Origin of the sequence: Enterococcus sp. AZ040, from assembly GCF_050499185.1 — a bacterium.
GTDB lineage: Bacteria > Bacillota > Bacilli > Lactobacillales > Enterococcaceae > Enterococcus_D > Enterococcus_D entomosocium.
The window spans coordinates 2,540,414-2,771,099 of the sequence record NZ_JBMHEW010000001.1 but is presented as its reverse complement, the minus strand read 5'-3'; the positions used below and the strand labels follow the sequence as shown (position 1 = coordinate 2,771,099).

General features: G+C 42.6%; 212 protein-coding genes and 3 tRNA genes (2 of these 215 cut by a window edge). 168 read left to right on the top strand and 47 right to left on the bottom strand.

Annotated features, from left to right (window positions below; genetic code table 11):
• Both IGK63_RS12710 and IGK63_RS12705 read left to right on the top strand, forming a co-directional pair.
• Positions 1-1,026 carry the 3' portion of an ABC transporter ATP-binding protein gene (locus IGK63_RS12710; RefSeq protein ID WP_077451992.1) on the top strand. Its footprint begins 684 nt before the window's first position, so the window shows 1,026 of its 1,710 coding nt (coding positions 685-1,710); its start codon lies off the left edge, out of view; it ends in the stop codon at positions 1,024-1,026.
• A 2-nt stretch (positions 1,027-1,028) separates the two neighbouring features.
• Complete coding sequence (locus IGK63_RS12705; protein ID WP_005234100.1) at positions 1,029-2,798, top strand: ABC transporter ATP-binding protein; 1,770 nt, start codon at positions 1,029-1,031, stop codon at positions 2,796-2,798.
• A 208-nt stretch (positions 2,799-3,006) separates the two neighbouring features.
• Here the strand turns inward: IGK63_RS12705 and IGK63_RS12700 are convergent, their stop codons facing one another.
• Positions 3,007-3,324, bottom strand: coding sequence for an RNHCP domain-containing protein (locus IGK63_RS12700; RefSeq protein WP_008380645.1), 318 nt, complete (start codon positions 3,322-3,324; stop codon positions 3,007-3,009).
• Between the two features lie 514 nt (positions 3,325-3,838).
• On the opposite strand from IGK63_RS12700, the gene IGK63_RS12695 reads away from it, so the two are divergent.
• Entirely contained in the window at positions 3,839-4,156 is a 318-nt protein-coding gene (locus IGK63_RS12695; RefSeq protein ID WP_086316521.1) for a hypothetical protein, read from the top strand.
• A 107-nt stretch (positions 4,157-4,263) separates the two neighbouring features.
• Here IGK63_RS12695 and IGK63_RS12690 read toward each other — a convergent pair whose 3' ends face one another.
• Positions 4,264-5,055, bottom strand: a complete 792-nt coding sequence (locus IGK63_RS12690) for an L-threonylcarbamoyladenylate synthase (RefSeq protein ID WP_176273425.1) — start codon at positions 5,053-5,055, stop codon at positions 4,264-4,266.
• A gap of 325 nt (positions 5,056-5,380) precedes the next feature.
• On the opposite strand from IGK63_RS12690, the gene IGK63_RS12685 reads away from it, so the two are divergent.
• Both IGK63_RS12685 and IGK63_RS12680 read left to right on the top strand, forming a co-directional pair.
• On the top strand, positions 5,381-6,301 hold the full coding sequence (locus IGK63_RS12685; RefSeq protein ID WP_429972518.1) for a cation transporter: 921 nt from the start codon (positions 5,381-5,383) through the stop codon (positions 6,299-6,301).
• A 58-nt stretch (positions 6,302-6,359) separates the two neighbouring features.
• Positions 6,360-7,196: a YitT family protein gene (locus tag IGK63_RS12680; RefSeq protein WP_005234105.1), complete on the top strand. Its 837-nt coding sequence runs from the start codon at positions 6,360-6,362 to the stop codon at positions 7,194-7,196.
• 97 nt (positions 7,197-7,293) lie between these two features.
• Here the strand turns inward: IGK63_RS12680 and IGK63_RS12675 are convergent, their stop codons facing one another.
• Positions 7,294-7,962 (bottom strand): GntR family transcriptional regulator, encoded by a 669-nt coding sequence (locus IGK63_RS12675; protein WP_005234106.1) that lies wholly within the window; start codon positions 7,960-7,962, stop codon positions 7,294-7,296.
• Between the two features lie 188 nt (positions 7,963-8,150).
• Here IGK63_RS12675 and IGK63_RS12670 point away from each other — a divergent pair, with 188 nt between their 5' ends.
• The 5 genes from IGK63_RS12670 to IGK63_RS12650 all read left to right on the top strand — a co-directional run bounded on the left by IGK63_RS12670 (position 8,151) and on the right by IGK63_RS12650 (position 13,401).
• The gene (locus IGK63_RS12670) at positions 8,151-9,746 is read left to right on the top strand and encodes a mannitol dehydrogenase family protein (protein ID WP_086316519.1); all 1,596 of its coding nucleotides are present in this window, start codon (positions 8,151-8,153) and stop codon (positions 9,744-9,746) included.
• Positions 9,747-9,749: 3 nt separating this feature from the next.
• Positions 9,750-10,826: a mannonate dehydratase gene (gene uxuA, locus IGK63_RS12665; protein ID WP_061053189.1), complete on the top strand. Its 1,077-nt coding sequence runs from the start codon at positions 9,750-9,752 to the stop codon at positions 10,824-10,826.
• Between the two features lie 16 nt (positions 10,827-10,842).
• Positions 10,843-12,231, top strand: a complete 1,389-nt coding sequence (gene uxaC / locus IGK63_RS12660; RefSeq protein ID WP_275626533.1) for a glucuronate isomerase — start codon at positions 10,843-10,845, stop codon at positions 12,229-12,231.
• 139 nt (positions 12,232-12,370) lie between these two features.
• Positions 12,371-12,697, top strand: coding sequence for an MGMT family protein (locus tag IGK63_RS12655; RefSeq protein WP_008380664.1), 327 nt, complete (start codon positions 12,371-12,373; stop codon positions 12,695-12,697).
• Entirely contained in the window at positions 12,694-13,401 is a 708-nt protein-coding gene (locus tag IGK63_RS12650) for a GntR family transcriptional regulator (protein ID WP_275626534.1), read from the top strand. Before IGK63_RS12655 ends, IGK63_RS12650 begins: the two co-directional genes overlap by 4 nt.
• 94 nt (positions 13,402-13,495) lie before the next feature.
• Here the strand turns inward: IGK63_RS12650 and IGK63_RS12645 are convergent, their stop codons facing one another.
• Complete coding sequence (locus IGK63_RS12645; RefSeq protein WP_005234111.1) at positions 13,496-14,695, bottom strand: enolase C-terminal domain-like protein; 1,200 nt, start codon at positions 14,693-14,695, stop codon at positions 13,496-13,498.
• Positions 14,696-14,985: 290 nt separating this feature from the next.
• On the opposite strand from IGK63_RS12645, the gene IGK63_RS12640 reads away from it, so the two are divergent.
• Positions 14,986-16,815: a glucose PTS transporter subunit IIA gene (locus tag IGK63_RS12640; protein WP_061053186.1), complete on the top strand. Its 1,830-nt coding sequence runs from the start codon at positions 14,986-14,988 to the stop codon at positions 16,813-16,815.
• 52 nt (positions 16,816-16,867) lie between these two features.
• Here the strand turns inward: IGK63_RS12640 and IGK63_RS12635 are convergent, their stop codons facing one another.
• The 3 genes from IGK63_RS12635 to IGK63_RS12625 all read right to left on the bottom strand — a co-directional run bounded on the left by IGK63_RS12635 (position 16,868) and on the right by IGK63_RS12625 (position 18,991).
• A complete protein-coding gene (locus IGK63_RS12635) occupies positions 16,868-17,638 on the bottom strand; it encodes an ABC transporter permease (protein ID WP_005228499.1) in 771 nt (256 codons plus the stop codon).
• Positions 17,631-18,566, bottom strand: a complete 936-nt coding sequence (locus IGK63_RS12630) for an ABC transporter ATP-binding protein (RefSeq protein WP_005234114.1) — start codon at positions 18,564-18,566, stop codon at positions 17,631-17,633. Before IGK63_RS12630 ends, IGK63_RS12635 begins: the two co-directional genes overlap by 8 nt.
• Positions 18,567-18,742: 176 nt before the next feature.
• Positions 18,743-18,991: a helix-turn-helix domain-containing protein gene (locus IGK63_RS12625; protein ID WP_005234115.1), complete on the bottom strand. Its 249-nt coding sequence runs from the start codon at positions 18,989-18,991 to the stop codon at positions 18,743-18,745.
• Between the two features lie 193 nt (positions 18,992-19,184).
• On the opposite strand from IGK63_RS12625, the gene IGK63_RS12620 reads away from it, so the two are divergent.
• Complete coding sequence (locus IGK63_RS12620) at positions 19,185-19,448, top strand: hypothetical protein (protein ID WP_005228502.1); 264 nt, start codon at positions 19,185-19,187, stop codon at positions 19,446-19,448.
• A gap of 13 nt (positions 19,449-19,461) precedes the next feature.
• Positions 19,462-20,379: a LacI family DNA-binding transcriptional regulator gene (locus IGK63_RS12615; protein ID WP_016612730.1), complete on the top strand. Its 918-nt coding sequence runs from the start codon at positions 19,462-19,464 to the stop codon at positions 20,377-20,379.
• 60 nt (positions 20,380-20,439) lie between these two features.
• Here IGK63_RS12615 and IGK63_RS12610 read toward each other — a convergent pair whose 3' ends face one another.
• Entirely contained in the window at positions 20,440-21,213 is a 774-nt protein-coding gene (locus IGK63_RS12610) for a MerR family transcriptional regulator (RefSeq protein ID WP_016612729.1), read from the bottom strand.
• 114 nt (positions 21,214-21,327) lie between these two features.
• On the opposite strand from IGK63_RS12610, the gene IGK63_RS12605 reads away from it, so the two are divergent.
• The 5 genes from IGK63_RS12605 (at position 21,328) to IGK63_RS12585 (ending at position 27,163) form a co-directional block, all read left to right on the top strand.
• A complete protein-coding gene (locus IGK63_RS12605) occupies positions 21,328-22,209 on the top strand; it encodes an HAD-IIB family hydrolase (protein ID WP_005234118.1) in 882 nt (293 codons plus the stop codon).
• Positions 22,196-22,552: a DUF1827 family protein gene (locus IGK63_RS12600; protein WP_008380681.1), complete on the top strand. Its 357-nt coding sequence runs from the start codon at positions 22,196-22,198 to the stop codon at positions 22,550-22,552. Before IGK63_RS12605 ends, IGK63_RS12600 begins: the two co-directional genes overlap by 14 nt.
• Before the next feature lie 244 nt (positions 22,553-22,796).
• Complete coding sequence (locus IGK63_RS12595) at positions 22,797-24,263, top strand: nicotinate phosphoribosyltransferase (protein ID WP_005234120.1); 1,467 nt, start codon at positions 22,797-22,799, stop codon at positions 24,261-24,263.
• Between the two features lie 62 nt (positions 24,264-24,325).
• The gene (nadE, locus tag IGK63_RS12590) at positions 24,326-25,150 is read left to right on the top strand and encodes an ammonia-dependent NAD(+) synthetase (protein WP_016612726.1); all 825 of its coding nucleotides are present in this window, start codon (positions 24,326-24,328) and stop codon (positions 25,148-25,150) included.
• 192 nt (positions 25,151-25,342) lie between these two features.
• Positions 25,343-27,163, top strand: coding sequence for an LTA synthase family protein (locus IGK63_RS12585; protein WP_429972517.1), 1,821 nt, complete (start codon positions 25,343-25,345; stop codon positions 27,161-27,163).
• A 67-nt stretch (positions 27,164-27,230) separates the two neighbouring features.
• Here IGK63_RS12585 and IGK63_RS12580 read toward each other — a convergent pair whose 3' ends face one another.
• Positions 27,231-28,880, bottom strand: coding sequence for a MutS-related protein (locus IGK63_RS12580; protein ID WP_016612724.1), 1,650 nt, complete (start codon positions 28,878-28,880; stop codon positions 27,231-27,233).
• Between the two features lie 41 nt (positions 28,881-28,921).
• The gene (gene nrdI / locus IGK63_RS12575; protein WP_005228511.1) at positions 28,922-29,371 is read right to left on the bottom strand and encodes a class Ib ribonucleoside-diphosphate reductase assembly flavoprotein NrdI; all 450 of its coding nucleotides are present in this window, start codon (positions 29,369-29,371) and stop codon (positions 28,922-28,924) included.
• 135 nt (positions 29,372-29,506) lie between these two features.
• Here nrdI and gloA2 point away from each other — a divergent pair, with 135 nt between their 5' ends.
• Together gloA2 and IGK63_RS12565 are read left to right on the top strand one after the other, a co-directional pair.
• Positions 29,507-29,884, top strand: coding sequence for an SMU1112c/YaeR family gloxylase I-like metalloprotein (gloA2, locus tag IGK63_RS12570; protein ID WP_005234127.1), 378 nt, complete (start codon positions 29,507-29,509; stop codon positions 29,882-29,884).
• A gap of 93 nt (positions 29,885-29,977) precedes the next feature.
• The gene (locus IGK63_RS12565) at positions 29,978-30,544 is read left to right on the top strand and encodes a GNAT family N-acetyltransferase (RefSeq protein WP_005234129.1); all 567 of its coding nucleotides are present in this window, start codon (positions 29,978-29,980) and stop codon (positions 30,542-30,544) included.
• A gap of 4 nt (positions 30,545-30,548) precedes the next feature.
• Here the strand turns inward: IGK63_RS12565 and IGK63_RS12560 are convergent, their stop codons facing one another.
• Both IGK63_RS12560 and IGK63_RS12555 read right to left on the bottom strand, forming a co-directional pair.
• Entirely contained in the window at positions 30,549-31,070 is a 522-nt protein-coding gene (locus IGK63_RS12560) for an LURP-one-related/scramblase family protein (RefSeq protein ID WP_005228514.1), read from the bottom strand.
• Positions 31,071-31,109: 39 nt separating this feature from the next.
• Positions 31,110-31,979, bottom strand: a complete 870-nt coding sequence (locus IGK63_RS12555; protein WP_016612723.1) for a Cof-type HAD-IIB family hydrolase — start codon at positions 31,977-31,979, stop codon at positions 31,110-31,112.
• 132 nt (positions 31,980-32,111) lie between these two features.
• Between IGK63_RS12555 and IGK63_RS12550 the strand changes: the two genes are divergently transcribed.
• From IGK63_RS12550 to IGK63_RS12530, 5 genes are all read left to right on the top strand, one after another.
• The gene (locus IGK63_RS12550) at positions 32,112-32,801 is read left to right on the top strand and encodes a uracil-DNA glycosylase (protein WP_005234138.1); all 690 of its coding nucleotides are present in this window, start codon (positions 32,112-32,114) and stop codon (positions 32,799-32,801) included.
• Positions 32,802-32,942: 141 nt separating this feature from the next.
• Positions 32,943-33,926, top strand: a complete 984-nt coding sequence (gene pta, locus IGK63_RS12545) for a phosphate acetyltransferase (protein ID WP_008380699.1) — start codon at positions 32,943-32,945, stop codon at positions 33,924-33,926.
• Positions 33,927-34,141: 215 nt separating this feature from the next.
• Positions 34,142-34,615 carry a tRNA (adenosine(37)-N6)-threonylcarbamoyltransferase complex ATPase subunit type 1 TsaE gene (tsaE, locus tag IGK63_RS12540; RefSeq protein WP_034872118.1) on the top strand — a complete coding sequence of 158 codons (474 nt, stop codon included), beginning with the start codon at positions 34,142-34,144 and terminating at the stop codon, positions 34,613-34,615.
• On the top strand, positions 34,608-35,132 hold the full coding sequence (locus IGK63_RS12535; RefSeq protein ID WP_016612720.1) for a GNAT family N-acetyltransferase: 525 nt from the start codon (positions 34,608-34,610) through the stop codon (positions 35,130-35,132). The genes tsaE and IGK63_RS12535 overlap by 8 nt, the downstream gene beginning before the upstream one ends.
• Before the next feature lie 16 nt (positions 35,133-35,148).
• Positions 35,149-35,664 (top strand): GNAT family N-acetyltransferase, encoded by a 516-nt coding sequence (locus tag IGK63_RS12530; protein WP_034872117.1) that lies wholly within the window; start codon positions 35,149-35,151, stop codon positions 35,662-35,664.
• Between the two features lie 75 nt (positions 35,665-35,739).
• On the opposite strand, the gene IGK63_RS12525 is transcribed toward IGK63_RS12530, so the two are convergent.
• Positions 35,740-36,273, bottom strand: coding sequence for a 3'-5' exonuclease (locus IGK63_RS12525; protein ID WP_016612718.1), 534 nt, complete (start codon positions 36,271-36,273; stop codon positions 35,740-35,742).
• Between the two features lie 84 nt (positions 36,274-36,357).
• Positions 36,358-37,110: an exodeoxyribonuclease III gene (locus IGK63_RS12520; protein WP_005234144.1), complete on the bottom strand. Its 753-nt coding sequence runs from the start codon at positions 37,108-37,110 to the stop codon at positions 36,358-36,360.
• Between the two features lie 214 nt (positions 37,111-37,324).
• Between IGK63_RS12520 and IGK63_RS12515 the strand changes: the two genes are divergently transcribed.
• From IGK63_RS12515 to IGK63_RS12500, 4 genes are all read left to right on the top strand, one after another.
• Positions 37,325-37,600: an AbrB/MazE/SpoVT family DNA-binding domain-containing protein gene (locus IGK63_RS12515; RefSeq protein WP_005234145.1), complete on the top strand. Its 276-nt coding sequence runs from the start codon at positions 37,325-37,327 to the stop codon at positions 37,598-37,600.
• Positions 37,594-37,944 carry a type II toxin-antitoxin system PemK/MazF family toxin gene (locus IGK63_RS12510; RefSeq protein ID WP_008380710.1) on the top strand — a complete coding sequence of 117 codons (351 nt, stop codon included), beginning with the start codon at positions 37,594-37,596 and terminating at the stop codon, positions 37,942-37,944. The genes IGK63_RS12515 and IGK63_RS12510 overlap by 7 nt, the downstream gene beginning before the upstream one ends.
• Before the next feature lie 138 nt (positions 37,945-38,082).
• Positions 38,083-38,967, top strand: coding sequence for a UDP-N-acetylmuramate dehydrogenase (gene murB, locus IGK63_RS12505; protein ID WP_422709001.1), 885 nt, complete (start codon positions 38,083-38,085; stop codon positions 38,965-38,967).
• Between the two features lie 117 nt (positions 38,968-39,084).
• Entirely contained in the window at positions 39,085-40,302 is a 1,218-nt protein-coding gene (locus tag IGK63_RS12500) for a hypothetical protein (RefSeq protein WP_034872115.1), read from the top strand.
• Positions 40,303-40,367: 65 nt separating this feature from the next.
• Here IGK63_RS12500 and IGK63_RS12495 read toward each other — a convergent pair whose 3' ends face one another.
• The 4 genes from IGK63_RS12495 to IGK63_RS12480 are packed head-to-tail and all read right to left on the bottom strand — an operon-like array spanning position 40,368 to position 43,339.
• The gene (locus IGK63_RS12495) at positions 40,368-41,012 is read right to left on the bottom strand and encodes an ECF transporter S component (RefSeq protein WP_005228527.1); all 645 of its coding nucleotides are present in this window, start codon (positions 41,010-41,012) and stop codon (positions 40,368-40,370) included.
• 2 nt (positions 41,013-41,014) lie between these two features.
• On the bottom strand, positions 41,015-41,572 hold the full coding sequence (coaC, locus tag IGK63_RS12490; RefSeq protein ID WP_034872114.1) for a phosphopantothenoylcysteine decarboxylase: 558 nt from the start codon (positions 41,570-41,572) through the stop codon (positions 41,015-41,017).
• Positions 41,573-41,603: 31 nt separating this feature from the next.
• On the bottom strand, positions 41,604-42,353 hold the full coding sequence (coaB, locus tag IGK63_RS12485; RefSeq protein WP_016612713.1) for a phosphopantothenate--cysteine ligase: 750 nt from the start codon (positions 42,351-42,353) through the stop codon (positions 41,604-41,606).
• Positions 42,350-43,339, bottom strand: coding sequence for an acryloyl-CoA reductase (locus IGK63_RS12480; RefSeq protein WP_034872113.1), 990 nt, complete (start codon positions 43,337-43,339; stop codon positions 42,350-42,352). Before IGK63_RS12480 ends, coaB begins: the two co-directional genes overlap by 4 nt.
• Positions 43,340-43,725: 386 nt before the next feature.
• Here IGK63_RS12480 and IGK63_RS12475 point away from each other — a divergent pair, with 386 nt between their 5' ends.
• From IGK63_RS12475 to IGK63_RS12455, 5 genes are read left to right on the top strand one after another with little or no spacing between them, the layout of a single operon-like run.
• Complete coding sequence (locus IGK63_RS12475) at positions 43,726-44,268, top strand: helix-turn-helix domain-containing protein (protein ID WP_008380724.1); 543 nt, start codon at positions 43,726-43,728, stop codon at positions 44,266-44,268.
• Positions 44,269-44,284: 16 nt separating this feature from the next.
• Positions 44,285-45,373, top strand: a complete 1,089-nt coding sequence (locus IGK63_RS12470; protein ID WP_005228533.1) for an ABC transporter ATP-binding protein — start codon at positions 44,285-44,287, stop codon at positions 45,371-45,373.
• A 12-nt stretch (positions 45,374-45,385) separates the two neighbouring features.
• On the top strand, positions 45,386-46,195 hold the full coding sequence (locus tag IGK63_RS12465) for an ABC transporter permease (RefSeq protein ID WP_005234157.1): 810 nt from the start codon (positions 45,386-45,388) through the stop codon (positions 46,193-46,195).
• A complete protein-coding gene (locus IGK63_RS12460; RefSeq protein ID WP_005228535.1) occupies positions 46,192-47,028 on the top strand; it encodes an ABC transporter permease in 837 nt (278 codons plus the stop codon). The genes IGK63_RS12465 and IGK63_RS12460 overlap by 4 nt, the downstream gene beginning before the upstream one ends.
• Entirely contained in the window at positions 47,025-48,098 is a 1,074-nt protein-coding gene (locus IGK63_RS12455; RefSeq protein ID WP_005234158.1) for an ABC transporter substrate-binding protein, read from the top strand. The genes IGK63_RS12460 and IGK63_RS12455 overlap by 4 nt, the downstream gene beginning before the upstream one ends.
• A gap of 140 nt (positions 48,099-48,238) precedes the next feature.
• On the opposite strand, the gene IGK63_RS12450 is transcribed toward IGK63_RS12455, so the two are convergent.
• Entirely contained in the window at positions 48,239-48,685 is a 447-nt protein-coding gene (locus IGK63_RS12450; RefSeq protein WP_016612709.1) for a MerR family transcriptional regulator, read from the bottom strand.
• Positions 48,686-48,938: 253 nt separating this feature from the next.
• On the opposite strand from IGK63_RS12450, the gene IGK63_RS12445 reads away from it, so the two are divergent.
• The 6 genes from IGK63_RS12445 (at position 48,939) to IGK63_RS12420 (ending at position 55,227) form a co-directional block, all read left to right on the top strand.
• A complete protein-coding gene (locus tag IGK63_RS12445) occupies positions 48,939-49,946 on the top strand; it encodes an aldo/keto reductase (protein WP_008380731.1) in 1,008 nt (335 codons plus the stop codon).
• A 171-nt stretch (positions 49,947-50,117) separates the two neighbouring features.
• Positions 50,118-50,411, top strand: coding sequence for a zeta toxin family protein (locus tag IGK63_RS12440; RefSeq protein WP_275626536.1), 294 nt, complete (start codon positions 50,118-50,120; stop codon positions 50,409-50,411).
• Positions 50,404-50,571 (top strand): hypothetical protein, encoded by a 168-nt coding sequence (locus IGK63_RS12435; protein WP_016612707.1) that lies wholly within the window; start codon positions 50,404-50,406, stop codon positions 50,569-50,571. Before IGK63_RS12440 ends, IGK63_RS12435 begins: the two co-directional genes overlap by 8 nt.
• 408 nt (positions 50,572-50,979) lie before the next feature.
• Complete coding sequence (locus IGK63_RS12430; protein ID WP_016612706.1) at positions 50,980-52,746, top strand: 1-deoxy-D-xylulose-5-phosphate synthase; 1,767 nt, start codon at positions 50,980-50,982, stop codon at positions 52,744-52,746.
• A 289-nt stretch (positions 52,747-53,035) separates the two neighbouring features.
• Positions 53,036-54,214 (top strand): MFS transporter, encoded by a 1,179-nt coding sequence (locus IGK63_RS12425; RefSeq protein ID WP_034872112.1) that lies wholly within the window; start codon positions 53,036-53,038, stop codon positions 54,212-54,214.
• A 125-nt stretch (positions 54,215-54,339) separates the two neighbouring features.
• On the top strand, positions 54,340-55,227 hold the full coding sequence (locus tag IGK63_RS12420; protein ID WP_008380734.1) for a MurR/RpiR family transcriptional regulator: 888 nt from the start codon (positions 54,340-54,342) through the stop codon (positions 55,225-55,227).
• A gap of 35 nt (positions 55,228-55,262) precedes the next feature.
• Here the strand turns inward: IGK63_RS12420 and IGK63_RS12415 are convergent, their stop codons facing one another.
• A complete protein-coding gene (locus IGK63_RS12415; RefSeq protein WP_016612704.1) occupies positions 55,263-56,084 on the bottom strand; it encodes an MBL fold metallo-hydrolase in 822 nt (273 codons plus the stop codon).
• A gap of 98 nt (positions 56,085-56,182) precedes the next feature.
• Here IGK63_RS12415 and IGK63_RS12410 point away from each other — a divergent pair, with 98 nt between their 5' ends.
• From IGK63_RS12410 to IGK63_RS12400, 3 genes are all read left to right on the top strand, one after another.
• Complete coding sequence (locus IGK63_RS12410) at positions 56,183-56,338, top strand: hypothetical protein (RefSeq protein WP_008380736.1); 156 nt, start codon at positions 56,183-56,185, stop codon at positions 56,336-56,338.
• A 213-nt stretch (positions 56,339-56,551) separates the two neighbouring features.
• Positions 56,552-58,408: a beta-glucoside-specific PTS transporter subunit IIABC gene (locus tag IGK63_RS12405; protein WP_016612702.1), complete on the top strand. Its 1,857-nt coding sequence runs from the start codon at positions 56,552-56,554 to the stop codon at positions 58,406-58,408.
• Positions 58,409-58,419: 11 nt separating this feature from the next.
• A complete protein-coding gene (locus tag IGK63_RS12400) occupies positions 58,420-59,844 on the top strand; it encodes a 6-phospho-beta-glucosidase (RefSeq protein WP_016612701.1) in 1,425 nt (474 codons plus the stop codon).
• A 124-nt stretch (positions 59,845-59,968) separates the two neighbouring features.
• Here IGK63_RS12400 and IGK63_RS12395 read toward each other — a convergent pair whose 3' ends face one another.
• Complete coding sequence (locus IGK63_RS12395; protein ID WP_016612700.1) at positions 59,969-60,853, bottom strand: AraC family transcriptional regulator; 885 nt, start codon at positions 60,851-60,853, stop codon at positions 59,969-59,971.
• A gap of 132 nt (positions 60,854-60,985) precedes the next feature.
• Between IGK63_RS12395 and IGK63_RS12390 the strand changes: the two genes are divergently transcribed.
• Positions 60,986-62,092 carry a glycoside hydrolase family 88/105 protein gene (locus IGK63_RS12390; protein ID WP_010749873.1) on the top strand — a complete coding sequence of 369 codons (1,107 nt, stop codon included), beginning with the start codon at positions 60,986-60,988 and terminating at the stop codon, positions 62,090-62,092.
• Between the two features lie 39 nt (positions 62,093-62,131).
• Entirely contained in the window at positions 62,132-62,443 is a 312-nt protein-coding gene (gene rhaM / locus IGK63_RS12385) for an L-rhamnose mutarotase (RefSeq protein WP_016612698.1), read from the top strand.
• 155 nt (positions 62,444-62,598) lie between these two features.
• Here rhaM and IGK63_RS12380 read toward each other — a convergent pair whose 3' ends face one another.
• Genes IGK63_RS12380 through IGK63_RS12370 form a run of 3 tightly spaced genes read right to left on the bottom strand, consistent with a single transcriptional unit; the run spans position 62,599 to position 66,441 of the window.
• Positions 62,599-64,050, bottom strand: coding sequence for a response regulator (locus tag IGK63_RS12380; protein ID WP_005234181.1), 1,452 nt, complete (start codon positions 64,048-64,050; stop codon positions 62,599-62,601).
• A complete protein-coding gene (locus tag IGK63_RS12375; protein WP_008380747.1) occupies positions 64,047-65,816 on the bottom strand; it encodes a sensor histidine kinase in 1,770 nt (589 codons plus the stop codon). Before IGK63_RS12375 ends, IGK63_RS12380 begins: the two co-directional genes overlap by 4 nt.
• Complete coding sequence (locus IGK63_RS12370) at positions 65,785-66,441, bottom strand: DUF624 domain-containing protein (RefSeq protein ID WP_010749870.1); 657 nt, start codon at positions 66,439-66,441, stop codon at positions 65,785-65,787. The genes IGK63_RS12375 and IGK63_RS12370 overlap by 32 nt, the downstream gene beginning before the upstream one ends.
• A 264-nt stretch (positions 66,442-66,705) precedes the next feature.
• Between IGK63_RS12370 and IGK63_RS12365 the strand changes: the two genes are divergently transcribed.
• The 16 genes from IGK63_RS12365 (at position 66,706) to IGK63_RS12290 (ending at position 89,505) form a co-directional block, all read left to right on the top strand.
• On the top strand, positions 66,706-68,016 hold the full coding sequence (locus IGK63_RS12365; RefSeq protein ID WP_016612696.1) for an ABC transporter substrate-binding protein: 1,311 nt from the start codon (positions 66,706-66,708) through the stop codon (positions 68,014-68,016).
• Positions 68,017-68,205: 189 nt separating this feature from the next.
• Positions 68,206-69,165, top strand: coding sequence for a carbohydrate ABC transporter permease (locus IGK63_RS12360; protein ID WP_016608843.1), 960 nt, complete (start codon positions 68,206-68,208; stop codon positions 69,163-69,165).
• 3 nt (positions 69,166-69,168) lie between these two features.
• On the top strand, positions 69,169-70,002 hold the full coding sequence (locus IGK63_RS12355) for a carbohydrate ABC transporter permease (RefSeq protein ID WP_005234188.1): 834 nt from the start codon (positions 69,169-69,171) through the stop codon (positions 70,000-70,002).
• Positions 70,003-70,077: 75 nt separating this feature from the next.
• Positions 70,078-71,691, top strand: a complete 1,614-nt coding sequence (locus IGK63_RS12350) for a glycosyl hydrolase family 28 protein (protein WP_429972516.1) — start codon at positions 70,078-70,080, stop codon at positions 71,689-71,691.
• Positions 71,692-72,115: 424 nt separating this feature from the next.
• Positions 72,116-73,369, top strand: coding sequence for a glycoside hydrolase family 28 protein (locus IGK63_RS12345; RefSeq protein ID WP_016612693.1), 1,254 nt, complete (start codon positions 72,116-72,118; stop codon positions 73,367-73,369).
• Positions 73,370-73,788: 419 nt separating this feature from the next.
• Positions 73,789-75,303, top strand: coding sequence for an extracellular solute-binding protein (locus tag IGK63_RS12340; RefSeq protein ID WP_016612692.1), 1,515 nt, complete (start codon positions 73,789-73,791; stop codon positions 75,301-75,303).
• 264 nt (positions 75,304-75,567) lie between these two features.
• Positions 75,568-76,236, top strand: a complete 669-nt coding sequence (locus IGK63_RS12335) for a DUF1961 family protein (RefSeq protein WP_005234196.1) — start codon at positions 75,568-75,570, stop codon at positions 76,234-76,236.
• Positions 76,236-76,910 carry a YesL family protein gene (locus tag IGK63_RS12330; protein ID WP_005234197.1) on the top strand — a complete coding sequence of 225 codons (675 nt, stop codon included), beginning with the start codon at positions 76,236-76,238 and terminating at the stop codon, positions 76,908-76,910. Before IGK63_RS12335 ends, IGK63_RS12330 begins: the two co-directional genes overlap by 1 nt.
• Positions 76,885-79,398 (top strand): hypothetical protein, encoded by a 2,514-nt coding sequence (locus tag IGK63_RS12325; RefSeq protein WP_005234198.1) that lies wholly within the window; start codon positions 76,885-76,887, stop codon positions 79,396-79,398. The genes IGK63_RS12330 and IGK63_RS12325 overlap by 26 nt, the downstream gene beginning before the upstream one ends.
• Positions 79,383-80,330 (top strand): ABC transporter permease, encoded by a 948-nt coding sequence (locus tag IGK63_RS12320; RefSeq protein ID WP_005234199.1) that lies wholly within the window; start codon positions 79,383-79,385, stop codon positions 80,328-80,330. Before IGK63_RS12325 ends, IGK63_RS12320 begins: the two co-directional genes overlap by 16 nt.
• Before the next feature lie 11 nt (positions 80,331-80,341).
• Entirely contained in the window at positions 80,342-81,220 is an 879-nt protein-coding gene (locus IGK63_RS12315) for a carbohydrate ABC transporter permease (RefSeq protein WP_005234200.1), read from the top strand.
• Positions 81,221-81,306: 86 nt separating this feature from the next.
• Positions 81,307-83,517: a helix-turn-helix transcriptional regulator gene (locus IGK63_RS12310; RefSeq protein WP_008380767.1), complete on the top strand. Its 2,211-nt coding sequence runs from the start codon at positions 81,307-81,309 to the stop codon at positions 83,515-83,517.
• A gap of 193 nt (positions 83,518-83,710) precedes the next feature.
• Positions 83,711-86,383, top strand: coding sequence for a beta-galactosidase (locus IGK63_RS12305; protein WP_016612691.1), 2,673 nt, complete (start codon positions 83,711-83,713; stop codon positions 86,381-86,383).
• Complete coding sequence (locus tag IGK63_RS12300; protein ID WP_008380772.1) at positions 86,355-87,194, top strand: sugar phosphate isomerase/epimerase family protein; 840 nt, start codon at positions 86,355-86,357, stop codon at positions 87,192-87,194. Before IGK63_RS12305 ends, IGK63_RS12300 begins: the two co-directional genes overlap by 29 nt.
• Positions 87,195-87,480: 286 nt before the next feature.
• Complete coding sequence (locus IGK63_RS12295) at positions 87,481-88,464, top strand: LacI family DNA-binding transcriptional regulator (RefSeq protein ID WP_429972515.1); 984 nt, start codon at positions 87,481-87,483, stop codon at positions 88,462-88,464.
• 273 nt (positions 88,465-88,737) lie between these two features.
• Positions 88,738-89,505, top strand: a complete 768-nt coding sequence (locus IGK63_RS12290) for a histidinol-phosphatase (RefSeq protein WP_008380776.1) — start codon at positions 88,738-88,740, stop codon at positions 89,503-89,505.
• A gap of 68 nt (positions 89,506-89,573) precedes the next feature.
• On the opposite strand, the gene add is transcribed toward IGK63_RS12290, so the two are convergent.
• The 4 genes from add to IGK63_RS12270 all read right to left on the bottom strand — a co-directional run bounded on the left by add (position 89,574) and on the right by IGK63_RS12270 (position 94,752).
• Positions 89,574-90,590: an adenosine deaminase gene (gene add / locus IGK63_RS12285; RefSeq protein WP_016612689.1), complete on the bottom strand. Its 1,017-nt coding sequence runs from the start codon at positions 90,588-90,590 to the stop codon at positions 89,574-89,576.
• 152 nt (positions 90,591-90,742) lie between these two features.
• Positions 90,743-91,849 carry an alanine dehydrogenase gene (gene ald, locus IGK63_RS12280; protein WP_016612688.1) on the bottom strand — a complete coding sequence of 369 codons (1,107 nt, stop codon included), beginning with the start codon at positions 91,847-91,849 and terminating at the stop codon, positions 90,743-90,745.
• Positions 91,850-91,997: 148 nt separating this feature from the next.
• Positions 91,998-92,720 carry a C39 family peptidase gene (locus IGK63_RS12275; RefSeq protein WP_008380783.1) on the bottom strand — a complete coding sequence of 241 codons (723 nt, stop codon included), beginning with the start codon at positions 92,718-92,720 and terminating at the stop codon, positions 91,998-92,000.
• 100 nt (positions 92,721-92,820) lie between these two features.
• On the bottom strand, positions 92,821-94,752 hold the full coding sequence (locus tag IGK63_RS12270; RefSeq protein ID WP_008380786.1) for an ABC-F family ATP-binding cassette domain-containing protein: 1,932 nt from the start codon (positions 94,750-94,752) through the stop codon (positions 92,821-92,823).
• Positions 94,753-94,969: 217 nt separating this feature from the next.
• Between IGK63_RS12270 and IGK63_RS12265 the strand changes: the two genes are divergently transcribed.
• Positions 94,970-95,644, top strand: coding sequence for a redox-sensing transcriptional repressor Rex (locus tag IGK63_RS12265; protein WP_005228549.1), 675 nt, complete (start codon positions 94,970-94,972; stop codon positions 95,642-95,644).
• A 92-nt stretch (positions 95,645-95,736) separates the two neighbouring features.
• Here the strand turns inward: IGK63_RS12265 and IGK63_RS12260 are convergent, their stop codons facing one another.
• Positions 95,737-96,099: a thioredoxin family protein gene (locus tag IGK63_RS12260; RefSeq protein WP_008380790.1), complete on the bottom strand. Its 363-nt coding sequence runs from the start codon at positions 96,097-96,099 to the stop codon at positions 95,737-95,739.
• A gap of 220 nt (positions 96,100-96,319) precedes the next feature.
• Between IGK63_RS12260 and IGK63_RS12255 the strand changes: the two genes are divergently transcribed.
• The 13 genes from IGK63_RS12255 (at position 96,320) to IGK63_RS12195 (ending at position 106,706) form a co-directional block, all read left to right on the top strand.
• Positions 96,320-97,267, top strand: a complete 948-nt coding sequence (locus IGK63_RS12255) for a permease (RefSeq protein ID WP_008380792.1) — start codon at positions 96,320-96,322, stop codon at positions 97,265-97,267.
• A 3-nt stretch (positions 97,268-97,270) separates the two neighbouring features.
• The gene (locus IGK63_RS12250; protein WP_008380795.1) at positions 97,271-98,101 is read left to right on the top strand and encodes a TIGR03943 family putative permease subunit; all 831 of its coding nucleotides are present in this window, start codon (positions 97,271-97,273) and stop codon (positions 98,099-98,101) included.
• Between the two features lie 145 nt (positions 98,102-98,246).
• A complete protein-coding gene (locus IGK63_RS12245) occupies positions 98,247-98,513 on the top strand; it encodes an IreB family regulatory phosphoprotein (RefSeq protein ID WP_005228556.1) in 267 nt (88 codons plus the stop codon).
• Positions 98,513-98,944, top strand: coding sequence for a Holliday junction resolvase RuvX (gene ruvX / locus IGK63_RS12240; protein ID WP_005234242.1), 432 nt, complete (start codon positions 98,513-98,515; stop codon positions 98,942-98,944). The genes IGK63_RS12245 and ruvX overlap by 1 nt, the downstream gene beginning before the upstream one ends.
• A 22-nt stretch (positions 98,945-98,966) precedes the next feature.
• Positions 98,967-99,284: a DUF1292 domain-containing protein gene (locus IGK63_RS12235; protein WP_005228559.1), complete on the top strand. Its 318-nt coding sequence runs from the start codon at positions 98,967-98,969 to the stop codon at positions 99,282-99,284.
• A gap of 106 nt (positions 99,285-99,390) precedes the next feature.
• Positions 99,391-99,813 carry an NUDIX hydrolase gene (locus IGK63_RS12230; RefSeq protein WP_008380800.1) on the top strand — a complete coding sequence of 141 codons (423 nt, stop codon included), beginning with the start codon at positions 99,391-99,393 and terminating at the stop codon, positions 99,811-99,813.
• Positions 99,814-99,958: 145 nt separating this feature from the next.
• The gene (locus tag IGK63_RS12225) at positions 99,959-101,062 is read left to right on the top strand and encodes an alpha-hydroxy-acid oxidizing protein (RefSeq protein WP_008380802.1); all 1,104 of its coding nucleotides are present in this window, start codon (positions 99,959-99,961) and stop codon (positions 101,060-101,062) included.
• A 176-nt stretch (positions 101,063-101,238) separates the two neighbouring features.
• On the top strand, positions 101,239-101,865 hold the full coding sequence (locus IGK63_RS12220) for a glycosyltransferase family 32 protein (protein WP_010749841.1): 627 nt from the start codon (positions 101,239-101,241) through the stop codon (positions 101,863-101,865).
• Between the two features lie 112 nt (positions 101,866-101,977).
• Entirely contained in the window at positions 101,978-102,487 is a 510-nt protein-coding gene (locus IGK63_RS12215) for a GNAT family N-acetyltransferase (RefSeq protein ID WP_016612680.1), read from the top strand.
• 122 nt (positions 102,488-102,609) lie between these two features.
• On the top strand, positions 102,610-103,452 hold the full coding sequence (locus tag IGK63_RS12210; RefSeq protein ID WP_010749839.1) for a DUF368 domain-containing protein: 843 nt from the start codon (positions 102,610-102,612) through the stop codon (positions 103,450-103,452).
• 258 nt (positions 103,453-103,710) lie between these two features.
• Positions 103,711-105,162 carry an amidase gene (locus IGK63_RS12205; RefSeq protein WP_016612679.1) on the top strand — a complete coding sequence of 484 codons (1,452 nt, stop codon included), beginning with the start codon at positions 103,711-103,713 and terminating at the stop codon, positions 105,160-105,162.
• A gap of 12 nt (positions 105,163-105,174) precedes the next feature.
• Positions 105,175-106,026 carry a transporter substrate-binding domain-containing protein gene (locus IGK63_RS12200; protein ID WP_005234276.1) on the top strand — a complete coding sequence of 284 codons (852 nt, stop codon included), beginning with the start codon at positions 105,175-105,177 and terminating at the stop codon, positions 106,024-106,026.
• On the top strand, positions 106,026-106,706 hold the full coding sequence (locus IGK63_RS12195) for an amino acid ABC transporter permease (protein WP_005234278.1): 681 nt from the start codon (positions 106,026-106,028) through the stop codon (positions 106,704-106,706). The genes IGK63_RS12200 and IGK63_RS12195 overlap by 1 nt, the downstream gene beginning before the upstream one ends.
• A gap of 126 nt (positions 106,707-106,832) precedes the next feature.
• Here IGK63_RS12195 and IGK63_RS12190 read toward each other — a convergent pair whose 3' ends face one another.
• The gene (locus IGK63_RS12190) at positions 106,833-107,153 is read right to left on the bottom strand and encodes a helix-turn-helix domain-containing protein (protein ID WP_005228576.1); all 321 of its coding nucleotides are present in this window, start codon (positions 107,151-107,153) and stop codon (positions 106,833-106,835) included.
• Positions 107,154-107,408: 255 nt separating this feature from the next.
• On the opposite strand from IGK63_RS12190, the gene IGK63_RS12185 reads away from it, so the two are divergent.
• The 6 genes from IGK63_RS12185 (at position 107,409) to IGK63_RS12160 (ending at position 111,693) form a co-directional block, all read left to right on the top strand.
• On the top strand, positions 107,409-107,744 hold the full coding sequence (locus IGK63_RS12185; protein ID WP_016612678.1) for a PTS cellobiose transporter subunit IIB: 336 nt from the start codon (positions 107,409-107,411) through the stop codon (positions 107,742-107,744).
• Between the two features lie 13 nt (positions 107,745-107,757).
• Complete coding sequence (locus IGK63_RS12180; protein ID WP_016612677.1) at positions 107,758-108,114, top strand: PTS lactose/cellobiose transporter subunit IIA; 357 nt, start codon at positions 107,758-107,760, stop codon at positions 108,112-108,114.
• Complete coding sequence (locus IGK63_RS12175; RefSeq protein WP_016612676.1) at positions 108,104-108,622, top strand: hypothetical protein; 519 nt, start codon at positions 108,104-108,106, stop codon at positions 108,620-108,622. Before IGK63_RS12180 ends, IGK63_RS12175 begins: the two co-directional genes overlap by 11 nt.
• A complete protein-coding gene (celB, locus tag IGK63_RS12170; protein ID WP_016612675.1) occupies positions 108,615-109,967 on the top strand; it encodes a PTS cellobiose transporter subunit IIC in 1,353 nt (450 codons plus the stop codon). The genes IGK63_RS12175 and celB overlap by 8 nt, the downstream gene beginning before the upstream one ends.
• Before the next feature lie 146 nt (positions 109,968-110,113).
• Entirely contained in the window at positions 110,114-110,752 is a 639-nt protein-coding gene (locus IGK63_RS12165; protein ID WP_005234279.1) for a GyrI-like domain-containing protein, read from the top strand.
• Positions 110,749-111,693, top strand: a complete 945-nt coding sequence (locus IGK63_RS12160; protein ID WP_016612674.1) for an ROK family protein — start codon at positions 110,749-110,751, stop codon at positions 111,691-111,693. Before IGK63_RS12165 ends, IGK63_RS12160 begins: the two co-directional genes overlap by 4 nt.
• A 46-nt stretch (positions 111,694-111,739) precedes the next feature.
• Here the strand turns inward: IGK63_RS12160 and IGK63_RS12155 are convergent, their stop codons facing one another.
• Both IGK63_RS12155 and IGK63_RS12150 read right to left on the bottom strand, forming a co-directional pair.
• Positions 111,740-112,939, bottom strand: coding sequence for an AI-2E family transporter (locus tag IGK63_RS12155; protein ID WP_008380813.1), 1,200 nt, complete (start codon positions 112,937-112,939; stop codon positions 111,740-111,742).
• 201 nt (positions 112,940-113,140) lie between these two features.
• Complete coding sequence (locus IGK63_RS12150; protein WP_016612672.1) at positions 113,141-113,509, bottom strand: PaaI family thioesterase; 369 nt, start codon at positions 113,507-113,509, stop codon at positions 113,141-113,143.
• Positions 113,510-113,697: 188 nt separating this feature from the next.
• Here IGK63_RS12150 and menB point away from each other — a divergent pair, with 188 nt between their 5' ends.
• Genes menB through menC form a run of 6 tightly spaced genes read left to right on the top strand, consistent with a single transcriptional unit; the run spans position 113,698 to position 121,038 of the window.
• Complete coding sequence (menB, locus tag IGK63_RS12145; protein WP_005228595.1) at positions 113,698-114,513, top strand: 1,4-dihydroxy-2-naphthoyl-CoA synthase; 816 nt, start codon at positions 113,698-113,700, stop codon at positions 114,511-114,513.
• On the top strand, positions 114,513-116,012 hold the full coding sequence (gene menE / locus IGK63_RS12140; protein ID WP_016612671.1) for an o-succinylbenzoate--CoA ligase: 1,500 nt from the start codon (positions 114,513-114,515) through the stop codon (positions 116,010-116,012). The genes menB and menE overlap by 1 nt, the downstream gene beginning before the upstream one ends.
• Positions 115,990-117,354, top strand: a complete 1,365-nt coding sequence (locus IGK63_RS12135) for an isochorismate synthase (RefSeq protein WP_016612670.1) — start codon at positions 115,990-115,992, stop codon at positions 117,352-117,354. Before menE ends, IGK63_RS12135 begins: the two co-directional genes overlap by 23 nt.
• Positions 117,347-119,059, top strand: coding sequence for a 2-succinyl-5-enolpyruvyl-6-hydroxy-3-cyclohexene-1-carboxylic-acid synthase (menD, locus tag IGK63_RS12130; RefSeq protein WP_016612669.1), 1,713 nt, complete (start codon positions 117,347-117,349; stop codon positions 119,057-119,059). Before IGK63_RS12135 ends, menD begins: the two co-directional genes overlap by 8 nt.
• The gene (gene menH, locus IGK63_RS12125) at positions 119,056-119,895 is read left to right on the top strand and encodes a 2-succinyl-6-hydroxy-2,4-cyclohexadiene-1-carboxylate synthase (protein ID WP_016612668.1); all 840 of its coding nucleotides are present in this window, start codon (positions 119,056-119,058) and stop codon (positions 119,893-119,895) included. Before menD ends, menH begins: the two co-directional genes overlap by 4 nt.
• 15 nt (positions 119,896-119,910) lie before the next feature.
• Positions 119,911-121,038 (top strand): o-succinylbenzoate synthase, encoded by a 1,128-nt coding sequence (gene menC, locus IGK63_RS12120; RefSeq protein ID WP_016612667.1) that lies wholly within the window; start codon positions 119,911-119,913, stop codon positions 121,036-121,038.
• Positions 121,039-121,110: 72 nt separating this feature from the next.
• Here menC and IGK63_RS12115 read toward each other — a convergent pair whose 3' ends face one another.
• Both IGK63_RS12115 and IGK63_RS12110 read right to left on the bottom strand, forming a co-directional pair.
• Complete coding sequence (locus tag IGK63_RS12115) at positions 121,111-122,649, bottom strand: AMP-binding protein (RefSeq protein ID WP_034872110.1); 1,539 nt, start codon at positions 122,647-122,649, stop codon at positions 121,111-121,113.
• 194 nt (positions 122,650-122,843) lie between these two features.
• Entirely contained in the window at positions 122,844-123,467 is a 624-nt protein-coding gene (locus tag IGK63_RS12110) for a DapH/DapD/GlmU-related protein (protein ID WP_008380829.1), read from the bottom strand.
• Positions 123,468-123,561: 94 nt separating this feature from the next.
• Between IGK63_RS12110 and IGK63_RS12105 the strand changes: the two genes are divergently transcribed.
• The 5 genes from IGK63_RS12105 to IGK63_RS12085 all read left to right on the top strand — a co-directional run bounded on the left by IGK63_RS12105 (position 123,562) and on the right by IGK63_RS12085 (position 130,617).
• Positions 123,562-124,755: an NAD(P)-dependent oxidoreductase gene (locus IGK63_RS12105; RefSeq protein WP_016612666.1), complete on the top strand. Its 1,194-nt coding sequence runs from the start codon at positions 123,562-123,564 to the stop codon at positions 124,753-124,755.
• A 54-nt stretch (positions 124,756-124,809) separates the two neighbouring features.
• Positions 124,810-125,463 carry a GntR family transcriptional regulator gene (locus IGK63_RS12100; RefSeq protein WP_005234303.1) on the top strand — a complete coding sequence of 218 codons (654 nt, stop codon included), beginning with the start codon at positions 124,810-124,812 and terminating at the stop codon, positions 125,461-125,463.
• Between the two features lie 135 nt (positions 125,464-125,598).
• Complete coding sequence (locus IGK63_RS12095; protein WP_034872109.1) at positions 125,599-126,813, top strand: quaternary amine ABC transporter ATP-binding protein; 1,215 nt, start codon at positions 125,599-125,601, stop codon at positions 126,811-126,813.
• On the top strand, positions 126,806-128,530 hold the full coding sequence (locus tag IGK63_RS12090) for an ABC transporter permease/substrate binding protein (protein WP_005228611.1): 1,725 nt from the start codon (positions 126,806-126,808) through the stop codon (positions 128,528-128,530). The genes IGK63_RS12095 and IGK63_RS12090 overlap by 8 nt, the downstream gene beginning before the upstream one ends.
• Before the next feature lie 326 nt (positions 128,531-128,856).
• Entirely contained in the window at positions 128,857-130,617 is a 1,761-nt protein-coding gene (locus tag IGK63_RS12085; RefSeq protein WP_016612665.1) for a family 43 glycosylhydrolase, read from the top strand.
• Positions 130,618-130,661: 44 nt separating this feature from the next.
• On the opposite strand, the gene IGK63_RS12080 is transcribed toward IGK63_RS12085, so the two are convergent.
• Positions 130,662-131,492, bottom strand: coding sequence for a helix-turn-helix transcriptional regulator (locus tag IGK63_RS12080; RefSeq protein WP_016612664.1), 831 nt, complete (start codon positions 131,490-131,492; stop codon positions 130,662-130,664).
• A 171-nt stretch (positions 131,493-131,663) separates the two neighbouring features.
• Between IGK63_RS12080 and IGK63_RS12075 the strand changes: the two genes are divergently transcribed.
• The 6 genes from IGK63_RS12075 (at position 131,664) to IGK63_RS12050 (ending at position 139,488) form a co-directional block, all read left to right on the top strand.
• Positions 131,664-134,078 (top strand): glycoside hydrolase family 2 TIM barrel-domain containing protein, encoded by a 2,415-nt coding sequence (locus tag IGK63_RS12075; protein ID WP_429972514.1) that lies wholly within the window; start codon positions 131,664-131,666, stop codon positions 134,076-134,078.
• Complete coding sequence (locus IGK63_RS12070; RefSeq protein WP_016612662.1) at positions 134,075-135,562, top strand: glycoside hydrolase family 30 protein; 1,488 nt, start codon at positions 134,075-134,077, stop codon at positions 135,560-135,562. Before IGK63_RS12075 ends, IGK63_RS12070 begins: the two co-directional genes overlap by 4 nt.
• 17 nt (positions 135,563-135,579) lie before the next feature.
• Positions 135,580-136,866 (top strand): ABC transporter substrate-binding protein, encoded by a 1,287-nt coding sequence (locus tag IGK63_RS12065; RefSeq protein ID WP_233499057.1) that lies wholly within the window; start codon positions 135,580-135,582, stop codon positions 136,864-136,866.
• A gap of 71 nt (positions 136,867-136,937) precedes the next feature.
• Positions 136,938-137,855 carry a carbohydrate ABC transporter permease gene (locus IGK63_RS12060; protein WP_223347117.1) on the top strand — a complete coding sequence of 306 codons (918 nt, stop codon included), beginning with the start codon at positions 136,938-136,940 and terminating at the stop codon, positions 137,853-137,855.
• Positions 137,856-138,725 carry a carbohydrate ABC transporter permease gene (locus IGK63_RS12055; RefSeq protein WP_016612658.1) on the top strand — a complete coding sequence of 290 codons (870 nt, stop codon included), beginning with the start codon at positions 137,856-137,858 and terminating at the stop codon, positions 138,723-138,725.
• 64 nt (positions 138,726-138,789) lie between these two features.
• Complete coding sequence (locus IGK63_RS12050; protein ID WP_016612657.1) at positions 138,790-139,488, top strand: DUF624 domain-containing protein; 699 nt, start codon at positions 138,790-138,792, stop codon at positions 139,486-139,488.
• A gap of 103 nt (positions 139,489-139,591) precedes the next feature.
• On the opposite strand, the gene IGK63_RS12045 is transcribed toward IGK63_RS12050, so the two are convergent.
• From IGK63_RS12045 to IGK63_RS12035, 3 genes are read right to left on the bottom strand one after another with little or no spacing between them, the layout of a single operon-like run.
• Positions 139,592-140,428 carry a histidinol-phosphatase HisJ family protein gene (locus tag IGK63_RS12045; RefSeq protein ID WP_016612656.1) on the bottom strand — a complete coding sequence of 279 codons (837 nt, stop codon included), beginning with the start codon at positions 140,426-140,428 and terminating at the stop codon, positions 139,592-139,594.
• 19 nt (positions 140,429-140,447) lie between these two features.
• On the bottom strand, positions 140,448-141,089 hold the full coding sequence (locus IGK63_RS12040) for a sugar O-acetyltransferase (RefSeq protein ID WP_016612655.1): 642 nt from the start codon (positions 141,087-141,089) through the stop codon (positions 140,448-140,450).
• 13 nt (positions 141,090-141,102) lie between these two features.
• The gene (locus IGK63_RS12035) at positions 141,103-141,495 is read right to left on the bottom strand and encodes a VOC family protein (RefSeq protein ID WP_008380837.1); all 393 of its coding nucleotides are present in this window, start codon (positions 141,493-141,495) and stop codon (positions 141,103-141,105) included.
• Between the two features lie 170 nt (positions 141,496-141,665).
• Between IGK63_RS12035 and IGK63_RS12030 the strand changes: the two genes are divergently transcribed.
• Complete coding sequence (locus tag IGK63_RS12030; RefSeq protein WP_016612654.1) at positions 141,666-142,646, top strand: ROK family protein; 981 nt, start codon at positions 141,666-141,668, stop codon at positions 142,644-142,646.
• A gap of 88 nt (positions 142,647-142,734) precedes the next feature.
• Here the strand turns inward: IGK63_RS12030 and rnhC are convergent, their stop codons facing one another.
• On the bottom strand, positions 142,735-143,661 hold the full coding sequence (rnhC, locus tag IGK63_RS12025; RefSeq protein WP_016612653.1) for a ribonuclease HIII: 927 nt from the start codon (positions 143,659-143,661) through the stop codon (positions 142,735-142,737).
• 216 nt (positions 143,662-143,877) lie between these two features.
• On the opposite strand from rnhC, the gene zapA reads away from it, so the two are divergent.
• The 9 genes from zapA to IGK63_RS11980 all read left to right on the top strand — a co-directional run bounded on the left by zapA (position 143,878) and on the right by IGK63_RS11980 (position 153,442).
• Positions 143,878-144,318 (top strand): cell division protein ZapA, encoded by a 441-nt coding sequence (gene zapA / locus IGK63_RS12020; RefSeq protein WP_005228634.1) that lies wholly within the window; start codon positions 143,878-143,880, stop codon positions 144,316-144,318.
• 23 nt (positions 144,319-144,341) lie between these two features.
• Positions 144,342-144,896 (top strand): CvpA family protein, encoded by a 555-nt coding sequence (locus IGK63_RS12015; protein ID WP_016612652.1) that lies wholly within the window; start codon positions 144,342-144,344, stop codon positions 144,894-144,896.
• A 78-nt stretch (positions 144,897-144,974) separates the two neighbouring features.
• Positions 144,975-147,338, top strand: coding sequence for an endonuclease MutS2 (locus IGK63_RS12010; protein WP_429972513.1), 2,364 nt, complete (start codon positions 144,975-144,977; stop codon positions 147,336-147,338).
• A gap of 96 nt (positions 147,339-147,434) precedes the next feature.
• On the top strand, positions 147,435-147,749 hold the full coding sequence (trxA, locus tag IGK63_RS12005) for a thioredoxin (RefSeq protein WP_005228645.1): 315 nt from the start codon (positions 147,435-147,437) through the stop codon (positions 147,747-147,749).
• A 178-nt stretch (positions 147,750-147,927) separates the two neighbouring features.
• A complete protein-coding gene (locus IGK63_RS12000; RefSeq protein WP_016612649.1) occupies positions 147,928-150,162 on the top strand; it encodes a L,D-transpeptidase in 2,235 nt (744 codons plus the stop codon).
• Positions 150,163-150,285: 123 nt separating this feature from the next.
• Complete coding sequence (locus IGK63_RS11995) at positions 150,286-150,612, top strand: PadR family transcriptional regulator (protein WP_005234324.1); 327 nt, start codon at positions 150,286-150,288, stop codon at positions 150,610-150,612.
• Complete coding sequence (locus tag IGK63_RS11990) at positions 150,599-151,279, top strand: DUF2812 domain-containing protein (RefSeq protein ID WP_005234326.1); 681 nt, start codon at positions 150,599-150,601, stop codon at positions 151,277-151,279. The genes IGK63_RS11995 and IGK63_RS11990 overlap by 14 nt, the downstream gene beginning before the upstream one ends.
• Positions 151,280-151,296: 17 nt before the next feature.
• Complete coding sequence (locus IGK63_RS11985; protein WP_005234329.1) at positions 151,297-152,196, top strand: ABC transporter ATP-binding protein; 900 nt, start codon at positions 151,297-151,299, stop codon at positions 152,194-152,196.
• Positions 152,189-153,442, top strand: coding sequence for an ABC transporter permease (locus IGK63_RS11980; protein WP_008380850.1), 1,254 nt, complete (start codon positions 152,189-152,191; stop codon positions 153,440-153,442). Before IGK63_RS11985 ends, IGK63_RS11980 begins: the two co-directional genes overlap by 8 nt.
• Before the next feature lie 72 nt (positions 153,443-153,514).
• Here IGK63_RS11980 and IGK63_RS11975 read toward each other — a convergent pair whose 3' ends face one another.
• Both IGK63_RS11975 and gloA read right to left on the bottom strand, forming a co-directional pair.
• A complete protein-coding gene (locus tag IGK63_RS11975) occupies positions 153,515-154,228 on the bottom strand; it encodes a gamma-glutamyl-gamma-aminobutyrate hydrolase family protein (protein ID WP_008380852.1) in 714 nt (237 codons plus the stop codon).
• A 76-nt stretch (positions 154,229-154,304) separates the two neighbouring features.
• Entirely contained in the window at positions 154,305-154,679 is a 375-nt protein-coding gene (gene gloA / locus IGK63_RS11970) for a lactoylglutathione lyase (RefSeq protein WP_005234340.1), read from the bottom strand.
• Positions 154,680-154,826: 147 nt separating this feature from the next.
• On the opposite strand from gloA, the gene IGK63_RS11965 reads away from it, so the two are divergent.
• Positions 154,827-155,270, top strand: coding sequence for an NUDIX hydrolase (locus IGK63_RS11965; protein ID WP_005234342.1), 444 nt, complete (start codon positions 154,827-154,829; stop codon positions 155,268-155,270).
• Positions 155,271-155,312: 42 nt separating this feature from the next.
• On the opposite strand, the gene yidA is transcribed toward IGK63_RS11965, so the two are convergent.
• Genes yidA through IGK63_RS11950 form a run of 3 tightly spaced genes read right to left on the bottom strand, consistent with a single transcriptional unit; the run spans position 155,313 to position 158,316 of the window.
• Complete coding sequence (gene yidA, locus IGK63_RS11960; protein ID WP_005234343.1) at positions 155,313-156,131, bottom strand: sugar-phosphatase; 819 nt, start codon at positions 156,129-156,131, stop codon at positions 155,313-155,315.
• Positions 156,132-156,140: 9 nt separating this feature from the next.
• A complete protein-coding gene (locus tag IGK63_RS11955) occupies positions 156,141-157,511 on the bottom strand; it encodes an HD domain-containing protein (RefSeq protein ID WP_016612647.1) in 1,371 nt (456 codons plus the stop codon).
• The gene (locus tag IGK63_RS11950; RefSeq protein ID WP_034878392.1) at positions 157,495-158,316 is read right to left on the bottom strand and encodes a lipoate--protein ligase family protein; all 822 of its coding nucleotides are present in this window, start codon (positions 158,314-158,316) and stop codon (positions 157,495-157,497) included. The genes IGK63_RS11955 and IGK63_RS11950 overlap by 17 nt, the downstream gene beginning before the upstream one ends.
• Before the next feature lie 221 nt (positions 158,317-158,537).
• Between IGK63_RS11950 and IGK63_RS11945 the strand changes: the two genes are divergently transcribed.
• Positions 158,538-158,975, top strand: coding sequence for a DUF1934 domain-containing protein (locus tag IGK63_RS11945; RefSeq protein ID WP_005234346.1), 438 nt, complete (start codon positions 158,538-158,540; stop codon positions 158,973-158,975).
• Positions 158,976-159,059: 84 nt separating this feature from the next.
• On the top strand, positions 159,060-159,668 hold the full coding sequence (gene rpoE / locus IGK63_RS11940; protein ID WP_005234347.1) for a DNA-directed RNA polymerase subunit delta: 609 nt from the start codon (positions 159,060-159,062) through the stop codon (positions 159,666-159,668).
• Positions 159,669-159,832: 164 nt separating this feature from the next.
• On the opposite strand, the gene IGK63_RS11935 is transcribed toward rpoE, so the two are convergent.
• Positions 159,833-159,904: transfer RNA gene (locus IGK63_RS11935), tRNA-Arg, on the bottom strand.
• 51 nt (positions 159,905-159,955) lie between these two features.
• Here IGK63_RS11935 and rpoN point away from each other — a divergent pair.
• The 8 genes from rpoN (at position 159,956) to IGK63_RS11895 (ending at position 180,140) form a co-directional block, all read left to right on the top strand.
• Positions 159,956-161,275, top strand: coding sequence for an RNA polymerase factor sigma-54 (rpoN, locus tag IGK63_RS11930; RefSeq protein ID WP_429972512.1), 1,320 nt, complete (start codon positions 159,956-159,958; stop codon positions 161,273-161,275).
• Positions 161,276-161,521: 246 nt separating this feature from the next.
• Positions 161,522-162,559 carry a sugar-binding transcriptional regulator gene (locus tag IGK63_RS11925; protein ID WP_005228675.1) on the top strand — a complete coding sequence of 346 codons (1,038 nt, stop codon included), beginning with the start codon at positions 161,522-161,524 and terminating at the stop codon, positions 162,557-162,559.
• 40 nt (positions 162,560-162,599) lie between these two features.
• The gene (gap, locus tag IGK63_RS11920) at positions 162,600-163,601 is read left to right on the top strand and encodes a type I glyceraldehyde-3-phosphate dehydrogenase (protein ID WP_008380858.1); all 1,002 of its coding nucleotides are present in this window, start codon (positions 162,600-162,602) and stop codon (positions 163,599-163,601) included.
• Positions 163,602-163,700: 99 nt separating this feature from the next.
• Complete coding sequence (locus IGK63_RS11915) at positions 163,701-164,891, top strand: phosphoglycerate kinase (protein ID WP_008380859.1); 1,191 nt, start codon at positions 163,701-163,703, stop codon at positions 164,889-164,891.
• A 63-nt stretch (positions 164,892-164,954) separates the two neighbouring features.
• A complete protein-coding gene (tpiA, locus tag IGK63_RS11910) occupies positions 164,955-165,710 on the top strand; it encodes a triose-phosphate isomerase (protein ID WP_008380860.1) in 756 nt (251 codons plus the stop codon).
• A 112-nt stretch (positions 165,711-165,822) separates the two neighbouring features.
• Positions 165,823-167,124, top strand: a complete 1,302-nt coding sequence (gene eno, locus IGK63_RS11905) for a surface-displayed alpha-enolase (protein ID WP_005234360.1) — start codon at positions 165,823-165,825, stop codon at positions 167,122-167,124.
• Between the two features lie 230 nt (positions 167,125-167,354).
• Positions 167,355-168,467 carry a UDP-galactopyranose mutase gene (gene glf / locus IGK63_RS11900; protein ID WP_429972511.1) on the top strand — a complete coding sequence of 371 codons (1,113 nt, stop codon included), beginning with the start codon at positions 167,355-167,357 and terminating at the stop codon, positions 168,465-168,467.
• A 159-nt stretch (positions 168,468-168,626) separates the two neighbouring features.
• Positions 168,627-180,140, top strand: a complete 11,514-nt coding sequence (locus tag IGK63_RS11895; RefSeq protein ID WP_429972510.1) for a KxYKxGKxW signal peptide domain-containing protein — start codon at positions 168,627-168,629, stop codon at positions 180,138-180,140.
• Between the two features lie 135 nt (positions 180,141-180,275).
• Here the strand turns inward: IGK63_RS11895 and secA2 are convergent, their stop codons facing one another.
• A complete protein-coding gene (gene secA2, locus IGK63_RS11890) occupies positions 180,276-182,645 on the bottom strand; it encodes an accessory Sec system translocase SecA2 (RefSeq protein ID WP_034872020.1) in 2,370 nt (789 codons plus the stop codon).
• A 46-nt stretch (positions 182,646-182,691) separates the two neighbouring features.
• Positions 182,692-183,087, bottom strand: coding sequence for a hypothetical protein (locus tag IGK63_RS11885; protein WP_275626544.1), 396 nt, complete (start codon positions 183,085-183,087; stop codon positions 182,692-182,694).
• Between the two features lie 323 nt (positions 183,088-183,410).
• Between IGK63_RS11885 and IGK63_RS11880 the strand changes: the two genes are divergently transcribed.
• The 49 genes from IGK63_RS11880 to IGK63_RS11640 form a co-directional block, all read left to right on the top strand.
• The gene (locus tag IGK63_RS11880; RefSeq protein WP_034872023.1) at positions 183,411-184,628 is read left to right on the top strand and encodes a preprotein translocase subunit SecY; all 1,218 of its coding nucleotides are present in this window, start codon (positions 183,411-183,413) and stop codon (positions 184,626-184,628) included.
• Positions 184,629-184,649: 21 nt separating this feature from the next.
• Positions 184,650-186,251: an accessory Sec system protein Asp1 gene (gene asp1 / locus IGK63_RS11875; RefSeq protein ID WP_275626545.1), complete on the top strand. Its 1,602-nt coding sequence runs from the start codon at positions 184,650-184,652 to the stop codon at positions 186,249-186,251.
• On the top strand, positions 186,241-187,824 hold the full coding sequence (asp2, locus tag IGK63_RS11870) for an accessory Sec system protein Asp2 (protein WP_016612574.1): 1,584 nt from the start codon (positions 186,241-186,243) through the stop codon (positions 187,822-187,824). Before asp1 ends, asp2 begins: the two co-directional genes overlap by 11 nt.
• 15 nt (positions 187,825-187,839) lie before the next feature.
• Complete coding sequence (asp3, locus tag IGK63_RS11865) at positions 187,840-188,745, top strand: accessory Sec system protein Asp3 (RefSeq protein ID WP_034872025.1); 906 nt, start codon at positions 187,840-187,842, stop codon at positions 188,743-188,745.
• Positions 188,746-188,761: 16 nt separating this feature from the next.
• Positions 188,762-190,201 carry a glycosyltransferase gene (locus tag IGK63_RS11860; protein WP_016612576.1) on the top strand — a complete coding sequence of 480 codons (1,440 nt, stop codon included), beginning with the start codon at positions 188,762-188,764 and terminating at the stop codon, positions 190,199-190,201.
• Positions 190,191-191,039, top strand: a complete 849-nt coding sequence (locus IGK63_RS11855) for a hypothetical protein (protein ID WP_086372295.1) — start codon at positions 190,191-190,193, stop codon at positions 191,037-191,039. The genes IGK63_RS11860 and IGK63_RS11855 overlap by 11 nt, the downstream gene beginning before the upstream one ends.
• 7 nt (positions 191,040-191,046) lie before the next feature.
• A complete protein-coding gene (locus IGK63_RS11850; RefSeq protein ID WP_016612578.1) occupies positions 191,047-191,604 on the top strand; it encodes a hypothetical protein in 558 nt (185 codons plus the stop codon).
• A 58-nt stretch (positions 191,605-191,662) separates the two neighbouring features.
• Positions 191,663-191,845, top strand: a complete 183-nt coding sequence (locus IGK63_RS11845) for a hypothetical protein (RefSeq protein WP_034872028.1) — start codon at positions 191,663-191,665, stop codon at positions 191,843-191,845.
• Positions 191,846-191,890: 45 nt separating this feature from the next.
• Entirely contained in the window at positions 191,891-192,877 is a 987-nt protein-coding gene (locus IGK63_RS11840) for a helix-turn-helix domain-containing protein (RefSeq protein ID WP_016612580.1), read from the top strand.
• Entirely contained in the window at positions 192,874-193,890 is a 1,017-nt protein-coding gene (locus IGK63_RS11835; protein ID WP_016612581.1) for a sugar transferase, read from the top strand. Before IGK63_RS11840 ends, IGK63_RS11835 begins: the two co-directional genes overlap by 4 nt.
• Positions 193,887-194,270: a hypothetical protein gene (locus tag IGK63_RS11830; RefSeq protein WP_016612582.1), complete on the top strand. Its 384-nt coding sequence runs from the start codon at positions 193,887-193,889 to the stop codon at positions 194,268-194,270. Before IGK63_RS11835 ends, IGK63_RS11830 begins: the two co-directional genes overlap by 4 nt.
• A gap of 71 nt (positions 194,271-194,341) precedes the next feature.
• The gene (locus tag IGK63_RS11825; protein WP_429972509.1) at positions 194,342-195,679 is read left to right on the top strand and encodes a hypothetical protein; all 1,338 of its coding nucleotides are present in this window, start codon (positions 194,342-194,344) and stop codon (positions 195,677-195,679) included.
• A 662-nt stretch (positions 195,680-196,341) separates the two neighbouring features.
• A complete protein-coding gene (locus tag IGK63_RS11820) occupies positions 196,342-200,217 on the top strand; it encodes a Cna B-type domain-containing protein (protein WP_422705743.1) in 3,876 nt (1,291 codons plus the stop codon).
• Positions 200,218-200,361: 144 nt separating this feature from the next.
• On the top strand, positions 200,362-201,318 hold the full coding sequence (locus IGK63_RS11815) for an alpha/beta hydrolase (RefSeq protein ID WP_005234368.1): 957 nt from the start codon (positions 200,362-200,364) through the stop codon (positions 201,316-201,318).
• Between the two features lie 17 nt (positions 201,319-201,335).
• On the top strand, positions 201,336-201,608 hold the full coding sequence (locus IGK63_RS11810) for a GNAT family N-acetyltransferase (RefSeq protein WP_008380865.1): 273 nt from the start codon (positions 201,336-201,338) through the stop codon (positions 201,606-201,608).
• Between the two features lie 156 nt (positions 201,609-201,764).
• Positions 201,765-202,001, top strand: a complete 237-nt coding sequence (gene secG, locus IGK63_RS11805; protein WP_005228700.1) for a preprotein translocase subunit SecG — start codon at positions 201,765-201,767, stop codon at positions 201,999-202,001.
• Between the two features lie 123 nt (positions 202,002-202,124).
• Positions 202,125-202,877: an alpha/beta hydrolase gene (locus IGK63_RS11800; RefSeq protein WP_005234371.1), complete on the top strand. Its 753-nt coding sequence runs from the start codon at positions 202,125-202,127 to the stop codon at positions 202,875-202,877.
• A gap of 3 nt (positions 202,878-202,880) precedes the next feature.
• Positions 202,881-205,241, top strand: coding sequence for a ribonuclease R (rnr, locus tag IGK63_RS11795; protein WP_016612588.1), 2,361 nt, complete (start codon positions 202,881-202,883; stop codon positions 205,239-205,241).
• Positions 205,242-205,256: 15 nt separating this feature from the next.
• The gene (smpB, locus tag IGK63_RS11790; RefSeq protein ID WP_008380870.1) at positions 205,257-205,715 is read left to right on the top strand and encodes an SsrA-binding protein SmpB; all 459 of its coding nucleotides are present in this window, start codon (positions 205,257-205,259) and stop codon (positions 205,713-205,715) included.
• A 292-nt stretch (positions 205,716-206,007) separates the two neighbouring features.
• On the top strand, positions 206,008-206,727 hold the full coding sequence (gene atpB, locus IGK63_RS11785) for a F0F1 ATP synthase subunit A (RefSeq protein ID WP_008380872.1): 720 nt from the start codon (positions 206,008-206,010) through the stop codon (positions 206,725-206,727).
• Positions 206,728-206,759: 32 nt separating this feature from the next.
• Complete coding sequence (gene atpE / locus IGK63_RS11780; RefSeq protein ID WP_005228705.1) at positions 206,760-206,972, top strand: ATP synthase F0 subunit C; 213 nt, start codon at positions 206,760-206,762, stop codon at positions 206,970-206,972.
• Positions 206,973-207,060: 88 nt separating this feature from the next.
• On the top strand, positions 207,061-207,585 hold the full coding sequence (gene atpF / locus IGK63_RS11775) for a F0F1 ATP synthase subunit B (RefSeq protein ID WP_016612589.1): 525 nt from the start codon (positions 207,061-207,063) through the stop codon (positions 207,583-207,585).
• Complete coding sequence (locus tag IGK63_RS11770) at positions 207,572-208,114, top strand: F0F1 ATP synthase subunit delta (RefSeq protein WP_016612590.1); 543 nt, start codon at positions 207,572-207,574, stop codon at positions 208,112-208,114. The genes atpF and IGK63_RS11770 overlap by 14 nt, the downstream gene beginning before the upstream one ends.
• 23 nt (positions 208,115-208,137) lie before the next feature.
• Positions 208,138-209,694, top strand: a complete 1,557-nt coding sequence (atpA, locus tag IGK63_RS11765; protein ID WP_429972508.1) for a F0F1 ATP synthase subunit alpha — start codon at positions 208,138-208,140, stop codon at positions 209,692-209,694.
• A 16-nt stretch (positions 209,695-209,710) separates the two neighbouring features.
• Entirely contained in the window at positions 209,711-210,613 is a 903-nt protein-coding gene (locus IGK63_RS11760; protein WP_005228710.1) for a F0F1 ATP synthase subunit gamma, read from the top strand.
• 26 nt (positions 210,614-210,639) lie between these two features.
• Positions 210,640-212,046: a F0F1 ATP synthase subunit beta gene (atpD, locus tag IGK63_RS11755; RefSeq protein WP_005234377.1), complete on the top strand. Its 1,407-nt coding sequence runs from the start codon at positions 210,640-210,642 to the stop codon at positions 212,044-212,046.
• 31 nt (positions 212,047-212,077) lie between these two features.
• Positions 212,078-212,500: a F0F1 ATP synthase subunit epsilon gene (locus IGK63_RS11750; protein ID WP_005228716.1), complete on the top strand. Its 423-nt coding sequence runs from the start codon at positions 212,078-212,080 to the stop codon at positions 212,498-212,500.
• 158 nt (positions 212,501-212,658) lie between these two features.
• The gene (locus IGK63_RS11745) at positions 212,659-212,892 is read left to right on the top strand and encodes a DUF1146 family protein (RefSeq protein ID WP_034872034.1); all 234 of its coding nucleotides are present in this window, start codon (positions 212,659-212,661) and stop codon (positions 212,890-212,892) included.
• A gap of 90 nt (positions 212,893-212,982) precedes the next feature.
• Positions 212,983-214,275 (top strand): UDP-N-acetylglucosamine 1-carboxyvinyltransferase, encoded by a 1,293-nt coding sequence (gene murA / locus IGK63_RS11740; protein WP_016612592.1) that lies wholly within the window; start codon positions 212,983-212,985, stop codon positions 214,273-214,275.
• Positions 214,276-214,295: 20 nt separating this feature from the next.
• Positions 214,296-214,472 carry a DNA-directed RNA polymerase subunit beta gene (locus IGK63_RS11735; protein WP_005228723.1) on the top strand — a complete coding sequence of 59 codons (177 nt, stop codon included), beginning with the start codon at positions 214,296-214,298 and terminating at the stop codon, positions 214,470-214,472.
• A gap of 92 nt (positions 214,473-214,564) precedes the next feature.
• The gene (gene yidD / locus IGK63_RS11730; RefSeq protein WP_008380886.1) at positions 214,565-214,840 is read left to right on the top strand and encodes a membrane protein insertion efficiency factor YidD; all 276 of its coding nucleotides are present in this window, start codon (positions 214,565-214,567) and stop codon (positions 214,838-214,840) included.
• Between the two features lie 39 nt (positions 214,841-214,879).
• A complete protein-coding gene (locus tag IGK63_RS11725; protein WP_016612593.1) occupies positions 214,880-215,338 on the top strand; it encodes a GNAT family N-acetyltransferase in 459 nt (152 codons plus the stop codon).
• A gap of 126 nt (positions 215,339-215,464) precedes the next feature.
• Positions 215,465-216,346, top strand: a complete 882-nt coding sequence (locus tag IGK63_RS11720; RefSeq protein ID WP_005234383.1) for an ROK family protein — start codon at positions 215,465-215,467, stop codon at positions 216,344-216,346.
• A gap of 284 nt (positions 216,347-216,630) precedes the next feature.
• Positions 216,631-217,818 (top strand): ABC transporter substrate-binding protein, encoded by a 1,188-nt coding sequence (locus IGK63_RS11715; protein ID WP_008380891.1) that lies wholly within the window; start codon positions 216,631-216,633, stop codon positions 217,816-217,818.
• Positions 217,819-217,926: 108 nt separating this feature from the next.
• Positions 217,927-218,805 (top strand): branched-chain amino acid ABC transporter permease, encoded by an 879-nt coding sequence (locus IGK63_RS11710; RefSeq protein WP_008380893.1) that lies wholly within the window; start codon positions 217,927-217,929, stop codon positions 218,803-218,805.
• Positions 218,806-218,814: 9 nt separating this feature from the next.
• A complete protein-coding gene (locus IGK63_RS11705; RefSeq protein WP_005228744.1) occupies positions 218,815-219,792 on the top strand; it encodes a branched-chain amino acid ABC transporter permease in 978 nt (325 codons plus the stop codon).
• The gene (locus IGK63_RS11700) at positions 219,773-220,549 is read left to right on the top strand and encodes an ABC transporter ATP-binding protein (protein WP_008380898.1); all 777 of its coding nucleotides are present in this window, start codon (positions 219,773-219,775) and stop codon (positions 220,547-220,549) included. Before IGK63_RS11705 ends, IGK63_RS11700 begins: the two co-directional genes overlap by 20 nt.
• Positions 220,549-221,250, top strand: coding sequence for an ABC transporter ATP-binding protein (locus IGK63_RS11695; RefSeq protein ID WP_005234392.1), 702 nt, complete (start codon positions 220,549-220,551; stop codon positions 221,248-221,250). The genes IGK63_RS11700 and IGK63_RS11695 overlap by 1 nt, the downstream gene beginning before the upstream one ends.
• 3 nt (positions 221,251-221,253) lie before the next feature.
• On the top strand, positions 221,254-221,901 hold the full coding sequence (locus IGK63_RS11690) for a CBS and ACT domain-containing protein (protein WP_005234394.1): 648 nt from the start codon (positions 221,254-221,256) through the stop codon (positions 221,899-221,901).
• Positions 221,902-222,023: 122 nt separating this feature from the next.
• Positions 222,024-222,257 carry a DUF2969 domain-containing protein gene (locus IGK63_RS11685; RefSeq protein WP_005228752.1) on the top strand — a complete coding sequence of 78 codons (234 nt, stop codon included), beginning with the start codon at positions 222,024-222,026 and terminating at the stop codon, positions 222,255-222,257.
• An 85-nt stretch (positions 222,258-222,342) separates the two neighbouring features.
• A tRNA-Tyr gene (locus IGK63_RS11680) sits at positions 222,343-222,426 on the top strand.
• Between the two features lie 4 nt (positions 222,427-222,430).
• Positions 222,431-222,502, top strand: a tRNA-Gln gene (locus tag IGK63_RS11675).
• 103 nt (positions 222,503-222,605) lie between these two features.
• Positions 222,606-222,788 carry a hypothetical protein gene (locus IGK63_RS11670; protein ID WP_086297747.1) on the top strand — a complete coding sequence of 61 codons (183 nt, stop codon included), beginning with the start codon at positions 222,606-222,608 and terminating at the stop codon, positions 222,786-222,788.
• A 110-nt stretch (positions 222,789-222,898) separates the two neighbouring features.
• Complete coding sequence (locus IGK63_RS11665) at positions 222,899-223,606, top strand: EAL domain-containing protein (protein ID WP_005234399.1); 708 nt, start codon at positions 222,899-222,901, stop codon at positions 223,604-223,606.
• A gap of 4 nt (positions 223,607-223,610) precedes the next feature.
• The gene (locus IGK63_RS11660) at positions 223,611-224,720 is read left to right on the top strand and encodes a GGDEF domain-containing protein (RefSeq protein WP_194199702.1); all 1,110 of its coding nucleotides are present in this window, start codon (positions 223,611-223,613) and stop codon (positions 224,718-224,720) included.
• Between the two features lie 332 nt (positions 224,721-225,052).
• Entirely contained in the window at positions 225,053-226,105 is a 1,053-nt protein-coding gene (locus IGK63_RS11655) for a GGDEF domain-containing protein (RefSeq protein WP_016612596.1), read from the top strand.
• Positions 226,106-226,166: 61 nt separating this feature from the next.
• Positions 226,167-227,207, top strand: a complete 1,041-nt coding sequence (locus tag IGK63_RS11650; protein WP_016612597.1) for a bifunctional glycosyltransferase family 2/GtrA family protein — start codon at positions 226,167-226,169, stop codon at positions 227,205-227,207.
• Entirely contained in the window at positions 227,204-229,468 is a 2,265-nt protein-coding gene (locus IGK63_RS11645; RefSeq protein ID WP_016612598.1) for a glycosyltransferase family 2 protein, read from the top strand. The genes IGK63_RS11650 and IGK63_RS11645 overlap by 4 nt, the downstream gene beginning before the upstream one ends.
• Positions 229,443-230,686 carry the 5' portion of a hypothetical protein gene (locus IGK63_RS11640; protein ID WP_016612599.1) on the top strand. It continues 586 nt past the right edge of the window, so 1,244 of the gene's 1,830 nt are visible here — the first part of the coding sequence; the start codon lies at positions 229,443-229,445; its stop codon lies beyond the right edge, outside the window. Before IGK63_RS11645 ends, IGK63_RS11640 begins: the two co-directional genes overlap by 26 nt.

The following is a 230,686-nucleotide window of genomic DNA, read 5'->3' as shown; positions in this document are numbered from 1 at the left end:
ATTATTGTAGGAACCCTGTTCTCTGTAATGATCCCCTCCTTTATGCTGGCGGCCAACTTAGCAGTGGTCGGCGCGATTTTCTTTGTCAGTGATCTAGCGAAAGATGACCCAACCTTGATTGGGGGAATTGCCTCATTCATGAATTATTTGATGCAAATTATGATGGCGATCATTATCGGCGGCATGATGATGATGATGACTTCACGGGCTGCAGTTTCGCTAAAACGGATCAAAGAGATTCTAGATACCGAACCGGATCTGCAATACCAAGATGTCCCAGAACAAGAATTGTCTGGAAGTGTCGCTTTTGAAAACGTCAGCTTCCGTTACCCTGGGGATGAAAAAAATGCCCTAACGGCTATCAGTTTTACCATCAAACCTGGCGAAATGATTGGGATCGTAGGGGCGACTGGTGCCGGCAAATCAACACTGGCGCAACTGATTCCCCGTTTGTTTGACCCAACGGAAGGTGTCGTGCGGGTTGGCGGCGTTGACTTGAAAGAAGTCAATGAACAAAGCTTGCGTAAAACGGTCGCTTTTGTCTTGCAAAAAGCGATCCTCTTTTCAGGAACGATTGCCCAAAACTTGCGGCAAGGGAAAAAAGATGCCTCAGAGTCTGAGATGTCTCGCGCAACAGAAATCGCTCAAGCCAGCGAATTTATTCAAAAATTGACAGCGGGTTTTGAAGCGCCGGTCTCCGAGCGCAGCAGCAATTTTTCTGGAGGACAAAAGCAACGCTTATCGATTTCTCGAGGCGTGATCGGTGAACCGAAAATTTTGATTTTGGATGATAGTACGAGTGCATTAGATGCGCGTTCGGAAAAATTGGTTCGCGAAGCGTTTGAAAAACAATTAAAAGACACGACAACAATCATTATCGCGCAAAAGATTGCCTCTGTTGTGAAAGCCGACCGCATCTTCGTTTTAGATAATGGACGTTTGGTTGGTGAAGGAAGCCATGAATTTTTAGCCAATAACAATGCCATCTATCAAGAAATCTTCGCAACACAGAAAGGAGAGGAGTAACCATGACAGATTTGTTCAAAGCGAGTAAATTTTTCTACCATTACTTAAAACAATACAAGTGGTCGTTTCTATTCATTTTTGTGACGGTGATTCTGGCAACGTATCTGCAAGTACAAGCGCCAGTCTTTATCGGAGAAGCGTTCCAGGAATTGGCGAATTATGTTGGCGGTTTGATGCAAGGGGTCGATGATAAATCGGCTTTTCTATCGATCATTTGGAAACTGTTGATTTTTTATGTCTTAGCCAGTGCAGCCAATTTTGTCTATAGTATCTTGTTCACGCAAGTGGTGGGGAAATCAACCAACAGAATGCGGATCGGTTTATTTAATAAACTGGAAAAATTGACGATCAAATTCTTTGATTCTCATCAAGACGGTGATATTTTGAGCCGTTTCACCAGTGACTTGGATAACATCCAAAACAGTCTGAACCAAGCATTGTTGCAAGTGCTGACCAATGTAGTCTTAATGGTGGGGATCTTGATCATGATGTTCCGTCAAAACGTTGAATTGGCATGGGCAACGATTGCTTCTACCCCGATTGCGGTGTTGATCGCGGTGATCGTGATCCAAAAAGCCCGCAAATATGTCGATCTGCAGCAAGATGAAGTCGGAAAATTAAACGGCTATATCGATGAAAAAATCAGTGGTCAACGAATCATCATCACCAATGGACTGCAAGAAGAAACCATCGATGGTTTTCTGGTCCACAACCAACAAGTCCGGGAAGCTACCTACAAAGGGCAAGTCTACTCTGGGCTGCTTTTCCCCTTGATGCAAGGGATGTCCTTGTTGAACACGGCAATCGTGATTTTTTTTGGTGGCTGGTTAGCATTGAACGGTGACTTAGAACGTTCCGTTGCTTTAGGATTAGTTGTGACCTTTGTCCAGTATTCGCAGCAGTATTACCAACCATTGATGCAGATCTCTTCTGGTTACAGCATGATTCAGTTGGCGATCACCGGTGCGCGCAGAATCAATGAAATGTTTGATGAACCTGATGAGGTCAAACCAAAAGACGGGATCAAAGTGAAGGGCATCAAAGAGGCGGTTGCTTTGAATCATGTGGACTTTGGGTATGACAGTCAAAAATTGGTCCTAAAAGATGTGTCGATCACGGTCAACAAAGGCGAAATGGTCGCATTGGTCGGACCGACTGGTTCAGGAAAAACGACCATCATGAACTTGTTGAATCGCTTCTATGATGTGAATGGTGGTTCTGTGACCTTTGACGGCATCGACATCCGGGAGCTAGACTTGGATCTGCTGCGTTCTCAAGTGGGAATCGTTTTGCAAGAATCCGTGCTGTTCTCAGGGACGATTCGTGAAAACATTGCTTTTGGGAAACCAGAAGCGACCGAAGCAGAAGTCATTGCAGCAGCGAAACAAGCCAATATCCATGAGTTTGTTATGACGTTGGAAAAAGGCTATGACACGGAGATCACCGAAGAGAATAATCTTTTCAGTACTGGTCAAAAACAATTGATGAGTATTGCCCGAACGATTTTGACCAATCCAGAATTGTTGATTTTGGATGAAGCCACCAGTAATGTTGATACCGTGACCGAAGCGAAAATTCAACGAGCAATGGATGAAGCAATCAAAGGACGAACCAGTTTTGTGATCGCCCATCGCTTGAAGACGATTTTGAATGCCGATCGCATCGTTGTCTTAAAGGACGGCGAAGTCATTGAAGAAGGCAATCACCATCAATTGGTGGCGGCTGACGGCTTTTATGCGGAACTGTATCACAATCAATTCGTTTTTGAATAAGCGCAAACCAACGTAAAATCATCAAGAAGACACTAGCAGGACAGCCCGCTGATTTCGTCAACCAATCGACGAGACAGCGAGCTGTTTTTTTTAGGTTAAAGTAAGCACTTCTTATGACGACAATGTCTATGAGCAGTTAGTGGTATAAGGGGGCCGTTGTTCTGATTACCAAAAAAGACCAGCCTGAAGCATGGTCTTCTTTGGCTGTTTAGTGATACGCAGCGGTTTGAGCCAACCACTCAATAAAATGGTCAGGCTGTTGCGTATCCTGTGCCACGATATTCCACTGCTGGTTTTTGCAGCGAGTGCATTGATGCAGCAGCTGATAGCCTTTTTTGGAATGTTGGCGATAATCGATGGGTCGCATCAGGCCATGGCAAGTATTTTGACGATCACCCGGGCGAATATCCACGTGTAACGAGTAGAGACACTGGGGACAATGGTTGCGGTAAGAACCATTGGTCAAGGGTGCCACAGGCGTACTGCAGTTTTTACAAACAAAGGTCGTATTTTCACCTTTTCTCATTTTGCTTTCCTCCAAAAGAATGATTTCTTTTGAGAGAAAAGGGTTCCGTTCGTTCTTCATCAGGCTTCTTTGGCTAGGGACACATTCACCGTCCGTAACGATTACTTCTGCTTCCAGCTTCATGCGATTTCGCAATCCGTACCACGCTTAGTTTTTTCGTTTTGTGCTAAGCACTGTGTTGCGGCAGCCCACAACCCAGCAGTAAGTGTAGTCCAAAGTCACTGTCATTGGCGTCGTCCCCTAGAAAGCAATTGAGGAATGCTTTTTCATAGAGTCCCTCCTATGTGTTTATGAGGGGATTATAGCAGAAATAGAGTTGGAATTCTATGACAGAGAAAATCCGATCGTAATTTACCTCCTTTTTTATCTTTAAAAACAACAAAATGTAGATTATAATGCTGTTTTATGACAAAATGTTCGTATGTAGGTTTCTCTCAATTTTATTTTGGTCACTGAAGAAGAGACACGGAATCACAAAATGGAGGAAGGATGACCTAACGAAAGGAGAACAAAAATGTTTGGTACGAACAAGAAATCTGAAAATTCGAATGGCACACAAGGCAAGAAACGAAAAAAGCGTTTGACTGTAGAAGACCTGATCAACCAGTATATTGTAGAAAAAGAGGTTCATGAATTGAGTGAAGGTCTGTCTGTTCAGATTTTTAATGACTTAGCTGCTCACCGCGGACTGTTCATGGAGATCCCCAAACTCAGTTACAAAGACCTTGGAGCAGCTATCCAAATCGATCAAAACTGGATTAAAATCAAGCAACAAGATACGATCATCAAACAACAGGCACAGATCATTCAGCTTTTGAAAGAAACACGATAGAAGAAAAGTATTTTTTTCTATTGAAAAACCGAAGAACGAGCTGAGCGTTTTTCCTTGAAAAGGAGGGCCGTTAGCTGGTTCTTCGGTTCTTTGTTGACGATGAAAGATTAATAATACTCCCCGTGGCGATAGTCCCATGAGTTGAAGTGATCAGAAAGGTACATTTGGATTTTTTCAACATCGAGTCCTTTACGGATCAAGACAGGTGCTGGCGTGATGGAGCGTTGGTCTCCTTGCTCTGGAATCAAGTTGCCGTCTTGGTCAACGAAAGAAACCATGACTCCTTGCTCATAGCGGGTTTCCAGCGTTTTGTCTGGTTGGATCGATGCAACATAGTCGTTGCCTTCGATGATCAGATCGGCTTCTTGCGCGATTTGTTCGCCGATCCCTTCAACAAGTCCGCGATTTCCTTTGCCTGAAGGGTTCGCTGAGCTGGCGAAAAGCAATTTCTTTTTTTGATCCCAAAGTTCTTTTGAGATCTGCTCACCAGGGACACCGAATTTGATCACGAAACAGCTGGTTCCCCGAACGTCCGTCATCAATTCTTCTGAACCATCTTTTGGGATATAGGCTTTTCCTGATTCTTTCCAAGGCAAAATCGCACCGAATAACACGTCATTGTTCCAACACGTTTCATAAACGGCGGCGGTTTCCGCATTTAATTCGGCTAATTCATGTAGCTGCTCCAATGAGCTGCAAAGAACGACGCCTGGTTTGTTACGCTTGCGATTCTTTGCTGAAAACTTGCGTTCCAGCCCTTTTTTATCAGAGACGGCAATGATATAGCCGACTTTGGTTGGGCAGACGATCACTTTGCCTTCTTCATTCAAATAGTTGATCGCTCGTTGGTTTGGTTCTCCTGTCCATGGGACTTGTTTTGCTTCATTCACTCTCTTCATCCTCCCTGTCTTCCAATGAATCGCCGTTATGAAAAATATAACGGAATATTCTGAAAATTCTGATTGAATATGGTTACCCTTGATGATAAGGGAATCAATCCGCGTAGTCAAGGGGATTTACACCAGAATGTAAAAAGAGTGGAATAGAAAGATCGAATATGCATCACTAGAGAATAGAGTGAATGATTGACAGCAATACTATTTTTTTCCGCTTTGTATGAAAAAATTGACTGTTTTTTATGTTATTTATATGGGAAGATAGGCTTATAGATAGAAGAATGCAATAAAATTGATAGTTTTTTTGAAAAAAAGAAAGAGGAGTATCATGAGTGAAAAGAAAAAAATACGCAATCTTTTGTTGGCATCGATTGTCGCTGGGAGTATTTATGGCGGCGGTGCCTTGCTTTTTGGGTTACTGGTCAGTTATAACGTCCTCTTGTTAGATGGTGTTTATACATTGATTGGTGCAGTGATGTCACTGATTGCTTTGTATGTGGCAAAATATATCCAAGCCCAAGACTTTGATCGTTTCCCATTCGGCAAAGAAGCGTTGATGCCGTTGGTTGTTTTTATTCAATATAGTATCATCTTGCTGATCTCAATTTATGGAGTCATTGAATCTGCTTTTAGTTTATTACACGTCAGTGATGGCATGATTGATCCAATCGGTTTGTATTTCTCGCTGATTGGTACGATCTACTGTTTCTCTTTTTACTTGTACTTAAAAAAGAAACCACTGACTCATCCCTTTTACTGGGTAGAACTAGAACAATGGCGTTTCGGCTTTTTCTTTAGTCTGGGTGTCGTCGGTTCATTTCTTGTGTCATGGCTGATTCAAGCCAGTCCCTATGGAAATTTCGCGATGTATGTCGACCCAATCATCTCCATCGGGATCACCTTGTTCTTTATTCAGCTTTCGATTAAAGAGTTGAAAGCGGCCATTCTGGAATTGACTTCTTCAACTCCGAAAGAAGAACTACGAGAGTCCATCATGACGATCGTTGAAAAAGAACTGCGCGCAGAAGAAGTGGTGGACTTTGTGTTACGTACCGCCAAAGTCGGCAATCAAGTCATTGTGGAATTAGATGTGGTGATTTTACCTGCAACACCTCTCGATACAGTTGGGCGGCAAGATCCCTTGCGAGAACGATTGAATCAAGCAATCAGCCAACAGATTTCCGGTTATTCCCTCTGGCTAAACATAAATTTTGTCGGTGACATCAAATGGGCGTATAGTGAGGAGTAAGAATGGCTGCAAAGCGGCTTGAATAAACCGTGAAAATGACAGAGAAAAGAGGAAACAAATGACAATTCTGAAAACCTATGGAAAAATCACCGCAGCACTTTTCTTGTTAGCGGCAAGCATCAATTTATTTTTAGGCCCGCATCATGTGGCAGCTGGCGGTGTCAGCGGAATCGGTATTTTATTAGAGTCAGCCCTCGGTTGGGATCGAGCGGCTGTGATCATGGTCTTGAATATTCTCATGCTTATTCTTGCCTATGCCTTTTTAGGGAAGGGGCCTTTTTTGAAAGTCCTCTATGGTAGTTTTGCTTTTCCAGTAGCAATTGCTTTAGTCCCAGAATATATGGTGGCTGAAGATCGGCTGCTTTCCGTGATATTTGGCAGTGCGATTTTTGCTTTAGGAGTAGCGATTTTGTACAAAAATCAATCTTCTAGCGGTGGCACAACGATTCCACCGCTGATTTTCAAGAAATACTTTAATTTGAATCCAGCGATTGGCTTGCTGGCGACCGATGCGATCGTGGTCTCCATGAACTTGTTCGTTTTCGGGTTTGAAGAGTTCTTGTTTGCGATATTATCGATCGTGATCACCTCTGGTGTGATGACCTACATTGAAACGGGCTTTAACCGGAAGAAATCCATCATGATCTTAAGTGAGAACCACGTGAACGAGATTCGAGAAGCAGTCTTTGATAAAACAGCTCGTGGTGCCACACTATTGGCTGCCCAAGGCGGCTACCAGCAAGCAGACAAACAAGTACTGTTGATCGTGGCCAGCGACCAAGAATTTATGCAGATCAGACAAATCATTGAGACCATTGACCCAAAAGCGTTTGTGATCGTCAATAATGTCTCAGAAGTACTGGGCCAAGGCTTTAGTTATCACCCAATCGAATGAGCGTATTCTCGCTTGTTCAGCGTATGAAACCACTCTCGTCAAGTAGGCAATCTACTCGACGAGGGTGGTTTTTAAGGTCCATGATTTTCAAATAGCTTTACTCCGTAAAGTAATCGGGAAAGGCCTTTTCCACAAAAATCAAATCGTTATCAATGACATCAATGTGTTGTCCGACCAAGGGAGCAATTTTGGCTTGGTCTTTTTCTTTTAAAGTGGCTAAGATTTCTTCGTGATCCCGCAAAATAATTTCCCAAGACAATTCCTCCACCTCTAAACGTAAGAAGCGGAAGCGATTTAAAGGCAGATTGATCGTTTGTAGCCAATTCCAGACATTTTCTTTGTCGGCGATTTTATAAATCAACTGATGGAAGGCCTCGTCGAGTTGGAAAAACTCGATTTCATCCTTCAATTGGGCATAGGTCCGCTGCAAAATAACGAGTTTTTCTAGTTCTTTCAGCTGCTCTTCTGTAATGGCTTGGCAGGCCGCTACGAATACTTCTTTTTCAAGCGTCTCTCTGACAAAACGAGCTTCTTCAATTTGTTTGATACTGATTTTAGAAATATAGGTGCCGCTTTGGGGAACGACATGGATCAGTGCTTCACGGCGCAGACGAATAATTGCTTCACGGATCGGCGTCCTGCCAATGGTTAGCCGTTGCTCCAATTCCTTTTCAGATATTTTTTGACCGGGAATCAGTTTGGCGGTTAAAATCAACTCTTTGATTGATTCATAAGCTTGTGATTGAAAATTTGTAGGGTTCAACATAAACGCTTCTTTCTGTATCAGGCATTCAATTACCTTCTAAAGAAAAACTCTGAAGGAAGGTGCCTAGGGATAGTTTTGAGTAATAAAACTAGTATATAAGTTGAATAACCTTTTGTAAAGGCTTGCAATTCAGTATAGAATGAACTAGAATACTAATATATCAGTTTTAAGAAAAAGGAGGAAGTAGGATGTTTGATTTTGCTGCCTTGAAGCAGGCAGGAGTTACGATGCCGATCGTTCCCAAAGAAGTGACGGATCAATCAGATACTCAGTTTCAATGGTTACACTTTGGTGGGGGAAATTTGTATCGGGCATTTCACGCAGAAGTAGCCCAAACGTTGATCGATCAACAAGCGCTGACAAAAGGAATCGTAGTTTGTGAAACCTTTGATGAACAGGTGATTGATCAAGTATATGCCCCTTACGAGAATGATATTTTAGAAGTGGTCATGCATGAAGGGGGACGGTTGGAGAAAAAATTGCTCCAGTCAACGGCGGCTAGTTATTATTGCCATCCTTCCCGTGCTGCGAGTTATGAGCAAATACGCAAAGTATTTCAGGAGCCGTCACTACAGTTGGTTACCGTAACGATCACAGAAAAAGGCTATGGCTTAAAAGACAGTCAGGGGAAATTTTTACCTGTCGTACAAGCGGATCTCGCTGCGGGTCCCCATCAGGTCAACCATACAATGAGCATTTTGGCTAGCTTTTTATGGGATCGTTTTCAATCAGGGGCACTTCCGATCGCTATGGTTTCCACCGATAATTTTTCGCAAAATGGGCTCCGTTTCCAAACGGCGATTGTCACCATTGCAAAAGAATGGCAAAAGCTGGGGCATGTTTCAGAAGCGTTTGTCCGATACTTAGAAAACAACGCGCAGGTGACGTTTCCGTGGTCAATGATCGATCGGATCACGCCAAATCCTTCAACAGCAGTTGCAGAAGAATTAGCAGCAGCTGGGATCGAGCAGCTGCCAGTCATCCGTACCGATAAAGGAACGAATATCGCTCCGTTTGCTAACACAGAGACGACTCATTACCTGGTGATTGAAGATGATTTTCCAAATGGTCGCCCGAATTTGGATAAAGCGGGGGTGATCTTGACGAGTCGAGAGATCGTCGACAAAACCGATAGTATGAAAGTCACAACTTGTTTGAATCCACTGCATACCGCAATGAGTTTGTTCGGCTGTTTACTCGGTTATACATCTATTGCTGCGGAAATGACCGATCCAGATATTGTTGCTTTGATCAAAGGAATCGGCTATCGTGAAGGCTTGCCGGTAGTGGAAGATCCTGAGATCATTCAGCCAAAGAAATTTATCGATGAGGTGGTGGGCCTTCGTTTACCCAATCCCCTGATTCCTGACACTCCACAGCGGATCGCCGCAGATACCTCACAGAAAATCGCCATCCGTTTTGGCGAAACCATCAAAAAGTATGTGAAGAAAGAAGGCTCGGCTTCTGAGCTGACTTTCATTCCCTTAGCGATTGCAGGCTGGTTGCGTTATCTATTAGCGATCGATGATGAAGGCCATCCATTTGGCCCAAGTCCTGATCCCCTCTTAGCAGAATTACAAGAGATTTTACGTGAGTGTCAGTTAGGGACAGCCGCCGATGTTCAAGGGATCATTCGACCAATCTTAGCAAATCCGCAGATTTTTGGTTTGGATCTCTATCAAGCAGGAATCACTGAAAAGGTGGGTCACTTGTTCGCTAAGATGCTGGCAGGAACCGGCGCAGTCCGTAAAACATTACATGAAACAGTAGAAGGGATCGAATAAAAAATGGAAATGACATTTCGTTGGTATGGAAAAGACTACGATAAAATCAAGTTAGCAGATATCCGTCAAATTCCTGGAATGAAAGGCATCGTCGGCACACTCTTTGATTTGCCTGCTGGGGCAGTTTGGCCGAAAGAACGGATCAAGGCGCTCGTGGAAGAAGTCGAAGCAGTTGGCCTTTCCCTGAAGGTGATCGAAAGCGTCAATATTCATGATGACATCAAGATTGGCTTGCCTTCGAGAGACCTGTATATCGAAAACTACAAAAAAACGATTCGTAATTTGGCAGCATATGGGATCGAAGTGATCTGCTATAATTTTATGCCGATTTTCGATTGGATCAAAACGGATCTCGATTATCGCTTAGCCGACGGTTCTTCTACGATGGCATTTGAAAAAGCAGGGATTGACAAAGACCCAGAAGAGATCGTCAAAGAAGTTGAGGAGTCAAGCTCTGGCTATACCTTGCCAGGCTGGGAACCAGAACGTTTGGCACATGTCAAAGAATTGTTTGCTGCGTATAAGGATGTCGATGATGACAAATTAAGAGAAAACTTTGCTTACTTCCTAAAAGCCATTATTCCCACCTGTGAAGAGGTCGGCATCAAGATGGCTGTTCATCCAGATGATCCTCCCTATTCGATTTTTGGTCTGCCGCGTATCGTTAAAAACCGCGATGATTTGGATTGGGTCTGCAACGTGGTCGACAGTCCGTCAAATGGTATCACACTTTGTACTGGCAGTATCGCCGAAGACCCAGCCAATAATGTCTATGAGATTTTGGCTGAGTTTTGTCGCCGGGATCGGATTCCTTTTGCCCATGTTCGTAACATTCAATACTTGGGCAATGACAAAGACTTTTATGAAGCACCGCATCTCTCCTCTGAAGGCTCATTAGACATGTATCAGATCCTAGAAGCGATGTACAAAAATGGCTTTGACGGCTACATTCGACCAGATCATGGGCGAATGATCTGGGGAGAAACGGGACGTCCAGGCTATGGCTTGTATGATCGGGCGATCGGCGCTTCCTACTTATTAGGGTTGTGGGAAGCCATCGACAAGAGCGTGGGGCGTTAAGAAAAGGAGCGAAGAAATGTTTTTAACTGACGATTTTATTTTGAAAAACAGCTTTGCCAAACAGTTGTACCATGAGTATGCAAAAAAGCAGCCGATCATTGATTACCATTGCCATTTAGAGCCGAAAGAGATTTTCGAAAACCAAAACTTCACCAATCTCACCCAAGCGTGGCTGGCGGGGGACCATTACAAATGGCGCTTGATGCGTGCCAATGGTGTTGCAGAATCTTTGATCACTGGCGATGCTGACGACTACGAAAAATTCTGTGCTTGGGCGCAGACCTTGGAGGCTTGCATTGGCAATCCATTATATGTCTGGACCAATTTGGAATTGAAGCGAATCTTTGGTATTGATGAGCGATTGACACCAGCCAATGCAGCAAGCATTTGGGAAAAAGCCAATCAACAGCTGCAAACGAAGGAATTTTCACCACGAGGGCTGATCAAAAAGATGGCTGTTGAGGTGATCTGTACGACGGATGATCCCATTGATTCGTTGACGTATCATCAAAAGCTGGCAGAAGAATCCTTTGACGTGTATCCTACCTTTCGTCCTGACAAAGCAATCAATCTGCAGAATCCAGAATTTCCAGCGTACCTTAAGCAATTGGCTGCAGCTGCGAGCAAAGAAATCACTAGCTATCAAACGCTGGTTGAAGCATTGACAGTGCGTATTTCCTACTTCCAGCAACAAGGTTGTCGTTTAGCAGATCACAGTCTGTCACGTCTTGGAGAGGAAGCTTATGATGGCGCTGCACTTGAAGCGATTTTTCAAAAGCGTTTGACCACTGAGACACTGACTAATGAAGAAATCAGACAGTTTCAAACCGGCTTGCTGATTGACTTGATGCGCCAATATGCGAAACAAGGCTGGACCGCGCAATTGCATCTGATGGCGACTCGCAACAACAGTCAAAAACTTTTCCAACAACTAGGACCTGATAGCGGCGGTGATGCGATGGGGGACGATCGTCTAGCGAGCGGCTTGAGTCGGACATTGGCGCAGCTTCAGGCGGAAAGCTTATTGCCGAAGACGATTTTGTATTCACTGAACCCCAAAGATTATCCAGTGTTGACTGCGCTGATGGGGGCGTTCCAAGAAGAGAGCAAAGGCAAGCTGCAATTAGGCTCTGCTTGGTGGTTCAATGATACGTATTCTGGTATGCGATATCAGTTGACGACCCTAGCAGAAGGCGGGATTCTTGGAAACTTCGTCGGCATGCTGACGGATTCTCGCAGCTTTTTGTCTTATCCACGCCACGAGTATTTCCGGCGGATTTTGTGTCAGGTGATCAGTGAATGGGTAGAAGACGGACAACTACCAGCAGATGAAATATATTTAGGGCAGATCGTCGCAGATATCTCTTATCACAATGCGAAAACCTACTTTGATTTTCCAAACTAATGACTACTCGATTCGTTCTTGGCTTGCTAGAGAAGGAATCGAGTGTTTGTATGGCTATTGCTAAAGTTGCGTCAGTTCATTTACTATTGGCAGGGAATCCAGTACTATGATAGAAAGAATCAAAGAAGGAGCGAGTAGTATGAATCCATTCTATGAAGAAGTCTATGCGCTGGCGCGGCAGATCCCTTTTGGTAAAGTCGTCTCCTATAGTCAGATTGCGTGGAAATTGGGACAAATCAACGGCGCGCGAGCAGTCGGTCGAGCGATGCGCTTGAGCCCTCAGGATGTCCCTGCCCATCGAGTCGTGCGGGCAGATGGCGTCTTAGTTGGTCCCACCGCCAATGTGCGAAAAGCAGCACTCGTCGATGAAGGGGTGGTCTTCAAAGCCAGTGGTCGTATCGATATGAAGGCTTGCAGTTGGTCCATGAGCGAGATCGCTCCCGCTCAAATGAAGGAGCCATTATGAAAAAACGTGAATTTATCGTGCAAGATCTGTTGAGTAAAATCTATCAGGAAGAATTTTCTGCTGGCAAATTACCCAACCAAAGAACCCTTGCGCAAACCTATGGCGTTTCTCGGTTTACGATCCAGCAAGCAATTAAAAACCTTGAAGAGATCGGGATCGTCAAAGTGGTACAAGGTTCAGGGATTTTTATCCATGAAAAATGGGTCAAAAACCCAATGATCTTTAATTCCTTGACCCGCACCCCTTATGACCGCATCCATTCCACAATGATTTCCTTGAATAAGGCGGCAGCAACGTTGGATGAACAGCAGATTTTCCAAATAGGCCCAGAAGAGGAAGTCTGGACCTTTGAACGAGTGCGGATCGTTAATTACAAAATCGAACAGCTGGAAACCTCTAAATTGCCCGTCAGCCTATTTCCCGAATTGACAAAAGAAATCGTGGAGCACTCGATCCAACGCTATGTCGAAAGCTGCGGGTACCGCATTTCCCACTACATCACCAGCTATACCCCCATCACCACATCGACTGCGCAGTCGGGCATTTTATTGTGCAAGCGGGGGACGCCGGCAATGCAGATCAGCAATCGGGCGATTTTAGAAGACGGCCGCGTGTATGAGTTCAGTAATATCGTTGCCATTGATTATGCCGTGACCTACATCCGTCCCTTTGACCGTGAGATCCATCGCTCACGCATCGATTGATTTGGAAAAGCAAATTTGCCAGTTGCGTCTTTTTTATCCAGAAAGAACAAAAGACATCCCCCGTCGGTTGGACAGGGGATGTCTTTTGTTGTGTTTAAGGAGTGATCAATGTGCCGTCTGGTGTACGGCTCTGGGTCCATTCATGAGGACGGTAAACCACGGGAAATTCCGCAGCTGCTGCTTCATCGAACGTGATTCCGATCCCACTTTTCTCGATCGGATAAAAATAGCCGTTTTCTGGTTGCGGACTGCCACCAAAGACCGACTGGGTATTTGCTGGGATCGCAATCGTTTCTTGGATCGCGGCATTGTGCAGATGGATATTTAGATGGGTGTTGACGGCTAAGCCGACAGGGCTGATATCAGACGGCGTGTGCCAAGCGATCCGAATGCCCATCGCATCGCAGAAGTGAGCCAATTTCAATGCTGGCGTGATCCCACCGATTTGTGAGACATGGGCACGCATAAAGTCAATCTGTTGATTTTTGACTAGCTCTTGCCATTCCATCGGATTATTGAACAATTCGCCGGTCGCGATCGGGGTCGCCGACTGGCTGCGGAGTTGCTGCAACCACTTGTTTTGATCCGGCGGCAAAATATCTTCTAGGAAAAAGAGATTAAAAGGTTCAGCGGCTTTTGCAAATTGAATCGCTTGGTTTGGATGCAGCCGTTCATGCACGTCATGCAGCATTTGAAATTGATTGCCGTATCGTTCTTGGATCGCAGCAAACATTTTCAGTGTTGTGTCCATGTAGTCTGTTTGATCAAAATAGGAACCAGCGATGGGCTGATCGGGTGTTTGCAGTTGGCTAGGATTTCCACCATAAAAGCCTAATTGACAACGGATATAGCGATACCCCTCAGCCAAGAAGCGATCGATTTCTTGATAAAGATCTTCTAGATTATCTGCCACGGCATGAGTATAGGCGGGAATCGCCGTACGCGCTTTTCCACCTAACAGTTGATACAATGGCATATCGGCTAATTGTCCCTTGATGTCCCACAAAGCCATGTCAACTCCTGAGATGGCATTGTTGGTGATTGGACCATTCCGCCAGTAAGAATTGACATTCATCACTTGCCAAAGATCTTCGATTTGATTGGCATCGCGGCCAAGTAAGAGGGGGCGTAAATACTCGTCAACGACGGTTTTTACGGCTAGTGGGCGAAACTGGAAGGTTGCGCAGCCTAACCCAGATACGCCTTTGTTCGTTTCTACTTTAACGACAACAAGGTTATGGCGATCAGGTTTGATCGCAAAGGCTTTGACGTCGGTGATGATCGTTGGTGTCATTTCATTCACTCCAATTTTTGTCTCTAGTTGCTATAGCCATTGAAACATGCTTGGCAACCGCTGTCAATTTGGTCTAATAAAAACTAGATATACACCATAAAACCAGTCCAATTTTTTACTGTTTTACAATAAAACGTTGATATATAGCGTTTTTATTCTGTTTTTATCAAAAAAGGACTGGTTTTACAAGTATGTGTGAGCATGCTACTATGTGTGTGAAAACGGAAACACCTGAAAGGGCGCCCGTCAAAAGGATCAGGACCGTTAGCAAACAACAGGGGGAAAAAAAGATGACCAAAGAAGACATCGTAAAACAGATTATTAAAGATGTTGGCGGATCAGAAAATATCAACAATGCATGGCACTGTATGACTCGCTTGCGTTTTGATTTAAAGGATGAGAAAAAAGTCGACTATGCGGCGTTAGAAAAAACACCCAAAGTCGTAGGAACAAAATATCAAAGCAATCAGCTGCAAGTAGTGATAGGAACGGATGTTGCTGATTATTATGCACCTTTAGCCAAAGAATTAGGTCTTGATGAAGCGAACCAAGGGGAAACATCAGAGAAAAAAGGAGCCGTTTCCTTATTTATGGATACCGTTTCTGGCGTTTTTGGTCCGATCGTTCCAGCTATCGCTGGCGCAGGAATGATCAAAGGATTAATGGCTGGACTGGTGGCTTTGAATGTCATCTCTAATCAAACAGACACCTATTTAGTGATCGACATGATCGCGAGCGGCGTATTTACATTCTTGCCATTTTTTGTTGCTGCCTCAGCCGCTCGGATTTTTAAAACCAATCAATATTTAGCGATCGCAATCGCGGCAACGCTGCAATTTCCAACGATGACCAATGCGGTAGCCGAAGGAAGCATTTCCGCCTTTCGTTTGTTCGGCGTACTGCCAGTACCCGTCTTTAACTATGCAGGGACAGTGATTCCCATTATCTTTGCCGTGCTAGCGCTTAGCTATATTTACCGTTGGGTCGATAAACTCTTACCACAAGTGCTGCGTACCGTGTTTACACCGACGATTTCGTTGTTTGTCGCTGGTATCTTGACATTAACGGTCATTGGCCCAATCAGTATCCATCTAGGAAACTTACTGGCTGCTGGCGTGGCTGGGTTATTCACTATCTCGCCTGTCTTAGCAGGAATTGTGGTAGGGGCGATTCGTCCAATCGCAATCTTCACGGGTCTGCATCATGCCATGACCCCGATCGCTTTGCAAAACTTCGCCAATCAAGGGTATGACATGTTGATGCCAATGATGTTTATGGCAAATATGGCAATCACCGGCGCAACAGCAGCTATTTATTTCAAAGTCAAAACCAAAGAAGAAAAATCGATCATTCTATCTTCGGCTGTTTCGGGCTTGTTAGGGATCACAGAACCTGCGTTATTCGGGATTTTGTCGAAGTATAAAAAAGCCTTCATCGCAGCAACAGTTGGTAGTTCTGTGGCGTCTGCCTTCATCAGTTTCTTCGGTGTTCGGATTTATGGGTACATTCTTTCAAGTATCTTTAGTTTGCCAGCCTATATTGGGGAATACTTTATCTATGCTGTTTTAGGGATCATCTTGGCAATCGGCTTATCCTTTGCAATGAGCTGGTTCTTGGTACCAAATCAAGCAGCCGAAGGCGATCGTTACACCAACGAAGTGGATCTGCATGCCGTGACCCATGGAGAATATGTCCCATTAGAAGATGTACCAGATGAAGTTTTTTCAACGAAAATGATGGGAGAAGGCTATGCCATCGAGTCACAAGATGGGCAAATCTTTGCACCGGTCAGTGGCGAAGTCACCACTGTGTTCCCTTCAAAACATGCCGTCGGGATCAAAACCCAAAACGGCGTTGAAGTTCTTGTGCATATGGGGATCGATACAGTTTCACTTGGCGGACAAGGCTTTGATGTCTTTGTCAAAGCTGGGGAGCAAGTCACTCCGCAAACCAAACTGGCACAAATGGATCTACCTTATATCAAGCAGCAAGGCAAAGAAACCATGGTGATCGTTTTGATCACCAACATGGATCGCGTGCAGCAATTTTCTGGAAGTACTGATTTAGAAGGCAGACACCAAGCCGGTGCATTGCTGGAAAAAGTCGTTTTGAATGCCTAATAAAAAAAAAAGATGAGCTTCATTAATGAAGTTCATCTTTTTTTTATTGCAATTAACTACGCAGCCCGCGGCCTTTTTGGATCAAGTACCAGCATACGCTGTATAAGACAACAATGAACAAGACCAAAATACCGATGGATAGGAAAATTGGGACATCGATGGTGCCTAAAAAGCCGTAGCGGAAACCAGAGATCATATACACGATCGGGTTGACTTTGGAGATCGTTTGCCAAATCGGCGGCAGCATGCTGATGGAGTAAAAGACGCCTCCAAGATAGGTCAATGGTTGTAAAACAAAGGTTGGCACGATGGAAACATCGTCAAAGGATTGGGCGAAGATCCCATTTAGCAACCCTGCTAATGAAAATAAGATGGCGGTCATGACTAGGGTTAAGACAACGATGACCCAAGAATACACATGTAATGGCACGAAGAAAAGGGAAATGATGGTCACCAATGTGCCCACCAAGATACTACGGCCAAGTCCGCCAAAGACAAAGCCCCAAATGATGACGTGAGTAGGAACCGGCGCCACTAAGAGTTCCTCAATGTTTTTTTGAAACTTCTGTGAAAAGAAGGAAGAAGACACATTGGAGTAAGAGCTGGTGATCGTCGACATCATGATCAGCCCAGGAACGATAAATTCCATATAAGAAAAGCCGCCCATTTCGCCGATGCGGCTGCCAATCATTTTCCCAAAGATAATGAAGTATAAGGAAGTAGTGATGACGGGTGGGACGAGGGTCTGCACCCAAATCCGTAGATAGCGGTTGGTCTCTTTGACCGCTAAACTTTTTAAGGCTGTAAAATAAAGACTAAACATGGTTTTCCTCCGCTTCGTGTGCTTCTTCGGTGATTTTCAAAAATAGTTCTTCCAAGCGATTGGATTTGTTGCGCATGGAGAGGACATTGATCCCTTGCTGGCTGAATTGAGCAAAAAGATCGTTGACGCCTTGGTCTCGAGCGACTTCAACGGCGATGGTCTGTTCATCTTCCATTTGGATCGGATATCCAGTGATCGTTGGTGCTTGTTTGATCGGTGCGATATCAAAAAGAAAGGTTTCAAATTGCAGTTTTGCCAACAAGGATTTCATGCTGGTGTTTTCGATCAGTTCACCAGATTGAATGATCCCGATGTTGCGGCAAAGCATTTCCGCCTCTTCTAAATAATGGGTCGTCAAAATGATCGTTGTGCCATTTTGGTTCAGCTCCCGCAAAAAGCTCCACATTTCCCGACGCAATTCGATATCGACACCTGCCGTCGGTTCATCCAAAATCAATAGCCGTGGTTCATGCATCAGGGCACGAGCAATCATCAAACGGCGTTTCATCCCGCCCGACAGCATCCGCGCACGAACATTGCGTTTTTCCCACAAATTCGACTGCTTCAAGTATTTTTCGCTGCGCTTGATGGCTTCGTTGCGGGGGACACCATAATACCCAGCTTGATTGACGACGATCTGCTGGACCGTTTCAAAGGGATTGAAATTGAATTCTTGGGGAACCAGACCAATCTGTTGTTTGACTTGGACCAATTCTTTGTCTAAATCGTAGCCGAAGACTTTGACGCTTCCGGAAGATTTATTGACAAGAGAGGTGATAATGCCGATGGTGGTGGACTTTCCAGCGCCGTTTGGGCCTAACAAGGCATAAAAGTCGCCTTCTTCCACCGTCAAATTTATGCCCCGCAACGCTTCAACGCCGGTAGCATAGACTTTGCGTAAATCGGTTAGTTCTAGTGCATAGGTCATGTTTATTTGAACTCCTTCTATGTATGATGGTTTATTCTATCATTTTTTTTCAAGAAGAACCGCATGATTTGATTTTTTTCATTTGATTAGATAACAATTGTTGCTAATCGATGAGAAGTGGGAAAGAGGCAAAAGAAAAAACGACCATTTGATCGTTTTTTCGATAAAGTCGATTGTTAGCATAAATACCGTTCTGGTCGTTCTGTCTGTCCTAGTAAGTAATCGACAGAGACATTATAGAGGGAAGCTGCGTGTAACAGCGTCAATACATCGGGTAAGCGATCGCCTGCTTCGTATAAGGTGTAATCGGGGTAAGACACATCGAGATGCTGGCATACTTCTTTTGGGCTCAATCCGCGTTCTTCTCTTAAAAACTTGAAGCGGCAACGCAAGGTGTCTAATAAAAAAGCTTCTTCTAATGTCACTTTGCGGTCCTCCTTAAAAAATTGCGCTTCCTTTCGCACTGTTCTCTTTTTATTGTACCAACAAAAGCAAAATATGCGAAGTAATTCACATGAAGGTCGAACGGTTTTTGTTAAAAAGTGAAACAAATGACTTGCTCTGAGACGCGTTTCATACAGTATGCTTGATTTATAAAAAGGAAGGCGGGATGAAAAAATGAATACATACATGAAGAAAAATGGTGCGGAATGTTGTTATGTAACGTTGGCTTTTGATGGACAACAACTGGTATTGACGAAGCCAAAAGGGTTCTTTCAAGAACGATTAGTAGAAATTCCTGTGGATGAGATCAGTCACTTGACGTGTGATGAACACTTCGGGTCTCAGCGGATCGGATTTATTCATCACAACGATTACTATGAATTTTATACATGTGGGCTAAGTGTGATAGACTATATGAAAGAACAATTATTCGTTTAAGGAGCAGTGAGTCATGGCAAACATTCGGGATATTGCACGCTTGACCGGCTATTCGGTCTCAACGGTTTCACGAGTCATTAATAACAATCCGTATGTCAGTGAAGAAAAGCGTCGTAAGATCCTGGCTGTCATGAAAGAGGTCAACTATATTCCAAATTACACCGCGCGGGCATTGAGTGTTGGCAAAACCCAAAATATTGGTGTGATTCTGCCATTTGTCAATCATCCGTACTTCGATCGCTTGTTGAGCGGCATCACAACAGCAGCGTTTGCTCGGGGCTATAAGGTTACGCTTTTAGCCACGAACTATGATCCGCAAGTAGAGGAAGCGTATTTGCAAGAATTTGCGGCGAAAAGCTTTGATGCCTTGATCATTGCCTCGCGGGCGAATCCGATCGAAACCTTATTGCCTTATCGTTCTTACGGTCGCATCGTCTTTTGTGAGAATATCTCGTATTTGACTGACGGTTGCACCTATATTGATCGAGAGGAATCGATCAAAGAAGTCTTTACGTATTTTAAGGAACAAGGTATCCAGAAAATTGGCGTGACATTGGGACGTAGCCGCAAGCTCAGCAGCAATTCAAAAATCACGGTCCGTTTGGCTCATGACTATTTTTCGACTTTTTCCGAAGACTTGATCTTTTGGGATTGTTTGACGGAAGAAGATGGCAAAGAAGCAGCTGCTTATTTTGCAGATAAAGGGATCGAAGCGATTTTCACCAATGGGGATCATGTTGCTGCTGGGATCCAGTCACAGGCGCCGGGAGAATGGCTCGTGATTGGACGGGACAATTTATACATCAGTGAGCTGCTACAGCTTTCAACGATCGATCATCACTTGCAAGCTTGCGGGGAGACTGCCGTCCAATTGGCGATAATGGAAAAAAGCGGCAACTATCGCATGTCCTATGAGTTCATCAAACGATAGCATAGACGAAACGATGCGCAAACAGTGCCCCTGAGCGGGCAGTGCTTGCGCATCGTTTTTTTAATGGGATTTGGTGTAATGGTCAATGATCTGTTTCAACAGCTGCGCGCTGCCGACGCCTGCTTTTTGATCGTAATAGGCGGTAAAACGCTCGTCTTGAACGTACATTTCCCCTAAAGATCGGTGATATTCTGCTGAGTAAAAGGGCGCTGCTTGTTTAAGCCATGCTTGATGCGCAGCAAAAGCCATTTGGGCTTTGTCAGAAGGGATTCGTTTCCCTTCCTTTTCAGTCAATAGCTCTTTTAACAGCTGTAATAAGCGGTTTTCGTTGTCGGTCAGTGCTTGATAATTGACTTGGGTCATCTGCTGCCACTTTTGGTTGCTTTTTTCGATGATCTCCTCACCGTAGGTTTCTCGTAACTCGGCACCGTAGTTTGCTTCGTTTTCACGAATTTTTTGTTTCTTAAAATAACTGAATTTCTCTTGATCGGTCATCGTCTTTTCTCCTTCATAATAATCAATTGTTTGCGCTAAGGTGGTCAAAAGACTGTCCAGGGCTGCTCGCTCTTGTAAAAGCTGTTGGTAATGCTGCAACAAGACCGTTTGGATCGATGCTTGCGGCTCATCCAAGATCCCGCGGATCGTTTCTAATGACAGCCCAAAAGACTTAAAATACAAAATCTGCTGTAGGCGATCGACTTCCTGTCTCCCGTAGATACGGTAACCAGCTGAGTTGGTGCGTTGCGGTTGTAACAACTTGATCTGATCATAATACCGCAGGGTACGGCTGCTGACTCCTGACAGTTTGGCTAAGGCACTGATCGTATATTCCATCGGCTTTTCCCTCCTTACACCTGTATCCTAAAGGTTGACGTAACGACAAAGTCAAGAAAATTTTTTTGCGTTTTTTAAAATGTGCTATAATTATAACAAAGAAAGGAAGATAAGATGCAAATAGTTTTTTCTGATATTGATGGGACGTTTCAAGAAATGGGGCACCCGATTCATGAGATCAATAAAGAAGCCATCCGTTGTTTGCAAGCCCAAGGGGATCACTTTGTGTTTGTCACAGGGCGAGGATTTGAGCTTGTTCAAGATATGATGGCGGAAGAAGGCCTTTCCTGCGATGTGATTTTCGGAAACGGCGCCGGTCTGATGATAAAAGGAGAAGCGCCTGTTTTGACGCATACCTTACCCTATAAGACATTGGCACAAGTGATTGGTATCTTAGAGACAGAAGCGGTTTTTTATTTCTTACATACTGACCATGGCATCATTTCCCCACAAGCGCATTTGTATGAAGCGCAATTTCAAGAAAGCCGTAAGCAGTTACTCGCGGAGTTAGGGGAGCGAGGGCAAATCATCGCTGACTACAAATACGAGTTCTTCTACAACGAATGCCTTCATAAAGACGACGTGTTGCAGTTTATGAAGGAACATCCAGAGATAAAGGTCATCAAAATCGAACTGATGGAAGCGTCAGACGAAAAAAGAGAACGGCTGCGGGCGATGATCCAGTCAGAAACGGCAGCGATTTTTCAATCCTTTGTCCAAACACTGGAAATCGTTGATCCATTGGCGACCAAAGGTGCGGCGATCCGTAGCTTTTTAGAAGCTTTTCCCGCTGCCAAAAGCTACGGGATCGGTGATGGTGAAAATGACCTTGCGATGTTTGAAGCGGTGGATGTTTCTTTGGCTGTAGCAAATGCCAGCCCAGCGATCAAAGCAGTTTGTGATCGAACCATTGAGCGCGCGGAAGACGGCGGTGTTGGCCGCTTTATTTTAACAGAATTAGTTTCGAGAGAGGATGTTGTGCATGAAGTTGATTGAAACCCCAGTAAACCAAAATCTAAATATGGAAACTTTTTACCCGAACATCTCCAAGTATCTATTCGACAAAATAGCGATCAAATACTATAAATTGTATTCGCTTGATCGGACGCAGATTCTCTATGTGGATAGTTTTGATACGATTTCTTTAGTATTGATCAACAATAAAAAGAAAATCAGTCGGGAAGAAGTCGATACAGCGATTCATCGTTTGCTGAAGGTCGATCGCAAAGACGTGACCGTCAATATCAATATTCGTAAAGAAATGGAAGCAAGAGGCATCACCTTTTCTAAACCGAGAAAAGATGTCATTCTTGTTCAATTGCCTGTGAAAGAACACTAGTTGAAAGAAGTTGGGACATGCACGTTGCAAGAGCAATCAAACGTTGAACAAAGGGGCGACCTTATACGAGCGCGCAAATAATGCGCAATAAGTAGGAGGCTGACCCATGCTTTGGAGCAATTTGTTCTCAGATGGATTGCCTTGTACTGGCAAAAGCCCAACTTTTTTTTGAAAAAACAAGTTTTTCTGTCTTTTGTGTTTTTTTTGCTATAATGAGAAGAAGTAAGCTAGAGGGAGTAAGAACATGCAGAAATTATTTAAAGATGACAGCTTGACGCTGCACACCGATCTCTACCAAATCAACATGATGCAAACCTATTGGGAGTTAGGCAGAGCCGACCGTAATGCGGTGTTTGAATGCTATTTCCGTGACATGCCTTTTGAAAATGGCTATGCGATCTTTGCCGGTCTGGAACGTTTGATCGATTATTTGAACGATTTATCCTTTTCAGAAACGGATATTGCCTACTTGCGAGAAATCGGCGGCTACCCAGAAGCCTTTTTAGAGTATCTAAAGGAGTTCAAGTTTGCTTGTACCGTTCGTTCAGCGTTAGAAGGCGATTTAGTCTTCAACAATGAACCAATCATTCAAGTAGAAGGGCCGTTAGCACAAGCGCAGCTGATCGAAACAGCGCTACTGAATATGGTCAATTTCCAAACCTTGATCGCCACGAAAGCGGCCCGCATCAAATCCGTGATCGGCACGGATCCCTTGTTGGAATTTGGTTCACGTCGGGCACAAGAATTGGATGCAGCCATTTGGGGGACCCGAGCGGCTTATATTGGCGGAGCGGATGCGACGAGTAATGTGCGGGCAGGGAAGATTTTTGGCATCCCAGCCAGCGGAACCCACGCCCATTCCCTCGTGCAATCCTACGGCAATGACTATGATGCATTTATGGCGTATGCCCAAACCCACAAAGATTGCGTATTCTTAGTCGATACCTATGATACCTTGCGTTTAGGTGTGCCAAATGCGATTCGTGTGGCCAAAGAGATGGGGGATAAGATCAATTTCTTAGGTGTGCGGATCGACAGCGGCGATATGGCCTATATCTCGAAAAAAGTCCGTGAACAGTTGGATGAAGCGGGATTCACGGAAGCCAAAGTCTATGCTTCCAATGATCTAGACGAAAATACGATTCTAAGCTTGAAAATGCAAAAGGCGAAAATCGATGTATGGGGTGTCGGCACCAAGCTGATCACCGCTTACGATCAACCGGCATTAGGTGCGGTTTATAAACTGGTTGCCATCGAAAATGAGCAGGGAGAAATGATCGACACCATCAAATTATCCAGCAATGCCGAAAAGGTTTCGACCCCTGGGAAAAAACAAGTCTGGCGGATCACCCGTAAATCGGACGGCAAGTCAGAAGGCGATTATGTCACGCTATGGGAAGAAAATCCGCAAGCAGCAGACGAACTGTTCATGTTCCATCCTGTTCACACTTTTATCAACAAAACAGTGACGAACTTTGATGCGCGACCATTGTTGCAAGATATCTTTGTAGATGGCCAGCAAGTGTATCAAGTACCTGACTTAGAACACGTCAAAGCCTATGCGACGAATTGCTTGGATTCCCTTTGGGATGAGTACAAACGTGATTTGAATCCACAGAAGTACCCAGTTGATCTCTCGCAAGAATGTTGGGATCATAAAATGCGGACGATTGAAAAAGTACGCAAACAAACCAATGGCGCGATTTTGTAATCCGCAACTGCGCTGGTCCTAGGATCAGTCAGCTGCTTCAAAAAATAAGAGGAGGCGTTTCTATGACCATGCAACAAGAAATTATCAAAGAATTAGGAGTCTTACCGACCATCGACCCGAAAGAAGAAGTTCGTAAGAGTATTGATTTTTTAAAGGCGTATCTGCAAAAGAATTCGTTCTTGCATACGTTTGTCTTGGGGATCAGTGGTGGGCAAGATTCGACATTAGCTGGCCGGATCGCGCAATTGACGATGGAGGAAATGCGCAGTGAAACCGGGAATCCCAACTATCAGTTCATAGGGGTACGCTTACCTTATGGGGAACAAGCAGATGAAGAAGATGCAAAAAAAGCCATTGAATTTATCAAACCAGATATTGAGCTGCGGGTAAACATCAAAGCCGCCGTCGATGCCCAAGTGCAAGCGGTGGAAGAAGCAGGCTTAGCGGTTTCTGACTTTAATAAAGGCAATATCAAAGCCCGTCAACGGATGATTACGCAATATGCCATTGCGGGTGAAAAAGCAGGAGCTGTTCTGGGTACGGATCACGCTGCTGAAAATATCACCGGCTTCTTTACGAAATACGGCGATGGCGGTGCCGATATCTTACCACTGTTTCGTTTGAACAAACGCCAAGGTCGTCAACTCTTGCAATACTTAGGCGCGCCAGAAGCGTTGTATACAAAAGTCCCAACTGCGGACTTGGAAGATGGCAAACCTTTAGTGGCAGATGAAGCAGCTTTAGGAGTGACCTACAACGACATCGATGACTATTTAGAAGGCAAGGAAATTGCGGCTGAAGCCCAACAAACCATTGAAAACTGGTGGAACAAAACGCAACACAAACGCCACTTGCCAGTCACGATTTTTGATGATTTTTGGAAATAAACGAAACCAGTGATTCCGTTCCATTCAGATAGAAAGAAGAGTCTAGGGGGCAAGAAACCTTAGACTCTTTTTTTATGAGGGTTGCTTTCTTTAAAAATAACAAAAGCTTCTTGCCCTGGCTTTACTTTCTTGTCTTGAAAGCATAAAATACGAGGGTACCTAGAACGTGTAGAAAAGGAGGAATGTTCCTTCGTGAAAATAAATAGCCATCCTTATCTGAAGATCGCATTAAAAGGCATCGCCATCGTCCTGTTGATCATTTTCAGTAATTTATATTTGCAATGGTGTCAAAACAATCTTTCCGTTGAATTAGCCTTGAAATTTGCCTTTTCGTGGCATACAGCAAAGTTTTTCTTGGCTTGTGGGGTGCTACTGCTGGTGTATGGGGTGTTTGCCAGTTTGGCAGGTTCAGTACTGATCGGGGGCATCTTTTATAGTGTCGTCATCGGAATCTTAGGGTACGCCAACCATACGAAGATGGTCTATCGCCAAGAACCAATCTATCCTGATGATTTAAAGATGGTCACTCAATTCGACCTTCTACGAACCATGATCGGCAATGGCGCGTTTTTCTTAGCCATCCTCTTTGCTCTGGCGGCGATCGGGGCGATCGGCTGGAGTATCTATCGCAGCCGCAAATTAAACCGGCGTTTACAAGTAATGCGAGGGGCAGTGCTGGTCGTATGCTCGCTGGGCTTAGTCTATGTTTCACACTTCAACGACAGCAACAACCTTCTACGCAAAGCCTACAATCAGACGGCGCTCTGGATTCCGTATTCACAAAAAATGAACTATTACAATACGGGATTTATCGGTGGGTTTTTGTACAACTTGCGGGTAGATGCCATGACGAAGCCTGAGGGGTATTCAAAAGAAGCGATCCAAGCGATTGCGGATACCTACAATGCACAGGCGGCGGAGAAAAACCAAGACCGTGAAAGTGAAGCACCAAATATCGTTTATGTGATGAGTGAGAGCTTTTCCGACCTGAGCCATTTAAATGGCTTGTCGATCACCGGCGATCCGTTGAAAGACTATTACCACGTCGCCGATCAAACCATCAGTGGAAAAATGCTTTCGCAAAATTATGGAGGCGGTACGGCAAACATCGAGTTTGAAGCGTTGACTGGTTTTGCCATGGGCCTATTGAATCCACAGATGACAACGCCTTACACGATGCTAGTGCCGAAATTGACGCAACTGCCATCCTTGGTTTCTTTCTTGGAACAATCAGGGTATACGGCAACGGCGATCCATCCTTACGATACATCGATGTACAAACGCAAGGATGTCTATGGGGTGATGGGGTTTGAACAGTTTATCGATCAAGATACGATGACCTATACCGACAAAATCGAAAATAATCCTTATATCTCTGATGAGGCGGCCTACAAAGAAGTGCTGGCTTTGTTGGAAAACGATCAGCAACCGCAATTTGTCCATTTAGTGACGATGCAGACCCATATGCCTTATGCTGGCAAATACGATACGTTGAATTACCAAGCGAGCGGTCCTGGCAATATGGCTTCTTTGGAAAACTACCTGCAGGATATCTCTTATAGCAGTACAGCATTGAAAAACTTTGTGGCTGAATTAGAGCAGCTGGATCGGCGAACGCTGGTCGTCTTTTGGGGAGATCATTTACCAGGCATTTATGCCGATGAGATCAAGGATCAAAATGAAACGGCTGCCCTGCATGAAACCGAATTTTTGATGGTTGATTCGCAAGGGAATTTTGCGCCAGAAGATGTACCAGTAACAAGTCCTTTTTATTTTGCGCCGAACCTATTAGAAGCCAGTGATCAACCAACCAGCGGGTTTTACCAGTTGTTGTTGGCCTTGCAAGATGAGTTGCCGGCTTTTGAACTGGGTCAATATTATCAAGAGGGACAATGGCAGACGACTCTTGCGTTGGATAAAGAAGCCCAAGAAATCTATGATGCCTACAATTTGATCCAATATGATGTGCTACAAGGAGAGCAATACAGTTTAACGACTGGTTTGTTTGACTAAATGAAACATAAAATAGCGCCTTATCCTGTGACTGACACTGGGATAAGGCACTTTTGTTTGTGTGAAGTTATAATTCCTGCCATTTACGATTTTGATCAAAATCATTGGCGGCGGCGTAGGCGTCTTGAACGATCGTTTCAGGGTAGCCCATGACTTTTAAGAGGGCGATCGCGTTGCGGCTCAAGGCAGGACCAGATTTGACCTTATAATCAAAGGAGATGCCGTCATCTTCCGTGACTTGTTCAGAAAAATGAATGTTGCGGCAATCATTTTTCAAAATTTCAGTCAGCTCAATATCATGGGTAGCGACAAAGGCCAATGATTGGTAGGCTCGCAACCAATGGATGATGCTGGCAGAAGAAGCGATTCGTTCCACCGTATTGGTTCCTTTTAAAATCTCATCAACAAAACAGTAGCAGCGCTGTTTCGTGGCAACGGTATCTAGCAGGCGTTTGATGGATTTGATCTCCGCCACGAAATAGCTGTCGCCTTCAAATAGATCATCTTCGACAGCCATCGAGGTAATGACGTGACCAGGAACCATCGTAAAGGTTTCAGCTACTGCTGTCTGGATGGTTTGTGCCAAAATACAGTTGATGGCGACACTTTTGACATATGTCGATTTGCCTGAGGCATTGGAGCCAGTTACAAGGGTATTGTGGTTCCAAGTGACATCATTCATGACTGCTTCACTCAGAAGGGGATGATACGTACCCGTTGCTTCTACACCTCCGCTTGTTTGGAAGGTCGGTAGGCAAGTGATGGGCATATACGTGCGAAAATTTAAAATGGCGGCTGCGACTTCCAATTTTCCCAGCAAATTCCACAGATCGATGGCTGCTTGTTGGTGTTTGGCCAGAGTAGTGGTGACCGTTTGATAGGAAATAAACGGCAGCATAAAAATGATATTGATGTATTCAAACAACATGTCTCCTTCGCTGCCGTTTTTGGCACGAAACGAGAAAGCGAAACGAGTGATCTTTTTTAATGGTGCCAAGGATTGTTTGATCTCATCTTGGAGAGGCGTGTTGATTTTAGCGATCTGACTGCCACAGGCAATCGTTTGAACCAAATAGCGCATGCTGTTCAGTTCTGTTTCCAGCTTGGCTTTTTTGATGGAGTAATAGATCGTATTGAAAACGACACTGACCAACGTCAACAGGATGCCTTGGACAAACCCCAGCAGGATCAGCAAGATGCCGACTAACGGCAACGCACCTAAAAAGACAAAGAAAGGCAGAGAACCGATCGATTGCGCAGCTTCATTGGCCAAGTAGGCTTTCGAAAAATTATCATCTTGTTTTCCTAAACGAGCAAACGTATATTGGGATTGTTCGCGTGCGGCACTGTCAGCAGCAAAAAAGTCGATCAATTTGGTCAGCTGTTTGTCCGGCTTGAAGTGGAAATTGCGTAATTGCTGGTACAACGCTTCTGAACCAACACTGGAAAACGTCAGATTAATGGACTCAAACAACGAAAAGCCATCCAAGTCATACCAAGTGATGTCATCGACCTCGCTATCAAAATCGTGAAACTTCTTCTCAGTCAGCCAAGCTTTTTTCAAACTCGCTTCTTTATCAAAGCGGGGCTGACGGGGAAGTTTTCCCCAAGAAAGCCGAACGTAACGGCGTACTTTGTATCGATTCCAGATATCTAGTGCGGTCAAGATGAGAATGCTGGCGAGTATGATCAAAATGACCATCGTTTGTGGTTCCATATGCAAAAGTCCTCCTAATGGCTAATGAATGCTGGCTAAAGCTAAGTGTTGCTGTGGGCAGGATCGATTTCTTTTAAACAAGCATAGATCCGTTCAATATCTTGTGTCGTGCCTCGCAGCTCGAAATCCGCTAAGAACGGAATCGAAAATTGTTCCGCATATTGCTTTGCGGTCAAGCAATATTGATAATTAAAGTTTTTGTTGCCGCTGCCGATCACGCCTAAGCAAAGAGCGGCGTTGTTTTCATAGTCAATGTATTCCCGCATGGTTTCTGTAAGGATCTCCTGATCGCCGTTATCGACGCCGTTTCCACCTTCTAAATAGGTAGGGACAAAAACCACATAAGGTTCGTCTTCTTGTTCAAAGACACTATTGTCATGAATTTCTTTGGCTTCCCAAGTGCTCGGTGTGTCTTGCTGATCTGCATAGGCCAACAAGCGGTTGACGAATGCACGGGTATTTCCAGAGATTGAAATATAAAGTAGTTTCATTTTTTCATCACCTTCCGCTTTCTAGTATAACAGAAACCATTTATGAAAAGAGGAGAACTTCGGCAGTCTTTTCTAGTAAAATGCAGCCAAAGGCTTTAAACTGAGAGAGGAGTCCAATACAAAGGAGTGGCAATAATGTTTTCAAAAATGCATCATGTGGCGATCATCGCTAGTAATTACCAACAGACCAAAGAGTTTTATGTAGAAAAATTAGGCTTTGAAGTGATTCGTGAACATGCGCGCCCAGAAAAGAAAGATGTAAAAATCGACTTGCGCTTTGGGGAATCAGAAATAGAACTGTTTGTGGTGGAAAACCCACCAGCAAGACCAAGTTTTCCCGAAGCAGCCGGCTTGCGACATTTGGCCTTTGCGGTGGAAAATATTGAAGCAGTCGTAGCGGAGTTAGCCACTAAAGGGATTGTGTGCGAACCGATTCGTTTTGATACCTTCACCAATAAGAAGATGACCTTTTTCCAAGATCCAGACGGCTTGCCGTTGGAATTACATGAATAAACAAGAAAGACTTTGTGTTGATCCTTTGTCGATTCAACTTGGTTTTTCTTGAGAGAATTGTTATTCTATGTATAGAAGCAAGGAGGAAAAAACGTGATAAGATTTGCAAAAGAAGAAGATCGTTTTGTCATGGCTGAACTCGTTTTAGTCATTTTAAAGGACATGGAATTGCCGTTTGTCAAAGAGATCGGAGAAGCCAAGACCTTAGAGATCTTGGCAGATGCCATGCTAGAACCCGATTATCGTTACGGCTTTCGCCGTGCGCTAGTCAATGAGATCGACGGAGAAGTTGCTGGCGTCGCCTTTGGATATCCAGACAAAGAAGAGGCGACGATCGATCAGCCTCTAGATAAAGTGCTGGAACAGTACGGTTTGAGTAAAGACATGAAGCTGTTTATCGATGAAGAGACTTTACCAAATGAATGGTACTTAGATACCATCTGTGTGGCTGAGAAATTTCGGGGCAAAGGCGTCGGCTCAGCCTTGTTAGAAGCATTGCCGAAAATTGCTTCTAGAGATGGTTATGAGGTGATCGGCTTGAGTGTTGACCGAGCAAATCCCCATGCGAAGCGGCTCTATGAAAAGCACGGATTTGAAGTCGTGGCCCAAAGAGAGATCAGTGGCCATCTTTACGACCATATGCAAAAAAGAACCAGCTGATTTTTCAGCTGGTTCCATTTGTTAGTCGAAGCTCAAGAGGATGGTCTTTTTTGCGGTGCCGATTGTACAGCCAGTAATCCATGACGGCCGCAATACAGATGCAGACCGGCGCATCCCGGTCATCGACAACATCCAGTACATAATAATCCCCCGTCAACAAGGTCGCTTTGTCCATCTCCATAATCTTTTTATTGAAATGATGGATCCCATAGCGATGATTATAGATATCGCCGTGGACCGCCCAGTGAAGCTGCTGGATATAGTAGAAATCACCTGGCCAGTTAAAGATTTTTTGCAGTGTACCGACTTTCTCAAAGTCTTTGTAGATCTCAAAGCGTGTACCAAAAGTAAAGCTGATTTGTTTGATACTAGCGACCATTTGCCCATTTAAACGGTAAAGGGAGAGGGCATCGCCCTTGGTTCCCCAACGTCCCACCATCAAAAATAGTGATTTGCCTGTTTCATCTTTGACAATGGTTCGTGTGACTCTGCTAAGTTGCCTATCTTGGATGAAAAATTCTGACATACTTACGCCTCCTCATGTATCCCCAAAAAGCTGCGTGGTTTAAAGATTTTCATCAATTGCCCGAACGATTGCTTTGCCGACACCAGCCTCAATATTGGTGTCCGTCAAATACTTCGCGACTTCTTTTACCTCTAACTCGCCATTTCCCATTGCAAAACTAACGCCTGCCAGTTGCAGCATACTTACATCATTTAAGTTGTCACCGATCGTCATCACTTCCGCCAGTGAGATCATCCGATCTTTGGCGACATGTGCCACTGCGATTCCTTTTTGCGCGTTTCGGTGGTTGATCTCAATATTGTTTTGTCCAGAAGAAGTCACCACTAAATCGCCGTACCCATCGATGATTTTCGTGATAGGACCCAATACCCGCGCACCATCTTGATGGAAGCAGATCACTTTCAAAAATTCTAATTCTTCGATCGAAAACAACTCACTGAAATCATCGACATAATTGATCGGTAAAAATTCTAAACGGGCAGCTGTCATAGCAATCGCCATCTTATGAGTGAGATGGGGCATTGCTTCTGCCGTATGGATCGCAAAATTTTCGATCCGACGTGTCTGACTTTCCGAATAGATCCCATTGCTCGTTGAGACCTCAAAATAGATGTCGTTTTCTTTTAGTAGGTCGATCAACGAACGAGTTTGTTCATGGCTGATCGGCACAGTAAATAATGAATTACCCGCTTCGTCATAGACTTGGGCCCCATTCAAGGTGATCATTGCACAGTCGATCCCGGCTTCTTGCAGCGGCGGCAATGCCTCTTTACGGTTACGGCCAGTTGCGACCATAAATTCGATTCCTTTGGATTGGGCATATTTGATTGCTTGGATATTTTCTTCTGAAATCTGCATACTGGCATTTAAAAGCGTACCATCCATATCAGAAGCAATTAATTTGATCATTGTCAGCGTCCTTTCTTAATCGTTTCTACAAATAGTGTACCATAAATCACGGATTTTTTTTCTTTCGAAGAGTAATTCTTGTTTCTAAGGGGAGGGATTTGTTATCCTAGAAGAAAACAAAGGAGATTCGCCATGAAACGACTATTGGACAATGATTGGCAAGAACAATTGCAGGAATCATTTGAGCAACCCTATTACCAACAACTACGGGCTTTCTTGAAACAAGAATATGCCCAGCAAAAGATCCATCCAGCGATGGATCATATTTATGAAGCACTTAAACTGACACCATACCATGACGTAAAAGTTGTCATCTTAGGTCAAGATCCTTATCATGGCCCTCACCAAGCCCACGGACTGTCGTTTTCCGTGCAGCCGGGGGTCAAAATACCGCCTTCCTTACGCAATATTTACAAGGAATTAGCCGATGACTTAGGGATTGCACCTGTGTCCCATGGCTATCTTGTGCCATGGGCGCAGCAAGGGGTCTTATTGTTGAATACCGTATTGACGGTACGTGAGGGACAAGCCTATTCACATCACGGGCATGGCTGGGAGCAGCTGACAGATACGATTATCGAAAAATTGAATCAACGAGAAAAACCGGTCATTTTTGTGCTTTGGGGCAAACCCGCTCAAAAGAAAGCCGCTTTACTAGATACCAGCAAACATATTATTATAACAGCGCCTCATCCAAGTCCGTTGTCGGCACATCGAGGATTCTTTGGTTCAAAGCCTTTTTCTAAGATCAATCAAGCGTTGCTTGCATTAGGGGAAGAACCGATTTCTTGGGCGTTACCGGAAAAAATAACACAGTTGTAAAACTGTGTTATTTAGAACTGGTGTTTTTGTGAAAAAGGTAACGATATTTAAAATAATCGACTAATACAGGATTTTTATCTGTTCTTTTTTTCATAGTTATTGTACAATGGAAGGGTATAAAAAAACTGGAGGTCTTTACCCGTGGAATTATTCGAAAGTTTAAAATTTAAAATCGTGCGTCGTCATATCAAAATCGTTTTTCCAGAAGCAACAGATCCTCGTATCCTAGGTGCTGCTAGCCGTTTACGTTCAGAAGAATTGATTGAACCCGTTTTGATCGGTAACCCGGTTGAAATCGAAAAAGCAGCAGAAGCTCGCGGAATCAACGTATCAAACTTTGAAATTTTAGATCCTGAAAATTATGATCGTTGGGATGAAATGGTTGAAGCTTTTGTGGAACGCCGCAACGGCAAAGCAACGAAAGAACAAGCAGAAGAAATCTTAAAAGATGTCAACTATTTCGGTACAATGTTGACTTACATGGGCATTACTGAAGGAATGGTTTCAGGAGCGATCCATTCTACGGGTGATACAGTAAGACCCGCTTTACAAATCATCAAAACAAAACCAGGTGTGAGCCGTACAAGTGGTGCTTTCTTAATGGTTCGTGGTCGTGACCAAGAAAAATACTTGTTCTCAGACTGTGCCATCAATGTAAACCCAAATGCACAAGAATTAGCAGAAATCGCTGTTGACTCAGCGAAAACCGCTGAATTATTTGAAATCGATCCAAAGGTTGCTATGTTAAGCTTCTCAACGAAAGGTTCTGCGAAAGCACCAGAAGTAGATAAAGTCGTTGAAGCAACAAAAATCGCCAAAGAATTGGCACCAGAATACCAAATCGATGGAGAATTGCAATTCGATGCTGCGTATATCTCAGCAGTTGCGCAATTGAAAGCTCCTGAATCTGAAGTAGCTGGTAAAGCAACCGTCTTTGTTTTCCCAGATTTACAATCAGGAAACATTGGCTATAAGATCGCCCAACGTTTCGGTAACTTTGAAGCGATTGGACCAATCTTACAAGGGTTGAACAAACCAATCTCTGATTTGTCTCGTGGTTCAAATGAAGAAGATGTCTACAAATTATCAATCATTACTGCGGCACAAACATTAATGGAAAAATAAGCAGCCAATCGCTGCACTGATGAAAAACTGATCCGTTGAGGGTCAGTTTTTTGTTTTGCTTTTGGAAAGTTGAGGGCAGCAAAGCAGGGGGCGTCCATATGAATCAACGATCCAGTGGTCGTCGGGAAATTTTTCTTAAGCTCCTTCTTTACAATTCCTTGAAAAACAAGCTATACTAGCAACTAGTAAATTAGATTGATCAAAGGATGGGGACTATGTTTACCATTAACGACTTAGAAGCAACCGCAGCATTTGCAAAAATCATTGGAGAAGTAGCCGAGCCAGGGGATAATCTGGTATTGACGGGCGACTTGGGTGCTGGCAAAACAACATTGACGAAAGGCATCGCCTTGGGGTTAGGGATCGAGCAACTGATCAAAAGTCCGACCTATACGATCATTCGTGAATATACCAATGGGCGGATGCCCCTGTACCATATGGATGTCTATCGGGTGGAATACGGTGCAGAAGATTTAGGACTGGATGATTATTTCGAAGGGGATGGCTTGTGTGTGATCGAGTGGGGCAATCTCTTAGAAGCCTCCCTGCCAGAGGATTATTTAGAACTGATTTTGGAAAAAGATGATACAGATGGACAAAAACGTCTTGTGAAATGTCATGCATATGGCACCAAAGCAACCGCCTTTTTGCAACGGATCACAACCAAATGGCAGGCAGCCCATGAGTGAGATCCAATTACAGATCAAAGAAGCCAAGGGTGCTGATGCGAAAGCCGTGTTAGCAGTCAGTCAACAGCTAGGAGAAGAAACGGATTTTCTCTTAATGGACGAAAGCGGCTTGGCGTTGCCAGAAGCCCTATTGGCAGAACAGTTGGATGCTATCTATGAACGGGAGGACTATTTGCTGTTGTTGGCATTTGATCAAGAACAATTGATCGCCATGGCATCAGTCAAAGGCAACGAAGAGTGGCAATTAGCCCATGTCGGGGAGATCGGTATCTCGATTTTAAAAGACTATTGGGGCTTGGGCTTAGGTTCGCTCCTGATTGAAGAATTACTGGACTGGGTAGTAGAAGTTGGCGAATTGACCCGCATCGAGTTGACCGTCCAAGCGAGAAATCTACGAGCGATCCATCTGTATCAAAAATTTGGTTTTTTAACAGAAGGCTGCATGAAAGAAGCAGTGCAAACCCGCGAGGGGCAAAAAGTTGATGTCTTGATGATGGCACGTCTTTTTGAATCATAAAAAAGGAGTGAAGGAAATGGAGTTTCGGGAACCGACGATCGCAGACTGCGATCAAATCGAAGCGTATCGGCAAGCGTTCGAGAAGAATCAAGAAGTCATCCATGGTGGGGCAGGACTTGTAGAAAGTCCGACAGCCAAAGACTGGTTAAAGGGATTGGCGGATTTTAAAACAGCAGAAACAGTACCAGAAGGATTCGTTCCCGCCCGTACCTATCTGGCTATCCAAGATCAAAAAGTGGTCGGTCTCTTGAATCTGCGTCTGACACTTAATGCATACTTGCGCCAAATTGGCGGACACATCGGGTATTCGGTGCACCCAGATCATCGAAAGCAAGGCATCGGCTCGGCAATGCTGGCACAGTCATTGGTAAAGGCCAAACAATTTGGCTTGAACAACGTGTTAGTAACCTGTGAAGAAGCCAATCGCGCCTCCGCCAAAGTCATTGAAAATAACGGCGGTAAACTAACCGAAAAAGCCATTGATCCTGAAGATGGCGCTGTAATCTGTCATTATTGGATCGACCTGACCTGAAATGAATGCTTCCTTAAATGAAAACGTGCGTCCTAAAGTCTAGCGCAATGCTGACTTTAGGACGCACGTTCTTATTTATTTGACTAAAACCAATTTTTTTAATGGATCGATGCCAAATTCTTCTTCTTGACGCAATAAGATTTGGGCACATGCCCGGCTATCTTCCAAGGCATCATGGTGGTTTAGTAAAGGAATCTGCAATTGCTCACAAACCGTATTTAATTTGTGGTTCGTAAATTCTGGATACAGTTTGCGGCTTGTTCGTACCGTGCACAAGGAAAGATAGTTTGGTTGTGACAACCCATAATAGTCAAGACACCCCGCCAAAACGCCGGTATCAAAACCAGCATTATGCGCAACGATCAGACTATTTAATTGATAATATTGTTGGATTTGTTTCCATACGTCAGGAAACTTAGGCGCTTCTTGCACATCTTCTGGACGGATGCCATGAATTTGAATGTTTTTCCAAAAAAATTCCGTTTCCGGTTGGATCAATGTGTAATATTCGCCCACGATTTTGCTGTCTTGTACCATGGCTAGTGCAAGGGAACAGGCACTATGCTTTTGATAATTTGCTGTTTCAAAGTCCATTGCGATAAAATTCATCAGACTCACCTCATTGCCATTCTAGCACAAAATCAAAGAATGAAAAGCGAACAAACGTTAAGAAAAACTGAAGTTTTCCTACGGTTAGTTGAGATCCAGTTCCACCGGACAATGGTCACTGCCGATGATATCTGTATGGATCTTGGCGTCTAGCAAGCGCTCATTTAAGTCATCCGAAACGACAAAGTAATCGATGCGCCAGCCGGCATTGTTTTTGCGAGCGTTGAAACGGTAGCTCCACCAAGAATAAATGCCTTCTGCATCTGGATAGAAATAACGGAACGTATCGGTAAAGCCAGCAGCCAAAAGAGTTGAAAACTTTTCCCGTTCTTCAGGTGTAAACCCAGCACTTTTTTGATTGGTTTTCCAGTTTTTGATATCGATATTTTTATGGGCAACATTCAAATCACCACAGAGAATCACTGGCTTTTGTTGTTTCAATTCAGTCAAGTAAGCCAAAAAGGCATCTTCCCAAGTCATGCGATAATCCAAGCGGCGCAATTCATTTTGGGAATTCGGTGTGTAGCAAGTAATCAAGAAAAATTCAGGATACTCCAGCGTGATGACGCGACCTTCCGTATCATGTTCTTCGATTCCTAATCCATAACGGACGGATAGCGCAGGTTCTTTTGCGAAAATCGCCGTGCCAGAATAGCCTTTCTTCTCCGCATAATTCCAGTATTGATGATAGCCTGGTAAATCCAATTCGATCTGACCTTCTTGCAGCTTTGTTTCTTGTAAACAAAAGAAATCAGCATCGAGGGCTTCAAACACTTCAGAAAAATTTTTTTTAACGATGGCCCGTAAACCATTCACATTCCAAGAAATAAATTTCATTAAGACTCCTCCTTATTTTCCACTACGCCTCCCATTTTACCTAAAAAAGCCAGAAGCGCAAAGCAAGTGAGCGGAATAAGGAAAACAAGGAGGAAGAATGAGGATTAAATTTGGATGCTAGAGAAAATTCGTTTGTGGTACGAAAAAGGATTAATAAATCCTTACTTTTCCTTACGTTTTATGTTACAATCGTTTTGAAAAGGGGGCAGTTCACATGACGATCAAAGCGCAAGTTTCAGCGAAAATGACTTCGAAAAATCAAATAACTATTCCAAAAAGTGTGCGGCAAAAGTTAGGCTTAAAAGAGAATCAGCGGGTAATTTTTGAATTTACTCCAGAAGGCGAGATCAAGGTAACAGGCGAAAAAGCAGCACCTTCCTTTGAAGATTTTTGGAAACAAGAATTAGCGATCGTAGAAGAAACGGGGAAATTTGATACAGGTGAGATGTTTTTTGGAGAAGATTTAGGTGAGGAGAATATTGAATGGTAAGACAAGGAGATATTCTTTTTATTGACTTAAATCCCACCAAAGGAAATGAAATGGCAAAAAAAAGACCGTGTGTGGTGGTTAGTAATGATTATTATAACAAGAGTTTCAATACCGTCTTAGTGATGCCAATCAGTAGCTCAAAAAAATATGTAGAAGAAAAATTCGCTCGATCGAATGCGTTTCAAACAGTTACCGAAACACAAAAGAGTAAAGTTCAAGGGACGATTCTTTGTCAGCATATTCGCAGTGTGGACCTCTTGCATCACAGCAACTTAGAAGTAGTCGATAAAGTCACTACGGAGATGAAAGAACGATTATCTGAAATAACAAAACACTTTTTTTGAAGCTTACTCTTTATTAATCAGGTCATTCGATTATTAAGCTTTTCTTTGATTCACCAGAGGTAGCAACTTTTCCTTGAACATGCTAAAATAAGTGAGATGTTTATTGTGAAAGGAAACCTTCTCGTGAATAAAGACTTGATGATTGCGCAATTCCCTGAAATTGCCTTATTAAAAGATGAACCCTTATTGAACTATACGTATACAAAAACTGGTGGACCGGCAGACATTTTGGCTTTTCCCAAAACAGCAGAAGAGGCTAAACAGCTGCTTGATTATTGCCGAGAACAAGCGATTCCTTGGATCGTCTTAGGAAACGCCAGCAACTTGATCGTCCGTGATGGTGGTATTCGCGGCGTGGTGATCATGCTGTCGGAAATGAACCAAATCGTGGTAGACGGCACTTCTTTGATCGTCGATGCTGGAGCAAAGTTGATCGATACCACCTATGTCGCTTTGCATGAATCCTTGACTGGTTTTGAATTTGCCTGCGGGATTCCCGGCAGTGTCGGCGGTGCCGTCTTTATGAATGCAGGCGCTTATGATGGCGAGATCCAAGATGTCTTTGCGTCCTGCGACGTTTTGCTGGCTAATGGTCAAATCGTGACATATACCAAGGAAGAAATGGAATTTGCTTATCGTCATAGCAAATTGCAAGAGCAAAAGATGATCATTTTGAGCAGTCGCTTTGATCTAACAAAAGGTGATCAAGAGCAAATCAAAAAGCGGATGGATGAACTGACAGAATTGCGGCAATTGAAGCAACCGCTAGAATACCCCTCTTGTGGGAGTGTCTTCAAACGCCCAGTCGGTCATTTTACCGGCAAGCTGATCCAAGATGCAGGCTTACAAGGATTGAAATGGGGCGGTGCCCAAATTTCGGAAAAACATGCGGGCTTTATCGTGAATGTCGATCAAGCAACAGCCACGGATTACGTTGAACTGATCGCTCATATCCAACAAGTCATCAAAGAAACCTTTGATGTCACCTTAGAAACAGAAGTCCGAATCATCGGCGAAGAATAGATTAGCGAAAAGATTGTCCCGCGGGGCAATCTTTTTTTCATGAGAGCTGATAAAAAAGAGCTTAGGATTGTAAGCTTTCGCAGTCTTCGGTACAATAAACGAAAAGGAGTGAGCAGGATGAAAAAGTGGGGAAGCGTCATTTTGTTTGTTGGGTTCGCCTTTCTTTTCGGCGGTTGTACGAAATTACCGCAAGAACAGTTTGCCGAACAGTTGACGAATCAGCAAGCAGCGAATGCGGGTGAATTCCAAGCGACGATCGATACCTTTGAGATAGGCAGCAGCAGCGAATACGGTCAAGAAGCCGATAGGTATGCCTCTATGTTGATGTCACAGTTAGTTGGCTCGTCATTTAAAGGGGACTTCGTGCAAGACAAAGAAACCAAAGCGATTTTACTCAATCTGGCAGTCGCTTTTGGGGGGCAGGAGCTGCCGATCAAGCTGATCGTCGATCCAGAAAAACAAGAAGCGTATGTGTCAGCTGAAATCTATGAAACACTGCAAGGGTATATCAGCGCATTTGGTGATGACAGTTATGGAACAACACCAGACGCTGGGGAATATGAGGGCAAGTACCTGCGCATCGATCAAGAAACCTTAGATTCTTACTTTGAAGGAACTTTTGCAGAGGACGACGAGGAGACAACCGAAGCAGAAAAAGCGCCTGAAAACCTCTTTACCATGAACAGTCTTTTTCATAATGAGACGTTTGCAGACTATTTGAAAACCTTCGAACCGGATGCTTTCAAAAGAGATGGAGATACGATCAGCCATACGTTTACCAAAGAAGAATTGGCAGATTATGCAACCTATGCCCAAGAACACGGTGCCGATCAAAAGCAAGTCGCCGAATTAGAAACGATGCTGGAAGAAGTCGAGCAGTTTGACTTAGCTATGACCGTCAATACGAAAACAAATCAGCAGAAAATGGCTTTTCACTTCGTGCAAGCGGATGAGCTGCAAACGACTATCGGAGCTACGGTGACTTTTACAGGAAAGAAAAGTGATACTGGCGTTGCGATCCCCACAGCGGAAGAATTGATTGACCCAGAAGAATTGTTTTCTCCCTATGATTATGGCTGGGATGACAGCTATGACGATGGGTATGAGAATGATTATGATGATGAGTACTGGGATAGCTATGATGAAGCCGATGATTGGTCTTCTTATATGCTGACGGATGAGGAGTTCGAGGAACTGCTACTGCAAATCAAGCAAGAGCTGCCTTATTTGACCCAAGCAGATATCGATGATTATCTGACATTTTATGAAGAGTATTTGACCCAAGAGCAGTATCAAGAGCTTGTCGAAGCACTCCAGATGACACAAAGTTTATGAGTCACTCAAAAGGGAAGCGACCGCCTAAGTTAGCCAAAAAGCTAACTTTAGGCGGTCGCTATTTTTTAGATTCGATTTTTTTTGCGGTTCATGACTAAGCGCAAAAGAACGGTTCCAACTGCCATCGTGGCGATTCCCGCTACAATGGCTTCAGGCACGCCTTGGGCGAAGATCACACCCAAAATCGCTGCGTAAACAGCATTGCCGGCTTTTCCCACAACCTCCGCATATTCTTGCTGGAACAAGAAGTAGATCAAGTTCATTACCAGAATCGTATTCGTCAAACCTCCGGCAACACCAGCAATCAGTAGCGAAAGACTTTGCTGTTTGTTTTTCCAGATTTTTTGACAGCCTTTATAAACAAAGTAAGGAACGACACCAATCAAAATACGGGGAATCAGCGCTACGAGGATCGCTTTCCAACTTCCTTGATCACTCCCATAAATCGGTACGAAAGGGGAGAAGACAAAAGAAAGCGGGGTGATGATCCAGGTCGAACGCACCATACTGATGATCCCAAAGGCGCCGCCTAAAAAGCCGCCGATCCGAGGGCCTAATACAATGGAAGCGATGATCACAGGAATGTGCATCGTTGTCGCATTGATTGGTCCTAAGGGAATAAACCCAAGAAAGGGAACCGATGCTAAAAGAATCAAGATTCCTAAAAAGAAAGCTGTTAAGACAAGTTCAAAAGTTGATATTTTTTTCATTGTTAGACACTCCGTACTTCCAAAGCAATCAATGCTTTTTCAAGAATCGTTTCTGTTGCTGCTAATGCGCCTCTGCCGAAATCACCGCAAGCCAGTAACGCTTCACGGGGTTCAATCTCTTGGAAGCCGACTTCTTTCAAAATCCCCAAATTTCTTTGAACAATCGGGTTTTCGTACATGACGGTATTCATGGCTGGCGCAATCAAGCGGGGCACGGATAACGGCAACGCTAAGGCAACTGTTGAGATCAAATCATCGGCTATCCCATGCGCCAACTTGCCAATACTGTTGGCACTGGCTGGGGCGAGCAAGAAAAGATCGGCTTGTTTGGCTAGTTCAATATGATTGATCCGATCTGGTTGACGTTCTTGCATAACATCTACATGGATCGGGCGTTTGGATAATGACTGTAGAGTCAAAGGCGTAATAAATTGTGTGCTATTTTGAGTCATTAAGACATCCACTGCATAGCCCTTTTTGGTTAATTCATTGGTTAGGTCGGCTGCTTTGTATGCAGAGATACTGCCGCTGACGCCAAGCAGAACGTGTTTTTGTTTCATGTTTCTTTCTCCTTTTCTAAAAAACATCTAGCTAAGCACGCAGGTCATTGCGTAATGTGTCAACGATCAAGGTTGCGATCTCAGCTTTTGTGCGGCCAGTCCCGATTTGTCCTTCTTGTGTCAAAAGGTGTCCGACATGCTGGTTTCCAGAAATTTGCGTCAAGTCGTTGGCCAACACATAATCTGCTTGGCTAGCCAGCAGACTTTTTCGTGCGACCGCAAACAACTCGGCTTCCGCTACGTCTACTAATAATTTGAATCCGACTAATAAGGTTGTCGGCTGTAATGCTTTGATGGTTTGGATCACTTTCGGGGTTTTCTTCAACACTAAAAACAAATGATCCGTATTGGAAGAAACTTTGCCTGCCGTTGCTTCAGATTGTGCGAGCACGTGTGCCATCAATGCCGGAGTGACCTGGTTGTCATAAGTCGGTAGGGCATCGTTGATTGCTTCATAAAAGGCTGCTTCTGAAAAATGAGCAGCAGGGGTAAAATCACTAACTGCCATACTGTGGATCACGGCAGCATACGAATGGGTCGTCAATAAATCGGTCAATTGCCCCAACAAGTCCGTGGTCCCTTCAATGAAATGACAGGTAACTCGTGGATCGGTAGGCGGTTGCTTGGCAGTTTTCGTCGTAACGTAATCGATGGTCACCTCAGGGTACCGCAGCCATTCATTGGCAATCGCTTGACCAAGTGAACCCGTGGAATGATTCGTGATTGCACGGACATCATCGATTTTTTCGGAAGTACCGCCAGCCGTAATCAAAATTCTCATTGCCCTTGTGACACCTCAACGATCGTCCGTCCTTGGTGCGTGCCAGCTAATAAAGCTGCCAACGTTTCTGGTAAGTCTTCCAAAGTGATGGCTTTCGTGTAAAGCTGATCGATCACATTCCACTCACCCGCTAATTTCTCCCATAATGCCGTGCGGATCTCATGGGAAACATTGACTGAATCGATCCCAATTACGCGAATCCCACGCAAAATAAAGGGTAAGACAGTCGTTTCGATTTTGATCCCACCAGCATTGCCGCATAAGAAGGCACCGCCCCCATAAGCGATTTGCGGAAGCACTGCCGCAAGCAATGGACCGCCAACAGTATCGATGACCGCTGCAAACGATTGTTTTGCTAATGGTTTGACCTTTTCGGGTACCACTTCATCCGGACGGATGATTTTTGATGCGCCTAGGTCTAACAACCATTGCGCATCGGTTTTACGAGATAGCGCCACTATATTTGTATAGCCCAGTTTTTTCAATAAGGCAATGCTGACACTGCCGACGCCACCGCTCGCACCTGTCACCAAAATCGCAGCGTCTTTTGCTAAGTGCAGCTGCTCTAATTCTTGCACCGCTAAAGCTGCTGTGAACCCAGCCGTGCCATAGGTCATACTGTCTTTCGCTGAAAAACCAGCAGAACGTTTTACGAGCCACTCGGCCGGGACCTGTTGAAATTGACTGTAACCGCCTGGGTGAGAAACCCCTAAGCCATAGCCAGTCACTAAAACTTGATCGCCTGGGGCAAAATCAGCAGACTGACTGTCCACGACTTCCCCTGCTAAATCGATTCCCGGCGTCATCGGATACGTGCGAATCACGCCGCCATTTTCATTTGCTGCCAAGGCATCTTTGTAATTAACATCTGAGTAATCAACACGGACAAGCACATCGCCTGCTGGCAGCTCGTCAAGGGTTGCAGTTGTGAGTGAAGCAGTAAAATTTGGTTCATTCATGACACGAAAGGTAGAGAAATTCGTCATTTCAGACACTCCTTTGATGGTTTGTACTCATAATACCATAAGTTTTATTTTTTTAACCAGTGAAGCAAGAAAAGGCAGGGCTTCTTATCAAAAAATCAGTAAAAACAGATCATTATTAAATCTACCTTTTCTTCGTTAAAATAGAAGATGTTCTTTTAAACCTGTGAAAAGCGAAAATGACGGGACCGCCAATAATTTCCTTTATAGCACAAGCATTTAGCATCACTCCTTTTTTTGATTAGGGAGAAAAGAATTCAAAGAAATGAAGAAAAAAGGCTTGTGTTTTTTGCAATTATTTGTATACTAGAAAAAGTGAAATTAAACATGAAGTTTACTTATAGCAAACTTTTTTACTTGCAGTTGTGTCAATAAAAGGGGGAATGAACATGGAGATTGGCGAGAAGCTGCGCAATTTGCGCGTTCAAAAGAATTTGACCCAAGAAGAATTAGGCGAGCGGACCGATTTGACGAAAGGCTATATCTCACAGTTGGAACGTGATTTGAGTTCGCCTTCTATGGAAACTTTTTTTACGATCTTAGAAGTTTTAGGCGTGACACCAGAGGAATTTTTCCGAGAAGAAAATGCGCAGCATCAAGTGGTTTATCGCGAAGAAGACAGTACGCTTTATTATGATGAAGAAAATGGCTATGAATTGAAATGGCTGATTCCCGATTCCAATGAAAAAGAAATGGAGCCAGTCTTGCTGACTTTTGATAAAGCCGGCGAATACAAGACCTTTGAACCATCGTTAGCAGAAACATTTATCTATGTCTTAGAGGGCAGTGTGGCGTTGTCGTTAGGAGAAACGCAGTACAAGGCTCGTAAAGGCCAATCGATCTATTATCAGGCGACTGAGCCGCATCAATTAAAAAATATCGCCGGCAAAAAAAGCCGTGTGCTCGTAGTCGTGACGGATTCTTATTTATAGTACAGGAGGAAAGAGTGTGGGAAAAACAATAATTTCATTCAACAATGTGGTGAAGCGATTTGATGATGATGAAACAGTTTTGAAAAAAGTGAGTTTTGATATTGAAGAAGGTCGCTTTTATACATTGTTAGGTCCTTCAGGTTGTGGAAAAACAACTATTTTACGCATCATTGCGGGTTTTTCGGACGCAACAGAAGGCGACGTTTATTTTGATGGACAAAGAATTAATGACGTTCCTGCCAATCAACGGCAAGTGAATACTGTCTTTCAAGATTATGCCTTATTCCCACATATGAACGTTTTTGAAAATGTGGCATTTGGTCTGCGAATCAAAAAATTACCAAAAGATGAAGTGAATAAAAAAGTCTTAGAAGCGTTACGGTTAGTACAACTTCCTGGTTATGAGAATCGTGAAATCAGCGAAATGTCAGGAGGTCAACGCCAACGGGTCGCAATCGCACGAGCGATCGTCAATGAACCCAAAGTATTGCTTCTTGATGAACCATTGTCCGCATTGGACTTGAAATTGCGAACTGACATGCAATACGAGCTGCGGGAATTGCAGCAGCGACTAGGCATCACCTTTATTTTTGTCACCCATGACCAAGAAGAAGCGTTGGCCATGAGTGATGAGATTTTCGTCATGAACAAAGGGAAGATCGTCCAAAGCGGAACACCAGTGGATATCTACGATGAACCAATCAACCATTTCGTGGCGGATTTTGTCGGTGAAAGCAACATCGTCACAGGCACGATGATCGAAGACAACTTAGTGGAGTTTGTCGGCAAGCAATTTGAATGTGTCGATGGCGGGATGCGGCCGAATGAAGCCGTTGAGATCGTGATCCGTCCGGAAGATTTGAATTTGACGACGGCGGAAAAAGGCAAGCTGGTCGTTGAAGTGGATACGCAATTGTTCCGAGGCGTGCATTACGAGATCATTTGTTACGACGAACAAGGCAACGAATGGATGGTTCACTCTACAAGAAAAGCCACTGAAGGAAGCAAGATCGGTCTTTCCTTTGAACCAGAAGACATCCACGTCATGCGTTTCAATGAGTCCGAAGAAGATTTTGATGCTCGTTTAGAGAGCTACGAAGATTAGGAGGGAAAGCTAATGACGAAAATGCGTCGTTTTTATGCGATACCCTATGTCTTTTGGTTATTGCTATTTGTTATTGCACCAGTCTTATTGATCATCTACCAATCTTTTTTTGATATGAACGGCAACTTTTCGCTGGTCAATTATCAAAGCTACTTAGGTTCGGGAAAATATTTGATCATGACCTTAAACTCGGTTTGGTATGCCTTTTTGATCACCTTGATTACCTTAGTGATCAGCTACCCGACAGCGTATTTCTTAACTAAGCTGCGCCACAAAGATTTGTGGCTGCTGTTGATCATCTTACCAACGTGGGTCAACTTATTGTTAAAAGCCTATGCGTTTATTGGGATTTTCGGCATTCATGGCAGTGTCAACAACTTCCTAGAAATCATGGGGGTTGGACCAAAGCAGATTTTGTTTACTGACTTCAGCTTTTTGACGGTTGCCGTCTATATCGAACTGCCCTTTATGATCATGCCGATTTTTAATGCCTTAGAAGAAATGAATCCCTCTTTGATCAGTGCCAGTCGCGATCTAGGGGCAAACAGCTATGATACTTTCCGACGAGTGATTTTCCCTCTTTCGTTAAACGGGGTAAAAAGCGGCGTCCAAGCCGTCTTCATTCCATCGCTCTCCCTCTTCATGTTGACCCGTTTGATTGGGGGCAATCGCGTGATCACGCTTGGTACGGCGATCGAGCAGCACTTTCTCGTTACCCAAAATTGGGGCATGGGTTCGACCATCGGCGTCATTTTGATCATCGCCATGTTCCTCGTGATGTTGTTTACGGGAGAAAAGAAAAAAGGAGGGCAACGTAAATGAAAAAATTTCGCTGGTCGAATCTTTATCTGATCGTCGTCTTTATTCTTTTGTACGTGCCGATCTTTTATTTGATTTTCTATTCCTTCAATGAAGGAGGCACCATGAATGCTTTTACGGGTTTCACTTTTGAACATTACCAATCCGTCTTTCAAGATACCCGCTTGATGATCATCGTGTTGAACACCTTTATGCTGGCATTTTTATCAGCATTACTGGCAACGATCATTGGCACATTTGGTGCGATGGGCATCTACTATACCCGCAAGCGCCGAACGAGAACGGCCTTGTTGAGTTTGAATAATATTTTGCTGGTTTCACCAGATGTCATCATTGGCGCCAGTTTCTTGATTTTCTTTACGATGATCGGCAACTTGTTCCGTGGGTTTAGCTTAGGCTTTTTCAGCGTGTTGCTTTCGCATATCGCCTTTAGTATCCCGATCGTGGTCTTGATGGTCTTGCCGAAATTGCAAGAGATGAACGATTCAATGATCGATGCTGCCCGTGATTTAGGCGCGAATAATTTTCAAGTCATTAAAAATATCATTTTGCCTTTCTTGACACCGGGCATCATCGCCGGCTATTTCATGGCCTTTACTTATTCACTTGATGATTTTGCCGTAACATTCTTTGTGACGGGCAATGGCTTTAGTACCTTATCAGTAGAGATCTATTCTAGAGCACGTCAAGGAATCAGTTTAGAAATCAATGCATTAAGCACACTTGTCTTCTTATTCTCCATGATTCTGGTGGTAGGCTATTACTTTATCAGTAAAGAAAACGGCGCGAAGAAATTACGTAAAAACCGCCGTGTGGAGGTGGCAAATCTGCGATGAAACGACTACAATCTCTGATTATCGGTATTGTTGCGATCGTCCTGATCTTGCTCTTTGGTGTCCGTGAATTGGAACGCACCTCTGGTATGGCAGGTGCTGAGGTCGTCAACATCTACAACTGGGGCGACTACATCGACCCTGATTTGATCAGTAAGTTTGAAGAAGAGACTGGCTACAAAGTCAATTATGAAACCTTTGACTCAAATGAAGCGATGTTCACGAAGATCCAACAAGGCGGTACGTCCTATGACATCGCCATACCGAGTGAATACATGATTGAGAAAATGATGGAACAAAATCTTTTAAAACCATTGGATCACAGCAAAATCAAAGGGCTAGACAATATCGACCCTCGCTTTTTAGACCTGAGTTTTGATCCGGGCAATCAATATTCGATCCCTTATTTCTGGGGAACACTGGGGATCGTCTATAACGATAAATTCTTTGATGAAGGTGAGATCACCCAATGGGACGATCTTTGGAAACCCGAATTAGCAAACAGCATCATGCTGATCGATGGCGCGCGTGAAGTAATGGGATTAGGTTTGGACAGCTTAGGCTATTCTCTAAACAGCAAAGACGATGATCAGTTGCAAGAGGCATTCAATAAGCTTCGGACCATGACCCCAAACATCAAAGCCATCGTCGCAGATGAAATCAAGATGTACATGGCCAATGAAGAAGCATCGGTTGCGGTCACATTTTCTGGGGAAGCAGCCGACATGATGTACGAAAATGAACACATTCATTATGTGATCCCTTCGGAAGGCTCCAACTTGTGGTTTGATAATATGGTCATTCCTAAGACCTCACAAAACGAAGCCGGCGCTTATGCCTTCTTGAACTTTATGCTGGAACCCGAGAATGCTGCACAAAACGCAGAGTACATCGGCTATTCCACACCTAACCAAGAAGCCATGGCCTTACTGCCAGACGAGATCACCGAAGACGAACAATTCTACCCATCCGATGAATTGATGGAACATCTCGAGGTCTATGAAAACTTAGGTGCTGAGTATCTTGGCATCTATAACGATTTGTTCTTGGAATTGAAGATGTATCGGAAATAAGCAAACTGCCATTAAGCAGGGAATGAATCCTGTTTAATGGCAGTTTTTTAGTAATGAATAGTCTATTTCAGCACTATACGAATATAATCATCAAAAAATTAAGTGTCTATTGATCCAAATCATTGGTAAAATATCTTCATTCAAGTTCTATTCCGCAATACTGCTTCCTCCTCCCAAGTTGCCGGATTCAATGGATCGTTAGAAGCTGTTTTCTGGTTGATGAGCTCTTGATAGGTATTGCTTTTCTTTTCTAAATAAGCGACTCGTTTTTGCGCTTCTGTAAGTTTAACGAGCGCTTTTTCTTTTTGCGATTGAATGATGTCGGCTCTTTCTTTGATCGTCGAATCGCCAAGGAGGCAAAGCGAAATATAATGCTTAATGGCTTCTAAAGACATGCCTGTTTCGCGCAAATTCTTGATACCAGTTAACCAATTGATGGAAGTCTGATTAAAAACCCGTCTATTGTTTTTGTCCCTGATCAAACTAGGAACCAAACCCATATCGGTATAATAGCGAATCGTGTGTTCAGACAATTCAGTGATCGTGGCTGCTTCTTTGATAGAGTAAATGTTGGTCACGCCTTTCATAATTTGCTGTAGTCAAGCAAGTCGTTTGAACGTATTAGTAAAAACTGTTGTAGATCATTTTCTTTTTATATCGCGTATTATAGCACAGATAATTTTGTGGAGAAAAGTAGCTTCCTATTTGAGAGCCTCAAAAAGACAAAAGGTGGAAGGAAAATGATTGTTAGAAACTCCTTGACTTCGAGTGACTCGAAGATGCTAAAGTTTAGCTAGCTTAGCGAGCACACAAAGTATCGATGGAGGAGGGAATTGTAATATGAAGAATAGAAAAATCAGAAGTTTAGCAGTTTCGCCAATCGGAATGGGGTGTATGGGGTTTTCTCACGGATATGGAAAGGTGCCAGAAGAAAAAGAGAGTATTGCATCTATTCGCAAAGCTTACGAATTTGGCTGTACATTTTTTGATACAGCAGAAGCTTATGGAAAAGAAATGTTTTATTCTGGACATAATGAGGAGTTGGTGGGTAAAGCACTGTCGCCTTTTCGAAACAAAGTTGTTCTTGCCACCAAGTATCATCTCGACGAAAAAGAAGTGAATGAAAGCACAACTCTTTACACAGCCATCCGTAACCATTTGGTTGCTTCAATGGAAAAACTGCGCACCGATTATATTGATCTCTATTATCTTCATCGAATCAATGAACAGATTTCTATAGAAGAAATAGCTGAGGTGATGGGACGATTGATCAAAGAAGGTATGATCAGAGAATGGGGACTCTCACAAGTTTCCGTGGAGACACTTGCTAAAGCACATGGGATTACCCCCGTTGGTGCTGTGCAAAATCTCTATTCAATGGTTGAGCGTGATTGTGAGCGAGAGATTTTCCCCTATTGCCTTGAGAACGAGATCGCCGTCGTTCCTTTTTCACCAATCGCTAGTGGGTTTTTATCTGGAAAAGTCACACCAGATACATCCTTTGAAGGGGATGATGTTCGCAAATTCGTCCCTCAGCTGGCTAAAGAAAACCTCGTAGCCAATCAACCGATTTTAAATATGCTAGCAGAAGTCGCTCAAGCAAAGCAGGCGACAAATGCCCAAATTTCATTGGCGTGGATGCTTCACAAGTACCCGAATGCAGTGCCGATTCCTGGATCAAAAAATCGAGGCAGGATTTTGGAAAATCTAGCTGCTTGGGATGTACAGCTTACAGATACCGAGTTTCAAGTAATTGAAAACCAATTGAATCAAATACCTGTATATGGCCATCGAGGACATGTCGAATCACAACAACAATCTTTCGGAAAACAGTGGGACAAACACTAAATTAAGAAAAAGTTGGAAAAGCAGACTGCATGACAAATGTAGTCTGTTTTTTTGCGTATAGTTCATTAACAGAAATTTTTGCCATCTTACTTCTCGCAATAAATGATTCTTGTTTCACCCACTAAAAAAGCTGATCAAAATATTGCGCGATGCTTAAAAAAGAATTATGATGTGCTTATCTATTATGTCTATCAAGATCCTTTTATTGCTTGGAATTATACGAAGCAACGTGAAAAAATAGAAGGACGCTTTGTTCCTAAAGAACATTTTATAAATGCTTTTTTTCAATCAAGATATAACTTGATTAAAATGAAGGAATTGTATAAAGAAAATGTGACCGTTAATATTTTTATAAAAGATTTTCAAAATCGCCATTCTCATACGTTGATGGCAGTTGACAATGTATCGTTCGCTTTGCCATTAACATACACAAAGGAAGAATTGGAGGAGAAGCTCAATGACTGAGAAAGAAAAAGTAGAAACAATCATGATAAAATATCATCGAAACTTCTCGATCATACAGAAAAAGGCAACGCCTAGCGAATTGAAAACAGTTTTAAACTTTGTTGCAGAAGAATCGAACCGTAAACAGCGAGTGCTTGTTGGCTTAGAGAAAGAAGAATAAGTGGTCAATGAAAAAATTTAGGTTTCTTAAGAATGACCATTGAACAAGTAAAATCCGAGATAAGAAGCAAGCGCTTCTTATCTTTTTTTTGTATCATTATGGCGGGCATGCAGTAAAGATAGGATCAAAATAGAATAAATTCACAAAAAGTGCTTGACCTAAAGTGAACTCTAGGTGGTATCTTTTTAGATAGAAGAAATGAGCAGCGATTGTTGAAACTCAAAAAATCACGATTTCCCTTTAGGATAACTTGCTATTTCTAGGTTTGACAGGAATTCTAAAAAGAGCGTCTAGCTCCGATGGCCACGTTTTTCATTCTAGAGAACGATCCACTCATTTCGATTTCGTGTCTTTTTCCTTGTGAGTAAACGCACGAATCATTCGAATATTTTTACAGGAGGTACGTACATGTTATTAGAAAAAATCAAAAGCCCCAAAGCGTTAAAAGAATTGACCAGTGGGCAACTTCAAGAACTGGTAGTAGAAGCACGAACTGCTTTATTGGAAAAAATCAGTCACCATGGGGGGCACAATGGCCCCAATCTGGGGATGGTTGAGATGACGATTGCGTTGCATAAAGTCTTTGATTCCCCCACAGATAAGCTGATTTTTGATGTGTCCCATCAGACCTATATCCATAAAATGTTGACGGGACGCGCCCATGCCTTTCTTGATGCTGCGCAGTATGATGCGGTTTCTGGTTACACGAATCCGAAAGAAAGCGAGCACGATCTCTTTACGGTCGGTCATACCTCCACGTCAGTTTCGTTGGCAAATGGTGTGGCGAAAGCCCGTGACCTAAAAAATGAAACGTATAACGTCGTTGCCGTGATTGGTGATGGTTCTCTATCAGGCGGGTTAGCGTTTGAAGGCTTGAACAATATCGTGGAATTAGGCACCAATACCATCGTGGTCCTCAACGACAATGACCAATCGATCGCAGAAAACCATGGGGGGATGTATCAGAATTTGCGAGTATTGCGGGAAACAAAGGGGCAAGCAGCAGACAATCTGTTCAAAGCGATTGGTTTTGAGTACCACTATTTGGATGAAGGAAATGACCTCGCTGCATTGATTGCTTTATTTGAAAAAGTGAAAGATGTTGATCATCCTGTTTTATTACACATTCATACGATCAAAGGCAAAGGCTTCAAGTTTGCGGAAGAAAATCGTGAAAAGTTTCATGCAGGCGGTCCCTTTCATTTAGAAACCGGCGAATATATTTCTACTGGCGGCAATCAAGTAACGTACAATAGCTTAACGACGGATTATTTATTAGAAAAAATGGCGTCAGATCCTAAAGTCGTGGCAGTAAACGCTGGTACACCGATGCTGCTTTTTTCTCCGGAACAAAGAGAAAAAGCAGGCAAACAATTTGTAGATGTAGGTATTGCAGAAGAACATGCGGTATCGATGGTTGCTGGGTTAGCAAAAAATGGAGCAAAACCTGTCTGGGCCGTTTTTTCTACCTTTATGCAACGTAGTTTTGATCAAATTTCCCATGATTTGGCCTTAAATCATCTGCCTGGAACGATTCTGGTATATGGTGCATCGATTCACGGCATGAATGACGAGAGCCATTTGGGAATTTTTGATATTCCATTTTTGGCACATATTCCCAACCTTATTTATCTTGCGCCAACCTCTAAAGAAGAATATCTGGCAATGTTGGATTGGTCGCTGGAACAAACCAACGCACCAGTTGCGATCCGGGTACCGGTTGGACCTGTCAACGAAATGGCAGTGACAGTCTCTACTGACTACAGTGATCAAAAAAATGAAGTGACTCAAGCTGGCACGCAGGTAGCCATCGTCGGTGTTGGGAACTTTTATGCGCTAGCGGAAGAGATCGCAGAACAATTGAAAATGCAACATGGAATTACGCCAACGGTGATCAATCCTAAGTTTATTTCAGGGGTCGACAAAGAGTTGTTGGATGCTGTGGCACGATCGCACAAACTCGTTGTCACGTTGGAAGATGGCATACGAGAGGGTGGCTATGGACAAATGATTGCCAGCTACCTGGGTGATCGTGAGATTGTCGTCAAAAACTATGGCTTAGAAAAGAAATTTTATGATAATTACCGGGCAGCGGACGTTTTATCTGAACTTGGTATCACCGTTGAGACAATTACGAAAGACGTTATGGAACAGTTAAAGCAATCAATTCACTAAAGCATTCTGAGTAGTTACAGTCGATTTATGAAAAGAAGGAAACCTTGCAGAAAACATACTGCAAGGTTTCTTTTTTTAGACAAACATAAATGAGTTCCAGCAATCGCCATAGAAACCTAGTAGAATACAGAAGACCAATGCTTTTCAAGCATAAAGCCCAAGCGCGTTAAGCATTGGTCAACGAGGACAATCTAGCGAATAATAAGGTAGTGAAAGGATCACTTTGTCATCTTGGACTATTGGGTTCAGAGACAAGGAAGAAAAGGTGTTTTTAAGGAAAGGGGTATTTATGAAATTTTTTTCTATGAAGTTGTTGGCACTGCTGTCGGTGGCAATGGTTGTCTATTCGGCACCGGCGATTTCTGCCAATGTCCCAGCGATTGCGGCAAGCTTTCCAGAAGTTGATGCGGTCTACATTGGGTTACTGACCACGATTCCATCATTGTTTCTTTTACTGGGGATTTTTACTACCAGCATGATCGAAAAAAGGATCGGCAAAAAATACACGATGGTCACCGGCTTGGTCATTGTGGCGGTTTTTGGCACGCTGCCGGCATGGTATCAGGGGAGCTTTCCCGTCTTGTTTCTTTCTCGAGGGATTCTTGGCTTCGGGATCGGCTTATTCAATCGTTTGGCGATTCAAATGATTAGTTTGCTGTTTCAAAATGAGCCGCAAAAGAAAGCCAAAGCTCTTGGATTAGAAAGTGCCGTCGGTGGTTTAGGTGGTATCTTTATGACTTTGCTGGTTGGGCAGCTAGTGAAAATCAGTTGGGAAATGTCCTTCTTGGTTTATGGCTTTGCCCTGATCAGTCTCTTCTTTGTCCAGCTGTTTATTCCAAACGAAACACAGGCTGTGACTAATGAGACGTTATTGGCGAACGTCACGGTTTCAAAAGAACGGAAACAGCGATCATTCGTTCTGGGTGTGCTCTTGTTTCTAATCGTTGTCTTATTTATTAATTACAATTTACAGATCACACCATTGTTATTGGAAAAAGGAATCGGGGACGCCACTGAAGGCAGTAACATGATTGCCGCCATTGCGACGGGAGCATTTATCGCCGGCAATGCCTTTGGCTTGATATACAGTCGCCTACATCGCTGGTTGCTGCCCATTGCGGCATTGCTTGCAGGAAGCAGCATCTATTTGACTTATCCATTGCAGACAGTGGGGCTACTCTTGGGTTGTTCTTTATTATTAGGCTTTGCCTTTCGCAGCATCATGCCTTTTTTCACCCACTTGCTGACGACTGGTGGTGAAGCAGAAGCTAAGTTTGGCACGATCGTCTCGATCGTTGCTTACAATTTAGGGGTCACGCTCGCACCCTATGCATCACGCTTGCTGATACTAGTCAGCGGCAATGAAACAGCAGGGATGCAGATGATCTTATCAGGGGGCATGCTATGTCTGATTGGTATGATCGCCCTTTTGGGAAATAAATTCTTTTTGTATTTTGAACGAGGGTAGGCATACGCTGGCGTGCTCCACGCTTTTCTGTCTTCAATTCATCACTTTCAGTGCTTTTAGATAGAAAGAAACGTGAATGAATGGGACGTGTAAAACTAACAGCAGCAATCAGAAAGGAGAACCAGATGTATCTTTTTCAAAAAATTGAAGAAGCAGCGTTTAAACAAAATGATGCAAGAAGGACGATCGGTGATTTTTTACTAGGCAATCGGGAAAAAGTCAGTGAGTATACTATGGAAGAAATCGCAAAACTGACCCATACCTCAAAGCCGACGTTAGTCCGTTTTGCAAAATATTTTGGCTTTTCCGGTTGGAAAGAATTTGTGTATGCCTTCGTGCATGAACTGGCACACTTTGATGATGGCTCAGCAACGATCGATGTGAATATCCCTTTTGGTGAGGCGGCAGACACATTAGAAATCATTGAAAACTTGGCGAACTTGCGCATGCAGACGATTAAAGAAACAGCGGCACTTATGACGGTAAAAGACCTGAATCAAGCCGCTCGACTCATCAATGGCGCTCAAAACGTTGTCATCTATGGGCGTAGTCCAAATTCGTATTTCGGGCAGCTGTTTAAACGCAACTTAAACACGATTCATAAAAAAGCCTTTGTTGCGGATACGGACGAAGCGGGCTTGATTTCCCAAACGCTGACCCCGCAGGATTGTGCCATTCTTATCTCTTATTCTGGCAATAATTCAGAGACCTATCCTATGAAAAATGTGAAAACATTGCTGAAAAATGGTGTGCCAATTATCAGTCTTACGAGTGGTGGGGACAACTATTTGCGGGACTATTCGACGATCGTCTTGACGATTGCTAGCCGAGAAAAACTATATTCTAAAATCGGAAATTTTTCCACAGAAGAATCGATTCAATTCCTTTTGACGGTTTTGTTTGCTCAGATTTTTTCCCTCGATTATCAGGAGAATATCCAAATGAAAATCAGCAACGCTCGTTATTTAGAAACGAGTCGAAGAACGACGTTTAAAGAGATGGCAGAAGAATAAAAGGACCACACCAAAAACGGTGTGGTCCTTTTTCCCTATTCTAAATTGTTGGAAGTGGTTGATTTCAATTCGATCGGCTCACCGGCAGCAACTAGACGAATCCGTTTCGGATTGACGATCCGATCGTACAAAGCTTCAGGGTCCCCATTAAAAGCATCGATATGCGGAGCATCCACTGTTCCCCAATGGGAGAGGATCAATTCAGCATGAGGATAGGTATTTGCCAGTTTCACGGCGTTCTCAAAGCCGATATGCCAAGCGTTGTCGTTAAAGTCAAATAAGATCGCATCTGGTTGAGGCATCTCTAATTGTTCTGGTAAAAGACGAGAATCGCCAGGAATCCACAAGGAACCATCCGGAGTATCGATCCAAAAGCCGCAATAGTCCTCAATTTGGAAGACACGGTCAAATTTTGTCGTCTCATTTTGCCAAAGGTGATACGCCTTTGTTAAAGAAATCTCCAAATTTTTAACGGTGAATGAATCATAGATTTCGTGACCTTGGGCAGCAACTTGAAAGTGCTCTTGCATAAGTTCGGCAACATATTTGGGTCCATGGAAGCTATCGGTAATCGGGACTAATTTTTCAATCGTCGGAATGCCGTAGTGATCATTATCTGAATGGGTGATCAATACCGCATCTAAGTGAGGGACTGCCGTCGGTTTGATTGGCAGATCGATCAGTAACGGCAGGTCAAATCCTTCTAAGACCGGATCGACCATGATACATGTACCACGGCTGTTTAGAAGAATACCGGAGTTTCCTAACCAGCGAATGATCGTTTGATCTGTTTTTTGAAAAGCTTCTTCATGAAAGAAAATCGTTTTTGGGGGTATTGCTTGTTTCGCGTTTGTCATGTTTCTTCGTTCCCTTCGCCTGTTTTTTATAAATCCAACCCAGAATAGCCGTTCATAACAGGCTAGACCAAATCGTTGATTCAGTAAGGATTGCTTCAATGGTTGGGGGAAGAAGCAGTGGTTTGATCCGTTGTTGCGGGATCATCGGGGCGCTCTTTTTCGGTTGGTGGGTCCATTACGTTGAAAAAGCCTATTATGATCGCGATAAATCAAAAGTAACACAATCATCTAGTAAATTATATCATTGTTTCTAGTGGCTTCGTCAAGGCGATGTTTGGTCTTTTAATGGAATGGATTTCGAAAAAAGAGCGGTTTTTAATGAAAAGATGAAATCCATTTCGTCTTTAGGAAAATATATTGGAAACGCTCTCTATAAATGGTACATTGCTGGCAGAAAGAACAGTATGTTATACCGGTAAGCACATACAACATAGATTTTCTTTGAAATTTATTTAGGGGTGGAATGTATGAGTGAAAATTATCAATCATTAGCAAAAAAAATCGTCCAGTATCTGGGGGGACAAGAAAATATCACGGATGCCTATCACTGTCAAACCCGATTGCGCTTTAAAGTCAATGAAGATAAGCGTATAGATCAAGGAGAACTAGAGGCGCTCGATGGGGTTGCCAAATACATCAATAACGCAGGGGTACATCAAGTCGTGATCGGAACACATGTCAAAGATGTCTATGAAGAAGTCACAAAATTGGTTTCGCTTCAATCATCAGGGGCGTCGGAACCTGGGGAGAAAAAAGGACCAGCAGCTGCAGTGATCGATTTTGTGGCAGGAACGTTTCAACCAATTATTCCCGCACTGTCCGGTGCCGGAATGGTTAAGGCAGTTTTGGCTTTATTGATCGTTTTTGATGTGATCACGGCTGATTCGCAAACCTATTACATGCTGAATCTTTTTGCAGATGGTGTTTTCTTCTTCTTACCAATGATCCTGGCCTTCACTGTGGCACAAAAATTGCGATGCAATCCGATTTTAGCGGCTTCAGTGGCTGCTATGATGATGCATCCTAATTGGGGTGCCTTGGTCACAGCAGGCGAACCCGTTCACTTTTTTGGGGTTATTCCTTTTACATTAGCAAATTATACGGGATCAGTCATTCCGATCCTGATCGTGATTTTTTTCCAATCCTATGTCGAAAAGTTTTTGAACAAAGTGATTCCAAAATCAGTGGAGCTGGTTTTTGTTCCGATGCTAACATTCTTGATAATGGGTACATTAGCCTTCTCGCTATTTGGACCGATCGGTAGTATCTTGGGTGGTTATTTGGCAACTTTCTTTACCTTCTTAAGTGTCCATGCTAGCTGGGTTCCAGCGGTTTTGATTGGGGGCTTTTTGCCAATCATGGTGATGTTTGGATTGCACAATGGGATTGCTCCTTTAGGGGTGATGCAAATGGCAGAACTTGGGTATGACAGTATTTTTGGTCCAGGGGCATTGGTCTCAAACATTGCTCAAGCAACCGCAGTAGCAGTTGTCGCATTGCGTACGAAAGAGAAAAAAACTAAGCAGTTGGCGGTATCAGGGGCAATCACTGCCTACATGGGGATTACCGAACCCGCTTTATATGGCATCAATTTACCCAAAAAATATCCGTTGGTTGCGGCAATGATTGGTGGGGCTTCTGGTGGTTTGTATGCTGGCTTGACCAATACGCATCGCTTTGCGACCGGTTCGTCTGGTCTCCCAGCAATCTTACTATATATCGGTGATGATACGATGCGCTATTTTTGGAACATCATTATCGCATTGGTGATTGCAGCTGTGGTGAGTGGGGCCGTTACCTATGTCTTAAGTTTCAAATATGAAACAAAAGTGACAATTGATGTTCCGGAGATGAAAGCAGTAGTACTAGAAGATACCGGCTTGATCAATCCTGTACCGGGAATCGTGATTCCGTTGAATCAAGTCAAAGATGACGCATTTGCTTCTGAAGCACTCGGAAAAGGATTTGCGGTCGATGAACCCATCGGTGAAGTCATTGCGCCTTTTGATGGAAAAGTCGCTGCTGTTTTTCCTACCAAACACGCGATTGGCTTGGTTTCAGACACCGGAATCGAATTGTTGATCCATGTCGGTTTAGACACAGTGGAACTAAATGGTCAGTATTTTGATGCTTTAGTAGAAGCAGAGCAAAAAGTTACAAAAGGGCAGCGATTGCTGACGTTTGATGTACCGCAGATAAAAGCTGCAGGATATGTCACACAAGTACCGATCATCGTTACCAATACACCACAATATACCGCAGTCGAACGTGTGAAAGAAGGTTTGGTAGCTAAAGAAGAGGAAGTACTTGTGGTCAAAGTTTAGGAGGAAATAACATGGGATTATCAGATGATTTTTTATGGGGCGGTGCAACGGCTGCCAATCAAGCAGAAGGTGGTGTATTAGCAGGAGGACGTGGCTTATCAAATGTCGACCTCTTACCAACTGGTCCTGATCGCGCAAGAGTCGCTGCTGGTGAGTTGAAGATGTTAGAATGGCAGGAAGATTCTTTTTATCCAGCCCAAACGGCCATTGATATGTACCACCATTATATGGAAGATATTACCCTTTTTGCCGAAATGGGTTTTAAAGTGTATCGGATGTCACTTTCTTGGTCAAGGATTTTTCCAAATGGCAATGACGAAGCGCCCAACGAAGAAGGACTGCTTTTTTATGAGAAAATCTTCAAAGAATTGAGAAAACATCAAATCGAGCCATTGGTCACGATTGCCCACTTCGATGTTCCGCTGCATTTGATCAAGGAATTTGGGGGCTGGAAAAATCGTCGGCTCATTGATTTCTATGTGACCTATGCGGAAACCGTCTTCCAGCGCTATCGCGGGTTGGTCAAATATTGGCTGACGATCAATGAAATCAATATTTTGCTACATCAGCCCTTTGTAGGTGGCGGGATCGTCTTTAAAGAAGGGGACAATCGTCAAGAAATCAAATACCAAGCAGCGCATCATCAGTTAGTCGCCAGTGCCTTAGCAACCAAAAAAGCTCATGAGATCGATCCGACCAATAAAGTCGGCTGTATGCTGGCTGGCGGCAGTCATTATCCTTATACTTGCCGACCTGAAGATTACCAAGAAGCAATCAATCGTGATCGCGAAGGCTATTTCTTTATCGATGTGCAAGCCCGAGGCAAATACCCCAATTATGCCTTGAAAAAATTTGAGCGAGAAGGCTTAACGATCAAAATGACACCTGAAGACGAGGCGATTTTAGCGGCTTCTCCTGTTGATTTTGTCAGTTTTTCTTATTACTGTTCGCGAACGGTCAGTGCCCATCCAGAAGACTATGCGCAAGCGACCGGGAATCTCTTTCCATCAATTAAAAATGAACATCTACCATCGACTGAGTGGGGGTGGCAGATTGATCCGTTAGGACTGAGAAATTCATTGAATCAATTGTATGATCGCTATCAAAAACCGTTGTTTATCGTAGAAAATGGGTTAGGGGCGATCGATACCCCTGATGAGAACGGGGTTGTCGCAGACGATTATCGGATCAACTATTTAAAAAAACATATTCAAGCCTTCAAAGATGCGGTGATGATCGATGGCGTGGAACTACTTGGTTATACTACTTGGGGTTGTATTGATCTTGTAGCAGCCAGCACGGGTCAAATGAGTAAACGCTACGGCTTTATCTACGTGGATCGAGACGATCAAGGCAATGGTACCTTGAAACGAACCAAGAAAAAATCCTTTGAGTGGTATAAAAAAGTGATCGCTTCAAATGGGGAAGTTTTATAATATACAAAAAGAATGACACGAGAAAATGTGTCATTCTTTTTGTATTGTGTCATGTAATTTCAGGATAGAGAAGCAGGAACTCTTTTTTTACACGAGCCAATGGTGGACGCTTTTCATCTGCTTGCTATTTTTTCCCTGCAAAATGCGTAAAACGGACAAACTGATTTTGGGCTTCTTCTTGTAAAAATTCTTTTGGTGTCAGCTGAAATTCTTGTTTAAAGCAGCGTAAAAAATGGGTATAGGAGTTGAAGCCGCAAGCTTCGAACGTGGCGGTGGCGCTTCTGGTTTTACGTAAAATTTCTTTGCTCTTTAAGAGTCGTTTCTTTACCACATAGGCATGAAAGGCGACGCCAGTTTCTTTTTTGAAGGTCCTTGAAAGCGAGTATGGGCTCATGAAAAGGGCTTTGGCGACGGTATCTAAGGAGAGATCAGCGGTCAAATGCTGATTGATATAGGTAATAGCAGCCAAAATGTCTTTATTTTTATAGAGTGAGTCGGATAAAAATAGCGGTTCTTTTTCCTGATAGGCAATCGTATTGATGGAAATCAAAAACGCAATCAAATGATTTTGATAAAGTAAGTCGGTGCCATAATTGCTATCCGTTTTTTTGCGTAAAGGACGCAATAGCTGGTCTAGTTGGTCGGCATCGATCGATAAAATACGACTGTTGATGCCGCCGTTGCTACGAAAACAGGCAGTGAGATCTGTTTGGGTAGTGGAGAGGGCAGCGAGATAACTAGGATTGATATACAGGTAGGTTCGCTCGAAAAAATCAGAAGTTTGATGAACGATTCGATGCAAGACGTTTGGAGGAATCAAGATGATCGTACCAGGTTCTAGAGGGAATTCTCCGCCATCGATAAAGAAGACCGCTGATCCTTTTAAGGTACAGTGAATCTCATAAAAACTATGGTAATGATAAAGGGTATTGTTTTCTTCTACGATGTCTTTGATATGAAAGGCCTCAAAACGATCGTTGATCATCGTATCCGCACTTTGCTTCTCCATGATTGGCTCCTTTCGTACTCGTTTGTTTTTATCATACAAGAATAGATAGTAAAGTGTCAATAACTGCTATTTTTGTGTAAATGTAAGCGTGTTACGATCAATCTATCAAAGAGAAATGAGAGGATGAACCCAATGGTGATTTTAGAACAGTTATTTGTGGAAAAACGTGTTGTAGAAGAAAAAATTGATCGCATGATCGAAAATTTAACGACGATCAAGGATGATAATGGCGAATTTCTATTAGACTTTGACGGCTTGATCGTTGATGATAAAAGCTGGGGGATTTGGAACTGGCCGCAAGGGGTGGGACTATACGGCATTTATAAAAACTACCAAATCACCAAAAATCCTAAAGCGCTCCAAGTTGTGGAAGAATGGTTTGAGCAGCGGATGTTAGAAGGCGCGCCGCCTAAAAATGTCAACACGATGGCGCCGCTTTTGGCAATGGCGTATCTTTATGAAGACACCAAAGATTCTCGTTACTTGCCTTACCTTGAACAATGGGCGGAATGGGTCATGCATGATATGCCGCGAACCGATGAAAATGGTCTGCAGCATGCGACCTATGGACCAGAAAATCGCAACCAGCTTTGGGACGATACCTTGATGATGACCGCTTTGCCTTTGGCGAAAATTGGCATGTTGCTGAATCGTCCGGCTTATATCGAAGAAGCAAAACAACAATTTATGATCCATATCAAATACTTAGTGGATAAAAAAACTGGGCTTTGGTTCCACGGCTGGACCTTTGAAGAACGCCACAATTATGCACAAGCGCTTTGGGCAAGAGGCAACTGCTGGATCACCATTGCGATTCCTGAGATCATTGAAATTCTCGACTTGCAAGAAGGAGATGCGTTACGTGGCTTCTTAATCAATACCCTCTTAGACCAACTAACTGCCTTGCAAGAAATGCAAGATGAAAGTGGCCTGTGGCACACCTTGTTAGACGATCCTAGCTCGTATGTGGAGGCTTCCGCGACGGCTGGTTTTGCCTATGGGATTTTAAAAGCCGTTCATAAGCGTTACATTGACAAAGCTTGGGAAGATGTTGCCTATAAAGCGTTAGCCGGTTTGATCGAACAAGTCGCAGAAGATGGAGAAGTCCAAAATGTTTCCATCGGTACTGGAATGGGAGAAGACTTGGCGTACTACAAAAATATCGCGATTACGGCAATGCCTTACGGGCAATCACTGACAGTTTTAGCATTTACTGAACTATTGGTTTCATTTTGTTAAGCAGAACACCTTACGTAATAAAGAGAGGAGCAGACAAAGATGATCAAAAAAGCGATTCGGATGAAGCTACATCATGGTTATGAAGCAGAATATGAAAAACGGCATCGCGAACTATGGCCAGAACTAAAAGAACAGCTCATAGCACACGGGGCGAAAAGCTACCAGATTTTTTTAGATCCAGAAAGCCTTGCGTTGTTTGGCTACCTTGAGATTGAAGATGAAACCCGCTGGCAGCAGTTAGCGGCAACCGAGATCAACCAAAAATGGTGGCAGTACATGGCAGAACTTATGGAAACAAATCCGGATGATTCGCCAGTGACACAGGAGTTAAAGGAAGTCTTTACGCTGTAAGCTAGACAAAAATGTTTATTTCTTAAAACGAACACGGTCGCATCAATTGTTTGACATCAATTACTGGTTAGTCAAAGAGGTAGTTCGCTCACGAATGTGAGCGGACTACCTCTTTTGTTGAAATAGCAACACAGTCATTTCGGATAGAAGAAACGTTAAGAGAGAAGTGCTTTTTCTTGCTGCTTCAAAAATTTCTTTGGTGTCATACCGGTAATCTTTTTAAACGTTTGAACAAAATATTCGGGGGCATTACTAAAGCCCGTCATCGCTGCCACTTCGTAGACTTTGTAGTTTTTCTTCAGCAGTTCTTGTGCTTTTTGGATGCGGTATTCGGCTAATTTTTGATTGAAGCGAATCCCGGTTTCTTTGTAATAGGTTTTTCCTAAGTATTCAGGATTTAAGTACAAAAGATGGGCGGCGATCCATTTCAATGACAATGCTTCATGGTCATAATATTCTTCGATGATCAGGTTGACTTTTTGGGACAGCTGCATGTTCTCGCTATCGTCTAAGCTGCCCCGCATCAAATCGATACAGTGAAGCAGCATAAACTGGAGTTCGTGCCAATTATTCAAGAGCATGATCTTTGGGGAATAGTCATCAAAGTAGATGTCTTTTTTGATGCGATGGTTTTCAAAAATTGCCGATAACAAATCGTTGACCTGCAGCCGCAATAGTTGGACAGGGTAAAGCTCCATGCGACAGGTAGAAAAAAAGTTTTCCGTAAGAACTTGGGCTAAAGTCAGTTCGCCTTTGTCGATCAATGCCAAAAGTTTTTCACGGTATTCCATATAGAGACTATTTTCATAGACATTTTCTTGTGAGATTTGGGCTTCTTGGATGACTTCAAAGGTATCAAAATAAAACTCCTTATCCAAGTTCCGCTTGCCTAAATGATAACTGAGTAAAAATTTTTCGGGGGTTTCGACCCAGCAATTGATGGCGATCCCTTTTCCTAGATGCGCAGCCTGTACCTTCGTTTTAAAAAAGAGATTAAAGGTATTTTCCGTACTGAAGTTCAGGATATAGCCAACTTTGTTTTGATGACCGATCACCAACTCGTGATGGTTCTCATAGCTTTCGATCCGCTTGGCGATGGCGTGATAGAATTTCGAATCAAATAAGTACATACAAAATGGAAAAACGAACGATTCAGGCAGCGGTTCTTCTCCGCAGCTATTGATGTATTGTTCAATTTGTTGTTTTAAATAGAGGGTAGATTCCATTTGACGACGTTCAGAACGTTCGATCGTCTCAGCCAACGCTTCTGAAAGCTTGCTCGGAAAAACAGGTTTTTCAAGGAAAAATTTGACCCCTAAAGCCATCGCTTCTTTGGCAAAGGAGAAGCTGCCAAAGCCTGTCAAAATAATGATTTGAATCGCAGGATTGATGGCTTTTAATTTTTTGATCAAGGCAAGTCCATTGACTTTAGGCATATTGATGTCGGTAATCACGATGTCGATGGTGTTTTGCTGACAAAATGCCAAGGCTTCTTCACTGTCTGTGTAAATTCCTTTGACCACTAATGGGAAATCAAAAGAAGCAACGAGGTTAGCCACACCATTTGCTATCAAGGGTTCATCGTCAACAACGAGGATATTTTTCATGTTTCACTCACTCCTTTTAAGGGGATCACAAAGCGCACCGTCGTCTTTTTGAAGGGAATCGAGGAGACGATGGCTAAGGACGCTTGATCACCATAATGCAGTTGCAATCGTTTTTGAATATTGGTCAATCCGATGCCGCCTTCTTTTTCAATCGAGAAGTTGGCTTTAAAACCAGGGCCATTGTCAGAGACACTGACTTGGAGAAAGGTTGCTTGTTGTTCAATCGTAAGGACGAGGCGACACGTCTCCTTCATATCATTGACGGCGTATTTAAAGACATTTTCAATCAATGGTTGAATCAGTAACTTAGGAATCTTAAAGGACAAGTCATTCACCAAAATTACTTCGATATACTCGATCCGTTTCCCGAAGCGAACGTTTTGAATATTGATATAGGCGTGCACGATATCTAATTCATCTTGTAGCGTTGTGAAGTCAGACTTGGTATCGATTTTTTTTCGAAACAAATAGGCAAGGGAGGTGACCATCTCTGAGATCTGCCACTGCTGATTTTCAATGGCGATCCAGTTGATCGAGTCTAACGTATTGTATAGAAAATGTGGATCTAATTGCGCTTGCAATCCTTTAAATTCGATTTCTTGGGACAATATACGCATTTCATAATTGTCCTTGATCAAGGCATTTAATTCATCGATCATCGTATTGTAGCTTTCATAAAGGACCATGATCTCTTCTTGACTATTTTCTGGGACAGCGAGGGTCTTTAAAGAGGCCAGTTTTTTCGTTTTCCGCAGAACGGCCATTTGCGAAGCCAAGTCAGCTAAAGGGCGGGTCAGCTGATTGCTTATTTTCCGAATCACAACAATAATCAAACATAAAAAAGGCAAACTCACAGCGATGGAAAGGCCTTGTAGTTTATAAAGATCAGCTAAGACTTGATTTTCAGGCAGTAAATAAATGAAGGTCATATTCGGCATCGTCTTCCGATCCATTGCGTAGTAGTACTGGCGATTATCAAACGTCATGGAGCCGATCGATCGCTGGAAGGTTTCCATTTTTTGCTGCAAGGTATTTTGATCCGCAGCGAGGGTTTGCTCGTCATTTGCGGTACTATAAAATTGGTTCTGATACGCCATGAAAAATTGGTTTTGTTCGGAGACAATGGGAAGACTTTCGATCTCGTTACGAAAGAAGGACGTATTCACTAGAAATATCACCGTACCAATATAGGTTAAAGAAAGATCGGCTGTTGAATAGATTTTTCGCAGGTAGACGCCTTGAGAAAGGTCTTTTGCAAAAAACCAACTCCCTTTGGCAGGCTTATCGGGCAAAGTCTCGATCATATCTTTGATGGTTTGGCCATTAAAGATATGGTCGGTCTCGGCTAGAAAGTTGATCATGTTTTCGTTCGTTGGGGTAAAGAGATAGACGTTTTGAATCGTTGATTCATTGCGTACGAGGGCGTTGATTTCTGCACTTAAGGCATTCTTTTGGTCGATCGCCTCTAAGGATTGCAAGGAATCTTGTGCCAAGATCCTTTGTAGGCCATTTTGGATCGGTGCACTATCGATAATGCGAAAAGAGAGGGTTTCGACGGCAGTTAAACGCTTGGCGATATTTGTTGAAATGATCGAGACATCTTTATACGCGGCTTCTTTCAGCTGCGCCATGTAGACTTGTCGCCAAACTAAGGTCAGGAGAACAGCCAATGAGACGATAATTGCCACCGTCGCAAAAAAGACAAAATGTAACTGTCGCTCAAAAGGCTGCTTTTTAAAGTGATTGATCAGCTTCTGGGACTTCATGGACACTGCCTCGCTTTGCTTGCAATTGTTTGGTTTTTTCAATCATCTGACCATGAAAAAATTCAGCGAAGAACAAGAAAATCACCAGTCCAAAGACGAGTAACAAAGAGGTTTTGGCAGTCAATAAGAGAAACAATAAATACCAGGTAAACAACAAGGCAAGGCCTTGCAGTGGGTAGCGAAAGACTAGAAAGATACTGACGTACAAGGTCTGTTTCCAAGCGTGTTGTTCGGCTTTGGCATAGGTCATAAAGCTGATGAATGCAGTGTAAAGGAGGAGAATCGTTAAAAGTAAATAGACAGGACGCAGCCAAGCCATTTCAGTAGGGAAAAAATGAGTAATCCGTAAGTTAAACAACAACAGGAGTACTGTACTTAATAGTCCAATGCCAAAAAGGGAAAAGGTGCGAAAGGCTTGCTTGTAGGCTTGCCAGAAGGCAACAGCTGAATAGTCATGACCAGTTTTACGAAAATCATGTAAACATTTGATCGTGACAGCGGTGGCAGGACCGAAGCCAAAAATCCCCAACCCTAAAAGGGTAAAGAAAAGCCATAAAAGGTTTAATTTAGCAAAATAAGCTGTTACCGTAAAAAGACGAAACAGTCCGGTTTGTATTTTTTTCATTGTTTCCACCTACCTTGTTTTTTGAAAAGTAAGCCTTTTCAACGCTAGTATAGCATAGTATATTGGAAAAAATAGAGCATGTCTGTTTTTTTACATTTTTCATCTGTTTTTCTATTTTTTTCTAGCTATTGCCCGTGAAGGCTTAGCCTTCAGCAAAAACGACAGTCTAGTTTTTCACATATTTGCTCTTGTTTTTTCATTTTTATTAACGAGGATTTCCATTACAATCACCTTGTAAGCGCAAACAAAAAGGAGTGTAGAAGAATGAAGAAAACTTTTTTAAAAGCAGCGAGCTTGTTGTTTCTTGGTGCGACCTTAGCAGCTTGTGGCAATAACGGCAATAGTAGCGGAAGCTCAGAAGCTGATGCAGATGGGAAAACGACGATTTCCTTTACCTGGTGGGGCTCAGAAGTCAGACACGAGAAGTATATCGAATCGATCAAAGAATTTGAGAAACAAAATCCTGACATCAAAGTTGAATATGAATATGGTTCTTGGGATGACCATTGGAAAAAACTAGCGACAAAAGCGGCTTCTGGAGAATTACCTGATGTGATCCAGATGGATGTGCAGTACATTGCGCAATATGGAACGAAAAATCAATTAGCAGATATGTCGGAATTTATCGGCAATGAGATTCAAACCGATGATATCAAAGAATCGATTTTAGCAACAGGCGAGTTAGATGGAAACGTTTTCGGCATACCAACTTCTGTCAATACTATGGCGATGCTCTACAATCCATCATTGGTAGAACAAGGGGGCACTGGGATTGACTTTAGCAATTATACCTTCGATGACCTTGTAGAAAGTACGGCAGCGATCGCTGAAGCAACCGGTGATTACGGTTGGAACGATAACAATGACAACAGTACGATTTTGCAATACTTTTTACGTACTAAAGGCGAAGATCTATACCAATACGATGCAGACGGCAAACCAGAGATCGGTTTTACCAAAGAAAACTGGGTTGAATTTATGGGGGCTATCGCAGATCTTACGGAAGCCAAAGCAATGCCAACCGCAGAAGTGACTAGCAATGCCAACAGTATGGATCAATATCCGTTTTCACAAGGAAAAGCAGCTTATATGATGACTTGGTCCAATCAATACTTGACCTATAAAGCCTCCGCCGCAGAAGATGTCGAAATCAATTTGGCTCGTCCTTTTGACTCAGAAAACGGGGCGATGGCGTATCGACCAGGGTTCTTTTATTCGATCGCGAATGCTTCTGAATCAAAAGAAGCAGCTGCGAAGTTTGTTGACTTTTTAGTGAATAGTGAAGAAGCCAATAAGATCATCGGTACTGAGCGGGGAATTCCTTCCAATGATGCCATCAAAGAATTGCTTTATGCCGACATGACACCAGAAGAACAAGAGTCCTCTGATTTCTTAGATGATATTGCAGACATCGTCGGTGATCCATCCCCAATCCCACCAATTGGGTTTGCTGAAATCAACACGTACTTTAAAGAGCTGTACGCAGAGATCACTTATGGCACGATGACACCAGAAGAAACTTATGATGCCTTTACGCAACGCTGCGAAGAAATTTTTGCAGAAAACTATCAATAAGCATAGATGCGGCGCCTTTACTGACTTTTTCAGTAAAGGCGTTTTTTTAGGAGAAGCACTGGAGGAAAAAAATATAGGTCCTCTAGTTTTTCACATTTCTGTGCTTTTTTTTCTATTCATTCTTAAGAAGCACTTCGTTAAAATCAACTTGTAAGCGTAATCAACTATAGGAGGTAGGAAGTGAAAATTATGGAACTACAATCAAAATCACCCACGGCAAAAGAGCCTGGGAAACTCAAAAGCTGGTTTAATCGATTACCAGAATCAAAACAGAATATGGTTACAGGCTACTTATTTATCTCACCCTTCATCATTGGCTTTTTTGCTTTTATTATCGTCCCGATGGGGATTTCTCTTTTTATGTCTTTTCATGACTATGATTTATTGACAGAGGCGCAATTTGTTGGCTGGAATAACTTTAAGACGATTTTTACGAATGATCCCAAGTTTGTTCAGTCACTGACTGTTACGCTGAAATATGTTGTGTTGGCAGTCCCTTTACGGCTGATCGTCGCATTAGCAGTGGCGATGCTGATCAACCGCCCATCGAAATTAAGCGGCGCTTATCGGGTATTATTTTATATCCCTTCGATTTTAGGTGGGAGCGTGGCGGTCTCGATCATGTGGCGGAATCTTTTTGGCGATTCAGGGTTGATCAATGGCGTGCTAGCGGCGATCGGCTTAGACCCGATCTACTTCTTTAAAAGTCCTGGCTTAGCGTTGATGACCTTGATTTTATTAGCAGCGTGGCAATTTGGCTCGTCGATGTTGATTTTCTTATCCGGTTTGAAAAATATTCCGAAAGATTATTACGAAGCGGCAGAAATTGATGGGGCAGGAAAAATCAGACAGTTTTTCAATATCACGGTTCCAGTCCTGACGCCAATCATCTTTTTCAATCTGATCTATCAAACGATCATGGCCTTTTTGACCTTTACACCTGCGTTTATCATTTCGAATGGGACGGGTTCACCCCGTAACGGCACGTTAGTCTATTCCTTGTACATGTATCAACGAGCCTTTACCGATTTCAAAATGGGCTATGCTTCAGCCTTAGCGTGGATTTTACTGGTCATCGTTGGGTTGATTACGATTCTGTTGTTCGCAACATCGAAATTTTGGGTGTTTAAAGAAAACGAGGAGGTTTGATTGATGCGTGAACAAAAACAAAATTATTTCTTTGATGCCGTGATCTTAGTTGCTGCATTACTGATGCTTTATCCGATTTTCTGGCTGCTGTTTAGTGCCTTTAAACCTAGTAGTGACATTTTTCGAACGGCAACGGAGTTGATCCCCCGAAGCTGGACGTTAGAAAATTTTACCAAGGGGTTTGAAGGGATCGCAGGGATTCCCTTCATTCGCTATATTTTCAACTCGTTGCAAATCGCGTTGATTTCAATGGTAGGGGCGGTCTGTTCTTCGGCTGTCATTTCTTATGGATTTGGTCGAATTCCTTTCAAAGGAAAAGGCTTTTGGTTTGCTTGTATCTTGGTCACGATGATGCTGCCGCAAGAGATCATCATGGTGCCTCAGTATCTTTGGTTCAATCAATTAGGCTGGCTTAACTCGATTCGTCCGGTAACCGTTCCTTCATACTTCGGACAAGCTTTCTTTATTTTCATGATGGTTCAATTTGTCTCTGCGATCCCGACAGATTTAGATGAAGCAGCAAAAATGGACGGCTGTGGACGGGTCGGTATTTTCTTCCGTGTGATTCTACCGTTGATGAAGCCTTCCTTGGCAAACGCTGCGATCTTCTCTTTCTATTGGAAATGGGAAGAACTGATCGGACCGATGCTGTACCTTACACGTCCGCAAAACTACACGGTATCGATTGCCTTAAAGCAGTTCCTAGATGCTAGCAGCACCTCCAATTGGGGAGCGATGTTCGCGATGTCTGTCGTCTCCTTGCTGCCTGTGTTGATCATCTTCTTTATTTTCCAAAAATACATTGTTGAAGGCATCAGCACGACTGGTCTTAAATAAGTGTGGAAAAAGATATTCGCTGTTTTGGAATATCTTTTTTCTATTGAATGAATTCGTTGAAGAAAGGACAAACCGATGCAACCATTTCAAGTAATTGATTTTCATGTGGTACCAAGCACGATCGGCGCTCATCAAGCGACCCTTATTTGGGAGAAGCCGCTGCACGCTCAAGCTATTTTTGGTTATCAATTGTTTTTAGACAACGATTTGATCCAAACCAGACCAACAAACAAGACGCATTGGACGTTGACAAACTTATCTGCCGATCAAACGTATCAAGTAACGATCATCTGCCTCGATCTTCAGGGATGTCTGCTTACAAATACCGCAGTCACGACGACCTTTCGTACAAAGAAAAAAAGTGTTGTGTTAGATGTTACGCAAGCACCATACCATGCTGATAGCGAAGGCAAAGAAGATAGTACCGCCTTTCTCCAGCAAGCGATCAACGATTGTCCTAGCAACGGCACAGTCTGGATCCCAACAGGGGCGGTGATCCTTTCCGGTGCGTTGGAGCTAAAAAGCAATATGATTTTTCAGGTAGATGGCACATTGCAAGCAAGCCTCGACATAGAAACGTATCGGGTTGCCCCTCACGATTATTTAGGGAGCGTGAATCAAGAGGGGTTGCCATTAAGCCGTTATGAAGGCTGGGAATTGTTTTGTTTTCGTTCATTGATCAACATTGGGTATATCGATCGGGGCGATCGAGGGCGTATCGTTTGTGAAAATGTCCGTCTTTGTGGCAAAGGAACGATCATTGGTGGCGGGAATCCATTAGGACTAGCGATGCGAAACCCTTATGCAGACCGTGAACAGTATCCAGAATATGTTTCTGATGGAAAACCTGGAAGACGAGTAAGGGGACGTTTGATCTGTATGATGCAGGCCAAAAACATCCATTTGACAGAGCTGACGTTGATTGATCCACCATGCTGGACTGTTCATATGATTTACTGTGACACCGTTGTGACCCATGGGGTGACTATTCAGTCCAAAGGCATCGACAATGGCGATGGTTGGGACCCAGATTCTTCGCAAAATTTGCTGATTTTTGACACCGTTTTTGATACGGGCGATGATTGTATCGCAATCAAATCTGGCAAAAATCCAGAAGGAAATCAGATCAATAGACCAGCGAAAAATATTCGGCTGTTTGATTTGGCTATTCGAGGGGGACATGGCATCGCGATTGGTAGTGAGCAATCTGGTGGTGTTGAAAATATCGCTTTTCGAGATTGTCAACTGACCAATACGCTTTATGGACTAGAATTGAAAGCGCAGAATGATCGTGGTGGCTATATTCGTCAAGTGACGATCACCGATTGCCTGTTGGATCGTTTCATGGCTCATCCTGTTGCTTACAATGCCGATGGTCAGGCAGCACAACAGTTACCGATCATTTCGGATATTTTGGTCAAGAATACCCGTATCGTAGGGCAGAACCCTTTGGTCGAGCTAAAAGGGTTTGTCGATGAACAAACACAGCAGGTTTCACCGATCCAACGCGTTACTTTTGAGTCAGTTGCCTTTGAATCAGCTAAAGGGCAAAAGAAAATGATTTTTGAACAGTGTCAGGAGGTCAGCTTTAAAGAGGCAGCGATCATTGATCGAGCGGCCATAAGTGACGCAATAAGTTGCCAAGAAACAGTCGAACTATCCATGGTGGGGCAAAAGAAACGCACGTAGAACAAGCTTTTGGAAATGATCTGCGTTGGTTTTCCCAATGAGAAACAGTTAGGTAAGCACCTTATTTCCTTCCTTGACAGGTTGCGCCTTTTTGCTTTTGTAGACAAAAAGGCGCATTTTTCTAACAAGAAAGGACGTTACAAAAAAAGACGATCCTCAGAAATCAAAAAGGACTTTCTTTTGCCGCTAAGGGGACTATAGTAAAGAATGTAGGAAAAAAGGACGCCAGAAAGCACATGGGAAAAGACAACGAGATGTGCCAAGAGGAACGCTTTACTTGATGGACAGCGCCAGTAAGAAGCACTTAGTTCTATCCAAATAAATGATAGATGAAAAAAGGTTGGCGATGCGCAAATTTTTAAAAGTCATGGATATCGATAAACCTATTTGTAGCGTAAAACAAAAGCGTAGGAGGTAAGCAAGAATGGAAGACATCACGCAATTATTGCAACGAGAAATTGACCAAGCATCAACTGTGCAGGGAACAGTGATTACACCACCCGGCGCCTATCAAATCGGCGCGTTGTTTTTAAAAAGCAATGTGCACTTGATTGTCTCAGAGGATACGATTCTGTATGGTAGTCAAGAACTGGCCGATTATCCCGAAGTAGATAATCGGGTCGCAGGGATCAATATGAAGTGGCCTGCAGCGATGATCAATGTTTTTCACGCAGAAAATGTCATGATCTCGGGAAAAGGGAAACTTGATGGTCGTGGAGAAACATGGTGGCAAACGTTTTGGGGAACAGATGAAGCCAGCGGGATGATGGCGGATTATGCAAAGAAAGGCTTACGCTGGGCAGCAGATTATGATTGCAAGCGTCCACGAAATATCCTTGTTTATGAAAGTCAGCAAGTAACCATCAAAGATATTTCGTCGGTACAGTCGGGTTTTTGGAATACACAAATCACGTATTCTCACCACATATTGATCGACGGCATCACGATAGACAATGGAAAAGGGCCTAGTACTGATGGCATCGATATTGATTCCTGTGAAGAAGTCACCATTCAAAATGCCTACATTTCCTGCAACGATGACAATATCTCGATCAAGGCGGGACGTGGGGCAGAAGCCTTAGCCCAGCAAAGAAGCTGTCGGAAAATCACGATCAAAGACTGTCAGTTAGGGTACGGTTCAGGAATTGCCATTGGCAGTGAAACTTCAGGTGGGATCGAAGAGATCAAAATCCAAAAAGTCGTCTTTGAGCAAACTGGCGCAGGGTTTCGGATCAAATCCGCTAACAATCGAGGTGGATTTATACGCAAGGTCACTGCTTCGGATTTAACGATGAAGGATGTTGGCTTTCCTTTTCTCTTACAAACAAATTGGTACCCAGATTATAGTTATCCAGAACTGCCAGCTGATTATGCGGAAGAGATTCCCGACTATTGGCACAAATTGATGGCACAGCCTGCTATTCCAGTAGGTCCAGCAAAGGTCTGCGACATTAATATTGAAAACGTGCAAGCTACCAAAATAGGACAACAAAGCGTGCGTGCTTTCTTCATCGAGGCCAGCCCAGCAGAACCGATCCGCAATCTAACAATGAAAAATCTTTCCATCCATGCCGACGAGTTCGGCAAGATTGCAGGGGTCGAAAACTTAAAGATGGTGGAAACGATCGTCACTGCGTTAGCGCCAACCTTGGATCAAAATGATGTGTATGAGCGGTAGTACTCTTTCTGTCGGATATGAATGAGTGGTGATCCGCTTAGTACTACAAAACTGATGAATTATCAAAAAAGACCAATGAGTTGGTCTTTTTTTCATGATAAGATGTTTCCAAATCTCTCACGAATAAGAACATCAGTACTTAGGCTACTTTTTCTACAACGAGAATTTAAGAATGATAGGAATCAGAAAAACTGCGATAATTAAATTGATTGAGCGAACTAAGAACACGAAGAACTATTTATTCTTTTTTCCTATAATTTACGATACCTGCAAATGTAGAGCAAAACTCCCTACCCAGCCATATATCAACGATTAACAAAAAATGTCAATTGCTGGAAATCCTGCTTTTCGTTATGCTTTTGGTATTGAAAGCGGTTTATTTAATCGAGCTCAACAACAAAATCTAAGGAGGAAAAGTAGTGAAAAAATTAAGTACGATTCTTGGTTTGGGGTTACTATCAGTCGCCTTTTTGTCGGCATGTGGGAAGGAGGAAGCAGGTTCCACAACAGATTATGATACGATTTCGATTTTATCGCCGTACATTGAAACTGAACCACCTGCAAGTGACAACGAGATTTTGAAACAATTAGAAGCTTACACTGGCAAAAACATTGATATTACCTGGGCACCCAATACATCCTATGAGGATAAAATGAATATTACGTTAGCTTCAGATGATATTCCAGAAGTGATGGTCATTCAAGGAAAATCAGGAGGATTTATCAAGTCAGCAGAAAATGGGGCTTTTTGGGATTTGACCGACTATTTAGCTGATTATCCTAATCTCTCTCAGTCTAACGAGGATGTTTTGCGTAATTCTTCTGTGAATGGCAAAGTGTACGGAATTTATCGGAAACGTGATGCGATGCGGACGGCGGTGATCATCCGAAAAGATTGGTTAGAAAACTTAAACTTAGAGGTACCAGAAACGATCGATGATCTTTATGAGATTGCCAAAGCATTTACTGAGAACGATCCCGATGGGAATGGTGAAAATGATACGTTTGGTTTGCTTATTCCCCAATGGCCTGGCTCGATCAATTCAAATAGTCCTTACGATGTGTTAGCTACTTGGTTTGGGGCAGGAAATGCTTGGAAAGAAATAGACGGCACTTTAGAGCCATCCTTTATGCAACCAGAATACCTAGAATCAATGCAATTTGTTAAAGATATGGTGGAACAAGGCTATGTCAATCGTGATTTTGCAACCATGGCAGCAGATAAATGGGATGAGCCGTTTATCAATGGACGTGGTGGGATCATTATTGATACGTATTCACGAGCAGCACAAATCAGTAATAAATTATTGCAAGCTGGAGAAGAAGACCTCGTCGTCTTTACAGGGAATTTAAAAGATAATAGCGGTACGATGAATGCGTTACCGACAGATGGCTATTCTGGTTTCTTGGCGATTCCTAAGTCGAGTGTCCAGACAGAGGAACATCTAAAAGAGGTGTTGACGTTCCTTGATAAATTAAATGATAAAGAAGCACAGGTATTGCTGAACAACGGAATCGAAGGAATCAATTTTGAAGTAGTGGATGGAATGTCCGTCGCACTAGAAGGATCAGAAGCTGAAGCGTTAGCCAATGCGGTCAAAGGGTACTCACAAATTGGGATGAATGTAACGGAAGATACCCTGTACTACATTGCTAAGCCTGATACAGAAGCGGCTACTGAAAGCTATGAAAAACGATTGTCATTGATGGAAGCTGATTTAGAGCACGCTGTCTTTAACCCAGCAGCCTCCTATAATACAGATACGTATGTAACAAAAGGGGCACAGCTTGATCAGATCATTAGTGATGCGCGGGTTCAATTTATCGCAGGACAAATCGATGAAGCGGGTTGGGAAGCTGCGATCGAACTTTGGAAGAATCAAGGAGGCACGCAGCTGATGGAAGAAACGAATGCCCTTCATCAAGCACAATAACGACAGTCGAAGAAGGTTGAGTGGATCTTGCTCTCAACCTTTTTCTTTTTCAATAATTTTTTTCAGCTAATAAAATGGAGTAATAGTCAAGTGAGACGAGACAGGTAGTGAGAAATCAGAAAAGAAAAAATGGAAACAAGCAAATGAAAACCCTAATCTAACGCTTGATATCAAAGAATTCAAAAAAAGTCAATTGTTAGAAATGTAGGTCAAGTTTACTATGAAAAGAGAAAAGCAGCTCATATACGCATAAAAGGAGAAGAAATGTTAGCGAAATTGATCTATGAAAATCCGCTGAATCAAGCAGCAGATATTCAACACTTTATTGCTGAAGGAGAGCCCAAAATTACTTTCCAAGACGGGATGATTCTGGCAAATACGTATTCTGAAGAATCAAACAAACAACCACATTTTGTTTTATGGCTGCCTCAACAATTTCCAGCGGACCTACGAATCACCTGGCAGTTTCAACCACTGGCTGAACCAGGCTTATGTATGCTCTTTTTTGCAGCAGCCAATCGCAAGGGTGGCTCGATCTTCGATTCTGGAGTACCCAAACGAACCGGGGCATATCCCGAGTATCATTCTGGAGGGATCAATGCTTACCACCTTTCTTATTTTCGAAGAAAGTATGAGGAGGAACGGGCGTTTGAAACGTGTAATTTGCGCAAAAGCCATGGGTTTCATCTGGTCGCCCAAGGCGCAGATCCACTTCCGAGTGTAGCAGATGCCCGAGGGTTTTATCACCTAAGAATCGATAAGGTAGGTGCAACGATTACCTTTTGGATCAACGACTTATTGGTGTTAAGGTACCTTAATGAGGAACATTTTGGTCCCGTATTAACCAAAGGAGCGATCGGATTTCGGCAAATGGCGCCAATGAAGGCCTGCTATAAAGACTTGAAGGTATATTCCTTAGAGGAGGAACAGTGATGAAATGGCAGAAAGCATATCAAGCAGCAGATTTTGTCTTTTATTGTTTGCTGATAAATGTAACCGTTATTATAGGTGCGCTAGTAGGTGGGATCATCTTTGGACTGGCGCCTAGCGTACAAGCAGGATTCCACGTAGCAAAGAAAACCCTTAAACAGGAATCGCCGCCTTTTTTTCAAACGTTCTTTCGGTATTACCGCAGGAACTTTTGGCGATCGAATCGCTTGGGCTTACCGATCATTCTCTTTTATTTGTGCCCCATGGTAGTGATCCAGCAAGGATTTTTAGCGGCATTGACTCAAACAGGCTTGATCCTATTGATCGTTAGCCAATGCGTCGCGATCGCTGTGATTAATACATTGCTTAGCATGTACGAATATTATGTGCTCCCAACGAAGAAGTACCTAGGCGCTTCACTACGCTTTCTTTTCTTTCAACCTATTGGCACCTTTTTAGGCGTCCTTTGGTTTGGGATTTGTAGTACGATCAGCTTTTTTCTCCCCGGTCTCCTGCCATTTTTAAGTATTGGGATGTGGATCATTGGCACAATGGGGATTTACTTGAAATTATTTGATGAAAATGAACAAAAGCTAAAGCAACAAAACGATGCAGGTCAACCTGCAGAGAGGGAAGAGGAGGAAATCGAGCATGGCATTGAAATGGCTCAAAAATAAACCTAAGGGAAAACGTGGGCTGAGTTTTGGGTATCCATGGGAAAAAGGAGCTTTACAACCTGAGGTTCTAAGTGAGGAACTGTTTTTGCTGGGGGAGGAGCCGCTGCAAACGAAAGTACTGGCTTACTGGCCAGATGGCAGTGTGAAATGGACAGGACACAGTGGTCTGGTGGCAGAAACGACGCAGTTACTTTTTCAAAGAAAACAGCGTGTCCAGAAGAAACAGGCGATTGCTAGGGAAGCATACAACGGTATTTATTTTGACAACGGTACGATCAAAGGCTTCTTCCCGAAACATGGGGAAGGGAAAAATGTATTGGACTGGGTAGCGGTCAATGGGCAGAAAAAATTGCAAGATCTTCACGCAATCCTGCAATACCAAAACAAAAAGGTGCAGTCCAAAGTAACGGACTTGATGTTGGAAGAAAATGGTTCAGAAAAAGCCGTTATCAAAGTATCGGGCGTCATTGAGATCAATCAAGAAGTGGTGCAAGAGTTTATTTTACGGTTCCGTATCTTTCGCGAAATCAGCAAATTGGAAATCATTCATACGGTCATTATCATCAAACCACTTGCTTATGAAGGCATGGGGGTAGCATTTGATTATGCGTTGACAGGTGAAAATTGGAATCGACAAGTCAAATTTATTGCAGATGCTGTGTATCATGAAGCGGCGCAATTGTTACTTTCACGGCGACACTATCAACAAAACATTCCCTATCAAGAACAAGCCAGTGGACAGCTCGTTTCATTGACCCCAGCGGACGAGCCGATGCTGTCTCATGCGGTGGAAAATGCTATTTGGGACAATTTTCGGGTCAATCAAATCAATCATCGGTCATTTGAATTAGAAAAACAGACAGAACCTGGGTACTGTTGGTTGCCCATTGGGGATGGTGAGCGTTATTCAGGTACCTTTTACGCTGGGGGAGAAACCGGCGGCGTTGCTTGCAGTATGGAGAAATTTTGGGAAAAAGCACCATCTGCGATCGAGGTGGCAGGCATCACCCAAAAAGCAACCCGAATCACGATGTGGCAGTGGTCACCGAATGCCAAGCCAATGGATTTTCAGCACTATTCCAAACGGGATCATGTGCTTAGCGGATACGAAGGAATGGAAGAGATTCGTTCGACGGCAGTTGGCGTAGCAAATACGACGCGTTGTTGGTTGGATCTTTATGAGGAAGCCCCGTCAGAAGAAGTGTTGCTGGACTTAGCTCAAGAAAACCAAGAACCTGCCCAGATCGTTTCATTGCCAGAGCGTTATCAAGAGACGAGGGTTTTTGGCAAGATCAGTTTACCAGACGAATCAACGAAAACGAAACAGTTGCTGGAGCAACAATTGGCTGAGATGCGTCAATTCTATTTAGCAGAAGTCCAACAAAGAAGTTGGTATGGCTATTGGAACTATGGTGATGTCATGCATACCTATGATCAGTTTCGACACCAGTGGCGCTACGATCTTGGTGGGTACGCTTGGCAAAACACTGAATTGGTCCCTAACATGTGGCTTTGGCTAGATTTCTTACGGACTGGTGATCCAAGCGTCTACTATCTGGCTGAAAGCATGACGAGACATACTTCAGAAGTCGATCAGTATCATGCTGGGGAATACAAAGGATTAGGGTCACGGCATAATGTCGTTCATTGGGGTTGCCAAGCCAAAGAAGTTCGAATTTCAATGGCGGGTCTCCATCGCTACTACTACTATTTGACAGCGGATGAACGCATTGGAGAGATTATGGAACAAGTCAAAGACAATGAAACCTATGCTTTTGATGCGTTACCACCGATGCGCGAGTTTTATGAACGAGAAACGAAGCGGATACCGATTCGCATCGGACCAGATTGGGCTGCGCTAGTCTCGAACTGGTTTACCCAGTGGGAACGGACGAATGATCCTGTGTACCTTGAAAGAATTCGCACCGGCATCACCTGCATCAAAGCCATGCCCCAGCGCCTATTGTCTGGTCCCACAGTGTTATTTGATCCACAAGACAAAACCTTATCTTATATGGGAACAGGGAATTTTGGCGGCTATCACATGGTCATCTCCTTTGGGGCGCCGCAAGTTTGGTTAGAACTTGCTCAAGTGCTGGAAGACCCAGAGTGGACAGAGATGTTAGGGGAGTTTGGCTGGTTTTATAGCTTGAGTCCTGAAATAAAAGCAGAAGAGTCAAACGAGGTACTGACGGAACCTCATTTTGCCTGGCCAATGTTTGCGTCGACGATGATGGCCTTTGCTGGGCGAGTGCGTAACGATCGAGCAATCAGTCAAAGGGCTTGGCAGTTATTGCTTGATAATGACAAATCGGGTGTTCCATTGCCGATCGAAGCGACCATTGAAGCAGCGACAACGTGGAAAAAAATAAAAGAAATGCCGTGGGTATCGACCAATGTGTTGTCACAGTGGGGGCTAAATACGATTTGTTGTTTAGCACTGATTGGAGCGGAATTAGAGGAGGAGAATGAATGGAAACAACAATAAAAAAAGTGCCGAAAACGAAAGAGCAATGGGGGAGTTTTCTCAACCATTTTAAACAAAATAAATGGCTCTATATTTTGACGATTCCCGGGATCATCTATTTTGCAGTATTTCGTTATGCGCCGATGTATGGGTTGATCATTGCTTTCAAAGATTATGTGCCCTTTTTAGGAATCGCAGATAGCCCATGGGTAGGAACACAAAATTTTATGGATTTCTTCAATAATCCTGATTTCTTTCGAATCTTGTGGAACACGTTGATGATTGCCTTTTTAAACATTTTCTTTTCGTTTCCAGCACCAATCTTTTTGGCACTGTTACTGAATGAATTACGCAACAAGCTGTTTCAGCGGACCATTCAAACCTTCGTCTATGTACCGCATTTTCTTTCATGGACGATCGTCGTTAGTCTTTGGCATATTTTATTCAACATCGATCATGGAGCGATCACTCAATTTATCGCTTCGTTGACAGGCGTGGAAATCGATTTTCTCTCAGACCCGCAATGGTTCCGCCCCATGATCGTGATGCAATCGATTTGGAAAGAGATCGGTTGGGGGACCATTATTTATTTAGCTGCCTTATCAGGTGTGGATCAGGAACAATACGAAGCCGCGATCATGGATGGTGCAGGACGTTTTCGTCGTGTGTGGCATATCACTTTGCCTGCGATTCGTTCGACGATCATCATTATGCTGATCATGCGGATCGGGTCGATTTTGTCTACTGGGTTTGATCAGATTTTCTTGATGACCAATCAGTTGAACCGAACAGTAGCAGATGTTTTTGATACGTATGTGTATATGATGGGGATCACCAATGGCGCTTACAGTTACTCAACAGCCGTCGGATTATTTAAATCGATCGTTGGGATCATCCTCGTACTTTGTACCAATAAATTAGCGAAACGCTTTGGCGAAAGCGGCTTATACTAAGGAGGAAAAAGATGGATACTTTACACAATACGAAGGCAGGGAAAATATTTGACATTTTTAATGCGCTATTTTTGGCATTGATTGGGTTATTCATGGTGATTCCTTTTATTTATGTGATCGCCGGTTCATTTGCTACGGAGTTAGAATTGACCACACGTTCGTTTTTCTTATGGCCAAATGAGATCAGTCTCGACTCCTATCGCTTTATTTTTTCAACCAACACCTTTATCCGTAGTTTGCTTGTAACGGTCGGCGTTACCATCGTTGGCACGCTGGTGCAGCTTTTCTGTACCTTCACCTTTGCCTATCCTTTATCACGCAAGCACCTAAAAGGACGGAACACCTTGTTGAATCTCGTGATTTTTGCAATGCTCTTTTCAGGTGGGATGATCCCAACGTTTATCGTGGTGAAAAATTTAGGACTGATCAATTCTTATTGGGCATTGATTTTGCCAATCGCGATCAATCCGTTCAACTTAATGATCATCAAAAACTTTTTCCAAGAAATGCCGATCGAGTTGGAAGAATCCGCCAAGATGGACGGCTGTACGGAACTAGGGATCTTATGGAAAATCATTTTGCCTTTATCAAAACCAGTGATCGCGACCTTCACCCTTTTTTACGCCGTTGGTATCTGGAACGACTTCATGAGTGGATTGCTCTATATCAACGATTCAGCAAAATGGCCGATTCAGTTATTGTTAAGACAGATCACGATGGCCTCCAGTGGTGCCAATGCGTTAGCAAGTATGGACCCAAACTATGTGCCGCCTGAACAAGGAATCAAATTTGCAGTCATCATTGTGGCGACTTTACCAATTTTGATCTTCTATCCGTTTTTGCAAAAACATTTTGCCAAAGGAATGCTGATTGGATCCGTCAAAGGATGATACACTTCAATAGTTGTGGATAGGTTGTCATGCGTTTTTTCGCATGACAATTTGTTACATAAAATCTATTACAAGGGTGTTTGGGAATGAAGTACTTTAAAACAGGCGGTTTTCATCGAAAACTGCAGCTAGCCAGTCTATGGATCGTCGTGCCGCTATTAGCCGTTGCAATCTTTTTGCATGCCTATTTGATCGGACCATTACAACGATCGTATCAAGAACTAAACAATCGCCAAGTCGAAGGAATCGTTAGTAACATCAACCAACAGTTCTCGCAGCTGGAAGTGACTTTAAGCGTTTGGGGGCAATCGTTTCAAAGGCGCTACCAAGAAGATTTATTGGAAACGACGAATTATCAGACGTTGATCCAGCTGTCGGAAGAATTGTTTTACTTAACCAATAGCTCCAATTATGTCAATCGAATCGGTATTTATTCGCTCGGAGAGGCGCCCTTTGGGATTGAAAGTGGCGGCACGTATGAATTAACGCTCGAGCAAACCAAAACAGCATTTGAACGCTATCGGATCGATAATGGTAGGCAGTATCAGTGGAAGATCATTGAAGAAGAGGATGAATTGATTTTTGTACAAAACATTGATAGCCAAGGCGAAGATCAGCCTAAAATTTTTTTAGTTGCAACGATCGACGAGCAATCATTGTTAAAGTATTTTTATGATACTCAAATTGAAAATGGACTCGCAGCGATTTCCTTTAATCATGAGAGTTTTCGTTTTATTGGCGATCAGAACTTAGCGAATGTTATCCAACCGCTGAGTGAGGAGCATCAAGGAACCTGGGTCGAATCGATCAATGGCAATGATTATAGCATGATCGCCGTAAACAGTACGCGACTCAACCAAATATGGACGTTTTATACCGTCGTTCCCTTAGCATTGATTACCGAGCCAGTCACTCATTTGGCTAGAGTGCTGATCGTCGTAAGCATTCTTTTTATTGCTTGTGTGGCAGTCATGAGTCTCTTTTTGGCAAAAAAACAATACCAACCTTTTGAAAAAACGATGGATCAGCTCTTTGGTAATACCCAATGGAAAAAAGAAAACGATCTGGAGTTTTTGGTGGACCGTTGGCAACAATTAAGTCGGGAAAAAGGATTGTTGCAAAATCAGGCGGAACGCTTTCAAGATTCGCTGAAGCGACAAGTGATCCAACATTTGATGGAAGGGTATTATGGCTATTTATCGGAGGAAGAATCGCAACAATTACTGCAGCAAAAAAACTGGTGCTTAAGTGACCAAGGGTATCGCCTGTTTTATTTCCAACTCAATGATCTATTAAGCAATCAAGCAAATTCACAAGATGAAACCCACATTTTGTTTGCCTTAGAAAACATTATAGCGGATGTCACAGCCATGTTTTTCCCTGAATCAACCATTGTTTCTTCAAATGAAGGACGGATTTTGGTTTTTGTGGTCAATCAAGAGCAGCTACTGACAGATTACTTCACGATGATCACCAAGCAAATCAATTTGATCGTCTGCCGTTATGTCACCATCGTTAGTTCGCAACAAGAAACAGAGATTCGCAAGTTGCCTGAAGTTGCCCAACGTCTCAAAAAGCAAATCCATCTGCAACGGTTGATTCCCGAAAATCAAGTGCTTCAAGGAGAGAAAATGCGCCCGCTGCCGAAGTATTCTCTTTCGCAAGAAAATTTGATTTTAACAGCGCTGAAAAGTGGCTATCATGAAGAATTGCAACGAAGTGTCCAGCGGTTTTTAGAACAGGTCGTGGCAGAAAACAATCAACAGGCTGCGGTGATCTATGTGGTCAATCGACTGTACGATCAAGTCGATTACCTTTTAAATGAAAATGGGGTCTCACGAACGGATTATGTATCGAAAACGGTTGTGTTAGAGCGAATCGAACGACTTTTGGACATCAATCAGATCCAAGCCTTTTTGTACCATCATTTCTTAAAACCCGTCTCCATCCTCTGGCAAGAAAATGTCGCTAATTCTTATAGTGAAATGATCCAAAAAGTAGCGGAGTACATCCAATCTGATTTTCGCAATGAACAAATTTCGTTAGAATACGTTGCGGATCGTTTCGAAGTAGACCCAATCTTTTTGAGTAAGGAGTTCAAGCGTGCCAAGCAGGTCAACTTTATTGATTATTTAACCAATGTTCGCATCGTAGAAGCAAAACGGCAGTTGCTCGAAACTGATCACCAAATCAATGAAATTGCAGAAAACCTTGGGTATAATCCCAGTTACTTCAATCGTTTATTTAAAAAGTGCACGGGAATGACCCCAGGACAATATCGAAAAGGTCAGAGCTGATCACTGTTGGTTGCTGCGGAAAAGCTCGTATTTTCGCAGCTTTTGCTCTGATTTTTCCATGTTTTCGTCAGCAAATGTTTTGTATAATAGAAAAGAAAGCGATTTCTAATACAGCTTAAGTTCAGCAAGAAAACCAGTGGACTTGTCGAAGTTGTTGGAAATCTGATAGTAAATAGATGGAGGAAGAAAAGAAATGAAAATCGTTCTAGGCGGAGATTCAACCGTGGCGGATTATCCCCTTGATCAACAGCCAATGATGGGCTGGGGACAAGCTTTACCAAGCTATCTGTCCCCAGAAGTAGACGTACACAATTTTGCGAAAAACGGCAGTACGACTCGTTCGTTTATCGAAGAAGGGTTGTTTGAGCAACTCCTGCAAGAAGTCGAACCGAATACAGTCGTCCTACTGCAATTTGGACATAATGACCAAAAAGAGAAAAATCATGTCACGATGGAGGCGTACATTGCTCATTTGACAGACATGATCCGTCAAATCAAAGAAAAAGCAGGAATTCCTATCCTGTGTGCACCTGTTGAACGACGTGTAGGGGAAGAGGGACGACTGGCGCATACGTTGTCAGCATTTTTACCTGTCTTAAGAGAACTTAGTCGAACGGAAGAAGTGGATTTGTTTGATTTAAATCGCTATACCTATCATTATTATGACACATTAGGACTAGAAGCTTCCAAAGCGCTCTTTGTTTGGTTAGCACCGGATGAGCACCCCAATTATCCTGCAGGTCTCGCAGATGATACCCACTTTTCAAAGGTCGGGGCGCATATGATCGCTCGCTATGTAGCGATTCGTTTACAGGCGTTTTTCCATGAGCAACCACTGTTTCCTGATATTTATTACGGCGCCTGCATGTATCCAGAAGTCTGGTCGGAAGAAATCATGCAAAGTGATAGTCACACGATGAAAACGTTGGGCATGAATTTTGCTAGAATTGGGGAATTCATGTGGCGTGACTTGGAGCCTCAACCTGGAGAATATGATTTTGCGTTGTTGGAACGTGCGCTAGAACAGTACCAAGCAAATGGCATCGATGTTTGCTTATGTATTCCAACGCCAACTCCGCCCCGCTGGTTTACAAAACAGTACCCAGAAGCATTGGTCACTAACCAAGATGGAACGAAGATGCATCACGGCTCAAGACAGCATGTCTGTACCAACAACGAGGACTTTCGCCGCTATGCCTATCGTTTGACGAGAAAAATCGCTGAGATTGCCGAAAAACATGAAAATGTCGTTATGTTGCAATTGGACAATGAGTTTAAATGTCATGTCGATCTATGTTACTGTACGACGTGCCAAACGCGTTGGCATACGTATTTAAAAGACAACTATCAATCCGTGACCAACCTCAACGAGTGTTGGGGCACGAAGGTGTGGAGTGAGTGGTATGACGCATTTGAGGATGTCGTCTTGCCACTAACGACCCCGTTTTTGCATAATTCTTCCCTGATGAATGCCTTTCGCCGCTTTACCACCGATACGTTGAATGAGTTTGCGCATGATCTTTGTCATTTTATCCGAATGGAGACCGCGTTACCCATTACCCATAACTCCGCTTTTGGGTTTAACTTGCAAAATGATGAGCTATTTGCTGATTTAGATATTGCCGGTTTTGATACGTATGCACCGGCAGACAACTATCCAGCGTATACCATGAACTTGGATCGTTGGCGGAATGTCAAACCGCGCAACAAGGAAATGTTATTGTTAGAAACTTGTACCGCCAATGCCGGTCATATTGAAAACTATGCGGCACCTCGTCCTCATGGGTTTGTCACAAGTGAAGCGTTCATTGGCTATGCTGGTCATTTGAAATCCTTCTGTTTTTGGCATTTTCGTGGACATCGCTATGGTGTGGAGCAACCCCATAGCGCCGTGTTAACTGCTTGGGGAGAGCCAGATCGTGGGTATGAAGAGGTAGTTCGGATTGGCGAACTAAGACAACAGATCGCACCACTTTTAGCGGAAACGAAGTATGTATCTGCAAAAATAGCCATCATCTACTCGGACTACTCGAAACGCTTTTACACGATCGATCATGGGGGTATTTATGATTATCGCAGCCTGTTTACCGAATTTTACGGCAGTCTGATTCGCCAAGGGATTCGTGTAGAAATCATTCAAGAAAATAGTCCGTTAGAAGAGTATGATGTTGTTCTTGCCCCATTTGTTCGTTGGATCAGTCCTACCTTGCTGAAAAAATTTGCCGCCTTTACTGAAGCAGGAGGCAAGCTGATTTTAGGCCCGATGACGGGGGATCGGACAAAAGAGCTAGCGTGGCCAGCGACGAATGGCTTAGATCGTTTAGGAGAATGGCTCGGGTTTGACCAAATCCAGCAGTTTACGGTGAAAGGACTGACTTATCAGCTAACCTATGACGGCCTAAAAGAACCTTTGGATCATTTGGTCACAGTTTTTCATTGCCCAGAAGATTGGGAAACGATCGGACGAGGGAATGACCAAACGCTACTAGCTAAGAAACAACTGGCTCAAGGAGAGATCATCTATTTAGGTGCGCTACCTAGCAATTTACCAGACAGTTTGATATGGCAGTCGTTTTGTCACAAAGAACTTTTCCCTTATGAATCAGAGCGCCTGTTGATCAAATGTTCGGAAGGTGTGATGAAGTATCGCCGAGAGTCAGCGACCCATGTCCAACTCTGGATCAGTAACTTAGGGATGACGACAGCTGACTTTACCTTACATCTCCCCGGTTTCGAACGCTTATCAGGTGAAGCGCTGGCGCGGGGTAACCATAGGCTAGAACCTTATGAAAATTTGATTATTGAATGGGAAAAAACAGTAGAAAGCGAGGAGTCAGATGATTCATTTAGCCATCCGAGGGCATGACCTCTCAGGAGAATATACACCCAAGCAGCTAGCACAAGCGGTAGGAGCAAAGAAAATAAGAAACGTTCAGTTTGCCTTGAATGCGTCTTTTCCAGACCTAAGTGCTCCTGAAAAAATGAGTCCAGGTATGGGGACCTTCTTCAAGAATGAATTCCAAGAACAAGGCGTTCAAATCGCTTTGTTAAGTTGTTATAGTAACTTGATTCATCCCGAACCAGAGGAACGAGAGAAAATCTTACAGAAATTTGAGCGCTACTTATTCCATGCCCGTTATTTTGGTGCCAGCATGGTGGCTTCAGAAACAGGCTCAGTCATTGCCGCGCTGGGATATAGCGAAGAGAATTTTTCGGATGAGGTTTTTGAAGACTTGATCCATGTGATCCAGCGACTCGTTCGAGTAGGAGAAAAACATAAAACCATGGTAGGGATCGAAGCAGGAATGAATCATCCGTTGTATTCGAATCAGCGCATCGCCGAGCTGATTGAACGTGTTCCTTCTGATTATCTAGGGATCATTTACGATCCAACGAATTTGATCACCGCAAAAACGGCTGCTGATCAAGTTGCATTGGTAGAAGAAGCGTTTACTCTTTTTGGCGAGAAAATCGTCTGCTTGCACCTAAAGGATTTTCAACTCTCGAGAGAAGAAGTGATCCCTGTCCCGTTAGGTGAAGGACAAATACGGTATCCAGAAATTTTACAGCTTCTGATCAAACACAAGCCATACTGTTACGTGGTGTTAGAAGAAACAAAAGACGCTGGGATCGATCGTGCGGTGGCGTTGATTGAAGGCTTAGATTTAAAAAATTAGCTGGGTGCTTGTGTAAATGATTGTTTAAGAGAACACGGGAGTGATTTTCTTGTTTTCTTCAAAGACGCTGACATTAATGCAAACTTTTATCTAGCATAGAAAAGTTGTTTATGGTGAGATTTCATCTAAACAGCTTTTTTATTTTCATAAAAATAGAAAATGTAAGGTAAGGTTTGCTATTATAGAATAAAAAGAAAGCGTTTTGGAATGTTGCATTCGGATAATAGATCAAATGGAAAAGGATTTAATATTTACGAGACATGTAAAAGAGAGAAAGGAGGGACCAATGGCAAACATGCAAGACGTGGCAAAACTTGCCAATGTATCTGTGACCACCGTCTCACGAGTGATCAATAACAGAAAATATGTCAATGAAGAAACAAAGCAGATTGTGCTAGAAGCAATTCAAACACTTGATTATGTACCAAATGAATTAGCACGGTCCTTTTATTACAATTCCTCAAAGATGATCGGCTTGCTGATCTATGATTTGAAAAATGATTTTTATAATCAATTTATTACCCGAATCGAGTCGCAACTGATTGAGAAAGGCTATAGTTTGATGATTGGTACCACACAAGGAAATCCTGAAAGAGAAGCCTATTTTTTGAACTTGTTTCTCGCAAATAATATTGATGGGTTGATCTTATGTACCAATCTTTGTACGCAAGGTCCATTGTTGCAAAAGGTTCTCAAATTACCTCTAGTGAGTGTGGGTAGAGTCCTTAGCGATGAAGTATCCTCCGTTTCTGCGGATAATACCTCAGGTGGACAGTTGGTAGCACAGATCTTAATCCAAAATCGTTGTCGCGAGATCCTCTTCGTTAATGGACCAAAGACATTACATTCCGTTCAAGAAAAATCAGCTGGTTTTTATCAAGTGATGGACCAATACCCAGAGATCCATGTTCACGAGGTCATACTCGATTTTGTAAATGTCACGCAAACATCCTTTGATCAACTTTTTCATCAATGGCCTTCTATCGATGGCATTTTTGCGGCAAGCGATTTTTTGGCAGCCTGTGCTTTACGTTCCCTTCATTCACTGGATAAAAAGATTGGTGAAGCGATTCAGGTGATTGGTTATGAAAACACCAATGTTTGTCTTTGTACTAGCCCTTTGCTTTCGTCCATCGCACGACCTTTAGAGGAGATGGTGGATTGGACGACCCAGCTACTTTTTCAAGAGGTACAAGGAGACAAAACCGCACCAAGACACGTCCTCTTGAAAAATTCATTTGTCCCAAGAGAAACGACTCAATGGAAGTGATGGGAAAAGAAGCAACCGTTTGCAGCTTTCTTTTGATTGTCTTGGGATAGCCGCAATTCTATAATGAAATGGACTGGAATAAATCCAGAATGAGGAAGTTGCTAAGTGATAGGTGTTGATAGCTAGTACTATTTTTTCGAAAAAATGGTTCCGTTTACAAAAGATTCTGTAAAATAGCGAACGGCTTGAAGGATAACGCCTTAAGAAGAGCGTACCTAAAATGTGATCACAAGAACAAATTAACCTAAATGTAATATGAAGGAGTGATTAACCATGTGGAAAGCAAACTATCATACCCACACAACTCGATGCAAACATGCACGGGATTCTGATGAAGACTATGTGATCAAAGCCATCCAAGCTGGCTTTAAGGAAATCGGCTTCGCTGATCATTGTCCCTGGCCCTTTGAGGATGGGTATGTCTCGCCTATGCGGATGGATGTTGCGCAATTGGAAGATTACGTTTCATCGGTGAAAAGCTTACGGGAAAAGTATCAAGGACAAATCGATGTGAAATTAGGATTAGAGTGTGAATATTTTGAAACAATGATCCCTTGGTTAGTTGCGGAGAAAGAAAAGCTGTCGATCGACTATTTGATTTTTGGCAATCATTTTCCTGAAATCGAAAGCAATCACTATTACGACCATACACCCGGGGATTCGGTAAAAGCGATCAAAGATTATCTCCGTGTTTCTTTACAAGGGATCGAATCAGAAATTTTTGCTTATATGGCACATCCAGATGTGTTCATGCGGGGCTATAAAACCTTCGATTCTCATTGCGAAGAAGTTGCCTACCGCTTATGTGAAAAAGCCAAAGAGTATCAGCTGCCATTGGAGTATAATTTGGCGGGCTATACGAATGGTGGCTATCCGCATCCTGAATTTTGGAAGATCGCTAAGGAAGTCGGCTGCTCTTGTATTATTGGGATCGATGCCCACGAGAGTGCGGCTTTCACGAATACAGAAATTTACGAAAGAGCTCTTTTAGAAATCGATGCCTTGGGGTTAACAAGGATCGATCGGCTCTTCTTTGCATAAAGGAAAGAAAGTTGATCGTTTTGGAAATAAACATGGACGCCAGTGGGGATCACTAGCGTCCATATTTATTAGAATTGCCATTCTTGAATTTTTTTCAAGAGTACCGCTTTGTCGGAAGCTTCCGCAAAGGAATGCTGAGCGGCAGTTACGTTTAAGAAGCGCATCTCTGATTCGGTCATGTTGCAATGATGAGCCATTTGCAGGTATTCATTGGTCAATGTCGTGTTTGAGACCGTTCGGTTATCGGTATTCAAACAAAAAGGGACCTTGGCTTCTAGCCATTCTCTTAATGGGTATGCCGAGTATGTGGGAATCGCACGAGTATGAACATTGCTGGTAGGACAGCCTTCGATACAGCGCGTTTGTTCTCGAACAAACGCTTGGGCAGTGTGATCTCCTTTTAAGGCGATGCCGTGGCCAATCCGCTGCGCACCGCTTTCGATAGCTTGATAAATGTTTTGCACACAGCCGCATTCGCCTGCATGTAAGGTCAGCTGGACACTTTGGTTCTTGAGGAACACTTGATAGCTAGCAGCTAAATCAGGGACGTACCCGTCTTCTTCTGGACCTGCTAGATCAATACCGACTACTTTTTCATCGGTAAGAGCGATCGCTTCATCAAAAATCGCCGTAATAGCTGGTAGGTCTTCTTGACGCATCCCAATGACCAAAACATTGCCTTTGATTGGGTAGCGTTTTTCTGCTCGTGCGATGCCTTCGATCACGGCTTGGATGGTCTGGCTGCAAGTGAGTCCTTTGTCCATCGATAAGCTGGGGGCAAAGCGGATCTCAATATAAGCGACCCCATCTTGAGCGGCTTGTTCCATCACGTCATAGGCAGCAGCTGCTAACGCTTCTTGTGTTTGCAAATACGGCCGAACGAAATCAAAGCAGCTAAGATAATCCCTCAGGTCATGACAATCTTTGGGGGCTTGCATCTGTGCTTTCACAGCTTCGATGTCTTGAGCGATGGGAAGCTCTTGCTGATTGGCGATGGCGATCAATGTTTCTGGACGAATGGAACCGTCGAGATGGCAATGAAGTTCTACTTTGGGAAATGCTTGGATTTGTTGTTGAGTAAGCACAGTGTTCCTCCTGTCTAGGTCGAATTTTTTTTAAGTATGAATATAGCATACTTCCAAAGCCCATGCTACCCAAAAAAGGAAATTCTCATAGAAAGCAAACCAGCAGCCGCGAATTACTTGTGCGGCTGCTGGTTTTATTGTGGGAGAGTGGCTCAAATCAACTCCGATAGATCGGTAAAAGGCAATGACAGATCATGAGCGGCTTCTTTTGAAGTAAATGCGCCCTCATAGGCGATGACCCCTTTGGCAAGGGCCTCGTTTTCTCGCAACGCTGCTAAAGGGTCTTTCGCTAGCTGCTGGGCATACGGTAATGTGGCAATGCTCAATGCGATGGTTGCCGTTTGCGGCACAGCACCCGGCATATTCGCCACTGCATAGTGAATGACTTCTTCCCGGATATAGGTTGGCTCGTCGTGGGTGGTGACTTTGTCTTCGGTCTCGAAAATTCCGCCTTGGTCAATGGCAATATCGACGATCACGGATTTTTCAGGCATCTGTTTCACCATGTCGCGGGTCACTAAGCACGGGGCTTTTTGTCCTGGCAATAAAACGGCTCCTACCACCAAGTCTGCGGATTGGATCGTTCGCTCGATATTCAAACGATTGGAATACAAAGTTTGGACTTGACCAGAAAATTGTCGATCCAGCTCTTGTAAGCGTGGGATTGAAACGTCTAAAATTGTCACTTGTGCGCCTAGACCTACGGCGACTCTCGCGGCATTCTCGCCGGCAACGCCACCACCAATGATCGTTACCCGACCTTGACGGACGCCGGGAACACCCGAAAGCAGGATCCCTTTTCCGCCATAAATTTTTTCGAGAAATTGCGCGCCAATTTGAACAGACATTCTTCCAGCGATCTCACTCATGGGAGACAGTAAAGGCAGGGTGCCGTTCGCCAGCTGGACGTTCTCATAAGCAACAGCGATCACTTTGCTGTCGATCAACGCTTGAGCAAGCTGTTGATTGGCGGCTACGTGGAAATAGGTGAATAAAACCAGTCCCTCATGCAAAAAGGGGTATTCTTCTGGTAAAGGTTCTTTGACTTTCATAACCAATTCAGAGGCCCAAACCTCTTCAACGGTAGCAATCGTAGCGCCGACTTCCTGATACGCTTGATCAGAAAAGGTTGATCCTGCACCAGCGCCTTGTTCAACGAAGACTTCGTGTCCGTCTTGGACTAACTCATAGACTCCGGAGGGCGGCAATGCCACACGATTTTCATTGTTCTTGATTTCTTTGGGGATACCGATTTTCATAGACTTCACACCTTTCTTTCTTCCATTATAATAGAAAGCGGATTCCCAAGGGGAGAAAAAAGGGTTTTTTTATTAAAAAAGTAAGATCCAGTTGCTGCTTTCGGGACGACAAAGAAAAAAGCCCCACAATGGGACTTTTTTCGAACAATCAGCTGAAGGTCCAAAAGCGTAAGCTTTGATCAGCGATTTCATCTAGTGTGTAGTAAGTAGCGTAGTGGGATTTTTCCGGATCATCATTGGGATCTAAGACAAACACTTGATCGCCCATCATTCCACCTAAGACCATGATATGGCCGCCATCTGTAAATTCCCCTGGGGTCATAGAAACGATGACGGGATGATTTTGTTGCAAGTAGGCTTCAACGCTAGCTAGGTCAGTACTAAGATCATAATAGTTGTAGCCGTTTGCATCGGCAAAGTCAGAAAAAATCCGCCAGTCCGTTCCTTGGCCGTCAACGTAATAATGATCTCCTGCCCAATCAAGGACTTCCGGTGGCGTAATGTAATAGCCTTCAAGATAGGATTGAACCATCGCAAGAGAAGCGATCGCACAGCCGTTTTCTGCTAAGGTTTGGCTGCCGTCATTGCCATAGGATCTATCGGCCCATTCTTCGTTCGTCTGCAGGAAAATCGGTGTTGTGATGTCCATTTCCCCTAAGTAAGCATTGATATCTTCACTAAAAATAGCTTGAGAGTAAATATATTCGTCGTCATAACTCTCATCATAGGCAACGACGGTGTGCACGTGTTCGGACAACTCTCCGTACAACACGTGATGAGAGATTCGATTGAACCCTATCCAAATCAACACCAATCCTGCTAAAACAATCATTGGCCGACGCTTTCGATAAACATCTGTCTGTTTTTGCATTTTTCCCTCCTTGTTTTACGAATCGTACGTATTCATCCTGTTCTTTTAAGTAAAACAAAGGAGGGGGAGCTTGTCATCGGCCTACAGACCGATTCCACGATCAACTTTCAAATGCCTCTAGTTCTAAGCTAGTATGTTCCCATGCTTCTAATAGGGCTTCTTGTTCAGTGCGGGCTTGTTCTAACGCTTGATTCAACGCGGTCAATTTTACATGATCATTCAACGCTTCTGGTGCGGTCATGTCTTGTTCCAGTTGCTGGATCGTTTCTTCTATCGTGGCAAGCTCTTCTTCGATTTGGGCGACTTTTCGCTGTAAGGTTCTAACGGCTTTTTGCTGTTCTTTGCTTTGGACAAAGTTTTGCTTGCCCGCTGAGATGGTGGTTTCGGTTGTTTTTGCTTCCAACATTGCTGCGATCTCAGCTTCTTCTTGTTTCTTTTCTAAATAATAATCGTAATCGCCTAGATAGAGCTTGCTGCCGTTTTCAGACAGTTCCACGACCTTGGTGGCGATTCGATTGATAAAGTAGCGGTCATGAGATACGAAGAACAACGTGCCTTCATAATCGATCAGGGCATTTTCTAAGACTTCTTTGCTGTCGATGTCTAAATGGTTGGTTGGCTCATCCAAAATCAAGAAATTGTCATGGTCCATGGCTAATTTTGCCAAAGCGACACGGGCTTTTTCGCCACCGCTTAACAGCGTGATCGGCTTTTCAACATCTTCTCCCGAAAATAAGAAGCTGCCTAATATATTGCGAATCTCGACTTCAGGTGTGGTACTGTGGTCATCCCAAAGCTCATGGAGGATCGTTTTTGTTGAGTGCAGATCGGATTGAGTTTGGTCATAGTACCCGATTGAAACATTGGCGCCAAAATGCACCTTTCCTTGAATAAAGGGGATTTTATGAATCAGCGATTTCAGTAAGGTTGACTTGCCGATCCCATTCGGCCCCACTAAAGCGATCGCATCTTTGCGACGAACATCTAAGTCGATGGGCGCCGATAAAACTTCTTCTTCAGAATAACCGATAGCGGCATTTTCTACTTGCATCACAACATTTCCTGAAGGTTTTTCAATGGAAAAAAGGAAGTGGGCGGATTTTTCATCTCCTTGCGGGCGATCCAACCGGTCCATTTTCTCTAATTGCTTACGGCGACTTTGCGCGCGTTTGGTGGTAGAGGCACGGACAAGGTTGCGGGCAACAAAGTCTTCCAGTTTATTGATTTCTTCTTGCTGCTTTTCAAAGGCTTTCCATTCGCTTTGCAGCTGTTCAGCTTTCAAGGTCAAATAGCGGCTGTAATTGCCTTTGTAGTGGCGCATTTTTTGCCGACTCAGTTCGTAGACTTCGTTGACAACTTTGTCTAAGAAGTAACGGTCATGGGAAACGATCAGCAACGCACCGGCATATCCTTGTAGATAGTTTTCCAACCAAGATAACGTTTCGATGTCTAAATGGTTGGTCGGCTCATCGAGGATCAAGATATCAGGTTTTTGCAGCAGCATTTTTGCTAATGCCAAGCGGGTTTTTTGACCACCGGAAAGGGTATCGATCGGCTGTGTGTAAAAAGAAGGATCAAACTGAAAACCGTGCAAGACGGAGCGAATTTCATTTTCATAGCCATAGCCGTTTTTTTCTGCAAATTCATGTTGCAATTGATCGTATTCTTTCAGAAGATTGCCAGAGTCAGCAGCAGGATCTGCTTCGGAGATGGCGATCTCTAAGGTACGCATGCGCTGCTCCATCTGTCGAACCGTTGCAAAAGCTCCTAGCATTTCTTCCCAAACGGTGGCCTGACTAGCAAGTCCGGTATCTTGAGCTAAGTAGCCCATCGTAGCGGTCTTGTTTTTAGCGATCGTTCCTTTATCAGGACTTTCGAGTCCAGCAATAATTTTCAGCAGCGTTGATTTACCAGCACCGTTGCGCCCAACAAGCGCGATTCGGGAATTGCTGGCAATCTCTAATTGGATATTTTCAAATAAAACCTCGGCTCCGAAAAGACGGGCGATTTGGTTGGCTTGTAATAAAATCATGTGTATGTCATTCCTATCTTTAAGAAACTTGTCTGTATCAAGGTTACAATACTACAAGTCTATCATATTTTAGGGGAAACGGCGATTGGGAAAAAGTTTGATTTTACCATTATAAAATTTATATTTCAAATTATGAGCATTCAAATTGATTTTTGAACAATGTATTTGTTATGATAGCTTCATCACAAGTGAATTTTTCACAATGGGGGAGTATTCTTTGAAAGATCATCAAATTCCAAAGGCAACAGCGAAGCGATTGCCTTTATATTATCGTTACTTGCGTATTTTGCACCAAGCTGGCAAATTAAAAGTTTCTTCGACCGAACTAAGTGAAGCTGTTCAAGTTGATAGTGCGACGATCCGCCGCGACTTTTCCTACTTTGGTGAATTAGGAAAACGCGGCTATGGCTATGACGTTGAAAGCTTGATGCAGTTCTTTGCGAAGACATTGAACGAAGACCACATGACGAATGTAGCTTTAGTCGGTGTCGGAAACTTGGGGAGCGCCTTGTTGAAATACAAATTTCACCAAAGCAACAGCATTCGGATCAGTGCTGCATTTGATGTCAATGAAGATCTAGTTGGTCGAATCGTAGATGGTGTGCCGGTCTATCCAATGGATGACATGAAGGAACAAGTGAAGATCCAGCAGATCGATGTGGCTATTTTGACGGTTCCCGCACAACATTCACAAGATTTAGTGAACGAGCTTGTGAAAGCTGGCATTAAAGGAATCTTGAACTTTACACCTGCACGGATCACTGCACCAAAAGGCGTGCTGATTCAAAACGTTGACTTAACCAATGAATTGCAAACATTGATTTATTTCTTGCATTCAGGCAACGTCTTGTCCCATGAAGAACCAGTAGAAGAACCATCACTAAGCGAATAATCGCATCACATAAATAGGAACCAGCAAAACAGCTGCCAGATCGTAGTATATACAAGGATCTGACAGCTGTTTTTTGCTTTCATTCACTGAACTTACTCGTCTAACTGGTCAAAAAGTGATTCGTAAGAATCTTGCTCTTCAACGCTTGTGAGTGCTTCTTGATACCGCAAGATTTGTTGAGTCAAACGTGTGAAATCGATGATGCGGGCTTCGCGATGCACTTCTTTCCCATTTGCGAACAAGAGGACGACGGGAACCGTCAAGACCGAAAATAAACTGGCTGCTTCTGGCTCTGTCAGCGTGTTGATGGTAAATAGTGGGAGTTGTTGGGTTTGTGCCAGTGTTTGGATGCGTGGTTTGTCCGCAACACAAATACTGCAATTTGGTTGAGAGAGATAGAGTAGTGCCAACGGATGTTGGGCGAGCCTCTCTTGGATCGGTTGATTTTTTTGCATAAGTCATTCCTCCATGGAAAATGTACGCTGTTCTTGAGGAAAAGTCAAAATATCTGATAGTTGCTGATCATTTAGGTGAACAAGAAGGATTTAAAGATAAGGAAAATCTAAAGCAACGATTAAAAAAACAGACTGCTTTAAAAAAAACGTTGTATAAAAAAAGGAAAAAACGTATAGTAATTCCAGCGTTTCGAATTTATTGATAAAGAAGGTTAAAGTTATGTTTCAGGCATTACCGAATTCTGTCCTGCAAATGAGTGTTATTTTTTTATCTATCGTCATTGAAGCCTTGCCCTTTGTCCTATTGGGCTGCTTGATATCAGGTGCTTTACAAGTCTTCTTGACGCCAGAAAGAGTCACGAGACTCTTACCAAAAAACAAATTGGCATCGATCACTGTTGGTTGTGGCCTGGGGGTCTTTTTTCCTTCCTGCGAGTGTGGGATCGTACCGATCGTTAATCAGTTCGTAAAAAAAGAAGTGCCAGTGTATACGGCGTTTGCCTTTATGCTGACTGCACCGATCATCAATCCTATCGTGATTTTTTCGACATTCATTGCCTTTGGAAATTCCGCGAAGTTCGCCTTTTTGCGTGTACTGGGCAGCTTATTGGTCGCAATGGTCGTGGGGATCTGGCTGGCGTATTTTAACAAACAAGAGGTCTTAAAAACACGGCTTGCCAATCAATTAAGTGGCGGGAATGAGCAAGTAGCTCACCCACACCATCATGGGCATGATCACGCCCACCATCAAACAGAAAAGACCAGTCATCCGCTTCTTCGGCAGATTCGTCATTTGCTACAGCATAGTTTGGATGAGTTTTTCGATACTGGGCGTTATTTGATCATTGGTGCGTTGATCGCCTCAGCGATGCAGACCTATCTGCCAACTGGCTTGATGCTGACATTAGGCTCCACGAAGCTGTTAGCGGTTTTCGTCATGCTGCTGTTGGCACTGACATTATCCCTATGTTCCGAAGCAGATGCCTTTATCGGCTCTTCGTTGTTGAGTTTATTCGGCACTGGACCAGTCGTCGGTTTCCTGGTTTTTGGTCCAATGGTAGATATTAAAAACCTGTTGATGATGAAGCGGTACTTTTCGGGGCGTTTTATCGCTTCTCTGGTTGGTTTAGTCGCAATCGTCGTTTCAATTTATGCATGGGTGGTGTAAAGAATGATTCGTTTTTTGATCTTATCAGGCTATTTTGAATTAATGATGTATTTGCAAGTGACGGGCAAACTCAATCAGTTTATCAACATTCATTATCGCTATCTCGCTATTTTATCTATGATCATTTCTTTATTGTTGGCTTTGGTCCAGCTGTACTTTTGGGTCAAACAAGAGCCCGAGCATCATCATGACGACGAGCACCAGCATGGATTAGAGAAAAAATACCAACGAGTGATTGCGTATTTTCTATTAGCCTTACCGATCATCGTGGGTCTCTTTTTTCCCACCGTTAGCTTGGATACGACGATCGTTGAAGCAAAAGGGTTTAATTTCCCCCTAAGTGAAGAATCTGTGGGGGATCCAGAAATGACGACCCAATATCTGAAACCCGATACAAGTCTTTATTTTAACAAAGAAGATTATGACACTCAGATGGATGCAGCCTTGGCACGTTACGCCAAAGATGAGACGATTGCGGTAACGGAAGAAAATTACTTGGAAGTCATGGAGTTGATCTATACGTACCCGAGTGAATTCATTGGTAAGAAAATCACCTATGATGGATTTGTGTACCATGCAGATCAAGATGATGCCAATGAAATCTTTTTGTTTCGTTTTGGCATTATCCATTGTGTGGCTGATTCAGGCGTTTTCGGTTTACGGGTGGAATTGCCGCAGCAAGCGACTGCAGAAAATAACCAGTGGCTCCACGTGGAAGGGACGATCCAATCGAAGTACTATCAACCCTTCAAACGAGACTTGCCGATGGTGGTAGCAGACCAAGAGAAGACGATTGAAGCACCAGAAAACCAGTATGTCTATCGCGCTTTCTAGCTTTTTTTAAGAAAGTTCATAGAAACATCATAAACCTTTGTTATAATGAAGAAAATCTAAGCATATGTTTGTAGTTTTATCAAACGTTTAGTACAATATAGTAGGAACATATGCTAAAATCTATACAAAAGAGAGGTGTCGTGAAATGGGTTTTACAGATGAAACAGTTCGCTTTGATTTTGATGATAGCCGTAAAAAAGAAGTCAGCGAAACATTAGCTATCGTCTACCGAGCATTAGAGGAAAAAGGATACAATCCGATCAATCAAATCGTCGGTTATCTCCTTTCTGGCGACCCGGCTTACATTCCTCGTTATCGGGATGCCCGGAATTTGATTCGTCGTCACGAACGGGATGAGATCATGGAAGTTCTGATCCGTTATTATTTAGGCAATCACGGGATCAACCTATAATGAGAATCATGGGATTGGATGTTGGTTCGCGGACAGTCGGCGTGGCGGTCAGTGACCCAATGGGCTGGACAGCACAAGGGATCGAGATCATTCGCATCAATGAAGATGAAGGCAATTTCGGTTATGATCGACTTGCTGAATTGGTGAAAGAATATGAAGTCTCACGTTTTGTGGTAGGACTACCTAAAAATATGAATAATACGATCGGACCTAGAGCGGAAGCTTCTATGGCTTACGGCGCAGCGATCGAACAGCAATTCGGTTTGCCGGTCGTTTACCAAGACGAACGTCTGACGACCGTTCAAGCAGAACGAATGCTGGTAGAACAGGCGAATACATCGCGTGCCAAACGAAAAAAAGTGATTGATAAATTAGCAGCAGTCATGATTTTGCAGAATTATTTAGATGGTGCTGGGAAACAGCTGTTTTAATTTACAGAAAAGAGGAAAATAAATGTCAGAACATACACACGATCATAACCACGATCACGATCATGAAGGACATGAACACATTACTTTGATCGATGACCAAGGAAATGAAACCTTATACGAAATTCTATTAACGGTTGACGGTACGGAAGAATTCGGCCGCAACTACGTCTTGCTTTATCCAGCAGGCGTACCGGAAGAAGAAGACGTTGAATTACAAGCGTACGCTTATATTGAAAACGAAGACGGGTCTGAAGGTGAATTAGAACAGATCGAAACAGAAGCAGAATGGGATATGATTGAAGAAGTCTTCAACACATTCATGGCGGAAGAAGAAGAATAACAAGCTGCAAGTGCTGATCCTTTCCATAAGGGATCAGCACTTTTTTTGATTTTTAACGACTGTTTATTATAGAAGCAAGCCTGCTTTTTTGAAAGGAATGAGTAAAATGAATCACGTAACGATTTTTGAGCTTGAAAAGATCGCAGAAGAGCAGCTAGTTTTTGCGGTGATCATCAGCAAGTATCAAGAAAAGCTCGTCTATGTCAAACACAAAGAACGAGACACATTAGAAATACCCGGAGGTAAGCGAGAATCAGGAGAAAGCATCACAGCGTGTGCCGCCCGTGAACTAAAGGAAGAACCAGGAGCCAAGCACTTTACTCTAGAGCCGTTATTTATCTATGGGGTAGAAAAAGACGGGGAGACCGATTACGGCTTGGTGTTCGAAGCCCAGATCACGGACTTGGAGGATGAGTTGACCTCAGAGATCGAAGCAATCTATGTAAGGGCAAAGCCGCCTGTCAGTTGGACATATCCAACGATTCAGCCGTTGTTATTGGCAGAATATCTTAAACGAACAAAACAATAATTCAGCTAGTTCAAATGGAGGGCTGTCTTGAGTGGAAAAGTAAAGTAAGCCTATTTGACAGGAGTGAGCGAATGAGTTGCGTGATCCTACAATCAGGCGTAGGATAAAAATGTAAACGTTATCTTATCGGAGAGTAGGGAAAGGCATGGAAAAAATCTATCAAGCAAGTACAGCAGAAGGAGCAATTGATTTTATCAATATGCGCGATTTGGAGATCGCCGCAGAGGAAGTGATTCCTAAAGGTGGGTATGGCTATATCAGCAGTGGTGCGGGGGATATTTTTACCTATCAAGAAAATGAACGCGCCTTCAATCACAAATTGATCATTCCTCATGTCTTAAAGGACATTGAATTACCGGACACAACGTTGTCCTTTGGCGGTGACACGTTGTCAGCGCCAATCATTATGGCGCCTGTGGCTGCCCACGGCTTAGCAAATGTTGCGGCAGAGCAAGCGTCAGCCAAAGGTGTGTCACGTTTTGGCACGATCTATACGGCGAGTTCGTATGCCTCTTGTACGTTGGAAGAAATCCGAGCGGCTGGAGGTCAAGAAGCGCCGCAGTGGTTCCAGTTTTATATGAGTAAAGACGATGGTATTAACAAAGACATCTTGGCGATGGCAAAACGCAATGGCGCCAAAGCGATCGTTTTGACCGCAGATGCAACCGTGGGGGGCAATCGAGAAACGGATCGCCGCAATGGCTTCACCTTTCCGTTGGCAATGCCGATCGTTCAGGCTTATCAATCAGGGATCGGACAAACGATGGATGCCGTTTACGGCTCCTCAAAACAAAAATTAAGTCCTCAGGATGTCGCTTTTATCGCCAAAGAATCTGATTTGCCGGTTTATGTCAAAGGGGTGCAATCAGAAGAAGATGTGGAACGAGCATTAGGGGCAGGTGCACAAGGGATTTGGGTCTCAAATCACGGGGGACGCCAATTGGATGGTGGTCCAGCTTCCTTTGATTCCTTGCAGATCGTGGCTGAAGCAGTAGCAGGTCGGGCGCCGATCGTCTTTGATAGCGGGGTACGGCGAGGACAACATGTCTTTAAAGCGATTGCTTGCGGAGCAGATCTGGTGGCAATCGGTCGACCAGTGATTTATGGGTTGGCTCTAGGTGGTGCCACCGGTGTTCAACAAGTCTTTGATTTCTTCAAAAAAGAATTGGAGATGGTCATGCAGCTTGCGGGGACGCAAACGGTGGCAGATATCAAAAAAGCCGTCTTACGGGACAATCATTATTTATAAGCAATCCCTCAAAAAGCACTCGAGTCGTTGACTCAGGTGCTTTTTTCAATGATCCTTTCTGATCCTGAAGAGCAGAGCCAACAGTTCTTTTTGCCGTAAAAAGTGTATATGATTTTGAAACAATTGCAAAATCCGCTACACTTAAAAGAGACCAATAAACTAAAGGAGAGAGATTGATGATTCCAAAAATTATTCATTATTGCTGGTTTGGCGGCAATCCATTAGGTGAACAAGAAAAGAAATACATGGATACCTGGAAAAAATATTGTCCGGATTATGAGATCAAACGTTGGGATGAATCAACGATCGACCTTTCAAAATTCGGTCCTTATCTAAAAGAGGCCTATGACCAAGAAGAATGGGCATTTGTGTCAGATGTGGTTCGTTTGTATGCGTTAGTGACAGAAGGCGGTATTTATATGGATACTGATATCGAGGTGGTCAAACCTTTAGATGAGCTCTTGACACTGGAGGCATTTATGGGCTTTGAGATCGAAACCAAGATTTCTACTGGGATCATTGGAGCGGTGCCGCACCATCCCTTTATGGAAGAATGGTACCACGATTACGATGACCGAAAATTTGTCCGGGCAGAAAAAACGGAAGATGTCGTCACCAATGTGATCCGAGTGACGGAACTGCTGCAAAACCACGGATTAGAATTGAATAATCAACGACAAACCGTTAAGGGCGTAGAGATCTTCCCGCAAATGACGTTTTCACCAAAAAGCTATATCACGGGTGAGGTCGAGGAAGATCCGAGTACGATGGTGATCCATCAGTTTTCTGGCTCTTGGTTATAAAAGAGTAAGTCTATGAAAGGACGGACAGTGGGGAAAGCTGTCCGCCCTTTTTGCTTTTGCAAGGGATAATGGAGATGTGATAGAATAGCTTGATAAAAAAGGAGGCGTTTTGATGGCTATCAAACGATGTACTTTGGCAGATTTAGAAGAATTGGGAGAAATCAGCGTATCCACCTATTACGATACATTTGCTCCTTTCAATACGGAGGAAAATACTCGTATCTATCTAGAAGAAGCCTACAATCTGCCGAAACTGACCCGAGAGTTAGAAAATCCGCAATCGGCGTTTTATTTTTTACAAGAAAATGATCAAACCGTAGGATATATCAAACTTAACTGGGGTGAGGCGCAAACGGAAGCGATTGCCCCAGAGGGGTTGGAAATTGAACGAATCTATATCAAAAAAGAACATAAGCGCAGAGGCTATGGCAAAACACTGCTGCTGTTTGCTCAAGAGACCGCCAAAGCGCTGCAGAAAAAGTCGATCTGGTTAGGTGTTTGGGAATTTAACGACAATGCGTTGGCTTTTTATCATACGATGGGCTTTGTAAGAGTTGGCAGTCATTCCTTTTTTATGGGGGATGATGAGCAGACGGATTTCTTGATGCTGAAAGAACTTTGAAATCTGCCTTTGTATGAGGAATTAGAAATTACTTTCCATTTTTTTGGCAATCAAGTATAGTTAAAGGGATTGATGAAAAAAGAACGATTGGTGAAAACCATCGCTAAGGAGAGCAATTGTAAATGGAAAAACAGAGAAACGAAAGTATTTTGTCACGTTTTCTTAAAGGCGTGGTGATTGCCTTGGGCTTTATCTTGCCTGGTGTTTCAGGTGGCGTATTGGCAGCCATCTTAGGCATTTATGAGCGGATGCTGCGCTTTATGGCACATCTGACGAAGAATTTTAAAGAGAATCTCCTCTTTTTCCTGCCAGTAGGGATCGGGGGAATCGTAGGGATCGGGCTTTTATCAAAGCCATTAGAGTGGCTGCTGCAAAACTATCAAATCATCGTTTTGTGGGGCTTTGCGGGGGCAATTATTGGGACGTTACCAGCACTTGCTAAAGAATCGACCTTGAAAAGCAAACGGACAACCGGCGACCTGCTTTGGTTCTTCGGCAGTATGGTCATCGGCTTCTTGTTCCTCTATTTTATGGGCGATATCTTAGGAACGATCCCTGCCAATTTCATTGGTTTTGTGATCGCCGGCGGTCTGATCGCGTTAGGTGTTTTGGTTCCCGGCTTGAGTCCTTCAAACCTTTTGCTCGTTTTGGGCCTTTATGATCCGATGTTGAAAGGCTTTAAGAGCTTTGACATCATGGGGGTCTTTCTACCGATCGCCATTGGCGGCTTGGCAGTGATGCTGCTGTTTTCGAAATTGATGGAGTGGCTATTGAGCCATTATCATTCAAAAGTCTATCACTTCATTTTAGGGATCGTTATTGCCTCAACGATATTGATCGTGATTCCTCCGGTGGCAAACTATAGCGGCTTTACTTGGGTAACAGCCGTCATCGGAATTATCTTGTTTGTCTTGGGGGCTTGGTTAGGTCTTTGGATGAGCAAGCTGGAAGAAAAATACAAGTAAATCAAAACGGCACATCGTTTGGCGATGTGCCGTTTTTGTTAGGTAATGATGGGGACAGCTAAGAAGAAGCATTGGTCGACAACTGGTAGTAAAAAGATGGGAACGTTTGATAACAATATGATACAGGTTTAAAAACTGTTCTATTTTTGTTGAAAGATTTCCTAGTGTTTGGTATATTGTAGTCTATATAAAGAAGAATTTTTCATGTGTTACAGTTTAGATAATTGTTTGAGGTTTTGAGGGAAAGGAGGGGCAAGCATGCAAGATGCGACCTATTGGGCGAAACAATTGCGGCAAGGACAAATCAGCTTTGCAGAGCGGGTGGCGATGATCGAAGAAAAAGTCAATCAACAAAATTCGCTTTTGAATGCGCTTGTAACATTTGATCCGCAAGCAGCGATCCAGCATTACGAGCAGCATCTTCAAAAAACGGTCTTTGGGGGACAACCCATGCCGTTAAAAATACTCGGCCAAAACAAAGCAGGGTGGCCAGCAACGTCAGGAGCCAAACTGTTTGCTAAAGCACGAGCCAGCCGCACGGCTCATTTTGTCTCTCGTTTAGAAGAGACGGGCTTTGTGCCGTTAGGGCAAACCAATGCACCAGAATTTGGATTCAAAAACATCACTGATCCAATATTGTATGGGCCTACGCGTAATCCGTGGAATCCTGCCTATTCAGCTGGTGGTTCCAGTGGTGGTGCGGCAGCGGCAGTGGCTTCGGGGATGTTTCCGATTGCGGGTGCCAGTGATGGCGGCGGATCGATCCGCATTCCAGCATCCTTTAGCGGATTGATCGGTTTGAAGCCAACTCGTGGCACGATGCCAGTGGGTCCTAGTGAATGGCGCAGCTGGCAAGGCGCTTCCATCAACTTTGCGTTGACGCTTTCCATGCGTGATACGGAACAGTTGTTTTATGCGTTGCGGACGTCACAGCCGGCAGCCCCTTATCAGGCACCGCAAGTAGAATGGCATCATCAGCAAGCGAGTCAAAAACCGCGGTTGAAGGTTGCTTTTACTACCGCATCGCCGACCGGTGGCCAAGTGTCTGAAACTGCCATCCAAGCAGTCCGAAGTGCAGCCGCATTTTTAGAAAAGCAGGGGCACGAAGTCGTTGAAGTGGGCTATCCAGTGGATGGTCAGCAAATGATGACCACTTATTACGCCATGAATGGTGGCGAAACAGCTGCGATGTTTGCTGAGATCGATGCTGCTCGTCAAGAACCGGTCAGACGGGAAGAGATGGAATTGATGACCTGGGCACTTTACCAATATGGCAAAAAACTGCCGGCCGCCGATTACGTTCTTGCCTTGCAGTGGTGGGATCAGCTGGCAGAAAAAATGGAAGAAGTCTTTTCGACCTATGATCTCTTTTTAACACCGACGACGGCTTTTCCAGCCCCTTTGATCGAGGAAGACTTACAAAGCGATAGCATTCGCCAAAGACTGCATGAGATCGAATCGCTTGGAAAAAGTGCTGCGGGTGAGTTGATCGAAGAAATGTTTGCCAAGAGCTATACTCTGACACCTTACACTCAATTAGCCAATTTAACGGGGCAGCCAGCCATCAGCTTGCCAACTGCTCTTAGCGAGGAAGGGTTGCCGCTAGGGATCCAATTTATGGCGTCTAAAGGCAGAGAAGATCTGCTTTTCCAAGTCGGCTATTTATTTGAAACACAGCAACGATTTCTGTTGCCAAAACAAGGAAACTAAGAGGAGGATATTATGAAACAAGTTAGAAAAGGGAAAATCGTTGCAATGGTTGGCTTTTTAGGTTTATTTACGGGGGTCCTGTTAAGTGCCTGCAGCAAACCAACGGAAGAAGACTCAAGTCTAAGCAAGGTGGAAGAAGCCAAAACATTGGTTGTTGCTACTTCGGGAACCTTGTATCCATCGTCTTACTATAACGATGAAAATGAATTAGTGGGCTATGATGTCGATGTGGCAAAAGAAGTCGCCAAACGATTAGGCGTAGAGATCACATTTAAAGAGTACAATGTCGATGGACAAGTTTCTTCTTTAACACGTGGAGAAGCCGATTTTGCTGCCAACGATTTTGGTTTGACGGATGAACGGGCGGAAAAATTCAGTCTCTCAACGCCTATCAAATACTCGTTCGATAGTATGATCGTGCGTAAAAGTGATGACTCAGGGATTGCTTCTTTAGAAGATTTGGATGGCAAAAAAGCTGCTGGTGAACCGAATACCAGCTACATGCGCTTAGCCGAATCTTATGGGGCAGAATTAGTGACTTACGACAACGCAACGAATGATCAGTATTTGACAGATGTTGCGAATGGTCGAACGGATGTGATCTTGAATGATTACTATTTGCAAAAAATGGCGGTTGCTGCTTTGCCAGATATCCCTGTAAAAATTTTAGAAGATGTCTACTTTAATCCGAATGAAACGGGCTTCTTATTTGTGAAGGATCATAAAGCATTGCAGGAAAAAGTGGATGCTGTTTTAGCAGAAATGAAAGAAGACGGCCGTTTAAAAGAACTTGCAGAAACGTATTTTCAAACCGATATTTCAGTAAAATCTGATCAAGCGATCCAAACGGTTGAAACAGACTAATGTATATTCCAACCCTTGATTTGCCGTTGATGTGGGACTCATTGCCCTATTTGCTGTCGGGCTTGTCCTATACGGTCGGCATTGCTGTCGTTTCTTTTCTAGGTGGCAACCTCTTAGGGATCATGCTCACCTTCTTAGGGATGCTGGAAAACCCCATCATTAGAGGGTTCGTGCGGGGCTATCTCTCATTTCTAAGAGGCGTCCCAGCGTTGGTCTTGTTGTTCCTACTGTATTTTGGCTTGCCCTATCAATTGTCGGCGCTTAGTGCTGCGATCATCTGTTTTACATTGACCAGCAGCGCATTTATCGGGGAAATCTACCGAGGATCAATTGCTGGAGTGGATCGTGGGCAATTTGATGCTGCCTATGCGTTAGGGTTATCATTTACGAAAACGATGCGTCTGATTATTTTGCCGCAAGCTTTTCGTATATCTGTACCGGCATTGAGTAATGTGGCAATGGATTTGTTGAAAGGAACCTCCTTGGCAGCAATGATCACGATTCCTGATATTTTTCAAAAAGCTAAGATCGTTGGCGGACGAACCTTTGATTACATGTCAATGTATGTGCTAGTTGCCATCATCTATTGGCTGTTGTGCATTTTGATTGAAGCCGGGCAAAAGCGATTAGAACAACATTTTTCAAAACGCTTTGCCGCTAATGAGGCTGTAAGACAATAAAAAAAGAGCCGAGGCTCTTCAGCTGCTGTCAATGTTTCCTTGTGAGACATTGACAGCAGTTTTTTCTTTAGGTAATGAAGCAGCACCACAAGTTAGCCAGAGAAAAAAGGCAGAATAGTATCGCGTTTACTCTGGCCGGTTTTTTATAAATTCGATAAAGGTAATGATTTCGGATAGTTGATATTCAGTAAAGTCCTCATTGATTCTTGAAGCCACACGAATCTGTTTCATAGAGAGGGCTTCCAAATCATTCGGACGTCCATGTAAATAATCGAGACTGACATTGAAGTAATCAGCAAGTTCTTTTTGGATCTCAATATCGGGCATCCGATTGCCTTGCTCATACGAAGCATAGGTTGTTTTGGCGATTCCTAAATATTTTGCCATTTTTGCTTGTGTTAAACCAGATCGCGTTTTCCGCAACTGTCTTAAACGATCTTTAAACATGAAATCCCCTCCACAAAATTATTCTACTATGACACGATAGAAGCAGAAAGAAATTAATGTTTTATATCACTAATAGAGTTTTATTGCATTTACAAAGTACTCGATATGTAATACTATTTATGTGAAGAAGGATTACTACCTGTAAGAATCAGCAGGTAGTGAATCGTTCTCAAGGATTTTTTATAGCATGAAGGAGGGTAGAAGAAAGGAATAGATACACCAAAATGGAAGCGTTTCATAGGAGGAGGAAGTGAAATGAAAAAAGTGTTGATAATTTGTGCAGCAGGCATGTCTTCATCGTTGATCGCTAAAAAAGGAACAAGCTTTTTAACCACAGAAGGCTGGTCAGTGAGGATCGATGCCATCTCTGCTTCAGAGGGGATCGCTACGATCGCTAAGGATGAGTATGATTTATATTTAGTTAGCCCGCAAACGAAAATGCATTTTGCCAATTTAAAGAAAAGCGCCGATAAATACGGCAAACCAATCGTGAATATTCCCCCGCAAGCGTATATTCCGATCCCAATCGGAATCGAGAAATTAGCACAGTTAGTCAAAGAAAGCATTGCATTAGAAAAAAGTACGAAATAAATGGAGGCAGGCTATGGATAGTGAAAAAATACAAGAAATATCCTTTGAACTTATTTTAGCAAGCGGTGATGCCCGCACGATGATTCATCAAGCCTTTGAACAGATGCGAATCAGTAGTTGTCAAGAAGCGCAAGAGTTGTTGGACACAGCCAATGATTCATTAGTCAAAGCCCACCGCATCCAGTCAAAAATGCTGCAAGAATATGCTTCAGGGACCTCATTTACCTGCGATATCTTGTTGATCCATGCACAAGATCATTTGATGACAACCATGACCCTCAGAGAGGTTGCACTAGAAATGCTAAGGATTTATCAAAAGATGAATCGCCTTGAAGAAGCGATCCAATGCAGGAGTGCAGATGGCGAGTAAGCAAGCAAAAGTCGCGCAAAGAGATGCATCGCAAAAACTGACGAAGAAAAATCTCTATTTTCAACGTCTGTTGTTTTTGCGGTACTTAGTCGCATTCTCTTTCTTTTTTAACCTATATTGGCTGTTAGCTGCTTCTTTGGCAGGGCAATGGCTGCGTGTGGTTCCACTGAGCCTGTTGCTTTTTTCAATGGGAGCGATCAGTGAGTTTATCCGCTTATATGGACACCACGCAACCATCGTCCGCAAGCAACTCTTTTTTACTACTTGGTATTTACGCCTTCAAATGGGGACAATGGCCATTCTTTTTTTATTGACTTTTTTTGGAGTGACAGAAGTTATTTTCCCCTATTTCACCTCGCAAAGTACGGAGTATGTTCGCATAGTTCTCTGGATAAGTGGCGTCTTTGCTTGGAGTGGTATCAGAAAACTGAAGAAAATTTTTCGTAATAAAGATCGACAATGGCAATGGATACGTGAATTTGAAGAGATAGAAAGAAAGGGTGATTGAATTGACAGAATCGAACAATAAACTATTTCAACTTTTGGAAAAAGCAGTAATGGGTCCGATGGGAAAGATTTCCCAATACAAAATCGTTCGTAGCATCATGGCGGCAGGGATGGCGTCGATTCCTTTTACGATCGTAGGCTCAATGTTTTTAGTATTCAACATTTTACCGATCACGTTTCCGTTTTTAGCTGACTTTTTTGAAGCGACTTTTTTGAATTTCAGTGATTTGTATATGTTAGCAAATAGTACGACCATGGGGTTATTGGCATTATATTTTTGTATCGTTCTGGGCTATGAGTATTCCAAGATCATTCAAGTCGAGGAGAATCTCGACCTGACGCCGATCAATGGGGCGTTGTTAGGTGTTTTTGCTACATTGATGTCGATTCCTCAGCTTGTTTTTGACGGCGGAAAAATGACACGGATGAATGATGTGGAAGAAGGGCTGATCAATGGCTGGTTGATTGGTGCCGATGGAGTCGCACGTCTAGGAACTGTTGGTATTTTCACCGGTATCGTGATGGCGGTCGTTGCCGTTCAGCTGTATCGTCTCTGTGTAAAAAACAACTGGGTCATCAAAATGCCCGAAGAAGTGCCTGAAGGTGTGGCTCGTAGTTTTACAGCACTGATACCAGCCTTTGTAGTGGCAGTTGTGGTTCTGACCATCAATGGTGTTTTAGTTGTTTTTGGGACGGATATTTTTCAACTAGTGGCAATTCCGTTTGGGTTTGTTACCCACCTTACGGATAGTTGGTTGGGAATCATGGTGATTTACTTCCTCGCGCATGCCTTGTGGTTGGTAGGGATTCATGGATTCAATATCATTAGTCCACTGATCACCCCGATCATGTTAGCTAATTTAGCTGCCAATGTTGAAGGGGCGAGTTTCCCATTAGCAGGCCAATTTACCAACGGGTACGTGACATTAGGTGGTTCGGGAGCAACCCTTGGTTTTACCTTATTTATGATCTACATTGCTAAATCGAAACAGATGAAAGTATTAGGGAGAGCTGCCATCGTCCCGTCGATTTTCAATATCAATGAACCGATTATTTTCGGGGTGCCGATCATCTATAATCCTTATTTAGCAATTCCTTTCTTGTTAGCACCGATGGCATCCGCCACGATCGCGTATTTTGCCACAAGGATGGAATTGATTCGTCCCATGATCGCCAATATTCCTTTCCCAACACCCGTTGGACTTGGTGGTTTTATTGGCACCGGTGGAGACTGGCGTGCAGGCGTCGTTGCCATTGTTTGTGCAGTTGTTTCTTTCTTGATCTATTTTCCATTTGCGAAGTTTTATGACACAAAATTGCTGAAAGAAGAACAAGAAGCCGCATAAGACGAGCAGTTGGGGAAACAGCAAGTAGCTACATTATCTTAATAGAAAAAACAATCGTCCCTTTGCAGTTGAGGGGATAACTGTTTTTGCGATGTCCCTTCTTTTTCATGGTAAAATAAAGAAAAGCAAATCGAGGAGGGTCTTTTATGAAGTATGAATGGCGCAAACTAGAAAAAGAGCTTTATCTTCCCAAAAAACCAACAGTGATCGAGGTGCCAACGTATCAATTTATCAGTTTGAGCGGCAGCGGCGATCCGAATCGTCCTGAATTCAGCGAAGAAATCGCCGCTTTATATACGATTTCTTATTCACTCAGGATGGGGTTAAAAAAAGGGGCTTTTGGCAATGAACCCTTTGAATACACGGTCTTTCCTTTGGAAGGCGTGTGGACCTCTCTGACAAAGCCAGAGGGTGCCATCAACAAAGAAGAATTGATCTATAAAATCATGATTCGCCAACCAGATCCAGTCACGGAAACACTGTTTCAAGAACAGCTCTTGGCAGTCAAAGAGAAGAAAGACAATCCAAATCTAGAGAAGCTCATCTTTGAACGTTATGAAGAAGGACTGTGTCTGCAAGCAATGCATACAGGCTCTTTTGATACTGAAGCGGAAACATTTGCGCAAATGAAGGAGCTGTTAAAACAAGAACAGTTAGTGATCCGTCCAACGATGGACACGTTCCAGCATCGAGAAATCTATTTGTCTGATCCGCGAAAAGTCTCACCAGATAAAGCCAAAACCGTCCTGCGATGGGCAGTAGAATCAGAAGGTGGGATTCAGTGAATAAAAACTATTTAAGCATCGACATCGGCGGCACGAAAATCAAATCGGCTGTCATTGATCGCTCGGGGAATATTCTGACACGAGGACGGATGGATACGCCGAAAAGTCTTGCGGAATTTTTGACGGGGATTGAAACGATCGTTGAGGACGTTCATGGAAGCATTCGGGGCATTGCGGTTAGTACCCCGGGAAAAGTCAACCCAGAGACCGGGACAATCTCGTTTGGCGGGGCATTGCCTTTTTTAGATGGGGTCTCCTTAAAACAGCTGCTGGCAAAGTATCAAATGCCGCTTGCTGTGACCAACGATGGCAAAGCAGCCGCATTAGCTGAATGGTGGCTAGGAAACCTTAAAGGGATTCAAAACGGAGCTGCCATAACATTAGGTACTGGTTTGGGCGGTGGCGTAATCGTTGAGGGAAAACTGATCCAAGGTGCACATTTTCAAGCCGGGGAATTAAGTTTTCTACTAAATGCCACTAAGAGAAGCGATGCTCCAGAAAACGCTGAGCAACCAAATAATCAGGGATTGACCCTGCAGCAATTGGCAGGTTTTAGCGGTTCAGCGGTCGCCATGATTCGTCGCAGCGCCCAACTGCTAGGCTTAGCTGATCTTGCGGATGGTGAAGCAGTTTTTGACGCCATCAATCAGAAACAACCACAGGTCTGGGCGCTGTTTACAGCGTATTGCCGAGAAATCGCGTGTGTCATGCTCAATGTTCAAGCCGTGATCGACTTAGAGCGCTTCGTGATTGGCGGGGGCATCAGTGCCCAAGCGATCGTGGTGGAAGAAATTGACCGTCAGTATCAGCAACTGCTAGCTAGTTTACCGATTTTGCAGCAGACTTTGACGAAGCCGGAGATCCAAGCGTGCAAATTTCAAAACGATGCCAACTTATTAGGGGCGCTCTATCATTTCTTTTTGGAACATGAGATGAAATAAAATAGACCAAAAAACTGTCGCGAACCAACGATTCGCGACAGTTTTTTTAGGCTTTTTTCTTGGGGTCTTTGTCTTCGTCACCTAGGTAATCTTTGCTAGTGAAGGCACTGTGGAAGTATTTGCCTTCTTGACCGTAATAGCGGTTATAGCGCTGCTTGAATTTGCGGAACACGTAAACGACAAGAACTTTTAGCAGACAATAAATTGGGATCCCGAAAATCACCCCAACGATCCCCATCAAATCACCCATCACTAATAAAACAACCAGAATCGTAATAGGATGAATTTTCAATCGGTCACCCATCACACGGGGCACGACTAAATCCCCATGAAGCAACTGTACAGCAAACCAAGCAATCAAAAATTTAACCAACATCCCGGTGGAGTCTTGTGCGGCAATGAAAAGTCCCGGGAAAAAGACGATAAAAGGACCAATATAGGGGATGATGCAAAGCAGACCAGCGGCGATCGCCAGAATACTGGCATACTCTAAGCCAATCAATAGGAAAACGACCCAATAGATCGCCCCTAAAATCAAGGAAGAAATGATTTGTCCTTTCAAAAAGGCACCGACTTGTATGTCAGAGATCTTGACGATTTCATTAAAGTCTTTGCGAAAACGTGGTGGCACTAACGAGAGAACCGAAAAATAAAACTTGTTGGGGTTGCGCAATAAGAAAAAGGCAATGATCGGTCCCGTAAACAAAGCGATGAACAAGGTCGATATCGTTGAAAACAAACTGCTGAGCCCAGCAGCACCAGTTTCCCAATAGTCCCCAATAAAACTCATGATGTTGTTGGTGATATTTTGCAATGTGTCTGTAATTTGTGCCATCTCATCTTGAAACGGGGTATTTTCTAAAAAGGCGGTCGCGTTTTTCTCAAAGTCACTGACCAAACTTGGTAAGCTGTTGATCAGATCGGTGGTTTGCTGCTCCAAAATCGGGTAAAGCTGGAAACCAGCAAAGACGATCAACAAAAGAATCAAAAGATAGATTCCAGCAATCGAAACACTGCGGGGAATTTTTTTCGATTCCAATTTATCGACCACCGGGTTAAACAGATAGTAAAGGATCAGCCCAAATAAAAAGGGGGGGATAATAGCTGTAAGTATGGCTGAAAAGGGTGTAAATAAAAAAGAAATCTGATTTAGCAAAAAGACAGCAACTGCCGACAAGATAATCAGTCCTAAGACATAATAGCTTGTTTTGCCGCCTAAAAAGTGGATCAATCGGTTATTTTTCATAATAAGCCTCGCTTTCTTAGCTACATTATAACGAAAGACCCCTATTCTGTAAAAAAACAACGTACCTTTTGAAAAAACTACGCTCATATTCTCAATATCTTTATAATGAAAGAATATCTTTGATAAGGGGTTAACTGGTGGCATCTTTCTTCAAAGCAGGCCAAAAATGCTCCCGTGTTTACAACACAGGAGCGAAAAGAATTATTTGCGCACTGTCGTCAAGGTACAGCGACCAACGGCAGTTTTTAACCCGCTAGCTAACCAAATAGTGGCTTGCCAAGTTTGGATACGAGCGCCGATACGATCAGGACTAGCTTCTACGATCAGGGTTCCTTCTTGAGCGGCGGCTAGATGGTTGACTTGTAGGTCAATGCCGGCGGCGAAGGCTTCTTCTTGAGCCAAAGCTTGATTGGCGCCGATGCTGCAGGCAGTCTCGATCAAAACGCCGTTAATGCCACCGTGAACGAGACCAAAAGGCTGTTTGTGCTGTTCTTTGATTGGCATCCGTAAACGAACAAAATCGGCTGTTGCTGCTTCTACTTCGATTTCTAAAGCTTCTAGTAAGTTCATTTTTAGCTCCTTTTTCTAAGAAAGTTACCATGATTATAGCACGAGTTTTGTTAGAAATAGCCGAAGTTCTCAGAAAGTCGGCAACAGGGGGAGAAGTCTTAAGAAATTCCCTTAACCAAAGCAATTTCTAACGAAAAGCGACTAGATATGTGTATAATAGAGCTATGTGAATTGAGGAGGAACAAGTAATGAGAGAATGGAAAACCTTAAAAGAATATGATGAAATTTTATTTGAACAACATGGAAAAGTGGCGAAGATCACGATCAACCGCCCAGAAGTCCACAATGCGTTTACACCAAAAACGGTGTTTGAAATGATTGATGCGTTTTCAATCAGTCGCGATGAACCAGGCATCGGCGTGATTATTTTGACAGGCGCCGGCGACAAAGCCTTTTGTTCAGGCGGAGACCAAAAAGTCCGTGGTCACGGTGGCTATGTTGGGGAAGATCAGGTTCCTCGCTTAAACGTATTGGATCTGCAACGCTTGATCCGCACGTTGCCAAAACCGGTGATCGCCATGGTCAAAGGCTGGTCGATCGGCGGCGGAAATGTTTTACAATTGGTTTGTGATTTAACGATTGCCGCTGACAACGCTAAATTTGGTCAAACAGGACCAAATGTCGGTAGTTTTGATGGTGGCTATGGTTCGGGGTATCTTGCACGGACGATCGGTCATAAAAAAGCCAAAGAAGTTTGGTTCATGACAAAACAATATACCGCCGAAGAAGCATTGGCAATGAACTGGATCAATACGGTCGTTCCTCTTGATCGAGTAGAAGATGAAACGATGGAATGGGCCGAAACGATGCTGCAAAAGAGCCCGTTGGCGTTACGTATGATCAAAGCATCAATGAATGCCGATACGGACGGATTAGCTGGCATTCAGCAATTGGCCGGCGATGCGACCTTATTGTATTACACGATGGATGAAGCCAAAGAAGGTCGTGACGCGTTTAAAGAAAAACGTCAACCAGACTTCGACCAATTCCCTAAATTCCCATAATGACTGGGAGTTGGCTGCAAAGGCAAGCACAACTTCATCCAGAACGACCAGCTTTTTATTGGCATGAAAAAAGCTGGTCGTTTGCTGCCTTGCAAAAAGAGGTTTATGCTTATGCTGCTTATTATCAAGCCCAATTCGTTGTTCTGCCAAACCGGGTAGCCCTTTTTAGCAATAACTCCCCTGAATTGGTTTTTACGATCCTTGCGTTGTGGGAGTTGGGGATCGAAGTCCAGCTGTTGAATACGCGATTGACAGCCGCTGAAATCACCTTCCAATTGCAAGATGCCCACTGCGACTGGGTGATCACGGCAGATAAGATTGCGGTCTCGGGTGTTCGCAGCATGACCTTTGGACAAGCGATGGAACAGGCGAAGGCTCTTGCCAGTTCTGTTGATCCTTCGTTTGTTCCTAATAAAGCAATCTATCAAGCAGAACAAGTAGCTTCGATTATGTATACATCCGGTACGACGGGCAATCCCAAGGGTGTGCCGCAAACCTTTAGGAATCATCTAGCAAGTGCCGAAGCGACTCAAAAGAACTTAACGATCACTAGTGAGGATTGTTGGCTTTGTGCAGTTCCGCTGTATCATATCAGTGGATTATCAATTCTCTTGCGTTCCTTGCGACTTGGAATGAGTGTTCGTTTGTATGAGCGCTTTGATGCTGGAGAAATGGCGAAAGATCTTGAGGCAGGAAAAGGGACGATCGTTTCTTTGGTGGCGAAAATGTTGACAGATTTGCTGCCGTTGGTGCCTCAACAAGGCTTTGATTCGTTGCGTTATGTACTGCTAGGCGGCGGGCCCATTGCCAAAAGCATATTGGAAAAATGCCAGCAAAAACAGCTTTCTGTGATCCAATCCTATGGGATGACAGAAACCTGTTCACAAGTGGTGGCATTGCCGCCAGAAAAAGCTTCAGAAAAAATCGGCTCCTCAGGGGTTCCCCTGCAAGGTGTCCATTTACGAATTGCGGTTGATGCGAAAATGGCAGATCATCAGACTGCTGAAAGTACCCAGTCGATCGGAGAGATCCAACTGCAAGGACCGGCGATCACGACCCGTTACTTAAACGATCGCAGTCCACAGCAGTGGGACCAAGAGGGCTGGTTTGCCACAGGAGATCTAGGGTATCTTGATCAAGAGGGCTTTTTGTATGTAGTCAGTCGTGCAAGCGAACTGATCATATCTGGTGGAGAAAACATCTATCCTGCAGAAGTGGAGCAAGCCTTGTTGCAGCATCCAGCGGTCAAAGAGGCAGCTGTGGTGGGGGAACCAGACGAGGAGTGGGGACAATCTGTCGCGGCTTATTTAACGTTAAATGAGTCCGTCCGACTCCAAGCCTTGTTGGATACATTAGAAGGGCAGATCGCCCATTATAAATTTCCGCGCCGTTTTTATCACGTGCGAGAAATGCCGCGCACAGCAAGCGGCAAACTTTTAAAACGGCTATTGCTGAGTGAAGAAAGAGTGAACTACATTGAACAGCAAATCATCAAGTAATTATGAAGCAGCGATCGCTGCCGGGAAAACCTATTTGAGTGAGTATCAGCCTTTAAAAAGGTGTGACTTACTGGCTCTTTATGCAGCGGCACAAGAATATCAAGGGGAACGCTATTTCTGGCGTACCCCTGATGAAACGACTAGTATGGTAGGGTTGGGTTGGTTAGTCACTTTTTCGCAACCCAAACTTGCAGACTTTTCAGAAGTCCGCTCTCTCTTAAAGCAAGCCCATTATCAACCAGAGGCACCTTTGCAGGCGCAGCTGGTTGGGGGCTTTGCTTTTGATGAACAGGCAGAAGTCAGTCAGGATTGGGCTGAGCTAGGTGCCGGTCTCTTTGCGTTGCCAGAAATACTGGTCCGCAAAACTGGCGATCAGTGTGGCGTCGTTTATACAGTAGCCGCTTCTTCCGAGGAACAACGACAACAAAAAGTCGCTGCCTTACAGGAAAAAGTCGCAAGCTGGTTGAATGCCAACCCGGACAAGAGTCTTGTAGCAGAAACGCCTGCTTTTCAGGCACAAGAGGAACTAGAGGTGCCCCCATGGCTGCAAACGGTCGAAGAGACAGTGGCAGCCATTCGCTCGAATGAAACACCGTTGAAAAAAGTGGTTCTGGCCAGGAGAATGAAGATAGAAACGAAGCAGTCGATCATTAGTGCTGGGGTGTTGCAACGGTTGGCGCAACAGCAGCCGAATACCTATCTTTTTGCCATCGAACATGGGGGCCATGTTTTTGCTGGTGCGACGCCAGAACGCTTGCTAAAAGCGACTGTCGATCAATTTGAAACGGTAAGTATCGCAGGTTCCGCACCAAGAGGCAAAACCAAAGAAGAAGATGAGGCACTGGCACAAGCCCTCTTAGCGGACGCAAAAAATACCCATGAACATCAAGTAGTTGTCGATCGCTTAGAAACGGCATTGGCTACTTTGTTAGCTGACGGTTTTCAATCAGAAGCCCGCTCCGTCATCAAGAATCGTGACATTCAGCATTTGTTTGTTCCTTTAGCAGGGCAAAGAAAAGCAGGAGTCAATTTTCTGAGCGCCGTGCAAAAACTACACCCGACCCCAGCATTGGGGGGAGAACCGAAAGAAGCAGCCGTCTCATGGATTCGTACCCATGAACCAGCCAGCAGAGGGATGTACGGTGGACCGATCGGTTGGTTGGGTATTCAAGAAGATATTGGCGAGTTTGCTGTGGCGATCCGCTCAGGATTCTTTAGCGGCAATCAAGCAACGCTGTATGCGGGCTGTGGGATCGTTGCCGATTCAGACGCAGAATCTGAACGTCAAGAAACACGGTTAAAATTTCAACCGATGAGGAGAGGGATCTTAGGAGATGAATAATCAGACAGTCATGACAGACTATTTATTAGCGACCATCCAGGGACTAAAAGCAGCGGGTGCGAAGCGAGCGGTTATTAGTCCCGGTTCACGCTCAACGCCATTGGCGCTACTATTGCATCGTGATCCTGAGATCACCTGTACGGTGGCTGTCGATGAACGTTCGGCTGCTTTTTTTGCTTTAGGGATGTCCAAAGTTGATCTCCAGCCAACAATCTTACTGTGTACTTCTGGAACTGCAGCAGCCAATTATTATCCAGCCGTTTGTGAAGCAGAAGCCACCAACTTGCCACTGATCGTCTTAACGGCTGATCGTCCACCAGAACTGCGGGGCGTTGGGGCGCCACAAGCGATGGACCAACAGAATTTGTATGCCTCTCACGTCAAAAAGATGGTAGAGATGACCGTGCCAGAAAACGATCCTGCTTTGTTGCGTTATAGTTTTTGGCAAGCTGCAACTTGCACGATCGAAGCGCAAAAACAGCCGAAAGGCCCGGTCCAAATCAACTTTCCATTACGGGAGCCGCTGTTGCCTGACTTTAGTCGCCAATGCAGTATTCAGCAAGACGTGAGCTATCTGGCACCACAACAAGAGCTGTCAGCAGAGATGATCAACCAGCTAGCCCCTTACTTTGATAAAAAAGGTATTCTGATTGCTGGAGAAAGCCTTACGATCGAAGAAGCGCAGCAGTTGCTGGCTTTTTCAGAGAAATTAGGCTGGCCGATTGTCGGCGATCCATTGACCAATTTGGCGACAGCCGGTACCAAAGTAGGAACATTTATCAGTCAAGCCGATCTTATTTTCCCGCAATTGACTTCTGCCTTCCAACCAGAGGTGGTCGTGCGTTTTGGTCGCTTACCAGTCACTAAAAATGTCCTGTTATGGTTGAACAAAGCAGCGGATACGACGACGTGGCTCTTTGTTGATCCATCGGGGCAGTGGCAAGATCAGCTGCATCGGGCAAACTATTTGATCGAAGCAGCGATCAGCACTTTCGTGGCGGCCATCACCCAGTTGCCGATCGTCAAACATACGGCGTGGCAACAACAATGGCAAGCACTTCAAGCGCGGGCAGATCAGGTGATTGCTGCAAGTCCGCAGTTGAAACAATGGGATGAGAGCAGCGCTGTGCGCATGCTCCAACAATGTCTACCTGAAGAAGCGCAAATTCTTTTGGCAAACAGCAATGCGATCCGTTTCTTTGATCGCTACGGCAGCAAAATTTCCTCCACTTATCGAGTGTATGGAAATCGGGGCGTCAATGGGATCGACGGCCTTGTCTCGACCGTAGCTGGGATTGCTTCAGCCAGTCAAAAGCCTACCTACTTGTTGATTGGTGATTTAGCGTTGTACCATGATATGAACGGCCTACAACTACTGCGTCAGTATCAATTGCCAGTAACGATCATTTTACTGAATAATAACGGTGGTGGGATCTTTTCCTTTTTGTCACAAAACACCTTAGAACCAAACGACTTTGTCCCGCTCTTTGGCACGCCGTTAGACCTTGAGTTTCAAAAAGTGGCGGCCTTATATGAGGCAGATTGGCACACACCGACCTCTTTGCTAGAGTTTCAAACGATTTTAACGGAAACAAGCCAACAGCCGCGTTTTCAAATAATCGAAGTGAAGGGTGAGCCAAAAGATCCGGTTGATACTTGGCAAGCACTGCAACAGCAGTTTAGCGAGGCGGGAGCGCAGCAATGAGGGACACGATAAATGGCGTCAGTTATTTTTATCAGTGGTTGCAACCGTACCGACCAGCCTTACCAACCCTTGTGGCATTGCATGGCTTCACGGGTTCTTCGGAAAGTTTTCGACCGGTTTTTGTAGAGGAAGGTTCTTATAATGTATTGGCAGTCGACTTGATTGGACATGGACGGTCATCGATTTATGTCCATCCCATGCGTTATGAACTTCCTTTACTGGTGGAGGATCTCGCACAGCTTTTAGCGAAGTTAGGGATTGAACGCTATGGTCTTTATGGCTACTCGATGGGGGCACGAATCGCACTTGTCTGGGCAGTCAAGGAACCAGCTGCAGTGACCCATCTTTTGCTTGAGAGTGGTTCCCCCGGGTTGGCTGATCCAGCAGAACGACTCGCTCGTCAGCGGCACGATCGCCGCTTAGGATTGCGCTTACTAAGGGAGCCTTTGGTCGATTTTGTCGATTACTGGCAAGAACTGCCGTTGTTTGCTAGTCAAAAGGAGCTGCCCTTAGTGCAGCAGGCTGCTGTACGCCAAGGACGCTTGCAGCAAAATAAATTTGGCTTGGCAGTAAGCTTGGTTTACGGTGGTACTGGCAAACAGCCAAGCTGTTGGTCGGCACTTCCGCAGCTAGCTTGTGAAATTCTTTATTTAGCGGGGGAAAAAGATTTAAAGTTTCGGAAAATCGCCCACCAAATGAAGCAGCTGCAACCAGAGATGACCATCAAAGTCGTTGCTAATGCTGGACATTGTATCCATTTAGAACAGCCGACACAGGTTCGTCATGAAATCGATCAATGGTTTGTAAAAGGATCGAGGCCACAGTCAGCTGATTGACAAGGAGAGAACGCAATGAAGATTGAGAAAATTGAACGCATCGCCTGTCGCTTGCCCCTCAAACAACCCTTTGTGACAAGTTACGGACAATTAACAGAAAAAGCCTTTGATCTTTATTTGGTGACTGCAGAGGATGGAACGGTGGGCATCGGTGAATTGGTCGCTTTTGAGCAGCCAGATTACATTGAAGAAACCCTCTTTTCTGCTCGACAAGTGATTGAAACAGCACTGATCCCATTATTGATTGACCAGGAGATCGAGCATCCGCAAGAAGTTTGGCAATTGTTTCAAACGGTCCAAGGAAACTACATGGCAAAATCGGCTTTGGAAACAGCAATTTGGGATCTATATGGCAAGCAAACGCATCAAAGTGTGAAAGAGCTGTATACCGCCACCCGACCGAGTGTCGCTGTTGGCGTTAGTATCGGCATGCAAGACTCTGTCGAAAAACTAATGGCTCTTGTTGCCGCTTATGTCGCGCAAGGGTATCAACGAATCAAGTTAAAAATCAAGCCAGGGCAAGATGTTGCACCCTTGCGAGCGATTCGACAAGCCTTTCCAGAATTGCTTTTGATGGCAGATGCGAACGGAGCCTATCAGAGTGCGCCAGAACGCATTTTGGCACTTGATGACTTAGGTCTGGTGATGATCGAGCAACCCCTTAAGGTACGAGATTTGGTAGGGCACAGTCAGCTACAGCGACAGATGAAGACGCCTCTATGTTTGGATGAAGATATTCGAACGGCGGAAGACGTCGATACAGTCGCAGCACTGGACAGCTGCCGTGCGATCAACCTGAAAATCCCCCGTGTCGGTGGGATCACCGAAGCTTTGCGAATCCTTGATCGATGTCAAACCCATGGACTGATTGTTTGGTTAGGCGGCATGTTTGAGTCTGGTGTAGGACGAGCCATGAATTTGCAATTTGCGAGTCAAGATATTTTCCATTTTCCCGGGGACCTTTCCGCTTCTGACCGTTACTTTTATGATGATGTCATTACACAGCCTGCAACTTTGCATGAAGGAAAGCTGCTGGTACCTGATGGAAAGGGCTTTGGTATCACGTTAGCTGAAACAAAGCTAAGTCAATATGGGCAACCTAAAGAACGTATCTACTCAAGAAAAGGGTCAGCGAAAGAATAACAGCAGCCAAAGAAAAACAGCGAAAGCAAAAGAAACGGCCAACAGGGAAATCTGCTGGCCGTTTCTTTTGTTTTATTCTGCGTTTTTGAATTCTTTTTCAATTTGTAGTCGTTGGACTTTCATGGTTGCTGTTCGTGGGATATCATCGTAGTCGCGTAAAATTGGCTGATTGAGGTGAGGGAGATCTTCCACCATTTTCCACCAAGCATCCCAATCCATTTCACGATTTGGCGCTAAAGCAATGATAGGTTGTGGTGAGTTCTCTTTGTCGCGAACGATCACAACTTCGGCAAGGAAGTCTAAATGATCCAGCAAAAGGTCTTCCAAAGCAAGATTGCTTTCAATATTTTTGATCAAGTCCACTTGACGGTCTTTTAAGTAAAGATGTCCCTGATCATCCATCATGCCGTAGTCACCACTGTCCCACCAAGCGCCATAGACATTGTCAGCAAAACGCTGATCTTCTTTATAATAGGTCAACGCGCGTCCTTTTGAAAGGAAATGGATGTGCCCATCGGTATTGGCTGGCAGCTCGTTGCCCTCTGCATCGGCGATCCGTGCTCTCGTTAAGTCCTCTAGACCAACACCCATATCACGGGCATCGTTGGTAGCGATGCTTTCTAAGGTATGTGCTTTTAGGATCATTGGCCCGCATTCACTTTGACCATAGACTTGCAAAAAGATTGCTTCTTTTGTTGCTGAAGTATTTAAAAAAGTGGCCATTGTTTGATTGTTGATGGCATCAAAGGTTGAGTGATAGTAACGAATATTGGCGAAAGCATCTGGTTGTTCTTTTGCCACGAAGCTCCATTGGACAAAATTGTTTGGATGAGTTTCCAAAGCGATTGGTGGATATTCTTTTAACATGCTTACGACATGAGCGCCGTTGGCATTGGCTAATGGCATCATCGGAAAGCCCATCGCCATCAAGGATGAGATGCCGATATTGAAGCGGGAGTGCACCGGTGAAATATGGAACGCAATTAAATCAGAGTCTGCCTTGGTGCGATCAATCTTGGTGAAGATCGTTTTTTGCCATTTTGTCCGCCAGCCCATGGAGTTTGCCGAATGACAAATCAATTTTGGAATACCCGTTGTTCCAGAAGTGTGGGTCATATAGGAAATTTGATCCGCGGGTAACTCAGTTTGTGCCACGGGTTCCGCTGGTTGTTGCAGCAGATGACGAACAGAAATCTGTTTATCAGTACTGCTATTTTTCACTTGTGCGACGCGGCCTTCGGTTTCTTCATCAAATAAGATGAATGGATCTTCTAAGCGATCCACAAACACTTCGATGGTTTCAGCAGGGAAATGGTAAGAGATCATAGCAGGCACTGCACCAAGGTAAGAAGCAGCCGTTGCTAATAAATAGGTATCGAATTTTGAAGATTTATAAAGGATGATTTTATCGCCGGCTTGCACGCCTAGTGCAGCAAGTTGGTAAGCACGTTTTAAAATCATTTCATGACTCGAACGGTAGGTACTACGATAGCCAAGTTCAGGAAATGCTGGTAGCACTTCATCGTGGATGATGGTTGTGTCAGGAAATGCCTCGGCAGCTTCTCGGTAATTGGTGTAAAGATTTAATGGACGATAGTCTAAAATGGTCAAATAGAACACTCCTTTAAAAGTTCGTGAAAAACTTCATTTGATTTCTCCATTTTAGCACAGGAATTTCTCGATACAATAGATTTTCAGTGTTTTTTATTTATTTCTAAAAAATCCTTCCCTCAAAGACTTTCGAAGAATGAATGACTGTGATGTGTTATCATTCATTCCTCGTACTAAGCGGGAAAAGCGCATAATCAACGGGTGTATTTTACTATAAAATCTTCGATTGGGAGCCGGAAATCCAGATAGCGTGCTTCTAATTCTGCACGACTCCAATTCCACCAAGCGATTTCTTGTAAAGCAGTGATCGTTTCTGGATCAAAGCGGTATTTGATCACTTTTGCTGGAACCCCGCCGACGATCGCATAAGGCGGCACATCTTTGGTTACGACTGCGTTTGAGGCGATCACGGCACCATCACCGACGGTCAAACCAGATTGGATCACGGCACCGTGGCCGATCCAGACATCATTGCCAATGACGGTCGTTTTTGCTTTGCGTTTTTCTAAGAAGGACTCGTCCTTTGGCGCAAATCCATAGCCTTCGCCATTATAGGCAAAAAGATGCTGACTAGGGCGTTCATAGGGATGATTGGTGGGGCCGATGCGGACCATCGCTGCGATACTGATAAAACGTCCTAATTGACTGTTCTGAATAAAGCAATATTGCCCCGTATAGGTATAATTGCCGATGGAAGAATGATCAATGTGATTGGCTTCGCCAATTTCGACATAGTCTCCTAAAGTTGTGTCTTGAAGCTGCGAGTCTTTGCCAACGATCGGCTGTTCATCTGGAAAATTTGTGATCGATAGGTGCATAGTAATCATCCTCTCTTGCGTATTGCTATCATTTTACCGCACTTTTTTGTACTATTTGACTAATACGCACTAAAGACAAAAGGAGGTCTGCTTTATGGAGACGATTTATCAGTTAGATAAGATGACCGAAACGATAGGTAAGCGAGCAATCAAAAAAGGATACTCGTTAAAAAATCAAGCGGCCCCAGAGGCGCTGTTTGTGCGCAGTTCAACGGTTCCTAACGAATTGATCACACCAGAATTAGCTGTGATCGTTCGCTCAGGAACAGGCACCAATACGATCGATTTGGCACGGTGTACTCAAAATGGCACAGTAGTTTTCAATAGTCCTGGTGTCAATGCCAATGCAGTCAAAGAGTTGGTGCTATCCAATTTATTTCTCAGCGTTCGCCCCTTATTCAAAGCGATCCAGACGGTAGCCGATTTGCAAGAAGAGGTAACGTCAGGTCAAATTGAAGCAGAAGAGGTGTTGAAGGTAGCTGAAGAACGGCGAAAAGAAGTGATCGGCGAAGAATTAGCTGGAAAAACCATCGGTATTTTAGGCTTAGGAGAGATCGGTGAACGGGTGGCAAAAGCCTGTCATCAGCTAGGGATGGAAGTCCTCGGCTATGCCCGTACGAAAAAAGCGGCACACGATTACGAACAAGTCAGTGACTTGCACGTACTGTTGGCCGAATCAGATTTTATAGTGGTTTTGCTCCCTTTAAGTCAGGAAACCAAAGGCATGCTGAATCGACAAACGATTCAGCAGATGAAAAAAAATGCAGTGTTGATGAATTTTGGGCGCGGGGAGATCGTGGAAGAAGCAGCCGTCTTAGAAGCACTAGCCAAAAATCAGCTCAAACAATACATCACCGACTTTCCTAGTGCCGGCTTGATCGGACAACAGAAAGTGTTGTGTTATCCGCATATCGGCGGCAGTACTACCAATGCCTTGGAAAAGGGGGATCACGTAGTTTTTGATCGCATGCATGCCTATTTGCGCGCTGGGACGATTCAAGAATCGGTCAATTTTCCTCATGCAGAGTTGCCTTTTTTGGCACCGTATCGCTTGGCGCTGTTTTATCACGACAAGCCTGGTGCTTTTGCCCCGCTATTGCGGATCATTTCTGAAGCAGGCGTAGATATCGATAATTTGGCGAGTGAGAGAAAAGCCGGAGTCGCCTATACCTTGATTGATCTTGATGAGACAAATGAAATACTGCTGCAAGATCTACAGAAGCAGATACAGCAAGAAACAGCGGTCATCCGTGCCCGCTTGATCAAAAATTCGCGAACCAGTGAATAGTTGCCACCAACAATGTTTCTTGTTATGATGAAAAAAAAGTAAAGGAAGTTCATCATGACGAATAAGTTTCAAGATAAAAAGAAGGTCGCTTTGCCTCGTTATCAGCAGATTGCCGTGGCGATCGCGGAACGAATCGTTGAAAATCGCTACCAAGTTGGGCAAAAGATCCATGCGCGCTCAACGTTAGCCAGCAATTTCAATGTCTCTCCTGAAACAGCCCGCAAAGCGATCAATGTATTAGTTGATTTAGAAATCATGGATGTCCGTCATGGCAGCGGCGCCTATATTGCTTCAAAGGAAAAAGCACAGGCCTTTGTTGAACAATACCAAGATGTGCAGTCGATCCAAGAAATCAGACAAGACATTTTAGACAGTGTGGAGCGGCAGCAGCAAGAGCTGGATAATTTTTCTGACTTGTTGAACACGTTAGTGCAGCAGACCAAAAAGGTACACCATATGAGTCCGTTTGTGCCCTTTGAACTTCAGTTGACGGAACAAGCGCAGCATTTGGAAAAAAGTATCAATGAATTGAATATTTGGCAAGCCACAGGGGCGACGATCATCGCAATCCAAACAACCGAAGAATTGTTGTTGTCACCAGGACCTTATGCGAAATTCAGTGCAGGCAATACGATTTATTTTGTCGGAAATGAACTGGCGTTGCAGCGCATGACCAATTTCTTCTATCCAACGGACCATTCAGCGTAATTCTTTTTCCTGATTCCCATGCTTTTTTTGCAAAAGAAAAAGCATTGGGAAATTTTTTTTGACAAAGTGACCACATCTTGTTAAGATAGTATGGTCACTTTCGTGAAATTTTTCAGAAAAAGGAGTATTAATCATTTGAGTAAAGTTAAAGTGGAACACTTAACCAAAATCTTCGGTAAGAAAAAGCAGCAAGCTCTTGCCATGGTCAAAGAACAACGCAGCAAAAACGAGATTTTAGAAAAAACGGGTGCCACCGTCGGGGTCTATGATGTGAACTTTGAAGTCAACGAAGGCGAGATTTTCGTCATCATGGGCCTTTCTGGAAGCGGGAAGTCAACATTGATTCGACTATTGAATCGATTGATCGAGCCGTCTGGCGGAGATATTTACATAGATGGCGTGGATGTTGCCAAAATGAGTAAAGAGGAACTACGAGAAGTTCGCCGTCACAAAATCAACATGGTTTTCCAAAGCTTTGGCCTTTTCCCTCATCGGACAATTTTAGAGAACACAGAATACGGACTAGAAGTCCGTGGGGTCTCGAAAGAAGAACGAACAGCGAAAGCGGAAAAAGCGTTAGAAAACTCAGGATTGCTTTCTTTTAAAGACCAATACCCTGACCAGCTGTCTGGAGGGATGCAACAGCGTGTGGGACTTGCCCGTGCGTTAGCCAATGATCCAGAGATCCTCTTGATGGATGAGGCCTTTTCAGCATTAGATCCGCTGATTCGCCGTGAAATGCAAGATGAACTTTTAGAATTGCAAGCCAATGTTCAAAAAACGATTATCTTTATCACCCATGATTTGAACGAGGCCTTGCGGATCGGTGACCGGATCGCTTTAATGAAAGATGGTCAGATCATGCAGATCGGTACAGGAGAAGATATTTTGACGAATCCTGCCAACCAATATGTGCGTGATTTCGTGGAAGATGTCGATCGTTCCAAAGTCTTGACTGCGCAAAACATCATGGTTCCAGCATTGACGACGAACATCGAGATCGATGGACCAAGCGTAGCATTGAACCGGATGCGGAAAGAAGAAGTCAGCATGCTGTTAGCCGTCGACAAACGTCGTCACCTAAAAGGAAGCTTGACAGCCGAGTCTGCTCGTGAGGCACGGAAAAACAATCTGACCTTGAAGGAAGTTATTGATAAAAATGTTAAAAAGATCGATAAAGATATGCTGGTAACGGATATCTTCAATTTGATCTATGATTCGCCTACACCTTTAGCCGTGGTAGAAAACGATCGTTTGATCGGAGTCGTGATCCGCGGAAGCGTGATTGAAGCGTTGGCTGAGACCGATTCAGCCGTTCAAGCAGAGGAAGGGGTAGTGACAAATGGATAATTTCTTACAACATACGATTCCGGTAGCTGATTGGGTCGAAAACTTTACTGATTGGCTAACAGGAACTTTCAGTGGATTGTTTTCAGCCTTACAGTCTTTCGGACAATTTATCATGGACGCTATTACAAATGTATTACTGTTTGTACCACCGTTATTAATGATCGTCTTATTGACGGCTGCTGCCTTTTTCGTTTCACGCAAAAAATTTGGCTTGCCAGCTTTTACTTTTGTCGGGTTGCTGTTCATCTATAACCAAGGGTTATGGACAGACTTGATGAACACCGTGACGTTGGTCTTATTGTCGAGTTTGGTTTCGATCATCATTGGGATTCCACTAGGAATCTTAATGGCGAAAAGCGAAAAAGCGCAAAGTATCGTGACGCCGATCTTAGACTTTATGCAAACGATGCCTGGTTTCGTTTATTTGATTCCTGCGGTTGCTTTCTTTGGGATCGGGATGGTTCCTGGGGTCTTCGCCTCAGTGATCTTTGCTCTACCACCAACCGTTCGGATGACGAACTTAGGGATTCGCCAAATTTCTCGTGAATTGGTGGAAGCCTCTGATTCCTTCGGTGGGACTGGCTGGCAAAAACTGATCAAATTAGAATTGCCACTAGCCAAAAGCACTATTTTGGCTGGGGTCAACCAAACCACGATGCTGGCATTATCAATGGTCGTGATCGCGTCGATGATCGGTGCTCCTGGGTTAGGGCGCGGTGTCTTGTCTGCCTTGCAACGAGCACAAGTCGGTAACGGATTTGTCAGTGGGGTATCCTTAGTTATTTTGGCGATCATCATGGATCGCTTTACTCAGAATTTGAACCGTTCGGCACATCAAAAAGCAGCCAGCAAGACGAGTCGCAAACAAAAACGTCTTTTTGGCGGGATTGCGGCAGCGGCAGTCGTTGCTTTGATTGGCGCATCGTTTGCCTTTGGAAATGTTTCTGACAGCAAAGGCACGGTGAACTTGGCGTATGTCGAATGGGATACGGAAGTCGCATCTACCCATGTGGTGGCAGAAGTCTTGTCGCAAATGGGCTACGAAGTCAACACGACGCCTTTGGATAATGCCATCATGTGGGAATCGGTGGCAAAAGGGGAAGTTGACGGGATGGTTGCTGCTTGGCTGCCATCTACGCATCAATCCCAGTATGAACAGTACCAAGATCAAGTCGAGAACTTAGGTCCTAACTTAGAAGGGGCAAAACTGGGGATCGTTGTCCCAAGCTATATGGATGTAGATTCCATCGCAGACCTTTCTGACGAAGCTGGAAAAACCATCACTGGTATCGAACCAGGCGCTGGTGTCGTAAATGCAGCGGAAAATACGGTTGCAACGTATGACAACCTTTCCGATTGGAATGTCGCTACCTCTTCTTCTGGAGCGATGACAGTGGCATTGGGCCAAGCCATCAAGAACCAAGATGAGATCGTTATTACTGGTTGGTCTCCACATTGGATGTTTGCGAAATATGATCTGAAATATCTGGATGATCCAGAAGGAACAATGGGTGAAGCAGAAAGCATCAATACTGTTGTACGTCAAGGATTAGCAGATGACATGCCAGAAGTTTACGAAGTACTTGATCGTTTCAACTGGACACAGGAAGATATGGAAGAAGTCATGTTAGCAATCAATGACGGAACATCAGCCGAAGATGCAGCCAAAGATTGGGTAGCCAATCACCCAGAAGAAGTTGCTGCTTGGACGAACTAACTTCTTTCAAATAAGTGTATTAAATCTTCAATCGATTTTAATGTTGAGTTAGCACACATCCGAAAGTGGATGTGTGCTTTTTTGATCGTTTATTTGCTGCACAAACTTCAGGTATAAAGAAAATGAAAGAATAATGGCCGACGATTTTTGACAAGAGATAGCAAAAAATGGCAAGTCAATGGAATCGCTCGTGTAAGAAAATAGGAAAGCAAGTGTTTCAAAATCTTATAAAAGTTCGTTCATCAACTTATACAAATTCACGGGGACTTCTATAAAATGAGAGAGAAGGAAGTCGAGTGCATAGAGAAGGAATTAGGAGGGATTGAATGACAGCTTATTTATTTTGTCATTTCACTGGCGAGCAAAAAAATGGTGAGCAAGTATACTTTAGTGTGAGCAAGGATGGATTGACTTTTACAGATTTAAATCAAGGCCATCCCGTTTTGAAAAGTGATCTTGGGGAAAAAGGAGTCAGAGATCCTTTTCTGGTTAAGGGGAAGGACACGTATTATCTCATTGCGACAGATTTGCGTATTGAAAAGGGACTTGGCTGGGCACATGCTCAAACCAATGGTAGCCGCCAGATGGTTATCTGGTCATCAACGGATCTTGTGTATTGGACAAACCCATGGACCGCAACGATTGCTCCAGAAGGTGCAGGGAATTTGTGGGCGCCAGAGGCAATTTATGACGCAGAAAAAGAGACATTTTTTGTCTATTTTGCTGCAAAGGTTAATGGAAAACATAAGATTTATTCTGTTTCTACTATGGATTTTCAGACGTTTACTGAGCCTGTGCTATTTATTGAAAAAACGATGGATGTGATCGATACAACGATTGTTTTTAGTCAGGGGTATTATTATCGTTTTACAAAAAACGAAGAAAATAGTCGCATTTTTTTAGATCGCAGTCAACAGCTGACAGGAGACTATCAGGAAGTAACTTCTGAATACCTCGCTCAATTAGAAGGGGTTGAAGGACCGCAAGTGTACCAATTACCTGATGGCAAATGGGCGCTGATCGTAGATCACTTTAAAAAAGGCACAGGATATGGGATCGCAGTAAGTGATGATCTCACAACAGGCGTTTTCGAACCTGTTTCTGCCTTCGACTTCGGTCAATCTATCAAGCGCCATGGTGGGGTGATCACGATCACAGATGAGGAGTATCAACGACTACTGACCTATTATCAACAAAAAAACCCGGTTTTAGAGGGACTTTATGCTGACCCTGATTTGGTTTCATTTAATGGGAAATTTTACTTATATCCAACATCAGATGGTTTTACGGATTGGTCTGGGACAAGCTTTTCGGTATTTGAATCAGAAGATCTCACTCAGTGGACAAATAAAGGGACGATCCTTGATCTAGCATCCGCTCAGGTGAAGTGGACGATCGGTGGTGCGTGGGCACCCTGTATAGCAGAAAAAGAAGGAACGTTTTATTTTTACTTTACTGGAAAAATGGCGGATGGACGCTCAGGAATCGGTGTCGCTTATGCGGATCATCCAACAGGTCCCTTTATTGCAGATGAGAAACCGCTATTGAGTCCTGATCTTATCGATGACTATGGGTTAAACATGAGTCAAGTCATTGATCCATCTGTTTACGTAGAAGCTGGAAAGTATTATCTATTGTTTGGCAATTCTGCGGGAGGGACTGCTGCCATCGTAGCGTTGGGAGATGACATGCGGACTGTCAAACTTGATACGCTAACAGAATATCAAGGGCTGGAAGATTTTCGAGAAGCCATTACTGTTTTGAAAAAAGATGATTTGTATCACTTTACCTGGTCGGGAGAAGATACCCGCAGTGAAGACTATCATGTGAATTATGGTACCTCATCTTCATTGTATGGACCGATTCAGTATCATTATCCTATCTTACAAAAAAATGTTGAGAAAGGCATTTTAGGAACCGGTCATCACAGCATTTTGGAACATTTTGATCGATATTATATTGCTTATCACAGCTTTGCTGTTCCACTTAGTAAGTATCCAGAAGAAGCCCGCGGATTTCATCGACAGGTTCGCATTTCCCCATTAGATTTTGACAAAACAGGCTATATGAATCAAGTAGTCGTATAAGAAAAAGGGTGCAGCGATGCATCCTTTTTTGTCTGCAAATTCAGTTAGTTTCTTTTACGAACATTAGAAGGAGCAAGATCATAATGCTTTTTAAATAGTTTACTAAAATAAAAAGGATCATGATAGCCTACTTTTTCTGCGATTTCTTTGACGGTCAAATTGGTATGAAGCAACAGCTCATAGGCATGTTTGAGACGAATCTCGATCAAATATTTAATCGGACTACGACCAGTGATTTTCCGAAAAACTTTTGAAAGTTGGGCAGGACTAATATAAAGCATGTCCGCTAGCATTTCCAAAGTGATGTCTTCTTGATGATGATTCTCCAAATAATAAATCGTATGGTTTACTAGCGTTTGTTTTTGTTTATCTTTTTCAGAAATTACTGACAGGCTATTGTTTGGATCGGAGGGCGTCAAACTTCTTAAAATCAAAGCTAGCATTTCGAGAATGATTCCTTTGCCCATCAAATCGTGATGAATATTATGGCTGTTAAACTCATGGGTCAGCTGCCATGCTTTTTTGAAGAACGCTTCTTGATAAATCCCTAAATTGAGCAGGGGATCTTCATTAGGGAAGGTATTAAAAGGAAGTCCTTCGATCAGAATATTAGAAAGGCCGATATGAAGTTCATGGGATTCCATCCCTGCTGGATGGATTTCGGTATGGGGAAGGCCAGGGTTAAAAAGGAGCGTGTCACCAGTATATAGCCTTGTGCGGGTTTCATTGAATTCGTAATCAACGGTTCCTTCTAATACGATGCTGATCTCAATGAAATCATGATGGTGGTAGCCCCGAAGATTTTTCTTTTTATTCCAAAAGTCAACGACATAAATAATTTCAGGATTAAATATATTCGAATGGATGTGGTACATAGTTCCCTCCTATTACCTACGAAAAAGTAGGCGCTTTTTTTTCTTCATATCATATTAATACATGAAAATGAATCGGATAGACTATGTTCTTCATTAAATGTTTTAGTAAAATTAAGTGAAAGAAAGCGATTTCTTTATGTGAGTATTGGTAAAAAGGAGGTTAGGAGTTAAATGGAAAAACGTTTTTTGAATGAATGGCGATTCTCAAAACAAGAAGAAAAAGAAGCATGGAAAAAAGATTTTGATGATTCTATTTGGGAAAAGGTAACGATTCCTCATGATTGGGGTGTCTCTTATCCCTTTGAAAAACATTTTTCAAGCGGAACAGGGTATCTATCCGGAGGAATAGGTTGGTATCGAACCAAACAGCCGCTGCAAGAGTTGGGTGACCTTACGAATAAAGTCGTAAAAATTCATTTTGAAGGTGTTTATAAAAATGCACGGGTTTGGATCAATGGCTATCATATGGGGATTAGACCTTCAGGATATGCTTCATTTTATTATGATTTGACAGAGATTTTAACTTACAATTCGGATGATAGCTTGCTTATTAGTGTCCGTGTCGAGCACACAGATTTGGCAGATTCAAGATGGTATAACGGAAATGGACTCACACGTCCTGTTTCTCTTGAAATTCATGATTCTATTTATATCGACGAATACGGAACGAGTTTTTCAACGCCAAGTGTTACAGAGGGGCAAGCGGAGATCATGATCGAACATCGGCTAGTAAATACCTTAAAACAAGACCGTGTTGTTAGGATCGAACAAGTGCTGGAAAGTTTACAAACGGAAAAAGTGATGAACATAAGTGAGGAAATCCAACTTAACGCAGGGGAACGCCGCACGGTCACATTGAAAGCAAAAATTGAAAAGCCAGAGCTATGGTCACCTGAAGCGCCGAATCTTTATCAGCTACGAACAAAGGTGAGTTTTCAAGATGCGTCCTTAAATAGAATTGAGAGCGTATACAACGAGTATATCGGGATCAGATCCTTTCATTTTGATGCCAATGAGGGCTTTTCTTTAAATGGGCAAAAGCTGAAAATCAAAGGTGTTTGCTTGCACGAAGATGCGGGCTCTTTCGGTACAGCTGTTCCGAGCGAGGTATGGGTACGGCGTTTAATAAAGTTAAAAGAGATGGGGGCAAATGCTATACGAATGGCACACAATCCTCATTCGTTTGCTTTGTATCGTTTGTGCGACACCATGGGATTTTTAGTCTTTGATGAAGCATTTGATGAATGGGAAAATCCTAAAAATAAATGGTGGCAAGGTCATAATGTGTATCCACCCAAGTTAGAAGGAGCAGCAGAACATTTTCCAACTTGGTATGAAAAAGATTTGGAAAATATGATTTTACGCAATCGAAACCATCCATCGATCATTGCTTGGAGCATTGGCAATGAGATTGATTATCCCAATGATCCATATGCTAGTCCATTGTTTGCTGAAATGACAGGGAATAATGACAATAGCAAACCAGAAGCTGAGCGCATCTATAATCCACATCGACCTGATATGAGAAGGTTACGCACGATAGCCGAAAAGCTGGTCCATTTGAGCAAAACACTCGATCCGACTCGACCAGTTACCTTGGCAGCAGCTTTTCCAGAATTATCTACGAAAATTGGCTTGATCGATCACTTGGATGTCGTTGGCTATAACTACAAAGAACATCTATACGAAGAAGATCATCGCAAATTCCCAGATAAACCTTTTATTGGGAGTGAGAACAGTCACGGGTTTAAAGAATGGCAAACGGCAAACACTCTTCCGTATATCGCTGGACAATTTTTATGGACGGGCATTGATTATTTAGGGGAAGCCCATGGCTGGCCTATTCACGGATCTGGGGCAGGCTTATTGACATTGGCTGGTATTGAAAAGCCTAGTTATTACAAGAGAAAGAGCTGGTGGAGTCAAGAACCGACTGTTTATTTGACAACGATTCCTTACGAGAAAAACAAACGAAGAGCAGAATGGGAACCCACCTATCGAAAATGGTCTTACCCAGCTGAGCAAGAAATTGAAGTAAGGTGTTATACAAATGCAAAAGAGATTCGATTGAAGATTGGCGACTTGGAAGTACCCGATGTTCGTTATGATGATACCTTTGGTTATTATGTTGCACGGATCAACTATCAGCCAAAAAACTTGTCGGTCGAAGCAGTATTTGAAGAAACGATTCTGCATGATGAAATAAAACCCGAAGCAGCGCCAACTGCTTTGGCAGCTATGAATTACGAAATTCCTCAAAGATGGCGGGAGAAATTAGCTGCTACCGATTTAACGCTAGATAAGACCCTTCATCAAATCGAATGCCAAGTCTTGGATTATGCTGAAAATACGATAGCAGCAGAAGTGATGGTCTATCTAGAAGTCGAAAATGGGACATTATTAGGTTTGGAGAATGGTGATCTAGCAGATACTACCGCTTATACAGAGTCATTCCGTAGAACGATGCAAGGAAAGTTGCTTTGCTTTGTAGCAGGAGAGCGCAAGAAAGAGACAGTTGTGACGCTGCGCTCACCTGGACTACCAGATACACGATTGATTCTAGAGAATAGAGAGGGAAGTACATGATAAAAAAGCGGACACTCCTTATTCCTTTGGTCTTATTGAGTATACTGACAGCGTGTGGAACGGTCGAGGAAAATACACAGAAAGAAAAAGAGCCAGAGACAGATGAAGTCATTGATACGGCGATGATCACCTTAAATACGGCAGAAACCTACCAGACAATTGAAAGCTTTGGCGCAAGTGGTGCTTGGTGGAGTCAAGATGTTGGTGGCTGGATCGAAGAAGAAACAGCAGAACTTTCGAAGCGAGAATATATCGCAGAATTATTATTTGATCCGCTTGAAGGGATTGGCTTGACGTCTTATCGCTACAACTTAGGCGCCGGAAGTACGTTACAAAATAGTCCTCGCATTGAAGATCCCTGGCGACGAGCAGAAAACTTTGAAGAAGGACCCGAAGTCTATGATTGGTCGAAGGATGAAAATGCACGATGGATGCTGAAAACAGCGGTTGATTATGGAATTGATGATATCTATTTATTCGTCAATAGTCCATTGACGAGGCTAACGAAAAATGGTTCTGCGTATGGTGATCAGCTAGAAGAAAAACGCAGTAATCTAGCTCCTGAGAATTATCAAGCATTTGCCAACTACGTCTATGATGTAACGGAACACTTCTTAAAAGAAGACATTCCCGTCACGCATGTGTCGCCAATCAATGAACCACAATGGGATTGGACTGGTGGTCAGGAGGGAACCTACTACGATCCAGCTGAAGTAGTCGCACTCTTAGAGGTATTTATTGAAGAAAAACAAAAAAGACCAGAGCTGAAACAAATAGCGCTATCGATGCCTGAATTAGGAGAATGGGCAAACACCAGCAAGGAATATTTCGAAGCAATCATCGAAAATGATACATTGATGAATTACTTTGACACGTGGGAAGTCCATTCATATTGGACAACTTACGTCGAGAAAATGAATTTTAAAGAGTGGTTAGAAGAAAAGGAAATCGATGTTACCTTAAAAATGTCTGAGTGGACAGAAATGATCAATGGTCGCGACTACACTATGGATTCTGCCCTAAATTTAGCCAACGAGATACACGATGATTTAACGATCCTTGATGTGGTTGCTTGGCAATATTGGATCGCAGTCAGTAGTTACGATTATCGGGATGGTCTGATCTATGTAAACTTAGGTTCAAAAGAAATTATTCCGACAAAAAGACTTTGGGGAATGGGGAATTTCAGCAAGTTTATTCGACCAGGGTACACGAGAGTTTCCGCAATCAGCGACGACAAAGAGGTGAATGTCGTAAGCTTTTTGGGAAAAAATGAAGCAAACGAAGAAGAACTTATTACAGTGCTTATCAATAACAGTTTTCAGGAAAAAGAGATTGATCTTCAAGGAGTCGGATTTGGTGAAATCATCAGCTATACGACAGATGGTGAATCTGATTTAGAAGAGCAGAGCATCACTTCTCAGGAACTGACAATCCCTCGGCAATCGATCGTTACCTTGAAGAGCGTTACAACGAATGAATAAGAAAAGGGGAAATGGCTATGAACTTTGGGAAAATTGCTAAAACATCTTTATTGGCGTCTTCAGTAGTCTTATTTGTTGCTTGTGGGCAAGAAAACAACAATAATGATTCGGATGGAGAAATCACAACGATCCAGTTTTATACGTGGGGAGGTGAAGGTGACCTTCCCATCTATGAGCCACGCATCAAAGCATTTGAGGAAGCGAATCCTGACATAAAAGTAGACTTCGTTCAAGTGCCAAGTGATTATGACACCAAACTGCAAACAATGTATGCCGGAAATGAAGCACCTGACGTTGTCCAAGTGGCAGAAAATGGGCAAAACTTTGCTTCTAAGGGATTGTTTATTGATCTTTCAGAATATATTGAGGAATCATCGATTGACGTAGAAAGCAATTGGGGGGAGGCAATAACCCAATATACCTATGATGGCCAACCATTTGGTTTGCCGGATAGAGGGGGCCCGGAAATTCTTTACTACAATAAAGACTTATTTGATGAAGCAGGGATCGAATACCCGACAAATGATTGGACGATTGAAGAATACACAGCTGCTGCCGAAAAATTAACAAAAATAGAAAACGGCGAAACGGTTCAGTATGGTGCTAGTGGAATGGATTGGGTGCCAAACTGGGGAGTATTTATCAAGTCCAATGGTGGTTCCCTTGTGGAAAATAATGAGGTTGTGATCAATTCTCCCGAAAACTTAGAAGTTCTTACTTGGTTTAATAATCTATACCAAGACGGTTATGTTGGCACATATGAATTCTATGAATCTGTTGCGCAGTCTGGTGCGGATTCAATGTTCTCACAAGGTAGAATTGGTATGTTGACGACAGGATTTTGGAATATTGGCAACTTCACACAACTGGATGATTTAAATTTTGATATTGCACCGATGCCTTTCTTCAATGAAAAAGTTACATGGCCTTTCGGAAGTGCCTTAGCGATTTCTAAGCAATCGACCAAACAAGATGCCGCCTTTCGATTCATTGAATATATGACGAGCGAAGAAGCACAAAAAATTCTTGGTGAAAGTTTAGTGGATTCTCCTGCCAATATCAAAGTATTGAACTCTGAAGAATTTACCAATAGACAAGTAAATGGGAAAGATCTTCGCTTGGACGTCGTAGGAATCTCGACAGAACGTGTTGTGATCGATGGTATTTTCGAAGGTCCTTACTATGGAGAACTGACCGGTGAGTTCAGTAATCAAGTAAAAGAAATGCTCCTTGGCCGTTTAACACCAGAAGAAGCGCTTGAGAAAATGCAAGAATCTGGCGAAAAAATCATGGAACAATATTAATTCAGAGAAAGGATAGCTTAGGGAAGAAAAAATTTTCTTCCTTAAGCACCTTAGTTAAGGAGGGTTTCCTATTGGACATTTCAGCGACACAACTTCAACTAAATCAAAAAAAGCGTAAGCGGACTCAGTCCCGCTGGTTTTTTGCCTTTGTTTCACCTTGGATCATTGGGTTTGTTTGTTTTACCATTGGACCAATGATTTTTTCGATCATCATGAGTTTTACTGATTGGGATATGTTTTCGGAATTTAATTTTATCGGATTTGATAACTATCTGCGTCTTTTTAAGGATGATATTTTTTTAAAAGCTTTAGCAAATACTTTTCAATATACCTTGATCAGTGTTCCAATCAATTTGTTACTTTCATTAGGTATGGCTTATTTATTGAGCTTTCATTTGAAAGGGATGCGTGTTTTTCGTACCATCTATTACTTACCTTCCATTGTACCAATCGTTGCGAGCACGATGCTGTTTACCCGTTTGCTTTCTTCCAAAGGACTAGTCAACCAGGCACTAGCCTTATTTGGTATCGACGGACCAGTTTGGCTGTTGAGTAAGGACCATGTGCTTTGGAGCTTCGTATTCCTTTCTCTATGGGGTGTCGGTGGAACAATGATTTTGATGTTGTCTGCTATCAATAGTGTGGGGGAAGAAATGTATGAATCGGCACTTCTTGATGGTGCATCCAGATTCAGGATGTTTATTAGTATAACCATTCCCCAAATTTCGCCGATTTTATTTTTCAACCTGATTACCGGAGTCATTGGCTCCCTTCAAACCTTTACTCAAGTATATATGATGACCGGTGGTGGGCCTGATTATGCCAGCGAAATGATTGTTCCGTACCTTTATCGAAATGCCTTTTCATTTTATCGGATGGGCTATGCTTCGGCAATGGCTTGGGTGTTGTTTATGATCGTGATGGTCTTATCCTTGATCGTGCTGAAGAGCTCAAGCTTATGGGTATTTTATGAAGAGGAGGTGAAGTAAGTGTTAGATAAAAATCTATCCAAAGTATCTAAATTATTGATCTATCTGTCCTTGATTTTGTTTGCGGGAATTTTGATCATTCCATTCGTTTATATGATTTCGATTGCACTAGCTTCGCCGGAGTCAAATATCAAAGAACAGTTCACTTTACTGCCGATGGAATTCTATTTGTCCAATTTCACCAATTTGTTTAGAGATTCCTTTTCAGGAGAGCGACCAATCTTGTTGTGGTTTTTCAACACGATGCTGATCGTCGTTCTTAGCATTGTTGGACAAATTATTTCTTCGACACTGGTTGCTTTTGGCTTTGCCCGAATGAAGTATAAACATAAAAATAAATTGTTTCTATTGGTATTAGGAACAATGATGTTACCAGGTCAAATCACCTTGATTCCTGTGTTTTTGATTTTTAGAAACTTAGGTCTTTATAACACTCTTTGGCCACTGATCATCCCGCAATTCTTTGGCTCTGCCTATAATATCTTTTTTACTCGCCAATTTATTACGGCGATTCCGGGAAACTTATTTGAAGCGGCAGAAATGGATGGTTTAGGACCATTTAGATCCTTTACCAAAATAGTCTTACCTTTGATCAAACCAGCGATGGCTGCCATTGCTATTTTTACCTTTAACTTTGCTTGGAGCGACATCATGGGTCCTTTGATCTATGTATCAGATACGAGCAAAATGACCTTAGCTTTAGGCGCACAATCTATGTCCGCCACCTCCAATCCAGCGGGTACCGTCAATATGTCGATGTTAATGGTAATGTCATTGCTGCTGACACTTCCACAGATCGTTATCTATTTCTTAGGACAAAAATATTTGTTCCAAATCAATTTGGGGATTGGCAATAGCGGGACAAAATAAGTTGAAGAGCTTATGAAAAAACTGACGATCGCATATAGAAAAATAGAGTTACAAGGAGCGACAGATGGAAAAAAATATTCGACAACCGGAGATCAATCAAAAAGATAGCTACAAACTGTTTCATCATCTATCTTATTTAAATTATATTATCTATACTTTTCTAGGGACGCTGCTGTTTTGGTTGTTCAATTTACCCCTTCTTTTTTTATTGCTAACAATGGAAATCAAACTTAGCACCTTACCATTGTTTCTCCTGTCCTTCTTGCCAGTAGCCCCAGCTTTTACAGCGTTACTCATCTATTTGAAAGAAGCAAAGGAGAAAGATGGTACCCCAAAAGTATTTTTATTGGCCTATCGCAGGAAATTTAAGCATAGTCTTCTAGGGTGGCTTCCTGTTTTAGTCGTTATTGGGTTATGTAGTGCAAATTTATTGTTACTGAGGGTCACGATCCAAATCACTGAATTGAAATGGCTAAATCTGTTTCTGCTGATCGTCGCCTTGACGTTTGCGATCAATTATTTTTTAGTGGTCGCAACGGCACCGTCTCTTTCAATCAAGGAAGCTCTTTTGCTTAATCTCCAATTATTTATTTTGAAATCCAGCCGATATATGTTAAGTTTTATGATCATCATTAGTAGTTGGCTGCTGTTAGCCTTGGTTCCAATTTATCTGGCATTATTTGGCGTAGGGCTGATTGCCATCTTATTATTACTGAACTTTGCGCCAGTCATGGAGTTTGCGCGAAAGCATTCGGTTCGTTGAGCAACAAAAAATCACCTGATCATGGAGCAACCTCGAACAGTTAGACCAAAACTCTAACGAGTCGAGGTAGCTTCAGTATGCGTTTTATCAGGTGATTTTTAGGTTAAGCAAAACGATGAAAAATCGGCTGCATCTGTTCAAACGTACAGAGTTCAGTAAATCCTAATGATCGCAAAAGATCTTGTCCCTCTTTGATTTGAAACCTGAGCTGCTCTGGTTTATGACTGTCGCTGCCGATGGTTAGCACGCTTCCCCCCAAGTCACGATAAAGCTTGAGGATCTCGATCGATGGCGTATACCCATTGATTCCGTAACGGTGGGAAGAGGTATTCAGTTCAATGCCTTTGCCATCTTTGATCACGACTTTCAAGATCTCTGCGATTTGTTCTTTCGTTTGTTCAAAAGCATCCTTCTCTTTATCTAAATAACGACGAATCAAATCCATATGAGCTAAGACGGAATACTCTTTATATGTCGTGACCAGCTGATACATTTCATCATAATAGCGCTCGTAGCATTCCTGTTGGCTGCGTCCTTTTTGAAATTCTCCAGTCCAAAATTCTTGATCGTCTACCTGATGAACGGAAAGTAAAATGAAGTCAAAGGGATGCGAATGATAAAGACGGGTAAATTGTGGGATCGTGTGCATTTGCATCCCAAATTCCAGCCCAGTTTTTAGCTTGATTTGGTCACTGTATGTTTCCTTTAAGCGTGCCAGTTCGGTAAAATACAAGTCGTAGTAGACATTTTTTACGACTTTATTGGCTCCGACGAGGTACGCATCCGTCGCTTGCCAGTCTTCTTTGACCCCATAATCCACATGATCGGTAAAGCAGATTTCTGCTAAGCCTAGGTTAATGGCGTCTTTGACTACATCTTCCATCAAATACCAAGAATCATCGCTGTAATCACTATGAACGTGATAGTCTGTAAAAATCATGGCGTCTCCTTTTGTTTCGTTATTTTTGCTGCTTCTGCCAGTCTGCTCGTTTTTGATAATAAAGCTGGGCGGCCGTTTCCCAATGCTCTTTGTCAGTCGGCTGAATCTCACGGATCAGACGGGCTGGATTGCCGCCGACGATCGTATTCGGCGGCACATCTTTTGTGACGACGGAACCAGCAGCGACGATGGCATGTTTGCCGATCGTGACACCTGGTAAAATCGTACTATTGCCTCCGATCCAAACGTAATCTTCGACGGTGATCGGTAGGCCAAATTCCAAATCTTGACTGCGGACCACAGAATCGATCGGATGGCCGGCTGTATAGAAGCTGACCCGTGGTCCCACCATCACATGATCACCAATCAGAATCTTATTGACATCTAAAAAAATGCAATCCATATTGGCATAAAAGTGATCACCAATCTCAACATGGCGACCATAGTCGACAAAAAGGGGTGGTTGGATAAAGCAATGCTGCCCAAATTTGCCAAAGAGTGCTTTTTCTTTGGCGATGATTCCTTCTCGGTCATCGACTGGTAAAAGGTTGATTTCCTGGGCCCGTTTTTTCCCCTCCACTGAGCCATTCTCAGGGAGAATACCGGCAGCTTGATACAGTTGACCAGCCAACATCGCTTGATAATCAAAATCTTCTTTCATTGCAAAATCCTTTCTAAGACGGTAAATCGTCGGTGGTTAATTCAATCAAATTGCCTTCGGGGTCTTGGACAACTGCTTCATAATAGCCATCGCCTGTCGTACGAGGACCATTTAAAAGAGGGTAGCCATCTTCAACAAACCGTTGAGCGTATCGATCAACGTCAGCTTGATCACCTACTGCAATCGCAAGGTGAGTGTAGCCTAAGCTCTCACTGACACGAGGGCTTAAAAATTTCTTGGTCGTTAATTCTAACCGACTTCCAGAATCAAAGGTCAAAAAATAGGACTGAAAGCCTGTTTTCGGATTATGATATTTTTGGTTGCTGACCGCCTGAAAGTAGGTTTCATAAAATGTTCTCATTTTTTCTAAATCATTGACATATAGTGCGATGTGTTCAATTTTCATTATTGACAACTCCTTTAATAAGCAACATGCGTCGTTCTTTCTTCGTTCCTTTTTGAACTTAGTAAACTTTGTTTAATAAGTTGCTTCTATTATACCTTTGTTAACAAAATTAATAAAGGTGTATTCCCAGCTTTTTATCTGTTAAAATAGGAGCGTTGAGGGGGAGAAAAATGAAAGCTTATCAGCCAACGACCATTAAATTACATAATCAGGCAGTATTGCTGGATTTGCTAAAACAGCAGCAAGCGCCTATGACCAAGCGCCAACTGGCAGATGCCTCTCAATTAAGCGTGGTAACGATCAACAAGCTGCTTCCTGAATTGATAGAAAAGCAGTTGCTTTTGACGACGGATCAACCGCAACGAACGGGAGGACGTCAAGCTGCGGCTTACCAGTACAATGCGCAACGGACACTGTTGTTGATCATTCAGTTTATCGAAGAAGACCAGCAGATCGTGATTCGTTTTTCAGTCGTCGATCTCGTCGGGAACATTTTGCATCATGAGCAGTCAGCAGAGGGCCGATTGCCGCAGTTCTTGCAAGTGATTCGTCAGAAAAAACAGGAATACCCGAAAATCAGCTTGGCAGTCGTGGGAATTCCTGGTGTGGAAATTGCTGGAAGACTGAAGATCATGGATGCTCCAGCATTTAAGGACATGGCGCTAGGGGAATTGATTGAAAAGGAGATCGCGGTAAAAACGCTTATTGAGAATGACGTGAATGCTGCGGTATTTCATTTTAAAGAAGAGAAAAAAATCGTGGCTGGCATTTATTTTCCAAAAAATTATCCACCAGGTGCGGGACTGGTCATCGACCAACAGCTCTTTAAAGGAGCCAACCATTTAAGTGGCGAAATCAAGCATTTGCCGCATCTTTACAAAGTTTCTTACCCTTTGGCAACAGAGGCGATCCAAGAGCAAGTGACTGCCACTCTTCAAGCGATCGTGGCAGTCACGGACCCGCATCAAGTCATTTTGTTTTTGCCCTCTGAGTGGCAGGCGCTTGTGCCGCGCTCTTTTTTGGAAAAGCAGCTGGCAGCAGTGCTTCATTATGGCGTCTTACCAAAGTTACACTTTTCAGATCGGTTTTCAGAAAACTATTTGGCTGGGTTGATCACGATGGGAATCGAAGCAGCGGGCTTAGGGCTTTGATTCGCAGCATTTAAATGGTACTGAGGACAAAAACTGCCGCTGCTTCCTTTATCAGAAGCAGTGGCAGTTTTTTTGAAAATACGAGAACTCACAGTTTAGCGAGTTTCTGTGCTTTTTCGGTATTCGCAAAATGCAGTTTGGCATATTTGCCCAATAGTGCTATGCCACCTTGCTGCAGTAATTTTGCGGCAACTTGGTCAGCAGCTGCGTGGGCGCCAGAAGGCAAGCGCATACCGACTTCTTTGGAGGTTGCCTCTAATTCATCCAAAAAGACTGTACGACATAAAATAGAGGCTGCCGCTACTGCTAGATGATATTGTTCACCTTTCGTCGCAAAATAGAGCTTTTCGGTAACCGCTGCTTGTTCCGATTTTAAATAAGTGCGATAATTTTTTTCGCTTGTGAACTGATCGATCAAAATGGCATCTGGTGTCTCAGGAGCAATCTTTTGCAAAAGCAAACGAATGGCTTGATTATGCAAAGCAACTTTCATTCGGACCGTGTTGTATTTTGGTTGGATCTCGTTGTATTTGCTGGGTGTAACAGTGAGCAATTGGTAAGGAACCAATTCTTTGATTTTCGGCGCCATCTTACGGATCTCTGGATCTGTCAGCATTTTTGAGTCCTTGACACCTAAGGCTTTCAGCTGTGGCAATTGCTCTTTTTTGGCATAGACGGCACAGACCACCAAAGGACCGAAATAACTGCCGTTGCCGACCTCGTCACTGCCGACGACGCTTTTTTCGCTAAATCCTGCTGGCAACGCAGTGGTTGAAACAGTCGCTTTTTTCTTATCCGGTACAGCACTTGCCGTATCGCCCCATAAGGAAGCTTCTTTTTCAGCAGTCGCTCCTTGAAACATGACTTTTCCAGACGTATAAGCAGTGATCGTCGTTGGCCCTTTTTTGGCGACAAACGCTGTATAAGGAACTTTCTTAGCCAGCAGTTCTCGTTGGTAAAATTGCTGCATCTTTTTGATAGTTGAAGTTGGTACTTTGATAACGATCGTACTCATTTGATTCCTCCTGTTTTTTTGTCTTTTCTTAGGTAGACAAAAGGATACTTTAAGATTTTACCATACTTCTTATTCTTTTTTACTAAGACGATCAGCAAACAAACGATTGGCATGGAAATTCATAAGAAAATCACGTATAATAGTTAAGAGTTTGCGACACATGTTCAATAAGTGATAGAATAGAGCAGAATGTAAGCAATGGGAGGAAATATTCCTATGACGGAGCAAAAGAAACGCTATAAAGCAGTTATCGCGAATCAAAGTTACACGATTATTGGACGCGAAAGCAAAGAACACATGGATATGGTGACAAGATTGGTCAATGACCAACTGCTTGAGATCATGCAATTATCGCCACAAACCGATCAAGAACAAGCGTCGATCTTATTAGCGATCAACGCTGTTTCCGACCAGCTGAAAAAACAAGAACAGCTTTTGGTCCTACAAAAAAAAGTGGACGAGTTGCGGGGACAAGCCATTAAAGCAACGGAGCTTGAGAATCGCATCAAGCGGATCGAAGCAATCGAATCCGAAGCACGGAAAGTTCTCGATGAGACAGGTCGCAGTGATGTGGAGATCCATAATCATGTGGAAGCACAACAGATCTTAAATGAACAAAGGAAACGAAAAATTCAAGAAAAGACAGCCCATGGGTAGTGCGGCGTAGAAAGGATTCCTAAATGATTGGATTATTTGTCTTGGTTTTGTTGTTGGCAGCCTTTTACGGCGGCGCGCGGCGCGGAACCAGTTTACAATTGGTCTCAGTTTTGGGCTATTTGCTCTCTTTTTTCTTTGCAGTTGCGAATTACCAAGAAATTGCGAAAAAAATTGAGCTCTATGTTCCTTATATGTCAGTAACGGCGGATTCAAAGTTAAAATACTACGATATGGAACTGGCTTTAGATTTAGACAAAGCCTATTATGCGGCCATTGCTTTTGTGATGGTACTCTTTGCTGGTTGGCTGATCACCAAACTATTAGTGATTTTTGCAGACAGTTTGCGTTACAAACGCCTACGTTTTTTAGGCGGCTATGACTGGGCAGTTGCGGGTGTTTTGAATGTCATCTTGATGTATATCAATTTGTATATGTTTTTCATGATTCTCTCAATGATCCCGTTTGCCACGATTCAAAATCTGTTTGAAACGAGCGGAACTGCGAATTTCATCGTTGATCGGTCACCGATTCTCTCAGATTACTTCTATCGATTGTGGATCACAGATGTGATTGGGTAAAAAGCAGGCAGATGGTTGCAGAGCCATTCTGCCTTTTTCTTAGGAACAAAAAGTTAAAACAAAGCAGGTGAGAAAAGAATGAATACTAAGATCCTTGATGTTTTAGGATTTGAACAAGTAAAGAGTCAAATCGGTCAGTATATCGTAACAGCCCAAGGAAAAGAAGCCTTAGCAAAGCTTGTGCCATCAAGTGATGCGCAAGTCATTTCCTCTTGGCTAGCAGAAACAGAAGACGCGATCAAGATCCAGCGTTTAAGAGGCGGAATCCCTGTACCAAAAATTGAGAATATTCGTCCCCAAATGAAACGGATCGAAATCGGCGCAGATTTAAACGGCGTTGAATTGGCACAAGTTGCCCGCGTCTTATCAACTACGCAGGAATTGAAACGCTTTTTTGCTGATTTGTCTGAAAGTGAGATTGAATTTTCCCGCTTGTATCACTGGGAAGAACAGCTGGTTTCTTTACCAACCTTGAATCGTCGCTTGAAAGAAGCTATCGATGAGGATGGCCGAGTCACAGACGATGCCTCTCCAGCACTTCGGGGAATTCGTCAATCGATCCGACGAGCAGAACGGACGATCCGTGAGACATTGGATGGCATCGTCCGAGGTGGCAATGCAAAGTATCTAAGTGATACGATCGTAACCATGCGAAATGAGCGTTATGTGATTCCAGTCAAACAAGAATACCGAGGTGTTTTCGGCGGCGTGGTTCACGACCAAAGTTCATCTGGTCAAACCTTGTTTATCGAACCGAAACAAGTAGTGGAACAAAATAACCGCTTGCGTCAGCATCAAATTGCGGAACGGGACGAAATCACTCGTATTTTGGCGGAATTATCAGCAGAGTTAGCTCCGTACCAAAGAGAGATCCTCCATAATGCATATGTGATCGGAATCATGGATTTCATGAATGCCAAGGCTCGTTTTGGGAAAGAGATGAAGGCAATCGTACCAGCGATCAATCAAGATAACCATGTCTTTTTTAAACAAGCACGTCATCCATTGATCGATCAAGAAAAAGTCGTTCCTAACGATATTACGATTGGAAAAGACTATCAAGCTGTTGTCATTACTGGGCCGAATACCGGCGGGAAAACCATCACCTTAAAAACATTAGGGCTATTGCAGATCATGGGCCAAGCCGGCTTACCAATCTTGGCAGAAGAAGAAAGCCAAATGGGGATCTTCAATGAGATTTTTGCGGACATTGGTGATGAACAATCCATTGAGCAAAGTCTATCGACCTTTTCTTCACATATGACAACGATCGTTGATGTGTTGAAAAAAGTCGACGAAACAAGTCTGGTGCTTTTTGATGAACTAGGTGCTGGGACCGATCCCCAAGAAGGGGCAGCACTAGCAATTGCGATTTTGGACGAACTCGGGGCTAAGTCGGCTTATGTCATGGCGACGACCCATTATCCAGAATTGAAAGTTTATGGCTATAACCGATCCAATACGATCAACGCCTCTATGGAGTTTGATGTCGATACCTTAAGTCCGACCTATCGCTTGTTGATCGGGGTTCCGGGACGAAGCAATGCGTTTGAGATTTCGAAAAGACTTGGCTTGCCAGAGACGATCATTGATCAAGCCAAAGAGATCATGGACGGAGAAAGCCAAGACCTGAATGAAATGATCGCTGATTTAGAAAATCGAAGAAAAATGACGGAAACCGAGTATCTGGAAGTTCGTCATCATGTAAAAGAAGCAGCCCGCTTGCACCAAGAATTAGAAGCAACTTACAGTTATTTTTTTGAAGAACGCGAAAAAGAATTGGCAAAAGCCCGTCAAAAAGCCAATCAAATCGTAGAAGAGGCTAAAGAGGAATCTGAAAAAATCATTGCCGATATTCGTAAAATGCAGTTAGCCGGCGGTCAAACGAAGGTCAAAGAACACGAACTGATCGACGCGCGCACCAAGCTATCAGGACTGCAGCAAGAAGAACATCTGCAAAAAAACAAGGTTCTGCAAAAAGCCAAAGCAGCCAAGACGCTGAAAGAAGGAGACGAGGTACTCGTAACTTCTTATGGGCAGCGTGGGGTACTGTTGAAAAAAGCCGGTAAAAATCAGTGGCAAGTCCAAATCGGCATTCTGAAAATGAATTTGCCAGAAACAGATCTCCAACCAGCAGCGCCAGTGAAGGAGCCTACACAGCGTATCGTTAATACGATTCGTTCTGCTGACAGCAGTCCAGTGGTCAATCAGTTGGATTTACGCGGCAAGCGGTACGAAGAAGCCCTAAATGAAGTGGATCAGTATTTGGATGCAGCAATTTTGGCAGGCTATCCGCAGGTGACGATCGTTCACGGTAAAGGAACTGGCGCATTGCGTCAAGGGATCACTGACTACCTAAAAAATCATCGCTCGGTGAAAAGTTTTGAATTTGCGCCAGCAAATCAAGGGGGCAATGGAGCGACCATTGTGAAGTTTAACTAAACGTTAAGAACCCTTACCTTTTGTAAGCAGACGATTTTAAAAAAATTCCGATACGTGGTATACTTTTTTTAGTTTTAAAAATGGAGGGGAAGTACGATGGCAAAAGAAATTACCGATAAAACTTTTTCAGAAGAAACCGATAAAGGCTTAGTCCTTATTGATTTTTGGGCAACTTGGTGTGGCCCTTGTCGTATGCAAGCACCGATCTTGGAACAATTAGCGAATGAATATGAGGAAGACGAATTGAAGATCGTGAAAATGGATGTGGATGAAAATCCTGAAACACCTGCTTCATTCGGGATCATGTCTATTCCTACTTTGTTGTTGAAAAAAGACGGACAAGTCGTTGATAAAGCAATTGGGGTGCATACAAAAGATCAATTGAAAGCTTTAGTTGCGGAACATATGTAATAGAAGAAGTGTTTTTGAAGCAATAGCCGAAAGAGGCTATTGCTTTTTTGTTTTTGGGAGGTTTTTTTTAGATATTTCTTTCGGCAGTGGTATACTTAAAGTGGGGAGTGGCACTAAAAAATATCTCGTTTATATAGTAAGAAAGTGATACCAAAATAGGATTAAAGGGGGAATAAAAATGAAAAAGTTGAAACGCGGGTTGTTTCAAGGCGTTGCGATTGTTGGGGTACTGGTTGCACCCATCGTAGGAACGATCACACAAGTCTATGCAGCAAATGAAGGGGATTCGACAACAGCTTCTTTCGCTGCGCAAGAGACGACGTCAGAAAGTTTCTCAGAAGAAAGCGCAGCATCATCTCAAGAGGCCAGCACTGAGAGTATAGGGTCAAGTACGGCAACAGAGTCCTCATCAGCGGCTACCTCTTCATCAGAAACAACGTCAAGTACTGGCACGGCTACGACTGAGACCAGTCAGACCGAGACCACCCAAGACTCATCTACTCAATCGACGGAAGAAACTTCGGAAGAACCAGAACTTGGGAACATTGATGTTGAACCAGTTGCAGATAAAAACCAATATGTAAAAATCAAGCCGGTCGTAGCAACGGATCCAGAAACACACAAAATCCTTTACCGTTTTGAGAAGGATCAATTGATCGAACAAGGAACGATCGATGAATTAGCTGGCAAGGTATACCGTAGTGTCAAACGGTATCAAGGTGCCGATAAGCGGACCTATCTTGAAATTCGTGACGATCAAAAGGTTGTCGGTGTCGTAGCAGAAGCAGCAGTGAAAGTTGCCAGCGGAACCTTCAAAACCGAGAAAAAATATGCAACCGTTACAAGTGCGAAAGAACCGCTTTGGCAAGATGTGTTTTTAGATAAAAAAACGAGCACTTCTTCAAGCATTGCTGGTCAAACTTTTGAAATCAAAGAAGTATTCACGACGAATAATAACGTGGTCTATTACGCATTGTATTCAAATAAAAATGTTCTCATCGGTTGGATAAAAGCTACCGGCGTTAAGTTAGCGACAACTCCTGGGGGTGCATGGCAGTCTGAATCAAAATATGCCACGATCATCAGCGGGAATTATACGCTATGGCAAAATTTTATTTGGACAGCGAAGAAAGGAACGACAGCCGCTTTAAATGGCAAAACAGTCAAAGTTACTGGGAAATATCGTCACTTGAATGGGTCAACGTACTATTCCCTTTATACAAATAACAATAAATGGCTAGGCTATATCAATGCCTCGGGTGTTAAGTTAACGACGGATGCACAAGGTGCCTATCAATCCTACGGAAAATATGTGACATTGACCAAGAAAAATTACACGATTTGGGGGAATTTCCGTTGGTCGAGTAAGAAAAATACTACAACGAAATTAGCGGGAAAAACCTATCTTGCAAAAGGAAGATATAACCATGTCAATGGCGGTGTCTACTTGTCCCTTTATGATGCTAACGGAAAATGGATCGGCTACTTAAATGCCGATGCAGCAACGGTTGCCAACAATCAAGGCGGTACTTGGCAAAGTGAAAAACGCACAGTCCGCCTAAAAAGTAAGAATTATACCTTATGGCAAGATTTAGCTTTTGCGAAGAAAAAAGGCAGCAGCGCTGATTATATGAACAAGAATATTCAAGTTACTGGGAAATATCAACATTTCAACGGCTCCACCTACTATTCACTTTATCTCAATAACAAGTGGCTGGGTTACATCAATGCAAGTGGGGTGACTAATGCCCATACGATCACCTCTCAAAGCAACATTAGCCGCTACGTGGTCGTCAAGAATGGGGATGGCAATTTCTTTGAAAAAGCTGATCCAAATAGTACGAAACTTGGGAAAAAGAGTGCCTACAAAGGGTATATGGCACAAGCGACCAAACTAGCAAAAACGAGTGATGGCAACTACCTGTATCTCGTTTCGCCAGCCGGTCGAATCGGTTGGGTCAAGGAAAATCAAACCACAAATGTAAATAGTAACTTTTGGATGTATACTACTGGAGGAAAATATCCTTCATTAAACGTTCAAAACTTAAATATTGAAGTATCCATCAGCAAACAGCGGGTTTATATCAAATCAGGGAATAAAGTGATTTATACGATGCTTTGCTCGACCGGTGCCTTCAATACACCAACACCTTTAGGGAATTTTCGCATCCAAGCAGAAAAAGGCTTAGCTTTTTCAGGAGCCGCCTACTACCGTTCCTTTAAAGACCATGGGGTCTATTTATTCCATACGATCCCAACGAGTATCGCTTGGTCCACCAATGCTTTTAGTTCCGTTGAAGGACGAAAATTAGGCACTCGGGCTTCTCATGGCTGTATTCGATTAGCAGTGCCGGATGCCAAATGGTTTTACTATAACATGCCTTATAATACGCCTGTCAAAATTGCTAATTAATGATCAAAAGTCGTTTCCGTCAACGGAGACGGCTTTTATTTTCCCCAAAAAAAAGATTGACGCTGGCTATATCATTCGATAATATATCATTAAGTGATATAGTTAGTGGGATGGAGGAATCAAATGGATGAGGCATTGACAGATTCAACCTATTTGATTTTATTAGCGCTTTTAAAGCCAAAACATGGGTATGTCATTATGAAACAAATCCATGAGCTAAGCCAAGGAACATTTGAGATTGGCCCCGCGACGATGTATACGATTTTGAAAAAGCTGACGAAAAAGGGGTGGATCGATTTAGAAGAAAGCGTCGATCGAAAAAAAATCTATCAGATTACACCAGAAGGAAGACAGGTTCTGGAGAAAGATATTCAGCGACGCAAACTATTTTATCAAATCGGAGAACAGGTCTTCGAAGCGTTAGGAGGGGAACAAGATGGGCATCAATAAGAAATATCTTCTTTCTCTTGGAGTCGCCTATTATCCGGAAAAGGAAATGGTTCGTTTACAAAAACAAGCGTCAATGGGCTGGCATTTTGTGAAGATGAATCGGTTAGGGTTTTTGAAGTTTATCAAAGGAAAATCGGAAACGACCAAATATGCAGTGGACTTTTTCGAAGGAGATCCTTCTGAGATCGTTGATTACCTAGCGATGTATCAAGCTGGGGGCTGGACCTATATCAGCAATTATAAAGATCGGTATTTTTATTTTAAAGCATCTCCGGATACACCAGCGATTTTCAGCGATCAAGAAAGCTATCAAGAACGAATCGATAATGAGACGCGCTATTTGATGAAAAAATCGATTCTGTTTTCAGTGGTCAGTTTAGCAATTTTAGCAGTGATTTATTTTTCCATTCGTTATTTCAATATTCGTACAAATCCCTTTTGGTCCTTTGGGCTAGGATTGATTACTGGGCTAGTATTTATTCCGATAGGGGTAGGATTGACCACGATTTTGATGAAATTTTTATACAAAAATCGAGCAAGTTATTACAATGAACCAGAGAAACTGGCGAAACGCCAACGGGTGATCCGCGACTCTATCATCTTGATGGTTGCAGGAGCAATCGTTGGTGCCATTATCGGTTTTTTCTTTAGTGACATATTTTATTAGACAGGGAAGGTGAGCATGTGTTAGAAGCAAAACAGCTAGTAAAAACATTTGGGGATTATACAGCAGTCGATCAATTGTCTTTTACCATCAATGATGGTCAGATTATGGGATTAATTGGTCAAAACGGAGCAGGAAAAACGACGACATTCCGATTGATCTTGGATTTTTTGAAAGCCGATCAAGGAGAAGTATTATGGGATGGTCACAAAATTAGTGAAAAAGAATACAATCTTATTGGCTATCTGCCAGAAGAACGCGGCTTGTATCCAAAAGTCACGATTGAAGATCAATTGATCTACTTCGCGCGTTTACGTGGCAAAAAGAAAGAAGACATCGTACCCAAAATCGACTATTGGATGGACAAGTTTAAAGTCAAAGGCAAGAAAACTGATAAAGTCAAATCTTTATCAAAAGGAAATCAGCAAAAAGTTCAGCTAATTTCAACGTTGATCCATGAACCAAAATTAGTGATTCTAGATGAACCGTTTAGTGGCTTAGATCCAGTCAACGCGGAACTGTTGAAAAACGGGATCATTGAACTGAAAAAAAATGGCTCTTGTGTCATCTTCTCCAGTCATAATATGGATAACGTAGAAAAAATCTGTGACCACTTGATTATGCTAAGGGATGGTCAAACTGTCTTAAACGGAAAGGTCCATGAAATTCGTGAATCCTTTGGACGAACGAAAGTTTATTTGGAGTCTAATTTGACGAAAGAACAGCTTTTGGCAGTGGCAGGTGTTGAGGAAGTCATTGCCAGAGAAGACGGCAGCTATGATATTACGATCGCTGATCCTGCAGTAGGAAAAACCTTATTTGATTTAGCGACGGCGGATGGTTATATCCCTATGTTCAATCAACAACCGCCAACGTTAGAAGAAATCTTTAAGCGGAAGGCAGGAAAAACAAATGAATAAGTTTTGGGTAATCGCATTAGATGTTTATAAGAAAAATATCAAATCAATTTCGTTTTTGATTATGATATTGGTTCCATTCATTGCAATGGGCGGATTTTATCTGATTAGTTACTTTGCCGATGGTATGAGCAGTGTGGATAAAATTGTCGTTTATGCGAATGAACCAGCCATTGCGCAGACCTTTGTGGAGCAAAGTAGCGATGATTATGAATTTGAAGTTGTGGAAAGCGAAGAACAAGGACAACAACAGTTGGCTGACAAAGATGCTGATGCCTTGTTAGTTATTACTGCTTCAGGGGATACGCTGCAAGGGGAATTATTAAGCGAGTCCTCAATGGGGCAAGCTTTAGAGCTGACGATCCAACAATTATTGACGGGCTTGCAGTCCTCCTTTCGAGCTAGTGAGCTTGGATTGACTGCTGAGCAAGTGGCAGTTCTTAGTGAAGTTGCACCGCTTGACCGGCAAAAAGTTTCCTTCAGTGAAGGTGGCGAAATGACCTATGGAGAAGATAATACCGCGATGCAAGCAGCAGTTAGTACCATCGCAACAATCGTTCTCTTTTTCTTTATCATCACTTACGCACAAATCATTGCGCAAGAAATTGCTTCTGAAAAAGGCACACGCATCATGGAAGTCATTTTGTCTAGTACCCGGGCGCAAACCCATTACTACGCCAAATTAACTGGGGTGATCATGGTTGCAGCGACCCAGCTAGTTGCGTATGTTGCGATTTTTGGCGGGAGTTATTTCTGGATCAAGGACAACTCCATGGTAAAAGACTTATTAGCAAGTTTTTCATCAGATGGCATTTTTGGTCCTTTCCTCGTGTTTGCGATCGTTTTCGTCTTCTTAGGAATCTTGATCTATTCTGTCTTGTCAGCCCTTTGCGGGTCGTTAGTGAACAAAGCAGAAGATACAGCGAAAGCCATTATTCCAGTGACGTATCTTTCGTTGGGCGGGTATATGCTAGGAATCGTACTAGGCGGTATGGATCCGCATAACGTTGTTTTACGAGTAACTTCTTATATCCCATTCTTGTCCTCGTATATTATGCCAGTACGGCTTGCTAATGATACAGTGGGGATTGGCGGAGCGTTGATTTCAGTAGGGATCCTTGCTGTTACCACGATCGTCCTGATGCTGGTTTCTGCAAAAATGTACAAATCAAATGTCTTGATCTATAACGACAATGGCATCTTGGCAACGTTGAAACAATCACTGGTGTTAATGAAAAATGAGAAATAAACAAAACGCCCGATCCTTTTTGTGATCGGGCGTTTTTTATTGGCTAGAATCTAGAAAACAAGGTGCAGGCCTTTAGAATTCCTGCACAAAAAAGTCGAAGATCGATTGCTCAGAAGGCAGCTTGTGAGCGGCTAGCTCAGGATGCCACTGAATGCCTAAGATCGGTGCGCCATAGGCGGTGGATTCAATGGCTTCAACAACACCATCAGGAGCGGTGGCGGTCACATTGAAATCATCTGCAACTGTTTTGACTGCTTGGTGATGAAAAGAATTGACTTGATAGGTTGTGCCTAAAAGAGCAGCCAAACGACTGTCTGCCTTGATTTCCACCCGATGTGTAGGGAATTGAAAGAACGTTGGCAATTGCACGTGTTTGATCGTTGGGTGATCGATCAAAGAGAGATCTTGGTACAAACTCCCACCAAATGCGACATTTAGTAACTGCATGCCGCGGCAGATTCCAAAGATGGGTTTGTTTTGAGCCACTGCTTCTTTGATCAATGCCAATTCAAAGACATCACGATCAGGATGAATGCCTTGAATCAAAGGATGAGGATCTTCGCCATAATGATCAGGGGAGACATCATGACCACCGGCTAACAAGAGTTTATCGATTTTGCTGATGTAAGTCGCAGCATCTTCCACGACACCCATTGGTAATATTAGGGGAATGCCTTGGGCTTGTTGGATATGGGTGACAAAATTTTTGGGTGTATAGGACAACCAATGTTCTGCTTCTTCAATCATTGGCCGTTCATTAGCAGCAATGCCGATAATGGGTTTCATTTGATCAAACCTTTCTATAAGTAAATGGAACGAAAAGAAAAAAGGACACGAGGTCCTTTTTTCGAGCATCTTCGCTTTATTTTTCGCGAATAACTTCGATTTTATAACCATCAGGATCTTTCACAAAATAGTAAGATGGAGAAGTCCCTGGTAGTCCTTTCAAGTCAGTGACGTCAAATCCGGCAGCTTGGTGCTTCTCATGAAGCGCTTCTAGATCATCGGTACTGATGGCGATGTGGCCATAGCCGTCGCCTAACTCATAGCCAGGATGGTCATAGTTATATGTCAACTCTAGCTCGTAGTCATCTCCAGGCAATGTTAAGTAAACCAAAGTAAATTGATGTTCAGGAAAATCACGACGGCGAGATTCTTCAAAACCAAAGGCAGTTTGATAAAAATCTAGAGAAGCCGTTAAGTCTTTGACGCGGACACAAGTGTGAGCCATTTTCATGGGTAAATCATCCTTTCGATCTTGATAGTTGTATGATAACATATTTTCTCATTTTATAACGAATAAAAGACAACAGAGCGTTATTTCCAGCTTGTCCAGACTATTGGCATAGGGTAAAATGGAAAGAAAGTGTTGGTGGAGGGAATCATGCCAGAAAAGGAAATTGTGTTCGGGGAAAAAGAAGCGGGGAAACCATACAAATCAAGATATGGCGCGTATGTCGTTCTTCCAAATGAAAAAAATGAAGTGATCTTGGTACAAGCACCCAATGGCGCCTATTTTTTACCAGGCGGTGAAATTGAACCAAATGAGACCAAAGAAGAAGCGATCCAGCGAGAATTAATAGAAGAACTTGGATTTGAAGGGGAGATCGCTGCCTATTTAGGGGAGGCAGTTGAATACTTCTATTCACGCCATCGCGATACATTTTACCATCATCCCGGCTATTTCTATTTAATGACCAAATGGAAAAAAGTCTGTGAACCGACAGAAGAAACCAATCAGTTGTCATGGCATACGCCAGAAGAAGCGATTCAGCGATTGAAACGCGGCAGCCATAAATGGGCAGTTGAACAATGGTTGGCAAAATAAAAAAGGCAGGCTTCCGATAAAAAGGAAACCTGCCTTTTACACTTAGTTATTTGCTAAAACATACTTGTTGATTACTTCTGCCACACCATCTTCTTCGTTTGATGCAGTTAGGACATCTGCGGCATTTTTCACGTTTTCAGTGGCATTGGCCATCGCCACACCGATACCAGCGTATTCCACCATGGTTAAATCATTTTCGTTATCGCCGATCGCCATGACTTCTTCTTGTTTGATGCCTAAGTGCTCCGCCAATTTTTTGACAGCAGCCCCTTTATGGGCTTGTTTATTTAGAACTTCCAAGAAGTAAGGAGCACTTTTGACCACATTGTAATTGTCCGTCAAACTGCTCGGCAATTGTGGGATGATCTGATTAAGTTTTTCGGGATCATCGATCATCATCATTTTGATGATATTCAAGTCAGCAGTCATTTCTTCTGGTGTCCGATATTTCAATGGCATGTTGACTAAGAAGGCTTCATAAATCGTATAAGGACTGATATCGCGGTTAGCGGTATACATGGTATCTTCGGTTTCTACATGAAGATGAACCCCTAATTTTCTCGCAGTCATCTCAACAAAGAGATAGTCATCTTGGGACAAGCCGAATTCAGAGATGATCTCTTGGTTTTTGGTTTTTTGAACCAAAGAGCCATTATAAGTAATAACGAAATCATTGTCCGTAAATAAGTCTAGTTCCTTTAATAAATCTTGGACACCAGTTAAAGGGCGTCCCGTACACAAAACGATGCGTACACCTTGCTTTTCAGCGTCTTTCAATGCCTTGTAAACGGCTGGGGTGATCTTGCGGTCGTTGTTCAACAGGGTACCATCGATATCGATGGCGATCAATTTGATACTCATAAGTTCCTCCTAGTGGCTTGGTTTGATCAAAGCACCATTGCGAATGTGCTTGGCAAACTCTTGATACGTCTCTCCAAATAAATCATAGTGATTTTGGATGTTGGGGTCAATCATTTCTTTTGGAAAATAAAAGCGTTGGTCACCTTGGGTTTGTCCCGCTAAAGCTGCAACTAGCTGACTGGCTTGGGATAATTCCACAAGGGAACCATCTTTTTCCTGTAATTCGATTTGTGTCCGATGTTTGCCTGAAGTCGGCCGATAAAAATCATAAGGCAGATCGAAGCTTGAATTGATGGCAGTATAATAGCGGGGATTGAAGCCGACTTTTTCCACCAGTCCCTGCATTTCTTCAATTATAGGCAACTGCGTCTCATCGTCAAAGCGGGCGGATTTCAACGGTTTACGATTTAAGAACCGCTTGGCCAAATCGCTGAGGATCGGATCATTTTCTTCCGTCCATTGGGTAAAGTAGGTATTCAGAACGCCATCGTCGAGTTTCAAGTATTCATCTAAGGTGAATTCTTGTTTTAAAAATGGGAGAAGCAGCTGCGAATGGCCTTGAAACAATTCTGAATCCACTTGATACAGTTCTGCAGCTCGATCCAGCAAATGGGCTAAGATCACTTCCATCCCTCGAGAACTCGCATGGAAATAAACTTGCACATACATCTGGTAACGACTGACGATGTAGTCCTCCACAGCGTGCATGCCATTCATAGAAAAAGCAATACCGCCTTCGTACGGACGAATCACTCGTAAAATTCGGGTCAGATCAAACGTGCCGTATTCAGTGCCGGTAAAATAAGCATCGCGCAGCAAGTAGTCCATCCGATCAGCATCGATTTGACTAGAAATCATTTGAACGACTTGAGGATTTGGATAAGTTTTAGTGATAACACTTGCGACTTTCTCAGGAAATCCAGCTTCCACTCGGTTCAATATCTGATGAACTTCCGTTTCAGGAGAAGTAATGATCGCCACTGTGATGGCTTCATGGTCTGTATGGAAAATGTGCTCAAAGGTGTGGGAGTATGGTCCGTGGCCCACATCATGAAGCAATGCTGCACACAAGGTCACTAAACGCTCTTTATCATCCCAGCCGTTTGGTCCGACTTTTTCAAGGGAATAATTGCGTTGGAAAATATCGCAAATGCGACGGCTGATTTCATAAACGCCCAAGGAGTGAGAAAAGCGGCTATGTTCTGCTCCGTGAAAGGTAAAGGAAGCAGTTCCCAGCTGTTTGATGCGCCGCAAACGCTGCACTTCTTTGGAATTGATCAAATCTAAAATCACTTGGTGCTGTACATGGACATAGTTATGAACAGGATCACGAAATACTTTTTCTATCGCTAAGGTTTGATATTTATATGGTAGGCTCATCGCTAAACTCCTTTATTGGTTGGTTTCGCTTTTCCATGCCAGCTAAGCGTTGCTGCATTTGTTCGCTAAGGTTATTTTCTGTCCGCCATTGATCCAGTGATTCAAGCGGATATAGGGATTGGTCTGTGATCAAGGAAAGCAGGGCTTTTTGCAAGCGGTCAGTCACCTCGTGTGTGGTAAACTTACGGCCGAGGGCCGCTTCTAAAGTGGTCATGCTCGCAGGATTGACGGCTGGATAGCCATCTGTACCAAAGCGCTCTTTCAAACCTGCTTGGTAAAAACGACGAACGAGAGAGCCGCGGGCTGGTTGGTCGCCGTTGACACTCAGATACATCATGACAGCCACGCCGTCTTTGATTCGTCGTTGTGCTGTACCAGCAATTTTTTTCCCATCAATACTCAGGTCATAGGTGCCTGGGCAATACGAGTCAGCAATTTCATAAGCCAAAATTGTCCGCTCAGGAAAGGCGGTTTGCAGCAATGTCGCCATCATTTCATAGGCTGCATCTGTGGTGGCAGCCAAATGTTTAGGGAAGATGAGGGAGACATTCAAAATACCGGCATCATTAATTACGCCAAGCCCCCCTGAGTTGCGGATGATCGAGGCATAGCCAGCTTCTTTCAAAACCTGCAGACCATCTGTCAAAAAAGGCAGCCGGGTATCTTTCATGCCTAAAATCATCGTATCGGACAACTGCCAAAAATGACAATAAACTTGTTCCTGTTTGCCAGCAACTTCGGTGGCAACATCGGTGAAGGCAAACGGCTCATAAGGATTGTGGATACGTGGTAAGGTTTGATCCATTACATAGATAGTCAAATCGGTTAAACTCCTTTAAAATACCTGTTATCCTTATTATATACGATTCTTGGAAAATTACTTGGAGAAAAGAATGAAAACTTGCTATTGTTTTCGTTTTTTATTTTCAATGAAGAAATAGACTAAGGAGAATCAACTGAAATGATTGACAAACGAATGAAAAAAAGCAAGAATGAAACTGAAATCTTCAAAGGAGGCACACGTACATGCAAGAATTATCAAAAGGAATCCCAATCTCGATTCATTTAACAACCAATGTACGTCAAGCAGGGGAAACAGAGAACTTTCTGTTTGATCTGCAAGGACAAGCAGTCAAGATCGGTGATACCTTATATCTCCGTTACAAAGAGATCCAGCCAGACGGCACCGACATTCCCGTTACGATGAAAATTATGCCAGACGGATTGATTCAATTGATTCGCTCAGGGGAAATGCGCATGCGCTTGAAATTTTCTTATAAGGAACGTTTAGAGACGAGTTATCAAACCCCGTATGGCTTGATGATGTTCCACACCTTCACCAATCACTTGCACGTTAGCTTGAAAGACCGTCCATACTCGGGAAAGATCGATATCGATTATGACTTGTTCATGGCTGCTGACAAAGTCGGCGAATACAAACTGTCTTTAGAATTTACCGCTTAATCAAAGGGAAATTGAAAGAAAAAATTGCAATTTGAGACGTAATTTTGTATGATTAGGAGTAGACTGTGAAAGGACGTGTCCCGTTTGGAAATTAATGTATTTGAAGGTGTAAATAAAAACGAATTGTCGATGATTGAAGTTGCCCATGCGATTTTAGAGCAGCGCGGTGACGTGATGGATTTTTCTGATTTGGTCAACCAAATTCAAAACTATCTTGAAACTTCAGACAGCGAGATTCGTGATTCATTGGCGCAGTTTTATACAGACTTGAATATCGACGGTAGTTTTATTTCTTTAGGCGACAATCGTTGGGGCTTACGTTCATGGTACGCCATTGATTCGATCGATGAAGAAGTCAACCATGGCATCGAAGACGAGGATGAAGATACACCACGTCGTCGCAAACGTAAAAAAGTCAATGCCTTTATCAACGATGATGAAGATGCAATCGATTATAACGATGATGATCCTGAGGATACTGATTTGTCAGATGACGAAGAAGATGATCTCTTTGATGATGATGATGACGAGGATGAAGAAATCTCGGCATACAATTCAGACTTGCAAGAAATCGGCGCCGACAATAGCACCGATGATGAAGAAGAATTACCTGACAGCATTGAGGAAGATCTCACCATTATCGATGACGATGATGAAGATGATTTTGCGGATGAAGAGGAAGAAGAGGAGTAATCCTCTTCTTTTTTTCGCCTTATGGCTGCAAGCAGCTTTTAATCGTTGAAGGACGAGTTCGCCTTCTTACATAGATACAAATAAAAAAGGAACCGCATCAGCGGTCCCTAAGTGCTTTTGAATTATTGATTTGAATCGAGTATACTTGTAACGAAAAGAAAAAACGCGCCTTGAGGGAATCGAACCCCCGTCTCAAGAACCGGAATCTTACGTGATATCCACTACACTAAAGGCGCGAAGCACAAATATTAGTTTAACCAATTTCAGTGAAAAAAACAAGAGGTAGAATGATGAAATTTCAACAGCAATTTTCACAACAACAAAAACAGACGCAAAAGCTTGCTATGACGCAGAAATTACAGCAATCGATCCAAGTGCTGCAATTTTCTGCAGATGAATTATTGTCCTTCATAGATAACCAGGCATTAGAAAATCCGTTGATTGATCTGGGGGAATATGATTCGCCCATCACACCAAGCAAGAGCAGCGGCTCGTCAGAACAAATAATGGATTACTTAAGCCAGATCCCTGATCAGCACACGTCTTTATTCGAACACCTCATTGATCAAGTTCATTTAAATTACCGCGACACCTTTTTGCGGACGATCGTTTTATTTTTAGTCGAGTACATTGATTTAAACGGCTTTTTGACGATTGATTTGGAAGAAGCTGGGAAGCTTGTCGGGGGGACGCCGATCCAAATGCTTGATGCTTTAACCTTGATCCAGCAACTGGATCCGGCAGGAGTCGGTGCTCGTGATCTAAGAGAGTGTTTGATGCTGCAAACGGAAAGAGATGACTATGCGCCGCCAATGGCTTATCTCATTTTAGAAGAATTCTTCACGGAAATGGCAGAGCGCAAGTGGGACAAAATCAGCAAAGCGCTGCAGATTCCATTAACTGAGATTCAAAAGGTCTTTGATTATGTTCAAACATTGACCCCCACACCAGGGGCGGCGTTTGGGTCGACCGATGGGCTTTACATCGTTCCTGACCTGCGAGTGACGGTTGAAAAAGGACAACCGATCGTGAAATCAAACAAACGCGCCTTACCAGAGGTTCGCTTTCAGCAGCAGTACTTTGACCAATTGAAGCAAAGCGGTGATCCAGAAGTCTTAAGTTATTTAGACAATAAAGCCCAAGAGTTCGAGTGGTTAAAGAAGACCTTGCTGCAACGAGGGGATACCATCTATCGTGTCGGGGTGCAGATCGTTGCGCGGCAAAAGGAGTTTTTCACTCAACCAGATCGACCATTAAAGCCATTGGTTTTAAGAGAAGTTGCCGAAGAATTAGGAATTCATCAATCAACGGTCAGCCGGGCAGTCAATGGGAAATACTTGGAGACCTCCTTTGGGGTGTTTGAATTAAAACTATTCTTTGGACAGAAAGTTTCGACGCAAGAAAGCGGTGATGACCTGACGACGGCATCGATCAAACAGCAGCTAAAAGCACTGATCAATGAAGAAAATAAAAACAAACCATTGTCAGACCAAAAGTTGACAGATGCCCTCAAAGCCCAAGGCATCGATATTTCTAGACGAACGGTGGCAAAGTATCGTGAAGCCATGAATATCCCTGGTTCTTCCAAGCGGAAACGATTCGAGTAAAGCAAAACTTACTATTAACGATGAGTAGGGAAGGCAGCAAAGCCTTTCCTTTTTTTATCGATCCTTTCCTCTTTTTCAAATTATGACGATTTTATGAAAAGCAAGATTTTGTGACTGAAATAGTTGCGTATCAAGGCGATAAGTGCTACTATTATTGGTGTAGGAAACAGATTTAAATTTTTTTTGCAATCGATGGGTCATTTTAAGTCATTGTAGGACGAAAATTGTCCAACGGGAGGATATAAAATGCTCGATGAATTAAAATTGATTGAGGCAATCACCCCGGATATTCTCGCTGTACTCCAGGAACGTTACCGTATCTTAAGAAATATTTATTGGATGCAGCCCGTTGGCCGCCGGACACTTTCGGAAAGTTTATCAATGACGGAACGCGTGTTGAGGACGGAAACAGATATCCTTAAAAAGCTGAAACTGATCGACTCTTCAAAAAGCGGCATGCAATTGACCGCCTACGGAGAAGAAGTGTACACGAAGATTGGTGCACTGATGGATCAGCTGTTCGGAATGCACCAAATCGAGAAACGATTATCAGAGACCTTTGGCATCGAACGTTGTTTGATTGCGAGCGGCGATGGTGATCGACAACCGAAAGTTATTGCTGAATTTGGCCAGTTGCTGAATGAATCGTTGGATCTCTTATTGCCAGAAGGCAAAAACACCATCGCAGTAATGGGAGGGACGACAATGGCGAAAGTTGCCGAGGAATTGGGTAATTTGGAAACCGCCAAACGTCATAACTTGTTTGTTCCAGCCCGTGGTGGTATCGGAGAATCAGTCAACGTGCAAGCAAACTCTGTCAGCTCGGTGATGGCAATGCAGACAAATGGCGATTATCGCTCCTTGTTTGTACCAGAACAATTAAGCATGAACACCTACGAGTTTCTCTTGAAAGAACCCGCCATCGTTGATGTCTTAAACTTGATAAGTCAAGCAAATTGTGTTATTCATAGTATTGGACGGGCGTTGCATATGGCGGCTCGAAGAAAAATGTCAGAACAAGAAATTCTGATGTTGAAACAAAAAAATGCAGTTGCAGAATCCTTTGGGTATTTCTTTAACGAAGCAGGCGAGGTCGTTTACAAAGTTCCTCGAATCGGACTTCAATTAAAAGATTTACAAAAAGTCCCAATCATTTTTGCGGTCGCTGGCGGACAATCAAAAGCCAAAGCGGTCAATGCATACATGAAAAATGCACCAAAACAAACCTGGCTCATCACCGATGAAGCTTGCGCAAATGAGATTTTAAAAGGGGCAACCCTTTAAAATAAATATTTTTATGATTTTCATAAGGAGGAAATCTTAAATGACAGTTAAAGTAGGTATTAATGGATTTGGACGTATCGGACGCTTAGCATTTCGTCGTATCCAAGAAGTAGAAGGAATCGAAGTTGTGGCTATCAATGACTTAACAGACGCTAAAATGTTAGCTCACTTGTTAAAATATGATACAACACAAGGACGTTTCAACGGTACAGTTGAAGTTCACGAAGGTTCATTCAATGTGAACGGAAACGAAATCAAAGTTTTAGCTAACCGCAACCCTGAAGAATTGCCTTGGGGCGAACTAGGTGTTGAAATCGTGTTAGAATGTACTGGATTCTTCACTTCTAAAGCAGCTGCTGAAAAACATTTAACAGCTGGTGCAAAACGTGTAGTTATCTCAGCTCCTGGTGGAAACGATGTTCCAACAATCGTTTACAACACAAACCATGAAACTTTAACAGGTGAAGAAACAGTTATCTCTGGTGCTTCATGTACAACAAACTGTTTAGCTCCTATGGCGAAAACATTGAACGACAAATTTGGTGTGATTGAAGGATTAATGACTACAATCCATGCTTACACAGGTGACCAAATGACTCTAGACGGACCACACCCTAAAGGTGACTTCCGCCGTGCCCGTGCTGCTGCTGCAAACATCGTGCCTAACTCAACTGGTGCTGCTAAAGCGATCGGCTTAGTAATCCCAGAATTGAACGGCAAATTAGATGGTGCTGCTCAACGTGTTCCTGTTGCAACTGGTTCATTAACTGAATTAGTTACTGTTCTTGACAAAGAAGTAACTGTTGATGAAATCAATGCAGCAATGAAAGAAGCTTCAAACGAATCTTACGGTTACAACACAGACGAAATCGTTTCTTCTGATATCGTTGGTATGACTTACGGTTCATTATTTGATGCAACTCAAACAAAAGTTATGACTGTTGGCGACAAACAATTAGTTAAAACTGTTGCTTGGTACGACAATGAAATGTCATACACTGCACAATTAGTACGTACTTTAGAATACTTCGCTAACCTATAAGAGTTGCGAACGACTTTAATTTAAACCATCGCAAGAGAAAGCGGGGAAGCATCGCGCTTCTCCGCTTTTTTTAACAATTATGCTAGGAGGAATCTGTTCATGGCTAAAATGACAGTTCAAGATATCGATTTAAAAGATAAAAAAGTTCTTGTACGTGTGGACTTCAACGTTCCATTGAAAGATGGAGTGATCGGAGATGATACACGGATCAAAGCAGCATTACCAACAATCAATTATGTGATCGAAAACGGCGGAAAAGCAATTCTTTTCTCACACTTAGGTCGTGTGAAAGAAGAAGCAGATAAAGCTGGAAAATCTTTAGCGCCAGTTGCGAAACGTCTTGGCGAATTATTAGGCAAAGAAGTAACTTTCATTGATGAAACCCGCGGCGAAAAATTAGAAACAGCGATCAACAACATGCAAGATGGCGATGTCGTTGTTTTTGAAAACACTCGTTTCGAAGACATCGATGGCAAAAAAGAAAGCAAAAACGATCCTGAACTAGGCAAATACTGGGCTTCTTTAGGCGATGTTTTTGTAAATGATGCCTTTGGTACCGCACACCGCGCACACGCTTCAAACGTAGGGATCGCTTCAACAGGTATCCCAACAGTTGCTGGTTTCTTAATGGAAAAAGAAATCAAATTCATCGGGGAAGCAGTCGAAGAACCAAAACGTCCAATGATTGCGATTCTTGGTGGAGCAAAAGTATCTGATAAAATCGGCGTAATCGAAAACTTGATTCCTAAAGCAGACAAAATCTTGATCGGCGGCGGAATGACGTATACGTTCTACAAAGCAAAAGGCATGGAAATCGGTAATTCTCTTGTGGAAGCAGATAAAGTAGAATTAGCAAAAGAATTGATCGAAAAAGCTGGCGATAAATTAGTATTACCAGTTGATTCAATCACTGCTGCTGAATTTTCAAATGATGTCCCAACAGAAGAACATACTGGTGATGTTCCTGAAGGACAAATGGGCTTAGATATCGGACCTGAAACCATCGCTTTGTTTGCTGAAACATTAAAAGGCGCAAAAACAGTCGTTTGGAACGGACCTATGGGTGTGTTTGAAATGTCTAACTTCGCAAACGGTACGATTGGTGTTTGTGAAGCAATTGCCAACCTTGAAGATGCAACAACGATCATCGGTGGCGGTGACTCTGCAGCTGCAGCAGAACAATTAGGGTTTGCTGACAAATTTACCCACATCTCAACAGGTGGCGGTGCCAGCCTTGAATTGCTAGAAGGAAAAACACTTCCTGGCCTAGCTGCGATCAACGATAAATAATCAATGACAAGCCGTGCAAAGAACTTTCTTTGCACACTTGATAACGAAAAGGAGTGCCAGAACATGCGCAAACCAATTATTGCCGGAAACTGGAAAATGAACAAAACTGCGAAAGAAGCAAAAGAATTTGCTGAAGCAGTCAAAACAAAAATTCCTAGCAACGAGACAGTTGACTCTGTGATCGGTTCGCCAGCTTTATTCTTAGAAACATTAGTGAATGCTGCTGAAGGAACAGAATTAAAAATTGCTGCTCAAAACAGCTACTGGGAAAATGAAGGTGCCTTTACTGGCGAAACTTCACCAGCAGCTTTAGCAGATCTAGGTGTTGACTATGTCATCATCGGCCATTCAGAACGTCGTGAATACTTCCATGAGACAGATGAAGACATCAACAAAAAAGCCAAAGCAATCTTTGCAAACGGCATGATTCCAATCCTATGCTGTGGTGAATCTTTAGAAACCTATGAAGCTGGCAAAACAGCGGAGTGGATCGAAGGACAAATCACTGCTGGCTTAGACGGTTTAACAGACGGTCAAGTAAGTAATCTTGTGATTGCTTACGAACCAATCTGGGCAATCGGTACTGGTAAATCAGCGGATGCAAACATCGCAGACGAAATTTGTGGCGTTGTCCGCAAAACCGTTGAAAAATTATACGGCAAAGAAGTTTCAGATAGCGTGCGTATCCAATACGGCGGTTCTGTAAAACCTGAAAACATTGCTGAATACATGGCAAAAGAAAATGTTGACGGAGCATTAGTTGGCGGCGCAAGCTTGCAAGCTGATTCATTCCTAGCATTATTAGATGCTGTAAAATAATTTCATTTTCATGAAAATAACATTTGCAGAATCGTCATTTTTTCACTACAATTAAGTTGTTCGCAAGGGGCATTCCCCTTAAGATAAAACAAACTCAAAGGAGAGACAAAACATGTCAATTATTACTGATGTTTACGCACGCGAAGTCTTAGACTCACGTGGTAACCCAACTATCGAAGTAGAAGTCTACACAGAATCAGGTGCTTTCGGCCGCGGAATGGTTCCTTCAGGAGCTTCAACAGGTGAACACGAAGCAGTTGAATTACGTGATGGCGACAAAGCTCGTTATGGCGGTAAAGGTGTAACGAAAGCAGTTGACAATGTAAATAACATCATTGCAGAAGCTATCATCGGCTACGATGTACGTGACCAAATGGCTATCGATAAAGCAATGATCGCTTTAGACGGAACTCCTAACAAAGGCAAATTAGGCGCAAACGCGATTCTTGGTGTTTCTATCGCTGTTGCTCGTGCAGCTGCTGATTACCTAGAAGTACCTTTATACCACTACTTAGGCGGATTCAATACAAAAGTATTGCCAACTCCTATGATGAACATCATCAACGGTGGTTCTCACTCTGACGCACCAATCGCTTTCCAAGAATTCATGATCTTGCCTGTAGGCGCACCTACATTCAAAGAAGGCTTACGTTGGGGTACTGAAGTATTCCACGCTTTGAAATCAATCTTGTCTAAACGTGGTTTAGAAACTTCAGTAGGTGACGAAGGTGGTTTCGCTCCTCGTTTTGAAGGAACTGAAGACGGTGTTGAAACAATCTTAGAAGCAATCAAAGCTGCTGGTTTAGAACCAGGTAAAGATGTATACCTAGGATTTGACTGTGCATCATCAGAATTCTACGAAAACGGTGTTTACGACTACTCTAAATTTGAAGGCGAAAACGGCGTAAAACGTACTGCTGCTGAACAAGTTGACTACTTAGAAGAATTAGTTAACAAATACCCAATCATCACTATCGAAGACGGTATGGATGAAAACGATTGGGATGGTTGGAAACTATTAACTGAACGCTTAGGCGACAAAGTTCAATTAGTAGGGGATGACTTGTTTGTTACAAATACTGAAATCCTTGAAAAAGGAATCAAAAACGGTATCGGTAACTCAATCCTTATCAAAGTTAACCAAATCGGTACATTGACTGAAACATTCAATGCTATCGAAATGGCGAAAGAAGCTGGTTACACTGCAGTAGTTTCTCACCGTTCAGGTGAAACAGAAGATTCAACAATCTCTGATATCGCTGTTGCAACAAACGCTGGCCAAATCAAAACTGGTTCTCTTTCACGTACTGACCGTATTGCAAAATACAACCAATTACTACGTATCGAAGACCAACTTGGTGAAGTTGCTGAATACAAAGGCTTGCAAGCTTTCTACAACTTAAAAAATAAATAATCTTTCGATTATTGCTTTGCTCTGAAAGAGCAGCGGTTGATTTAACAGTCAGCTGCTGCGATTTCAGAGCTTTTTTGTTGTCTCGATTCATTCAGTGCAGACAATGACCAATCATTTAAGATAACAGAAGGTAGTCATTTCTTCTTTATTTTCTTTTTCAAAAAAAAGAAATTATAGTTCTGACTTATCAAAATCCTATAATAGAAGAAAATAGTTTTTAGGAGAAAAAAATGGCTTATGATTATTTGATCGTTGGTACAGGTCTTTTTGGCTCAGTTTTTGCTCATGAAGCAGCGAAACGGGGACATACAGTCAAAATGTTGGAAAAACGGACACATATTGGCGGTAATTGTTATACAGAAAAACAAGCAGGAATCGACGTACATAAATATGGTGCGCATATTTTTCATACATCGAGTAAAAAAATTTGGGACTATATCAATCAGTTTACTGAATTCTATCCCTACATTCATGCTCCTATTGCAAACTATCAAGGCGAGCTATATAATCTTCCTTTTAATATGAACACATTTTACCAACTATGGGGAACCAAAAATCCTGCTGAAGCTCGTACCAAAATAATGACTCAAATTGAAAAGACAAGAATAAAAAGACCACGAAATTTAGAAGAACAGGCTCTTTCTTTAGTCGGACCAGACATCTATCATAAGCTGATCAAAGGCTACACTGAAAAACAGTGGGGACGAGAATGTGATCTTCTTCCTTCTTTTATTATCAAAAGGCTGCCGATCCGGTATACCTTTAACAACAATTATTTTACGGATATTTTTCAAGGAATACCTAAATTGGGTTATACACAAATGATTCAAAAAATGCTTACACATCCACTGATTGATGTTTCTTTAGAGACTGATTTTTTTGCAGATCGCACACGACATGAAGCCTCTTCTAAGAACATTGTTTATACTGGAATGATTGATCAATATTTCGATTATTGTTATGGCGAGTTGGCCTATCGGTCTTTACATTTTGAAACTGAAGTCTATAACACGGATAATTACCAAGGAACAGCCGTCATGAACTTTTCAGACAGTCAAACGCCCTATACGCGAATCATTGAGCATAAACATTTTTGTCCAGTGGTGTCAAAAAGAACAGTTATCACTAAAGAATACCCGAAAGAGTGGAAGAAAGGAGATATTCCTTACTACCCAATTAACGATCAAAGCAATAATGCATTGTATCGCAAATATGAAAAATTAGCGCAACAGCAAAAAAATTGTTTGTTTGGTGGGCGCCTAGCCAGCTATCGCTATTATGATATGGACGATACGATCGCAGCTGCTTTAAAGCTTGTCCAACAGGAATTTCAAGTGGAGTAACCTCTTCTATTGGAGAGGTTGCTTTTTTTTGTCCCGATTCTGGGACAAAACGTAACTTTTTTACTAGCTATGAAATAATTAGTTATCCTATCTTCTAAATAAATAGGACTTGGGGAAGTTTATAAAACATTTTTACGAAAGGGGAGAAAAATAAACGTAATGAGTAAAAAGAATAATTATCGAAAGTTGTTACGCTCCAATAAAAGTGAACGCTACAAGATGTATAAAAGCGGAAAACATTGGGTCTATGCAACGATCACTTCTTTTACTGGCATTGCTGGATTGAGTATCGCGCCAATCGTGGCACATGCTTCAGAAATCACACCGCCATTAGATGCAAGTAAAGAAGCAAATGCCGAGAATGTCTTGGCAAATAAAACGACGACCAAAATACCGGCTTCATCGACACAAGAAAGTGAAGCTACTTCTCAATCTGAAAGCACACAGCCATCGGATAGTTTTTCTGAATCCGAAAGTATTACCCAGTCACAAAGTGCAACAGAGTCAACTAGTTTAACCGAATCACAGAGTGTGAGTGATTCAGAAATTGAAAACAATGTTACCACTATTGAAGAATCCCTAAGCACTTCTGAATCAATGAGCCTTTCCGAGGAGGAGAGTGTGTCTGAATCAGAGAGTTTGAGTATCTCAGAAAGTACCTCGATTTCAGAAAGTGGTTCGTTGTCGTCAAGTGCATCAGAATCGACTAGTCTATCGATGTCACGATCTACCAGCGTCTCTCATTCAACGTCAGTAAGTCAAAAGAACCCACCAAAACAAACAGTCTCCGAAAAAAATAAAGTAGAATCGCAAAAAGCACAAGATCTCTTTGATCAATTAGTGCCGAAGAAAGTACAAGCGTCGGTTGACACTACAACGAATTCATTAGAGATAGTAGTCAAAGATGGCAATTCACCAAGTACATCTTTGATACGGGCAGCGCAACAATATGCTAGTGCCAATAATTTGATTGCAAGTTTTGCAATTACCACCCAATCGGGGCAGATCATTAAAATCAATGTTTCTGCAGATCCGGATATGGGTCGAGAAGAATTTGAGCAGGCAATCAATGATGGAAATAAAACCAATTCACCTTCTGGGGTAACAGTTGATGTGCCAGACCAAGTGAAGAATAAAGATTTATATAAGCAAACCGCTATTGCTAATGGCACTTATGCCGCAGTTACTGACTGGGCTACCTTAAAAGCAGCATATGGAAATTCTTCGATTACCTATATCGAGGTAACCGCCAATATTACAGCGGCTACCAATGTGGCAACTCGTGATTTGGGTTGGCGCGAAACGAGTGTGATTATTGACGGGAATGGTTTTACAGTCAATATGGCAGGAGCAGCGTTTAATGTAGGGGCAAGTTCTACGGTTCGCGGTTCTATTTTTACGATCACAAATATTAACTTGATTCATTGGCAGTCAGGCACCAACTCAGGAGACAGTGGGACAGGTACAGCGGACGCTGTGATCGATTCAAGGTCGGCAACAGGTGGTTATGGATACTGGTACTTCAATATCGATAATGTCACTCTCGAAGGACGAGATGGTGTTAGCGGAACAGATACTGCTTATCAACCACGACGACTACTGGATGCTGAGGATAGTCAAGTGACTTTATCAGGCAAAATCGTTGCCAATGTAAAACAAGAATTGATGCAAATTGGGGAAGTAGCTATCGCTAACGGATCCCATGTAGAGTTGAATCGAACAGCTGGTACCACTGGTTATTCCATGTTTTACTATATGGCCATCCGAGGGAACAATGCGAGTGATACAGGATTCAACCATACCTTTAAAGTAGGTGATGGAGCGACAATTATTGGGAACGAACTTAGTACCTATAATAGTAACAACTATCCCCTTGTCTATTATGGATTTAACTCAATCACTGTTGGAGATGACGTAACATGGAAACAAGACGGCTTCCAAATGCTCCTTGATTTTTCTCGTTATTCAGGAAGTCAATCAAATGACCGAACTGCAACTTTTGGACAAAATTTACAAATGACGGCTACGCGTACAGTAGGTTCTAACTCGCTAAATGTCACAAATAGAGCGGTTGTTACATTTAATGCAGGAACGGTACTTGATTTGCAACAATGGAATGCCAATACTGTTGTAAATGTTGATTCTGGCGCAACCATTCGCTTTATTTCACCGCGAGCATTGCACTTAGCACGTTTAACTTCTTCAGGAGCTGTTTCGGCTGGCCGATTGATTACAGGTTCGGGAACATTTGTCATGAATAATTCTCAGATTAGTACATGGCAAGGCAGCAGTAGCCAAACCGCTGCTCCAGAAGGAAACCGTAACTTAAAATTCGTAGAGATGACTATTTCAGGTACGACAACCACCATTAAAGATACGGCTGGAAATGTTACTACATCTAATATTGTAGATACTTCTACCCGTGAATTAGCGACTGTTGCTATTGCACCAGGAACTGTAACTGTAAACTATGTTGATCAGTATGGCAATATTATCAAAACTGTTGATATGCCAATTGATCCAGACGTTAATTACATTGGTGAGTATCTTGATTTGCAAACGTTGGAGTATGCCAATGATCTAATGCCTGATAATTATATGTGGGCAATTGGTACTCAAGTCGCTAGTTCTGCGAAAAACGATGGCCAAAGTGGCGGAGATAGTACGACTAATGCCGATAATGGGGATAGTTATGGACAAGCGACAGTTGCGATCGTTCCGATGGAAAACACCAATTATACCTATAATATTTATGTATACGGTGTTGCTAATAATTCGGTTCAGTACCAATATGTTGACGTTAAGACAGGTCAAGTGATTTCTTCTGAGTACATGAATGCTGGTACCGAAGCTTCAGGAACAGATAGAGTTCCTGCAAACTACGGGAATGTTATTGATTGGACCAATAGTTACTATACTTCGACGAATTTACCTCCTGGTTACTATTATGCAACAGGTGCAGTATTAAATGGTAATGTACAGCCTGGATCTACTACAGTCGGAACTGGAGCGAGTCTAACCACTATTTATGTTGTAGCAGATACACAAACAGTCAACGTAACATTTGTTAATTCAGATGGTCGTCCATTACAAAACCAAACTGGCACAGTTGCCATCAATGGGACGACCGGCCAAGAAATAAGTTATGAGGATTTAATTGCGGATTACCTCACTCAAACCGGTTATTATGCAGATCAAACAGGGACATTTGTTTTTGATAATACTAGCAATAATGGTAGTACGACAGATAGTGATCAACAGTTTATTACGATCACTCTCTATCCGTCTTATCAAGAAGTCGGTGTCGTTGGAAATAATCAACCGGAATCAGATCCTGCTACAGGGGAAGCATTTGAGCAAATCCCGGGAACAGTCACTGTTGGAAAATATGGTACTTCTGGCGTTTCAAACGAAAGTATCACTCTTGGTGTAACAGATGCAGATTTAGAGAGAAATGGATACATTTATACGGTTACAGGACCAGATGGAGTAGTCTACAATACATTAGCGGAAGCTATGGCTGCCAATCAAACTTTTGACACCACCAGTAATGGAGCATCTCAAATGGATTCTTCACCTCAGATGTTCACGGTCAATTATGAACAAGATCCGGTATCTTTGTCTACTTCAGAGTCTGTTTCGGGAAGTGAATCATTATCAGAATCCATTATTACTTCTACTTCAGAATCAGAAAGTGTTTCTCTTTCTCAATCGATTTCAGAAAGTGACTCTTTATCAGAATCGATCTCTGTTAGTGATTCAGAATCAATGTCTACATCAATGAGTGAGTCTGTTTCAGTTTCAGAATCAGAGAGTGACTCATTGTCATCGTCTATTTCAGAAAGTGAATCTGATATGAATGATTCGACATCTGAATCATTATCAACATCAATCTCTACTTCAACTTCTTTAAGTGATTCAGAATCGGTTTCGATCTCATTGAGTGACTCAGAATCAGCGTCTCTTTCAACAAGTGAATCTATTTCAGTGTCGGACTCAGAGAGTGGCTCGTCATCGACCTCTATCTCAGAAAGTGAATCAATGTCTCTTTCAATTTCGCTTAGTGATTCAGAATCTTTATCAGAATCCCTATCTGAAAGTATTTCAACATCGATTTCATTGTCGGATAGTGATTCAATGTCAGAAAGTCTTTCAGCATCAGAATCGTTATCCATATCAGCTAGTGTTTCTGAGTCAGATTCAGAAAGTGATAGTTCTAGCTTTAGTGCCTCTGTTTCTGGATCATTGAGCAACAGTACAAGTGATTCTGAAAGTTTATCTTTATCTGAGTCAGTATCAGTTTCACTCTCGCAATCACTCAGTGAATCCACTTCACTATCATTGTCAGAGAGTGATTCAGTATCAGAAAGTATTTCAGCATCAGAATCATTATCTGTCGCAATTAGTGAATCTGATTCTTCTTCGCTTAGTGAGAGCATTAGTTTCAGCGAATCTATTTCTGATTCATTGAGTGCTAGCATGAGTTTATCAGAAAGTTTATCGGAATCAGACTCGATCTCAAATTCAATTAGTATGTCGATGTCATTGAGCATTAGTGAAAGCAATAGTGAGTCTACTAGCGAATCAGCAAGCTTCAGTGGCAGCACAAGTGTAAGTAACAGTGATTCCACAAGTGTAAGTACGTCAGCTAGTGCATCAACATCTGTAAGTATTAGCGAGTCAATCAGTACCAGCACATCAGTTAGCGATTCATTATCATTAAGTAACAGTGAGTCAATGAGTTTGAGTACCTCGCTTAGTGATTCATCCTCATTGAGCGCCAGCATTTCGACATCATTAAGTGCAAGTGACTCTGCAAGTTATAGCGGCAGTACGAGCGTAAGTAATAGCGATTCGGCAAGCGAAAGTATATCTGCAAGTAATTCACTTTCAGTAAGTATTAGTGAGTCAACAAGTGAAAGTACGTCAATCAGCGATTCTGCATCATTGAGTACAAGCATTTCGACATCCCTAAGTGCGAGTGATTCTGCAAGTTACAGTGGTAGCACAAGTGTAAGCAACAGTGATTCCACAAGCGCAAGTACGTCAAGTAGTGAATCAACATCTGCAAGCATTAGTGAGTCGACAAGCACCAGCACATCGATCAGCGATTCGTTATCAGTAAGTACAAGTATCAGTAACAGCGAATCAGCAAGTGAAAGTACGTCAATCAGCGATTCTGCATCATTGAGTACAAGCATTTCGACATCCTTAAGTGCGAGTGAATCAGCAAGCTTCAGTGGTAGTACAAGTGTAAGTAACAGTGATTCGACAAGTGCAAGTACGTCAAGTAGTGAATCAACATCTACAAGTATCAGTGAGTCGACAAGCTTGAGCACCTCGATCAGCGATTCATTATCATTGAGTACAAGTGTTTCATCTTCCTTAAGTGCGAGTGAATCAGCAAGCTTCAGTGGTAGTACAAGTGTAAGCAACAGTGATTCCACAAGCGCAAGTACGTCAAGCAGTGAATCAACATCTGCAAGCATTAGTGAGTCAACAAGCACCAGCACATCGATCAGCGATTCGTTATCAGTAAGTACAAGTATCAGTAACAGCGAATCAGCAAGTGAAAGTACGTCAATCAGCGATTCTGCATCATTGAGTACAAGCATTTCGACATCCTTAAGTGCGAGTGATTCTGCAAGCTTCAGTGGTAGTACAAGTGTAAGTAACAGTGATTCGACAAGTACAAGTACGTCAAATAGTGAATCAACATCTACAAGTATCAGTGAGTCGACAAGCTTGAGCACATCAATTAGTGATTCATCATCATTGAGTACAAGTGTTTCATCTTCCCTAAGTGCGAGTGAATCAGCAAGCTTCAGTGGTAGTACAAGTGTAAGTAACAGTGATTCGACAAGCGCAAGTACGTCAGTGAGCGAATCAACATCTACAAGCGTTAGTGAGTCAACAAGCTTGAGCACATCAATCAGTGATTCATTATCATTGAGTACAAGTGTTTCGACATCTCTAAGTGCGAGTGAATCAGCAAGCTTTAGTGGTAGCACAAGTGTAAGTAATAGTGAGTCCACAAGTACGAGCACGTCGATTAGCGATTCATTATCAGTAAGTAAAAGCATCAGTAACAGCGAATCAGCAAGTACAAGCACATCAGTCAGTGATTCATCATCATTGAGCACAAGCATTTCGACATCTCTAAGTGCGAGTGAATCAGCAAGCTTTAGTGGAAGCACAAGTGTAAGCAACAGTGATTCCACAAGTACAAGCACGTCGATCAGCGATTCATTGTCTGTAAGTACAAGCATTAGTAACAGTGAATCAGCAAGCCTGAGCACATCAGTCAGTGATTCATCATCATTGAGTACAAGTGTTTCGACATCTCTAAGCGCGAGTGATTCTGCAAGCTTCAGTGGCAGCACAAGTGTAAGCAACAGTGAGTCGACAAGTACAAGCACATCAATCAGTGATTCATCATCATTGAGTACAAGTATTTCAGCATCCCTAAGTGCGAGCGATTCTACAAGCTTTAGTGGTAGCACAAGTGTAAGCAACAGTGATTCCACAAGTACGAGCACGTCGATTAGCGATTCATTATCAGTAAGTACAAGTATTAGTAACAGTGAATCAGCAAGTACAAGCACATCAGTCAGTGATTCATCATCATTGAGCACAAGCATTTCAACATCCCTAAGTGCGAGTGATTCTGCAAGCTTTAGTGGCAGCACAAGTGTAAGCAACAGTGAGTCGACAAGTACAAGTACGTCGATCAGTGATTCACTATCATTGAGTACAAGTATTTCAGCATCCCTAAGTGCGAGTGATTCAGCAAGCTTTAGTGGTAGCACAAGTGTAAGTAATAGTGAGTCCATAAGTACAAGCACGTCGATTAGCGATTCATTATCAGTGAGTACAAGCATCAGTAACAGTGAATCAGCAAGTATAAGCACATCAATCAGTGATTCATCATCATTGAGTACAAGTGTTTCGACATCTCTAAGTGCGAGTGATTCAGCAAGCTTCAGTGGTAGTACAAGTGTAAGCAGCAGTGATTCCACAAGTACGAGCACGTCGATCAGCGATTCATCATCATTGAGCACAAGTATTTCGACATCTCTAAGTGCGAGTGATTCTGCAAGCTTCAGTGGCAGCACAAGTGTAAGTAATAGTGAGTCGACAAGCACCAGCACGTCGATTAGCGATTCAATGTCTGTAAGTACAAGTATCAGTAACAGTGAATCAGCAAGTGAAAGTATGTCAATCAGTGATTCATCATCATTGAGCACAAGCATTTCGACATCCCTAAGTGCGAGTGAATCAGCAAGCTTTAGCGGCAGTACAAGTGTAAGTAACAGTGATTCCACAAGCGCAAGTACGTCATCGAGCGAATCAACATCTACAAGCATTAGTGAATCAACAAGCAACAGCACATCGAACAGTGATTCATCATCATTGAGTACAAGTGTTTCGACATCTCTAAGTGCGAGTGATTCAGCAAGCTTTAGTGGTAGCACAAGTGTAAGTAATAGTGAGTCAACAAGTACAAGTACGTCGATCAGTGATTCACTATCATTGAGTACAAGTATTTCAGCATCCCTAAGTGCGAGTGATTCCGCAAGTTACAGTGGCAGCACAAGCGTAAGCAACAGTGAGTCCACAAGCTCAAGTACGTCAGTGAGCGAATCATCATCTACAAGCGTTAGTGATTCCACAAGTACGAGCACGTCGATCAGCGATTCATTATCTGTAAGTACAAGCATTAGTAACAGTGAATCAACAAGCCTGAGCACATCAATCAGTGATTCATTGTCATTGAGTACAAGTGTTTCGACATCTCTAAGTGCGAGTGATTCAGCAAGCTTTAGCGGAAGCACAAGTGTTAGCAGTAGCGAGTCCACAAGTGTAAGTACGTCATTAAGTGATTCATCATCGCTAAGTACAAGTGTAAGCAACAGTGACTTGACAAGTACGAGCACGTCGATCAGCGATTCATTGTCTGTAAGTACAAGCATCAGTAACAGTGAATCAGCAAGTACGAGCACATCAATCAGTGATTCATCATCATTGAGCACAAGTATTTCAGCATCCCTAAGTGCGAGTGATTCTACAAGCTTTAGTGGTAGCACAAGCGTAAGTACTAGTGAATCGACAAGTGCAAGTACGTCAGTGAGCGAATCAACATCTACAAGTATTAGTAAGTCAACAAGCACTAGCACGTCGATCAGCGATTCATTGTCTGTAAGTACAAGCATCAGTAACAGTGAATCAGCAAGTACAAGCACATCAATCAGTGATTCATCATCATTGAGTACAAGTGTTTCGACATCTCTAAGTGCGAGTGATTCTGCAAGCTTTAGCGGAAGCACAAGTGTTAGCAGTAGCGATTCCACAAGTGTAAGTACGTCATTAAGTGATTCATCATCGCTAAGTACAAGTGTAAGCAACAGTGACTCGACAAGTACAAGCACGTCGATCAGCGATTCGTTATCAGTAAGTACAAGTATCAGTAACAGTGAATCAGCAAGTACAAGCACATCAATCAGTGATTCATCATCGCTAAGTACAAGTGTAAGCAACAGTGACTCGACAAGTGCAAGTACGTCGATCAGTGACTCGTTATCTCTAAGCACAAGTACTTCGTTGTCATTAAGTGCGAGCGATTCTACAAGCTTTAGTGGCAGCACAAGTGTAAGCAACAGTGAGTCAACAAGTACGAGTACGTCATTGAGTGACTCATTATCAGTAAGTACAAGTATTAGTAACAGTGAGTCAGCAAGTATTAGTACTTCACTAAGTGATTCATCATCATTGAGTACTAGTGGTTTAATGTCACAAAGTGCAAGCGACTCTGCAAGCTACAGCGGTAGCACAAGTACAAGTAATAGTGAATCAACAAGCATTAGTACGTCTGTGAGCGATTCACGGACTAGTGAAAGTCAAAGCTATAGCAGCAGTACTTCAGCCAGCTTGAGCATGAGTACTAGTGTCAGTACTTCGGTTAGTGACTCTGCTTCAATTAGTACAAGTAGCAGTAATAGTGAATCGAATAGTTTGAGTACGTCAATTAGTGATTCACGTTCAAGTATGAGTGAAAGCTTTAGCAGCAGTACCTCAGCAAGTATTAGTCTAAGTACTAGTGACAGTACTAGCTACAGTAGCAGCACCTCAGCAAGCATAAGTACAAGTACTAGCGATAGTACAAGTATTAGTAATAGTGCTTCTGAAAGTATGAGTGAAAGCTTGAGTATCAGTACATCAATGAGCGACTCATCGTCAATCAGTGCTAGCTTGAGCAATAGCGATAGTCTTTCAGAAAGCAGATCACTAGCAAGTGAAAGTCAAAGCTACAGTAGTAGTACTTCTGCGAGTCTAAGTCTCAGCACAAGTACTAGCAGTTCATTAAGTGATTCATCGTCAACTAGTGCGAGCGACAGCTACAGTTTGAGTAATAGTTTGAGCCAATTGACAAGTGACTCACTTTCCGAAGGTATTAGTTTAAGTAATAGCCTAAGTAATAGTTTCAGTCAAAGTACTTCAGCTAGCACGAGTTTGAGTTCAAGTACAAGTCTAAGTGAACAATTATCTCAATCAGTCAGTGCCAGCGAGTCACGGAGTGATAGCCTAAGCTATAGTAGCAGCACATCAATTAGTACGAGTGAAAGTAGCAGTACTAGCTTGAGCGAATTACTATCTCGTTCAACCAGTGCCAGTGAATCACGGAGCAATAGCTTGAGCCAAAGCACAAGTACTTCGTTGAGTGGCAGCAACAGCTCTAGCTTAAGTTTAAGTGAAATGAACTCTCAATCTAGCAGTGCGAGCGAATCACGGAGTGATAGTGTAAGCAATAGCATGAGCACATCAACTAGTGACAGCTTAAGTTCTAGTACGAGTGTAAGTGATTTACTTTCTAGATCAGAGAGTGCAAGTGAATCTAGAAGTGATAGCCTAAGCTATAGCGGTAGCACGAGCGTAAGTAACAGCTTAAGTTTAAGCGCGAGTCTAAGTGATTTACTATCTAGATCTGAAAGTGCCAGCGAATCACGTAGTTTCAGTACGAGTGATAGTGCAAGCACATCACTCAGCAATAGCGATAGTGCAAGTGATAGCTTAAGCGATCTATATTCAAGATCGAACAGTTCTAGCCTTTCAACCAGTGACAGTACAAGTACAAATGATTCTGTCTCAGCAAGTGCTAGTGAGAGCACCAGCATTTCACAATCTACTAGTACAAGTCTAAGCGAATCGGCATCAATCAGCACATCGCTTAGCGAAAAACAAGAAGTGATTGAATCTCAAAGTGTGAGTGCTTCGACAAGTGATTCACAAAGCTCTAGCACCAGTGAATCAGTTAGCGTCAGCATCAGTACTAGCGAAAGCGAGCGGAATAGTACGGAAGTTACACCTAGCGAATCAACCTCCATTAGCGAAAGCATTAGTACAAGTGAAAGTGTCCGAGATTCCGAATCGGTTAGTTCAAGTGACAGTACAAGTTTGAGTCAATCTATGAGTACGAGCGATCAAGCCTCCGCTTCTGAAAGTACAAGCAACAGTTCTAGCATTCGTGATTCTGAGTCTGAAAGCGCAAGTATTTCTACGGAAGAAAGCCGCAGCTTCAGTACAAGTGAGTCGATTTTTGCAAGTGAGAGCACATCAATCAGTCAAAGTGACAGTACAAGTATGAGCGAATCAGCTAGTGAAAGTACTAGCATTAGTGACAGTGAACGTGGTTCAATGTCTGATAGTGCAAGTGTAAGTGATTCGACTTCAACCAGTGACAGTACAAGTGTGAGTGAATCTGTTAGCGAAAGTACCAGCATTAGTGACAGTGAACGTGGTTCAATGTCTGATAGTGCAAGTGTAAGTGCTTCGTCTTCAACAAGCGAAAGCCTAAGTGTGAGTGAATCTGTTAGCGAAAGCACCAGCATCAGCGATAGTGAACGTGGTTCAATGTCTGATAGTGCAAGTGTAAGTGATTCGACTTCAGCAAGCGAAAGCCTAAGTGTGAGTGAATCAGCAAGCGAAAGCACCAGCATCAGCGATAGTGAACGTGATTCAATGTCAAATAGTGCAAGTGTAAGTGATTCGACTTCTATCAGTGACAGTACAAGCGTAAGTGAATCAGCAAGCGAAAGCACCAGCATCAGTGATAGTGAACGTGATTCAGTATCACTTAGCGCCGAATCAAGTGATTCAGGGTCAACAAGCGACAGTCTGAGTGCTAGCAACTCGGCTAGTCAGAGTGAAAGCTTTAGTGCCTCTGATCGAGATTCAGTCTCCATGAGCGCTAGTGAATCAATCAGCGATAGTACCAGCGTGAGTGACTCTGCTTCGCTAAGCACAAGTACAAGTGATATCAACTCTGATATCGTCAGTGAATATCACAGTAATAGCTTGTCTGAGAGTCTATCAGAGCTGCAATCACAATCAACTAGCCAAGGTCATTCACTTTCGGCAAGTGAGTCTAACAGCGGCTCTACTTCAACACCATCAAGTTCTGATCAGAACAATGGAGTAAATGGAAATACAATAACGCCAATTGGCAACACAGAAGTAGGGAGTCATACGACCGGTGCAACTGGTTCTACTCTTCCTAAGACTGGCGAATCTGATGCAAGTGGTATTCAAATGTCTCTTGCTGGAATTGCCACGCTGTTAGCTGCTATTGCTTTAATGAAAAAGAAAAAAGATGAAGCAAAGCGTGAAACAGAGTAACTCGTTAGTTTTGTTTTGTGAAGAGCTAGGATAAATTTCCTAGCTCTTCTAAAATGATAAAAATACTTCTATTAAATAAAAAAGCATCACAGTTAGGCAAACTAACTGTGATGCTTTTTTATTGGCTATGGTTGGCTATGGAAATTCAACATCGAATGAACCATCTTCTGTTTTTACCAACTCGGATAATAATAAATTTCTGACTGCTTCTAGATAAATGGCTTCACGCATTTCAGTAAAAGAACGATGTGCTTCTACTTGAAATTCATAGATGGGGCGATGTTGTCCCCAGTTTCGCCCATTGATGACTGTTTTCAATTGTTGCAGGTTGTCTGATTGTTCGATCCAAAGAGTATCTAAGGCTTTTAAAAGAATGATTCGCTTGAAAAACAGTTGTTGGAAACTATCTGGCATAAATTGTTGAATGTGAATCAAACGCTCTGAAATTAGATCCAATAAAAATTTTTTGACCGTTCGCTTATTAAATTTATCTAGTTTCTCGATTTCAAAAACATCAAAATTATAGTCCAAATTATTAAAGATAAAATCAAGGATCGCTTGTTGATTTAGGTTCTCTTTTTTAGTGGTGAATTGATTGATTGTTTCTTCTATGCATTGATTAATGATGTTTTCTAACTCGACAGGGGTACCTTTCATAATGCTGTTTCTCATGCTGTACATTTTGTCTCTTTGAATGGTAATAATTGAGTCAAATTCTAGCGTCGTTTGACGTCCGGCAATTTCTTGATTTTTGCGATTGCTTTGTGACTGATTGATTAGTTTATTGTATTTTTTCTTTTTTAAGGGCGTGAGATCACTGGATAATTCTTCTTGTTCAGTTAATAATTCTCGTTCGTCGGCGGCCCATTTGGGTGCACTTTCAACCACGATTTTGTCTTCCATAGATACATAGAAAATACTGTCACCCGGATCTCCTTGACGTCCAGAGCGGCCCCGAAGCTGATTGTCAATTCGGTCACTGGTCATCCGCTCAGTTCCTACTACTAATAGACCACCATTTTCCCGTGCGTCTTCTTCCAGTTTAATATCTGTACCACGCCCAGCCATTGAAGTAGCCACAGTTACGGCACCTTTTTTACCAGCTTCTGAGATGATCCAGGATTCCTTGGTCGCTGTTGTAGCGTTTAAAAGATTATGAGGGATTCGATGCTTTAAGAGAATCAGGGAGTATAACGTCGACATTGAGACTGATCCTGTCTCAATCAATACGGGGCGTTCTTGCGTCAAAGCATTTCTTACTGCTTCTAAAGAAGCCATGATTTTCGACTGATTGGTCACATAGACCAGATCCTGATGATCTTTTCGGCGAATGGGTTTATTTGTCGGAATTTCGATTACGTCAATATCATACGTTTCTCGAAATTCGTCGGCGTCTGTTTTGGCAGTACCAGTCATTCCGGACAAAATTTTAAATTTTCGGAATAGGTTTTGGTAGGTAATGGAGCCCATGGAGCGGCTCTCTGTAGTAATCTCTACGCCTTCTTTCGCTTCGATTGCTTGATGAAGGCCAGCTTGTAGTTTTGTTCCAATCAGCTTACGTCCATTTGCTTCATCAAGCAAAAGAATCTCGTTGTCCTCCACAACATAGTCTTTGTTTAAGTGTAAGAGATAATTGGCCCGTAAGGCAATGACTAAATGACGGTAAAGACTTTTCCATTTTTCTGAAAGAATAGTTTCAATACCTAAGTAGTCTTCGGCTTTTTTTATGCCTGCTTCTGTAAACCAAGCGTGACGTTTGTTTTCACTTCTCATAAAGTCTTTACCTTCAATCAAGCTTTTCACAAACCAATCAGATAGCGTAAAAAAATTTGACTGAACTTTGGGTGCTCCTGAAATGATCAATGGCGTTTGCGCCATATCAAGTAATATTGCATCGATTTCATCTATCAGTACATAATTGAAGTGGGTGACATATTGTTCGTCTGGAGAAACAGCCAAGTTGTCAAATAAATAGTCAAAGCCCAGTGCGCTATGCGTCGTATAGACGATGTCTGCTGCATAGACCACCTCTTTATCGATTTCTTCTCCTTCATCTTCATGTTCAGGAACACCTGCAGCCACGGATAGTCCTAGAAAACGATAGACTTTTCCCGTTTCTTCAATATCTCGCAAGGCTAAATACGTATTAGAAGTAATCAAGAAATTGCCTTTGCCTCCCAGACCATGTAAATACATCGGCATGGTTGCGGTCAATGTTTTTCCTTCTCCGGTTTTCATTTCAGCAACATTGCCGTAAAAAAGAGCAATTGCGCCAAGAATTTGAACAAAATAAGGCTCCATTCCCAAGACACGACGGTCTGCTTCGACAACGACAGCATAGGCTTGCGGGAGTAAACTCTCCAGTTTTTTGCCCTGTTCGAGTTGTTGTCGAAAATGAATGGTTTGCATTTGCAATTCTTGATCTGATAATTGCCGATAGTTTTCTGCAAGACTTTGAACTTTTCTCGCCAACCGAATATACTTGCGAAACTTTTTATCTTTCATTTTTTTGTTCCTCCTTTCAAAAACTGATATTGCTTGTGGCTTAAGCTTAATCAGCAATGCTTTCTAATTTAGCACGAATCATGACGTCGTCTAGGTCAAAAAGATATTCCCTCATCAAATCATTGGCTTCTAAAAAAAAGACGATCTTTCCCTTCTGACTAACTAGTTTCATCTTTCTTGATGCAATAAGTGGTTCTTCGTTTTGATCCAGCAGCGCTTCACCAGAACTTGTTACGAAGTGAAGTGAAAACGTATAGGTTTTGGTGCTATCCATATTATAGTAGGGAAATTCACCGTGATAGATGGACTCTTGATCAACTGCTTCCAAAGAGTCATCAGTCCGCAAAACGACAGCTTTTAGGTTTAACTTAGGCGTCGTTTCATTGTCAGGGACCCTAGATTCTGTAGTCGGTGTTTCGTTGACTGTTAAATTTTCTTTCAAAAAAAAGATACCTCCTAAGAGCAAAACGAGAGGTATGATGACTTCAATTAGTTTTTTCATAGTAAAGACCTTCTTTTGGGGGCTATTTCTCAGGAAATTCTCCCTTTTTTTCTTTTCCAATCCTTGTATTTCTCTGATGACCATTTAAAGTGAGTAGTTTTTACTTATTTGAATTTAAAACGATGATACCACAATGACCAACCTCACCTTTTCCTTTTTTTTTTTTATTTCAACAAAAAACAAGTACAAAAGGCAATTTTAAACCTGTTACTATTTTGTTAAACCTTGCAGATTAAAAAAAAGTAAGAAAATTGGAGATGAAAATGAAGAATCAAAAAGAACTCATTCGAAGAATAATCGCGAGCTTTTTCCTTTTGTTCATTGTTGAGATAGGTAAGCATATCCAGGTTCCTTTTTTTATTTCAGAAAAGATACCAGAGGAATCAACTAGTTTGATTCTGAAATTTTTAGCGACATCAACCGGTGGGAATTTTACTGTTCCAACGCTTTTTTCTTTAGGGATGGGCCCGTATATGACTGCCCTGATCATCTGGACAACGATCAGCATGATTGATACAGAAAGTATCGGAAATCTTTCCACCAAACGAATTGGGTATATTCAACGCAGTTTGACTCTTTTATTTGCTATCCTTCAAAGTTGCGCACTGGTTTTAAAATTTCGTTCCTCAATGATTGATCAAAAAGCAATTGGAGGCTCTATTGTCCTGTTGTTTTTAGGAGCAGTTCTTCTTTTGACGGCTGGGGGATTGTTCGTTGCATGGCTAGCTGATATCAACATTGATAAAGGAATTGGAGGTCAAAGTCTGTTTATTGTTCCAGGTTTACTGATGAATATCCCAGCTATGTTAATTTCGGGACAAACAGAATCCGTTCATTTAAGTCAAAACTTTATTATCGGGTTAGTTATGGTGACCTTAGTTTTTATTTATCTCACACTCTTCCTTTACAATGCAGAATACCGTATCAATATTGAACGGACAGGTATCGACAGTCGCTTTAACAATTCGTATATTCCTATTCGACTTTTACCTGCCGGGGCAATGCCTTTCATGTTTGCAGTAACCGTCTTTTCAATGCCACAGCTTTTACTATTGAACGAAAAGTGGGGAGACACAGGCTTTTCAAATTTTATTACGACTTACTTTTCCTTTAATAATGTGCGGGGTATTTTCACTTATGGTCTGATTCTCTATGTTTTAGGTTACGGATTTAGTTTTATAAATGTTCGACCATACGATATAGCCAAAAATCTAAAAGAGACGGGAGATTACATTTTAAATGTTGCTCCTGGCAAACAGACAGAGCGATATATATTGAAGCGTTTATCAACCGTTGCATTACTTGGCAACAGTTATCTTGTGATCGTTTCAATGATTCCCTTGTTGATTGGATTGCAAAATCAAATCATTTCCAACTTAGCTTTTTATTTCGGAAGTATTTTTATGTTGATCATCATTTTAGAAACAATCACAAATGAAATACGGTTCCTCTTTTCCAGACATACTTACCGGATTTTTTAGAGGATGTTAGGAGGCAATTTTTTGAATTATTTTATCCCTGATTGGACGACCAGTAGTGGCAATTTAGAAAGTGATTATATGATGAATATCATTCAGCTTTTCAAGAACAATCGAGAACCGTATCACTTATTGTTATTGGAGCATATACCGTTTTTACGTTATCAGATGCATGCATATGAATTAGAAGTAGCGCAAATGACTTCGCTTTATGATCGCTTGCAAGACATTCAAAAAACCAATGGATTTCCCTTAGATGTCGATGACTTGCCTCTTGCTCAGAATGTTGAGAAGGTCTATACACCTTTTGGAATCACGCTGATTAAGGAAAATCAACCATTTGGTGAAATTCGGTTCAATTCATTTGGTTTTGCAGAACAGATGTCTATAATGACGGAACCTTATCGACAAATCCTCTTTTTCGATGATCGGGGATTTATTTCTGCAAAATCGTTCCAGAATGACAATGGGGAACAAGTAAAGAAGATTTATTATAACGAATCGGGAATGGAAAAATGTGTGGAATACTTTGGAGAAAATCCACACGTTGAGCTGGTAAATCCTCGGAAAAGTGGACTAAAGAAAAGTCAGTATCGAAGCATGGATGAACTTCTTTTAGAGATGATGAATCAATTTCAACTGAGCCTTGAGCCAGAAGATCAAATCCTCTGTTTGACAAATGAGCGGAGTCTACGATTGGTCAAAACGAACGAGGAACGAAAAAGAGTGATCCAGATCGTTTCTGATGCCCACAGACTTTCAACTTGTGCATCAGATGAAAAAGCAGCATTATGGGCTGGCGAAAATAAAATCATTACGGATTCGACTAGTAATCAAACAGCGCTTTTCTCTTTAATGAAACAGTCCGGTGTCAATGACCTATCTCGGATACAACGCATCCCTATTTACACAACTTCTTTTCAGCTGGGCAATAGCAACTCCATTCCCCAGCTGGTCCTTTATTGGAACGCCGGTGAGCTTAACGAAGACGTTCGGAGAATCCATCATCTATTACTGCAAAAAGTTTTTCAGAATGATCGTTATGACTTAATTATCGAAACGACGACATTCCAAAGCGAAGTCGTTTTACGAGAAGCACAAAAAGAACTGGTTGATACTCACTTCGGTGTCGATAGTGAATCTGAGGAGTATCAAAAGGTATTAAAGTATTTCGAAGCAAAAAAGGCGAAAAAGTTATTTAAAACGGATGAAGAGGCGATTGAAGAGATCCGAGAAAGCAAAAATTGGCGAAATCTAGTAGAGGCAGTTGATGTCAATTTTAGGATTCACTTTCGCTTGGATTCTCATCTCACCACGATTCGTCAGGATTTCAATGAGACACGATTGTATATTGATTTGTCTGCTGAAGTTGATGTCCAGAAACAAGCACTAGCTGTTAGTGCAGGGATTCCTCAGCTTGTTAGGAAGAAAACCGATTATGTGGATGACCAAAAGAATGGGCAAATCATTGGTCAAATCAGAGAATTAGATGCAGCAATCGCTTTTTACCTGGACGATTTAAATAATTGGAACCAAGCATTGGTGGAAAATATTAGTTATATTGAGCGTTTTAGTGAGGAAAATATTATTAAACAATGGAGGGAGTTGCTAGAGGGTGTCGTCTAAACAGATTCAGGTATTTCATGTTGCAGCTGTTTCTTCTGAGGGGCAAAAGCAGCTTTCTCCTTTGTTTGCCTATCAGTGGCTTCCGTTGGCCTATGATTTCAGAAAAGATGAGCAGGAGCTACGGCTGTTTAAGAAAGACAAATATAATACCAAATACCATCGGGCAATTTTTCTTCTAGAGGAAAATGCCGCGATTCTTGAAAATTTGGAATTTTTAAAACAATTGCCAGCCTACCAAATATTTTACGAAGAAAATGGGCAGCTATCTCCAGAAGTTCAAGCGCTATTCACATTAAAAGCAGCGAATCCTTTTGATAAAAAGCAGCTAGAAAATGTTTTTCGTACGATCAATGAGCAATTCTCAGCAAAGCAACAAGGATATAAGCTATCTATGGATCACATGAAATTTAATAAAACTGTCCCGTTGCAGATCGTTAAAGAAGGACATGCAGCCTGTCAGGTAAAGGCACAACTGACATCAGACGATCAGCAAATAACTACTTGGAAAATGACTAACCTGATTCCTAAAAACGAACGCACCTGTTTTTATCCGGAGATCGCAGATGTTCAAGGAGAAGTGACATTAAAAATCAAACTCTTTTTCATTAAAGAAAACACGAATCAAGTCATCCAAGTGATTGAGGTCCTTCACGATCAAATCATAAATGGGGAGCCGGTTTACTTCAAATTAGATCAAAATTCATACATCAATGTTTCATTGTATGCCAAAGGAAATCGAGGGCAATTTACGATCGGGCAGATGCACCTGCGAAGAGCAATGGCAGATGAAAGTGTCATGATTCCAGGAGGTGGTCGGATTCGGGATGAAGAGAATCTGGGGGGAGAAGTGATCTATTACTTTAATCCGGGAGATTTAAAACCTCCATTAGCGGTTTATTTTTCTGGCTATCGATCAGCGGAAGGATTTGAAGGCCGTGGGATGATGGGAAGTATGGGCTGTCCGTTTCTGCTGATTGGTGACCCTCGTTTAGAAGGTGGGAATTTCTATCTAGGCAGCCAGAAATTCGAACAAGAAATCGTAGCGATCATCTTAGGGAAACTAGCACTGCTAGGTTTTGAAAAGTCAGATCTCATTTTATCCGGATTGTCGATGGGAACGTTTGGCGCGCTATATTTTGCTAGCGATTTAAGCCCAAACAGTGTCATCGTGGGAAAACCGTTGACGAATCTTGGTTCCATTGCTCTAAATGAACGCATCAATCGACCAACTGGATTTCCAACCTCATTGGATATGCTGCTTTACAATATTGGGGTTGTTTCAAAAGAAGCGAGCAGTCAATTGAATGAACGGTTCTGGAGCAAATTCAAAAGTGGCGATTATCGGGAGACAACCTTTGCGATCGCCTATATGAAACAAGACGATTACGACATGGAGGCATTTCCAATGTTGTTTGAATTTTTAAAAAATAATTTCCCCATGACTCGTGTTCTGTATAAAGGCATGATCGGCCGACATAACGATAATAGTCCTGCCATCAATAATTGGTTTTTGAAACAATACAAAAATATTCTCGTGCATACATTTCACCGCGATATCAAGAAAATATTATAGGGAATGAGGGAGTCGATGAATAGTTTATATCGTATCAAGTGGGGGATCGACTTTAATGACAATTATAATTATGGCGCAAAAATAGCTTATATGCCCTCTGGGGATGTCTTGTACTCTTCTCCTTTGATGCCTCCAGGCGTCAGTATTAAATCTTGGTATTCGAAAACAGAATTTCATATTAGTCGGAAATCACCAATGCTACCAATGTTACTGCCTGGATACAAGTACGAGTTAACACTTCATGCTGCATTCGATCGTAAGGAAGCAGTACAGCTATTGGTGGAATTTTTTGATAAGGATGGGTTTTTCCTTGAAAAACTAGTCTTCGAAACAAACCAAGAATGTTTTCTCTTTCCGCAAGGTGCCACTGATTATCAGATTCATATGGTAAACAAAAAACATCAAGAGATTCATTTTAAGGAATTGGTTTTATCCACTAAGGAGAATCAAGCATTTGAAGTGGTTCCTATAAATGCAAACACTGGAGCAAACCAAGGCTCAAACATAGCAACCAGCGTTGTTGCGGTTACACCGTTGGTTGAGAAACATGCTGCATTATCGGTCGTATTTGAAAAACAGAACAGCTATGTCAAAGAATATTCACTTTCAGATTTTGAAGCAGGATTGTTTGTTGAACCGGATACTAAGGCTGCATCATCGTATTTGGAAGTATTGCTTGAACAAATCTATCAGCGAAGCGACAGTCCTGAAAAAATCAACCTTAAAATGGGACAAAATTTTTCTTTGCTGGAGTCTTGTTACCACGAAGATTTTTCTGTATTAGCTTTATTATTTGCAAAGCCAAATGAAGAAGCCGAAGCACCCGAGCTTATGGATCGTCTGCAAAAAAAGATCGCACTTAATCAAAGGGCACTAAAAGTTTTAGAGAATGTAAAAGAAAACAGGAAAAAATCAACCTAATAAAGAGGGGGACATCATGAATTTTTTTGTAAATAAAGCAATGGGGATTGGTAATTCTGGTGTGGAACATGCACAGTTCTATCGTGCTGCTTGTTTTGATAGAAAAAATATTCCCTATAAGTATATTTTTATGGAGCTAGTGAAGAATCTCCATGAAGCCATGGCGGCTTGGAAAATACCAGATGATAAAGTCATCTCCATGTGGGAATATTTTGCACTAGAAGGTGATTATTTAAGGCAAGGGGCTAAAGCAGTTTTTACTGCACAACAAGATCTCTTAGTAGATGCTACGAACACACATAGAATCAAAGAAACCATCACGTCATCAGGATTAAAAATCGTTGAGCATATGGAAAAATCTCCTAGTCCAAAAAAGGAAGGCTTACTGCTAGTTTCGGATTATCGGGTAGAGATTTTTGACTATCGAACGAATCAAAGAAAAATCATGTACAGTTATCGAAATGATTCGCATCGAGGAAGAGTAATGACGAATATTCATTTGTTTGCTTTCAAAGGCAAACATCGTTTCTTTAGAAATGAAGTCTTATTGCAGCGATTTTTCTTTAAACAACTGATAGAAGAATTCCCAGAAACCAAAAGTATCATCATTGATCGGGGGGAGGAAAGCGAGGCTGCTTTATATGATCATTGTCCTCCGGAAATCAAATTGATTGAGATCGTTCATGCCGATCATTTATCTGATCGTGACGTAGCTAGCGCACCTCTTTGGAACAATTACTATGAATTTGCTTTGACGCATTTGGAACAAGTCGCTCATATCGTTGTTGCGACAGAATTGCAAAGGCAAGATTTGTTGATCGATTTCCCAAACGAGTCCAAAAAAATTGTGACGATCCCGGTGGGAGGGATTCGCGATGTGACAGAAGATTCATTTGAATTAGGCAAACAACAGGCAGAAAAGTTTGTGACAGTCTCTCGTTTGGCATCCGAAAAGCACATTGATCTTGTGATGCGGGCAATTGCTGCAGCAAAAAAAGAACATCCAACGATCTCTTTAGACATCTATGGTCAAGGGGGAGAAGAAGGTAAGTTAAAAGCAGTGATCAAGGAGTTGAATGCAGAAGAGTACATTCGGTTAAAAGGGCATTCTCATGCAATCAATGAAGTATATCCTGATTATGATGCATTTATCTCTGGTTCTTTTTCAGAAGGTTTCGGATTGACTTATATTGAAGCTTTAAATGCAGGATTGCCAATTGTAACCTTCAAGGCTCGTTTTGGGGCCATGGAGTTGATCAAAGAAGGAGTCAATGGTTATTTGAAAGATTTTTCTAGAACTGATGAAGCTTATACTATTCAGCAACTAACAGATGGCATTCGTCAGTTGACTGCTTCTGATCTGAACCAACTTAAAGCCAATACCCGCAAGTCTGTACGAATGTTTCAAGACGCGATAATTGCAGAGAAATGGAGTGAGTTGATCGATGCATTATGAATTAGTCACCGTGATCCGACCAAATGACCGAATTTGGATGGCACAAAAATCACGAATCAAAGAAGGAAGTCAAGTGTTGTCCATCTCACCGAGTCCAAATTTTCAAGCGATGCTCCAAAAAGAAGCATTGCAGGGAATAAATATTTTAGATCAAGTGACACAGCGCAGTCACGATCCAGAAGCCTTTCTGTTTTTTAACCAAGTACCAACAGCTTACTCTACAGAAGTTTATATGAACGAGGACCGGACCATTTCCTTGATCACTGATGGAGATGAAGTAGGTAAAGTGAGCTTGTATCCTATGACTAGAAGACATGTCAAAGAAGTTCGCTACTTTTATCCTGATGGCACGACAGATTTCATTGAAGAATATGCCGCAGATGGGAAATTATTCTCAACTATTTATTACTGCAATGACCAGGTTCAAGAGATTGCTTTTTTCAATGATCAGCAACAAAGTATTCTGAATTACTATTTTTATCAAGGCACCATCAATTTAGTCACGATTCGTGATACAGAAACATTCAAGGTAACTCAAAAATTTAACACAACACTTGATTTCATTCGTGATCAGTTAGCTTTTCGGTTAACAGAAAATGATACAGTGGGCATTTCATATATGGGGTTAGAATTATTTTCTCTAGCAAAATCCAACTCGACAAATACACTTTATCTGGAAGAATCGCCGCTTGATGGCAAAGGGAATATCAAAGGGAACTTAATGAGTATTTTAGATGACCGCGTTCCTTATATTCATAAGGTAGAAGTCGATCAAAAGAATTATCAGTTGTTGGCAAACAAAAATGTATGCATGGACAAAGTTGTGTTGAAAGGATGAAGACAAAATGAAAAAAATGAAAACCACTGAATTGTATGAGCAAATTATGTTGTTAATAAAAGAGAACAGCGGGTCCATGCTCACTTTTGAGAAGGAACAAGAGGAAGCAAAGAAACTTTTTGCTCATCAAAACGCATTGATTGATCAGCTGATTCAAATCAATCAAGAAATGAAAGCAATGATGAACAAGTCAGAAAACGATATCGATCTAAATGTGATCCAAACATTAAAAAAACAATTCAATGCATCTTTTGAGCAGCAACAGGAGGAGCAAAATAAATTACAAATGATTTATGAGAAGCTCTTTTCTGCTTATGAGGTTGAAAAGCAAATGCTTCGAACCTATTTTTTGAATGAAACCGAGCAGATCATTGAACGGTTAACCTCAACCGTCGAAAGACAAGATAACGATGTGAATCAATTGAGTCAAGAGCTGATTGATGAGCTTCGGGCAGTGGAAGTAGCAGAGGTAGTGAATGAGATAGCTACAAACGAAAATGAACCAGTAGAAAATGTTTCAGAACTGAGTGAATCACTACAACTGGCAGACGATCAGAACCAGTAGATAAACCAGTTTTCTTCATAGTTGTTTGCCGAAAATAAACTGGGAAGAGGTGATTTCGTTGGCGAATAATCAGCTAGAAAAAACGATTCAAGCGGGATTTCAAGAAGAACGAGAAAACGTAAGAAATCACTCAGAAGAAAAGAAAAAGGGCAAAGCGATCACCATCGTGCTTTCCTTAGTTATGTCGATCGTGATCCTTGGATCGTTGGTTTATTCTTTATTGGAAGCATTACAGAAGTAAGAATAAAAATAGGTCCTGCATTTTAGAAAAAAGGATTTGAAAAATATGGAAACTAGATTACTAAGCGTTTGTCGATTAATTAGTACGATCAACCCAGACTTAAAGATACCTGATACATCAGTCGTTGCTGTCAATATTGATCGCGAGAAATTAGAAGAGATACGCAAATGTAAAGGACTATCTGTGAAATCTTTTGAAAGAAAGATTGGGTTATCTCGCTCACGGTACTATAGATGGGTACAATATGAGATCGATTTGCCCTTCGAATTGGTTGTTGGCATCAAGAAAATGTTGAGCATTTCAGATACCGAATTGCTAGACATGTTTGCAATGTCAACAGATGAACAACTTCATCTATTGAGTGTATTGATTTATAGCTCTTTATCAACGAAAGAGGACATGTTTGTTACCTTTATGAAAGTTAGAAAAGAGTTAGAAAAGTTTCGCCCCTCAACTGAGGATAATACGATATTTAAACTCATGTTGGCCTATTCTGACCTCGTATTTGGTTGTATGAACCAGAAAGTCCCGGATGCAAGTTTAGAAATGCTTGAAACATTTTTTCTGGGAACTGATTTTTATACATTATTTGACAGCCTTTTATATTTAGCTACATTACGCATCAAACAGCGCTATGGCTTGCACGCTTCATCTTTAGAAAAACAAATTTTTTTGTTAGAGAGCTGCCTTTTAAAGAAAATAAATTCGACTGATTTTACGGAACTGCGGCCAGTCTTAGTAGGCGCCGTATTAGATTTATCAGAATGTTTGGTAGACATCCAACGCTGTGATGATGCGGTTCAATTACTTCAACATGCAAGTCGTTTAATGGAGGAACATTGGCATATTGATGTCTATAATCAGACAGTTCTAAAACTAGTCAAATATTTGCTGCTTACAAGGAATACTGCACAAGAAGATCCTGCTGTACAACTGTTTTCTAAAAATTTGAAGGGTGCAGAATGGTGCTTACCAAAAGATGAAGTGATGTTTGTGCGGGCAATGATGGAAAAGGAGATGGGGCAAGCGTGAATCGGTGGGTGACGACGATCATTGAATCGAATGCAGCAGATTCAGTCAAAAAAGCGAAAGTAGATGTTTTTCACATTGCCAATGGGATGGATTATCAACCTTTATATATTTATCGTTATATCGATGAGAATGAAGATGATTATGCACTTATGTCAAGGATTGATGGCATTACAGCTGGTGTCGCTTATGAAGATATCGTGGTCTATCAATATCCAAGTTATAACGGAGCCCATTTTGACCGAATGTTCTTACAAAGAATGAAACAAAGAGGGATTTACACGAGTTTATTCATCCATGACGCTGAGATGTTACGTGGGAAAGTCGATTTTGATGAATCTGCTCTTTTCAATGAAGCAACAGTATTGATCGTTCATAGCCAAGCTATGCAGACAGCCTTAGTCGAAAGAGGCGTGACACGGAGAATGATCCAAAAACCATTTTTCGACTATCAGCATCAAGATGTTAGTGTCAGTCATGAAAGACCAGAAAAACGAGTTGTCTTTGCAGGAAATTTGGCAAAAACCCGTTTTCTACAGCAGTGGCCCAATCGCACGGAAATTCTTGTATACGGCGATAAAAACGACAGTCATTTTGGTCCGAATGTTCATTATTGTGGTGTTTTTGAGCAAGAAGAATTGGTTCGTAGGATGGAGAAAAATGGTTTCGGACTTGCGTGGGATGATAAGTTGCCTGATGGTGGTGACTACCAACAATATACGAAGTATAATGCACCGCACAAAATCTCGTTGTATCTCTCGTTAGGAATCCCTGTCATTGTATGGAAAGAAGCAGCTATAGCAGAGATGGTACAGAAACTGGAACTTGGCATTACTATCAACGCAATTGAAGACATTGATCATCAATTAAGTGAGTTAACAGATGAAGAGCTGCTGCGGATAAAAAATAATGTTCTTTCATTTAGTTGTTTACTGCAATCAGGAATATTTACTAGAACGGCACTGATGGATTCAGAAGTGAAAATACTCCTAGGCAAAGGAGCAAGTCAAGCATGAAACAATCGATGAGTACAAAGAAGTTATCCGCAATCATTCAAATCAGCGAACTAGATCAGATGTTGACTGATTTGAAACAAGCGATCGAACAACGGGATAGTAAAATTGCGCGATTACAACAAATGATTTTAGAAAAACGACAGTCAGCCATTGGTTATCGCGATTTTATTGTCTTAAAGAATAGCCAAGAAGAATTGAGAGAGTTATGCAAAAAAATTGACTTGCAGCTGGTCAAAACCAATGAACTTTTACGGCATATACGTAATACAAAAGTAATTTTCAGCGACTTGTTGCTTTTAGAAGCAGAAGTCAACGAACAAATGAGTAAAATTCAGGAACTGTCCAATGCATTCTTTATCCAAGAAGAGGCAGGAAAATAGAGGATGAAATAGCAATAGTGTTATTAGGGAAGCTGTAAGTCATGATAAATAGGGAAGTTAGGGGGATTAGTGTGAACAAAATCATTGCATTAGACATTGATGAATTTCGAGTAGGCGTTGTTGGCTACGGCTATCAAGATGTCAGAAGTTCTGTTTATTCAGAAGTCAAAAAAAATAATCTACAATATCTTTTAGGAAAGAATAATGAACCGATCTACCTAAAAAACAAAGTAGGGAAACGAATACTTCTCGGGGGCAGCGAGAAAGAAATCACTTGGGGGCTCGACAAGTTGTATAGTCGACGATCAGAAGCCTATCAAACATTTGGCAATCCGTTGGCAATCCTGGGAGACCAAAAATTTAAGACATATATCAAAACGATACTCTCTTATTTAGTAGCGAAAAGACCCTCACTTTTTACTGAAATTGCAGAGGATTACTTTAGCTGTTCATTATGCCTTGGCGTAGCAACAGAAAGTTTTGACCGGCTTGCTGACATTGAGAGACAACTGGCAGATGAATTCAAGACAGTTGTTGATGGCACTCACTATCAGATCCGCATCGAGCGAGTAAAGCTGATCCCGAAATCTCTGGGCGCAATTTTTGAAAGCAAACGAAATGATATTCATTTGATGTTAGGCGTGGAAGAAATTCTTGCTGGGTTGACCTATGTGATTGAAATCAATGATCATTCTCTCACTTGTGATAGCTACGAAAATGGGGAACTGATCAAAAGTTCAAAAGTCACAGACGGCTTGTTTGAATTGGCAGGCAACATGGTACAAGCTTATCAAGAAAATGAGGGGGATCATCCCGCACCTATCTTTGCGCTAGATCATGGCGTCGTTTACGATATGCTTGTCACAGCTAAGAAAAACAATCCATTTGTCGTGACGATCAATGGAGGTCAGACAATAGATTTAACTGAGATCGTTAAAAAAGAGACGACTGCTTTGACAGATCAATTGATTGATTATGTAAACAGTGATCAAGATATTCAATATGCTGATACAATTCTAATCAGAGATATTCCTTCAGAAACGATCAACGAAAACACAGTAAATCAGGCACTCAACAAGATGGGGTTATCTTGTAAAGTGTTTAACAATAAAAATGCTCTTGGCGTGTATCTCTTCGGAGAGTTGTTTTGGAAAAGTCAACTGAATGCTTCGATAGATCACTTTGAGGATAACAGTCCATTTCCAATGAAGCCAGACGGTTTAGAGTCGAAAGTGAATGCAGAACCGTTACCAGTCGAGAAGTCCCTCGAATCTTCAACTAACCAAATTGATTCTGAGCTACCAGAAGCTACCAAGCAAAAGAGTCATCATAGAAGCTTATCAGTAGAAGCAATCTTTGCGGAACAGTCGGAATTGCTTGATTTCTTGATCAGCAACGACAAAGAGTAGTCAATTTGGAGAAGGAAACGTGAATTTCGAGCGGATTGCAATAACCATTCCCTTTTTTTCCATGGTTAGTCTTTTGTACTAGATCAGAACATCGGACTTTGCAATAAAGTCTTGTCGTCAATAAGGATTGATATGTTGTACAAAAAACACACTTGGGACTGAAGAATCAATTATGATTCATCAGTCCCAAAAACGATAAAGACGTTTCTTTGTACAGTAAAAGTTAAGAGAACTTATAAATAAAGGGAAAATAACAGTAAGATTTTAAAGAATCTGCTAAAATTTTTGTAACCGAAAATGAAAATAATATGATTGTTTATGAAAATTTCATTTTCAGTTTACAATTATTTTTTTTTGACAAGTGAAATTTTAGCGAGTAGCCAATCACTCCTGATGTTTAAGAGTTTTTAAGGAAAGAACTTTTATCACAAACAAAAGATTCTTTCTGGATTTTGAGTATTTATCATGAAAAAAATATTCTGTTGTTTTTCAAACAAAAGAAATCCTATTTCATTTTCACAAATTCCCTTGAGAGAAGGACCCATTTTTTGGCTTTTGCTCTCATTTTTCTCACAGAATCAAAATTTGGGTCATTTTGCATTTTCTCTTTTTTCCGATTAGGATAATCACCTGAGTAAAATTTGTTGTTTGGAGGAAGAGAAATGCGTACTTATGTGAAAAAAATAGCTTACCCAATGTTCATGCTGTCCTTACTTATTTTATCCTATTTGGCGCCTTTATTATCAGTCATCACAGCCAATGCGGACACCGAGGAGAATCCCAAAACAATCCTATTTCAAAACGAAAAGGGCATAGCGCAAGTGACATCATTACCAGATCCTACCACAGGGGAGATCACTTGGACGATCCAAGTAGAAAAGAATCAACAAGCAGCAAATCAACTGGCATTCAGCTTGAGTGAAGGGGAACAAACGGTTCTGCCGAACTCGATTCAAAGCAGCGGCACGCCATTTACATATGATCCGCAAAGACAGCAGCTGATGGAAGAAACCGCTAGCAGTTCTTTTAGCCAAATGACGCTAACGTTTCAAACAAAAAGTCTTCAAACATTGACAATCAAATCCGCCTTTCTTCAAACAGATGAAAAAAATGGACAAGTGAAAGAAGACATCATCAACACAACAGATGTAGCAGTTGTTCTACCTGAAAATGAATCCACAGAAGCAACGAGTACAGAAGCCGTACTTTCTGATACTCAGGATCAAACAGAGGCTTCTGAAAAAAAGGTTGTATCAACAAGCAGCGAGTCACAACAACAAACGGCGTCAAATACTGCATCAAAAACCATAGAATCAACGCCTGATACCCAAGCAAGTGCGCCAGCAGCTTCACAACTTTCAAGTGGGGGCATTTTTAAAAATGATGTTCCTGAAGTTGATGACGCACTTCTAGGAGAAGCGCAATATTTTCATATTTTTGCTAACCATGCGACGCTAAATACACACACGAACGGAAATTTGGCCGTTGGTGAATTAAACGGAAATGTCAATTTTGGGACCAGTATTCAGGATGGTTCTTTGCCAACAGAAATCAATTATATTCAAAAGGTCAATTCCATCGCAAACTCTTCTTTTGTATCAGGAACTGATAGTAGAAAAAACAAAGTTGTTTTTGGCCCATCAGTCACAGTAGATTTAGCAGATCAAAATCAGCAACCTGCCGTTTTTGTAAATGGTCAGAGAATGGATCACTTGAAGACTTCCGAAGTTTTTCAAGATCAATCCGTGAGTGAGCCTTATATAGACTTTGAACAGGCATTTTCAACGTTACAGGCGACGTCAGAAAGACTGGGAGCTTATCCGCAGACACCCGGTGTAACCAAGGATTTCACCGATAATAATCAGCGGGTCATCAATACAGCCGATGCCGAAGATGAGACACAAGTGGTTGTTTTGACCTTGACAGACGAACAAGGAAATCCACTTGATGATGGTGTTTACGAACTTCAAAACAACAAGACGCATAAGGAAGTTGATGAAGAAGTCACAAATGATGATGGGCAGGTGATCGAAGCTGGTCTTCCAGAGGGAGAATATTCCTTTGTGGAAACGGAAGCGCCAGACGGCTATCTGATTGATAAAAAACCCATTTCTTTTTCAGAAGATACAATTGCGAAAGAAGATCAAAAGGTTGTTGTTTCTCTTTCAAAAACGGAATTAGAAAAAGATACGCCGATCACCATTAAAGGGCTAACAAGAGGAAATACGCCTGTAATCATCAATGTGGACACTGAGGGAGCCAGCACCGTTAATGTTAAGTCCCAAATCAAACTAGAATATACGGATGGTACGTCTCGTAATAGCCATGAAACAGAAGAGTTTGATGATGCTGTTATCTTATGGAATTTTGTTGGCCAATCAGAGGGCCAAACGATTTCGATTAATAGTCCATTCCAAGGAACCATCTTGGCTGTTGGTGATACAGTCGATGTCCATCAAAATGTTGACGGCAGTATCATTGCTGATACAGTGCTGGTCAACGCAGAAACCCATCGCTGGGATCTGCAAGCAAATGAAACAATCGTGCCGACTATTAAACTAGCTGCCATGAATCAATTACTTTCTTTTGATACAACGACAATCAGCGGGACCAAAACGTGGGATGATTATGACAACAAATTCAATACCCGTCCGACAAGCATTATGGTTCAATTATTGCAAAACGGTGAAGTATTCCAAACAAAAACGGTTACCCAAAGTAAAGAGGGGGACTGGCATTATGAATTTACTGATCTACCGAAAACTGACGAATCTGGTCAGACTTATGAATACACAATCCAAGAAACACCTGTTGAAGGGTATTCTACTAAAGTAAACGGTTATGACCTGGTCAACACGTACCGCAATATTGAAACGACAGACGTAGCTGGAACAAAGACATGGAAAGACTACGATAACAAATTCGAAACAAGACCAGAAAGCATCACTGTCAAGCTGATGCAAAATGATAAAGAAATCGACAAGCAAGTCGTAAAAGCAGATAACCAAGGCGACTGGACTTATCACTTTGAGAATCTGCCTAAGTATGATGAAAAAGGTCAAGCATACACGTACACGATCCAAGAAGAAAAAGTTTCAGGTTACACCACTGAAATCAATGGTTATGACCTAGTCAACACCTATCGCAATACTGAAACGACAGACGTAGCTGGAACAAAGACATGGGATGACTATGGCAACAAGTTCAATACCCGCCCTGAAAACATCACTGTCGACTTAATGCAAAACGGTAAAGAGATTGACAAACAAACCGTAAAAGCTGATAAAGAAAACAACTGGACCTATCACTTCGAGAATCTGCCTAAGTATGATGAAAAAGGTCAAGTGTACACGTACACGATCCAAGAAGAAAAAGTGCCAGGTTACACCACTGAAATCAATGGTTATGATCTAGTCAACACCTACCGCAATACTGAAACGACAGACGTAGCCGGAACAAAGACATGGAATGACTACGATAACAAATTCGAAACAAGACCAGAAAGCATCACTGTCAAGCTGATGCAAAATGATAAAGAAATCGACAAGCAAGTCGTAAAAGCAGATAACCAAGGCGACTGGACTTATCACTTCGAGAATCTGCCAAAGTATGATGAAAAAGGTCAAGCTTACACCTACACGATCCAAGAAGAAAAAGTTTCAGGTTACACCACTGAAATCAATGGTTATGACCTAGTCAACACCTATCGCAACACCGAAACAACGGTAGTATCGGGAACGAAGACGTGGAATGACTATGGCAACAAGTTCCACACCCGTCCAGAGAGTATCACTGTGAAGCTGATGCAAAATGATAAAAAAATTGACAAACAAACCGTAAAAGCAGATAACCAAGGGAACTGGACCTATCGCTTTGAAAATTTGCCTAAGTATGATGCCGAAGGAAAAGTGTACACGTACACGATCCAAGAAGAAAAAGTGCCAGGTTACACCACTAAAGTCAACGGCTATGATTTAGTAAACACGTACCATAACACCGATACAATAGACGTAGCTGGAACAAAGACATGGAAAGACTATGATAACAAGTTCAATACCCGCCCTGAAAGCATCACTGTCGAATTAATGCAAAACGGTAAAGAAATCGACAAGCAAACCGTAAAAGCAGATAAAGAAGGCAACTGGACCTATCGTTTTGAAGATCTGCCAAAATATGATGAGAAAGGTCAAGCGTACACCTATAGCATTCAAGAAGTGGCTGTCAAAGGATACAAGTCAGAAGTCCATGACTATGATTTGATCAATACTTATGTCGAACCAAAAACGCCTGAGACACCGAATGATCCTAGCGGTCCCAAAGTACCAACACCTTCTGACAAGTCTGATAAACCGAAAAAAATAGCCGGAAACGCCGAGCAAAAGCTGGATGACAAAAAGAACCAGACAGAGTCATCACAGACAGATAATGAAAAACGATTGCCAAAGACAAATGAGGAATCCTCTTATGAACTAAGTGTTCTTGGAAGTATTTTACTCACCATGATCGCCTTCCTATTCTATAAACAGAAACATATTTAACCAAACAAATCTTTGTACTGCTCCTTCGCTAGAAGTCAGTACAAAGATTTTTTCTTAAAAAAGTATAGGACTTATTTAAGACTTGCGACAAAACTTTGGCTGAAAACCGGTGTAAATGGTAAACTAAAATGAAGGGGGGATCCTATGGTTTGGCTATTGCTACTACTGCTAATTTTTATTTTTTTGGTGTACTATGTATATCGCACGTCTGTGATGAAAAAGGGCGTACGCTATTTTGTTTCGGCAATTATTATGCGTAACAATGAATGGTATGAAAAAGAAGGCAGAAAGAAACTGGGGATTCCATACAAAGAGCGGATCGCGAAAAGCAGTTCGGCTTTTTGGTCACAAGGTTCGGAATGTACGGTAACGACCACCGATGATCTGATCCTGAGAGCAGAAGTCTTTGATCAGTGTGCTAAAACGTGGGTGATCTGCTTGCATGGGTATCGCAGTGATGGGCAAGCAGACTGTCAAGATGCGGCCGAGAAATTCTGGGCTGCGGGTTACAATGTTTTAGTTCCTGATTTGCGTGGACATGGCCGTAGTGAAGGCAAAGAGATCGGCTTAGGGTGGCTAGATCGGATGGATCTGCTTTTGTGGATCGATAAGATTTTGGAAAAAGACCCACAAACCCAAATCTTCCTCTATGGTTTAGGGATGGGAGCGGCGACTTTGCTGCTGGCCAGTGGAGAAGTCATGCCGGTGCAAGTTGCGGGTTTGATCTCAGACAGCAGTTATACGTCCGTTTATAGTGCCATTCGGGCAAGTCTACCACAATTTTCTCGGTTACCCGTCAAGCGCTTTTTGCGATTAGCCAATCGTTACAGTAAACACTTAGTCGGCTACCCCTTCCTACAAATCTCAGTGACCCGACAAGTCGGCAGCAACCATTTACCTGTGCTGTTTTTACAAGGAGAAAAGGATACGTTTCTTTCTGAAAAAGAAATCAATACTTTAATGGAAGCAACGGCTGGTCCGAAACAAAAAGTCCTTTTTCCCAATATGGGACATTTACAGGCAGTTAAAGATGCCCCAGAATATTGGCCAACCGTTTTGCAATTTATTGAGAATATCAAACAAAAAACAGACATTGTCTGATAGAAAGGGCGAAAACAATGGAAATAAAAGAAGAAAACAAGCGTTTTGCTTTATATGATGGAGAAACAGAAATTGGTGAGATTACATGGCAAGAAACACAAGATGATGTACTTGAAGTTGATCACACCTTCGTCAACCCTGATTATCGTGGACAGCAATTGGCGCAAAAATTGCTCAAAGCAGTTGTTGAAAAAGCACGACGGGAAGAGAAAAAAATTATGCCTGTCTGCTCCTTTGCGGTCAAAGAGTTCAAAGAAAAACCAGAATATGATGACGTACTCGTTCGCTGATTTGAACGAAAGCGATCTATGAGAAAAAGGCTGTCAGAAAGGACAGTCTTTTTTTTAAACCGTCACGCAACGAGCAATGACAAAAAGGGAGTAGTAATTTCTAGCGAAAAATGCTAAAATAGAAAGGACGACTTTAGCAAGCAAGGAGGAGCTAACGTGTATAATATCTTATTAACTGCTGTAATTGTTATTTCGATTTTAATGGTCATTACGATCATGATGCAGCCTAGCAAGCAAAATAGTGCAGCTAGTGCCTTTACTGGCGGTGCGGATCAATTGTTTGGTAAGCAAAAAGCCCGTGGATTTGAAGCAGTGATGCAGCGCTCAACGGCCATTTTAGGTTTTGTTTGGATGGTCTTGCTCTTTATTTTGGCTTTTCTTTCATCAAACTAATCATTTTGCTAGCGAACCTCTCGTAAAGAGAGGTTTTTTTCTTTTTAAGGGGAAGATTTTGATCGCATTTGTCGAAGTATTCTTCTTAACTATGGTAGAATTGGACGTGAGGTGAAAGGAAACATGAAAACATTTAATCAACCAAAACCGGTTTTTGCTGAACACGGCAAGCGAGCAGTCATTTTGTTCCATGCCTATTCAGGTAGTCCTAACGATGTGCGTATGCTTTGTCGTTCGTTAGAACAAAAAGACTACACGGTTTATACGCCGATGTTTACTGGACATGGTACGCCCAATCCAGATGATATCTTAAATCAAGGGATGGCTGTTTGGCAGCAGGATGCTGCAGATGCAGTTACTTATGTAAGAGAAAAAGGCTATGAAGAAGTTGCCGTTCTTGGACTTTCGATGGGCGGGATTTTAGCGATGGATCGTTTGACACAAGATCCAACATTGATGGGGGGCGGACTGTTTTGTTCGCCACTATTTGAAACCAAGAATGAAGTGCCAGTCAATTTTGAAAAGTATGCTGAAATGGTCATACCCTATGCTGATTTAGACGAGGCGACCCAAAAAGAAATATTGGCAGAAGTCCCTCGTAAGGTCAGAGAGCAACTGCAAGGGATCGAAACAGTCGGACAAACCACAGCTGGGCATTTAGGGAAAATCGAGCGCCCAGTCTTTCTAGCACAAGCAGGAAAGGATCAAATGATCGATCCACAGACGGTTTTCAAAACAGCAGGGGCACTGTCCCATGTTCCCTATACGCTTCAATGGTATCCCGAAAGCGGTCATGTGGTGACCGTTGGACCAGAACGGAAAAAATTAGAGCAGGATGTGTTTGCTTTCTTAGAAACACTTGCTTGGAAAGAGTGAGTTATGACAGAAACGATTAAAACAAAAATCATTCAGTTTCTCGAAGAAAGCCGCAAAAAAAGTTTTTCAATGGAAGAAATTGCTGAAGGTCTAGGACTTCAAAAAAGTACAGACTTTAAGAATCTTGTTCAGACAGTAGCGGCGATGGAACGAGAAGGCAGCGTGATTTTTAACAAAAAAGGCAAAGTGAAATTACCCATGAAACGAGTGTTTGTGGAAGGAACCTTCCGTGCCAACGAGCGGGGCTTCGGCTTTGTCACGTTGGATGAAGAAGAAGACGATATTTATATCCCTAAAGAAGCAACAGGCTATGCCATGGACGGCGATACCGTTGCTGTGGACATCGTGCACGTTGCGGATCCTTTCTCAGATCGTGGTGCAGAGGGGAAAGTCGTTGAGATCAAACAACGGGCCATCAGTCAGTTGGTCGGCGAGTTTACATTATTTGATGAAAAAGAGATCGAAGAGTCGGATCTATATGGCGTTGTTCAGCCTAAAGATAAAAAACTAAGTGAGTTAAAGGTGTTTATTGGTGCTCAAGGGATTCGACCTGTAGATGGGAGCATTGTGATCGTTGAAATCAGCCATTACCCAGAAAAAGGTTATTCGAAAAGCTTAGAGGGGTTGATCACGAAAGTTGTAGGACATAAAAACGATCCTGGAATGGATATATTATCGATCGTCGTGGCGAACGGGATTCCAACAAAATTCGAGGAAGAAACCTTAGCAGCGGCAGATGCAGTACCAGATACGATCGATCCTGCCGACTTTCCGGAACGGCGGGATTTACGAGATCAACAGATTGTAACAATCGATGGAGCGGATGCCAAAGATTTGGATGATGCGGTGACCGTAAAAGCATTGCCTGACGGTAGCTTCTATTTGGGCGTGCATATCGCCGATGTTTCTTATTATGTGACCGAAAACAGCGCATTGGATAAAGAAGCGTTTGATCGGGGAACGAGTGTCTATCTTACGGATCGTGTGATTCCGATGATCCCACAGCGTTTATCAAACGGGATCTGTTCGTTGAATCCGAATGTCCCAAGGTTGACTATGAGCTGTGAAATGTGGATCAACCAAGAGGGGATCGTCACAGATTACAATATTTTCCAAAGTATTATTCAAACAAGTGCCCGTATGACGTATCAAGCAGTCAATCAAATCATTGAAGACAATGATCCAGAAACCACCAAAGAATATGCGGAATTAGTACCGATGTTCCATGATATGGCCGCCTTGCATCACGTGTTAGAAGCGATGCGCATCAAACGTGGGGCAGTTTCTTTTGAAGACCGAGAAGCAAAAGTCTTGGTCGATGGAGAAGGACACCCGCAAGAAATCGTTCTACGAGCACGGGGCGTCGGCGAACGATTGATCGAATCATTCATGTTGGCAGCCAATGAAACCGTGGCGCGTCATTTCAATCAGAAGCATTTACCATTTATTTACCGGATCCATGAGGAACCAAAAGAAGAGAAAATGCGCCGCTTCTTTGATTTTGCATCTGCTTTAGGGATCGTAGTCAAGCAGACCAATGGCTCGATCTCACCAAAACAATTGCAAAAAGTGGTTGAAGATGTCGCAGATAAGCCAGAGGCAATGGTTGTCAATACAATGCTGCTAAGAAGTATGCAGCAAGCGAAGTATTCAGAAGAAAACGTCGGCCACTATGGTTTGGCAGCGGAAGATTATACCCACTTTACATCACCGATCCGTCGTTACCCCGACTTGATCGTACACCGCTTGATTCGTTCTTACAGTGAAGATGTCTCTGAAGCCAACCAAAACAAATGGGCGGAAATCTTGCCTGACATCGCCATGCACAGCTCCCAGATGGAACGACGAGCAGTCGATGCAGAAAGAGAAGTCGATGCGCTTAAAAAAGCTGAGTATATGGCCGATAAAGTAGGAGAAGAGTTTGACGGTATCATCAGTTCCGTCGTTAAGTTTGGCTTGTTTATTGAACTGCCTAACACGATTGAAGGGTTGATCCATATCAATAATCTGAAGCAAGATTACTTCCATTATTTGGAAAACCATCTGGCACTTGTGGGTGAACGGACAGGCCTGACCTTTAAAATTGGTCAGAAAGTTCGCATCAAAGTCGTAAAGGCTGATCCAGAAACAAGAGAGATCGATTTCGAACTGGTAGCAGCAGAAGAAGTTGAAAAACTGCAAGCACCAAAAGCCAACAAACGTAACAACAATCAAAAAAATGAAGCGGACCGTCGCGGGAAAAAACAACGAAACCCTGAGAAAAACCAAGGGAAACGCTTTGAGCAATCAGGCAAAGGCAAGCCGAAAAAAGCTGGCAAAGTGAAAAAGAAAAAACCTTTTTACAAAGGAATCAAGAAAAAATAATTGGAGGGATGGCCCGTGCCTAAAGGAGAAGGGAAATTAATCGCCCAAAACAAAAAGGCCCGCCATGATTACACGATCCTCGATACGATCGAAGCGGGGATCGTCTTACAGGGAACAGAGATCAAAGCGATCCGTAACAGCCGGATCAATTTGAAAGACGGCTTTGTACGCATTCGTAACGGTGAGGCATTCTTAGTCAATGTGCATATCAGTCCTTACGAGCAAGGAAACATTTTTAATCACGATCCATTGCGGACGAGAAAACTGTTGCTACACAAAAAGCAGATCGCTCGTCTGATTGGCGAAACAAAAAATACCGGTATGACGATTGTGCCATTAAAGGTGTATATCAAGGATGGTTATGCCAAAGTTTTGATTGGTTTAGCGAAAGGAAAACGCGAATATGACAAGCGGGAATCCTTGAAACGCAAAGATCAAGAAAGACAAATTGACCGAGTTCTTAGAAATTTCTAATTTTCTAAGAACTTCTTTTAGAATCCGATAGAGGTTATTGCTTTGAAAATCACGCTAAATTTGGTAGCATTTAAGGGAAAGCTGTTGATATAACAGGCTTTTTCTTCCACATAGCGACACGAGGATTTTTCAATTAATTTAGGAATTTTGGCATTGTGAGTTTTTTGTCTAATTTTCTTGAAAATGCTTTGAAATTTTCCATTCGTGGTGGTATGATACCGATTGTTATGAGAGGAAACGCATTGTAACACCAGATTTTTTCTGGAGATGACAGGAAAAGAGGTGAGAAAGATTGGAAGATAAATCGCTTATGTTTCATATCGGTCCTATATGGTTTGATGGAACTGTAGCTATGATGACAATCATTTCTTGTATTATTGTTTTTTTGGTGGTCTTTATTTGTACACGTAACCTGCAAATGAAACCGAAAGGGAAGCAGAACTTCATTGAATGGGTCATTGACTTTGTTCGTGGCATCGTGGCGGACAATCTACCAGGATCTCAAGTGAACAACTTTCATTTGCTCGGTGTAACAATGTTTCTTTTTGTGTTTGTGGCAAATGAGATCGGCTTAGTCACAAAAATCGTGACGACAGATGACATTACCTTATGGAAAAGTCCGACAGCAGACCCGTTTGTTACATTGACACTTGCACTTATGGTTATTTCCTTGACACATTTCTTTGGGATCAAGTCGTTGGGCTTCAAAAATTACTTGATCAATTCGTATCTGAAACCGGTGGGCTTTTTATTGCCGCTAAAAATCATCGAAGAATTTACGAATGTCATCACGTTAGGCTTGCGTTTATATGGAAATATATTCGCTGGTGAAGTGTTATTAGGATTGATTGCCAACATGTTTATTAGTCTTGGTTGGTGGTCATTGCCGATCGTGATGCCGCTAGAAATGATCTGGATTGGCTTCTCGCTCTTTATTGGAGCGATCCAAGCTTATGTATTTGTTACATTGACCATGGTATTTATGAGCCACAAAATCGTGGCAGAACATTAATCGAATCGACATACAATTAGGAGGAAAAAAGAATGAACTTTATTGGAGCAGGATTAGCAATTATCGGAGCAGCAATTGGTGCAGGGTATGGTAACGGACAAGTAATCGCAAAAACAATCGAATCAATGGCACGCCAACCTGAAATGTCAGGTCAACTACGTTCAACAATGTTTATCGGGGTAGCGTTAGTCGAAGCTGTACCGATTCTAGGGGTAGTTATCGCGCTGTTATTAGTCTTCCGATAAGACGAGCACGAAAAGGCAGAAACGAACAATTGCACTCGTTTTTGCTTTTTTCTAATGAAACAATGACTTTCAGAAAGGAAGAATCGTTATGCTAAATCAGTTGGTTATGGCGGAAGTTCAAAATCCAATGCTTGGCAATATTATCGTTGTCAGCGGGTCAATTCTTCTTTTGCTATTCTTATTGAAACATTTTGCATGGGATGCCATCAGCAGCATGATGCAAAAACGGGAAGATAAAATCGCCAATGATTTGGATTCAGCGGAACAATCACGCTTGAATGCAGCAAAATTAGAAAAAGAACGCCAAGAAAAATTGGCACGTTCTCATTCTGAAGCTGCGGAGATCATCAAGAGCGCCAAAGATAGCGGGGAATTGAGTCGGCAAAATATTTTGAGCGAGACCAAAGAAGAAGTGGCTCGTTTGAAAGAAAAAGCAAACTCAGATATCACCCTTGAAAAAGAAACTGCGTTAAAAGAAGTGAAAGATGATGTTGCAGAACTTTCGCTTCAAATCGCAGAAAAAATCTTAGGCCGCGAATTGACTCCCGAAAATCATGAATCCCTAATCAATCAATATATCGAAGGATTGGGTTCAGTTAATGAAACTCGATAAATTTACAGTGGGAAAACGTTATGGAAAAGCGTTGTTCGAATTGGCGATGGAAGAACAGCGCTTGACAGAAGTTTACCAAGAATTATTGACCTTGCGTCAGATTTATCAGGAAATTCCAACATTCGGCCAAATCGTGACCGATAACCGTTTGGATCTTCATGAGAAAAGACAATTAGTCGATCAATTGCTGAAGGGCTTTGACGGTTTAGTCAGAAATTTCTTGGAGATCGTTTACGAATATGATCGCATGGATGATTTATTGCTGATCATTGATGAATACGAACGTCGTTACGATGAATATCAAGGTCTTGTTCTCGGAACGATCACAACGGCTGTTGCTTTGTCAGCAGAACAAAAAAGCAAAATTGAAAAGCAAATCGCCGATAAGCTTGGGTACAAGCAGGCACAATTGAAAGAAACGATCGATCCAACGATTTTAGGCGGTGTCATCGTTGAAGCAAATCATCAAGTGATCGACGGTAGTATTAAGAGCCAACTGGATTATCTGCGACAAAAAATCGGCAGATAAACAAGAGATAAGAGGTGAATCGGATGGCCATCAAAGCAGAAGAAATTAGTGCCTTGATCAAAGAGCAAATTAAAAATTATCAGAACGAACTTTCTGTAGAAGAAATCGGTACTGTCACATATGTTGGGGACGGGATCGCCCGCGCCCACGGTTTAGAAAATGCCATGAGTGGAGAACTGCTTGAGTTTTTAAACGGTTCTTATGGGATGGCACAAAACTTAGAGTCAAACGATGTCGGAATCATCATCCTAGGTGATTTTGAAACCATTCGTGAAGGGGACAAAGTAAAACGAACCGGTAAAATCATGGAAGTTCCTGTCGGCGATGCATTAATTGGCCGGGTAGTAAATCCATTAGGGCAACCAATCGATGGTTTAGGTCCGATCGAAACAGATAAATCACGCCCAGTCGAAGCAGCTGCACCAGGTGTTATGCAACGGAAATCCGTTTCGGAACCAATGCAAACAGGGTTGAAAGCTATTGATGCTTTAGTACCAATCGGTCGTGGCCAAAGGGAATTAGTCATCGGTGACCGGAAAACCGGAAAAACAACGATCGCTATTGATGCGATCATCAACCAAAAAGGGCAAGACATGATCTGTATTTATGTCGCAATTGGCCAAAAAGATTCAACTGTTCGTGCACAAGTGGAAACATTGCGGCGTTACGGGGCCCTTGATTACACGATCGTGGTTTCAGCAGGTGCTTCACAACCAGCACCACTGCTTTATATCGCACCTTATGCGGGGGCTGCGATGGGGGAAGAATTCATGTATAACGGCAAACATGTTTTGATCGTCTTTGATGACTTATCAAAACAAGCGGTCGCTTATCGTGAACTTTCTCTACTTCTACGTCGTCCGCCAGGTCGTGAAGCATACCCAGGGGATGTCTTCTACTTGCATTCTCGTTTATTGGAACGTGCAGCGAAATTAAGTGATGAACTAGGTGGTGGATCGATGACGGCATTGCCGTTTGTTGAAACACAAGCAGGGGATATTTCAGCCTATATCCCAACCAACGTGATTTCTATCACAGATGGACAAATTTTCTTAGAAAACGACCTTTTCTATTCTGGTGTTCGTCCTGCCGTAGCGGCTGGATTATCCGTTTCACGGGTTGGTGGTTCTGCGCAGATCAAAGCAATGAAAAAAGTTGCCGGTACCTTGCGTTTGGACTTGGCTAGCTATCGCGAACTAGAGGCCTTTACGCAGTTTGGGTCTGATCTAGATGCTGCAACACAAGCCAAATTAAACCGCGGTCGTCGAACCGTTGAAATCTTGAAGCAAAAACTGCATGAACCACTGGCAGTAGAAAAACAAGTCGTGATTCTTTATGCCTTGACGCATGGATTCATTGATAGTGTACCAGTCAATAAACTATTGGACTTTGAAGCAGAATTATTTGAATATATCGAAGCAAATGCAGCGACGATTTTTGAAACCATTCGGACAACGAAAGACTTGCCAGAAGAAAGCTTGTTAGATGACACCATTAAAGCATTCAAAGATATTTTCATGGCATCCAACGGTTCTCGGGTGACACCCCAAGATAAAATATCGACAATGCAAAACGCATAAAAAGAGGTGAGAGAAAATGGCTGCTTCATTAAATGAAATCAAGCAACGAATTGCCTCAACAAAAAAAACCAGCCAAATCACAAAGGCCATGCAAATGGTTTCAGCTGCAAAATTAACAAAATCTGAAGCTCATTCGAAACAGTTTCAAGTGTATGCCAACAAAGTACGTGAAATCGTTACGCATTTAACTGCGCAGCAGCTTTCCGATCTTGCAGGTTCTGGTCCTAAAGATGGTGTGAACTATAACAGTATGTTGGTTAGTCGTCCGGTCAAACGCACAGGCTACATCGTCATCACTTCTGATGGCGGTCTAGTGGGCGGCTACAATAGTTCCATCTTGAAGCAAATGATGACCATGCTGGATGAAGACCATGCAAAAGAAGAAGAGTATGTCATGATTGCCATTGGTGCAACTGGCGCTGACTTTTTCAAAGCACGGGGCATCAATTTGGCGTACGAGCTAAGAAACCTTTCGGATCAACCAAGCTTTGACGAGGTGCGTAAAATCGTAACATTGGCGACAACGATGTACCAAAACGAAGTCTTCGATGAATTATATGTGTGTTATAACCACCACATCAACTCATTGACTAGCCAATTTCGTGTGGAGAAAATGTTGCCGATTTCCGATCTAGATCCTGAAGAAGCCGAAAGTTATGAACAAGAATACTTGTTTGAACCTTCCAGAGAAGCAATTTTGAATCAATTACTGCCTCAATACGCTGAAAGCTTGATTTATGGTGCGATTGTTGACGCAAAAACAGCCGAGCATGCTGCCGGAATGACAGCGATGAAAACAGCAACAGATAATGCCAAAAATATTATTGGGGACTTGACGATCTCTTATAACCGAGCGCGCCAAGGAGCGATCACCCAAGAAATTACTGAAATTGTGGCGGGGGCATCCGCGTTAGAATAGTTTCAAGAACGAATGGAGGAATACGAATGAGTTCAGGCAAGATTGTTCAAGTCATTGGTCCCGTTGTTGACGTGGAATTCTCTCTAGACCAATCATTACCAGATATCAACAATGCGTTGATTGTTTACAAAAAAGATGAGCAGAAAACAAAAGTTGTGTTAGAAGCTGCCTTAGAACTTGGCGACGGCGTTATCCGTACGATTGCCATGGAATCAACAGATGGCTTACAACGAGGAATGGAAGTAATCGATACAGGCGCCTCCATTTCTGTTCCAGTTGGGACAGAAACCTTAGGACGGGTGTTTAATGTCTTAGGGGACACCATCGATTTAGAAGCACCGTTTCCTGAAGAAGCACCCCGCAGTGGGATCCACAAAAAAGCTCCTGACTTTGATGAATTGTCAACAAGTACCGAGATCCTTGAGACTGGGATCAAAGTTATCGACTTATTAGCCCCTTATTTAAAAGGGGGGAAAGTTGGTCTTTTCGGTGGTGCCGGTGTTGGTAAAACTGTCTTGATCCAAGAACTGATCCACAACATTGCCCAAGAGCATGGGGGGATCTCTGTCTTCACAGGTGTTGGTGAACGGACACGTGAAGGAAACGACCTTTATAATGAAATGAAAGAATCTGGCGTTATCGAAAAAACAGCCATGGTGTTTGGACAAATGAACGAACCACCAGGTGCCCGGATGCGGGTTGCCTTGACTGGGTTGACCTTAGCGGAGTACTTCCGCGATGTAGAAGGACAAGACGTGCTCTTGTTTATCGATAATATCTTCCGATTTACTCAAGCTGGTTCTGAAGTATCTGCCTTACTAGGTCGGATGCCTTCTGCCGTTGGATATCAACCGACACTAGCAACCGAAATGGGACAATTGCAAGAACGGATCACTTCAACAAAAAAAGGATCGGTTACTTCTATTCAAGCAATCTATGTTCCTGCCGATGACTACACGGACCCGGCACCAGCGACTGCTTTTGCCCATTTGGATGCAACAACCAACTTGGAACGTAAATTGACTGAACAAGGGATCTATCCAGCTGTTGATCCGCTAGCTTCTTCTTCTAGTGCGTTAGCACCTGAAATCGTTGGTGAAAAACACTATGAAGTAGCGACTGAAGTACAGCATGCGTTGCAACGTTATCGCGAACTACAAGACATCATCGCTATCTTAGGGATGGATGAGTTGTCTGATGAAGAAAAAACGTTAGTGGCTCGTGCGCGTCGGATCCAATTCTTCTTGTCGCAAAACTTCCACGTAGCGGAACAGTTTACTGGACAACCTGGTTCTTATGTACCAGTTGAAGAAACGATCAAAGGCTTTGCTGAGATTCTTGAAGGAAAATATGATGATCTTCCAGAAGAAGCCTTCCGTAGTGTAGGACGAATTGAAGACGTCATTGAAAAAGCGAAAAAAATTGGCTATTAATTAACCAGCCTTGAAGAAAGAGGGGAACCTCATGGATCAATTTTTAACAGTCAATGTGGTGACACCTGCTGGTTTGGTTTACGATCATCACGCGAAAATCGTGGTTGCACGTACGACAGATGGTGAGATCGGTATATTGCCGCATCATGCCCCAATCATCGTTCCTTTGACGATTGATGAAGTCCGGGTCAAACGTATCGATTCAGATACTCACGTCGACTGGGTCGCCGTTAATGGCGGTATCCTTGAAGTGCGGGACAATGTTGTCTCCATCGTAGCCGATAGTGCGGAACGTGATCGTGATATCGACGTTTCACGGGCAGAAAGAGCAAAACAACGTGCAGAACGTCAAATCGAAGAGGCCAAACAAGTCGAAGATATCGACCAGCTTCGTCGCGCAACGGTTGCTTTGCACCGCGCCATTAATCGAATCAACGTGTCAAAACATTCCTAAAAAAACAAGGGCATCTTGCCTTTGTTTTTTTTTATTCGAGAAAACGTTTTAAAAACTTTTTAAAGTCTTTTCATGAAGGTTTCAAGAAAGATTATTTTTTATCTTGACATCTTTGTGGTATGATAGGAATGTTCAATTATGAAAAAGGAGCAGGAAGTATGCAAGTGTATGGAATTGATGTAATCATTCGAATCGTGAGTCATTTAGCGTTCATCTATTTAGCATTTTGGGCATTGCAATCTGTGCGGATCGATGCTTTTTTTAAAGCCTTACGAACGACTCAGATACGAATGGTCATGGTGTTTCTTGCGATTGCATTAGGCTACACCGCCAGTACTTTTTTCCTTGAGTTGATTGCGTTATGTCGTAATTTATTTTTAACAGGTTTTTAAGAATTTCATTAATATATGCAAAAACACCGAATATTATGCTATAATTGGCAAGATTTGTGTGAGTCACTGCATTATTTGGAGGGAACATAAATGGAAGAGATGATCGTTCAAGGTGGTAATCGATTAACTGGAACAGTGAAGATCGAAGGGGCAAAAAATGCTGTTCTACCTATCTTAGCGGCAAGCTTATTAGCGGAAGAAGGAACAACGACATTAACAAATGTACCGATCCTTTCCGATGTATTAACAATGAAAGAAGTGATTCGGCATTTAAATGTCGCAATCGATTTTGAAGAAGAAAACAATACGATGACGATCGATGCATCACAAGAGTTAGCGATCGAAGCACCTTATGAGTATGTAAGCCAAATGCGCGCTTCAATCGTAGTCATGGGGCCTTTGTTAGCCCGTAATGGTCATGCCAAAGTGGCAATGCCTGGCGGCTGTGCAATCGGCAAACGACCAATTGATTTGCATTTGAAGGGATTTCAAGCACTAGGCGCTCAAATCATCCAAAAAGATGGATACATAGAAGCGATCGCCAATGAGTTAAAAGGCAATAGCATTTACTTGGATTTCCCAAGTGTCGGCGCAACGCAAAATATCATGATGGCTGCGGTAAAAGCTAAAGGTATCACCATCATTGAAAACGTCGCTCGTGAACCTGAAATCGTCGATTTAGCAAACATTTTAAACAAAATGGGTGCCAAAGTCTTTGGTGCAGGAACCGAAACGATGCGTATCGAAGGGGTCGATCACCTTCATGCGGTGGAACATTCGATCGTCCAAGACCGTATCGAAGCAGGAACCTTTATGGTTGCAGCAGCGATGACCCAAGGAGACGTCATTATTAAAGATGCGATCTCAGAACACAATCGTCCATTGATCTCAAAATTGATCGAAATGGGCGCAGAAGTGACTGAAGTAGCTGAAGGGATTCGTGTCGTTGGACCTGAACAATTGAAGGCAACAGATGTGAAAACAATGCCTCATCCAGGTTTTCCTACGGACATGCAAGCGCAAATGTCTGCTATTCAACTTTTAGCAGCTGGAACGAGTGTTGTGAACGAAACTGTATTTGAGAACCGTTTCCAACATTTAGAAGAAATGCGTCGGATGAATGCTCATGTCAAAATAGACGGCAACGTAGCAGTGATCGAAGGCGGCCATGAATTGCAAGGTGCGCTGGTCTATGCAACGGATTTACGTGCAGCAGCAGCGTTAATTTTATTAGGTCTACGTTCAACTGGTCGGACACGTGTCCGCAATCTAAAATATTTGGATCGTGGCTATTACAAATTCCATGAAAAATTGCAGCAATTAGGTGCTTCTGTGGAACGAGTTTCTGAAGCAGTTGAAGAAACCGTACCAGTAAACGCATAGTAGGAGTAGGAGAGAATAAAGTGAAGTTGAACCGTTACATTCTAACTAGCTTGATAAAAATTCTAATCGTCATATTATTAGCTATTTTATTGTTCTTAGCCGGAACGATGATTGGCTATGGGGTGATTGGCGACGGTAGTCCTTTTAAAGTCTTCTCTCCAAGTCTTTGGAATCATATCTTTGAGTTTATGAAGTAACCCCAAACTAGGACTTATGCCTCGTGCTGAGTCCTAGTTTTTTCTATCTATCTTCACTGAATCGTGATCATAAAAAGAAAGGTTGGCAAGAAATGAGTAAACTTTTGATTGGCTTTGTTCGTTTCTATCAACGTTTTATTTCCCCATTATTTCCTCCTAGCTGTCGTTATTATCCGACTTGCTCAGGATACATGATCCAAGCGATCCAAGTCCATGGCGCAGCCAAAGGAGGTTTGATGGGGGTAGCTCGTATCTTACGCTGCCATCCCTTTGTAAAAGGCGGTATAGATTACGTACCCCAGACGTTTACTTTAAAACGAAATACGCAAGACAAAGTCAAACCAACGTACCGTTATCGGAAAAGTTAAAAGGAATCAACAAAAATGTAAAAAAGGAGCCAAAAAGCCATGATTCGTCCAATCGACTCTAATGAAGCGTATCCTTGGGCGTTGCTGCTGGATGCAGATCCTGAAAAAGCAGTCGTAGAAAGCTATCTATATAATAGCCAAACACTTGTTTATGAAGAAGCTGGAGAAATGATTGGTGTGCTAGTTTATCAAAATCAAGGCAACAATTGGGAGATTATGAATGTGGCCGTTTCTCCAGAAAAGCAAGGAATGGGCATTGGTCGTCAATTGCTGCAAGCTGCCGAAGAAGCAATCCTCAGTCAACACCTTGGGGCAAAACGGCCGATTGTAGTGATCAAAACTGGTAGTCTGCCCTCTGCAGCCCTGACTTTGTACCAAACGCAAGGCTATGTTGAAAAAGACCGGATGGATAATTATTTCACCACTCACTATGCTGAACCGATTTTCGAAAATGGGCAGCAGTTGATCGATCAAGTTATTTTGGAAAAGCAGCTCTAATCCCATAGAGACAGTCTATGGCGATTTTAGGCTGTTTTTTTTATTGTTCTCGGAAATCGCTTTCTTCAAGCAGGGACTTACGGTAAAATAGATAGTATCAGAATAATAAAGGATTGAGGGAAAAAAATGGCGATTTTAGTCTTTGATATGGGTGGTTCAGCAGTAAAATATGGCGTCTGGGCACAGGATTCTTTGGTGAGTAAAGGCAAATTTACTACACCAAGCACGTGGCAAGAAATGAAAGCCCAGTTGCAGCAAGTAAGAGCAAGCGTAAACGAAGAGATCGAAGGGGTCGGGATCAGTGCTCCAGGTGCAGTCAATGCCCAAGAACGTCGAATCGACGGTATCAGTGCGATTCCTTATATCCATGGGTTTGACATCTACTCTGAACTCGAAGGAGTGTTTGGGGTACCAGTAACCATCGAAAATGATGCCAATTGCGCTGGGATGGCTGAATTCTATCAAGGAGCGGGCAAAGAGTATCAGCAAGCAGCTTTCGTTGTGATCGGAACAGGCGTTGGCGGTACCCTGTTTCAAAATGGTGAGCTAGTCCGTGGGGCACATTTATACGGCGGTGAATTTGGGTTGATGATTTTGGATCAAGGCAAAACATTTTCGCAACTAGGGACAGCGGTTCAGATGGCTTGGCGTTATTGTGATCGAATTGGTGTAGATCGAACCACAATTACCGGCGAAGAGGTCTTTCAACGTGCAGAAGATGGGGATGCCATTGCGATCGAGGAAGTCAATAAATTTTACCGCTATTTAGCGCAAGGACTATTCAGTATTCAATTTGCTTTTGATCCTGAAGTGATCATTATCGGTGGCGGTGTCAGTGCCAAAAATGGCTTGTTAGAAGAAGTGAATCAACGGTTGAAAAAAATGTTGGCAGATCAAGCTTTAAATGATTTTGTCCCACTGATCAAGCTATGTGACTATCGCAACGATGCCAATCTAGTTGGGGCGGCAGCCAATTTTCAAGCATTGTATCCACGAAATAGCCGCTAACATCTTGATGTAATGTTTTCAAACGTCCTTTTGACAAAAAATGAAGCAATTCGAAACGATCAAAAAGTAAGCAAAGGAAAAAAAACTTTGCTTGCTTTTCTTTTTGTTCAAAAAAATGAAAAGCGATTCCATTATTGATGGAACAGTGTTTTAAAAACACTATTTTTTCCTAGTAAAAAAAATAAATTCTGAATAGGTGAAATATTCTGATAATTCGTTGACATTTTCCAGATTTTTCAGTATATTGGATAACATATTCAGGGGAAGTGAAGGAGAGGAAAATTATGAAAAAGAAATTTGCGTTTTTGTTTGCGAGTTTGTTTTTGTTGACAGCATGTAGCGCTGGACCAACAGGTGGATCAACGGATGGCAGCGGGGCTGCTGAAGGTGGCAATAAACAAGAGGGAGATACCATCAAGATCGGAACCAACTTAGAGTTGTCAGGAGCCGTAGCTGCTTATGGGACGGCTGAAAAAGAAGGAATCGACTTAGCAGTAGAAGAAATCAATGCTGCCGGCGGTATTCTTGGAAAACAAATTGAAATTATTTCGAAAGATAACAAATCAGATAACAATGAAGCTGCAACGGTAGCAGCCAACTTAGCTACAAATGATAAAGTTGTAGCCATCATTGGTCCAGCAACTTCTGGTGCTACGAAAGCGGCTTTGCCTAACGTGACCAGAGCACAAGTACCAATGGTTACACCTTCAGGTACTGACGATGCGATTACTTATACTAGTGGGAAAGTGCAAGAATTTGCCTTCCGTTCTTGTTTCCAAGATAGCTTCCAAGGAACGATCTTAGCGAAATATGCGGCTGAAAATTTGGATGCATCAAAAGCCGTGATCTTGGGAGACAACTCAAGTGATTACGCAATTGGATTGACGGAAGCATTTAAAGAAAGTTACCCAGGCGAAATTGTCTTAGAAGATAACTTTACTGAAGGCGACAAAGATTTCCAAGCAGTTCTTACAAGAATCAAAGATGTCGACTTCGATGTCTTGTTCATTCCAGGCTACTACACAGAAGCTGGTTTGATCATCAAGCAAGCGCGAGAATTAGGAATTGATCAAGCAATCATTGGTGCCGATGGATTCGGTGATGAAAAAATGGTTCAAACAGCTGGTGCAGAAAATGTCAGCAATGTTTACTATACCGGTCACTTCTCTACCAAAGCACCAGCAAACGACAAAGTTGAGCCCTTTGTGGCAGCGTTCAATGAAAAGTATGGCAAAGAACCTTCTGCTTTTAATGCGTTAGCCTATGATGCAGTTTACATGATCAAACAAGCAATCGAAGATCAAAACTCAGCAGATTCATTGGCAATTGCAGCTGGTTTGTCTGAACTGAAAGACTTTGTCGGCGTGACAGGTGAAATCACAATGGATGAAAATCATAACCCTGAGAAATCAGCAGTTGTTTTAGGATTGACTGACGGGAAGGAAACCTCAGCAGACACTGTGGAACCTTAAAAACCTGTAGTTGTTTGGCAGTGAAAACTGGGACAGACCTGATGTGTTTGTCTCAGTTTCTTTTCTCTAATGAGAAGAACCATAATAAATGATATTGGAAGTGAGTATATGGAAATGATGATCCAACAATTGATCAACGGCTTGTTTCTAGGCAGTATCTACGCCTTGTTAGCGTTGGGTTATACGATGGTGTATGGCATCATCAAGCTGATCAACTTCGCCCACGGAGAAGTTTATATGATTGGTAGTTTTATCGGTTACTTTTTGATCAATCAATGGCAATTGGGCTTTTTCCCAGCGTTATTCATTTCGATGATCGCCAGTGCAGCACTTGGGGTAACGATTGAATTTTTAGCCTATCGTCCTTTGAGAAATTCCACGCGAATTTCGGCATTGATTACGGCAATCGGGGTTTCTTATTTTTTGCAAAATGTCATGATTTTTTTCTTTTCTGCCAATGTGCGCCCGTTTCCGCAAGCAATCGAACGAAAAACCTATTCCATCGGGTTTGTTCAAGTAAGTAATGTCCAGTTATTGATTTTGGCTGTTTCGGTTACCTTAATGATTCTCTTGCAATTGATCGTGAAAAAGACCCGTATGGGAAAAGCGATGCGTGCAGTAAGTGTTGATGCAGATGCAGCGCGTTTGATGGGGATCAATGTTAATCGAACGATTTCCTTTACCTTTGCCTTAGGCTCGGCTTTAGCTGCAGCTGGCGGGATGCTGATCGGTTTGTATTATAATTCCATTGATCCATCAATGGGGGTCGTTCCTGGTCTGAAGTCTTTTGTTGCGGCGGTTCTCGGCGGGATCGGGATCATTCCTGGTGCAGCTTTAGGCGGCTTTGTGATCGGTTTAGTGGAGACAGCAGCGACAGCGCTTGGTTTTTCTGATTACAAGGATGCTTTAGTGTATGTCATTTTAATAATTATATTGTTGGTTCGTCCAGCTGGGATCCTCGGCAAAAATATCAAAGAGAAAGTGTAGGTGGCAGAAATGAAAAAGAATTTACGTTACAACTTAATCTGGCTCGCTCTGGCAGCTATTCTTTATTTTGGATTATTTGCAGCCTACAATGGCGGAATGATTAATTTGTTCTCTGATGCGATCATCGTCAATATCGGAATCAATATCATCTTGGCAGTCAGTTTGAATCTAATCATCGGCTTTTCAGGGCAATTCTCCTTAGGACATGCTGGGTTTATGGCAATCGGTGCTTATGCTGGCGCGATCCTGTCGGCAAGCAATCCAACCTTTGGCGGCTTTTTAACTGGTTTACTGGTGGGGATGCTGGTTTCAGGTGCAGTCGCATTAGTGGTTGGGATTCCGACCCTCCGTTTAAAAGGCGACTATCTAGCGATCGCTACCCTAGGTGTGGCAGAGATCATTCGGATCTTGTTGGTGAACCTACGAGGCTTGACCAATGGTCCTGCTGGAATTTTCGGATTGCCCCAATTCAGTAATTGGCAGATCGTCTTTCTCTTTGCCGTTCTATCGATTCTTGTCGTTTCAAACTTTATCCATAGCGGACCAGGCAGAGCGACTTTAGCGATTCGGGAAGATGAGATCGCTGCAGAATCGATGGGGGTCAACACAACGAAATACAAGGTAATTGCGTTTGTGATGGGGGCAGTGATGGCAAGCATTGCTGGTACCCTTTATGCCAGCTATCAGCAGTCGGTTTTCCCACGAGATTACGGTTTTATGAAATCGATCGATGTGTTGATCATCGTCGTTTTTGGAGGGCTTGGGAGTACCACAGGAGCGGTTGTTTCGGCAGTAGTGCTAGGAATCTTAAACATGTACTTGCAAGGCTTCTCTGATTTGCGCATGATCATTTATGCATTGGCTTTGATCATCATCATGATCTTTAAACCAAGCGGACTTTTAGGGACCTGGGAATTCTCCGTAAAAGGACTGTTGGACAAATTTAGAAAAAAGGGGGATGACAACGATGCCTCTATTAGAAGTTAAAAGCTTAACGAAAAACTTCGGTGGTTTAGCTGCTGTTTCTCATGTAGACCTCCATCTAGATACCAATGAGCTGGTCGGGTTGATTGGACCAAACGGTGCCGGCAAGACAACGCTCTTTAACCTCCTGACAGGTGTTTATGAGCCTAGTGAAGGCGAAGTGCTTTTTGAGACCCAAGGTAAGCCAAAACGTTTAAATGGCGTGAAGCCTTATAAAATCGCGGATTTAGGCCTTTCAAGAACCTTCCAAAATATTCGCTTGTTTAAAAACTTGACCGTAATGGATAACGTCTTGATCGCTATGAACAGTAAGCATAAAGAAGGACTACTGACGAGCATCTTGCGTTTGCCAAAGTATTACAAAAACGAAGAATCCATGAAGAAAAAAGCCTTAGAGCTGTTACGGATCTTTGATATGGATGGCAAAAGCCAAACGTTAGCGAAAAATTTGCCTTATGGCGAGCAACGCCGTTTAGAGATCGTACGCGCATTGGCTACAGAGCCAAAAATTTTGTTTCTTGACGAGCCGGCAGCGGGGATGAATCCTCAGGAAACAACAGAACTGACAAAGCTGATCTATAAGATCCAAAAAGATTTTCAATTGACGATCCTCTTGATCGAGCATGATATGAGTTTGGTCATGGAAGTGTGCGAACGGATCTATGTACTGGAATACGGGCAAGTCATCGCCCACGGTGAACCAGAAGAGATCAAAAACAATCCACGGGTAATCGAAGCCTATCTAGGAGGGGAAATCTGATGCTGGAAATTCAAAATTTAAGTGTTCACTACGGCATGATCCAAGCAGTTCATGATGTTTCCTTCCACGTCAATCAAGGAGAGATCGTTTCGCTGATTGGTGCCAATGGTGCCGGAAAAACCACGATTTTACGGACGATTTCTGGATTGATCCGTCCTTCAAAAGGCTCCGTCACTTTTGAAGGAAAGCAAATTGAGAAAGAAGCACCGCAAAAAATCGTCGCAAACGGCTTGTCGCAGGTGCCAGAAGGGCGGCACGTCTTTTCCGGTTTGACGGTTCAAGAAAACTTAGAGATGGGCGCCTTCTTGCGTAAAGACAGTGGTGTCAAAGAAGACTATGAACAAGTTTATCGCAAGTTTCCTGTATTGAAAGAACGCCTCTCGCAAGATGCGTCGACATTATCTGGCGGTGAGCAGCAGATGTTGGCAATGGGGCGGGCATTGATGTCAAAACCGCGCTTGCTTTTGCTGGATGAGCCATCGATGGGCTTGGCGCCAATTTTTATCAAAGAAATTTTTTCCATCATTCAAGAAATCAAGCAGCAAGGAACGACTGTGCTGCTGATCGAACAAAATGCGAAAATGGCTTTATCGATTGCCGATCGCGGCTATGTATTAGAAACCGGGAAAATCGTTTTAGAAGGTACCGGAGAAGAATTACTAGCAAGCGATGAAGTTAGAAAAGCGTATCTAGGAGGTTAAACAATGAGCGTAAGTGATTTTATGACGAAGACGGTCATCACCGTCGATTCACAAACACCGATCTTTGATGCAATAGATGTGATGAAGCAGCACGATATCCATCGTCTACCTGTCGTTGATGATGGCAAATTAGTAGGGTTGATCACAGAAGGAACGATCGCTGAAGCAACTCCCTCAAAAGCGACCAGCTTAAGCGTTTATGAAATGAACTATCTCTTAAATAAAACGACGGTCGCTGATATCATGTTGAAAAAAGTGACCACGATTGAACCGGAAGCTTTATTAGAGGATGCGATTTCGGTGATGCGAAGTGAAAACGTTGGGGTTTTACCAGTCATGGATGATGATGCCTTAGTGGGAATCATTACCAACAATGATATTTTCGATGCCTTTTTGAAAATCACTGGGTACCACGATGGTGGAACACGAGTGTCCATTGAGATCACGGATGACCATGTGGGTGTTTTAGCAGACGTGACGAAACTCCTTGCGGATCATCAGATGAGTATTTTGACGATTGTGGTAAATCGGATGGCACTAAAAACAGTTGTTGAGATCCAAGTAGAATCACGGCAAGTCGCAGCAATCGAGAAAATTTTAAGCGATGCAGGCTATACCGTGACGAGTGCTGTCTTGACGAACCAGAAGTGATCTAAGAAAAAGTAGCTGATCGTAAAGATTGGCTACTTTTTTTATTTCCAGAAGAGATTTTCTTTTTCTTTTGTTGCTTTTCTGTTAAAATAGGAAGGTGCTGTAAAGAAAGAGGTGCAACCATGTCTAAGAAAAATAAAGATATCGAAGTACGTATTGAAGAAACAACAAAAGCCATTCATGGCAAAGACTATACCGTCAATGAATTATTCATCGGAAAAAAACGCATTGGTGAGATTTTAACAACTGGACCAAAAGAATTTCAAAGCTTTTTAGGGGATGAAGATCTAGGTTCGAGCAGAAGCTTAGAAGCTGCCATCGAGATGATTATTCGTCAATGGAATTTACATGAATAATTTCTAGAAAAATTTACTTTTTGCTCTTGCAATTTGTTATCTTTTTCGGTATTATAACTATTGTCAGGTTTGAGAAAAACCTTTTGGAGGAGTAGCGAAGTGGCTAAACGCGACGGACTGTAAATCCGTTCCTTAGGGTTCAGTGGTTCGAATCCACTCTCCTCCACCATTATTGGGGTATAGCCAAGCGGTAAGGCAACGGACTTTGACTCCGTCATGCGTTGGTTCGAATCCAGCTACCCCAGTCAAAGAGATACGTAGAAAAAAACAGCAAGCACTCTTGCTGTTTTTTTGTTATTTAAAAAGAATCGTGTTTTTTATAAGTACTTAAAGAAACAGGAGACTGATATGGAAGAAGCCACTTTCAACAAGCTAGTTTCTACGAAATTGAAAAAAGCAATGGTTGCTTTGGGGCATTTCTATGAAACAGGCATGGAGTGGAACGGAAAATCACAGTCGATTCTTTCACAGAAATTTCTTTCAGAGAATTTAAAATATTTGGGCATTTTTGGTTCTGTTTGGTATACTTAGGCAAATCAGTTCCTTTGAGAGAACCATTTTATAGCATGAGAAACGAGCGATGACAGGAATATTACCGATTTTCGGAAGTGATAACTTTACTAGATGGGGGCTTAACGAAGATGGGAAATGAAACGACTTGGGAGAACACAGACCGCCTTTATCTGTTGTGTCAACCAATCATGCAGGTAAAATCGCTAAGTCAGCAAGAGGTGAATGGCTATGAAGTCTTGCTACGTAGCGAGAAGAACAACCGATTTCCACAGCAAGAATTCAGCACAATGATTCAAACTGAAAGTGGCAATCAGCAATTGATGAGATGGTATGCCAAGGAATTGCGGCGTTTATGCAAAAAAAAGCCGGAAACCCGCTTTAGTGTCAATATACATCCACAACAGCTGCTGTGGCAGTCTACGTGGTCCTTTTTTGAAACGATGGCTGTTTATAAGGCGCAGTTGCAGATTGAATTGACGGAACACCCCGTACGCATACAGCAAGAGTCATTTGATTTGTCTGTAGCCATTGCAAAAATTAAAGCTTATGGTTATGTGATTGCGGTCGATGATATCGGTTGCGGACAAAATACCCTCTCGTTGGTCTTTGCCAATCTTGCCAGCGTTGATTGTTTGAAATTTTCGTTGTTACCGTTTATTCAGCTTGATGAGGAGATTGGCTTCAGCTTTTTGGCTTGTTGGTTGAAGGTTGCCCAAAAATATCAGCTTGAGCTGATCGTTGAAGGGATCGAGAACCGCGAAAAAATGGTCCAGTTGCTTGAGATGGGGGTGCATTTGCAACAAGGGTATTTATGGTCTAAAGGAGAGCGATTGTGATGGAATGTTAGAACGAGGCGTGCTTTTGGCGTTTGGTTTGCCGCTGATGATTGCCAGTTTACTGGTGACCGCAGATGTTTTTGTACGAAGTGTGCAAAAAATATCGGTTTCTCGTCCATTTAAGTATTTTATTATTGGTATTCTGACGTTTACGCATTTGTATTTTATTCTTTCTTTTTCAATGAATTCAGTTGGGTTTATCTGTTATCAATACACAACTGCTTTTATTGCGAGTCATTTTTTCTATGGTGATCGTGGCAAGATCTTGATTTTGATAACGCCGTGTATGGTCGTTTTCTATTTACTGTTTGTCGGTTTTTCTGACATTGGCAAAGCCTTTTATTTACCGCTATTAGGTGTCGGTGTCTTTGTCCTTGATTTTCTCTTATCAAAAATCAAGTCGCTGCGTCCGCAACAGCAATTTTATATGATGTATTTTTTGACCTGCCTGCTCTCACCACGTTTTTCGATGCTAGTCCATCATACGACGACCTATGACTGGGAAGCGATGCTGGCAGTATTTGTTGGTTCTTTCGTGCTGCTAGCAAGTTTCATGTGGTTGCATCGATTGATTGAGGGGCAAGAATACCAAGTACTGGCAGAGTTAGCGAATAGTAAGATCGATGCGTTGACCGGCTGCTTCAACTATGGGACCTATAACCACGATCTGCTTCAAGCCGTTTCACAGAAAAAGGCTGTGACGATCGCCATGATCGATCTCGATCACTTCAAAAAGGTCAACGACCGTTATGGTCATATCGCTGGAAATGAGCTGTTGAGAACCTTTGCCACACGGACGACTACTTTTTTAGAGGCGCATTTTGCCGAGACCTATTCCTTTTATCGTTATGGCGGCGAAGAGTTCTGTGTCGTGATCGAAGGGGATGTCAAAGAACAGACCGTAGCTGCGATGACGACGCTGTGTCAAACCATTTCCAGCAGTATGTTTCCTGTCGCCAATTTTGAAAAAGGGACGATGTCTTTGTCTTGCGGCGTTGAAGCGAGCACCGTTTGTCATGGGGATATCTTGGCAGCCGTTGAAAGAGCCGATCAAGCACTCTATCTCGCAAAACAAAGTGGTCGAAACCGGGTGTGCACCTTGCCTGAGACGTAAAAAAATAATGGAAAAATAATTTACACAAATTCACAAAGAATTAAATGTTTATGCACAAAAAGTTAGTAATAATAAAGAAATAATGTTATTTATTTACAAAATATACATTTTGATTATTTTATTTATCTTGAGAATCTTCGCATATCAACAAAAAGATTGAAACTATGTATAATTTCTGGTAAATTATTCTAAATCAAGAGTGATAAAAACTGTCAATAATAAATAGTGATCCTTACTTGATGCTTTGTCCGCTTTTCCAATGAAATGTCTCTGGAATTGTCCCGTCGAATCAGCAAGTAAGGGTTCTTTTTTTTAGAAAGGAAGCACAGGAAATGGCAAATACGCTGGTTGTCAATACACTCGCAAATTTAGGCGCAATTATCATCAATATTTATTTGTTATTCAAAATCAGTGATGGCTTCGTAGGTCAAGGGACATTCAAAGCGAAACAGATCGCAGCGGCGATTGCTTGTGAAACCGTGGTGGGGATGCTGATGATGAATTTCTCTTACGTCGTATACGAAACGCGATTTGACCTGCGCTTTTTACTTTACGCTTTTTCCATGAAATATCTGGGGTGGAAGGTGACCGTACCGACGATGGTCAATCTAGCGTTAGGGCGTTTCTTGTTTGAAGTATCAAAATCTTCTTGGCTGAACTTATATCTTACGTTTTTTTTGATGGTGACACTGACATTTCTGCATGCCTGGGCCAAACGGCGATTTACTGACAAACAAGAGTTGTTCCTATCAATAACCTACTTGATCGCTATCTCCTTTCTTTTTGGTTTTTATTTGACGGGTGATATTCAAAAAACGACCCTAATTTATATAGTTTATGGCATTCTCGCCTATACGTTGGCGTTTTTCCTTTACTCGATAGTAAATGATATGCAGCGCATTTTGGCATTGGTCAAAATCGATGATCTTACGCAGTTGAATAACTTCCGTAAGTTTCAAGATGACCGCCAACGCCTAGATACGACCGATGTGGACTTATCGATCGCTTTGATCGATATCGATCATTTCAAAAATTACAATGACCGTTACGGACACCGTGCCGGGGATGTGATTTTGCAAGAAATCGCTCGTATTTTTTCGACCTACTGTACGGCGAGCAATCCGGTCTATCGCATCGGTGGGGAAGAGTTTGCAATCTTGATTCAAGGAGACGCACAGGCTGCTGCTTATCTCCTTGAAAAAATTCAAAAGCGCATCCGTTACCAAGAAATCATCTTGGATGCCGGTGATTCGGTCAGCATCACGTTGTCGATTGGGATCGCACAACGGCAAAGGGGTGAGTTGCTACAGCAAACGCAAGAACGTGCGGATCAAGCATTGTATCGAGCCAAACGCAGCGGTCGCGACCAACTCTGTCTTTACTGATGGGGGTGGCTTCTTTTCTTTTTTTTGTTTTCAAAAATACTACCTTAAATGAGGAACGCATATGGAGAATAGTTTAATCATGATTCCTTCGCTAGAACCTGACCACAAACTGCTGGCTCTGGTGGAGAAAATTCGTTTGCATAATCAGCACCTGCCGATTTTGGTCGTGGATGATGGCAGTGGGGCAGCTTATCAGCCTGTCTTTTCGGCATTGGAACAGAAGTTTGGTTGTCAGGTTTTGACCCATCCAAAGAATCAGGGAAAAGGCGCAGCCATCAAAACCGCTCTCACTGAAGTGCTGACAAACCAGCCAGCTGTTGAATTTATGGTGACCATTGATTCGGACGGGCAGCATGAGTATACCGATATGATGGCTTGCTTAGCAAAGGCCCAAGCCCATCCGGACAGCATTATTTTAGGGACCCGATCCTTTGGCAAAGAAGTGCCCTTGCGGAGTAAGTTCGGCAACATTTTGACCCGAAATATCCTGCGTTTAGCGACTGGTCTTGCTATCGAGGATTCGCAGACGGGCTTAAGGGTTTTCCCTCGAAAATTCATGACAGATTTGTTGGCGATCTCAGGTGAGCGTTTTGAATATGAAACGCGGATGCTAATCGAAGCCCAGAAGCGGGGGTGGCCGATTCTTTCACAACCGATCGCAACCATCTATATTGAAGAAAATGCCTCTTCCCATTTTCGGGTCTTGGCAGATTCTGTCGCTATCTATAGCGTCTTTTTGAAGTATTTGTTTTCATCTGTGGTCTCCTTTTTTGTCGATGTGATCGCTTATGCGTTATTGATCCATTTCTTGTCTGTCATCAATCTGTCCTCCATCGTGATCGCTTCGTTGGGTGCCCGATTGATTTCGGCGATCGTCAATTACTACATCAATCGCGAGCTTGTTTTTGGTCAACGGACAAAGAACAGTATGCTGCAGTACTTTTTATTGGTGATCGTACAGATTTTGCTGTCCTCTTTTCTCGTCTACCTGATTTATTTGATCCTACCGATCGGAGATTCTGTGTTGTTAAAAATAGGCGTCGATTGCCTGCTCTTTTTCTTTAGTTACCATGTGCAAAAAAATGTCATCTTTAAGGAGTGATTGAGGTGGAACAAAAACGTTTGCCTTGGGCGAAAAAAGTCGTTTACTTTCTGGCGTTTGTCTTTTCGCTGATCTATTTATCATGGCGGGGGCTGTATACATTGCCATGGCACGAGTCTTGGTTTGCCTTGCTGTTTGGTTTGCTGCTTTGGGGCAGTGAGATCGTATCGAACTTTACGGGCTTGCTGTTGATTTGGAACAAAAACAAAGCAAAGCCCTTTGAAAAACCGGTCGTGCCAGAAGCCGACTATCCGGCGATCGATGTGTTGATTGCTACTCATAATGAAGAAGTGCCGCTTTTATTAAAAACGGTCAATGCGGCAGTTCATATGAAATACCCCGATCCCAAAAAAGTTCACATCTATTTGTCAGATGACACCAACCGTCCAGAGGTCAAAGCACTGGCAGATAAATTTGGCATCGGCTATATCGGATTGATCGGCAATCAGCATGCCAAGTCAGGCAATCTCAATCATGCATTATCAAAAACCAATTCGCCGCTAGTGGCGACCTTTGATGCAGATATGATTCCTTACTCAGATTTTTTGCTGGAAACAGCGCCATATTTTGTGGCAAATCAGCAGGAACGCCGCAATGACCAGACCATCAAACCGTTGGGCTTTGTTCAAACACCGCAAAGTTTTTACAATGCGGATCTTTTTCAGTACAATCTTTTTTCAGAAGCGGCGATCCCTAACGAGCAGGACTTCTTTTCCAGAGAAGTCAATGTTTTGAACAACGCCCATGATACCGCTATTTATACAGGTTCTAATACGGTGATTGCACGAGAAGCGATCGAAGCCGCTGGCGGATTTCCGACGGACACGATCACGGAAGATTTTGAATTAGGCGCCTTGATCAATTGCCAAGGTTATCGCAGTTTATCAACACTGCAGCCAATGGCCAGCGGTCTGTCTCCAATTGATATCCCAAGTGCCTTAAAGCAGCGGATTCGCTGGGGAAGAGGAGTGGTCCAAAGTGTCCACAATCTCCATCTTTTTAAGAATAAGACGTTGTCTTTGGCGCAAAAAATGGTTTTCTTAAACAGCTATTTGTATTGGTGGTCGTTTCTACGACGGCTACTATTTATTTTCGCGCCGATTTTGTACACCGTCTTTAATGTAAGGGTCGTAGAGACAAACTTTTGGGTCTTGCTGCTGTTTTGGCTGCCAAGCTATACGTTCTTGCATTTGGCGATGCAGGATTTGAGCAGTGATATTCGAACGCAGCGTTGGGGCGAGATCCAGGAAACGATTTTTGCACCTTACCTAGTGATTCCTGTCTTTTTGCAAGCCATTGGCATCAAAGAGACCCGCTTCAAGGTGACTAATAAAGCAGCAACTCAGTCTAAAAAAGACTTGTTGTTTGTGGTGCCGCATTTGTTGCTGTTGATTTTGACGATTATCGGCTTAGTGAAGTTTAATTACGGCAAATTCGGCTCAGAGATTTTCTACGGCAGCGTGTTGACCTTCTGGCTGCTGACCCATTTCTTTAACTTAACCTTTGCGGTCTTATTTTATCTCGGTCGCCCGATTTATCGAACGACGGAACGGTTCAGAGCCCATTATCCTGTTGAAGTTTCCGACCAAGACGCCAGCTATTCTTTGATGACAGAAAATATCTCAGAAAATGGCTTGTCCTTCGTTTCTGACGTTCCTCTTTATTTTCCGCCAGATGCGCCGCTGACTTTTAAAATCACCCGTAATGGCTACCAAGCAGAGATGACTGGAAATATTGTCCGCGTCTTTTCTGGAAAAGATCGCTGGGTCTATGGCGTTGCTTTAAACCAGTTGACAGAAAAAGATTACTTAGCCTATCTGCAGATCATTTATGATGGCTTCAATCAAAGCCTGCCGGTTCTGCGGGATCCGTGGATGACCTTCTTTGACAGTCTTTTTGAAAATCTCGGTAAGCATCTGCTGCAAGCCAAACAAAAGCCATTGCCGCCTCAACGAATGCCCATACTGACCATTGATCAAAAATGGCACTTTGATGAAGGAACCTATGCGGTCACAACATTTGGTTTTGATCAGTTCACGTTGGCAAAAACAGAAGAGGTCGAGATGCCGGTCCATCTAAACTTACCGATCAGTAATCTTGTGCTTCACGCTGAAAAAGCGACGCTTCAGCCAAAAGAAAATCAAGTGATATATCAAGTAAGCAATCTTTCAGAGCTGCGTTCCACAGTAGCCCTCCAAGAATGGGTAGACAGCTTGCTGAGAAAGGAGGCAGACGATGATCGAGATCCTGCTGCGATTTAGTCTATTTGGTTTATCATTAGCTGGCTATGCCTATCTTTTTGTACGAGTTTGTCATTTTACCAAATACATTAGCTGGATCGCTGCCTGCTGTTTGCCGATCCTCGTTCTTTCCTTTGTCGCATATGGTCCCAAAGGATGGTTGATCTGGGGGGCCTGGTTTTTATTTGGTCTTGGCTTACTATTATGCGTTTGGCGTTTTTGGCAGGAGCGCCATCAGGTGCGCTGGGGTTTACAAGAGCCCATCATGCTGTGGTTTTATGGCTATTTTACTTTGTTCGTTTTAACATTGCTTCACAGTCATTTGACCCACTATGACAACTTCTCTCATTGGGCGACGATCGTTAAATTCCTTTATACGCAGGGACAATTGCCAACGGCAACCGATGCCATCATCAGTTTTACTTCCTATCCTTTAGGCAGCTCACTGTTTGTTACTTATACAGCAATCATCGTTGGTTATCATGAGAATGTCTTGCTGATTGGTCAATTGATTTTGATTTTCTGTAGTCTGTATAGTTTTTTTGCGATTATTCGTGATCCGAAAAGAAAGCTGGCTTTTGTCTTGGTCTTCACCAGCATGGCCGTATTCAATTATTTTAATATTGCGATTCGAATGAATAATTTGCTGGTAGACTTCATTCTTCCCGTTTTAACTTTGGCAGGCATCTCCGGGTTATTTTCTTTAAAAGGCAAAGTGCTGCCTTCAATCAGCTACTTTCTTTTGATTGGCGCCTCTCTTGATTTGGTGAAAAATAGTGCCGTCTTTTTTCTGCTGATTTTAGGTGGCTATTTACTAGTCTGCTTATGGCAGGCATCAATTCGTTGGCGGCAACGGCTAGGCTTGATGATTGTAGGATTAGCTGCCATTGGGCTATCTGTCCTGCCGGCGATTCTTTGGAACCTGCATGTCAAAGCGAATTTTCCTAAATCGAAGCATGAAGTCAGCGTGACCGCTTATAAACAGATTTTTGGCGAAAAGGATTCACAGATACTACAACAGATTACGGATGTTTTTGTCAAAACTATTACGGATATTGCGACGGTTTCCACGCAGGGGATTCTTTTGATCGAAGTCATCCTGTTGGGCAGTTGGCTATTTGTCCGATTTATTATAAAAAAACGCAATCCATTTCTAAAAGAACTGCTGTTGATCGATGGTATTATTGGTCTCTATTACTTGGGTATTTACGCCATGTTCTTGTTCTCGATGCCCACTGA

Excerpts from the sequence above, each read along its gene's own strand:
- IGK63_RS12705 (WP_005234100.1), top strand. The coding sequence starts at position 1,029 with ATGACAGATTTGTTCAAAGCGAGTAAATTTTTCTACCATTACTTAAAA.
- IGK63_RS12700 (WP_008380645.1), bottom strand. The coding sequence starts at position 3,324 with ATGAGAAAAGGTGAAAATACGACCTTTGTTTGTAAAAACTGCAGTACG.
- IGK63_RS12695 (WP_086316521.1), top strand. The coding sequence starts at position 3,839 with ATGTTTGGTACGAACAAGAAATCTGAAAATTCGAATGGCACACAAGGC.
- IGK63_RS12690 (WP_176273425.1), bottom strand. The coding sequence starts at position 5,055 with ATGAAGAGAGTGAATGAAGCAAAACAAGTCCCATGGACAGGAGAACCA.
- IGK63_RS12685 (WP_429972518.1), top strand. The coding sequence starts at position 5,381 with ATGAGTGAAAAGAAAAAAATACGCAATCTTTTGTTGGCATCGATTGTC.
- IGK63_RS12680 (WP_005234105.1), top strand. The coding sequence starts at position 6,360 with ATGACAATTCTGAAAACCTATGGAAAAATCACCGCAGCACTTTTCTTG.
- IGK63_RS12675 (WP_005234106.1), bottom strand. The coding sequence starts at position 7,962 with ATGTTGAACCCTACAAATTTTCAATCACAAGCTTATGAATCAATCAAA.
- IGK63_RS12670 (WP_086316519.1), top strand. The coding sequence starts at position 8,151 with ATGTTTGATTTTGCTGCCTTGAAGCAGGCAGGAGTTACGATGCCGATC.
- uxuA (WP_061053189.1), top strand. The coding sequence starts at position 9,750 with ATGGAAATGACATTTCGTTGGTATGGAAAAGACTACGATAAAATCAAG.
- uxaC (WP_275626533.1), top strand. The coding sequence starts at position 10,843 with ATGTTTTTAACTGACGATTTTATTTTGAAAAACAGCTTTGCCAAACAG.
- IGK63_RS12655 (WP_008380664.1), top strand. The coding sequence starts at position 12,371 with ATGAATCCATTCTATGAAGAAGTCTATGCGCTGGCGCGGCAGATCCCT.
- IGK63_RS12650 (WP_275626534.1), top strand. The coding sequence starts at position 12,694 with ATGAAAAAACGTGAATTTATCGTGCAAGATCTGTTGAGTAAAATCTAT.
- IGK63_RS12645 (WP_005234111.1), bottom strand. The coding sequence starts at position 14,695 with ATGACACCAACGATCATCACCGACGTCAAAGCCTTTGCGATCAAACCT.
- IGK63_RS12640 (WP_061053186.1), top strand. The coding sequence starts at position 14,986 with ATGACCAAAGAAGACATCGTAAAACAGATTATTAAAGATGTTGGCGGA.
- IGK63_RS12635 (WP_005228499.1), bottom strand. The coding sequence starts at position 17,638 with ATGTTTAGTCTTTATTTTACAGCCTTAAAAAGTTTAGCGGTCAAAGAG.
- IGK63_RS12630 (WP_005234114.1), bottom strand. The coding sequence starts at position 18,566 with ATGACCTATGCACTAGAACTAACCGATTTACGCAAAGTCTATGCTACC.
- IGK63_RS12620 (WP_005228502.1), top strand. The coding sequence starts at position 19,185 with ATGAATACATACATGAAGAAAAATGGTGCGGAATGTTGTTATGTAACG.
- IGK63_RS12615 (WP_016612730.1), top strand. The coding sequence starts at position 19,462 with ATGGCAAACATTCGGGATATTGCACGCTTGACCGGCTATTCGGTCTCA.
- IGK63_RS12610 (WP_016612729.1), bottom strand. The coding sequence starts at position 21,213 with ATGGAATATACGATCAGTGCCTTAGCCAAACTGTCAGGAGTCAGCAGC.
- IGK63_RS12605 (WP_005234118.1), top strand. The coding sequence starts at position 21,328 with ATGCAAATAGTTTTTTCTGATATTGATGGGACGTTTCAAGAAATGGGG.
- IGK63_RS12600 (WP_008380681.1), top strand. The coding sequence starts at position 22,196 with ATGAAGTTGATTGAAACCCCAGTAAACCAAAATCTAAATATGGAAACT.
- IGK63_RS12595 (WP_005234120.1), top strand. The coding sequence starts at position 22,797 with ATGCAGAAATTATTTAAAGATGACAGCTTGACGCTGCACACCGATCTC.
- nadE (WP_016612726.1), top strand. The coding sequence starts at position 24,326 with ATGACCATGCAACAAGAAATTATCAAAGAATTAGGAGTCTTACCGACC.
- IGK63_RS12580 (WP_016612724.1), bottom strand. The coding sequence starts at position 28,880 with ATGGAACCACAAACGATGGTCATTTTGATCATACTCGCCAGCATTCTC.
- nrdI (WP_005228511.1), bottom strand. The coding sequence starts at position 29,371 with ATGAAACTACTTTATATTTCAATCTCTGGAAATACCCGTGCATTCGTC.
- gloA2 (WP_005234127.1), top strand. The coding sequence starts at position 29,507 with ATGTTTTCAAAAATGCATCATGTGGCGATCATCGCTAGTAATTACCAA.
- IGK63_RS12560 (WP_005228514.1), bottom strand. The coding sequence starts at position 31,070 with ATGTCAGAATTTTTCATCCAAGATAGGCAACTTAGCAGAGTCACACGA.
- IGK63_RS12555 (WP_016612723.1), bottom strand. The coding sequence starts at position 31,979 with ATGATCAAATTAATTGCTTCTGATATGGATGGTACGCTTTTAAATGCC.
- IGK63_RS12550 (WP_005234138.1), top strand. The coding sequence starts at position 32,112 with ATGAAACGACTATTGGACAATGATTGGCAAGAACAATTGCAGGAATCA.
- tsaE (WP_034872118.1), top strand. The coding sequence starts at position 34,142 with ATGTTTACCATTAACGACTTAGAAGCAACCGCAGCATTTGCAAAAATC.
- IGK63_RS12535 (WP_016612720.1), top strand. The coding sequence starts at position 34,608 with ATGAGTGAGATCCAATTACAGATCAAAGAAGCCAAGGGTGCTGATGCG.
- IGK63_RS12530 (WP_034872117.1), top strand. The coding sequence starts at position 35,149 with ATGGAGTTTCGGGAACCGACGATCGCAGACTGCGATCAAATCGAAGCG.
- IGK63_RS12525 (WP_016612718.1), bottom strand. The coding sequence starts at position 36,273 with ATGAATTTTATCGCAATGGACTTTGAAACAGCAAATTATCAAAAGCAT.
- IGK63_RS12520 (WP_005234144.1), bottom strand. The coding sequence starts at position 37,110 with ATGAAATTTATTTCTTGGAATGTGAATGGTTTACGGGCCATCGTTAAA.
- IGK63_RS12515 (WP_005234145.1), top strand. The coding sequence starts at position 37,325 with ATGACGATCAAAGCGCAAGTTTCAGCGAAAATGACTTCGAAAAATCAA.
- IGK63_RS12510 (WP_008380710.1), top strand. The coding sequence starts at position 37,594 with ATGGTAAGACAAGGAGATATTCTTTTTATTGACTTAAATCCCACCAAA.
- murB (WP_422709001.1), top strand. The coding sequence starts at position 38,083 with ATGATTGCGCAATTCCCTGAAATTGCCTTATTAAAAGATGAACCCTTA.
- IGK63_RS12500 (WP_034872115.1), top strand. The coding sequence starts at position 39,085 with ATGAAAAAGTGGGGAAGCGTCATTTTGTTTGTTGGGTTCGCCTTTCTT.
- IGK63_RS12495 (WP_005228527.1), bottom strand. The coding sequence starts at position 41,012 with ATGAAAAAAATATCAACTTTTGAACTTGTCTTAACAGCTTTCTTTTTA.
- coaC (WP_034872114.1), bottom strand. The coding sequence starts at position 41,572 with ATGAAACAAAAACACGTTCTGCTTGGCGTCAGCGGCAGTATCTCTGCA.
- coaB (WP_016612713.1), bottom strand. The coding sequence starts at position 42,353 with ATGAGAATTTTGATTACGGCTGGCGGTACTTCCGAAAAAATCGATGAT.
- IGK63_RS12480 (WP_034872113.1), bottom strand. The coding sequence starts at position 43,339 with ATGACGAATTTCTCTACCTTTCGTGTCATGAATGAACCAAATTTTACT.
- IGK63_RS12475 (WP_008380724.1), top strand. The coding sequence starts at position 43,726 with ATGGAGATTGGCGAGAAGCTGCGCAATTTGCGCGTTCAAAAGAATTTG.
- IGK63_RS12465 (WP_005234157.1), top strand. The coding sequence starts at position 45,386 with ATGACGAAAATGCGTCGTTTTTATGCGATACCCTATGTCTTTTGGTTA.
- IGK63_RS12460 (WP_005228535.1), top strand. The coding sequence starts at position 46,192 with ATGAAAAAATTTCGCTGGTCGAATCTTTATCTGATCGTCGTCTTTATT.
- IGK63_RS12455 (WP_005234158.1), top strand. The coding sequence starts at position 47,025 with ATGAAACGACTACAATCTCTGATTATCGGTATTGTTGCGATCGTCCTG.
- IGK63_RS12450 (WP_016612709.1), bottom strand. The coding sequence starts at position 48,685 with ATGAAAGGCGTGACCAACATTTACTCTATCAAAGAAGCAGCCACGATC.
- IGK63_RS12445 (WP_008380731.1), top strand. The coding sequence starts at position 48,939 with ATGAAGAATAGAAAAATCAGAAGTTTAGCAGTTTCGCCAATCGGAATG.
- IGK63_RS12435 (WP_016612707.1), top strand. The coding sequence starts at position 50,404 with ATGACTGAGAAAGAAAAAGTAGAAACAATCATGATAAAATATCATCGA.
- IGK63_RS12430 (WP_016612706.1), top strand. The coding sequence starts at position 50,980 with ATGTTATTAGAAAAAATCAAAAGCCCCAAAGCGTTAAAAGAATTGACC.
- IGK63_RS12425 (WP_034872112.1), top strand. The coding sequence starts at position 53,036 with ATGAAATTTTTTTCTATGAAGTTGTTGGCACTGCTGTCGGTGGCAATG.
- IGK63_RS12420 (WP_008380734.1), top strand. The coding sequence starts at position 54,340 with ATGTATCTTTTTCAAAAAATTGAAGAAGCAGCGTTTAAACAAAATGAT.
- IGK63_RS12415 (WP_016612704.1), bottom strand. The coding sequence starts at position 56,084 with ATGACAAACGCGAAACAAGCAATACCCCCAAAAACGATTTTCTTTCAT.
- IGK63_RS12410 (WP_008380736.1), top strand. The coding sequence starts at position 56,183 with ATGGTTGGGGGAAGAAGCAGTGGTTTGATCCGTTGTTGCGGGATCATC.
- IGK63_RS12405 (WP_016612702.1), top strand. The coding sequence starts at position 56,552 with ATGAGTGAAAATTATCAATCATTAGCAAAAAAAATCGTCCAGTATCTG.
- IGK63_RS12400 (WP_016612701.1), top strand. The coding sequence starts at position 58,420 with ATGGGATTATCAGATGATTTTTTATGGGGCGGTGCAACGGCTGCCAAT.
- IGK63_RS12395 (WP_016612700.1), bottom strand. The coding sequence starts at position 60,853 with ATGGAGAAGCAAAGTGCGGATACGATGATCAACGATCGTTTTGAGGCC.
- IGK63_RS12390 (WP_010749873.1), top strand. The coding sequence starts at position 60,986 with ATGGTGATTTTAGAACAGTTATTTGTGGAAAAACGTGTTGTAGAAGAA.
- rhaM (WP_016612698.1), top strand. The coding sequence starts at position 62,132 with ATGATCAAAAAAGCGATTCGGATGAAGCTACATCATGGTTATGAAGCA.
- IGK63_RS12380 (WP_005234181.1), bottom strand. The coding sequence starts at position 64,050 with ATGAAAAATATCCTCGTTGTTGACGATGAACCCTTGATAGCAAATGGT.
- IGK63_RS12375 (WP_008380747.1), bottom strand. The coding sequence starts at position 65,816 with ATGAAGTCCCAGAAGCTGATCAATCACTTTAAAAAGCAGCCTTTTGAG.
- IGK63_RS12370 (WP_010749870.1), bottom strand. The coding sequence starts at position 66,441 with ATGAAAAAAATACAAACCGGACTGTTTCGTCTTTTTACGGTAACAGCT.
- IGK63_RS12365 (WP_016612696.1), top strand. The coding sequence starts at position 66,706 with ATGAAGAAAACTTTTTTAAAAGCAGCGAGCTTGTTGTTTCTTGGTGCG.
- IGK63_RS12360 (WP_016608843.1), top strand. The coding sequence starts at position 68,206 with ATGGAACTACAATCAAAATCACCCACGGCAAAAGAGCCTGGGAAACTC.
- IGK63_RS12355 (WP_005234188.1), top strand. The coding sequence starts at position 69,169 with ATGCGTGAACAAAAACAAAATTATTTCTTTGATGCCGTGATCTTAGTT.
- IGK63_RS12350 (WP_429972516.1), top strand. The coding sequence starts at position 70,078 with ATGCAACCATTTCAAGTAATTGATTTTCATGTGGTACCAAGCACGATC.
- IGK63_RS12345 (WP_016612693.1), top strand. The coding sequence starts at position 72,116 with ATGGAAGACATCACGCAATTATTGCAACGAGAAATTGACCAAGCATCA.
- IGK63_RS12335 (WP_005234196.1), top strand. The coding sequence starts at position 75,568 with ATGTTAGCGAAATTGATCTATGAAAATCCGCTGAATCAAGCAGCAGAT.
- IGK63_RS12330 (WP_005234197.1), top strand. The coding sequence starts at position 76,236 with ATGAAATGGCAGAAAGCATATCAAGCAGCAGATTTTGTCTTTTATTGT.
- IGK63_RS12325 (WP_005234198.1), top strand. The coding sequence starts at position 76,885 with ATGGCATTGAAATGGCTCAAAAATAAACCTAAGGGAAAACGTGGGCTG.
- IGK63_RS12320 (WP_005234199.1), top strand. The coding sequence starts at position 79,383 with ATGGAAACAACAATAAAAAAAGTGCCGAAAACGAAAGAGCAATGGGGG.
- IGK63_RS12315 (WP_005234200.1), top strand. The coding sequence starts at position 80,342 with ATGGATACTTTACACAATACGAAGGCAGGGAAAATATTTGACATTTTT.
- IGK63_RS12310 (WP_008380767.1), top strand. The coding sequence starts at position 81,307 with ATGAAGTACTTTAAAACAGGCGGTTTTCATCGAAAACTGCAGCTAGCC.
- IGK63_RS12305 (WP_016612691.1), top strand. The coding sequence starts at position 83,711 with ATGAAAATCGTTCTAGGCGGAGATTCAACCGTGGCGGATTATCCCCTT.
- IGK63_RS12300 (WP_008380772.1), top strand. The coding sequence starts at position 86,355 with ATGATTCATTTAGCCATCCGAGGGCATGACCTCTCAGGAGAATATACA.
- IGK63_RS12295 (WP_429972515.1), top strand. The coding sequence starts at position 87,481 with ATGGCAAACATGCAAGACGTGGCAAAACTTGCCAATGTATCTGTGACC.
- IGK63_RS12290 (WP_008380776.1), top strand. The coding sequence starts at position 88,738 with ATGTGGAAAGCAAACTATCATACCCACACAACTCGATGCAAACATGCA.
- ald (WP_016612688.1), bottom strand. The coding sequence starts at position 91,849 with ATGAAAATCGGTATCCCCAAAGAAATCAAGAACAATGAAAATCGTGTG.
- IGK63_RS12275 (WP_008380783.1), bottom strand. The coding sequence starts at position 92,720 with ATGCAAAAACAGACAGATGTTTATCGAAAGCGTCGGCCAATGATTGTT.
- IGK63_RS12270 (WP_008380786.1), bottom strand. The coding sequence starts at position 94,752 with ATGATTTTATTACAAGCCAACCAAATCGCCCGTCTTTTCGGAGCCGAG.
- IGK63_RS12260 (WP_008380790.1), bottom strand. The coding sequence starts at position 96,099 with ATGCAAAAAAATCAACCGATCCAAGAGAGGCTCGCCCAACATCCGTTG.
- IGK63_RS12255 (WP_008380792.1), top strand. The coding sequence starts at position 96,320 with ATGTTTCAGGCATTACCGAATTCTGTCCTGCAAATGAGTGTTATTTTT.
- IGK63_RS12250 (WP_008380795.1), top strand. The coding sequence starts at position 97,271 with ATGATTCGTTTTTTGATCTTATCAGGCTATTTTGAATTAATGATGTAT.
- IGK63_RS12245 (WP_005228556.1), top strand. The coding sequence starts at position 98,247 with ATGGGTTTTACAGATGAAACAGTTCGCTTTGATTTTGATGATAGCCGT.
- ruvX (WP_005234242.1), top strand. The coding sequence starts at position 98,513 with ATGAGAATCATGGGATTGGATGTTGGTTCGCGGACAGTCGGCGTGGCG.
- IGK63_RS12235 (WP_005228559.1), top strand. The coding sequence starts at position 98,967 with ATGTCAGAACATACACACGATCATAACCACGATCACGATCATGAAGGA.
- IGK63_RS12230 (WP_008380800.1), top strand. The coding sequence starts at position 99,391 with ATGAATCACGTAACGATTTTTGAGCTTGAAAAGATCGCAGAAGAGCAG.
- IGK63_RS12225 (WP_008380802.1), top strand. The coding sequence starts at position 99,959 with ATGGAAAAAATCTATCAAGCAAGTACAGCAGAAGGAGCAATTGATTTT.
- IGK63_RS12220 (WP_010749841.1), top strand. The coding sequence starts at position 101,239 with ATGATTCCAAAAATTATTCATTATTGCTGGTTTGGCGGCAATCCATTA.
- IGK63_RS12215 (WP_016612680.1), top strand. The coding sequence starts at position 101,978 with ATGGCTATCAAACGATGTACTTTGGCAGATTTAGAAGAATTGGGAGAA.
- IGK63_RS12210 (WP_010749839.1), top strand. The coding sequence starts at position 102,610 with ATGGAAAAACAGAGAAACGAAAGTATTTTGTCACGTTTTCTTAAAGGC.
- IGK63_RS12205 (WP_016612679.1), top strand. The coding sequence starts at position 103,711 with ATGCAAGATGCGACCTATTGGGCGAAACAATTGCGGCAAGGACAAATC.
- IGK63_RS12200 (WP_005234276.1), top strand. The coding sequence starts at position 105,175 with ATGAAACAAGTTAGAAAAGGGAAAATCGTTGCAATGGTTGGCTTTTTA.
- IGK63_RS12195 (WP_005234278.1), top strand. The coding sequence starts at position 106,026 with ATGTATATTCCAACCCTTGATTTGCCGTTGATGTGGGACTCATTGCCC.
- IGK63_RS12190 (WP_005228576.1), bottom strand. The coding sequence starts at position 107,153 with ATGTTTAAAGATCGTTTAAGACAGTTGCGGAAAACGCGATCTGGTTTA.
- IGK63_RS12185 (WP_016612678.1), top strand. The coding sequence starts at position 107,409 with ATGAAAAAAGTGTTGATAATTTGTGCAGCAGGCATGTCTTCATCGTTG.
- IGK63_RS12180 (WP_016612677.1), top strand. The coding sequence starts at position 107,758 with ATGGATAGTGAAAAAATACAAGAAATATCCTTTGAACTTATTTTAGCA.
- IGK63_RS12175 (WP_016612676.1), top strand. The coding sequence starts at position 108,104 with ATGGCGAGTAAGCAAGCAAAAGTCGCGCAAAGAGATGCATCGCAAAAA.
- IGK63_RS12165 (WP_005234279.1), top strand. The coding sequence starts at position 110,114 with ATGAAGTATGAATGGCGCAAACTAGAAAAAGAGCTTTATCTTCCCAAA.
- IGK63_RS12155 (WP_008380813.1), bottom strand. The coding sequence starts at position 112,939 with ATGAAAAATAACCGATTGATCCACTTTTTAGGCGGCAAAACAAGCTAT.
- IGK63_RS12150 (WP_016612672.1), bottom strand. The coding sequence starts at position 113,509 with ATGAACTTACTAGAAGCTTTAGAAATCGAAGTAGAAGCAGCAACAGCC.
- menB (WP_005228595.1), top strand. The coding sequence starts at position 113,698 with ATGAGAGAATGGAAAACCTTAAAAGAATATGATGAAATTTTATTTGAA.
- menE (WP_016612671.1), top strand. The coding sequence starts at position 114,513 with ATGACTGGGAGTTGGCTGCAAAGGCAAGCACAACTTCATCCAGAACGA.
- menD (WP_016612669.1), top strand. The coding sequence starts at position 117,347 with ATGAATAATCAGACAGTCATGACAGACTATTTATTAGCGACCATCCAG.
- menH (WP_016612668.1), top strand. The coding sequence starts at position 119,056 with ATGAGGGACACGATAAATGGCGTCAGTTATTTTTATCAGTGGTTGCAA.
- menC (WP_016612667.1), top strand. The coding sequence starts at position 119,911 with ATGAAGATTGAGAAAATTGAACGCATCGCCTGTCGCTTGCCCCTCAAA.
- IGK63_RS12110 (WP_008380829.1), bottom strand. The coding sequence starts at position 123,467 with ATGCACCTATCGATCACAAATTTTCCAGATGAACAGCCGATCGTTGGC.
- IGK63_RS12105 (WP_016612666.1), top strand. The coding sequence starts at position 123,562 with ATGGAGACGATTTATCAGTTAGATAAGATGACCGAAACGATAGGTAAG.
- IGK63_RS12100 (WP_005234303.1), top strand. The coding sequence starts at position 124,810 with ATGACGAATAAGTTTCAAGATAAAAAGAAGGTCGCTTTGCCTCGTTAT.
- IGK63_RS12090 (WP_005228611.1), top strand. The coding sequence starts at position 126,806 with ATGGATAATTTCTTACAACATACGATTCCGGTAGCTGATTGGGTCGAA.
- IGK63_RS12085 (WP_016612665.1), top strand. The coding sequence starts at position 128,857 with ATGACAGCTTATTTATTTTGTCATTTCACTGGCGAGCAAAAAAATGGT.
- IGK63_RS12080 (WP_016612664.1), bottom strand. The coding sequence starts at position 131,492 with ATGTACCACATCCATTCGAATATATTTAATCCTGAAATTATTTATGTC.
- IGK63_RS12075 (WP_429972514.1), top strand. The coding sequence starts at position 131,664 with ATGGAAAAACGTTTTTTGAATGAATGGCGATTCTCAAAACAAGAAGAA.
- IGK63_RS12070 (WP_016612662.1), top strand. The coding sequence starts at position 134,075 with ATGATAAAAAAGCGGACACTCCTTATTCCTTTGGTCTTATTGAGTATA.
- IGK63_RS12065 (WP_233499057.1), top strand. The coding sequence starts at position 135,580 with ATGAACTTTGGGAAAATTGCTAAAACATCTTTATTGGCGTCTTCAGTA.
- IGK63_RS12050 (WP_016612657.1), top strand. The coding sequence starts at position 138,790 with ATGGAAAAAAATATTCGACAACCGGAGATCAATCAAAAAGATAGCTAC.
- IGK63_RS12045 (WP_016612656.1), bottom strand. The coding sequence starts at position 140,428 with ATGATTTTTACAGACTATCACGTTCATAGTGATTACAGCGATGATTCT.
- IGK63_RS12040 (WP_016612655.1), bottom strand. The coding sequence starts at position 141,089 with ATGAAAGAAGATTTTGATTATCAAGCGATGTTGGCTGGTCAACTGTAT.
- IGK63_RS12035 (WP_008380837.1), bottom strand. The coding sequence starts at position 141,495 with ATGAAAATTGAACACATCGCACTATATGTCAATGATTTAGAAAAAATG.
- IGK63_RS12030 (WP_016612654.1), top strand. The coding sequence starts at position 141,666 with ATGAAAGCTTATCAGCCAACGACCATTAAATTACATAATCAGGCAGTA.
- rnhC (WP_016612653.1), bottom strand. The coding sequence starts at position 143,661 with ATGAGTACGATCGTTATCAAAGTACCAACTTCAACTATCAAAAAGATG.
- zapA (WP_005228634.1), top strand. The coding sequence starts at position 143,878 with ATGACGGAGCAAAAGAAACGCTATAAAGCAGTTATCGCGAATCAAAGT.
- IGK63_RS12015 (WP_016612652.1), top strand. The coding sequence starts at position 144,342 with ATGATTGGATTATTTGTCTTGGTTTTGTTGTTGGCAGCCTTTTACGGC.
- IGK63_RS12010 (WP_429972513.1), top strand. The coding sequence starts at position 144,975 with ATGAATACTAAGATCCTTGATGTTTTAGGATTTGAACAAGTAAAGAGT.
- trxA (WP_005228645.1), top strand. The coding sequence starts at position 147,435 with ATGGCAAAAGAAATTACCGATAAAACTTTTTCAGAAGAAACCGATAAA.
- IGK63_RS12000 (WP_016612649.1), top strand. The coding sequence starts at position 147,928 with ATGAAAAAGTTGAAACGCGGGTTGTTTCAAGGCGTTGCGATTGTTGGG.
- IGK63_RS11995 (WP_005234324.1), top strand. The coding sequence starts at position 150,286 with ATGGATGAGGCATTGACAGATTCAACCTATTTGATTTTATTAGCGCTT.
- IGK63_RS11990 (WP_005234326.1), top strand. The coding sequence starts at position 150,599 with ATGGGCATCAATAAGAAATATCTTCTTTCTCTTGGAGTCGCCTATTAT.
- IGK63_RS11980 (WP_008380850.1), top strand. The coding sequence starts at position 152,189 with ATGAATAAGTTTTGGGTAATCGCATTAGATGTTTATAAGAAAAATATC.
- IGK63_RS11975 (WP_008380852.1), bottom strand. The coding sequence starts at position 154,228 with ATGAAACCCATTATCGGCATTGCTGCTAATGAACGGCCAATGATTGAA.
- gloA (WP_005234340.1), bottom strand. The coding sequence starts at position 154,679 with ATGAAAATGGCTCACACTTGTGTCCGCGTCAAAGACTTAACGGCTTCT.
- IGK63_RS11965 (WP_005234342.1), top strand. The coding sequence starts at position 154,827 with ATGCCAGAAAAGGAAATTGTGTTCGGGGAAAAAGAAGCGGGGAAACCA.
- yidA (WP_005234343.1), bottom strand. The coding sequence starts at position 156,131 with ATGAGTATCAAATTGATCGCCATCGATATCGATGGTACCCTGTTGAAC.
- IGK63_RS11955 (WP_016612647.1), bottom strand. The coding sequence starts at position 157,511 with ATGAGCCTACCATATAAATATCAAACCTTAGCGATAGAAAAAGTATTT.
- IGK63_RS11950 (WP_034878392.1), bottom strand. The coding sequence starts at position 158,316 with ATGGATCAAACCTTACCACGTATCCACAATCCTTATGAGCCGTTTGCC.
- IGK63_RS11945 (WP_005234346.1), top strand. The coding sequence starts at position 158,538 with ATGCAAGAATTATCAAAAGGAATCCCAATCTCGATTCATTTAACAACC.
- rpoN (WP_429972512.1), top strand. The coding sequence starts at position 159,956 with ATGATGAAATTTCAACAGCAATTTTCACAACAACAAAAACAGACGCAA.
- IGK63_RS11925 (WP_005228675.1), top strand. The coding sequence starts at position 161,522 with ATGCTCGATGAATTAAAATTGATTGAGGCAATCACCCCGGATATTCTC.
- gap (WP_008380858.1), top strand. The coding sequence starts at position 162,600 with ATGACAGTTAAAGTAGGTATTAATGGATTTGGACGTATCGGACGCTTA.
- IGK63_RS11915 (WP_008380859.1), top strand. The coding sequence starts at position 163,701 with ATGGCTAAAATGACAGTTCAAGATATCGATTTAAAAGATAAAAAAGTT.
- tpiA (WP_008380860.1), top strand. The coding sequence starts at position 164,955 with ATGCGCAAACCAATTATTGCCGGAAACTGGAAAATGAACAAAACTGCG.
- eno (WP_005234360.1), top strand. The coding sequence starts at position 165,823 with ATGTCAATTATTACTGATGTTTACGCACGCGAAGTCTTAGACTCACGT.
- glf (WP_429972511.1), top strand. The coding sequence starts at position 167,355 with ATGGCTTATGATTATTTGATCGTTGGTACAGGTCTTTTTGGCTCAGTT.
- IGK63_RS11895 (WP_429972510.1), top strand. The coding sequence starts at position 168,627 with ATGAGTAAAAAGAATAATTATCGAAAGTTGTTACGCTCCAATAAAAGT.
- secA2 (WP_034872020.1), bottom strand. The coding sequence starts at position 182,645 with ATGAAAGATAAAAAGTTTCGCAAGTATATTCGGTTGGCGAGAAAAGTT.
- IGK63_RS11880 (WP_034872023.1), top strand. The coding sequence starts at position 183,411 with ATGAAGAATCAAAAAGAACTCATTCGAAGAATAATCGCGAGCTTTTTC.
- asp3 (WP_034872025.1), top strand. The coding sequence starts at position 187,840 with ATGAATAGTTTATATCGTATCAAGTGGGGGATCGACTTTAATGACAAT.
- IGK63_RS11860 (WP_016612576.1), top strand. The coding sequence starts at position 188,762 with ATGAATTTTTTTGTAAATAAAGCAATGGGGATTGGTAATTCTGGTGTG.
- IGK63_RS11855 (WP_086372295.1), top strand. The coding sequence starts at position 190,191 with ATGCATTATGAATTAGTCACCGTGATCCGACCAAATGACCGAATTTGG.
- IGK63_RS11850 (WP_016612578.1), top strand. The coding sequence starts at position 191,047 with ATGAAAAAAATGAAAACCACTGAATTGTATGAGCAAATTATGTTGTTA.
- IGK63_RS11840 (WP_016612580.1), top strand. The coding sequence starts at position 191,891 with ATGGAAACTAGATTACTAAGCGTTTGTCGATTAATTAGTACGATCAAC.
- IGK63_RS11830 (WP_016612582.1), top strand. The coding sequence starts at position 193,887 with ATGAAACAATCGATGAGTACAAAGAAGTTATCCGCAATCATTCAAATC.
- IGK63_RS11820 (WP_422705743.1), top strand. The coding sequence starts at position 196,342 with ATGCGTACTTATGTGAAAAAAATAGCTTACCCAATGTTCATGCTGTCC.
- IGK63_RS11815 (WP_005234368.1), top strand. The coding sequence starts at position 200,362 with ATGGTTTGGCTATTGCTACTACTGCTAATTTTTATTTTTTTGGTGTAC.
- IGK63_RS11810 (WP_008380865.1), top strand. The coding sequence starts at position 201,336 with ATGGAAATAAAAGAAGAAAACAAGCGTTTTGCTTTATATGATGGAGAA.
- IGK63_RS11800 (WP_005234371.1), top strand. The coding sequence starts at position 202,125 with ATGAAAACATTTAATCAACCAAAACCGGTTTTTGCTGAACACGGCAAG.
- rnr (WP_016612588.1), top strand. The coding sequence starts at position 202,881 with ATGACAGAAACGATTAAAACAAAAATCATTCAGTTTCTCGAAGAAAGC.
- atpE (WP_005228705.1), top strand. The coding sequence starts at position 206,760 with ATGAACTTTATTGGAGCAGGATTAGCAATTATCGGAGCAGCAATTGGT.
- atpF (WP_016612589.1), top strand. The coding sequence starts at position 207,061 with ATGCTAAATCAGTTGGTTATGGCGGAAGTTCAAAATCCAATGCTTGGC.
- IGK63_RS11770 (WP_016612590.1), top strand. The coding sequence starts at position 207,572 with ATGAAACTCGATAAATTTACAGTGGGAAAACGTTATGGAAAAGCGTTG.
- atpA (WP_429972508.1), top strand. The coding sequence starts at position 208,138 with ATGGCCATCAAAGCAGAAGAAATTAGTGCCTTGATCAAAGAGCAAATT.
- IGK63_RS11760 (WP_005228710.1), top strand. The coding sequence starts at position 209,711 with ATGGCTGCTTCATTAAATGAAATCAAGCAACGAATTGCCTCAACAAAA.
- atpD (WP_005234377.1), top strand. The coding sequence starts at position 210,640 with ATGAGTTCAGGCAAGATTGTTCAAGTCATTGGTCCCGTTGTTGACGTG.
- IGK63_RS11750 (WP_005228716.1), top strand. The coding sequence starts at position 212,078 with ATGGATCAATTTTTAACAGTCAATGTGGTGACACCTGCTGGTTTGGTT.
- IGK63_RS11745 (WP_034872034.1), top strand. The coding sequence starts at position 212,659 with ATGCAAGTGTATGGAATTGATGTAATCATTCGAATCGTGAGTCATTTA.
- murA (WP_016612592.1), top strand. The coding sequence starts at position 212,983 with ATGGAAGAGATGATCGTTCAAGGTGGTAATCGATTAACTGGAACAGTG.
- yidD (WP_008380886.1), top strand. The coding sequence starts at position 214,565 with ATGAGTAAACTTTTGATTGGCTTTGTTCGTTTCTATCAACGTTTTATT.
- IGK63_RS11725 (WP_016612593.1), top strand. The coding sequence starts at position 214,880 with ATGATTCGTCCAATCGACTCTAATGAAGCGTATCCTTGGGCGTTGCTG.
- IGK63_RS11720 (WP_005234383.1), top strand. The coding sequence starts at position 215,465 with ATGGCGATTTTAGTCTTTGATATGGGTGGTTCAGCAGTAAAATATGGC.
- IGK63_RS11715 (WP_008380891.1), top strand. The coding sequence starts at position 216,631 with ATGAAAAAGAAATTTGCGTTTTTGTTTGCGAGTTTGTTTTTGTTGACA.
- IGK63_RS11710 (WP_008380893.1), top strand. The coding sequence starts at position 217,927 with ATGGAAATGATGATCCAACAATTGATCAACGGCTTGTTTCTAGGCAGT.
- IGK63_RS11705 (WP_005228744.1), top strand. The coding sequence starts at position 218,815 with ATGAAAAAGAATTTACGTTACAACTTAATCTGGCTCGCTCTGGCAGCT.
- IGK63_RS11700 (WP_008380898.1), top strand. The coding sequence starts at position 219,773 with ATGCCTCTATTAGAAGTTAAAAGCTTAACGAAAAACTTCGGTGGTTTA.
- IGK63_RS11695 (WP_005234392.1), top strand. The coding sequence starts at position 220,549 with ATGCTGGAAATTCAAAATTTAAGTGTTCACTACGGCATGATCCAAGCA.
- IGK63_RS11690 (WP_005234394.1), top strand. The coding sequence starts at position 221,254 with ATGAGCGTAAGTGATTTTATGACGAAGACGGTCATCACCGTCGATTCA.
- IGK63_RS11685 (WP_005228752.1), top strand. The coding sequence starts at position 222,024 with ATGTCTAAGAAAAATAAAGATATCGAAGTACGTATTGAAGAAACAACA.
- IGK63_RS11670 (WP_086297747.1), top strand. The coding sequence starts at position 222,606 with ATGGAAGAAGCCACTTTCAACAAGCTAGTTTCTACGAAATTGAAAAAA.
- IGK63_RS11665 (WP_005234399.1), top strand. The coding sequence starts at position 222,899 with ATGGGAAATGAAACGACTTGGGAGAACACAGACCGCCTTTATCTGTTG.
- IGK63_RS11660 (WP_194199702.1), top strand. The coding sequence starts at position 223,611 with ATGTTAGAACGAGGCGTGCTTTTGGCGTTTGGTTTGCCGCTGATGATT.
- IGK63_RS11655 (WP_016612596.1), top strand. The coding sequence starts at position 225,053 with ATGGCAAATACGCTGGTTGTCAATACACTCGCAAATTTAGGCGCAATT.
- IGK63_RS11650 (WP_016612597.1), top strand. The coding sequence starts at position 226,167 with ATGGAGAATAGTTTAATCATGATTCCTTCGCTAGAACCTGACCACAAA.